149 protein-coding genes, 2 tRNA genes, 1 other RNA gene and 3 pseudogenes are annotated in these 169,221 nt (G+C 61.2%); 98 read left to right on the plus strand and 57 right to left on the minus strand.

All coding sequences use genetic code 11. The annotated features are described in order from the left end of the window. Positions 1-227 precede the first annotated feature (227 nt). Positions 228-1,253 (minus strand): alpha/beta fold hydrolase, encoded by a 1,026-nt coding sequence (locus tag AAFM31_RS07040; protein ID WP_341707205.1) that lies wholly within the window; start codon positions 1,251-1,253, stop codon positions 228-230. A gap of 152 nt (positions 1,254-1,405) precedes the next feature. Here AAFM31_RS07040 and glnT point away from each other — a divergent pair, with 152 nt between their 5' ends. The 3 genes from glnT to AAFM31_RS07055 all read left to right on the plus strand — a co-directional run bounded on the left by glnT (position 1,406) and on the right by AAFM31_RS07055 (position 4,618). Beyond that, positions 1,406-2,767, plus strand: coding sequence for a type III glutamate--ammonia ligase (glnT, locus tag AAFM31_RS07045; protein WP_341707206.1), 1,362 nt, complete (start codon positions 1,406-1,408; stop codon positions 2,765-2,767). A 93-nt stretch (positions 2,768-2,860) separates the two neighbouring features. Then, a complete protein-coding gene (locus AAFM31_RS07050) occupies positions 2,861-3,955 on the plus strand; it encodes a putative urea ABC transporter substrate-binding protein (protein WP_341707207.1) in 1,095 nt (364 codons plus the stop codon). Between the two features lie 51 nt (positions 3,956-4,006). Beyond that, entirely contained in the window at positions 4,007-4,618 is a 612-nt protein-coding gene (locus AAFM31_RS07055) for a TetR family transcriptional regulator (RefSeq protein WP_341707208.1), read from the plus strand. Positions 4,619-4,662: 44 nt separating this feature from the next. Here AAFM31_RS07055 and AAFM31_RS07060 read toward each other — a convergent pair whose 3' ends face one another. Then, positions 4,663-6,627, minus strand: coding sequence for an alkyl sulfatase dimerization domain-containing protein (locus tag AAFM31_RS07060; RefSeq protein ID WP_341707209.1), 1,965 nt, complete (start codon positions 6,625-6,627; stop codon positions 4,663-4,665). Between the two features lie 288 nt (positions 6,628-6,915). Between AAFM31_RS07060 and AAFM31_RS07065 the strand changes: the two genes are divergently transcribed. From AAFM31_RS07065 to recD, 6 genes are all read left to right on the plus strand, one after another. Continuing rightward, complete coding sequence (locus AAFM31_RS07065; protein ID WP_341707353.1) at positions 6,916-8,013, plus strand: carboxynorspermidine decarboxylase; 1,098 nt, start codon at positions 6,916-6,918, stop codon at positions 8,011-8,013. A gap of 47 nt (positions 8,014-8,060) precedes the next feature. Further along, positions 8,061-9,299, plus strand: a complete 1,239-nt coding sequence (locus AAFM31_RS07070) for a saccharopine dehydrogenase family protein (RefSeq protein WP_341707210.1) — start codon at positions 8,061-8,063, stop codon at positions 9,297-9,299. Positions 9,300-9,455: 156 nt separating this feature from the next. Then, positions 9,456-10,805 (plus strand): glutamine synthetase family protein, encoded by a 1,350-nt coding sequence (locus AAFM31_RS07075; protein WP_341707211.1) that lies wholly within the window; start codon positions 9,456-9,458, stop codon positions 10,803-10,805. Positions 10,806-10,876: 71 nt separating this feature from the next. Next, positions 10,877-14,359 (plus strand): exodeoxyribonuclease V subunit gamma, encoded by a 3,483-nt coding sequence (gene recC / locus AAFM31_RS07080; protein WP_341707212.1) that lies wholly within the window; start codon positions 10,877-10,879, stop codon positions 14,357-14,359. After that, entirely contained in the window at positions 14,356-17,991 is a 3,636-nt protein-coding gene (recB, locus tag AAFM31_RS07085; RefSeq protein ID WP_341707213.1) for an exodeoxyribonuclease V subunit beta, read from the plus strand. The genes recC and recB overlap by 4 nt, the downstream gene beginning before the upstream one ends. Continuing rightward, positions 17,981-20,035, plus strand: coding sequence for an exodeoxyribonuclease V subunit alpha (gene recD, locus AAFM31_RS07090; protein ID WP_341707214.1), 2,055 nt, complete (start codon positions 17,981-17,983; stop codon positions 20,033-20,035). The genes recB and recD overlap by 11 nt, the downstream gene beginning before the upstream one ends. Before the next feature lie 5 nt (positions 20,036-20,040). Here the strand turns inward: recD and AAFM31_RS07095 are convergent, their stop codons facing one another. The 4 genes from AAFM31_RS07095 to AAFM31_RS07110 all read right to left on the minus strand — a co-directional run bounded on the left by AAFM31_RS07095 (position 20,041) and on the right by AAFM31_RS07110 (position 23,331). After that, positions 20,041-20,541, minus strand: a complete 501-nt coding sequence (locus tag AAFM31_RS07095; RefSeq protein WP_341707215.1) for an NUDIX hydrolase — start codon at positions 20,539-20,541, stop codon at positions 20,041-20,043. Then, entirely contained in the window at positions 20,538-21,497 is a 960-nt protein-coding gene (locus AAFM31_RS07100; protein WP_341707216.1) for a hypothetical protein, read from the minus strand. The genes AAFM31_RS07095 and AAFM31_RS07100 overlap by 4 nt, the downstream gene beginning before the upstream one ends. A 158-nt stretch (positions 21,498-21,655) precedes the next feature. Then, positions 21,656-22,327 (minus strand): gamma-glutamyl-gamma-aminobutyrate hydrolase family protein, encoded by a 672-nt coding sequence (locus AAFM31_RS07105; protein WP_341707217.1) that lies wholly within the window; start codon positions 22,325-22,327, stop codon positions 21,656-21,658. After that, complete coding sequence (locus AAFM31_RS07110; RefSeq protein WP_341707218.1) at positions 22,324-23,331, minus strand: amidoligase family protein; 1,008 nt, start codon at positions 23,329-23,331, stop codon at positions 22,324-22,326. The genes AAFM31_RS07105 and AAFM31_RS07110 overlap by 4 nt, the downstream gene beginning before the upstream one ends. A gap of 106 nt (positions 23,332-23,437) precedes the next feature. Here AAFM31_RS07110 and AAFM31_RS07115 point away from each other — a divergent pair, with 106 nt between their 5' ends. The 9 genes from AAFM31_RS07115 to AAFM31_RS07155 all read left to right on the plus strand — a co-directional run bounded on the left by AAFM31_RS07115 (position 23,438) and on the right by AAFM31_RS07155 (position 31,886). After that, positions 23,438-23,632 carry a hypothetical protein gene (locus AAFM31_RS07115; protein WP_341707219.1) on the plus strand — a complete coding sequence of 65 codons (195 nt, stop codon included), beginning with the start codon at positions 23,438-23,440 and terminating at the stop codon, positions 23,630-23,632. Between the two features lie 8 nt (positions 23,633-23,640). Then, positions 23,641-24,312 (plus strand): TetR/AcrR family transcriptional regulator, encoded by a 672-nt coding sequence (locus tag AAFM31_RS07120; RefSeq protein WP_341707221.1) that lies wholly within the window; start codon positions 23,641-23,643, stop codon positions 24,310-24,312. Positions 24,313-24,557: 245 nt separating this feature from the next. After that, entirely contained in the window at positions 24,558-26,225 is a 1,668-nt protein-coding gene (locus tag AAFM31_RS07125) for a BCCT family transporter (RefSeq protein ID WP_341707222.1), read from the plus strand. A gap of 174 nt (positions 26,226-26,399) precedes the next feature. Next, positions 26,400-27,038, plus strand: a complete 639-nt coding sequence (locus tag AAFM31_RS07130) for a TetR family transcriptional regulator C-terminal domain-containing protein (RefSeq protein WP_341707224.1) — start codon at positions 26,400-26,402, stop codon at positions 27,036-27,038. A gap of 109 nt (positions 27,039-27,147) precedes the next feature. Continuing rightward, positions 27,148-28,083: a PDR/VanB family oxidoreductase gene (locus AAFM31_RS07135; RefSeq protein ID WP_341707225.1), complete on the plus strand. Its 936-nt coding sequence runs from the start codon at positions 27,148-27,150 to the stop codon at positions 28,081-28,083. Between the two features lie 28 nt (positions 28,084-28,111). Further along, positions 28,112-28,585, plus strand: coding sequence for a RidA family protein (locus tag AAFM31_RS07140; RefSeq protein WP_341707226.1), 474 nt, complete (start codon positions 28,112-28,114; stop codon positions 28,583-28,585). Next, entirely contained in the window at positions 28,585-29,433 is an 849-nt protein-coding gene (locus AAFM31_RS07145) for a creatininase family protein (RefSeq protein WP_341707227.1), read from the plus strand. Before AAFM31_RS07140 ends, AAFM31_RS07145 begins: the two co-directional genes overlap by 1 nt. 42 nt (positions 29,434-29,475) lie before the next feature. Continuing rightward, a complete protein-coding gene (locus AAFM31_RS07150; RefSeq protein WP_341707229.1) occupies positions 29,476-30,477 on the plus strand; it encodes an ABC transporter substrate-binding protein in 1,002 nt (333 codons plus the stop codon). 59 nt (positions 30,478-30,536) lie between these two features. Next, positions 30,537-31,886, plus strand: coding sequence for an FAD-binding oxidoreductase (locus tag AAFM31_RS07155; protein ID WP_341707230.1), 1,350 nt, complete (start codon positions 30,537-30,539; stop codon positions 31,884-31,886). Between the two features lies 1 nt (position 31,887). Here AAFM31_RS07155 and AAFM31_RS07160 read toward each other — a convergent pair whose 3' ends face one another. From AAFM31_RS07160 to AAFM31_RS07170, 3 genes are all read right to left on the minus strand, one after another. Next, on the minus strand, positions 31,888-32,625 hold the full coding sequence (locus tag AAFM31_RS07160) for a 3'-5' exonuclease (protein WP_341707232.1): 738 nt from the start codon (positions 32,623-32,625) through the stop codon (positions 31,888-31,890). Beyond that, positions 32,622-34,535 carry a DUF294 nucleotidyltransferase-like domain-containing protein gene (locus AAFM31_RS07165; protein WP_341707233.1) on the minus strand — a complete coding sequence of 638 codons (1,914 nt, stop codon included), beginning with the start codon at positions 34,533-34,535 and terminating at the stop codon, positions 32,622-32,624. The genes AAFM31_RS07160 and AAFM31_RS07165 overlap by 4 nt, the downstream gene beginning before the upstream one ends. A gap of 64 nt (positions 34,536-34,599) precedes the next feature. Next, positions 34,600-35,532 carry a LysR family transcriptional regulator gene (locus AAFM31_RS07170; protein ID WP_341707235.1) on the minus strand — a complete coding sequence of 311 codons (933 nt, stop codon included), beginning with the start codon at positions 35,530-35,532 and terminating at the stop codon, positions 34,600-34,602. Between the two features lie 86 nt (positions 35,533-35,618). Here AAFM31_RS07170 and AAFM31_RS07175 point away from each other — a divergent pair, with 86 nt between their 5' ends. The 4 genes from AAFM31_RS07175 to AAFM31_RS07190 are packed head-to-tail and all read left to right on the plus strand — an operon-like array spanning position 35,619 to position 37,998. Then, entirely contained in the window at positions 35,619-36,074 is a 456-nt protein-coding gene (locus tag AAFM31_RS07175; protein WP_341707237.1) for a DoxX family protein, read from the plus strand. A 25-nt stretch (positions 36,075-36,099) separates the two neighbouring features. Then, positions 36,100-36,909, plus strand: coding sequence for a class III extradiol ring-cleavage dioxygenase (locus AAFM31_RS07180; protein ID WP_341707238.1), 810 nt, complete (start codon positions 36,100-36,102; stop codon positions 36,907-36,909). Positions 36,910-36,956: 47 nt separating this feature from the next. Beyond that, positions 36,957-37,718 carry an NAD-dependent deacylase gene (locus tag AAFM31_RS07185; RefSeq protein ID WP_341707239.1) on the plus strand — a complete coding sequence of 254 codons (762 nt, stop codon included), beginning with the start codon at positions 36,957-36,959 and terminating at the stop codon, positions 37,716-37,718. A gap of 13 nt (positions 37,719-37,731) precedes the next feature. Further along, positions 37,732-37,998 carry a DksA/TraR family C4-type zinc finger protein gene (locus AAFM31_RS07190; RefSeq protein WP_341707240.1) on the plus strand — a complete coding sequence of 89 codons (267 nt, stop codon included), beginning with the start codon at positions 37,732-37,734 and terminating at the stop codon, positions 37,996-37,998. Between the two features lie 41 nt (positions 37,999-38,039). Here AAFM31_RS07190 and AAFM31_RS07195 read toward each other — a convergent pair whose 3' ends face one another. Next, positions 38,040-38,930 carry a cache domain-containing protein gene (locus AAFM31_RS07195; RefSeq protein WP_341707241.1) on the minus strand — a complete coding sequence of 297 codons (891 nt, stop codon included), beginning with the start codon at positions 38,928-38,930 and terminating at the stop codon, positions 38,040-38,042. Between the two features lie 322 nt (positions 38,931-39,252). Continuing rightward, positions 39,253-40,050 (minus strand): annotated as a pseudogene (locus tag AAFM31_RS07200) (helix-turn-helix transcriptional regulator); the annotation flags it as partial. Between the two features lie 94 nt (positions 40,051-40,144). Between AAFM31_RS07200 and AAFM31_RS07205 the strand changes: the two are divergent. Further along, entirely contained in the window at positions 40,145-41,131 is a 987-nt protein-coding gene (locus tag AAFM31_RS07205) for a bile acid:sodium symporter family protein (RefSeq protein ID WP_341707243.1), read from the plus strand. A 1-nt stretch (position 41,132) separates the two neighbouring features. Here AAFM31_RS07205 and AAFM31_RS07210 read toward each other — a convergent pair whose 3' ends face one another. Then, a complete protein-coding gene (locus AAFM31_RS07210) occupies positions 41,133-41,618 on the minus strand; it encodes an Lrp/AsnC family transcriptional regulator (protein ID WP_341707244.1) in 486 nt (161 codons plus the stop codon). Between the two features lie 143 nt (positions 41,619-41,761). Here AAFM31_RS07210 and AAFM31_RS07215 point away from each other — a divergent pair, with 143 nt between their 5' ends. Both AAFM31_RS07215 and yghU read left to right on the plus strand, forming a co-directional pair. Next, positions 41,762-42,373: a LysE family translocator gene (locus tag AAFM31_RS07215; RefSeq protein WP_341707245.1), complete on the plus strand. Its 612-nt coding sequence runs from the start codon at positions 41,762-41,764 to the stop codon at positions 42,371-42,373. A 102-nt stretch (positions 42,374-42,475) separates the two neighbouring features. Beyond that, positions 42,476-43,321: a glutathione-dependent disulfide-bond oxidoreductase gene (gene yghU, locus AAFM31_RS07220; RefSeq protein ID WP_341707246.1), complete on the plus strand. Its 846-nt coding sequence runs from the start codon at positions 42,476-42,478 to the stop codon at positions 43,319-43,321. 51 nt (positions 43,322-43,372) lie between these two features. On the opposite strand, the gene AAFM31_RS07225 is transcribed toward yghU, so the two are convergent. The 7 genes from AAFM31_RS07225 to ccoG form a co-directional block, all read right to left on the minus strand. Continuing rightward, positions 43,373-45,484 (minus strand): TonB-dependent copper receptor, encoded by a 2,112-nt coding sequence (locus tag AAFM31_RS07225; protein WP_341707247.1) that lies wholly within the window; start codon positions 45,482-45,484, stop codon positions 43,373-43,375. A gap of 106 nt (positions 45,485-45,590) precedes the next feature. Further along, positions 45,591-45,998, minus strand: a complete 408-nt coding sequence (locus tag AAFM31_RS07230; protein WP_341707248.1) for a DUF2946 domain-containing protein — start codon at positions 45,996-45,998, stop codon at positions 45,591-45,593. A 65-nt stretch (positions 45,999-46,063) separates the two neighbouring features. Beyond that, on the minus strand, positions 46,064-46,210 hold the full coding sequence (locus tag AAFM31_RS07235; RefSeq protein ID WP_341707249.1) for a hypothetical protein: 147 nt from the start codon (positions 46,208-46,210) through the stop codon (positions 46,064-46,066). Between the two features lie 18 nt (positions 46,211-46,228). Further along, complete coding sequence (ccoN, locus tag AAFM31_RS07240) at positions 46,229-47,659, minus strand: cytochrome-c oxidase, cbb3-type subunit I (RefSeq protein WP_341707354.1); 1,431 nt, start codon at positions 47,657-47,659, stop codon at positions 46,229-46,231. 127 nt (positions 47,660-47,786) lie between these two features. Continuing rightward, entirely contained in the window at positions 47,787-48,959 is a 1,173-nt protein-coding gene (gene ubiM / locus AAFM31_RS07245; protein ID WP_341707250.1) for a 5-demethoxyubiquinol-8 5-hydroxylase UbiM, read from the minus strand. A gap of 113 nt (positions 48,960-49,072) precedes the next feature. Then, positions 49,073-50,482, minus strand: coding sequence for a GntR family transcriptional regulator MpaR (gene mapR / locus AAFM31_RS07250; protein WP_341707251.1), 1,410 nt, complete (start codon positions 50,480-50,482; stop codon positions 49,073-49,075). Between the two features lie 63 nt (positions 50,483-50,545). Next, complete coding sequence (ccoG, locus tag AAFM31_RS07255) at positions 50,546-51,928, minus strand: cytochrome c oxidase accessory protein CcoG (RefSeq protein WP_341707252.1); 1,383 nt, start codon at positions 51,926-51,928, stop codon at positions 50,546-50,548. 299 nt (positions 51,929-52,227) lie between these two features. Here ccoG and AAFM31_RS07260 point away from each other — a divergent pair, with 299 nt between their 5' ends. The 4 genes and pseudogenes from AAFM31_RS07260 (at position 52,228) to AAFM31_RS07275 (ending at position 54,982) form a co-directional block, all read left to right on the plus strand. Then, complete coding sequence (locus tag AAFM31_RS07260) at positions 52,228-53,898, plus strand: nitrite/sulfite reductase (RefSeq protein ID WP_341707253.1); 1,671 nt, start codon at positions 52,228-52,230, stop codon at positions 53,896-53,898. Next, positions 53,895-54,413 carry a DUF934 domain-containing protein gene (locus tag AAFM31_RS07265; RefSeq protein WP_341707254.1) on the plus strand — a complete coding sequence of 173 codons (519 nt, stop codon included), beginning with the start codon at positions 53,895-53,897 and terminating at the stop codon, positions 54,411-54,413. The genes AAFM31_RS07260 and AAFM31_RS07265 overlap by 4 nt, the downstream gene beginning before the upstream one ends. 14 nt (positions 54,414-54,427) lie before the next feature. Further along, positions 54,428-54,683 (plus strand): annotated as a pseudogene (locus tag AAFM31_RS07270) (LrgB family protein); the annotation flags it as partial. A 50-nt stretch (positions 54,684-54,733) separates the two neighbouring features. Further along, a complete protein-coding gene (locus AAFM31_RS07275; RefSeq protein WP_341707255.1) occupies positions 54,734-54,982 on the plus strand; it encodes a DUF465 domain-containing protein in 249 nt (82 codons plus the stop codon). A 25-nt stretch (positions 54,983-55,007) separates the two neighbouring features. Here the strand turns inward: AAFM31_RS07275 and AAFM31_RS07280 are convergent, their stop codons facing one another. Further along, positions 55,008-55,736 carry a pirin family protein gene (locus AAFM31_RS07280; RefSeq protein WP_341707256.1) on the minus strand — a complete coding sequence of 243 codons (729 nt, stop codon included), beginning with the start codon at positions 55,734-55,736 and terminating at the stop codon, positions 55,008-55,010. A gap of 102 nt (positions 55,737-55,838) precedes the next feature. Between AAFM31_RS07280 and AAFM31_RS07285 the strand changes: the two genes are divergently transcribed. Next, positions 55,839-56,738: a LysR family transcriptional regulator gene (locus tag AAFM31_RS07285; RefSeq protein WP_341707257.1), complete on the plus strand. Its 900-nt coding sequence runs from the start codon at positions 55,839-55,841 to the stop codon at positions 56,736-56,738. A gap of 161 nt (positions 56,739-56,899) precedes the next feature. Continuing rightward, the gene (locus tag AAFM31_RS07290; protein WP_341707258.1) at positions 56,900-57,538 is read left to right on the plus strand and encodes an isochorismatase family cysteine hydrolase; all 639 of its coding nucleotides are present in this window, start codon (positions 56,900-56,902) and stop codon (positions 57,536-57,538) included. A gap of 156 nt (positions 57,539-57,694) precedes the next feature. Here AAFM31_RS07290 and yegQ read toward each other — a convergent pair whose 3' ends face one another. The 3 genes from yegQ to AAFM31_RS07305 all read right to left on the minus strand — a co-directional run bounded on the left by yegQ (position 57,695) and on the right by AAFM31_RS07305 (position 60,451). Then, positions 57,695-58,978, minus strand: a complete 1,284-nt coding sequence (yegQ, locus tag AAFM31_RS07295; RefSeq protein ID WP_341707259.1) for a tRNA 5-hydroxyuridine modification protein YegQ — start codon at positions 58,976-58,978, stop codon at positions 57,695-57,697. 140 nt (positions 58,979-59,118) lie between these two features. Next, positions 59,119-59,532 carry a hypothetical protein gene (locus AAFM31_RS07300; RefSeq protein WP_341707260.1) on the minus strand — a complete coding sequence of 138 codons (414 nt, stop codon included), beginning with the start codon at positions 59,530-59,532 and terminating at the stop codon, positions 59,119-59,121. 289 nt (positions 59,533-59,821) lie between these two features. Then, entirely contained in the window at positions 59,822-60,451 is a 630-nt protein-coding gene (locus AAFM31_RS07305) for a TetR/AcrR family transcriptional regulator (protein ID WP_341707261.1), read from the minus strand. A gap of 162 nt (positions 60,452-60,613) precedes the next feature. Between AAFM31_RS07305 and AAFM31_RS07310 the strand changes: the two genes are divergently transcribed. Genes AAFM31_RS07310 through AAFM31_RS07325 form a run of 4 tightly spaced genes read left to right on the plus strand, consistent with a single transcriptional unit; the run spans position 60,614 to position 65,448 of the window. After that, positions 60,614-62,134: an NAD(P)/FAD-dependent oxidoreductase gene (locus AAFM31_RS07310; protein WP_341707262.1), complete on the plus strand. Its 1,521-nt coding sequence runs from the start codon at positions 60,614-60,616 to the stop codon at positions 62,132-62,134. Further along, positions 62,127-63,290 (plus strand): FAD-binding oxidoreductase, encoded by a 1,164-nt coding sequence (locus tag AAFM31_RS07315; RefSeq protein ID WP_341707263.1) that lies wholly within the window; start codon positions 62,127-62,129, stop codon positions 63,288-63,290. Before AAFM31_RS07310 ends, AAFM31_RS07315 begins: the two co-directional genes overlap by 8 nt. Before the next feature lie 32 nt (positions 63,291-63,322). Further along, on the plus strand, positions 63,323-64,978 hold the full coding sequence (locus tag AAFM31_RS07320; RefSeq protein ID WP_341707264.1) for a long-chain fatty acid--CoA ligase: 1,656 nt from the start codon (positions 63,323-63,325) through the stop codon (positions 64,976-64,978). A gap of 35 nt (positions 64,979-65,013) precedes the next feature. After that, on the plus strand, positions 65,014-65,448 hold the full coding sequence (locus AAFM31_RS07325) for a nuclear transport factor 2 family protein (RefSeq protein WP_341707265.1): 435 nt from the start codon (positions 65,014-65,016) through the stop codon (positions 65,446-65,448). Between the two features lie 26 nt (positions 65,449-65,474). Here the strand turns inward: AAFM31_RS07325 and AAFM31_RS07330 are convergent, their stop codons facing one another. Together AAFM31_RS07330 and AAFM31_RS07335 are read right to left on the minus strand one after the other, a co-directional pair. Further along, entirely contained in the window at positions 65,475-67,331 is a 1,857-nt protein-coding gene (locus AAFM31_RS07330) for a DUF4105 domain-containing protein (RefSeq protein WP_341707266.1), read from the minus strand. Positions 67,332-67,420: 89 nt separating this feature from the next. Continuing rightward, the gene (locus tag AAFM31_RS07335; protein WP_341707267.1) at positions 67,421-67,909 is read right to left on the minus strand and encodes a DUF3015 domain-containing protein; all 489 of its coding nucleotides are present in this window, start codon (positions 67,907-67,909) and stop codon (positions 67,421-67,423) included. 410 nt (positions 67,910-68,319) lie between these two features. On the opposite strand from AAFM31_RS07335, the gene AAFM31_RS07340 reads away from it, so the two are divergent. The 4 genes from AAFM31_RS07340 to AAFM31_RS07355 all read left to right on the plus strand — a co-directional run bounded on the left by AAFM31_RS07340 (position 68,320) and on the right by AAFM31_RS07355 (position 72,986). After that, positions 68,320-69,747 carry a coniferyl aldehyde dehydrogenase gene (locus tag AAFM31_RS07340; protein ID WP_341707268.1) on the plus strand — a complete coding sequence of 476 codons (1,428 nt, stop codon included), beginning with the start codon at positions 68,320-68,322 and terminating at the stop codon, positions 69,745-69,747. Between the two features lie 281 nt (positions 69,748-70,028). After that, entirely contained in the window at positions 70,029-70,433 is a 405-nt protein-coding gene (locus tag AAFM31_RS07345; protein ID WP_341707269.1) for a hypothetical protein, read from the plus strand. A 50-nt stretch (positions 70,434-70,483) separates the two neighbouring features. After that, positions 70,484-71,068 (plus strand): response regulator transcription factor, encoded by a 585-nt coding sequence (locus AAFM31_RS07350; protein ID WP_341707355.1) that lies wholly within the window; start codon positions 70,484-70,486, stop codon positions 71,066-71,068. Positions 71,069-71,213: 145 nt separating this feature from the next. Then, the gene (locus tag AAFM31_RS07355; RefSeq protein WP_341707270.1) at positions 71,214-72,986 is read left to right on the plus strand and encodes a hybrid sensor histidine kinase/response regulator; all 1,773 of its coding nucleotides are present in this window, start codon (positions 71,214-71,216) and stop codon (positions 72,984-72,986) included. 19 nt (positions 72,987-73,005) lie between these two features. Here AAFM31_RS07355 and AAFM31_RS07360 read toward each other — a convergent pair whose 3' ends face one another. Then, positions 73,006-73,845, minus strand: coding sequence for an alpha/beta hydrolase (locus tag AAFM31_RS07360; protein ID WP_341707271.1), 840 nt, complete (start codon positions 73,843-73,845; stop codon positions 73,006-73,008). Next, on the minus strand, positions 73,845-76,262 hold the full coding sequence (locus tag AAFM31_RS07365; protein WP_341707272.1) for an autotransporter outer membrane beta-barrel domain-containing protein: 2,418 nt from the start codon (positions 76,260-76,262) through the stop codon (positions 73,845-73,847). Before AAFM31_RS07365 ends, AAFM31_RS07360 begins: the two co-directional genes overlap by 1 nt. A gap of 301 nt (positions 76,263-76,563) precedes the next feature. Here AAFM31_RS07365 and AAFM31_RS07370 point away from each other — a divergent pair, with 301 nt between their 5' ends. Continuing rightward, a complete protein-coding gene (locus tag AAFM31_RS07370) occupies positions 76,564-77,349 on the plus strand; it encodes a crotonase/enoyl-CoA hydratase family protein (protein WP_341707273.1) in 786 nt (261 codons plus the stop codon). Between the two features lie 172 nt (positions 77,350-77,521). Here AAFM31_RS07370 and AAFM31_RS07375 read toward each other — a convergent pair whose 3' ends face one another. Beyond that, entirely contained in the window at positions 77,522-78,562 is a 1,041-nt protein-coding gene (locus tag AAFM31_RS07375; protein ID WP_341707274.1) for an AraC family transcriptional regulator, read from the minus strand. 112 nt (positions 78,563-78,674) lie between these two features. On the opposite strand from AAFM31_RS07375, the gene AAFM31_RS07380 reads away from it, so the two are divergent. Beyond that, a complete protein-coding gene (locus tag AAFM31_RS07380) occupies positions 78,675-80,534 on the plus strand; it encodes an acyl-CoA synthetase (protein WP_341707275.1) in 1,860 nt (619 codons plus the stop codon). Between the two features lie 417 nt (positions 80,535-80,951). Here AAFM31_RS07380 and ssrA read toward each other — a convergent pair. Both ssrA and smpB read right to left on the minus strand, forming a co-directional pair. Beyond that, positions 80,952-81,305, minus strand: a transfer-messenger RNA (tmRNA) gene (gene ssrA / locus AAFM31_RS07385). 207 nt (positions 81,306-81,512) lie between these two features. Further along, on the minus strand, positions 81,513-81,995 hold the full coding sequence (smpB, locus tag AAFM31_RS07390; RefSeq protein ID WP_341707276.1) for an SsrA-binding protein SmpB: 483 nt from the start codon (positions 81,993-81,995) through the stop codon (positions 81,513-81,515). A gap of 147 nt (positions 81,996-82,142) precedes the next feature. On the opposite strand from smpB, the gene AAFM31_RS07395 reads away from it, so the two are divergent. The 3 genes from AAFM31_RS07395 to AAFM31_RS07405 are packed head-to-tail and all read left to right on the plus strand — an operon-like array spanning position 82,143 to position 84,298. Continuing rightward, positions 82,143-83,546 carry a sodium-dependent transporter gene (locus tag AAFM31_RS07395; RefSeq protein WP_341707277.1) on the plus strand — a complete coding sequence of 468 codons (1,404 nt, stop codon included), beginning with the start codon at positions 82,143-82,145 and terminating at the stop codon, positions 83,544-83,546. 7 nt (positions 83,547-83,553) lie between these two features. After that, on the plus strand, positions 83,554-83,988 hold the full coding sequence (locus tag AAFM31_RS07400; protein ID WP_341707278.1) for a type II toxin-antitoxin system RatA family toxin: 435 nt from the start codon (positions 83,554-83,556) through the stop codon (positions 83,986-83,988). Further along, positions 83,981-84,298, plus strand: coding sequence for an RnfH family protein (locus tag AAFM31_RS07405; protein ID WP_341707279.1), 318 nt, complete (start codon positions 83,981-83,983; stop codon positions 84,296-84,298). The genes AAFM31_RS07400 and AAFM31_RS07405 overlap by 8 nt, the downstream gene beginning before the upstream one ends. On the opposite strand, the pseudogene AAFM31_RS07410 reads toward AAFM31_RS07405, so the two are convergent. Beyond that, positions 84,279-84,747: pseudogene (locus AAFM31_RS07410) on the minus strand (outer membrane protein assembly factor BamE); the annotation flags it as partial. The gene AAFM31_RS07405 and the pseudogene AAFM31_RS07410 overlap by 20 nt on opposite strands. Before the next feature lie 124 nt (positions 84,748-84,871). On the opposite strand from AAFM31_RS07410, the gene fur reads away from it, so the two are divergent. Further along, positions 84,872-85,279 (plus strand): ferric iron uptake transcriptional regulator, encoded by a 408-nt coding sequence (fur, locus tag AAFM31_RS07415; protein WP_341707280.1) that lies wholly within the window; start codon positions 84,872-84,874, stop codon positions 85,277-85,279. A 57-nt stretch (positions 85,280-85,336) separates the two neighbouring features. Here fur and recN read toward each other — a convergent pair whose 3' ends face one another. Beyond that, positions 85,337-87,010, minus strand: coding sequence for a DNA repair protein RecN (gene recN / locus AAFM31_RS07420; RefSeq protein WP_341707281.1), 1,674 nt, complete (start codon positions 87,008-87,010; stop codon positions 85,337-85,339). Positions 87,011-87,240: 230 nt separating this feature from the next. On the opposite strand from recN, the gene grpE reads away from it, so the two are divergent. The 4 genes from grpE to dapB all read left to right on the plus strand — a co-directional run bounded on the left by grpE (position 87,241) and on the right by dapB (position 91,906). After that, positions 87,241-87,816, plus strand: a complete 576-nt coding sequence (grpE, locus tag AAFM31_RS07425) for a nucleotide exchange factor GrpE (protein WP_341707282.1) — start codon at positions 87,241-87,243, stop codon at positions 87,814-87,816. An 89-nt stretch (positions 87,817-87,905) separates the two neighbouring features. Beyond that, positions 87,906-89,825 carry a molecular chaperone DnaK gene (dnaK, locus tag AAFM31_RS07430; protein ID WP_341707283.1) on the plus strand — a complete coding sequence of 640 codons (1,920 nt, stop codon included), beginning with the start codon at positions 87,906-87,908 and terminating at the stop codon, positions 89,823-89,825. Positions 89,826-89,948: 123 nt separating this feature from the next. Then, positions 89,949-91,085, plus strand: coding sequence for a molecular chaperone DnaJ (gene dnaJ / locus AAFM31_RS07435; RefSeq protein WP_341707284.1), 1,137 nt, complete (start codon positions 89,949-89,951; stop codon positions 91,083-91,085). Positions 91,086-91,099: 14 nt separating this feature from the next. Further along, a complete protein-coding gene (dapB, locus tag AAFM31_RS07440; protein ID WP_341707285.1) occupies positions 91,100-91,906 on the plus strand; it encodes a 4-hydroxy-tetrahydrodipicolinate reductase in 807 nt (268 codons plus the stop codon). Positions 91,907-91,969: 63 nt separating this feature from the next. Here dapB and AAFM31_RS07445 read toward each other — a convergent pair whose 3' ends face one another. Next, positions 91,970-92,746 carry a hypothetical protein gene (locus AAFM31_RS07445; protein ID WP_341707286.1) on the minus strand — a complete coding sequence of 259 codons (777 nt, stop codon included), beginning with the start codon at positions 92,744-92,746 and terminating at the stop codon, positions 91,970-91,972. A 362-nt stretch (positions 92,747-93,108) separates the two neighbouring features. Here AAFM31_RS07445 and carA point away from each other — a divergent pair, with 362 nt between their 5' ends. From carA to AAFM31_RS07465, 4 genes are read left to right on the plus strand one after another with little or no spacing between them, the layout of a single operon-like run. Beyond that, on the plus strand, positions 93,109-94,245 hold the full coding sequence (gene carA, locus AAFM31_RS07450; protein ID WP_341707287.1) for a glutamine-hydrolyzing carbamoyl-phosphate synthase small subunit: 1,137 nt from the start codon (positions 93,109-93,111) through the stop codon (positions 94,243-94,245). Between the two features lie 32 nt (positions 94,246-94,277). Further along, entirely contained in the window at positions 94,278-97,493 is a 3,216-nt protein-coding gene (gene carB, locus AAFM31_RS07455; RefSeq protein ID WP_341707288.1) for a carbamoyl-phosphate synthase large subunit, read from the plus strand. Between the two features lie 3 nt (positions 97,494-97,496). Beyond that, positions 97,497-97,970 carry a transcription elongation factor GreA gene (gene greA, locus AAFM31_RS07460; RefSeq protein WP_341707289.1) on the plus strand — a complete coding sequence of 158 codons (474 nt, stop codon included), beginning with the start codon at positions 97,497-97,499 and terminating at the stop codon, positions 97,968-97,970. Next, a complete protein-coding gene (locus AAFM31_RS07465) occupies positions 97,967-98,395 on the plus strand; it encodes a DUF4149 domain-containing protein (RefSeq protein ID WP_341707290.1) in 429 nt (142 codons plus the stop codon). The genes greA and AAFM31_RS07465 overlap by 4 nt, the downstream gene beginning before the upstream one ends. A 32-nt stretch (positions 98,396-98,427) precedes the next feature. Here the strand turns inward: AAFM31_RS07465 and yhbY are convergent, their stop codons facing one another. Then, a complete protein-coding gene (yhbY, locus tag AAFM31_RS07470; protein ID WP_341707291.1) occupies positions 98,428-98,742 on the minus strand; it encodes a ribosome assembly RNA-binding protein YhbY in 315 nt (104 codons plus the stop codon). Between the two features lie 77 nt (positions 98,743-98,819). Here yhbY and rlmE point away from each other — a divergent pair, with 77 nt between their 5' ends. The 15 genes from rlmE to pnp all read left to right on the plus strand — a co-directional run bounded on the left by rlmE (position 98,820) and on the right by pnp (position 114,111). Then, positions 98,820-99,449 carry a 23S rRNA (uridine(2552)-2'-O)-methyltransferase RlmE gene (rlmE, locus tag AAFM31_RS07475; protein ID WP_341707292.1) on the plus strand — a complete coding sequence of 210 codons (630 nt, stop codon included), beginning with the start codon at positions 98,820-98,822 and terminating at the stop codon, positions 99,447-99,449. Positions 99,450-99,634: 185 nt separating this feature from the next. Next, on the plus strand, positions 99,635-101,572 hold the full coding sequence (gene ftsH / locus AAFM31_RS07480; RefSeq protein WP_341707293.1) for an ATP-dependent zinc metalloprotease FtsH: 1,938 nt from the start codon (positions 99,635-99,637) through the stop codon (positions 101,570-101,572). 7 nt (positions 101,573-101,579) lie between these two features. Further along, the gene (gene folP, locus AAFM31_RS07485) at positions 101,580-102,437 is read left to right on the plus strand and encodes a dihydropteroate synthase (protein ID WP_341707294.1); all 858 of its coding nucleotides are present in this window, start codon (positions 101,580-101,582) and stop codon (positions 102,435-102,437) included. A gap of 26 nt (positions 102,438-102,463) precedes the next feature. After that, positions 102,464-103,807, plus strand: a complete 1,344-nt coding sequence (glmM, locus tag AAFM31_RS07490; RefSeq protein ID WP_341707295.1) for a phosphoglucosamine mutase — start codon at positions 102,464-102,466, stop codon at positions 103,805-103,807. A gap of 67 nt (positions 103,808-103,874) precedes the next feature. Continuing rightward, complete coding sequence (gene tpiA, locus AAFM31_RS07495) at positions 103,875-104,633, plus strand: triose-phosphate isomerase (RefSeq protein WP_341707296.1); 759 nt, start codon at positions 103,875-103,877, stop codon at positions 104,631-104,633. Continuing rightward, positions 104,633-105,028: a preprotein translocase subunit SecG gene (gene secG / locus AAFM31_RS07500; RefSeq protein ID WP_341707297.1), complete on the plus strand. Its 396-nt coding sequence runs from the start codon at positions 104,633-104,635 to the stop codon at positions 105,026-105,028. Before tpiA ends, secG begins: the two co-directional genes overlap by 1 nt. Before the next feature lie 27 nt (positions 105,029-105,055). After that, positions 105,056-105,140 (plus strand) — tRNA-Leu (locus AAFM31_RS07505). 107 nt (positions 105,141-105,247) lie between these two features. Beyond that, positions 105,248-105,324, plus strand: a tRNA-Met gene (locus AAFM31_RS07510). A gap of 166 nt (positions 105,325-105,490) precedes the next feature. After that, a complete protein-coding gene (gene rimP, locus AAFM31_RS07515; protein ID WP_341707298.1) occupies positions 105,491-105,946 on the plus strand; it encodes a ribosome maturation factor RimP in 456 nt (151 codons plus the stop codon). Between the two features lie 52 nt (positions 105,947-105,998). Then, positions 105,999-107,480 (plus strand): transcription termination factor NusA, encoded by a 1,482-nt coding sequence (gene nusA, locus AAFM31_RS07520; RefSeq protein WP_341707299.1) that lies wholly within the window; start codon positions 105,999-106,001, stop codon positions 107,478-107,480. Positions 107,481-107,542: 62 nt separating this feature from the next. Next, positions 107,543-110,047, plus strand: a complete 2,505-nt coding sequence (gene infB, locus AAFM31_RS07525; RefSeq protein ID WP_341707300.1) for a translation initiation factor IF-2 — start codon at positions 107,543-107,545, stop codon at positions 110,045-110,047. 94 nt (positions 110,048-110,141) lie between these two features. Beyond that, positions 110,142-110,528 carry a 30S ribosome-binding factor RbfA gene (rbfA, locus tag AAFM31_RS07530; protein ID WP_341707301.1) on the plus strand — a complete coding sequence of 129 codons (387 nt, stop codon included), beginning with the start codon at positions 110,142-110,144 and terminating at the stop codon, positions 110,526-110,528. A gap of 3 nt (positions 110,529-110,531) precedes the next feature. Beyond that, positions 110,532-111,452 (plus strand): tRNA pseudouridine(55) synthase TruB, encoded by a 921-nt coding sequence (gene truB, locus AAFM31_RS07535; protein ID WP_341707302.1) that lies wholly within the window; start codon positions 110,532-110,534, stop codon positions 111,450-111,452. A gap of 191 nt (positions 111,453-111,643) precedes the next feature. After that, positions 111,644-111,913, plus strand: a complete 270-nt coding sequence (gene rpsO, locus AAFM31_RS07540) for a 30S ribosomal protein S15 (protein WP_123889934.1) — start codon at positions 111,644-111,646, stop codon at positions 111,911-111,913. Positions 111,914-112,002: 89 nt separating this feature from the next. After that, entirely contained in the window at positions 112,003-114,111 is a 2,109-nt protein-coding gene (gene pnp, locus AAFM31_RS07545; protein WP_341707303.1) for a polyribonucleotide nucleotidyltransferase, read from the plus strand. Between the two features lie 73 nt (positions 114,112-114,184). Here pnp and AAFM31_RS07550 read toward each other — a convergent pair whose 3' ends face one another. After that, positions 114,185-115,192: an HAD family hydrolase gene (locus tag AAFM31_RS07550; protein ID WP_371833022.1), complete on the minus strand. Its 1,008-nt coding sequence runs from the start codon at positions 115,190-115,192 to the stop codon at positions 114,185-114,187. 100 nt (positions 115,193-115,292) lie between these two features. Here AAFM31_RS07550 and AAFM31_RS07555 point away from each other — a divergent pair, with 100 nt between their 5' ends. Next, positions 115,293-116,993 (plus strand): hypothetical protein, encoded by a 1,701-nt coding sequence (locus AAFM31_RS07555; RefSeq protein WP_341707305.1) that lies wholly within the window; start codon positions 115,293-115,295, stop codon positions 116,991-116,993. 40 nt (positions 116,994-117,033) lie between these two features. After that, positions 117,034-117,672, plus strand: a complete 639-nt coding sequence (locus AAFM31_RS07560; protein ID WP_341707306.1) for a DsbA family protein — start codon at positions 117,034-117,036, stop codon at positions 117,670-117,672. A gap of 41 nt (positions 117,673-117,713) precedes the next feature. Here the strand turns inward: AAFM31_RS07560 and AAFM31_RS07565 are convergent, their stop codons facing one another. Continuing rightward, entirely contained in the window at positions 117,714-117,908 is a 195-nt protein-coding gene (locus tag AAFM31_RS07565) for a hypothetical protein (RefSeq protein WP_341707307.1), read from the minus strand. Between the two features lie 226 nt (positions 117,909-118,134). Here AAFM31_RS07565 and AAFM31_RS07570 point away from each other — a divergent pair, with 226 nt between their 5' ends. From AAFM31_RS07570 to AAFM31_RS07585, 4 genes are read left to right on the plus strand one after another with little or no spacing between them, the layout of a single operon-like run. After that, positions 118,135-119,034, plus strand: a complete 900-nt coding sequence (locus tag AAFM31_RS07570) for a LysR family transcriptional regulator (RefSeq protein WP_341707308.1) — start codon at positions 118,135-118,137, stop codon at positions 119,032-119,034. Beyond that, positions 119,034-119,636, plus strand: a complete 603-nt coding sequence (locus AAFM31_RS07575; RefSeq protein WP_341707309.1) for a GNAT family protein — start codon at positions 119,034-119,036, stop codon at positions 119,634-119,636. The genes AAFM31_RS07570 and AAFM31_RS07575 overlap by 1 nt, the downstream gene beginning before the upstream one ends. A 52-nt stretch (positions 119,637-119,688) precedes the next feature. Further along, on the plus strand, positions 119,689-120,222 hold the full coding sequence (gene thpR / locus AAFM31_RS07580; protein ID WP_341707310.1) for an RNA 2',3'-cyclic phosphodiesterase: 534 nt from the start codon (positions 119,689-119,691) through the stop codon (positions 120,220-120,222). Further along, complete coding sequence (locus tag AAFM31_RS07585) at positions 120,222-120,599, plus strand: cupin domain-containing protein (RefSeq protein WP_341707311.1); 378 nt, start codon at positions 120,222-120,224, stop codon at positions 120,597-120,599. Before thpR ends, AAFM31_RS07585 begins: the two co-directional genes overlap by 1 nt. On the opposite strand, the gene AAFM31_RS07590 is transcribed toward AAFM31_RS07585, so the two are convergent. Both AAFM31_RS07590 and AAFM31_RS07595 read right to left on the minus strand, forming a co-directional pair. Continuing rightward, positions 120,569-121,288, minus strand: coding sequence for a pseudouridine synthase (locus tag AAFM31_RS07590; protein WP_341707356.1), 720 nt, complete (start codon positions 121,286-121,288; stop codon positions 120,569-120,571). The genes AAFM31_RS07585 and AAFM31_RS07590 overlap by 31 nt on opposite strands. Before the next feature lie 26 nt (positions 121,289-121,314). Beyond that, positions 121,315-122,247 (minus strand): sterol desaturase family protein, encoded by a 933-nt coding sequence (locus tag AAFM31_RS07595; RefSeq protein WP_341707312.1) that lies wholly within the window; start codon positions 122,245-122,247, stop codon positions 121,315-121,317. Positions 122,248-122,350: 103 nt separating this feature from the next. Between AAFM31_RS07595 and AAFM31_RS07600 the strand changes: the two genes are divergently transcribed. The 8 genes from AAFM31_RS07600 (at position 122,351) to AAFM31_RS07635 (ending at position 128,105) form a co-directional block, all read left to right on the plus strand. Then, positions 122,351-123,352 carry an AraC family transcriptional regulator ligand-binding domain-containing protein gene (locus AAFM31_RS07600; protein ID WP_341707313.1) on the plus strand — a complete coding sequence of 334 codons (1,002 nt, stop codon included), beginning with the start codon at positions 122,351-122,353 and terminating at the stop codon, positions 123,350-123,352. 133 nt (positions 123,353-123,485) lie between these two features. Further along, the gene (locus AAFM31_RS07605) at positions 123,486-125,069 is read left to right on the plus strand and encodes an ATP-binding protein (protein ID WP_341707314.1); all 1,584 of its coding nucleotides are present in this window, start codon (positions 123,486-123,488) and stop codon (positions 125,067-125,069) included. Between the two features lie 9 nt (positions 125,070-125,078). Further along, positions 125,079-125,459 carry an MmcQ/YjbR family DNA-binding protein gene (locus AAFM31_RS07610; protein WP_341707315.1) on the plus strand — a complete coding sequence of 127 codons (381 nt, stop codon included), beginning with the start codon at positions 125,079-125,081 and terminating at the stop codon, positions 125,457-125,459. Then, positions 125,456-125,950 carry a GNAT family N-acetyltransferase gene (locus AAFM31_RS07615; RefSeq protein WP_341707316.1) on the plus strand — a complete coding sequence of 165 codons (495 nt, stop codon included), beginning with the start codon at positions 125,456-125,458 and terminating at the stop codon, positions 125,948-125,950. The genes AAFM31_RS07610 and AAFM31_RS07615 overlap by 4 nt, the downstream gene beginning before the upstream one ends. Beyond that, entirely contained in the window at positions 125,937-126,497 is a 561-nt protein-coding gene (locus tag AAFM31_RS07620; protein ID WP_341707317.1) for a CPCC family cysteine-rich protein, read from the plus strand. Before AAFM31_RS07615 ends, AAFM31_RS07620 begins: the two co-directional genes overlap by 14 nt. Before the next feature lie 25 nt (positions 126,498-126,522). Continuing rightward, positions 126,523-126,942 carry an MAPEG family protein gene (locus AAFM31_RS07625; protein WP_341707318.1) on the plus strand — a complete coding sequence of 140 codons (420 nt, stop codon included), beginning with the start codon at positions 126,523-126,525 and terminating at the stop codon, positions 126,940-126,942. Beyond that, positions 126,939-127,370 carry a hypothetical protein gene (locus AAFM31_RS07630; protein WP_341707319.1) on the plus strand — a complete coding sequence of 144 codons (432 nt, stop codon included), beginning with the start codon at positions 126,939-126,941 and terminating at the stop codon, positions 127,368-127,370. The genes AAFM31_RS07625 and AAFM31_RS07630 overlap by 4 nt, the downstream gene beginning before the upstream one ends. A 57-nt stretch (positions 127,371-127,427) precedes the next feature. Further along, on the plus strand, positions 127,428-128,105 hold the full coding sequence (locus tag AAFM31_RS07635; RefSeq protein ID WP_341707320.1) for an MOSC domain-containing protein: 678 nt from the start codon (positions 127,428-127,430) through the stop codon (positions 128,103-128,105). A 2-nt stretch (positions 128,106-128,107) separates the two neighbouring features. Here the strand turns inward: AAFM31_RS07635 and AAFM31_RS07640 are convergent, their stop codons facing one another. From AAFM31_RS07640 to dksA, 13 genes are all read right to left on the minus strand, one after another. Further along, positions 128,108-130,192, minus strand: coding sequence for an enoyl-CoA hydratase-related protein (locus tag AAFM31_RS07640; RefSeq protein WP_341707321.1), 2,085 nt, complete (start codon positions 130,190-130,192; stop codon positions 128,108-128,110). Then, positions 130,189-131,250, minus strand: a complete 1,062-nt coding sequence (locus tag AAFM31_RS07645; RefSeq protein WP_341707322.1) for a hypothetical protein — start codon at positions 131,248-131,250, stop codon at positions 130,189-130,191. The genes AAFM31_RS07640 and AAFM31_RS07645 overlap by 4 nt, the downstream gene beginning before the upstream one ends. A gap of 177 nt (positions 131,251-131,427) precedes the next feature. Next, the gene (locus AAFM31_RS07650; RefSeq protein ID WP_341707323.1) at positions 131,428-132,609 is read right to left on the minus strand and encodes an acetyl-CoA C-acetyltransferase; all 1,182 of its coding nucleotides are present in this window, start codon (positions 132,607-132,609) and stop codon (positions 131,428-131,430) included. A 121-nt stretch (positions 132,610-132,730) separates the two neighbouring features. Continuing rightward, positions 132,731-134,671 carry an acetate--CoA ligase gene (acs, locus tag AAFM31_RS07655; RefSeq protein WP_341707324.1) on the minus strand — a complete coding sequence of 647 codons (1,941 nt, stop codon included), beginning with the start codon at positions 134,669-134,671 and terminating at the stop codon, positions 132,731-132,733. Between the two features lie 233 nt (positions 134,672-134,904). Further along, on the minus strand, positions 134,905-135,756 hold the full coding sequence (gene panC / locus AAFM31_RS07660) for a pantoate--beta-alanine ligase (RefSeq protein WP_341707325.1): 852 nt from the start codon (positions 135,754-135,756) through the stop codon (positions 134,905-134,907). 4 nt (positions 135,757-135,760) lie between these two features. Next, positions 135,761-136,555 (minus strand): 3-methyl-2-oxobutanoate hydroxymethyltransferase, encoded by a 795-nt coding sequence (panB, locus tag AAFM31_RS07665; protein ID WP_341707326.1) that lies wholly within the window; start codon positions 136,553-136,555, stop codon positions 135,761-135,763. A gap of 144 nt (positions 136,556-136,699) precedes the next feature. After that, positions 136,700-137,230, minus strand: coding sequence for a 2-amino-4-hydroxy-6-hydroxymethyldihydropteridine diphosphokinase (gene folK / locus AAFM31_RS07670; RefSeq protein ID WP_341707327.1), 531 nt, complete (start codon positions 137,228-137,230; stop codon positions 136,700-136,702). Continuing rightward, positions 137,230-138,600: a polynucleotide adenylyltransferase PcnB gene (locus tag AAFM31_RS07675; RefSeq protein ID WP_341707328.1), complete on the minus strand. Its 1,371-nt coding sequence runs from the start codon at positions 138,598-138,600 to the stop codon at positions 137,230-137,232. Before AAFM31_RS07675 ends, folK begins: the two co-directional genes overlap by 1 nt. Before the next feature lie 832 nt (positions 138,601-139,432). Beyond that, positions 139,433-140,860 carry a sigma-54 dependent transcriptional regulator gene (locus AAFM31_RS07680; protein WP_341707329.1) on the minus strand — a complete coding sequence of 476 codons (1,428 nt, stop codon included), beginning with the start codon at positions 140,858-140,860 and terminating at the stop codon, positions 139,433-139,435. A gap of 34 nt (positions 140,861-140,894) precedes the next feature. Then, positions 140,895-143,846 carry an ATP-binding protein gene (locus AAFM31_RS07685; protein ID WP_341707330.1) on the minus strand — a complete coding sequence of 984 codons (2,952 nt, stop codon included), beginning with the start codon at positions 143,844-143,846 and terminating at the stop codon, positions 140,895-140,897. Then, entirely contained in the window at positions 143,830-144,006 is a 177-nt protein-coding gene (locus tag AAFM31_RS07690) for a hypothetical protein (protein WP_090475058.1), read from the minus strand. Before AAFM31_RS07690 ends, AAFM31_RS07685 begins: the two co-directional genes overlap by 17 nt. 89 nt (positions 144,007-144,095) lie before the next feature. Next, the gene (gene gluQRS / locus AAFM31_RS07695) at positions 144,096-144,986 is read right to left on the minus strand and encodes a tRNA glutamyl-Q(34) synthetase GluQRS (RefSeq protein ID WP_341707331.1); all 891 of its coding nucleotides are present in this window, start codon (positions 144,984-144,986) and stop codon (positions 144,096-144,098) included. 52 nt (positions 144,987-145,038) lie between these two features. Beyond that, positions 145,039-145,482, minus strand: coding sequence for an RNA polymerase-binding protein DksA (gene dksA / locus AAFM31_RS07700; RefSeq protein WP_341707332.1), 444 nt, complete (start codon positions 145,480-145,482; stop codon positions 145,039-145,041). Positions 145,483-145,701: 219 nt separating this feature from the next. On the opposite strand from dksA, the gene AAFM31_RS07705 reads away from it, so the two are divergent. Both AAFM31_RS07705 and sfsA read left to right on the plus strand, forming a co-directional pair. Next, entirely contained in the window at positions 145,702-146,883 is a 1,182-nt protein-coding gene (locus tag AAFM31_RS07705) for a pyridoxal phosphate-dependent aminotransferase (protein WP_341707333.1), read from the plus strand. Then, positions 146,883-147,590, plus strand: a complete 708-nt coding sequence (gene sfsA / locus AAFM31_RS07710; RefSeq protein WP_371833024.1) for a DNA/RNA nuclease SfsA — start codon at positions 146,883-146,885, stop codon at positions 147,588-147,590. Before AAFM31_RS07705 ends, sfsA begins: the two co-directional genes overlap by 1 nt. Here the strand turns inward: sfsA and AAFM31_RS07715 are convergent. Then, the gene (locus AAFM31_RS07715; protein ID WP_341707335.1) at positions 147,585-147,935 is read right to left on the minus strand and encodes a Rieske (2Fe-2S) protein; all 351 of its coding nucleotides are present in this window, start codon (positions 147,933-147,935) and stop codon (positions 147,585-147,587) included. The genes sfsA and AAFM31_RS07715 overlap by 6 nt on opposite strands. A gap of 128 nt (positions 147,936-148,063) precedes the next feature. On the opposite strand from AAFM31_RS07715, the gene AAFM31_RS07720 reads away from it, so the two are divergent. From AAFM31_RS07720 to AAFM31_RS07730, 3 genes are read left to right on the plus strand one after another with little or no spacing between them, the layout of a single operon-like run. Continuing rightward, the gene (locus AAFM31_RS07720) at positions 148,064-149,110 is read left to right on the plus strand and encodes an iron ABC transporter permease (RefSeq protein ID WP_341707336.1); all 1,047 of its coding nucleotides are present in this window, start codon (positions 148,064-148,066) and stop codon (positions 149,108-149,110) included. Continuing rightward, a complete protein-coding gene (locus AAFM31_RS07725) occupies positions 149,110-149,874 on the plus strand; it encodes a heme ABC transporter ATP-binding protein (RefSeq protein ID WP_341707337.1) in 765 nt (254 codons plus the stop codon). Before AAFM31_RS07720 ends, AAFM31_RS07725 begins: the two co-directional genes overlap by 1 nt. Before the next feature lie 7 nt (positions 149,875-149,881). Continuing rightward, positions 149,882-150,754: a ChaN family lipoprotein gene (locus tag AAFM31_RS07730; RefSeq protein ID WP_341707338.1), complete on the plus strand. Its 873-nt coding sequence runs from the start codon at positions 149,882-149,884 to the stop codon at positions 150,752-150,754. Here AAFM31_RS07730 and AAFM31_RS07735 read toward each other — a convergent pair. Beyond that, a complete protein-coding gene (locus AAFM31_RS07735; protein ID WP_341707339.1) occupies positions 150,751-151,392 on the minus strand; it encodes a TetR family transcriptional regulator in 642 nt (213 codons plus the stop codon). The two genes, AAFM31_RS07730 and AAFM31_RS07735, sit on opposite strands and share 4 nt — an antisense overlap. A 194-nt stretch (positions 151,393-151,586) precedes the next feature. Between AAFM31_RS07735 and AAFM31_RS07740 the strand changes: the two genes are divergently transcribed. The 3 genes from AAFM31_RS07740 to AAFM31_RS07750 are packed head-to-tail and all read left to right on the plus strand — an operon-like array spanning position 151,587 to position 157,296. Beyond that, positions 151,587-152,732, plus strand: coding sequence for an efflux RND transporter periplasmic adaptor subunit (locus tag AAFM31_RS07740; protein WP_341707340.1), 1,146 nt, complete (start codon positions 151,587-151,589; stop codon positions 152,730-152,732). A gap of 11 nt (positions 152,733-152,743) precedes the next feature. Beyond that, the gene (locus AAFM31_RS07745) at positions 152,744-155,878 is read left to right on the plus strand and encodes an efflux RND transporter permease subunit (RefSeq protein ID WP_341707341.1); all 3,135 of its coding nucleotides are present in this window, start codon (positions 152,744-152,746) and stop codon (positions 155,876-155,878) included. Beyond that, the gene (locus tag AAFM31_RS07750) at positions 155,875-157,296 is read left to right on the plus strand and encodes an efflux transporter outer membrane subunit (protein WP_341707342.1); all 1,422 of its coding nucleotides are present in this window, start codon (positions 155,875-155,877) and stop codon (positions 157,294-157,296) included. Before AAFM31_RS07745 ends, AAFM31_RS07750 begins: the two co-directional genes overlap by 4 nt. Before the next feature lie 228 nt (positions 157,297-157,524). On the opposite strand, the gene AAFM31_RS07755 is transcribed toward AAFM31_RS07750, so the two are convergent. The 3 genes from AAFM31_RS07755 to AAFM31_RS07765 all read right to left on the minus strand — a co-directional run bounded on the left by AAFM31_RS07755 (position 157,525) and on the right by AAFM31_RS07765 (position 160,522). Beyond that, positions 157,525-158,322, minus strand: a complete 798-nt coding sequence (locus tag AAFM31_RS07755) for a cyclic nucleotide-binding domain-containing protein (RefSeq protein ID WP_341707343.1) — start codon at positions 158,320-158,322, stop codon at positions 157,525-157,527. 173 nt (positions 158,323-158,495) lie between these two features. Next, positions 158,496-158,777 (minus strand): TfoX/Sxy family protein, encoded by a 282-nt coding sequence (locus AAFM31_RS07760; RefSeq protein WP_341707344.1) that lies wholly within the window; start codon positions 158,775-158,777, stop codon positions 158,496-158,498. 200 nt (positions 158,778-158,977) lie between these two features. Further along, the gene (locus AAFM31_RS07765; RefSeq protein WP_341707345.1) at positions 158,978-160,522 is read right to left on the minus strand and encodes an AAA family ATPase; all 1,545 of its coding nucleotides are present in this window, start codon (positions 160,520-160,522) and stop codon (positions 158,978-158,980) included. Between the two features lie 123 nt (positions 160,523-160,645). Here AAFM31_RS07765 and mrcB point away from each other — a divergent pair, with 123 nt between their 5' ends. From mrcB to AAFM31_RS07780, 3 genes are read left to right on the plus strand one after another with little or no spacing between them, the layout of a single operon-like run. Next, positions 160,646-162,973, plus strand: coding sequence for a penicillin-binding protein 1B (mrcB, locus tag AAFM31_RS07770; protein WP_341707346.1), 2,328 nt, complete (start codon positions 160,646-160,648; stop codon positions 162,971-162,973). Between the two features lie 59 nt (positions 162,974-163,032). Next, positions 163,033-163,698 carry a tetratricopeptide repeat protein gene (locus AAFM31_RS07775; RefSeq protein ID WP_371833023.1) on the plus strand — a complete coding sequence of 222 codons (666 nt, stop codon included), beginning with the start codon at positions 163,033-163,035 and terminating at the stop codon, positions 163,696-163,698. Further along, positions 163,698-164,039 carry a YqcC family protein gene (locus AAFM31_RS07780; protein ID WP_341707347.1) on the plus strand — a complete coding sequence of 114 codons (342 nt, stop codon included), beginning with the start codon at positions 163,698-163,700 and terminating at the stop codon, positions 164,037-164,039. Before AAFM31_RS07775 ends, AAFM31_RS07780 begins: the two co-directional genes overlap by 1 nt. Here the strand turns inward: AAFM31_RS07780 and AAFM31_RS07785 are convergent. After that, positions 164,036-164,473 carry a DUF4124 domain-containing protein gene (locus tag AAFM31_RS07785; RefSeq protein ID WP_341707348.1) on the minus strand — a complete coding sequence of 146 codons (438 nt, stop codon included), beginning with the start codon at positions 164,471-164,473 and terminating at the stop codon, positions 164,036-164,038. The genes AAFM31_RS07780 and AAFM31_RS07785 overlap by 4 nt on opposite strands. Before the next feature lie 144 nt (positions 164,474-164,617). Between AAFM31_RS07785 and AAFM31_RS07790 the strand changes: the two genes are divergently transcribed. The 5 genes from AAFM31_RS07790 (at position 164,618) to pssA (ending at position 169,133) form a co-directional block, all read left to right on the plus strand. Beyond that, entirely contained in the window at positions 164,618-164,830 is a 213-nt protein-coding gene (locus AAFM31_RS07790) for a hypothetical protein (RefSeq protein ID WP_341707349.1), read from the plus strand. Between the two features lie 56 nt (positions 164,831-164,886). Then, positions 164,887-166,617: an acetolactate synthase 3 large subunit gene (locus AAFM31_RS07795; RefSeq protein ID WP_341707350.1), complete on the plus strand. Its 1,731-nt coding sequence runs from the start codon at positions 164,887-164,889 to the stop codon at positions 166,615-166,617. Between the two features lie 2 nt (positions 166,618-166,619). Further along, positions 166,620-167,111, plus strand: coding sequence for an acetolactate synthase small subunit (gene ilvN / locus AAFM31_RS07800; protein WP_341707351.1), 492 nt, complete (start codon positions 166,620-166,622; stop codon positions 167,109-167,111). Between the two features lie 49 nt (positions 167,112-167,160). Next, positions 167,161-168,177 (plus strand): ketol-acid reductoisomerase, encoded by a 1,017-nt coding sequence (ilvC, locus tag AAFM31_RS07805; RefSeq protein ID WP_104739360.1) that lies wholly within the window; start codon positions 167,161-167,163, stop codon positions 168,175-168,177. A gap of 125 nt (positions 168,178-168,302) precedes the next feature. Next, entirely contained in the window at positions 168,303-169,133 is an 831-nt protein-coding gene (gene pssA, locus AAFM31_RS07810; RefSeq protein ID WP_341707352.1) for a CDP-diacylglycerol--serine O-phosphatidyltransferase, read from the plus strand. Positions 169,134-169,221: the final 88 nt, after the last annotated feature.

Below are 169,221 nucleotides of genomic sequence, written 5' to 3' on the forward strand. Positions count from 1 at the left end.
CGAACACCCCGATCAGATATGGTCGGGGTGTTCTTCTTTGCGCGAATGGAAAGTTACGCCTTGCCAAGAGCCGCACTGCGAGCCAGTAACGTCCTATGCCTCGCTCCCACTTGGCATGGCTTCGAGTACGACGTTGATCTGATGTCAGCAGGTCTGCGCTACAGCTTATGAGTGTCTCTTAGTTGTAGCTGCGAAGCAGGGGAGGCTTAGGCTTCCCCTGCTAGTTTTCAGGCTGCGGCCAAGAGCTCGCTGAGTGCATCCAGGATCTTCCGTGTATCCGCAGGATTACGACCGGGCGCGCCAGCGCAATGGCCCCAATCAGACTCCAGTGGTTTATATCCTGCGTTGGGGATCTGCACTGCTTCGTAGCCTGCGTCCTCGCTGGTGAAGTAGAGGTCTGTGCTGCTTGGCATGATCAGGCACTTGGCTTTAATTCCTCTCAACGCTGCACTGAAGTCGCTATTCCAGACAGCGTTCGCGCTGATGTCTCCATGCTGCCACGTATGCAGAACGCTCAGAAGATTGTTGGCGTCCTGCTCCAAGTGGTCGTCTTCCCAGTACTGCAGCAATGCTTCGATCGAGTCAAACCCGAGCTCGCGATAGAGCTCCTTCCGAAAGAAAGCCTGGCTGTAGGCCCAGCCGGCATAGACCCTGCCAAAAGCCTCCAGTCCGGTGGTAGGGGGTGTCAGGTATCGACCGAACTGCCAAGCGGCGTCGCAAGTGAGTGCGGCTTTTACGCCTTCCAGAAAAACATAATTGTGCGGCCAACAGCGCGCGGTCGCGCAGATACTGGCGACCCGTTTTACCTGATCCGGGAATAGACACGCCCATTGCAGCGCCTGCATGCCACCCATTGACCAGCCGGCTACTAACGCGATGGTGGCTCCTTCGAAGCATTGTTCGACCAGTTGGTGTTGCAACATGACGTTGTCGTAAAGACTGATTGCGGGGAAGTCAGGGCCGCGTTGACTGGGGTGTGCGTTTGAGGGGGAGGTCGATTGGCCATTGCCAAGCAGGTTCGGGATCAGGATGCAGTAGCGATCCGGACCCAGTGGTCCTGTTGCACCAATCAGGGGCAGATTGCCGTGATGTGTTCCGCCGTAGTACGTCGGAAGGACGATCAGGTTGTCGCGGGCTGCATTGAGTTGGCCGATCTGCAGGTATCGCAAACGGGCATCACGCAGCACTTCTCCGCTCTGAAGCGGCCAGTCTCCGGGGCTGAATTCTTTCTCAACTGCTTGATATGTCGACATATGGGCTGCTCTTGATTGGCGCCATCAACGGGATCGATGGCAACTGACTGAATCTGTTTTCACAATTAAACATGCATGCTGGCATGTATGTTGAATGAAAGATTCGTACCAAGCGCCGCAGCAGGTGCGGACAGAATCAGTGGAGTATGAGCATGAGTCAGCAAGCGAGCACCGAACAACTGAAGCAGTCTCTGCAGGACCAAGGCGTCAAGTACGCGCTGGGCGGTTATGTTGACCTGCATGGCGTGATCAAGGGCAAGTTCGTTCCCATCAGTCACCTCGGACGGATGATGAAAGGGTCTGAGCTGTATACCGGTGCTGCTTTGGACGGGGTGCCGCAGGATATCAGTGACAATGAAGTTGCCACCATGCCCGATGCGGCGACCGCAACTATTTGCCCCTGGAATCCCGAGCTGGCGTGGTTCGCCAGCGACCTGTATCTGGACGGCGCGCCATTCGAAGCGTGCTCGCGCAACATCCTCAAGCGTCAGGTTGCCAAGGCCGCCGATATGGGGTTGACCTTTAATCTGGGCATCGAAACCGAGTTCTTCCTGTTTCGCGACTCCGAAGACGGCGGCTTTGAGCCGATCAGCGCGCGCGACACCCTAGCCAAGCCGTGCTATGACCCGCGTGGTTTGATGGACAACATGCCGATTGTGGGGGAGTTGGTCGAAGCCATGAACGCCATGGGGTGGGACGTTTACTCCTTCGATCATGAAGACGCTAATGGCCAGTTTGAAACCGACTTCACTTACACCGACGCTCTCGGCATGGCTGACCGGCTCGTGTTCTTCCGCCTGATGGCCAATGAGATTGCGCGTAAGCACGGCGGCTTCGCCAGCTTCATGCCAAAGCCCTCAGCCAACCGCACTGGTAGCGGCGCGCACTACAACATGTCGCTGGCCGACCGCGAAACCGGCCGCAACCTGTTCGACCCCGCCCACGGGGAAGACACCTACGGCTGCGGCGTCACCCAGATGGCCTATCACTTTATCGCCGGTGTGATGAAGCACGCCAAGGCGATCAGCGCAGTCATCGCGCCAACCGTAAACAGTTATAAGCGTCTGGTGCGCAAAGGCAGCATGTCGGGCTCCACCTGGGCGCCCGTGTTTGTCTGCTACGGCAATAACAACCGCACCAACATGCTGCGCATTCCGTCGCAAGGCGGCCGGGTTGAGTGCCGTGCGGCAGATATCGCCTGCAATCCTTATCTTGGTGCCGCAATGATGCTGGCTGCTGGTCTGGAAGGGATTCGCGAGGGTATGGACCCGGGGAATCCGCACCGCGAGAACATGTACAACTACTCCGATCAGCAGGTGCGAAAGATGGATATTGAACTGCTGCCGCAGAACCTCGGTGAAGCGATCGACGCCTTTGAGGCAGACCCGTTGTCGCGCGCGGTATTTGGCGATGCGATGTTCGACAGCTTTGTCAGCTTCAAACGCCAGGAGTGGACCGAGTATCACACCCACGTCTCCGACTGGGAGCTGCAACGCTACCTGAAGTTCTTTTAAGCCTGTTCCGCGTCGGCGACGGCGCGGTTTTTGCTGCGGAGTTACTGCCTAGCCTTCACATCATTGCCAACTAGAACCATCTGGAGTTGAACCATGAAAAAGTCCGTTCCATTTGCACGACGTTTCAAGCAGGTTGTTTCAGGCGCCATGATTGCACTGGCGGCATCGGTTGCCGTCATTCCCGCTGCTCAGGCAGAGGAAAAGGACAGCTTCAAGCTGGCCTGGAGTATCTACGCTGGCTGGATTCCGTGGAAGTACATCGACGAGTCCGGGCTGATGAAAAAGTGGGCCGACAAATACGGTATCAGCGTCGAGATTGTGCAGATCAATGACTACATCGAGTCGATCAACCAATACAGCGCTGGCCAGTTTGATGGTGTAGTGGCTACGAGTATGGATGCCTTATCGATCCCCTCGGCCGGCGGCGTGGACACGACGGCACTGATCGTCGGTGACTATTCGAATGGTAATGACGGTATCGTCATGAAGGACAGTACCAGTGTCGCCGACATGAAAGGCCAGCAGGTGAACTTGGTTGAACTGTCGGTATCGCATTACCTGCTGGCCCGCGCGCTGGACTCGGTCGGGCTGAGCGAGAGCGACGTGACAGTCGTCAACACCAGCGATGCCGATATGGTCGCTGCTTACAACACTGAAGACGTGCGTAACGTGGTGACCTGGAATCCGCTGCTGGACGAAATTCTCAGCCAGCCCGGCGCCAATCGGGTATTCGATTCCAGTCAGATCCCCGGCCATATCAAGGACCTGACCATCGTTAATACCGAAACCCTGCGTGACAATCCGGCGCTGGGCAAGGCGCTGGTTGGTGCCTGGTTTGAGCTGATGGCGGAAATGGGCACCGACAGCGAAGCGGGGCAGAAGGCGCGTGCGTTCCTCGGCGAGGCGTCAGCGACTGATCAGGCCGGCTATGAAGCCCAGCTGGCGGGCATGAAGATGTTCTGGCAACCGGCTGACGCCGTCACCTTTATCGGCAGTGATGAGGCCTATGAGGCGATGGACAGCGTGCGCCAGTTCTCCTTCGAAAAAGGCCTGCTGGGTGAGGGCGCCGACTCGCCTGACTTCGTCGGCATTGCGATGCCCGATGGCAAGACCCTGGGTGATACCGCTAACATCAAGCTGCGGTTTGATACCGAGTACATGCAGATGGCTGCCGACGGCGCACTCTGATGAGTCTGACTGCTGCGGGAGCTTGCTCCCGCAGCATTTGCTGGAACACCCATGCGCAGAACCAAAGAAGACGCGGAAAAAACCCGCCTGAAAATCATTGAAGCGGCGCTGACGTTATTTAGCCGCAACGGCTACTCCAATACCACGCTCGCGATGATCGGCACCGAAGCCGGCTTCAGCCGAGGCCCCATCTACTGGCACTTCAAGAACAAGGACGACCTGTTCGAGGCGGTGCTGGCCTACTCGCAAGAACCGCTGGAGCAGCTCGTCGCGCAGGCGAGAAGCGTTGGACTTTCCCCACTGGAGCGCATCGACGGCTTTGTTCGCAGTTGGTTTACGTTGCTGGTCGAGGATGCTTGGTTTCGCCAGTCATTCGAGATTCTGCTCAACAAGACTGAGCTGACCGAGGCAATGCTGACAACGCTCGAGCGCGAACGGCACCTGACCCAAAGCATGATTGAAACGCTTGAGGCGCTGGTTTGCGACGCGCAGGAGCAGGGCCAGATTTCGCAAGGTCAGACAGCGGGGCAATTGGCGTTGATGATTTACACCCAGCTGATGGGCGTGACCCAGACCTGGTTGTTTGCACCGAGCCTGTTTGATTTGAATGAGCAGCGGGGATTTTTTACTGAGCGTTTGCTGCGTTCGCTGCAGCAGCCCTGAGAAAAAAGAGCCCCGTTCGCCAAGGTACGAACGGGGCTAAAAGGTCAGTTACTGACCGGAGTCACGATCGGGAAGTCGCCGGAGGGCACTTCCACCATTTGCAGCAGGCCGAAGAAGGCATTCGGCTCACCGCTGATCTTGATTTGGCCTGCCTTGACCGCCTCCGGGAAGGTGGTGCGGCGCAGCAGGATCTGGTCCAGGGTGGCGCGAGTCATGGCTACCGTAGCCTGGGCATTCTCGTCTTGCGTGTCGGCGCGATAGGTCAGCGTCGAGTGCTCAAGGTTCAGGCGATAGTTCTCGTCGGTGTCGGTGACCTGCCAGTTGATCACCAGATGCTTGCCCTCGGCTTTGCTGGCGTCCAGACGTACACCCATCAGATCAAAGAACATGCTGGTATCCAGCGCCTGCAGAACGTCTGGAGACAGTGAGCCGACGGTCGGGGGCAGGGTGCCGTTGCGCAGTTCCTGTGCTCCCATCAGGTAGGCGCCACGCCAGGTGCCGGCTTCTGCCTGATAGCCCAGCTGCTCAAGGGCATCGGCTCCCAGTTCTCGGGCGGCCTGATTGCTCGGGTCGGCGAACACGACTTGATTCATGACGCTGGCGACCCAGCGATATTCACCGTTGTCGTAGTCCTTGCGTGCCTGCTCGATGACCTTGTCGGCGCCACCCATGTACTCAATGGTCTTGGCCGCGTTTTGCACTGGCGGTAGCGGGTTCAGGTTCGCGGGGTTGGCGTCGTACCAGCCCATGTAGCGCTGGTAGATGGCCTTTGCGTTGTGGCGCAGGGTGCCGTAGTAACCGCGTGCGTACCACTGCTGATCCAGGCTGGCGGGCAGTTTCAGCTGTTCAGCGATATCGCCCGGGAGGTAGCCCTTGTTGATCATGCGCACGGACTGATCGTGCAGGTACTTGTACATGTCACGTTGGACCGACAGGAAGCGCTTGGCGTCCTCCTGCGTCCAGATTGGCCAGTGATGCTGACCAACCACGATATCGGCGCGATCACCGAAGCGCTCCAGTGCCAGGTCGATGTAGTGCGCCCACGCGCTGGCGTCACGCACGGCCGCACCGCGAATGGTGTAGACGTTGTGCATGTGCTGGCTGGTGATCTCCGCGGTGTTCAATACCTTGAACTCGGGGAAGTACATCATCATTTCCGACTCGGCTTCGGTGCCGTGGGCCATCTGGAACTCGATGTCCACGCCATCGATAGTCAGGGTGCCGTTGTCCGGCACGGTATCGGTCGGAGCGATGAGGGTACGCTCACCTTTGGACAGCGCTTTGCCCAGCCCGGTATCAACGTGGCCGCGTTCGCCCGGCGGGAGCATGGCGCCGAACTGGTAGACGGCGCGGCGGCTCATTGCTGGCCCGGCAATGACGTTCTCGGAGACTGCGTGTTCCATAAAGCCGGCTGGTGCATAGATATGGGTCTTGCCTGCGGCAACATCCTCGTTGCTGGTGACACCTTTTACCCCGCCCCAGTGATCGACGTGGTTATGGGTGTAGAGCACCGCCACAACAGGCTTGTGAGGGCGGTTCTGGTAGTACAGATCCAGACCAGCCTTGGCGGTCGAGGGTGAGAGCAGTGGGTCGATGATGATCAGGCCAGTGTCACCCTCGATGATCGTCATGTTCGCCAGATCCATGCCGCGGATCTGATACATCCCGTCGGTCACCTTGAACAGACCGTGGATCGCGTTAAGGCGTGCCTGGCGCCAGAGGCTCGGGTTGACGGTGTCTGGCGCAGCTTCCTGGTCGAGAAATGCGTATTCGCTCATGTCCCAGGCGGCGGAGCCGTCTGGGTTGGTGACTTTGCCATCCGGCAGCTGGGCGATAAACCCGCGCTGCGCATCGGTAAACGGCTGCTGATTGGCAAAGGGCAGCTGCTCCAGCACCGCATGGTTGGCAGCAGCTGTAATTTCGGTTGCGGGGTTGGGCGTGGCGCTGGCAGCGAGGCTGATACCGGTGGCCAGAGCACCGAGGCAGAGGATGACATTACGTGAGCGCATCGGGTGTCTCCGAAGTCGTCGCCGTGCAAGCGGCGGGATTGTTCTTGGTAACCGGCAGTGCCGGACTGCAATCACTATAGGTTTGTGGGACGATATATGGCCAATGCATTTTTATCCTGAAAGCAATGCTTTTTCTGCATGGTTAACGTGATTGAAGTGAAACTGCAGCAATCGGGGTCTAGGCTTGAAACAACGATTTTTCCTATCGAGCGCTGGCGCGTTAATTTATAATTTCGCGCTTTCACTTGCCCGGCCACCGGGCGTTGACAGCTGGAGGGTATGAACGAATTGATCAAGACGCCGTACTATCTCATCGACAAGAGCAAGCTCGAATGCAACATGGAGAAGATCGCCTACGTGCGTGAACACTCCGGCGCCAAGGCCCTGCTCGCACTGAAATGCTTTGCTACCTGGTCCGTGTTCGACTTCATGAGTCAGTACATGGATGGCACTACCTCCTCCTCCCTGAATGAAGTGAAACTTGGCAAGCTCAAGTTCCCGGGAGAGACGCATGCTTACAGCGTGGCCTATGCCGATGACGAGATCGACGAAGTCCTGGCCCATTCGGACAAGATCATCTTCAACTCCATCAGTCAGTTGACCCGCTTCAGCGAGGCCTCGGCCGGCAAGGTTCGCGGCTTGCGCCTGAACCCCGGGGTCAGCAGCTCGGACTTTCTGATTGCTGATCCGGCCCGTCCGTTCAGCCGTCTGGGTGAGTGGGATGCAGCCAAAATCGAGGCCGTGCTGCCGCTGATTTCCGGCTTTATGATTCACAACAACTGCGAAAACAGTGACTTTGATCTGTTTGACCAGATGCTCGGACAGATCGAAGAGCGTTTCGGCCACCTGCTTGAGCAGGTGAGCTGGGTCAGTCTGGGCGGCGGTATTCACTTTACCGGCGAGGGTTACCCGCTGGATCGTTTCTGTGCCCGCCTCAAGGCATTCTCCGAGCGCTACGGCGTTCAGGTTTACCTGGAGCCCGGCGAGGCCGCCATTACCCTGAGCACTTCCCTCGAAGTGACTGTGCTCGACACCCTCTATAACGGCAAGCAGCTGGCCGTGGTCGACAGTTCGATCGAAGCGCACATGCTCGATCTGCTGATCTACCGTCAGGAGGCCAAGATGGAGCCCTGCGATGGCCCGCACCAGTACATGGTGTGTGGCAAGTCGTGCCTGGCTGGCGACATCTTCGGCGAATTCAATTTTGACAGCGAGCTGAAGATCGGCGATCGCCTGTCCTTTATTGATGCGGCCGGTTACACCATGGTCAAGAAGAACTGGTTCAACGGCGTGAACATGCCCGCCATTGCGATCAAGGAACTTGATGGTTCGGTGAAACTGGTTCGCGAGTTCGGATTCCAGGATTACCTGGACAGCCTCTCCTGAGGCATAACCTACCCAGCCTTTCCAAGGAGGCGTTTCGAGGAAAAGAAATGAAGAAAAACGTTCTGATTATTGGTGCCGGTGGTGTGGCCCAGGTGGTCGCACACAAATGCGCCCAGCACAACGATGTGCTGGGTAACATCCATATCGCATCGCGTACCGCCGACAAGTGTCAGGCGATTGTCGACAGCGTGAAGGAAAAGGGCAGCCTCAAGGTTGCCGGTGAATTGCAAGCCCACGCCCTGAATGCCCTCGATATCGAGGCCACCAAGGCGTTGATTGACAAGACACAGTCGCAACTGGTGATCAATGTCGGATCGGCTTTCATCAATATGTCGGTACTGCAGGCCTGCATCGAGACCGGTGCTGCCTATCTGGATACCGCCATTCACGAAGAGCCGGACAAGATCTGTGAAACCCCGCCGTGGTATGCGAACTACGAGTGGAAGCGCAAGGAAATCTGCGCCGAGAAGGGCATTACGGCGGTTCTGGGTGTCGGCTTCGACCCGGGCGTGGTCAACGCCTACGCGGCGGTTGCGGTCAACGAGTACTTCGATAGCGTCGAGGAAATCGACATTATCGATATCAACGCAGGGAGTCACGGCAAGTACTTCGCAACCAACTTTGACCCGGAAATCAACTTCCGTGAATTTACCGGGCAGGTGTGGTCCTGGCAGAACAGCCAGTGGACCAGCAACAAGATGTTCGAGGTCAAGCGTACCGACGACCTGCCGGTTGTTGGATCGCAGACCAGCTACATGACCGGCCACGATGAAGTGCACTCGCTGTCGCAGAATCTGGGCGTACCGAACGTACGTTTCTGGATGGGCTTTGGCGAGCACTACATCAACGTGTTCACCGTACTGAAGAACCTCGGCCTGTTGTCCGAGCAGCCGGTCACCACCGCTGAAGGTCTGGAAGTGATTCCGCTGAAAGTGGTCAAAGCCGTACTGCCTGATCCGTCGTCTCTGGCGCCTGACTACGCCGGCAAGACCTGCATCGGTGATGTGGTCAAAGGCAAGAAGGACGGCAAGGACAAGGAAGTGTTCATCTACAACGTAGCCGATCACGCCGAAGCCTACGCCGAAGTCGGCAGCCAGGGTATTTCCTACACTGCTGGCGTACCGCCGGTTGCTGCTGCCATCCTGATTGCGCAGGGCGCATGGGATGCGGGCAAGATGGTCAACGTAGAAGAGCTGGACCCCAAGCCGTTCATCAACCTGCTGAACGAAATGGGCCTGCCGACCCGGATCAAGGACGAGCAGGGCGATCGCCCTCTGAGCTTCTGAGTCGTATCGGCAAGCAAAACAAAAAGGCCAGCTCTCGAGCTGGCCTTTTTGCGTTTGGGGCCGGTATGGCGCTCAGGTGGGCTTGAGTGGTGACGGCTCGGATGGGGTATGATCCGGCAACGCCATTTCGGCCCGAACAAACACAGGTAGTGCTTCATGAACGCCCCCGCTTCCCTTGAAAACCTCGTCGAACGTCTGGCTGGCGTTGGCGACGTTGAGTGTGTCACCCCGGATTTGAACGGCATTCCCCGTGGCAAGGTGATGACCGGCGAGGGCTTTCTGGCAGATCGCCGACTGCAGCTGGCGCGCGGTGTGCTGCTGCAGTGTGTGATGGGCGGCTACCCCGAGGCGCGGTATTACGGCAGCGACGACGGTGATTTGGTGCTGCGCCCGGTGCTGGATCAGGTGCATGTGCTGCCCTGGATCGAGCGGCCACGTGCGCTGGCGATCTGCGAGGCGGTGGAGCTGGACGGTCAGCTGTCCGGGCTGTCGACCCGCGCGCTGTTGAGTCGTGTGGTCGAGCGTTATGCCGAGCGCGGTTGGGCGCCGGTGGTGGCGACCGAGCTGGAGTTTTTCCTGTTCGAGCCCAACCGTGACGACACCCAGCCGTTCCAGCCGCCGGTCGGGTTGGATGGCCGCCGCGAGGCGGGCTACGGCGCCTTCAGCGTCAGCACCAGCAACGGCCTTAAGCCGTTCTTTGACGAGCTGGCCGACACCATGGCTGCGCTGGGTATTCCGCGTGACACCTTTATGCACGAGATGGGCGTCAGCCAGTACGAAATCAACTTTGTGCATGGTGATCCGCTGCTGATTGCCGACCAGACTTTCCTGTTCAAGCACGCGCTGCATGAGGTTGCCCTCAAGCACGGCCTGATTGCCGTGTGCATGGCCAAGCCGCTGGCGCGGGTGCCCGGCTGCTCGATGCATATTCACCAGAGCGTGGTGGAGCAGGGGAGCGGCAACAATATCTTTACCGATGCGGCGACCGGCGAGGCGACGGCGAACTTTGAGCACTTTATTGGCGGCCTGCAGCAGTGCATGGGCGAGCTGACGTTGCTGATGGCGCCCTACATCAACTCCTATCAGCGCTTCTGCCACGCCTACGCGTCGCCAAACAACCTGTGCTGGTCGCACGACAACCGCTCTGCCGGCCTGCGCATTCCGGCCAGTGGCCCGGAAGCGCGGCGGGTCGAGAATCGCCTGCCCGGCGCCGACGCCAACCCCTATTTGAGTGTTGCAGCGTCTCTCGCCGCCGGCCTCTACGGCATCGACAACCAGTGTCAGCCGTCGGCACCAGCGCAGGGCGAGTTCGAGGCGCCGGATGAGCTGACGCTGCCCGGCACCCTGCACGATGCCATTCTGCGTCTGGATCGCAGCACGCTGGCGCGCGAGCTGTTCGGCGCCGAGTTCATCGATGGGTTCCTCGCCAGCAAGCGCATGGAGCTGCAGAGCTTTATGGACGAAATTACGCCGTGGGAGAGGCGGTTTCTGGGCAGCCAAGTCTAGGAGAGCAGCTGCGACCGCGCTTGTCGCTGCCCGGTGATAGACTGCGGTCTCTTCACCTATAAGGAGCTTCCATGCAGGACGCCAACAGCCTCGCCCCCGGTTTGATGATCATCCACGGCAACCGCCTGGAGACCCTGCGTGAACTGGCGGTGGACTGGATGCGGGCGCACCCGCTGGCGCCGCTGGAAAACGAAGTCATCCTGGTGCAGAGCAATGGCATTGCCCAATGGCTGCAGATGGCGCTGGCTGTCGACCCGGCGCAGGGCGGCTGCGGCATCGCGGCGGCGCTGGATGTGCAATTGCCGGCGCGCTTTCTCTGGGACAGCTACCGCGGCGTGCTGGGCCGCGACAGCGTGCCTGAACAATCCCCGCTGGATAAACTGCCGCTGACCTGGCGGCTGATGCGCTTGCTGCCCGCGCTGCAGGATCAGCCTGATTTCGCGCCGCTCAAACGCTTTCTCGCCGATGACCATGATTGCCGCAAGCGTTACCAACTGGCGGTGCGGCTGGCCGACTTGTTCGACCAGTATCAGGTCTACCGCGCCGACTGGCTTAACGACTGGGCCGCCGGGCGTGACCATATTGGCCTGGCGCGCACCGGCGCGCGACCGCTGGATGACGAGGAGCGCTGGCAGCCGGCGCTCTGGCGCGCGGTGCTGGCTGACGTGGGGGCTGAGCGCCTGAGCGACAGCCGTGCCGGTATCCATCCGCGTTTTGTCCAGCACCTGCTCGACTGCGACAGTCGACCGGCCAGCCTGCCGCGGCGGGTTATCGTCTTTGGTATCTCATCGCTGCCCGCGCAGACGCTCGAGGCGTTGGCGGTGATCGGGCGTTTTTCTCAGGTACTGCTTTGCGTCCTCAACCCCTGCGAGTACCACTGGGGCGATATCGTTGCCGATCAGGATCTGCTGCGGCACGAATACCGCCGTCAGCAGCGGCGGCCGGGCAGCCCAAGTCAGCTGGACGACAACACCCTGCACCAGCACGCCCATCCGCTGCTGGCGGCCTGGGGCAAGCAGGGTCGTGACTACATCAACCTGCTCGATCAGCACGATGAGCGCGCCAGTTACGAAGCGCGCTTTGCCACTATCGCCGGTGGCCGGGTTGACCTGTTTGAAGCACCTGCCGGCGATACGCTGCTGCAGCAACTGCAGCAGGACATTCTGCACCTGCGGCCGCTGGCCGAGTCCCGCGCATTATGGCCGGCGGTCGACCCGGTGCGGGATCAGTCCATCCGCTTTCATCTGGCGCACAGCCCGCAGCGCGAGGTGGAAGTGCTGCACGATCAGCTGCTCGCCGCCTTTGCTGCCGACCCGGACCTCAAGCCGCGCGACATCATCGTGATGGTGCCGGACGTCAATCTCTACGCGCCGCACATTCAGGCGGTGTTCGGCCAACACAGCGGTGACGACCCGCGGGCGATTCCCTTTACCCTGGCCGATCAGGGTCAGCGCGGACAGGAACCGCTGTTGATTGCACTCGAGCATCTGCTGCGCCTGCCCGACAGCCGACTGCCGGTCAGCGAGGTGCTGGACCTGCTGGATGTGCCGGCGCTGCGCAGCCGCTTTGGTCTGAGTGAGACCGACCTGCCAACCCTGCAGTGCTGGATCGAGGGCGCAGGCATCCGTTGGGGGCTGGATCAGCAGCGTCGCGCTGAGCTGGGTTTGCCTGTGGGCCTGGAAGCCAACAGCTGGCGCTTTGGTCTGCGCCGCATGTTGCTGGGTTACGCCAGCGGCGGCGCCGATGCCTGGCAGGAGATCGAACCCTATGACGAAATCGGCGGGCTGGATGCCGCCCTGATCGGCCCGCTCAGCGGCCTGCTCGATGCGCTGGATCGCCACGAAACCCAGCTGGCTGACGCGGCGCTGCCGGTGGTCTGGGGCGAACGCCTGCGCCAGTTGCTGGATGACTTCTTTATCGCCGACAGCGACCGCGATCAGTTGCTGCTGGCGCAGCTGCACGAAGGGCTGGCCAACTGGCTTGAGCTGTGCGACAGCGTCGCGCTGGATGTCGCGCTGCCGCTCAACGTAGTGGCGGAAGCCTGGCTCGAAGGCGTTGGTCAGAGCCAGCTCAGTCAGCGCTTTCTCGCCGGTGCGGTCAACGTCTGCACGCTGATGCCGATGCGCGCCATTCCGTTCAAACGTATCTGCCTCTTGGGCATGAATGACGGCGACTATCCGCGCGCGCAGCCGCCGCTGGATTTCGACCTGATGGGCAAGGACTACCGTCCGGGTGACCGCTCCCGCCGTGAGGATGACCGTTATCTGTTACTGGAGGCGCTGCTATCAGCGCGCGACGCCCTGCATATCAGCTGGGTCGGGCGCAGCATTCGCGACAACAGCGAACGGCCGCCGTCGGTGCTGATCGGCCAGCTGCGTGATCATTTGGCCGCCGGCTGGCACACGGTGGATGGCGCTGATCTGCTGCACGCGCTGACCGTCGAGCATCCGTTGCAGCCGTTCAGCCGGGCGTATTTCAGCGCCGATTCCGCGCTGTTCAGCTACGCACGCGAGTGGCGTCAGCTGCACGACTCCCGGGCTGGCGATGATGCAGACCAGCCGCTGGCGCCGGTCACGCTGGAAGCGCCCATCGAGCTGCTGGCGCTGCAGCGCTTTTTGCGTAACCCGGTCGAGCACTTCTTTGCCGCCCGGCTGAAAGTCTGGCTGCAGGAACAGCAAAGCAACACCGAAGACGATGAACCCTTTGCGCTCGACGGTCTGCAACGGCACCAGCTCAGCCAGTGGTTGCTGGAACAGGTGCAGCAGGCCGATTTGCAGGATGACTGGCAGGCATTGTTGGTTGAACAGGCGAGCCGCCTACAGCAGCGTGGCAGTCTGCCGCTGGCAGGTTTTGGTGAGTTGACGCTGGCCCAGTTGGTCGAGCCGCTGGGTGGGCAGCTGGAGCGCTTCCGTGAGCAACTGCTGCTGTGGGATCAGCCGCTGGAGTATCCACTGCCGTTGCAGGCCGTGGCGCGTACTGCAGAAGCGAGCATTGAGGTGGTCAGCTGGCTCGCCGGCGTGCGCCGCTGCGCCCAGCTGGATGGGCTGATGCGGGTGCAACTGGTCACCGGCAAACTGCTCGGTAAGAAAGACGTGCCGCGTTGGCGCAAGCTGCTGAACGAACTGTGTCAGCATGTGCTGGCCGCGGCCTCGGGCCATCGACTCACCACCTGCCTGATCAGCGCCGACGCCAGCATTCAATTGCTGCCGCTGGAGCAGGAACGTGCCGAGCGCATCGTCAATGATTGGTTGCTTGGCTACCTCCAAGGCCTGAGGCGGCCGCTACCGGTCGCGGTGGAAACCGCGTTTGCCTGGCTGACCGAGGGCAAGGAAGAGAAGCGTCTGGGTGCTGCCAAACTCTGTTACGAGGGCAACGACTTCAGCCGTGGCGAGGTGGACGGCAGCCCCGCATTGCAGCGCAGCTACCCCGACTTTGCCAGCCTGCAGGCGAACGACGAATTCATCGGTTGGGCAGAGTCACTCTATCAGCCGCTGGCGCAGGCACTTGAGGATGAATGGCTGATGATTACGCAGGCATCGGAGGGCGACGCATGAGTAACCAACGACCTCTGGCCCTGCGCTGCCCGCTGCGCGGCAGCCGTCTGATTGAAGCCAGCGCCGGTACCGGCAAGACCTTCACCATCTCAGCCCTCTACCTGCGTCTGGTACTGGGGCATGGCGAGGGCGATAGCGCCTTCAGCCGTGAACTGCTGCCGCCGGATGTGCTGGTGGTGACCTTTACCGAAGCCGCGACCCAGGAGCTGCGCGACCGCATTCGCGCGCGGCTAGTCGAAGGCGCGCAGGCCTTCCGTGGCGAACTGAAAGAGCCGGACCCGATCCTCGCCGGGTTGCTGGCGGACATCCCCGAAACCGAACACGCCAGCGCCGCGCGCAAGCTGGATATCGCCGCCCAGTGGATGGATCAGGCCGCGGTCTCGACCATTCACAGCTGGTGCCAGCGCATGCTGCGCGAGCACGCCTTCGACAGCGGCAGCCTGTTCACCCAGACGCTGGAAACCGACCAGCGCGACCTGTTGGCCGAGGTCGCGCGGGACTACTGGCGATTGCATTGCTATCACCTGCAGGGTTCAGCGCTTAGCTGGGTGCAGCAGATGTGGCAGCAGCCCGATTCGCTGCTCGGTAAGGCGCGGCTGCTGTTCAACCCGGCTGCAGATGAACCGGCAACGGCGCTGCAAGCGCTGCTGGACCAGGCGCTGGCCCAGCGCGATGCGCAACTGGCCGACCTCAAGGCCCCGTGTGCCGATTGGGCGGACAGTCTGGAAGCGCTGCTGGATCAGGCGGTCGAGCAGGGCGTGGTCGACAAACGCAAGATTCAGAAGCGCTACTACGCGCCTTGGTTCGATACCCTGCGCCAGTGGGCGCTGGCGCCCGAGCAGGTGAAGCTGGAGTTGCCGCCGGCGGCTTGGGCGCGGCTTAGTGAAGAGGGGCTGGGCGAAGCATGGAAAAGCGGCAGCGCGCCCGATCACCCGGCGCTGCGCGGCCTGCCGCACTTGCGCGAGGCGCTGGCCGCGTTGCCTAACCCCGAGGGTGATGCGCTGCGCCACGCGGCGGACTGGATGTCGGTGCGCTTCGAGCAGGAAAAGCGCCGCCGTGCGCAGATGGGCTTCGACGACATGCTGACCCGCCTCGACGCCGCGCTGCAGGGCCCCAATGGCGACCGGCTGGCGGAGGTGATCCGTCAGCAGTTCCCGGTCGCGCTGATCGACGAGTTTCAGGATACCGACCCGCTGCAGTACCGCATCTTTGATCGCATCTATCGGGTAGCGGGAAACGATCAGGACTGTGCGCTGCTGCTGATTGGCGACCCCAAGCAGGCGATCTACGCCTTCCGCGGGGCGGATATTCATACCTACCTGCGCGCCCGTGGCGACACCGCCGGGCGGCACGAGAATCTGGATACCAACTTCCGCTCCAGCCAGGCGATGGTCACGGCGGTCAACCGGGTGTTCGAGCAGGCCGAGCAGCACTTTGCTGCCGGCGCCTTCCTGTTCCGCCAGGGCGACGACAACCCCATGCCGTTTCTGCCGGTGCAGGCGCGTGGGCGCGCTGAGGTCTGGCAGTGCAATGGCGAGCGGGCGCCGGCGCTGACCGCCTGGCTGCTGGAGTCGGAAGAGCCGTTGACTGGCGATGTCTATCGGCGGGAAATGGCCGAGCGCTGCGCCAGCGAAATGACCGCGCTGCTGCAGGCCGGGCAGCAGGGCAGCGCCGGCTTTGCTCACAGCGACAAGCCGTTTGCGCCGGTACGCCCGGCCGATATGGCGGTGCTGGTGCGCACCGGCCGCGAGGCGCAGCTGATTCGTGATGCTTTGGCCGCTCGCGGTGTGCGCAGCGTCTATCTGTCCGACAAGGATTCGGTGCTGGCAACCCAACAGGCGCAGGATGTGCTGCGCTGGCTGCGCGCCTGTGCCGAGCCGGGTAACGACCGTCTGCTGCGCGCGGCGCTGGCCAGTCACAGCCTGCACCTCAACTGGCAGGCGCTGGATCAGCTGAACCAGGACGAGCGCCTGTGGGAGCGACGGGTCGACCAGTTCCGTGATTATCGGCGCATCTGGCAGCGCCAGGGTGTGCTGCCGATGCTGCACCGCCTGCTGCACGACTTTGAACTGCCGGCACGGCTGCAACAGCAGGACGATGGCGAGCGGGCGTTGACCAACCTGCTGCATCTGGCTGAGCTGCTGCAACGCGCGGCCCGTGAGCTGGATGGTGAGCAGGCGCTGATCCGCCATCTGGCCGAGCTGGTGCGTCGGGCCGACGAAGGTGCTGCTGAAGAGCAGGTACTGCGGCTGGAAAGCGACGCCGAGCTGGTCAAGGTGGTGACCATCCATAAGTCCAAGGGTCTGGAGTACCCGCTGGTATTTCTGCCATTCATTTGCCTGAGTCGCCCGGTGCGGGCGGATCAGCCGCTGCGCCTGAGTGACGGCTGGGTATTGAAGCCGGATGCCGATCAGGTGGCCGAGGCCGACCGCGAGCGGCTCGGTGAAGATCTGCGCTTGCTCTATGTGGCGCTGACCCGCGCCCGTCACGCCTGCTGGCTGGGCATGGCTGACCTCAAGAGCGGCAACAACAAGCAGTCGGTGCTGCACCACAGCGCGATCGCCTGGCTGCTGGGTGGTGGCGCGGCGCTGGAATCATCTATTCAACTGAAAGACTGGTTGGCGCGCTGGGAGCCGGACGGCGAGGTGGTCGCGCTGCAGGCCGCGCCTGAGACGCGTGACGAGCGGTTGGCGCAACTGAATGATGGCCCGGCGCTGGTCGATGCCCGCAGCCCATCCCATGGGCGTTTCGACTCCTGGTGGATCGGCTCCTACAGTGCGCTGGCGCTCAGCGGCGAGAGTACCGACAGTGCGCTGGCCGAATGGATCGCCGACGACGAGCGCCAGAGCCGCTTTGTGCCGCTGCGTCGTGGCGAGCAAGCGACCATTCACCGCTTCCCGCGTGGCCCGCAGCCCGGCACCTTTTTGCATGGCCTGCTGGAGTTGGCGGCGCAGGAGGGCTTTGCGGCGCTGCAGGATGCCGAGCGCTGCCGTCGCTGGCTGGCACCGCGCTGCCAGCGCCGTGGCTGGGGTGAGTGGAGTGAGTGTCTGAGCGACTGGCTGGGGCAACTGCTGCAGCGCCCGGGGCTGGTGCCGGAGAGCACGCTGGCGCTGGGCGAGCTGCCGCCGTCGCGCTACCAGAGCGAAATGGCCTTTATGTTTGCCGCCAGCAAGGTCGACGTGCAGCAGATCGATCGGCTGGTCACGGCGATGACGCTGGATGGCCTGCCGCGCCCGGCGCTGCAGCGTGACCGCCTGAACGGCCTGTTCAAGGGCTATATCGACCTGGTGCTGGAGCATGAAGGGCGCTATTACGTGCTCGACTACAAATCCAACTGGCTGGGCGCGACCCCGGCCGACTACAGCGAGGCGGCCATGAGCCGGGCGCTGCTGGAACACCGCTACGACCTGCAATACGTCTTCTATCTGCTGGCGCTGCACCGCCAGTTGCAGGCACGGCTGCCTGACTACGATTACGACCGCCACATTGGTGGTGCGCTCTACTGGTTTGTCCGTGGCGTCGACGCAGAGAACGGCGGCATCTGCCATCAGCGCCCGCCGCGCGAACTGATTGAAACACTGGACCGCCTGTTTGCCGGTCAGCCGGTTGAGGAGATTGACCATGCAGGGTGATCAACTGGATCTGCTCGGCACGCTTGACCGTTCCGCAGCGCAGCTCGATAGCGCAACTGCGCTGCTGCAACTGCTAGATGACTGGCAGGCCAACGGCTGGCTGCGGGCGCTTGACCGTGCCTTCGCCGGCTTTCTGCTGGAGCAGGCGCCGGACACCGGCCCGGCAGTGCTGCTGGCGGCGGCGCTGGTCAGCCATCAATTGGGTCATGGGCATGTTTGCCTCGATCTTTCCGCCACGCTGGCCGAGCCGGACTTTGCACTGTCATTGCCGCCGGAAGGGGAAAGTCTGCTTGATACGCCGCTGCCTTCGGCGGTGCTGGCGGGCGTCACGCTGGAGCGATGGTTCGAGGCGCTGCGGGCCAGCCGGGTGGTCGATAGTCAGCAGCCGGAGCAGGGCAGCTGCCCGCTGGTGCTGGTCGGCCAACGCCTGTATCTGCGTCGCTACTGGCAGCACGAGCGGCAGGTCGTATCGATTCTGCACCAGCGCCTGGAGCAACCGCTGGCTGTGGCCGAGGATCTGCCCGCGCGGCTCGATGCCCTGTTTGCCGGCAGCCAGCAGAACCCGGACTGGCAGCGCATCGCCTGCACGCTGGCGGCGCGCGGGCGTTTCAGCATCATCACCGGAGGCCCGGGCACCGGTAAAACCACCACGGTAGTGCGCCTGCTGGCGCTGCTGCAGACCCCGGCTGTGGAAGCGGGCAAGCCGCTGCGTATCCGCCTGGCAGCGCCGACCGGCAAGGCCGCCGCGCGGCTGACCGAGTCGATCGGGCGGCAAGTGGGAGCACTGCCAGTCGACAAAGCGGTGCGCGACGCGATTCCGACCGAAGTCAGCACGCTGCATCGTCTGCTCGGCAGCCTGCCGGACAGCCGCCACTTCCGCCATCACGCGGGCAACCCGCTGGCGCTGGATGTGCTGGTGGTGGACGAAGCCTCGATGATTGACCTGGAAATGATGGCTAACGTGCTGGCCGCGCTGCCGCCGCAGGCGCGGCTGGTATTGCTGGGTGACAAGGATCAGCTCGCCTCGGTTGAAGCGGGCGCGGTGCTGGGCGATCTGTGTCGCCGCGCCGACGCCGGTTGCTACTCACCGGCCACGGTCGATTGGCTGCAGCAGGTGAGTGGGCAGTCGCTGGCAGGCAGCGGCCTGCAGCCCGGTGACGAGTCGATCCATCTGCTCGAGCAGCAGACCGCGATGCTGCGCCACTCCCACCGCTTTGGCGCCGACAGCGGCATCGGCGAACTGGCCCGTGCGGTCAACCGCTGCGACGCCACGGCGACGCGCGACCTGCTGCAGCGCGGTGGCTTTGCCGATATTCAGAGTCGCCGCCTGAATGGCAGCAATGATCCGGCGTTCAGCACGCTGGTGCTGGGGGGGGAGGGCACACTGCCTGGTTATGGCGCCTATCTGGGCACACTCACGGCGCAGCGCCCGGGCGCGGATGTTCCTGCCGCGGATCCACGCTGGGAGGCCTGGGCCGTTGCCGTGCTGAGTGCCTTTGATCGCTTTCAGCTGCTCTGTGCGGTACGCCGGGGCGAATGGGGCGTCGAGGGGATCAACCAGCGGGTCGCCGATCTGCTGACCCGCCGCGGCCTGCTGCGCGCGGACAAGCTTTGGTATGAAGGGCGCCCGGTGCTGGTGACCCGCAACGATTACAGTCTGGGCTTGATGAATGGTGATATCGGCATCGCCCTGCGCATCCGCGAGCCGGCCCTGCACGCCGGTCAGGCGGAAACCGAAGCACTGCGTGTTGCCTTCCCGCGCAACGACGGCAAGGGCGGCATTCGCTTTGTGTTGCCGAGCCGCCTTCCGGAGGTGGAAACGGTGTTTGCCATGACGGTGCACAAGTCGCAGGGCTCGGAGTTCGAGCACGCCGTGCTGGTGCTGCCCGAGGCGCGCAACCCGGTGCTGACCAAGGAACTGGTCTACACGGCCATTACCCGCGCCAGTAAACACTTCAGCCTGCTGGAAAGCCGCCCCGCTGTACTGGAGGCGGCGGTGCAAACGCCGGTGCGGCGGATCAGCGGGCTCGACCTGGGCCGCTAAGCGCCTTAGCCCTGCGCGCGCGCATAGTAGTGTGCCAGCGCCGCCAGGGTGAAGCCGTCATCCAGCGTACCGTCCTGCAACAGCGCTGGTAGCGCTTGCAGAGGTACGGCCTCGATGGCAATGGCTTCGTCGTCCGGGGCGCTGACCAGGTCTGCTGAGCTGAGCTGCGCCAGATAGAGATCGACGCTGCTGGCCAGAATCGCCGAGTTGGGGCGATAGCGACCCAGTAGCGTCAGTTGGGCGGCTGTGGCGCGATAGCCGGTTTCTTCCTGCAGTTCACGGCAGGCGCACTGCAGGCTGCTTTCGCCCGGCTCGCCGTAGCCGCGCGGAATTTCCAGCATGATGCGCTTGCCCTGGGCCGGGCGCTGCACTCGCACAAGCAGCGCGCTGTGGCCGTCGAGTACGGCGAGAATGGCTGCGCCGTTGCTGGCGCCGTTTTCCTCAACCCAGTGAAAGCCGTCCTCGCGGACAACCTTGAACCAGGGGTTTTCGTAAACCGTGCTCATTTGATCTCCAGACCCATGAAGCTGCGCATGCGCGGGTACAGTCCAAACCAGTTGCGGCGGGTCATGTAGGACTCGCCGGTTTCCATCATCTTGTCCTCAAGATAGCCGAGCGCCTCGTCGGTGAGGAACTTGAGCACCTCGCCGGCCCCCAGACTCGAGATGAAGTTGAACACCTTGATCGGGTACTGCACCAGTTCAATTTCCCTGCGCAGGGCCTTGAAGGCAATGCTGGAGTCCAGAATCTGCTCCGGCACGCCCTGGAGAAAGCGAATGTTGTCTTGCAGAAAGCCCTCGGACGCCTTGGCGAACAGCGAGTTGTAGGCCGGGTCGATCAATTCGAAGCGCAGCGCCTCAAGCCCCGCCTGACCGCGCTGGCGGAAGAACTGCTCGGCATACAGGTACCAGTCCGAGCGCGAATACTGGCTCAGGCCGCCAAGGCGGAACAGCTGGTAGTCGCCATCATGCTCAAAGTAGCCGCCGGAGCCGGGCAGGGCGTCCAGGCGGCGCAAGACTTCCTGTTGCAAGGCCTCACGGGGCACGCTGACGTCATCTAGCACCGGCTGCAGTTCGCTCAGCGCGGCCTGCAGCCTGCGCAGGCGCTCGGCCATGACCGTGCGTTGCTGGCGGTCCAGCTCGCCCTTGCGCGGGCGACCCGGCAGGCTGGAAAGGATGAAGTTATCGGGCAGGGCATCGTAGTACTCCTGCAACGTGGCGAAGCGCGACAGGCCGAAGCCGCGGATAACAAATTTGCCCTTGCCCTCTTCGTTGAGGTACTTGATCACGTTCATCTGGCCGAGGGCGTTGGCCAGCTCGAGGTTGTCGATCAGGGTGTTGGGTGGGAGTACCACGCCATCAGCAAAGGCCAGGCCGGTCAGAAAGCGTTTGCGCAACTCTTCGTGGCCGTGAGCGTGCACCGAGTCACAGTTGGCCAGTAGCAGTTTTTCCTTGAACAGCACGGTGTTCCATCTCCTCGGACAGGTGCGTGCCATCATAGCGACGTTTGGCCTCGGGAGCGATTCGACTGCTGGCGCTTTTTAACTGTATTTCAATCGCTTACATGTCGTTCAGCCAGTCTGCCGGCGGCCAGCATGAATGCGCGTAAGCGTTGCCAGCTTCAGGTCAACTCTTTGGCCGCCGATACCAGCGCCTGAAACAGCCGGCGCTGGCGTGGCAGAAACAGCAAAAACTCCGGGTGCCATTGCACGCCGATAACGAAGCGCCGCCCCGGCGCCTCGATGGCTTGGGGAATCTGGTCCAGATCGCGGGCGCTGATCACCAGGCCTTCGCCGACCCGGTTGATCGCCTGGTTATGCAAGCTGTTGATGCGCGCACGCTGGCGGCCAAGCAGTCGGGCCAGATGGCTGTCCGTCTCCACGCAGAGGGTTTTCAGTGGCAGCACTGTGCGGCGGTGCGAGGTCAGTTTCCGGCGAGACCTCAGGTCCTGAAACAGGTTGCCACCGCAGCGCACGTTGAGCAGTTGCGCGCCGCGGCAGATGCCCAGCAGCGGCAGCCCCTGACTCAGCGCCCGATCGATGACGGCCGCCTCCAGGCGGTCGCGGGCGCTGTCATAGCGCGGTTTTACCTCGGGCTCGGCAGCGTAGAGAACCGGATCGATGTCATGCCCGCCGGTGATGACTACGCCGTGGTAGCGGCGGCTGCGTTGCTCGTCTCCCGGCTTGAGCTGTAGCGGGATACCACCATAATGGCGCACTGCTCTGGCGACCAGAAAGCGGGGCCCTGCCGCACCGCGAGCCGGCCCGGTGATCGCGATGATCGGTTTTCTCATGCCGCGCCCCGCTGCAACCAATCACGCTCCAGCAGCCTGGGCCAACTTTCCAGCAGACGGCCCAGCCCCTGCTGCTGCCACTGTTGATAGGCCGCGCAGCAGCCCTGCAGGCGCTCGTGATCGTTGGCCAGCTTTTCTACTTCCAGCCAGTCATTCCAGGCGTCGGTCATATCCCAGCCGGGCTCATCAATACGGCAGTCCGGCAGGCGGTAGTGGAAGGTCGGCCGGGCCTTGATCAGCGGGTCCTGGGTGCAGGCCAGCACGCGCGCTTCATCCAGATGACGGAACAGCGGCAGCAGATCCAGCGCCCGGTTGCGGGTTGGGTTGTGCTGCAGGTAGTCATCAATCAACTGCGCCTGGTCGGGCCAGTAGTCGGGGTCGGTAACCAGGCTGACGTAATCGGCGGGGAAAGGGTCGACGTAGGTCGTGATACGCCGGGTCAGGTTCACTTCGGCGCGCTCGTTCAGCCACTCGTAGAGGCACAGGAAGGCTTTCAGGTAGGCATTCAGCGTGCTGCTCTCGGCGTCCGGAATTTCCGGGTTGAACTGCATCCCGAAGGCGTTGGTCAGGCGGTCGCTGGTGCCCTTGGCACCGGCATCGCGGAGTTGGTGGATCAGCTCATTGACCTCGTCAAGGCGCTCAAGTGGCAGCGGTGGGCTGACCAGCTCGACGGGTACCAGTGACTCGGCCACCCAGATCAGGGCGTCTTCTGCCGATCCGAGTAGCTCGGCAGAGCGCGGATCCTCCGGGCGAGTTGTGCGGCCGATTTTTTTGATTAACTGCGAGTCCAATTCGACGATCCAGTCGCCCGCCGGGTCGCCTGTCAGGCGCCGCTCAAAGCGCCCGGGCTGTTCAATCTGGTAGCTGCCTCGGGCCGCGACGAGGGCACTGAGTTGATCCAGATCGATGCCGTTCATCTCCAGTTCGATCCCTACGCGGCGTTGCGGGCCCTGCGCGGTCTGCTCGCGAGGTGGCATTGCCAGCCTGCGGTTGCGGTCGTCCATGCGGTGCTCCTTATCCGGTGTTCATTAACAGCCAAGCGGCATATACGCTGAACTGGTGTAGTATCTTCGTCGTTGGTCTTCTGGTTACCACTTATACAGGTACGACATGAGCAAGCTTTCCGAGTTTCGCGCAGCTGAACGTCAATTGGCTGCCCAGCTGGCCCAGTTGGAAAAGATGAAGCAGGATTCCGGTTTACAGAAAGAACTGGCGTTTAACGACGCTTTGCGGGCGCTCATAGATGAGTATGGCCTTTCCAACCGGCAGGTGCTGGCTATTCTGAGGTCTGCTCCCGGTAGCTGAAGCCCGTGATGGCAGACGCCGCGGTAAAGAGCGCAGAACCGGCGGGTAAGCGCGCGTTGCTGGATGCAGCTGAACGCCTCGCGGCCTGCAGTCGCTGTGTGACCAGCCTGGGCCTGCGTGAGCTGGCTCGCGAGGCTGGCTTGAACCCCAATACCTTTTATCGTCACTTCCGTGACATGGAAGACCTTGGTCTGCAGTTGCTGCGCGAGTCCAAGGCCGAGCTGCGAGCGGCGTTGCGTGCACTGCGGCGACAGGCCGTGAGTGATGCTGCCAACGGCCTCGGTGAGCCCGGTGTCAGCATGGGCCGGGCGGCATGTCGGCAAACCCTGCGACTGTATTTCGATTACGTTCATGAACACCGGGATAGGGTGTTGATCGCGATTCGTGAACTGCATGGTCCGTCGGAGTTGCTGCGGGCCGAAGTACGTCGGCAGATGGATGACTTTGCTGATGATATGGCCGCCGATGTCCGCGAATTGGGTCTTATTCCCGAGCGGGTCAGCGCCGCGCAGGTGCGGCGAGTCGCCGGCATGGTGAACCGCAATATGCTGTTTCAATCCCTCGATTATCTGGGCGAACCGGCGCGGCGTAGCGAGATTCTGGCGCTGGCGGAGGAGCAGGTCATGATGCTGTTTCGCGGCGCTGTTGCCTTGCTGGATCAGGGCGAGCTGCACGCCTGAGCCCACCACGCATTGTCCCTCCGATTTCACTAATGTCGTTCAACTGGCTATCATTGTTCTGCTTTTCTTTGGAAAGCGCTTCGCATTGACACAGCCGCCAGGGCGGAACGGATGTTATTGCTGCGCACCTTAATGTGCACCTCGCTGCCCCTCGGGGCTGTCAATTGTTGTCGCTGTACTGCAGACGCAGTGCGGCCGGCACGTCATCGGGCGTTTGCCCGCACTGAAGCATCGGAGCATCTTAGATGGCAAAAGAACCATTGAGTGAGCACGACCCTGTAGCCGGCTCGGCCGGCCATGACGGTATCCCGGCCCCAACCGGCGACGCCAACCTGATCGATACCGATTACGTGATTGGTCAGGACAACATTTCCGGCAGCTTTGTGCTGAACCTGGATATTCACGGCAAGGTCTTCATCATTTCAGCACTTTCGGTTGTGCTGTTTGTGGTCCTGACTCTTGCTCTGCAGACCGAAGTGGCACCGCTGTTTACCGCACTGCGTAACTGGTTAACCGGCAATCTGGCCTGGTTCTTTATCGGCGCCGCCAATATTTTTGTTGTCCTCTGCCTTGGCCTGATCGTCTCGCCGCTTGGCAAGGTTCGGCTTGGCGGGATGGACGCCAAGCCTGATTATGGCTATCTCGGCTGGTTCTCCATGCTGTTCGCTGCCGGGATGGGCATTGGTCTGATGTTCTACGGTGTATCCGAGCCGATGTCGCACTTCTCCTCGTCGCTTGGCGGCGTTGCGGTGGGCGAGGACGGTTTGCGTACCGACTGGGCACCGCTTGGGGCCGCGGCGGGTGACGCCGAGGCTGCTCGCCGTCTGGGCATGGCAGCAACCATCTTCCACTGGGGCCTGCATCCGTGGGCAATCTACGCTGTCGTGGCGCTGGCACTGGCCTTGTTCTCCTTCAACAAGGGGCTGCCGCTGACCATCCGCTCGATCTTCTACCCGATCCTCGGTGAGCGGGTCTGGGGCTGGCCGGGGCACATCATCGACACGCTGGCGGTATTTGCCACGCTGTTCGGTCTGGCTACCTCGCTGGGCTTTGGCGCCGAGCAGGCCACTGCCGGTTTGCACTACCTGTTTGATGTCGGCACCGGCAATGTAACCAAGGTGCTGCTGATCACGGGCATTACCGGTCTGGCCCTGATCTCCGTGATTGCTGGGCTGGATAAGGGGGTCAAGCGCCTTTCCGAGATCAACATGGTGCTGGCCATCGTGCTGATGGGCTTTGTCATCATTGTCGGGCCGACCCTGGCGATCGCGACGGGCTTCTTCGACAACCTGCTGGCGTATGTCGCCAACCTGCCGGCGCTGTCCAACCCGGTCGGCCGCGAAGACGCCAACTTTACCCAAGGCTGGACCGCGTTCTACTGGGCCTGGTGGATCAGCTGGTCGCCCTTTGTCGGCATGTTTATCGCGCGGGTGAGCCGCGGCCGCACCGTACGGGAGTTTCTGATTGCGGTACTGCTGGTGCCCTCGCTGGTGTCGGTTCTGTGGATGACCGCGTTCGGTGGCACCGCCATCGGCCAGTTCATCACCGATGGCTTCACCGGTGTGCAGGATGCGGCGCTGGAACTGAAACTGTTCGTCATGCTCGGTGAGCTGCCGCTGACTGCGATCACCTCGTTCGTCGGCATCGTACTGGTGATCGTGTTCTTCGTGACATCGTCTGACTCCGGCTCCCTGGTGATCGACACCATCACCGCCGGTGGCAAGGTCAACGCGCCGGTTCCACAGCGGGTGTTCTGGGTCATCAGTGAAGGCGTGGTTGCTATCGCGTTGTTGCTCGGTGGCGGTTTGGCCGCGCTGCAGGCGATGTCGGTATCGACCGGCTTGCCGTTTACCATCGTGCTGCTGGTTGGTTGTATCGCGATCATCAAGGGACTGATGAGCGAACCGCGCTAGATACGACAGCGTGGCAAGAGGGTCGCATCGCTTCGGCGTGCGGCCCTTTTTTGTTTCCGGTTATGCTCCGGCTGCAGGCAGGGTAGGATAGGTCCCAGCCTGTTTTCCTGAGTGTCGTTATTCGGCCCGAGGATGGTGCGCAGGGCGTCTGTTATTCACTGGAATGGTGCAATTGTGGCAAAAGTAGACATGCGAACGGAGCGCTCCAAGCAGAGCCGTCAGGAAATCATGCGCAAGATTCTGGATGCAGCAATCGCCGAATTCAGCCAGCACGGATTTCAGGGGGCATCGACCCAGGCCATCGCCGAGCGTGCGCAACTCAAGAAGTCGCAATTGCACTATTACATCGAAGACAAGGAAGCTCTGTACTCGCAGGTTCTGGGTATGGTGCTGGACAGCTGGCGCAGCTTCTTCGTATTTGACAGCGCTGCCGAGCAGTCGCCGCGCGAGGCGCTCAGCGAATTTGTGCGGGTCAAGTTGGACTACGCGCTGGAGAATCCGGAGCTGTCACGGATCTTTACCATGGAGGTGCTCAGCGGCGGCGCGCGGCTGGAGAACTACTGGCCGGGCGCGATGGAGGCGACCCACGCCAAGGTTGCCAAGATCAACAGTTGGGTCGCTGACGGTGCGTTGCGACCGCTCGACGGCCGCCTGCTGATCATGCACATCTGGGCACTGACCCAGTATTACTCTGACTACACCCTGCAGGCCGAGATGCTGCTCGAGTCGCCGCTGACCGCGCCCGACGTGCGGCAGAAAATCGAGCAGGAACTGATTCAGTTCGTTCTCTCAGGCGCCGGGCTACGCGCCTGATTTTCCTTATCCACACCCCCTGATCGGCTGCTGAATTAACGCTGCAGCGGTTTGCTGGCATGTGTTATGCATTTAGTTTGACCAAGTGTACAGTCTACTTGGTCAATATATGTTTTCAGCCCAGTTCAGCCCACTGCGCATTAGTGCTCTCGACATGCTTACACCGGATGTCATGCGCCTGCGCCTGCAGCATCCGCAAGGCAAGCCGCTACCGTCATTCGAGGCCGGTGCGCACATTCAGATTCAGATCGACGAGCAGCATTGCCGCGCCTACTCGCTGTGCAGTAATCCCGCGGACTTGAGCCACTACGAGATTGCGGTCAAGCGTGAGGCGCTGGGCCGTGGCGGTTCGCAAGCGTTACACGCGTTGGCCCGCTCCGGCGTCGAGCTCCCGGTCAGTGCGCCGCGCAACCTGTTCGCCCTAGCGCCGAATGCTGAGCATCACCTGCTGGTGGGCGGCGGCGTTGGCCTGACGCCGCTGATGGCGATGGCGCATCGGTTGGCGACGCAGGGGCTGCCGTTCAGCTTTGTGGTGGCGGTGTCGAGCGCGGGCAGCTCACCCTTCGGTGCTCAGTTGGCTGCGTCCGGCTGGCCGGTCGAGCTGGTGCATAACCCGCGCGAGGCGCTGGACATGACACGGCTGCTCGCCGCGTTGCCGGCACAGACTCACGTTTATTGCTGCGGCCCGGACGGGTTGATGAGCCGAGTGCGCGAGCAGTGCGCTGCATTACCCGCCGAGCAGTGGCACGAAGAAGCTTTTGCGGGCAGCGAGACCGCGGTACAGGCGGGTTTCGCACTGCATCTGAGTGAGAGCGGGATGGACATCGACGTCCCTGCCGGCAGCTCGATCCTTGCTGCGCTGCGTCAGGCCGGTGTCGCGCCGGAGACCAACTGCGAGCAGGGCATCTGCGGCAGCTGCGTGGTGGCCTGGAGCGATGGCGATCCGCTGCACGGCGACCAGTGTCTGGATGACGAAGACCGCAGCGAATACATCGCGGTTTGCTGCGGCAGCTGCCGATCACCACGCCTGACGCTGGCGCTCTGATGCCGTTATCTACGTTCGGGAGTAAGCAATGACTAGCGAAGCAACCAATGGCGCACCGCTGGCGCGTTACGCCGCAGCCAAGCGGGTGGGCGATTTTATCTTTCTGTCGGGCGTGATCGCGGTCGACCCGGCTCGCCGCATGATTGTGCGCGGCTTTGAGGACATTCCCGGGGAGGTCGCCGACAGCCTTGGTCGTACTGGCGAGTTCTCCAGCGACATCAAGCAGGGGCCGATCCTGGCGCAAAGCTGGTATGTGCTGGATGCGATCCGCCAGATCATCGAGCGCGAGGGCGGCCAGATGAGCGATGTGTTCAAGCTGGTGCAGTACTTCCGCAATCTCGACCACTTCCCGGCGTACAGCGCTGTGCGCCGCACCTTCTTCCCCGGTGAGCCGCCGGTCTCTACGGTCGTTGAGGTCAGCGCCATGCTGCCTACCGACGACATCCTGATCGAAGTGGAAGCCACCGCCTATCTGCCGCTGGGCGGCACCAAGGAGTCATGATGCTGCACGGTTATACCCCCGCAGAACGCTTTCTGCCGTACCTGAGCTGGACCGACATCGACGCGCTGCCCGACAAGGCCAACACCGTCATCGTGTTGCCGGTCGGCGCTATCGAGCAGCATGGGCCGCACATGCCCTGCGCGGTGGATTCGATTGTTGCGGCCGGGGTGGTTGGCAAGGCGCTGGAGCGGCTGCCAGCCGAGGTTCCGGCGTACGCGCTGCCTGTTATCACCTACGGCAAGTCGGATGAGCATATCCATTTCCCCGGCACCGTGACGCTGACCGGGGAGCTGCTGCTGCACACCATTCAGGAAGTCGGCGAGTCGGTTTATCGCGCCGGGTTTCGCAAGCTGATCATGGTCAACGCCCACGGCGGCCAGTACCAGCCGCTGGAGATGGCCGCGCGCGAGCTGCGTCTGCGTCACGGCGACTTTATGGTCATTCCGCGCTCGGCCTGGAGTGTGAAGTTTGACAGCAGTTTCATGCCGGAGCAGGAGCGTCAGCTCGGTATGCACGCTGGCCACGGCGAAACCGCGCTGCTTATGCAGCTGGCGCCCGAGACCCTGCGCATGGAGCGCGCCGAGGCCCATTACCCGCCGCCATTTCCCTGCCCGACATTGTCCAGTACGCGCCCCGCGGCCGCCTGGACTGCGCGCGACTTCGGACCATCCGGCGTTATCGGTGATCCGACCGGCGCGACCCCGGAGCAGGGCGCACAACTGCTTGAGCAACTGAGCAGTCAGTGGGCGCAGGCGATCACCGAAGTTCATCAGGCGCGCTGGGTTGAGCGCGAGGTGGATACCTGGGGCCGCAGTCAGTATCGCGGCCACATCGAGTCACGTAACTGAGTTTTGTCAGGTTCATATCGTCCAATCGACAGGAGATGAGTCATGCAGGCAACAGGTAACACGCGTCACCGGGTAAAGCGGATTGCATCACTGACAGCGCTGCTGGCGGTCGCCAGCTGTGCCAGCGCGCAGGCCGCGACCCCGATCACCTTTATCACCAATTGGTATGCCCAGGCCGAGCACGGCGGGTTCTATCAGGCACAGGCAGACGGTCTGTACGCCGCGAAGGGCCTGGATGTGACCATCCGCATGGGCGGGCCGCAGGTCAACTCGGCTCAGCTGCTTGCGGCGGGTCAGGCCCAGTGCATCATCAAGGATGACATTGGAACCGTCATGGCCCGCCAGCAGGGCATTCCGCTGACCATGGTGGGTGCCAGCTTTCAGTACGACCCGACGGTGATCATCACCCACAAGGACGTCAATTCGCTGGCCGAGCTGGAAGGCCGCCAGGTGTTGATCTCATCCAGTGCCCATTCCTCCTGGTGGCCGTGGGCGAAAAGTCAGTATGGCTTCAGCGACGCCATGAGCCGCCCGTACACCTTCAATGTGCAGCCCTTTATTGCCGACAACTCGCTGGCGCAGCAGGGTTACATGAGTTCTGAACCCTTTGCGCTGCAGCGCGAGGGCGTCGAGTTCAACGTCTTTTCGCTCGGCCAGCAGGGTTATCCGCCCTACGGCAACTCGATTGCCTGCAGTGACGAGCTGATCGAGCAGCATCCGGAGCAAGTGCAGGCGTTTCTGGACGCCTCGCGCGAGGGCTGGAAGCGCTACATCACTGACCCCAGCGCCGGTAATGCGCTGATCCGGAAACAGAACACCGAGATGAGCAGCGAACAGCTGGCCTTTGCGCTGGAGCGGCTGCGCAGCAGCGGCATGGTCGCTGGCGGTGACGCGGCGACTCAGGGGATTGGCGTGATCACTGATGCGCGCATGCAGGCGACCTGGGACATGCTGGTGGAAAACCAGTTGGTGGATACCGACAAGGTGGCGCTGCAAGACGTCTACACCACCGAGTTCGTCAAACAGAACCCGGTCATGCCCTAATCCAATAGCGCGCGCTGGAATCGTTCCGGCGTGCGCCGGTGCAACAGGATGGAAAAGAAATGACTTCAAGTGAGGCGCTGAGCGCCCTGCAGGCAAGGCTCCCGGAGCTGGACTGGATCACCTCAAAGGTACACATCAAACGGCTGTCCCGTGACTTCTACTGGTTCAGTCCGATGCTGGTGCCGCAATTGACCGACAAGTTGGCTGATCTGGTGGTCAAGCCACGCAACGAGGCGGAGCTGACGGCGCTGATCGGTGTCTGTGTGGATCTGGGGATTGCCATGACCGTGCGCGGTGGCGGCACCGGCAATTATGGTCAGGCGGTGCCGCTGGAAGGTGGCGTTGTCATCGACATGACCGCCTGCACCGAGCTGCAGTGGCTCTGCGAAGGGCTGGTTCGAGTTCAGGCCGGGATGAAGATCGGTGAGTTGGAGCAGCGGGTACGCGAGCAACGCTGGGAGTTGCGTTGCATGCCGTCGACCTACCGGGCTGCGAGCATCGGTGGCCTGTTTGCCGGTGGTTTCGGCGGTATCGGCTCAATCAACTACGGGCCGATTTCCACTCCCGGCACGGTGCAGGCAATTCGTATCCTGACCATTGAAGCAACGCCGCGGGTGCTGGAACTGCGTGGCGATGAGCTGCTGACCTATCACCATACCTACGGCACCAACGGCATTCTGCTTGATCTGGAGTTGGCACTGGCGCCGGCGCGGGACTGGGATGAGTATCTGTTCGACTTTCCCAGCATCGAGGCAGCCTATGGTTTCTGTCGCACGCTGCTGGACGCGGCGGGAATCGAGAAGCGTGAGTTGTCGCTGTATGACAGTCAGGCGGCCTCCTACTTCCGTGACATCCCCTTTACCCAGCCAGCCGGTCACTTCCTGGTGATGGCGCTGGTGGCACCGCACAACCGCCAGCCGCTGGCGCAGCTGCTGGCCGAGCATGGCGGCGTCCAGCTGTGGACGCAGACCTTCGCCGAGGCGCAGGCGAGCGGTCTGACGCTGATGGAGCACTGCTGGAACCACTCGACGCTGCAGGCTCTGAAGCACGACAAGGGCTTTACCAACCTGCAGACCAATTACGCGACGGATCGGGTGTTGGAGCAATTGGCCGAGCTGAAGGCGGCGGTGGGGGATGAGGTGCTGACGCATCTGGAATTTATTCGTCTGGGTAACACCCAGCCGCTGATCACCGGCCTGCCGCTGGTGCGCTACAGCTCGGATGAGCGCCTCAATGAGGTCATGGCGTTGCACGAGTCGCTCGGGATCAAGATCAACAACAGCCACACCTTCATGCTTGAGGATGGCAAGCACGGCGGTTCGTTGAGTCCGACAATTCTCGCCAGCAAGGCGGCCAATGATCCGCATTCGTTGCTCAACCCGGGCAAGATCCGTTCGCTGCAGGGCTGATTCAATACCAGAGTTCGCGCAACGGGGTGTCCCGTCGATAGTGGGTCAGCACCTGCGCCTGCAGCAGCTCGGCGGTGGCCATGGCGTCGGTGAGTGCGTGGTGGGCGCTGTAGTGCGGCAGGCCATAGCGCTGGCGGCTGTCGGCCAGACGAATCGATTCGATCTCGCGTCCGAACAGGCGTGCCAGCCAGCCGGGCTGGGCGCTGCCGCGGTGCATCCTGGCCTCAAGCTGCATGGTATCAATGACCGGAAAAAACAGTGGCTCGCCCAGATACTGACGTGCGGCGCGGTCAAGAAAGGCGCGCTCCAGCGCCCGGTAGTGAACCACCATGATGCGCCCGGCCATGGCTTCGAGCAGGCGGCTGAGGGTGCTGGCCGGGTCCGAGGCTTGGCGAATATCGGAGTGGGTGATGCGATGGTAGGTGATCGACTCTTCGCTCAGCGGGATGTCGGGTTTTACTACCCGGTAGAAGGCCTCGCGGCAGCGGATTCGTTGCAAGTTGAAAGGAATCAGCCCGATGCTGACGATGGCATCGCGGCGGGCATCCAAACCGGTGGTTTCGATATCCAGCGCGGCCAGCGGTACTTCTTCCAGCGGCGTATCGCCGGCGGGGCAGCCTGCGCTGTAGTAGGCCTGCAAGCCAGGCTGACTGCTGCGTTCGGCCAGTCTGACCAGTTCAGTCGGCCACTCAGGCGTGCGCGTGTCGACGGCGTTGGCGGCGGGATTGAAGCGGATCATAGGGTGCGGGTGACCGGCAGGTGGGGATAGCGGAAACGTAGAAACTTCTGGGCGTTGCTAAGCACCTGGAAGGCTTCCTTGAGGTTGTGTCGCTCTGCGGTCGGCACCTTTTCCGGTTCAATCTCGTTGTCCGGCTCGATGCCGTCTTCGATATCGAGTGCCTGATGGCGGATGCGCACCAGCGAGAGAAACTCCAGCGCGTAGCGCAGCCGTTCCAGTGATTCCGGTGGCATCAATTTGGTGGCTGCAATGGCATCCAGCCGCTCGAACGAGTTCTGCGCCCGGGAGCCGCAGGCCAGCGCATGGACGCGGATCAGGTCGGTCAGCGGCGCGGTGCCGCGGCGCTTGAGGTTGATTACGTTCTTTTGGCGGCCGTCCTTTTCCATCACGAAGGTACGGAAAATCCCCAGCGGCGGCGTGCGGTTCAAGGCGTTGCGCGCCAGTGCGGCGAGGAATGGCTCGTTGCAGCTGGCGCGCTCGGCCAGCAACTCCTGCAGTTCTTCGACCAGCGCCGATTCGCCGTAGACCGCATCCAGATCGAAGAAGATGCAGCTGTTAAGCAGCGACTCGGCCTTCGGGCGCTCAATCCAGTCGATGAAATACTTGCGCCACACTGACAGCGGCTGGCGCCATTTCGGGTTGGTCGCCATGATGCCGCCCTTGCAGTAGCTGTAGCCGCAGGCGGCGAGACCGTCGCTGACGAAGGTTGCCAGTTTGAAGAAATAGTCGTCGTGCAGGGCCGGGTCGAAACTGTCGTCCAGCACCAGCGCGTTGTCCTGATCGGTGACGGCCAGCTGTTCATCGCGTGCCATCGAGCCGAGAGCCATGAAGGCGTAGGGCACCGGTGGTGGGCCGAGTTCGTCTTCGGCCAGTTCCAGCAGGCGCTGGCTGAAGCTCCGGCCAATCCCCGACATGGCGCTGCCGATCATATGGGCGCTGGCCTCGTCACGGGCCATGCGCACGAAGGTGGCACGTACATCCGGCAGCAGCGACTGCAACTCCGCTACCGATTGCTTGTTGTAGATCGCGCTGACCAGATAGAGGCTGCTCTGGGACTCATACTTGATGATGTCGCTCAGGTTGATCAGGCCGATCGGGCGGCGGCGTTTGACCACCGGCAGGTGGTGGATGTTGTTGCGCAGCATGCTGAGCATGGCTTCAAAAACCGTGTCATCCCCCTGCACGGTAATCGGGTTGGGGGACATGACCTCGCTGATCGGGGTATCCAGAGCCAGCCCCTCCGCCAGTACACGGGTACGGAAGTCGCGGTCGGTGATGATGCCGACCATCACCCCGTGCTGGGCGTCGGCAACCGGTACGCGGTCCGGGTTGGGCCAGTGGCTGTGCGGGTCCACGACGACCAGCGACGATACGCCCTGGCTGGTCATGATCTGCGCGGCTTCCTGCACGCTGGTGGTCAGCGGTGCGGTCACCGGCAGACGGGAAATCAGTTTGCGCACCTTGATCTTCATCAGTTCGCTGGCGCGGCCGTTCTCGACTGCAGCTTTCAGGCGCGACTGGCCTTCGGCTTCAACGAAGTCGGCAAAGTGCTCGTACTGTTCGCACAGCTGATCAAACAGGCTGCCAGGAATGTAGTAGAGCAGGGTGTCTTCGATCGCACGGGCAGCAAAACGCACGCGGTTACGTCTTAGCAGGCCGAAGTGGCCGAAGATGTCGCCTTCGCCCAGGCGGTTGTAGAGATCACCACCGCGGCGAAAGATATCCACCGCGCCGCTGCGGATGTAGTGCAGCTCGTGGATCTCCTGGTTGAAGGCGAGGATGTCGGTTCCGGCCTTGAAGTAGGCAATCTCGACCTGGCGGGCGATGTCGTCCAGCAGCTCTTCGGGCAGCTCGTCGAACGGCGGGAAGCGGCTCAGATGGTCGCGAATTTCAATCAGCTCAATCTGCATGGGGCGTCCGGTTCGGGTGTATGGCGTGCAGCTACTGCCAGTGTAATGGCTATGGCTGCATCGGTCAGGTCAGTTGCTGCAGCGCGGCCAATTCACTGCGCAGAAACTCACGGAACAGGCGCACGCGTGCGGGGGCCTGTGCGCCGCCGAGGCTGATGGCGTAGAGCGTGCCTGTTGCGACCTGCCAGTCTTCGAGAATCGCTACCAGCTCGCCGCGGATCAGGCTCTGGCGGGCAATCAGGTCCGGTAGCGGGCCGATGCCAACGCCGTTGCACAGCAACTGCAGGGCACTGGCGTAGTCGCTGGTACGCATGACCGGCTTGAGGGTCAGGTTGGCGTCGTGGCCGCGACCATCATTGAGTTGCAGGTTGGTTGCGCCAACCCGTTCGCGGCAGGCCAACAACTGGTGTTCGGCCAGTTGGGTTGGCTGACCCGGCGGTTCACGTCCGATGAGGTAGTCAGGTGAGCAATACAGCGCAATGCGGAAGTTGACCAGAGCGGACGCGCGGTAGCTCATGTCTGGCAGGTTGCCCGGCGTCGCACGCAGCGCCAGATCGATACGGTGGGCGCTGAGATCCAGCGGTGTGTCGGTCAGCAGCAGCTCGATATCAATCTGCGGGTACTGCGCGCGGAACCGCGTCAGCAGCAGTGGCAAGACGCCGACACCCAGGTCCAGCGGGGCGGTGAGGCGCAGATGGCCCGCGGGTACGTCCTGCGCGGCGCGGGCGTTGGCACTGGCGTCGGCTAGCAAGGCCAGGGCGTCCCGGGCTTTCAGGTAGAACGCAGTGCCTTCCTCAGTCGCCGATACCGAGCGCGGGGTGCGTGCCAGCAGGGCGACGCCGAGACGCTGTTCCAGGCGCGACAGGCGGCGGCTGATGCTGCCCTTGGTTTCACCCCGTTCGCGAGCGGCCGCCGACAGGGTGCCAAACTCGATGACGGCGCAGAACGCGTAGAGGTCTTCCAGTGATCCGCCTAAGGTTTCCGATTCGTTAACCATGGGTTCCTTTTCTGCAGTCTTCTCGGGATTTGGAAACCAACATACTCTGCTCTCCATCAACTCAACGCAACGTTTGGAGACACATCATGAGCAACCAAAACACTGTTACCCCGGGCCTGGCTATCTTCGAGCGTGTCGCTCCGCTGGGCTATCCGCTGATTCGCATTACCGCTGGCCTGATGCTGATGCCGCATGGTGCACAGAAACTGTTTGGCTGGTTTGGCGGCTACGGTCTGGAAGCAACCGGCCAGTTCTTTGAAGGCTCGCTGGGCATGTCCCCCGGCATTCTGTTTGCGCTGCTGGCGGGGCTGGTCGAGTTCTTCGGCGGTCTGGCGCTGGTCCTTGGGCTGCTGACCCGGCCCGCGGCGTTGGCTGTCACATTCATGCTGGGCGTGGCGCTGACCGTGCACACGGCCAATGGCTTCTTCTGGACCAATGGCGGGGTCGAGTACCCTCTGCTGTGGGCACTGACCGCCTTCGGTATCTTCCTGCGCGGCGGCGACCGCTTCTCGCTGGATGCCCGCCTCGGCCTGCGTATCTGATCACTGACGTGCTGGAGGACTGATCATGTCTGCCAATCGACTGCCGACGGTCTTTCTTCCCCATGGCGCCGGTCCCTGCTTCTTCATGGAGTGGGAACCGGCCGACACCTGGCAGGGCATGGAGGCCTGGCTGCGCAACCTGCTGCCGAGCCTGAGCGTGGCTCCCCGGGCTCTGCTGGTGATCTCGGCCCACTGGGAAGAACCGGTCTTTACCCTGAATACCCAGGCGGCGCCTGGCCTGCTGTTCGACTACTACGGCTTTCCGCCGCATACCTATCAACTGACCTGGCCCACACCGGGTGCGCCGGAGCTGGCCGGCGAGGTTGCCGAACTGCTCGGCAAAGCGGGTTTCGATACCGCGTTCGATAATCGGCGCGGGCTTGATCATGGGGTATTCATCCCGCTCAAGCTGGTGCGGCCCGAGGCGGATATTCCGGTGCTGCAGTTGTCGCTGCGGGCCGACATGGACCCGCAGGCCCACCTTGAACTGGGCCGCGCGCTGGCGCCGCTGCGTGAGCAGGGCGTGCTGATCATCGGCAGTGGCATGAGCTTTCACAATATCCCGCTGATGCGCGCCAATCTGGCGACGCCGGCGCCGGCCATCGAGGCGTTTGATCGCTGGTTGCAGAAAACGGTTGTGCTGCCGCAGGCCGAGCGCGACGGCGCCCTGGCTAATTGGCAGCAGGCGCCGGGCGCACTGCTGGCCCATCCTGATGCCGAGCATCTGGTGCCGCTGCACGTGGTGGCCGGGGCTGCTGCCGACAGCCCGGGTCGCTGCGATTTTCATCAGGTGGCGATGGGTGTGCCGCTGGCGGGTTTTGTGTTTGCCGACTGACTCCGCGCTGGTGCACGATGACTGCAACGGGCTTGGGAGTGATGACGATGGTGTTTGATCAGGGTTTGCTGGCGCGGCTGCGGGATGCTCGGCAGGTGGTGGTATTCACCGGTGCCGGCGTGTCCGCCGAGAGTGGCATCGCCACCTTCCGCGATGCGCTGAGCGGGCTCTGGTCGCGCTTTGATCCCATGCGCCTAGCCACGCCCGAGGCCTTCGAGGATGACCCGGAGCTGGTCTGGGGCTGGTACGAGTGGCGGCGCATGCAGGTGCTGAGCACCCAGCCCAACCCGGGTCATCTGGCGATCGCCGAGTTGGCCAAGCGGGTACCGAAGCTGACGCTGGTCACCCAGAATGTGGACGACCTGCACGAGCGGGCTGGCAGTGCCGATGTGCTGCATCTGCACGGCAGTCTGCATCAGCCCCGTTGCAGTCGGTGCGCTGCGCCGTTCAGCATGCCGCCCGAACCACCGTTGGAGCCCGCCGAAGGGCGGCGTCTTACGCCGCCGCATTGTGTGCACTGTGGTGGTCTGGTGCGGCCCGGCGTAGTCTGGTTTGGCGAGAGTCTGCCGGGCGCTGCGCTGGAGGCCGCGTTTGCCGCGGCGGCCGAGTGTGACCTGCTGCTCTCGGTTGGCACCTCCGGTGTGGTCTATCCGGCCGCACAGGTGCCCGAGATCGCGTTGCGTGCCGGGGCGACGGTTGTCCACGTTAACCCGGAGCCGCAGGCGCTCGGTGGTCAGCATGAATGGCTGTTGGCTGGCGCGGCAGGCGAAGTGCTGCCATCGTTATTGCAAGCGGCTTTGGACGATTGAAGCGGGAGGCAGCATGGCCAGCGGTTGGGCGCAAGACGGGGCGGTACAGGAGCAGATCGATGCGACGCTGGACTCCGCCGTGGAGCGGGCGCGGCAGGATTTGCCCAAGGGTGAAAGCCTGAGTCACTGTGAGGCCTGCGGCGAGCCGATTGCCGAACGGCGTCGTGTGGCGTTACCCGGGGTGCGTTTGTGTCTTGCCTGTCAGGCAGAGCAGGAGAAAGACGCCCGGTTTGACTCTGGTTACAACCGCAGTGCCAGCAAGGACAGCCAGCTGCGTTAGCTGAACGCGGGCTGGCAGCAAGCGCTACCAGCCCGAGTCGCTTACTCGGTTTCAGTTTCCTGGTAGTAACCCACCGCAACCAGGTAGTTGCCGACCTTGCGGATCAGGGTCTTCTTCTCTTCTGGCCGCTCGGTCACCGGGTTGGGCCAGGTGTAGGTCACGCTGTTCTCACCAGCTTCCATTGCATCAAGAATTTTCTGGCCTACGCGCACACCATCGCGGTTTTTCAGCTCCGGGAAGTGGATGTTGAGCAGGCGACGGCTGTAGCCATGGGCAACCATGCTCATGCTGTCCATGTCGACCACGAATACGTAGAGATCGTCGCGGTTGAACTCGGGGTCCAATCGATTGATTCGACCGATGGTGGCTTCGGCGTCGTCTTCAATGGCGGCGGCAGCATCATCCAGCAGCGCCTTGGCTGCGGCTTCGCTGGAACGGGGCAGGTAGTAACCGACGGCAAAGGTCTTGCCGTCGACCTTCTGATAGAACACGTGCTTGCGCTCGACCTTGCCGTCGCTCCAGTTCATCCAGCGGTATTCGGCGCTGGATACCTTCTCCGAGTCGGGCTGCTGCAGTGCCGAGGCGAAGGTGTCGCGCAGTTCCGGGTCCAGCAGCGGGGTAATGTCGCGGCCAATCAAGGCGGCTGACGGCCCGCCACTGGCCAGCATGTAGCCGTTTTCATCAACAACGTAGACGTACTGGTCGCCATCAATGAATTCACCCTGACGGCTGAACCGGGCGAACGCTGCGTTGCCCTCCGCACGGTAGGCCGTCACCGCCTTGCGCAGCAGCTGAGCGGCGCTGGCGGCCTGCTGTTCATAGCCGGGTTCGGCTGTGGGTTGCGGCGGCATGGGCGAGGTGGCGTGGGCGGCGGTCGTGAACAGCGCTGCCATGGTCAGAGCAGCGATCATGACCGGACTCTTGAAATTCATAAGCATTCCTCTGCGGGATGTTGGTGTCACTGGGGTGAGGGCCTGCTCTTTCAGCTTAGGTGGATACTGGGCGCTGTCTAGCGTGTTCATATTGTCTGGGGGCAACGTGCGGTCAATTAAATGGGTTCAGCATTCGGTTGATCGCGGCTGGAGCCTTCTGAGCCGTGTACTGGCAGTGTTCCAGAGGTGCCTGCGATTACGATATTCATGCCACTGATAGTCGCCGGTGCTGATCTTCTCCTGAAAGGAAAACGGTTTGCCTTGGCTGCTTGCGATGGCTAAGCAAAGCCCCGAGCCTTACTGGCGGCTGGCGGCTGGCGGCTGGCGGCTGGCGGCTGGCGAACTGGCTGGGCGTCATGCCGATTTGCTTGCGAAACGCCGCAATAAAGGCCGAGGTGGAGTCGTAGCCGCAGGCCAGCGCGATGTCGGTCACCCGCTCGCCGCGTTCGAGCAACGGCAGCGCGCTGAGCAGCCGTAGGCGCTGGCGCCAGGTCCGGAAGCTCAGGCCGGTATCGCGCTGGAACAGGCGGGTGAGGGTTTTCTCGGAACAGGCGAGCTGACGGCTCCAGTCGGTTAGCGTCAATGTCAGTTCGGGGTTGTCGAACAGCGCCTGACAGACCTGCTGCAGGCGTGCGTCATCCGGCCAGGGCAGATACAGCCCGGTGTCGCGGGCGGCGGTCAACTGATCCAGCAGCACCGCGACCAGCCGGCCGTCGGCGCCGCTTTCGTCGTATTCGATGGGAATCTGGCCGAATTGGTTAATCAGCTCGCGGGTCAGCGGGTTGATCTCCAGTACGGCGCAATGACCGGCGCGCCAGGGCATGGCGTCGCGCGCGATATACAGACTGCGCATCTCGGTATCTGGCGAGCTGATTACCGCGTGCGGCAGATCCGGCGGCACCAGAATTGCCCGCTGCGGCGGAGCGAGAAAGCGGCCGCTGTGGGTATGTACCGACAGCACCCCGGAAATAGCGTAGGACAGCTGCGCCCACGGATGGCTGTGCCAGAGCGTGGTGGTGCTGCGGGCAAGCGATTCGCTGCGGGCGTATAGCTGGCGCGGCAGTGCGGGCAGATCGGGAACGGCGCGGTGATTCAGGTACTTCTGTCCGTTTGTCGACATTGTGCTATCCAATCGCGTTAGTCGGTCGAAAGGTCAGACAGTAGACTGCCGCTCCAGGCGTCGCAACATTGATAACGAAAAACGAGATACCAACATGGCACGACCACGCTTTCTTCCCGACAACATGACCCTCTGCCTGATCGCGGTGGTGATTACCGCCAGCCTGTTCCCGGTACACGGGCAGGCGGCTGAAGCCTTTGACTGGCTGACCAACTTGGCCATCGGCCTGCTGTTCTTCATGCACGGCGCCAAGCTGTCGCGTGAGGCGATCATTTCCGGCATGACCCACTGGCGCCTGCACCTGCTGGTGTTCTCCTGCACCTTTATCCTGTTCCCGCTGCTCGGCCTGCTGCTCAAACCGGCATTGGTGCCGCTGGTGGGCGATGAGTTGTATCTGGGCATCCTGTTCCTCTGTGCGCTGCCAGCCACCGTGCAGTCGGCGATTGCCTTTACCTCGATTGCCCGCGGCAACGTGGCGGCGGCGGTTTGCAGCGCGGCGACGTCCAGCCTGCTGGGTATCTTCGTCACACCGTTGCTGGTGCTGCTGCTGATGGGCGCGCAGGCCGGTGATTCCAATACCCTGGATGCCATCGGCAAGATTGTGGTGCAGCTGCTGCTGCCGTTCATTGCCGGTCAGATTGCCCGGCGCTGGATCGGTGATTGGGTCGCGCGTAACAAGGGCTGGTTGAAGAGTGTGGATCAGGGCTCGATCCTGCTGGTGGTGTTTGGCGCGTTCAGTCACGCGGTGGTTGAGGGTATCTGGCAAACCGTGCCGTTGACTGAGCTGCTGGGTCTGGTGGTGGCCTGCTGCCTGCTGCTGGCGCTGGTGCTGGGGCTGACTGCCTGGCTGGGTCGCCGCTTGGGCTTTAACGTCGAAGACCGCATCACCATCATCTTCGCCGGTTCCAAAAAGAGCCTGGCGACCGGTGTGCCGATGGCGCAGGTGCTGTTCGCTGGCGGTGCGCTGGGTACGCTGATCCTGCCGCTGATGCTGTTCCATCAGATTCAGCTGATGGTCTGCGCAGTGCTGGCCGAGCGTTACGGCCGCCGCGCAGAGACCGGTGCAGAAGAAACCGCCTGAGTTATCCCAGACTGCCCTGCGGCAGATGATCCAGCGGTACCGCCGTCTGCGACTTCACGGTCGAGATGGCAAAGTTGCTGCGGATGTCGCTGACCGCAGGGAGTTTGAGCAGGGTGCTGAACAGAAAGTCCTCATAGGACGCCAGATCTGGCAGCACCACCTGCAGCAGAAAGTCCGACTCGCCTGACACCACGTGGCAGGAAACGACCTCCGGCAGATCAATCACCGCGGCGCGAAAGGCGTTGGCCGACTCGTCGTGGTGTCGCTCGACCTTTACCCCGACAAACACCGTCAGCCCAAGGCCCGCTTTGCTGCGATCCAGCTGCGCGTGGTAGCCGCGAATCACGCCTGCCTCTTCCAGCAGGCGCACCCGGCGCAAACACGGTGATGGTGACAGGCCGACTTCTTCGGCCAGTTGCACGTTGCTCAGTTTGGCATTGCGCTGCAGGGCGTCGAGGATGCGTCTGTCTAGGTTGTCCAATTGCATTGGCATATTCTCAATTTATTTGATTATTAACTGGCAGTTTATGCCAATAAATAAAACTTTGACGCACTAACTCGCAATGACCTGTATCGCCACTCGGCCCTACGATAGCTGCTGAGAGATGACTCGGCCGGAGCGCGCCTGAAATGACGGAATTGTGGATGTTTGCTGGTGCCCTGGCGGTGGCGTATCTGGTGCCGGGGCCGGACATGCTGTTGCTATTGCAGACTGCTGCGAGCCATTCGCGCTGGCAGAGCGCTGGCACCATCGCCGGTCTCGCGCTGGCCCGCGCGGCGCACGTGGCGCTGGCCGGGCTGGGTCTGGCTGCGCTGCTGCAGACCGCGCCCTGGGCCTTCAATGCGGTACGTCTGTTCGGCGCGGTCTATCTGATCTGGCTGGGTGTTTCCATCTGGCGAGCGTCGTCACTGGTGCCGGAGGTTGGTGCTGCGCGACGCTCGCCTACCGTGTGGGCCGCATTTTGGCGCGGTCTGTTGACCAACATCAGCAACCCCAAGGCGCTGCTGTTCTGCTCGGTGCTATTGCCGCAGTTCATAGACCCGCATGGCGGCAGTGTGGCGTGGCAGTTCACCCTGTTGGGGATCATTTTGTTGCTCATTGGTGTGTGCTTTGACCTGGCTTACGTCGCCAGCGGCAGGCTGATGGGCGGCTGGCTGCGCGAACGCCCCCGCTTACAGCAGTTGCAGCGTTGGGCTTTTGGTGCGCTGTTGGTGGGCTTTGGCGCACGCTTGGTGTTTTAGTACAGGGAGCGCGAGAATTCGGCATTGACCTGCTGTGCATGGCTCGACATGCTCTGTCGTCTACCCTTTGGTGTCTGGTTTCAGAACACAGGAAGACAACGCATGACTGACAGCAGTTATACCCCCCCCAAGGTCTGGACCTGGGATAGTGAGAACGGCGGCAAGTTCGCCAGCATCAATCGCCCGATCGCCGGGCCGACCCACGAGAAAACGCTGCCGGTCGGCAAGCATCCGTTCCAGCTCTACTCGCTGGCCACGCCCAATGGCGTCAAGGCGACCATCATGTTCGAAGAGCTGCTGGCGCTTGGTCACGCCGATGCCGAGTACGACGCCTGGCTGATTCGCATCAACGAGGGTGATCAGTTCGGCAGCGACTTTGTCGCCATCAATCCCAACTCGAAGATTCCGGCGCTGCTCGATCACAGCACCAACCCGCCGACCCGGGTGTTCGAGTCAGGCTCGATCCTGCTGTATCTGGCAGAGAAGTTCGGCGCGCTGCTGCCGGGTGATCACGCCAAGCGCACCGAGGCGATGAACTGGCTGTTCTGGCAGATGGGCTCGGCGCCGTATCTGGGCGGGGGCTTTGGCCACTTCTATGCCTACGCGCCTGAGAAGTTCGAATATCCGATCAATCGCTTCAGCATGGAAGTTAAACGCCAGCTGGACGTGCTCAACCGCCATCTGGCCGACAATCGCTACATGGCCGGTGACGAGTACAGCATCGCTGATATCGCCATCTATCCGTGGTACGGCCTGCTGGTGGAAGGGCATCTCTACGAAGCGGCCGAGTTCCTCTCGGTGCACGAGTATGAGCACGTGCGCCGCTGGGCGGCGGAGATTGCTGCGCGGCCAGCCGTGCAACGCGGTCGCCGGGTCAATCGGGTGTGGGGCGACGAAGCGCTGCAGGTAGCCGAGCGGCACGACGCCAGCGACATCAGCGACGTCTGATCGGTTGAGCTGAACCCGCCAGACGCATTGCGCGTCCGGCGGGCCCGCTACCTAAAAGTCGAAATCGACCTTGGCCCAAAGCGAGCGCCCCGGCTCGTTGATGGATACCGGGTCGGCGGGGAAGCCGAACGCCGAGTTGCCCGCCAGGTTCAGGTGCTCGGCGTAGGCCTTGTCGAACAGGTTGTCGACGCCGACGCTCAGCTTGACCTGCTCGTTCATGCGCCAAGCGCCGTTGAGCGAGAACACCCCGAATCCGGCGCTGCTGCCGATGTCCTGACCGACCACGTTACCGGCACCTTCATCCACCCGATTCTGCGCGCGGACCAGCCGCCAGAGTGCACCGGCGCTCCAGTCGTTCTGCTCGTAGCTCAGGCCCAGGCGGGCTTCCAGCGGCGGCATCTGGGGCAGCGGCTGGCCGTCGCTGCGGTTCTCACCCCAGGTGTAGGCCAGTGTGGCGTCGGTCTTCCAGTTGCTGGTCAGATCGTAGGCCACGCCCAGCTCGCCACCCGCGATGCGGGCGTCGACGTTGTAGGCCTGACTGCGGCGCATGCCCATCATGGTCGAGTAGCGGAACAGGATGAAGTCGTCGACCTGCCCGGCGTAGGCCGAAGCCCAGGCCTGCAGGCGCGCGTCCTGATACTGGATACCCACGTCCAGCTGGGTGGTCTTCTCCGGCTCGATGCCGTCGAAGGCATTCAGCTCGCCAGTCGGTGCCAGGCTGGGCGAGAACAGCTCCCAGTAGTCGGGGAAGCGCTGGGCGTGGCCGAGGCCGGCGTAGACCGTTGCCGGCAGGGCGGTCAGATCCTGTTCGTAACGGACAAAGCCGCTGGGCAGGGTGTCGCTGCGGCGCTGGCCGGCGGTCGGGTTGGGCGTGGTCATGCCCATCATGTTGCGAATGCCCACCCGGTAGTCCTTGACCGAGGCGCGGTCCAGCCGTGCGCCGCCGATCCAGCGGGTCAGGTCGCTCTGGTGCCAGGTCAGCTCGGAGAACACGCCATAGTTGTGCATGACCGCGTCCTTGGTCCAGGCGAACTCATCGGCGTCTGTATAGCCGGTCATCATGCTGTAACTGGAGGCGCGTGCGCGGTGCTCGCTGCGCTGGGCGTCGACACCGGATACCAGTTCGACCGCGTCCCAGTCGAAGCTCAGCGCCAGCCGTCCGCCGAGGGTGCGGCGATCCACCTGCGAGGCCATCGGCATGGGCATCATGCTGCTCGGGTCGGGGCTGCGCAGACGGAAGTTGTCCATGATGTGGTCGGCGTAGTTGTAGTAGACCTGCGCTTCCAGTTTGCTGATCTGGCCGAGGTTGAGCTTTTCGAAGCGCAGACCGAGGCTTTCGCGGGCGAACTGGGTGCCGTCCATACCGCGACCGGCGTAGCGCGCCTCGCCGTCACCCTTGCCGGCAGTGAACTCCAGCAGGGTGTCGGCTTCCGGGGTCCAGCCAACGGCAATGTCGCCGTTCCACTTGCTCCAGCGCGACGGCACGGTATCGCCGTTGCCGTCTTCGTAGTCATCCGACTGGGCATCGTTGCCGGCAAAGCGCAGGTAGCCGTTCTGGTTGCCGATGGCGGCATCCAGCAGCTTGTCGAAGCGGCCGTTGCTGCCGCCCAGCACGCTGGCGTGCAGGCGTGTGCCCGGCTCCTCGAAGCGCTCGGGCTCACGCTCAAACAGCACGGTGCCGGCCGACGCACCCGGCCCCCAGCGCACGCTCTGCGGGCCTTTGATCACGGTCAGGCGGTCATAGGTTTCCGGGGCGATGTAGGAGCTGGGCGCGTCCATCCGGTTGGGGCAGGCGCCGATCATCTGCCCGCCGTTGGCCAGCAGGTTGATGCGCGAGCCGAACATGCCGCGCAGGACCGGATCGCCGTTGCTGCCGCCGCTGCGGATAGCGGAGAAGCCCGGAATGGTCTTCAGATAGTCGGTGGCGTCGCTGGCCGGTATTGGCTGGCGCGGGTCTTTTGGGTCGGCAACGATGGTCAGCGGTGAGCTTTGCTGGACTGCCGTTACCACCACGGGCGCGAGTTGCAGCACATCATCGCTGCTGTCATGGAGATGATCTTCGTGGCTCTGGGCAGTGGCTCCCAGGCTGGTAAACAGCAGGGCGAAGGCGGTCTGCCAGCGCAGGCTGGTGCTGGTTCGGGTAAAGCGATTGGCATGTTGCATTGTTGTCATCCACACATTGGCCATGGCGACGCAGGCGCCGCCGGGCCGAAATCAGGAAAAGGTGATGTGGAGGTGACGCAACGCACGGCCGATGGCCGCGGAGGGCTCAGACGGCGCGTGGCGCAGCGTCGAGCGAGGAGGGTGACGCGCGGGGATTGATTGAGGGCCAGCTGTAGCGTGGCGGCGGGCGGGCCCATTGGCCGCTCGGCGGGGCGCTGGCGGGACTGGCCGGCAGATAGTCAAGCGACCAGCCGTGCATGGCCAGCGCCGTACCGTGGCCCAGCGATGAGCACAGTGGACAGTTGGCCTGCAGATCGTTCAGCTGGTGTTGCTGATGATCGTCCAGATCAATGCCGAGGCTGTCGCTGCCGAGGTTGCAGAACACCACCCCGGCGCCACTCAGATGCTGGCCACTCATCTGGCCCTGATGGAAACCGCAGGTCAGCAGACCCACCAAGGTGCACAGATAGAGCACCAGGGTGACTGAGAGGCGGTTGTCTTGGGTCAGATTCATGCGCGGAAGTTTAGCACTCCGCGCAATATTCGGCGCCATGTGGCTGGTTGCCGCATGGCTTGGGCTCAGGCGTCGAAGCGATCCGGCTCCTCGGCAAACGGTAGCTGGGCGGCCTGCTCCAGCTCGTCGCCCGGATGGTTTGCCAGACTGGCCTGCACCGCGATGTATAACCCCAGCAGGGTCAGCAGGCCCGAAATTTCAGCAATCAGCATCGGTAGTTCCTCCGAGTATCAATTGGCTGCGGCCAGTTGCGCGGCTGCGGCTTGCTCCGCGTTGGCCTGGCGCACGGTGCGCCAGGTGTTCCAGGCCATGCACAGCATGCCGGTCAGGAAAAATGCGCCACCAATGACGCGGACCACATAGCCGGGGTGGCTGGCCTCGAGTGCTTCGACGAAGCTGTAAGTCGCCGTGCCGTCGACGTTCACCGCCCGCCACATCAGCCCCTGGGTAATGCCGTTAACCCACATCGACACGATGTAGAGCACGGTGCCGATGGTTGCCAGCCAAAAGTGCAGGTTGATCAGGCCGATGCTGTACATCTTTTCCGTGCCGAAGACCTTTGGAATCAGGTGATACAGCGAGCCGAAGGTAATCAGCGCCACCCAGCCCAGGGCACCCGCGTGGACGTGGCCGATGGTCCAGTCAGTATAGTGCGACAGCGCGTTGACGGTTTTGATCGCCATCATCGGGCCTTCAAAGGTGGACATGCCGTAGAAGGCCAGCGCGACGACCAGAAAGCGCAGAATCGGGTCGGTGCGCAGCTGATGCCAGGAGCCGGACAGGGTCATCATGCCGTTGATCATCCCGCCCCAGCTCGGAGCCAGCAGAATCAGCGACATCACCATGCCGAGCGACTGCGCCCAATCAGGCAGCGCGGTGTAGTGCAGATGGTGCGGACCGGCCCAGATGTAGAGACTGATCAGCGCCCAGAAGTGGATGATCGACAGGCGGTAGGAGTACACCGGGCGATTCACCTGCTTGGGCACAAAGTAATACATCATGCCGAGGAAGCCGGTGGTCAGGAAAAAGCCCACCGCGTTGTGCCCGTACCACCACTGCACCATGGCGTCGGTGGCTCCAGCGTAAACCGGGTAGGACTTGAACCAACTGATCGGAATGGCTGCGTGGTTGACGATGTGTAGCACCGCGATCACCAGGATGAACGCACCGAAGAACCAGTTGCCGACGTAGATGTGGCGGCTCTTGCGGCGCATCAGGGTGCCGAAGAACACGATGGCATAGGCGACCCAGACGATCGCCATCAGTACCGCACCGGTAAATTCGATCTCGGCGTATTCCTTGGTGGTGGTCAGACCCTGCGGCAGCGTTACCAGCATGGTCACGATCACCGCTTGCCAGCCCCAGAAGGTGAATGCGGTCAGGCGCGGCGCGATCAGCGGCGTTTGGCAGGTGCGCTGCACGGCGTAGTAACTGGCGGCAAACTGCGCGCTGCCGGCAAAGCCGAAAATCACCAGACTGGTGTGCAGAGGTCGCAGGCGGCCAAAGGAGGTCCACGGCAGGTCTAGGTTCAGCGCCGGCCAGACCAGTTGGGAAGCAACCAGCAGGCCGACGGACATGCCGACCACCCCCCAGACCACGGTCATGATGGTGAACTGGCGCACCACCCGATAGTTGTACATCTGCGCAGCAGTGTTCTGCATCTTCAGGCCCTTCATAGCAGTGAGGCGACGCATGTCGCGATAACGCCTGCACTCTAGGGCTCATTGGCAATACAAAACAGACTCAGAGATTGCTGCAAAAAGCGGATCAGATGGCGCCAGAATGCCCTCAGCTGCCTGCGGTAAGGTGTCGGGCGATGCCGCGCTTGAGCGGTACCAGCTGCTGCGCGGCCCGCAGTGCCGCGCCGCGCAGCAGACGCATCGGCAGATGGTCATTGGTGTAACACTCGACCAGCAGATTGGTGGCCTGATACAGCGGCCAGGTTGCCAGCCGTTGCTGGCGCTCGTAACGGCCGAGCAGCGCGATTGAGCCGATGTCGCGGTTGCGCTGGTGGGCGTCGATCAGCAGGCGGCTGAGTTTCTGCACGCTGCCAAGGCCAAAGTTGAAGCCGTGGGCGGTGACCGGGTGCATGCCGACCGCGGCATCACCGATTAGCGCACTGCGATGGGCGGTCAGGCGGCGGGCGTAGGCACCGACCAGCGGGTAAACGTGGCGCTCGCTGATCAGCTCCATGCTGCCCAGCCGATGATCAAAACGGCTTTCCATCTCGCGGGCAAAGGCCTGTGGAGCAAGCTGCTGCAACTGTTCAATCTCGCGAGGCGGCAGGGTGACCACTACCGAGGACTGCCTGCCGTTGAGCGGCAGCAGGGCCAGGGTCTGACCGTAGCCGAACCATTCCCAGGCAATTTGCTCATGATCGGCGTCATGGTTCATGCGGCAGACCAGCATGCTTTTGCCGAAGTCTTTCATTTGCGCGCCGATGCCGAGCATCCTGCGGGTTTCCGAGAAGCGGCTGTCGGCCGCGATCAGCAGGGCGGTTTCCAGCCGAGTGCCATCGTTCAGCACCAGTTCGACACCGCCGCTGTGCTGGTGCACCTGGCGCAGGCGCGCTTCGCACAGCAGGTGCACGCCACCGGCTGCCTGCAGGCTCTGCCAGGCAGCCTGGCGAATGGCCCGGTTGGCGACCAGATGGCCGAGATGGTCAGAGCCGGCGTGGCGCGCCAGAATCTGCAAGGCAAAGGGGGAGGGGCCGTTCATGACCTTGGCGTCGCGCAGCAGGGCAACGTCCTCGGCGGGCAGCCTGGACCAGATATCCAGTCGCTCCAGCAGTGCCTGTGAGGTGTGGGTCAGGGCAATCTCGCGCCCGTCGAAGGCTGGGTCGGCGAGGCTGGCTTCGCTCTGGCGCTCGATCAGCACGATGTTCAGGCCGGTCTCGACCAGTGCGCGGGCCATGCACAGCCCGCTCGGGCCAGCGCCGATGATGGCAATGTCGCAGTTCATGCGCAGCGTCTCCCTGAGAACAAAGGCCCTCAGTCTGCGCCTGCCTTTGGTGCTGAATATTGCTCTGGGTCAGTGTGTGACGCGGCCAGGCTGCGGCTGGCTGTCGCAGCGCCTCAGAAGGCCGCGAGCAGTCGCCCCAGCGTGGCCATGGCTTGCTCGCTGCGCTCGTCCCAGGGCGTACCGTAGTTCAGCCTGGCACAGTTGCGGTAGTGTCGGTTGGCCGAGAAGATGGGCCCCGGCGCCAGGCTGATGCCCTGCGCCAGCGCGTGCTGGAACAATTGCAGCGAGTCGACCCGCTCGGGAAACTCGAACCACAGAAAGTACCCGCCATTGGGACGGCTGACCCGAGTCTCGCGCGGGAAGTGCCGGGCGGCGGAGGCCAGCATGGCGCGCTGCTGACTCTCCAGCGCGTGGCGCAGCCGGCGCAGGTGACGGTCGTAGCCGCCGTGCTGCAGGTAGTCGGCCAGTGCCGCTTGGGCGGGTACCGACGGCGAAATGGTGGTCATCAGTTTGAGGCGGCTGACCTGCTCGGCAAAGCGCCCAGCCGCAACCCAGCCGACCCGATAACCGGGTGCCAGACACTTGGAAAATGAGCCGCAGTGCATCACCAGTCCGTCGGTATCAAAGCTTTTGACCGGCTTGGGTGGCTTGGCGCTGAAATATAGCTCAGCGTAGACATCATCCTCGATCATCGGCACCTGATGCTGCTTGAGCAGAGCATACAGCTGCTTTTTCTTGGCGTCGCTCATGCTGGCGCCCAGCGGGTTCTGCAGGCTACTCATAAACCAGCAGGCCTTGATCGGGAAGCGCTGCAGGCTGTCGGCCAGACTGTCGAGGTCAATCCCCTCACGCGGATGCACCGGGATCTCGACTGCCTTGAGCTGCAGCCGCTCCAGCACCTGCAGAGTGGCATAGAACGCGGGGCTTTCGATGGCGACCAGATCGCCAGGCTGGGTAACCGACTGCAGGCAGAGATTAAGCGCTTCCATCGCGCCGTTGGTGATCACCAGTTCGTCCATCGGCAGCAGCATGCCGCTGACCATGTAGCGCAGGGCGATCTGGCGGCGCAGGTCCGGGTTGCCGGCGGTCATGTCGGCAATCACCGAGTGCGGTTTCATCTCGCGCACGCTGCTGGACAGGGAGCGTGACAGCCGCGCCAGCGGGAACAGGTCCGGGCTCGGGAAGGCCGAGCCGAAAGCGACCATGTCCGGGTCTTTCAGCGAGCCAAGAACCTCGAATACCAGTTCACTGACATCAACATCGACACTGCTGGAGGCGTAGTGGCTGATGTTCGGCTCATTCAGCTGACGGCGGGCCAGCGCGTGGACGAAATAGCCCGAGCGGGGTCTGGCCTGAATCAGTCCGCGGTCTTCCAGCAGATAGTAGGCCTGGAACACGGTCGACGGACTGACCCCGTAGGTGCGGCTGGCGTGCCGCACCGAGGGGACCTTTTCGCCCGGGGCAATGACCCCGGTGCGGATCAGCTCGGCGATGTCGTCGGCCAGCTTTTCGTAGCGTTTCATCCCGTTCTGCGACTCTGAAGGTGGAGTCCGCCACTGTAGGCCATCACGCGCGCGCATGCGATATCAGCGCACGGCCGGAGAGAGGAAGGTGCTCTCGTCGCTGACCCGGCTGGTCGGATCGTTCAGATCCTGCACGACAAACTGCAACGGCTCGCTGCCAGCGGCTGCGGCTGCATCGCGGCGACTGACCCGCACGGCGACAATACCGGTCTCGCCCGCAGCGACCTGCAGGTTACCGAGGCCTTGGGTGTTGAAGCGCTCGGCATCCGCCAGGCTCAAACTGTACTCGCGGCTCTGCTGGGTCTTGTTCAGTACTTTGAGGGTGTAGATGTTCTCGATGTCGCCACTGCTGTTGGCGCGGAATACGCTGCGGTCGCGGCTGATGTCCAGATCAATCAGCGGGCGTTCCTGCAGGCCCCACACCAGGCCGCCGATCATCAGCAGCAGGGCGATCGCGTAGCCGACCAGACGCGGGCGCAGCCAGTGTGTTTTACCGCCAGCCAGCTCGCGCTCGGAGGTGTAGCGAATCAGCCCACGGGCATAGCCCATCTGATCCATGACGCCGTTACAGGCATCGATGCAGGCGCCGCAGCTGACGCAGTCGATTTGCAGGCCGTCGCGGATGTCGATACCGGTCGGGCAGACCTGCACGCAGACGGTGCAATCGATGCAGTCGCCCAGACCGCTGGCTGCCGGGTCAGTGTTCTTCTTGCGTGGGCCGCGTGCTTCACCGCGCGCCGCGTCATAGGTGACCAGTTGGGTGTCGGCATCAAACATCGCGCTCTGGAAACGTGAGTACGGACACATGTGCACGCATACCTTCTCGCGCAGCCAGCCGGCGTTGAAGTAGGTGGCGGCGGTGAAACACAGCAGCCAGAACGCGGTGGCGGCCCCCACCTGCCAGCTCAGCAGATCGCTGACCAGATCACGCACCGGGGTGAAGTAGCCAATGAAACCGATGGCGGTCGCGAGGCTGATTGCCAGCCACAGGCCGTGTTTGGCGCCGCGGCGCAGCACTTTGTTCAGAGACCAGGGCGCGGCGTCGAGGCGGATGCGCTGGTGGCGCTCGCCTTCGGTGACTTTTTCCACCCACATGAAGATCCAGGTCCAGACGCTCTGCGGGCAGCTGTAACCGCACCAGACCCGGCCGGCGACCACGGTGATAAAGAACAGGCCAAAGGCGGCAATCATCAGAATCGCCGAGAGCAGGATGAAATCCTGCGGCCAGAAGGTCGCGCCGAAGATGTGGAACTGCTTGCTGTGCAGATCCCAGAGCACCGCCTGCTGGCCGTTCCAGTCGATCCAGGCGGTACCGAAGAACAGCAGCATCAGCGCGCCTGCGCCAAGCAGCCGCAGGTTACGGTACAGGCCCTTGAAGCTGCGGGTGTGAATCGGGCCACCCTGCTGGGCGGGTGTCAGGTCTTTGAGGGGGATATGGCTGGTCATGGCATCACGGCTCTCGGATTTTCAGGCTGGAGGCGATGATGCAGGCATAACTGCTTCGGTAACAGATTCAGATTGGACGCAAAAAGCCATATCAGATAGAGCGATTACGGCCGTCTGAACGGCGTTAAAACAAGGCTGGTGGCGGCAAGAAGGGGGCCTTTTTCAGGTATCTGATCCGGTTTTTTAAACAGGATCTGAGGCTGGTATGGCTCCAGCTGTCTGCGCATAGTGGCCGCCTTATTCGTCCTATGCGGGAGGCCTGCTGGTTAGCGGGAACTGCCGCCTGCCGAGAGGTGAGCATGTACCACTACGATGACTACGACCGCGCGCTGGTCGCCGAACGCGTCGCCCAGTTTCGTGATCAGATCAGTCGGCGCCTGAGCGGCGAACTGAGCGAGGAGGAGTTTTTGCCGCTGCGCCTGCAGAATGGCCTGTACCTGCAGCGCCATGCCTACATGTTGCGGGTGGCGATTCCCTACGGCACGTTGTCGGCCGATCAGCTGCGCGCGCTGGCGAGTGTCGCCCGCGATTTCGACCGTGGCTACGGCCACTTCACCACGCGTCAGAACATTCAGTTCAACTGGATCGAGCTGGAGCAGGTAGGCGACATTCTGGCTCGGCTCGCGGCAGTCGACATGCACGCGATTCAGACCTCCGGCAACTGCGTGCGCAACATCAGTACCGATGCCTTTGCTGGTGTGGCCGCCGATGAGGTGCTCGATCCGCGGCCGCTGGCCGAGATCCTGCGCCAGTGGTCGACGGTCAATCCCGAGTTTCTCTACCTGCCACGCAAGTTCAAGATCGCCCTGTGCTCGGCCAGCGAAGACCGCGCGGCGGTGATGATGCATGACATCGGGCTTTACCTGTACCGGGGTGCGGCGGGGGAAATGCTGTTCGACGTCATGGTCGGTGGCGGTCTGGGGCGCACGCCGATTCTGTCGCAACCGATTCGCCGGGCGCTGCCCTGGCAGCATTTGCTGTCCTACGTCGAGGCCGTGTTGCGGGTCTACAACCGTCATGGTCGGCGGGACAACAAGTACAAGGCGCGCATCAAGATTCTGGTCAAGGCGCTGGGTATTGAGGCGTTTGCCCGCGAGGTCGAGTCTGAGTGGGAGCACATCAAGGATGGGCCCGCCGAGCTGACTCTGGACGAATACGAGCGTGTCGCTGCCAGCTTCCTGCCCCCTGCCTACTCGCCGCAACTGGCGGTGGATCTGGAGTTTGGCAGTGCGCTGGCGCGTGATGCCGAGTTTGCCCGCTGGGTGCAGCGCAACGCCCATGCGCACAAGCAGCAGGGCTACGTGTCGGTCACGCTGTCGACCAAACCGGGTGCCGACATGCCGCCCGGCGACGTGACCGCCGAGCAGATGGAGCAGGTAGCGCTGATGGCCGAGCGGTTCGGCTTCGGCGAGATTCGCGTCGCCCACGAACAGAATCTGGTGCTGCCGGATGTCGCCAAGGCAGATCTTTACGCGTTGTGGCAGCAGGCCTGTGAGTTCGGTCTGGCCACACCCAACATTGGCCTGCTGACCGACGTGATTGCCTGCCCCGGTGGCGATTACTGCTCGCTGGCCAATGCCAAGTCCATTCCGGTGGCGCAGGCCATTCAACAGCGCTTTGCCGACCCCGAGCTGCTGCAGGATCTGGGCGAAATCAGCCTGAATATCTCCGGTTGCATGAACGCCTGCGGCCACCACCACATCGGTAACATCGGCATCCTCGGCGTCGACAAGAACGGCAGCGAGTGGTACCAGCTCACCATCGGCGGGGCGCAGGGCAAGCGCAGCGCACTGGGCAAGGTGATCGGCCCTGCCTTCAGTGCGGAGGACGTCCCTGATGTGATTGCCCAGCTGGTCGAGGTGTATCGCGAGCAGCGGGTTGGTATCGAGCGCTTTGTCGATACCGTCGAGCGTATTGGACTCGCCCCGTTCAAGGCGCGGGTATATCCGGCGCAGGAGGTCCGCGCATGAACAATTTGATTCGACTGACCGAACATGGGCCTGAGCTGGTGAGCGCGGATCCCTGGACCCTGGCGCTGAGCGAGGATTCGGCCTCCGATGGTCCCCGCATCCTCAGCCTTGAGGCGTGGCTGCAGCGACAGCCTGAGGCGGTGCTCAGCGGCCTGGGGCCCAGCGCCGACGGAGTTTGTCTGCAACCTGATGACGAGGCCGAGCAGCTGCAGCCCTATCTCGCGGTACTGCCGTTGATTGCGGTGCTGTTCCCCAGTTTTCGCGATGGCCGCGGCTACAGCCAGGCGTATCTTTTGCGCACGCGCATCGGCTGGACTGGCGAGCTGCGTGCGGTTGGCGATGTGCTGCGCGATCAGCTCAGCCACATGCGCCAGTGCGGCTTTGATGCTTTTGCCGTGCGCGAGGACAAGTCGGCCGAGGATGCACTGAAGGGGCTGAACGGCATGAGCGTGCTCTATGGGCGTTCGGCGATCGAGCCTCGGCCGCTGTTTCGTCGGCGGGCCAGCGAGTGCTGAAGGGGCTGCTCCTGCGAGTGGTGATGCTGACCGGTGTGCTGGGTACCGTGATGCTGCCGCCGCTGCTGAGGCTTACCGGGGTAGTTCAACCCGCGGCGCGAGGCATGGCCTACGGCATGAATGCCTATGCGGTGGGCACGGCGCGGGCGCTGGAATAAGGGGATGAATGTGCCGCCTTTGCGGCGCTGGCGATGGGCATTGGGCGTGCTGACGGCCCTGTTGCTGCCCGCCGCCGTGCTTGGCTGGCGCTGGTTGGGCGCATTGGTCTGAATCGTCTAGGCTCACAGGAGTGTCCTGATCAATCCACGGAGGCGTAGGCGATGGGAATTGCGAACCATGAGCTGCACGGGGAGTTTCCGCAGTACAGCGATCTGATCGATCAACTGGCCGAGGCCGATACCCACTTCAAACAGCTGCTGCAGGAATACGCCAGCCTGGATCGGGAAATCATGCGGCTGGAAAAGCGCGAGTCCCCGGTGGAGGACACCACCTTTCATCAAATGAAAAAGCAGCGCGCCCACCTCAAGGATCAGCTCTACAGCGTATTGTTGAAGGCCGCGCAGGGCTGACACTGCTGTGGCTTCGCCGGGTGCATCAGGTGCCCGGCAATTCTTCTGGCCGGAGGTCGAATACCAGCACCTCGGCGTCATTGCCCTGATCGATATCCAACTGCTGAACGCCGCGGAGCGCGAGCCCATCGCCTGCTTCCAGCAGCTGCCCATTGATTCTTAGCTGCCCACGCGCCAGATGCACGTAGGCGTAGCGCTCGGCTGGCAGCTCCAGGCGGGCCTGCTCACCTCCGTCAAACAGGCCTGCGTAGACCCGGGTGTTCTGCTGGATCTGCAGACTACCGTTGGCGCCATCCGGACTCAGAATCAGACGCAGCGTGCCGCGCTTTTCTGCCTCACTGACGTTGCGCTGCTGGTAGCGCGGCGCCAGGCCGGTGCGCGCAGGCACGATCCAGATTTGCAGGAAGTGCACAGGGTCCCGCTTGCTGGCGTTGTATTCGCTGTGGGCTATGCCGGTGCCGGCACTCATCAGTTGCACGTCGCCCGGTCGGATCACCGAGCCGTTGTGCATGGTGTCTTGGTGTTCCAGCGCGCCGCCCAGCACGTAGGAAAAGATTTCCATGTCGCGGTGCGGGTGAGTGCCAAACCCAGCCCCCGGAGCGACCCGGTCATCGTTGATCACGCGCAGGTCGGAGAAGCCCATGTGGCGGGGATCGTAGTACGACGCGAAGGAAAAACTATGGCGCGAGCTGAGCCAGCCGTGTTCGGCAACGCCACGTTCGTTGGCGCGGCGCAGGGTGGTTTGCGATTTCATGATCTGCCCTCCATTACAGGGGTTTGATGGCGAGATCATACTGTCCATAATTGACCCGAATAAGCGGTTCAGTTGTGTTTGACTGTCAATCAGGGGTGGACAATGAGTCAGCTGGAAGACATGCAGATGTTTGCCTGTGTGATGGAGCAGGGCAGCTTTACCGCTGCGGCCGAGCGGTTGGGGCTGTCGAAGCAACTGGTCAGTCGGCGTGTGGCTGCACTGGAGGATCGGCTCGGCGTGCGCCTGCTTAATCGCTCGACCCGTAAACTCAGTGCAACGGCGCTCGGCCAGGCGTATCTGGAGCGGGTGCAGCGCATTCTGCAAGAGGTGGCCGAGGCCGAGCAGTTGGTTGGCACGTTGCGCAGCACCCCGCGCGGCGCGCTGCGACTCAGTGCGCCGGTATCGTTCGGCATTCAGCACTTGAGTCCTTTGCTGCCCGGCTTTCTGCTGCGCTACCCGGAAGTGGTTGTCGAGCTGGACCTGAGTGATCGTACGGTCGACCTGCTGGCCGACGGCTTCGACATGGCGGTGCGGATTGGCGAACTAGCCGACTCCAGCCTGATCGCCAGCCCGCTGATGCAGCTGGACATGGTGACCTGCGCCAGCCCGACCTATCTGGCAGCCCGCGGCGCGCCCCAGACGCCAGCCGAGTTGGCTGGTCATGACTGCGTGCTGTACGGTCACAGCGCAGCGGTGGAGTGGCCGTTCAGGGTAGGCGGTCGGCAGCAGCGCGTCGCGGTGAAGGGGCGCTACCGGGTCAACAACGGCGAACTGGTGCGTGATGCCGCCATTGCCGGGCTGGGCATTGCCCGGCTGCCGACCTTCATCGTCGAAGACGCGCTGGCCCGCGGTCAGCTGGTCGCCGTACTGGAAGCGTTCCAGCTGCCGAGCAACACCGCTTGGGCGGTCTACCCGCAGCACCGGCAGGCTTCTCTGCTGGTGCGCCTGTTGATTGATCATCTGCGCGAAGCGTTGTCCGCCGACGGTGCCGCTGGCGGCTGATGCGCTGCAGCAGTGCAGCTTTTGGGCGCTGACGTAATAGCCTTAGAGCGCTACAGGTGCCGTCTGCCGTGGCCTGTAGGCGAGCAGGTACTAGAGCAGACCAAACGGTACAAACCTTGCTGTGATCGAGGCTCGTCCACCTTGGTTACAGGAGCACCGCAATGAGCAAACCTCTGGTCCGCTGGGACCTAAACCCTCGCCGCACTGCGGTCATCGTCGTCGACATGCAGAAGGTGTTCTGCGAACAGGACGGTGCACTCTACGTGCCGAACACCGCGAAGATCATCCAACCGATTCAGGCGCTGGTTGATGCCGCCCGTAGCGTTGACGTGCCGGTGATTTACCTGCGCCACATCGTGCGCGGCGACGGCAGCGACACCGGCCGCATGCGTGATCTTTACCCCAACGTGGACGAGATTCTGGCCCGCAGCGAGCAGAATGTGGAGGTGCTTGATGCGCTGGCGCCGCAGCCGGGTGACGTGATCATCGACAAGCTGTTCTACAGCGGCTTCCACGGTACTGATCTGGATACCGTGCTGCGCGCCCGCGATGTGGACACCATCATTATCTGCGGCACGGTGACCAATGTCTGCTGCGAGACCACCATCCGCGATGGCGTACACCGCGAGTACAAGGTGATCGCCCTGAGCGACGCCAACGCGGCGATGGATTACCCGGACCTGGGCCTTGGCGCGATCAGCGCCGAGGAGATTCAGCGCATCTCGCTCAGCACCATTGCCTATGAGTTTGGTGAGGTGACTAGCACCCCGGATGTGATTGCGCGGCTGACGGCCGTTTAACAGACCATTGAAAAACTACCTGCGTTGCCATCGCAGTGTTAAAAACACGCTCGGGCGCGAGTCCGATCAAAATGCTCATTTACAACACGTAAACTGCGCTTTTTCGCCTGTTTTTGTCTTGCGCTGGCTGTCTCGGCTACGTTTTTCAACGGTCTGTCAAGCCGGTAGCCAGCGCATCAGCAGCGCGAAACTCAGATCGGCCAGCGGCGGGCGCGGAATGCGCACGCTGTGACCATTGCCGGGCGCGACCTCGATGGCGTTGCCATTGCGGTCCTGCAGGGCTTCGAGCACAAAGCTGTGGTTGCCCTGCGGGGTCATCAGTTCCAGCTGATCGCCAATGGCAAAGCGGTTCTTCACGTCGATCTCCAGCCAGTCGCTGCCTTCCCCGGTCAGCTCACCAACGAACTGGTGACGGCTCATGCGTGAGGCACCCTGCTCGTAGTTCTGGTACACGCCCGGTGGATGACGGCGGTAGAAGCCTTCTGTGTAGCCACGGTTGGCGAGGCTCTCCAGATCGTCCATTAAGCCGATGTTGAACGGGCGACCGGCCACCGCGTCGTCGATGGCCTGGCGGTAAACCTGCACCGTGCGGGCAACGTAGAAGTGCGACTTGGTGCGGCCTTCGATCTTCAGGGAATCGACACCCATTTGCACAAAGCGCTCGACGTGCTGCACTGCGCGCAGGTCTTTGGAATTCATGATGTAGGTGCCGTGCTCATCTTCTTCGATGGCCATCGGCTCATCCGGCTTGTCGTGCTGGGTGATGATCTGCACCGGCTGTGCGACTGGCTCGATATTGCCTTCGGCAGTTTCGACCGCGGGTTTTACGTCGTACTGCCAGCGGCAGGCATTGGTGCACGCACCCTGGTTGGCGTCGCGGTGGTTGAAATAGCCGGACAGCAGGCAGCGGCCTGAATAGGCGATGCACAGTGCGCCGTGCACAAACACTTCAAGGCCCACGTCCGGGCAGCGCTGACGGATTTCCTCGATTTCTTCCAGCGACAGCTCGCGCGACAGAATGATGCGTTCGAGCCCCAGCTGCTGCCAGAACTTCACCGTCGCCCAATTGACCGCGTTGGCCTGTACCGACAGGTGCACCGGCAGCTCGGGCCAACGCTCGCGTATCAGCATGATCAGCCCCGGGTCCGACATGATCAGCGCATCTGGCCCCATGGCGACCACCGGCTCAAGGTCGCGCAGATAGGTGGCGACCTTGCTGTTGTGCGCCGCGATATTACTGGCCAGGTAGAACCGCTTGCCGAGTGCGTGTGCTTCCCTGATGCCCTCGGCCATGACCTCCGGGTTGTGGAAGTCGTTCTCGCGCACGCGCAGACTGTAGCGCGGCTGCCCGGCGTACACCGCGTCGGCGCCATAGGCGAAGGCGTAGCGCATGGCCTTGAGGGTACCGGCCGGGGCCAGCAGTTCGGGAGCGTTAGGCATGATCAAGTACCGCATGGTCGACAGAAAGTCGGCGAGCTTAGCGGAGTCCCGGAGTGCAGTTATTGATCAGGATCAGTTGCTTTAGGCGGAGAGGTGAGGTCAGGGTACGCAGAGGCCGTTGTTGCGGCCTCTGCTTGGCTTTAGCCGGGTTGCTGCTGCGGCGGCGGCTCGAGGGGCTCGTCCGGGCTGGTATTGCGACGATTGTTAGACTTGTTATCTGCGTCAGACCAGCCTGCGCCAACGCCAAAGTCGAAACCGCCGTCGCCCAGGTTGTAGCCCAGATTGGCGTCGCCGTAATAGCCCTTGCCTAGATAGCCAACGCCAATGTTCGGCCGCAGACCGCTGCTGGAGAATACGTAATCGAGCCCCACAGCACCCACTACCGTATTGGCATCGTCATCCGAGAAGGCTTTGATGCCGACTGCCGGACCTTGCCCGAAGATGTAGCTGATGCCAACGCCGAAGCCAATGTCGCTGGCGCTGGCTGTGAGAGGCAGGGAGCCGAGAGTTGTTGCAAGAGCAGCGGCGCTGATCGTCGTCCGTAGGTATTTCATGCGTTCCTCCTTGGTTTTGCCCAACCAGTCTCATGGTTATAGATGGGGATGGCAAGTATTTGGCGATTTTTTGTCCTGGTTTGTGTTTTGCCTTTTTCATGACGCATTGCGCTGTTGGTTGCTAATGGCGCGATGGTTGACCCTGCCGCGTCGTTTCAATGGGTGTGTTTTTTGGACGCCGCTGCCCGGTGTAACGGCGCGCCGCCAAGGGGCTGAGAGGAGGGCGCAGTGCCTGGCAGTGCCAGTGCACAGCGAAGCAAGTAGTCGTTGAGCTTGGAGGCGGGGTTGCCTACTTGAGTGAGGGGCTACAACTGGCAGCCAGTGCTGCAAGGCCCTCCAGCGTGCGATCGACAAAGCGTTCGTCACTACTCTCAGCGGCGCCGGGCAGCAACCCGTGAATAACCAGCGAGGTCAGCCCGTGGGTGTATGACCAAGCAGCGACCGAGGCCTTGCGCACGTCGGAGCTGTCGAGTTCCTGTCCGAGCGTATCGGCCACCATGCGCTTGAGCTCACCAAAGGCGGCCAGCCGCTCGCGTTGCAGTGCCGGAATCATGGTCTCCTCGGTGAACTCAGGGCCAAACATCAATTGGTAGAGCGCCGGGTTACTGCGGGCAAAATGCAGATAGGCGAGGCTGCCAGCGCGCAGCTTATCCAACCCGGAACCGTTGCTGTAGGCCTGCTGCAGTGCGCGCGCCAGTTCTGAAAAACCTTGTGCCGCGAGCTGGCCGACCAGTTCGTTGCGGTTCTGAAAATGGTGATAGGCCGCTGTGGCGCTGACGCCCACTCGCTCGGATACCGCGCGCAATGACAGTTTGGTCGGCCCCACCTCCTCAAGCAGCGTACGTGCCGCTGCCAGCAGTTGCGGAGCTAAATTGCCGACGTGGTAGGTATCGCGTGCGCGTTTTGCGGGCTTTGCCATGTTTGTGGACGGCCAGTTGGGATAAGGCCCGAAATCTTAGCATGGGAAAATATCTTGACGTTGTTAAGATTAGCTCGTAATTTGTGCGCTCGGACCTGGTGCTGCATGCCTCGGTCCATTTTTTATGAGTTTATCTTAACGCTGATAAGTTTGAGGTGACAGATGACCCATTACGACGCCGTGGTGATTGGCGCAGGCAATGCGGGCTTGACTGCGGCGACGGCATTGCAGCGCGGCGGCGCACGCACTTTGCTGGTTGAGCGGCACAACATTCCCGGCGGCTGCGCGACTTCGTTCGTGCGTGGCGATTTCGAGTTTGAAGTGGCGTTGCACCAGCTGAGCGGGCTGGGCACCGAGGAGAAGCCGTTTGTTATGCGCAAGCTGTTTGCGCAGCTGGGCGTGCTGGACAAGGTGGAGTTTGTGCAGGAGCACGCTCTTTACCGGCTGGTGGTCCCCGGTGAGATCGATGTGTCACTGCCGGCCAGTTGGTCAGGTCTGCGCCGCACCTTGCTGGAGATGTTTCCGGAGGAGGCCGACGCTATTGATCGTTTCCTCCAGGTTTGCGAACAGCTGACCATGGAAACCTTCATGGCCTTGCCCCAGGCGCGCAGGAACGGCAGCGACGTCACCCTGCAGAAGACCTGCCCGCACTTCGTGCGCTATGGCTTTCGGTCTGCGCAGGATGTGCTGGACGAGTTTTTCGTGTCCGAGCGGCTGAAAAGCGTTCTGGCAACCTACTGGCTATACCTTGGCGTGCCGCCAAGCATGCTGCCGTTTCCTGACCTGGCGACCATGTTGTACGCCTATGCGGCCTTCAAGCCCTGGCATATCAAGGGCGGCTCGCAGGCGATGTCCAATGCATTGGTTGAGTCGTTCCTTGAGGCGGGTGGTGAGGTGCGCTTCAACTGTGGAGTCGAACAGATTCTTACCCGCGACGGGCAGGTCAGCGGCGTGCGTCTGGAAGGTGGCGAGGAGGTTGGCTGTGCGGCGGTGGTCTCGAACGCCAGTCCGCTGATTACCTTCAATGAGCTGCTCGACCTTGAGCAGCCGCCACTGGCGATTCAGCAGGACTTCAAGTCGCGGCGGATGGGGACTTCGGCCTTCGTTATCTATCTCGGGCTGGACTGCACGCCGGAAGAGCTGGGTATCAGCGAGGCCTCCAGCTTTATCTACGAAAGCCTCGACGAGGAGCAGATCTATCAGCGCATGGGCACGCTGGATGCGCCGGTTGGCGGCATGCTGACCTGTTACAACTTCGAGGATCGTGACTTCGCGCCGCCGGGCAAGAGCCAGGTGGTGCTGGTGTGTCTGCAATACGCGGAACCCTGGCAGTCGGTTACCCCTGCGGACTACGCCCAGACCAAATACGCCTTTGCTGAAAAGTTGATTGCGCTGGTTGAACGGGTTTTCCCGGGGTTGCGCGCGCACATCGAAGAGATGGAAGTGGCAACGCCGCTGACCATGATGCGCTACCTCAATACCCCCGGCGGGGCCATTTACGGATTCCAGCAAAGCGCGGAAGACTCGGCGCTGCTGCGTGATCGACTGGATGGTGTGCCCGGCCTCTATATGGCGGGTTCGTGGACATCAATGGGCGGTTTCCAGCCGACTTACATGGCCGGTGAATCGACCGCCAGAGCAGTGTTGAAGCAGTTGAAAGAACAGGAGAGCGCGTATGTCTGAGCAGAACATACTGGATCTGGTGGCCGGTTACACGGAGGTGCGGGCTCGTAAGGAAGAACGCGAGCGCACGGGCAGTGATTTTCAGGAGCAGCGCGGCGCTGTTGCGGCTACCGTGGTGCAGCTGCACCCAAAGCGCCTTGCGCTGGAAGTGGTCGAGATCATTGACGAAACGCCCAGCACCCGCACTCTGCGTGTGCGCGCAGCTGACGGGCGTGATCTGCCGCCTTTTCAGGCCGGTCAATACGTCAACGTCTTTACCGACATTGATGGTGTCAGCACGGCAAGACCGTACGCCATGTCCTCTTCACCGGCTCGTCGCGATCATTACGACCTGACCGTCAAGCGCGCCCCCGGCGGTTTTGTTTCGCCCTACCTGATTGATCGGGTTGAGGTCGGTCAGATACTGCAGAGCTCTGGGCCGATGGGCACCTTTCACCATAACCCGGTCTTCCATGGCGACGATCTGGTGTTTCTGGCGGGAGGCTCGGGCGGTGCACCTGCGCGGGCGATTTTGCTCGACATCCTCGACCGTGGCATGCCGATTCGCTTCCATCTGATCTACGTGAATAGCCACACCGATGATGTGATCTTCGCCGATGAGTTTCGCGAACTGGCGCGGCGTCACGCCAATTTCACTCTTAGCGAGGTGATCACTCGCCCGGCAGCGGATTATCAGGGGCTCACTGGGCGGCCGAGCGCTGCCATGCTGGCGCCGTTGCTGGGGGAGCTGGCGGACAAGATGTTCTACATATGCGGCCCGACGCCGTTCAACGAAAGCTGTGTCTCGCTGCTTGCGGAACTGGGTGTCAAGCGTCGTCGCATCCGGGTGGAAGCCAACGGCGCCCCCAAGTCGCCCGATACGCTGCCGGACTGGCCGCAGGGTGTCAGCATGGATGACGAGGTAACCGTTACGGTGCGGGGCCGCGGCAGTTATCGCGCGCGGGGCGGCGAACCCCTGCTGAACAGCCTGGAGCGCAACGGTTTTGGTGCAGAGAACGCCTGCCGCTCCGGCGAGTGCAGCCTGTGCCGGATCAAGCTGGTGTCTGGCAGGGTGTTCAACCCGCCGGAAGCGCATTTGCGTAAATCTGACCGTGATTTTGGCTGGATCTACAGCTGTGTAGCTTTCCCGCTGGGTGACATCGAGATTCAGCTCTGACGCAACGGATGATAACAACAAGGAACCCGACCATGACTATTTCCCGACTGTGGGAACAGCAGTACCCGTCGCACCTGCGCGATTACCGATTGCCGGATCAGGCGTTGAGTGCTGGCGTTGCCGAGCTCAGCGAGCAGCTTGCCGAACGCTACGGCGATAGCCCGGCGTTTACTGTGGTGTTGCCCAACGGCCTGACTGCCGATCTGTCATTTCGGCAGGTACATGAGCTGTCGGACCAGTTTGCTGCCTGGCTGATCCATGCGCAGAAGATGCAGGTGGGTGAGGTGGTTGCGATTCAGCTGCCGAACAGTCTGCATTATCCGGTCGCGGTGCTGGGCGCCTGGAAGGCCGGGCTGATCGTGACCAACGTGAACCCGTTGTACACCGAGCGGGAGGTGCGTAACCAACTGGCTGACAGCGGCGCGCGGTTGCTCATCGCCTGCGATCTGTTCGTAGAGCGCGCGGTGCCGGTGGCGAAGGAGCTGGGCGTGCCACTGCTGACGACCAGCCTTGGCGACTTCTTTGCGCCGGAGATCGGGCGGGCAATTGCCGCGCAGGCGGGGGTGGATGCCAACGGGTTGCCTTGTTTTGTCGATGCGCTGGCAGTTGGGGCGCGTTCAGCGCCGACTGCCTATCGCGCCAACCCGGTTGCGCTTTATCAATACACCGGTGGCACCACCGGGCGCAGCAAGGGCGCGGTGCTGACCCACGCCAATCTGCTGGCGGTGTTGCAGATGGCCGAGGACTACATCACAGGGTTCGGCATGCAGTTCGAGCCGGGTGATGTGATTCTGACCGTGCCGCCGCTGTATCACATCTTCGCCTTCAACTTTAACTTCCTGCTGCTCTATCGCAGCGGCGGACGCAATCTGTTGGTGCCCAACCCGCGCCCGCTGAGCAATCTGCAGCCCGCGTTCGAGCAGTTCCCTGTGCGCTGGATGACCGGCGTCGACACGCTGTTCGCAGGCTTGCTGGCTGAGCCCTGGTTGCAGGCCAATCCGCCGCAGCTCAAGGCTGCGGTATCCGGCGGCACCGCGTTGCGCCCCGCCACCGGCGAGCGTTGGCGCGCGCTGGCCGGCCAGATACTGGAGGGCTACGGGCTGACCGAGAGCAGCTGTTTTGTTGCCTTTAATCCGCCGGGCGAGCATTGCCGCCCCGGTACGGTGGGGCTGCCGCTGCCCGGTTGCGATGTGTTGATCTGTGACGCCGATGGCAATGGGTGTGCGCCGGGTGAACCGGGCGAGCTGCTGATTCGTGGCCCCCACGTGGTGGGCAGCTACTTGAATCGGCCAGATGAAAACAGTGAAGCGTTCTGTGATGGCTGGTTCAACACCGGCGACATCGCCGTGATGGATGAGCAGGGCTATCTGCGCATTGTCGATCGCAAGAAAGACCTGATTCTGGTGTCGGGCTTCAACGTCTACCCGAATGAGGTGGAAGACGTGCTGGCCGAGCATCCGGATGTGGCCGAGGTCGCGGTGGTGGGTGTGCCGGATGACAGCACCGGCGAGGCCATTCGCGCGTTCGTTGCCCTGCGCAGCGCGGGCGTCTCGGCCGAGCAACTGATCCTGCACTGCCGCGAGCGCCTGACCGCCTACAAGGTGCCGCGGCAGATTCTGTTCCGCGAGCAACTGCCCAAGTCACCCGTTGGCAAGATACTGCGTGCCGAGTTGCGCGCCGAACAATGACGGCCGTTCTGGCCACTTACAAGAAGGAAAACACCATGTCAGATCTGCAACTTCAACCGGCCGCCGCCGCTACGCTTGAGCAGTGGCACCAGATGGTCGAACGCAAGGACCTGGGCGAGTTGATCAGCCTGCTGGACGCCAACGCGGTGTTTCGCTCGCCGATGGCGCACTCGCCGTACCCGGGCGCCGAGGTGGTCTCGACCATTCTCAATACCGTTCTCCAGGTGTTCGAGAATTTTACTTATCACCGCCAGCTGGCGACCGGCGACGGCCTCAACGTGGTGCTGGAGTTTAGTGCTGAAGTGCATGGCCGTCAGCTCAAGGGTATCGACATGATTCGCTTCAATGAGGCGGGCAAGATCGTCGAATTTGAAGTCATGGTACGGCCGATGAGCGGCCTGCAGGCGCTGGGTCAGGAGATGGGTAGTCGCCTGGCCAGCTATCTCGCGGCCGCCAAGGCGCAAGCCTGAAACAGCGGGGCCGTGCGGCCCCGTTGTCAGTAGTGATACCAGCGCAGCTGCAGGGCGAACTCGGTCTGCGGTGCGCTGAACTGGCTGAACTCACGCGCGGCCAGCAGACGCAGCCCCAGGTTGCGGCTCAGCTCCCATTGCTGGGCCAGCTCGAGACTGCGGCGCACTTCGCCGTTATCGAAGTAGTCGCCGCGACCCTCCAGCAGCAGGTTGCCGAGCGGGTTGCGCCACAGCAGGCCAGCATTGAAACCGGCGGCAGCACTGAGCGGCGCGTCGAAGTCGCGGTGGTGTTCCAGTCGCAGGGTCGCCATGCTGTAGCCCAGCACCTCATCCCACGGCTGCCAGGCAAAACCGCCGCCCCCGTTGAGGTGCGGCACCAGCCGGCGCTGGCCGTCTTCTCCTGCGACCCGTTCCCAGCCGGCCGCGACCTGCCACGACCAAGGTTTGAGCAGGGCGCTGCGCGGTGTCAGCGAGCGGATGTTGACCAGCTTGAATTGTTCCAATTGCCAGTGATTGCCTTCGTACTGGCGCAAATTCAGCTCGCCAATTTCGATCTGTGCGCCAAGCGGGAAGCCGTCCAGATTGTCGGCCAGATCGTGGTAGGCCATGCGCAGGCCGTATTCGGCAAAGGCACGACCCTCGCGGCTGCCGGCAGCAAGCTGCCAAGTGCGCGACTCGTGACCGAACTCGGGATAGGTCGGTGTCTCGATGGTCAGCGCGGGCGGCGGGTTGCGGTTGATGGCTTGCAGCAGGGCGTAGCTGTTGGCCGCGTTGCTCGAATCACGCTCCTTGCCGCTAGCCTCGTAGCGGGCGAGCCGATACGCCGCTTCCTGAATCAGCGCCTGACGCTCACGGGGCAATGCGGTGAAGGCTTCGTCTTGCAGCTGTGCGCTGTCGCCAGCCAGCTTGATCACCCATTGGGCTTCGTCATCTGTCAGCGGCGCGGCACGTGCGAGCAGTTCCCGTTCACGGGAGGGGCGGTAATTTACCTCGGTGATCAGACCTGCCTCGCGTACGGCGCGCACCGTGTCTGCGGGGATGGCAGTCAGCGGGAACTGGTCGGTTAAGCGCAGCGATGGACGGGCGACTTCCAGCAGCTCAAGCAGCCGGAAGGAGCAGTTTTCGTCGAAGAAGTAGTAGTCGAAACGGACCTGCCGCAGCTCCCAGACGTGCTCGACCATGCGCGCGGTTTCCTCCGGAGTCAGGTCGAGCTGATATTCCCAGAGGTCGCGATTTTCCAGCCGGCTGTACTCGCCGATCTTGTCGCGATAGGGCAGCAGCGAGAATTGACCGGGGTAGCCGCCGGCCAGCCCTTTCCAAGCGTAGAGTACGCCGTTGTCCATGTTCTCGACCATGGCGCCAAAGTTGAGCGCGTAGGTCAGCAGGCTGGTACCGCTTGCAGCGGTTTCTGGCGAGTCGATCCGCAGCAGGGTGTGGCCGAACATCGACGAGGGGCTGTTCAGATAGGCGTCGGGGAAAACCAGCACGGTCGAGTGGGGAGCGATGTCCTCATACCACTCGTTGTATTCGCTGCAGTTGGGTGTCGGCAGGCTCTGAAGATTAAGCTGCTCGCGCAGCCAGCGGGTGCGCGAAGGGTAGCGGCATTGGGCATGTTCGTTGCCCAGGGCCGCATCGGCATACAGGCCGTCCAGGGTCGCGCTCAGCTCGGCGGCCGGAGATTCGGCGCCGTCGCTGGCGATAAAAAAGGTGTCGTCGTCGACGTAGCTGCGCCAGCCACCAAAGCGGGCAGGCTGGTAGTGACCCAGTGTCAGCCAGAAGCGATCACTGGCCAGGGCTTCGAGTTGTTCTTGAGGAATCTGCGGTTTGGCCTGCGCCTGCAGGCAGAGGCTGCCGAGCAGCAGCGGAACCAGGCGTCTGAGCATGGGGGCTCTCATCAGGAGGAGTTAGCAGTACACATACAAAAACAGAAGGCCGGGCTTGCGCGCCGGCCTTCTGTTGGGTATTGCTACGATCAGGCCTGCTCGGCGTACTTGGCCAGAACGGCGTCCTGACGCATCACGCTCAGGGTGGCGGCGTGAACCTGCTCGGCGGTGACGTCAGCGCTCGGGAAGATCTCGCTGAAGTGGGCGTGGGTGACCGCAGCGAAGTGGTCACGGTCTTCCGGCTGAATGCCCAGAACGACGGCGTAGGTGGTCAGGGCTTCGCCTTCACCGCGTGCGACGTCTTCGGACAGCTCGTTCATGATCGCGCCCAGAACCAGCATCGGCTTGCCGTTGTAGGCCAGGCGACCGCTGGTATCACAGCCGTTGGTACCGGAGGTCATACCGAAGGTGGCGTTACCGGAGGTGCCGTTGGTGATGGAGGCAACCAGGTGGGATGGCAGGCCGCTGTGGCCTTCGAACAGCATGTTACCCCAGCCGCAACCGGGGCCGCCCGGTGCAACTGCAAACGCGTTGAAAGAGGCGGCGGCGAACAGCGTACCGATGAGAATCCGTTTCATATCTCAGTTTTCCGTGTTGTGGGTGATGTCTGGAATCTAGCAGCGGGTTTTCAGTGTTGCAATGTTGTGGCCGTTTTGAGGCGTTTTAATGACGACCGGTTGGCTGTTTTCGCTCTAGATCGGGGTTTATGGGGCTTTTTATGGGTAGAAGGGAGTGGCTTATATCGATAAATGATTGTCGTTATATGCCAAGCCTTGGTGCTGGGGTTCATGCCACGATGGGAGCCTACAAAAACGATAAATAATGTGAGGTAACTGCCATGACGCGCTTCGGCTGCTGTCTGGGTGCCCAACATGAGTTGCTCGAAGCTGCCGCGCTGCGCGGAGCTGTGCTGACGCCTTCCCCCTAGTTGTTCCCGTCCCCAAATCCGAACTGCGCTGTGCAGGCGCTTATTTTCAGTGAGGTTGCCATGAACGCCCAAGTTGAGATTCCAACCGAGTTTGTCCGTTGTCTTGAGGTCCAGCGTGCCCATTTCGAGGCCAATCGCTATCCCGATTACGCCCAACGTGTCGCTGATCTGAAAACACTGGTGCGTATGGTTGCCGACAACCGCGATGCGCTGATCGAGGCGGTCAACCAGGACTACGGCTGCCGCGCACGGTTTGAAACCTCCTTCGCCGAAATCGCGGTGACCCTGGATGGTCTGCAGGACAACATCAAGAAGCTGAAGAAGTGGATGAAGCCGCAGAAGCGTCACACCGACCCGATGCAGATGCCGCTGGCCAAGGCCCGTCTGATTCCGCAGCCGATCGGTGTGGTTGGCGTGGTGGTGCCGTGGAACTTCCCGATCGCGATGGCGATGCACCCGCTGACCTGTATCTTCGCCGCCGGTAACAGCGCGATGATCAAAATGTCGGAGAACTCCAACAACCTCGCGCGCCTGCTGCGTGAGCTGACGCCGCGTTACTTCCCCGAGGGCAAGCTGGCGTTCTTCGAAGACGGCGGCGGACGTGGCCCGCAGTTCACCGCACTGCCGTTCGACCACATCTTCTTCACTGGCTCGCCGGCGACCGGCAAAGCCGTCATGGCCAACGCCGCGCGTAACCTGACTCCGGTCACCCTGGAGCTGGGCGGCAAGTCACCGGCCGTGGTGGCGCCGGACTTCGCAATCGAAACCGCAGCTCAGCGCATCCTCTGGGCCAAGATGTTCAACGCCGGTCAGATCTGCACTAACGTCGACTACCTGTTCCTGCCTGAAGACAAGGTTTCGGCCTTCGTTGAAGCAGCCAAGGGTTACGCGGCCAAGCACTACCCCGACATCAACAGCGGCGACTACACCGCAGTGATCGACCAGCGCTCCTACGACCGTCTGCAGGCCACTCTGGCCGATGCCGAGAGCAAGGGTGCGACCATCGTCAACCTGATGCCTGATCAGCAGCCCGATGCCAGCCGCCGGATCATGGCGCCGCATATCGTGCTCAACCCGACCGATGACATGGACGTGATGCAGCGCGAGATCTTCGGCCCGATCCTGCCGATCAAGACCTACAGCAGCCGCGAGGAAGTGGCCCGTTACATCAACGACCACCCGCGCCCGCTGGCGTTCTACGCCTACACCAACGACCGCAAGCTGGCCGACTGGTACATCTACAACACCATGTCCGGTGGCGTGACCATCAACGACAGCCTGCTGCACGTCAGCGTGCACAGCCTGCCGTTCGGCGGTGTCGGCAACAGCGGCATGGGCCACTACCATGGCTACGAAGGCTTCCTGACCTTCTCGAAGATGCGTCCGGTGCTTTACCAGGGCCCAGTTCGCGGCATCAACATGCTGTTGCCGCCCTACGGCCCGCGCGCCCAGCGCATGCTCAACATGATGATCAAGATGAAGAGCTGACGCCTCGCGGTAAGGCAAAACGGCGAGGGTTGCGCAGGCAGCCATCGCCGTTTTTGTTTGGGCTTCGACCAAGTTCAGCCGGCGCGTTGATAGGCGCATGGTCAGCAGTCAGGCCTGCTAGTCCATATGAGTTATAGGTGGCTGCACTGGCAGGTCGTACCCTTTCCCGGAACGAACACGGGAGAGGGTATATGGGCGCGCGAACCCGTTTCAGCGCTTGCTTGGTTGTTGCTCTTTGCTCAACGGCTGGCCTGGTGTCTGTGGCCGCGGACAACACCGTAATGCGTCTTACCGCACACTACTGGCATGCGGCGCGGGCCATTTCCGTTTATGGCGAAGCAGGCTTCATCTACGCAGACATGAAGTTTCACCCCGACGGCGTATGGACCCAGTTTTATCGCAGCTATGTGCCTAGCCTGCACGGTTGCGACAAGGTCGGCGATGACGTAGTCAGCGTCGGCCGCTGGCGGCTTGAGGGGGACCAGATTCTGATCACCGGCAGCCATCGCAGCGGCGCAAACTGGAAAACCTCCGCCATACTGCGTCTGCAGGGTGGCTATCTTGAGTTGGTCGACGGCCAGGCGCGGTTCGAGGCGGCCAGTTCAGTCGCGGGTGGTTATGGTTGCCAGAGTCACAATCAACGGGTGTTTGAAGCACAATCAGGGTTTAGGGTTTCACAGGAGTGACACACGCAGTGACAGCGGGAAAGATTGGATCGCGATAGTGCGCGCTGCTGATTGATGATCACGCCCTGTTTCGGGCTGGTTTGGCGATGTTGCTGGCGACTCACCCGTTGCTGGGCGAGTTGCTGCAGGCAGGCTCGATCGCCGAGGCCAGAGCTATTCAGCGAGAGGATCTGGCGTTGATCATTCTGGATGTGTGCCTACCGGGTCTAAATGGGCTGGAAGGCATCACCTTGCTGCGTCGGCAGTTTCCATCTGCGGCGATCTTGATTCTGTCAGGTAACGACGACTTCAGTTGGCGCAGTCAGGCGCGGGACAAGGGTGCCGATGGTTTCCTGAGCAAGGCGGCAGACGCGGATCAGATCGCAGCCGCAGTCAACACGCTGTTAAGCGGCGAGCAAAACTGGAACGACCCGGCTAATTCTGCAGGACCGCCGTCTGCCCCATCGCTGACGGCGCGACAGGTGGAGGTGCTTTGCTTGCTCGCCGAGGGCAAGTCCAACAAGGCGATTGCTCGCGAGCTGGATATGGCGGAGAACACGGTGCGTGTTCACGTATCGGCGATCCTGGCGAGCCTTGGTGTAAGCAGTCGAACTGAAGCAGCTGTAGCCGCCCGCGTTAAGAGCATCATTCGCTAGTTGCCGATAACGACAATGGGTGGTTGTTGGAACCACTTGGTGTTGCTATTTGCTGCTGCGTAATGGCTATCTGCTGCTATATAGTCCTGACATCTGTGCGGTACTGAAAGCGCCGCGCATCATTAGGTCCTCGGGGGGGGGGCGGATGTCAGGAGTCAACGGAGTGATTGGGCGCGTGTTTCAGCCCTGGCGTTTGCCGGAGGCACGCCTATTTAAAGAACAGGCCAAGCTGATTACTTCTCATCTGCTGGGCATCGGAATTCTCGGTGCCAGCATGCTGGGTCTGTTCTGTGCACTGACGCTGTACTGGTTGTTTGACGACCAGACTGGTTTTTACTGGCTGGCCAGCAGCTGGCTGCTGAACGCGGCGACATATGCTCTGCTGCGCAAGTGGGTGGATCGATCGATGAGCGCTGGCCAGCGCTTTCGGTTGCTGTTCGGGGTGTTTGCCAGCGCAGGTGCTGTTTGGGGTGTTCTGCCGCTGTTGATTCTCGATGCCAGTTCACCTATTCCGCTGTTGTTGATCATGGTCGTAATCATTACCCACGGGGCGGGCACTTTTGCCATCAACGCCTCAAGCATGCCGCTCTACTGCGCCTATATCTATCCGGCGGTCGCGCCCTTGATGGTTGCGTGCTTTTTCAGCTCAGATCCGCTGATGCTTGGCTTGGGTGGTTTGTGCTTCATCTACCTGCTGTGCATGACTATGTTTGCCAGTGGCGCACAACAGGCTGCGCGCCATAGTCTGCAGCTGCAGTTCACCAACCTGGAACTGGTTGAGCAACTGCGCAGTGAGTCCGAACAGCGTGAGTTGGCCCGAGCGGAAGCGGTAGCGGCCAATCGTGCCAAGTCCAGCTTCCTGGCTGCGGCCAGTCACGACTTGCGTCAGCCGCTGCACGCGCTGGGATTGTTTTTGGAGGCACTGGGACGCAGCGGGATCAATGGCCGTCAGCAGGAAATGCTCGATAACGCCGCCGCCGTATCGGCCTCCGCCCGGCATATGCTCAACACCCTGCTTGATTACTCGCGGTTGGAAGCCGGCGTGATCGAACCGACCCCGTGTGGCTTCCGGCTACAGACCCTGTTAAGCAAACTGGAGCGCGAATTCGGCCCGCAGGCGGATGCGCGCGGGCTGGTTTACCGTAGCCGCGACACAGCGCTTGCCGCCCACGCCGACCCGGCGCTGGTCGAGCTGATCTTGCGTAACCTCATTAGTAACGCACTGCGCTACACCGAGCAGGGTGGCGTGCTGGTGGCCTGCCGCCGGCGCGGAGCCAAGGCGCACATTGAGGTCTGGGATACCGGTACTGGCATCGCCGAAGGCAATCAGCAGGCGATCTTTCAGGAGTTCTTCCAGCTCGGTAACCCGGAGCGAGACCGGCGTAAGGGGCTCGGGCTGGGTTTGGCGATTGTTCAGGGGTTGTGCGAGACCCTTGGGGTCGAGCTTGAGCTCACGTCGGTACAGGGCCGGGGCTCGGTGTTTCGTTTGATCGTGCCAGTCGAACTCGGCGGAGTGGTGATGGATGAGGTCTCTCCCGCGCAGCCGCTATCGGGCTTTGATCGTCTCTCGGTACTGGTGGTCGATGACGACCCTGCGATACGTGAGGCCATGAGCGAGCTGCTGTCTTCCTGGGGCTGCGACTGTCAGGTGGCCGACTCCCCCGCAGCGGCACTTGAGATCTGTCGCGAGCTGCCGCAACTACTGATCGTCGATTACCGTCTGCGCGACGAGCAGACCGGCGCCGACGTCATGGCTGCTCTACGCGCGCGCTTTGGTCGCTTGCCGCCGACCTTTATCATTACTGGGGATACGGCGCCAGATCGCCTGCGTGACGCGCAGAACACCGGAGCGTTGCTGTTGCACAAGCCCGTTGATGCAGCGCGTTTGCATGAAGAGGTAAGCAGGGTGGTTGGCTGAAATCGGCGCGTTGCCGTGCTCAATGGGTGACGTGGCTGGCGCAGTCGAGTGGGCGGTCGCGCCACTGACGCCACGCCTGTTGCCAGCCGCGGGCATGGCTCACGTTCGGGAGCTTGACTGTCTCGATGCAGCTGGCTGCGCCGAGTCGGGATTGGTAGTAGTCCAGCACCTCGGTCGGAACCACGGTGTCAGCTTCGCCCACCAGATGGCGTTGAGGAACGCTCGCCAGATTGTGCTGCTGGTCCAACGGCTCCAGCGAACCGGTCAGCGGTGTGAGCTGCTTCAGCTGCGTCCAGTAACGTGGGCTGAGGTTGCCTGCCAGTGTCTGAACCTGTGTTACGTCCGCGCGACGGCTGGCTAGCAGCAGTGCCATGGTGGCGCCGCCCGAGTAACCGATCAGTTCAAATTCACGGTTGTGGTAACGCGCTTTCAGTTCGTTCAGCGCCTGATCCAGATTCTGGACAATAGTCTCGCTGTAACGGTGACTGGTCCACAGCTCGGTACCGCAGCGTGGGCCCTTGATGAACTGGCAGGGGCGGGCCAGATACAGGCTGGGCGTCGGATCGCTGAAGGCGAGTTCTGCGACTAGCAAGTGCCGTGGGCTGGGATTACTGCTCGGCTGCGTGGGGGTGGCCCAAGCGCGGCCATCGCCCTCGATATACACGCGCAGACGTGGGGCGGCGACGGTATTGCCAGGGCCGACAAAGGCCAATGGCAGGGGCGTATCGGACAACACCTCAGCGCGCCGGTCATGTTGACCGGCGAGGTCCTGCAAGCGAGAAAAGTGGGACTGGCAGGCGCACAGCAGGGCGGCGAGCAGCAGCACGCCTCCCTTCGCTGCGCCCGCCAGCGACCTCATCAGAAGTCGTACCGCACCTTGGCCTGGAAGGTATCTGCGTTGAAGTCTTCCTTGCTGGTGTAGTCGTAGCTCAGGCCGAGGGTCAGAGCATCCAGTTTGTAGTCAACGCCAACACCGGCCTCGTAGCGGGTGCGTGCAGGGCTTGCGCCAGTTGCCGCAAAGGATGAGCCGCCGAACACGAAGTTGGCGGTGGTGTCGATGCGGTCGGCAGCAAAGTCGTGGTAGGCCATTACGCGAGCTTCCGGCTCGAGGGTGCCGTTGCCCAGTGCGGTGCTGCCAGCCAGGCGCAGACCGGCGCCGAGTTCGGCGATTTCGAAGCGTTGGCTGTTGACTTGCAGCGCGGCCACTGAGCCTTTTTCGCGGAAGCCATCGATATCGATGCGGCCATAACGGGCAGCCGCGCGCGGCTCCAGCAGCAGGCCGTTGTCCAACTGCAGGCCGTAACCGGCAAGCACATTCAGGCCGAGCAGTTTGCTGTCGTAATCAGCTTTGGCTGTGGTGCCGGCGATGTGACGCTCGCTGTCGTTGTGGTTGAGGCCGAGGGTCAGGCTGGAGTCGACAAACCAGGCGCCTTGCTCATAACCGCTGTAGAGGGAGATGGCGTGACCGTCGATATCGGTCTGGTTGCCGCTGTCGCTGCTGATGTCGGTGTTCTGGTAGCTGTACGCCAGGCCGAGGGTCAGTTGGTCGTTCAGCTTGCCGTCGACGCCAATAGCCAGGCCACTGGTATCGGCATTGAAGCCTTCAACGTTGTCGCGCTCATCCTGGTCGGCGTCGCTGTCCAGTACCTTCAGCCAGAGGCCACGTTCAGCGAAGGTGTCGCCAGCAGAGGCGCCGCGCAGGCCTTGGGTACGCTGACCAGCATTCAGCGCTGCCTGATGATGCAGGTTGTTGGCTGCGTGCAGCACGCCGCCGTTGACCTGCGGTACCAGCTCTTCAACGGTGCGGCGCACCTGCTCGCTGTCACCTGCCAGAGCATTGAGCACCGGGTCGTTGCCAAAGTGCGAGGCTAAGCCCGAGAGCATAGGCAGGATGGTGCTACCGGCGCGTTGGCCGTTCGGGGTGTTGCCGGCGAATTCATAGCTGTCGAGGGTGGTGACGGTGGCGTACAGGCGGTTGTTATCGGTCCAGTAATCATCTACCTGCAGCAGTGCCGAGTTGCGGGTTACGACAGACAGGCCGTTGTTGATGATGCCTTCTCCGGCCAGCAGCGTGTAGGTACTCTGGTCCGCTGCAAAATCGGAGCCACGGACCTTGAGGCCAACCTCTGAGCCCGAGGCGAAGCTTGCAGTATCGATCTGGCTGACGATGGCGAAGCTTGGGTTGTCGCTCTTCAGTGGCGTGGCGCTGCTGAGGTAGAGGTCCAGACTCCCGTTGGCGGCAACGGTCAGACTGCCAAAGTGACTAACTTGATCTTGCTCAAATGTAAGGCTGGCGCCGCCGGCAACCTCAATACTGCCGTAGCTGTAGCGGGTGTCGTAAACCACATCACCGGTGATGCTGATGGCATTCACGCCACGCATGCCTCCACGAATCAGGCCGCCGCTCCAGTTCAACGTCACGTTGTCGCCAGCGTTTTGGGCGTTGATCGCATAGCTGGAGGCCGAGCGTCCGAGAATGTTGCCGCTGTTGTTGATGGTCATCGGTGTACCGATGTTGACATCGATAGCGTCGTTGCCAGCGATGGTGCCGCTGTTGTTTAGCGTGGTGACGTTGCCGCCCCAGATCATCAAGCCGATGCTGCCCCCGGAGATGGTGCCGCTATTGTTGAACTCCGTGATTGTTCCATTGGTATTGTTCACACCGTAAGAGGTGCCGGAAATGATATTGCGGTTGTCGAGCTCGGTGATGGTGCCGCTATTGATGATGCCCTGATTTCCAGAAATAGTGCCGCTGTTGGTCAATACTCCAATGAGCCCGCGGTCATTGAGCACGCCAGCAACGGAGTCGCCCGAGATGGTGCCACTGTTTTCGAGAGTGCCAATGCTTGCATCGAGGTTATAGTTTTTCAGACCGGTGGTGGCGCCCGAGATGTTGCCTTTATTGATCAGGGTGGTTATTTCCCCGTCATTCGCCACGCCATGGTTATTGCCAGAAATGCTGCCGGTGTTGAGTAGCGTGCCGATGCTTGAGTCGATGTTATACAGGCCCGCGGTAGCTAATCCGGTGACCGAGCCGTTGTTGTTGAGTGTGCTGACAGACGCTTCCTCGACATGCACGCCGAATACAGTTCCTTCAAGCGTGGTGCCCGACTCGATGTCGACGGTGTTGTACGTCTCGTCGTAGAGGTAACAGGCCGTGCTGTTGCCACTGCTTGGCGTGCAGGTGTAATCGATCGCAACGGGCAGTGCGTGAGCTGGAATGGTGGCGGCAATAGCCAGGGCGAGCAGGGAGTAGCGGGAAGCTGCGCGAGTCATCAGGCGTCCTTGTGAAATTGGAGGCGAAATACGAGTTTTTTTGATGGCAATAGGCCGCATATTGCCTGCATGAATTGTTGGCGGGCAAGCTAATAAAAAAGCAATTTATCAATGTTCAGCCGATGTTGATTTTTGTGCTCTTGTTGCCAGGTTTTTCGGCTGGACGGTGTTATTCGCCGCCTGTTGGTGATGGCCTGCTTGCTGCATCCCGCTTTGAGAGGGTGGCTTTCGCTTCAGGGCTGCTGAAATTTGGTGAGCTGCTAGCGTTAGTAAACCGGGGTTGATGCAGGAGAGCACGCTGATGACGGACAAGGTAAAGGTAACGCGGCACGGCGCGGTGCTGTGCATTGGCTTTAATCGGCCGGAAAAGCTGAACGCGATGGATATCGATCTGTACGTTCAGTTGGGCGAGGCCTACGGTCAGCTGGAGGCCGACAGCACACTGCGTTGCGGGGTGCTGTACGGTGAAGGAAAGCACTTCACCGCGGGGCTGGAGCTGGAAAAGTGGGCTGCGCAGTTTCGCACGGGTGGCTTCCCTGCGTTGCCAGCCGGTGCCTGCGACCCGTTCGGGCTGGACCCGCAACGGCGGCTGTCCAAGCCGCTGGTGGTAGCGGTGCAGGGCGTCTGCTTTACCGCGGGCATCGAGCTGATGCTGGCTGGTGACGTGCGGGTGGCTGCTGAGGATTGCCGCTTCGGCCAGATTGAGGTGACCCGCGGTCTGTATCCGGTCGGCGGCGCGACCATTCGTTTCATCCAGAATATCGGCTGGGGCAACTCGATGCGCTATCTGCTGACCGGAGACGAGTTTGGCGCGCAGGAGGCGCTGCGGCTGGGGCTGGTGCAGGAGGTCTGCTCGGTCGGTGAGCAGTTTGAGCTGGCGCTTGAGATTGCCCAGCGCATCGCGAAGCAGGCACCGCTGGCGGTGTTGCAGACGCTGGTCAGCGCCAGAGCCTCGCTGGGCGACAGCGGTCAGCAGGCGATGGATCGACTGATTCCCGATCTGCTGCCGATGCTGGACAGTGATGATTTTGCCGAAGGGGTCGCGTCCTTTCTGGAGCGGCGCGCGGCGGACTTCAAAGGGCGCTGACACGCTGCTGGAGAAAAGCCCCGGATCGAGGTAGGTGGTCCGGGGCTGTTTCACGTATGGCGGTTGTTACGTTGCCGTCTCTGCTTGCCCGCCATGTTTGCCAGGTGCTTTCCACGGGGCGTCGCCCCTGCACGCTGGTGTACCTGATTAACGTCGATCATTGGCGGATCACCTACCGCGTTACGCCTGACTCTCCGCCAGCGTGACCAAGTTTGTGTCGCAGCACCTGCGGCGCCTTGCCAAACCAGCGACGGCAGGCACGGGTCAGTGAGCTGGGATCGTTGTAGCCAAGCAGGAAGGCCACTTCGGTCAGCGGGATGTGGGTTTGGGCCAACAACTGTTCGGCCCGCGCACGGCGTAACTGATCGACGATGTTTTCGAAATGCAGACCAAGCGCTTTCAGGCGCCGCTGCAGCATATGCTGCGGCATGTGCATCTGCGCGGCGATGACCGGCAGGGTGCAGTTGCCGCTCGGCAGGTTGCGCTCTACTACGCCGCTGACCTGGCGGCCTAGATCCAGTGGGTAGCGTTGCATCAGGCGCCGTACCGAGCGCTCTGCTGCCTCCTGCAGCGCGGGGTTGGATGAGTCGACCGAGACCTGCAGCAACGCTGCCGGAAGGAGCAGTTGGTCGCACGCTTGACGCAGCGCGACCCGACAGCCGAGCAGGCGGCGGTAGCGGGCGGGTGGTAGGGGCGAGTCGTGCTGAAACTCCAGCCGCCAGTCTGCGCCGCTGCTGCGCGAGAGCAGCCGCAGGATGGTCAGCGCCACGCCAAACACCAGTTCGGTGAGGTGGCGGCGGGTTTCATCCTGCATCTCCAGATCGTGGTCCATGCGCACGATCGCAAGCTCGCCGTCACGGTCGATGTTGAGCGTCAGGCCCGGCGAGTGATAGGGCATGTAGCGGCTCAGGCGGTCCAGCGCCACGCCCACGTTACCCGCGTGCTGCACGACCTGGGCAATCGGACCAAGCATGGTGTGGTCCTGGCGGGCCGCCAGCAGCAAGCCGAAGTCGGGCTTACCCAGGGTTTTGGCTGCCTCGCCGATCAACTCTGCGAACACGCTCAAGGGCAGCGTGACAGCGTCGTCGTCGATCTGCTCCGGGGTCAGGCCATGGCGTGCCAGCAGCGCGCTGCCGTCACCGCCGAGTTGGGCGAGCAACGGCAGATAGCCGGTCAGGCTGCGTGCCCGTACGTATAAGTCAGCTTGCTTCATGGCGCCAGATTGTAACGAAAAGCCAAGTGGTTGTTATCAAATGCCAAGTGATTCAAGCCGATGGCGTGGCACCATGGCAACAAATGACAAGACACCAATGAGGTGATTTCAGATGATCAGCAGTTACTCGGACATCCTCGCTATCGAGCAGGCACCGGCCCCAAACGCCGACGTGAAGAGCACCTATGCCTTGTTGCAGCGCAGTGCCGAGCGCTTTGCCAACGAACCTGCCCTGAGTTTTTTCCTGACGGTTGACCAGCACCAGACCCCGCACCGCTGGACCTACGCGGAGCTGTTCGCTGACATTACCCGGGCCGCTAACCTGTTTCGTCGTCTCGGCGTACAGCGGGGCGATGTGGTTGCGCTGGTGCTGCCCAACCTGCCGGAGACGCATATCGCCATGTGGGGCGCAGAAACGGCAGGGATCGCCTTTGCAGTTAACAACCAGCTTGAAAGCGCGCAGATGGCCGAATTGCTGACCGCCGCCAAGACCCGCTGGGTGGTGACCGTTGGCGCCGAGCTGGATGCGCAGATCAACCAGCGCACGCTAGCTGCCTGTCGCGCGGTGCCCGATCTGCAGGGGATTTTGCAGATCAACGGCGCGCGTTACCTTGGCAACGAGCCGACCTCCTCAGCCGCCGATATCGGCGACTTCAGCCAGCTGCTTGCCGCCGAGTCCGGCGAGCGACTGCAGTTCGAACCGCCGACTGAAGACGATGTGGCGGCCTATTTTTGTACTGGAGGCACCACTGGTCTGCCGAAGATCGCCTTGCACAGCCAGCGCAACCAGGTGGCGTTTACTGGCCAGTTGGACGCGGTGGTCGGCGAGCCGGTGTTGCGCTGCGGTCGTACCGTTCTGACCGCGCTGCCGCTTTTTCATGTGAACGCGCTGCTGGCGACTGGTCTGTCGGTGCTGGCGGCGGGCGGTCATGTTCTGCTGGCGACACCCGCCGGTTATCGCTCGCCGGGCCTGATTCCGCGCTTCTGGGAAATTGTTCAGACCCACAAGATCAACAGCTACTCCGGTGTGCCGACGATCTTCGCTAGCCTGCTGCAGGTGCCTGTAGGGGACTGGGATACCAGCTCGTTGACCGTTGCCATCTGCGGTGCTGCGCCGATGCCGGCAGAGCTGATCCGCCGTTTCGAGCAGCAGACCGGGCAGCGCATTTTGGAGGGCTACGGCCTGACCGAAAGCACCTCTGCGTCTTCGGTAAACCCGGCCAATGCGGTGCCGATCGCTGGCGCTGTCGGCCTGCGTCTGCCTTGGCAGGATATGCGCGCGATGATCCTCGATGCCGACGGCAACTGGCTGCGTGATGCAGAGACCAATGAGGTCGGCTTGCTCTGTCTCACTGGCCTGAATGTGTTCATCGGCTATCTGGATGACGCGCATAACCGCAACGCCTGGTTCACCACGCCGGACGGCCGACGTTGGCTCAACACCGGCGACCTCGGACGCCAGGACGAACAGGGCTACTTCTGGTTGGCTGGGCGCAAGAAAGAACTGATCATCCGTGGCGGCCACAATATCGACCCGCGCAGCATCGAAGATGCGTTGGCCAGCCACCCCGCAGTGGCTATGTGCGCCGCGGTCGGGCGTCCGGATAGCTATGCGGGCGAACTACCAGTGGTCTACGTGCAACTGCGTCAGTGCAGTACTGCCACGGAGCAGGAACTGATGGCCCACGCCGAACAGGCCATCAGTGAACGGGCAGCGATCCCCAAGGCATTGACGCTGGTCGATGCGCTACCGCTGACAGCGGTGGGCAAGACCTTCAAGCCCGCACTGGTCATGCGTGAAATCGAGGGCGTCGTGCGCCGCGAGGCCGCAGCACTTGGCGTGGAGTTGGAGTCGCTGGACGTCGAACAATGCCCGCGCCGGGGGATGGTGGTTCACTATCGATGCCGCGGTGATAACGCGGCATTGGCCGAGGTGCTGGCGGGCTATGCGTTCCTAAGTCAGGCGTCCTGATACCCGCGCCCGGCGTTGGCCCCTGCCGGCACGGAGTGATTAACTCCCTGTCGGCATTGGGGGGGGCGAGCGTGAATGACCGGACCTCAGAGCCAAGTCCATGTCGCTGAGTTGGTAGGGCTTCGACTCACCTGGTTTCACGCGCAGCAACAGGCCATTGCCGTCCAGTTCAAGCCATTCGTTCACCAACGGCTGAAGGCCAGCGAGTACGTAAGCGACCATTGGCTGCGTCTAATCTCGCGGCACTTCATAGTTGTATCCCAGTGGTTCAAGTTTTCTCAATGGATACAATCAGGGATACACCAAGCGCAATGCTGTATGGATTTACTGGGGAACGTGTAGATACAAGAAAGCCCGCACGGGGCGGGCTTTCAGGGGGTGTTTTCAGTCATGTGGGTACATGTGAAAACTTGCATTTGGTGGAGCCGGGGGGATTTGAACCCCCGTCCGCCAGTCCGCCGCTATCGGTTCTACATGCTTAGCCATCTCTACTTAGTTAACTCCGCGCCGCCCGAGTGGCAGGGTGCTTGGAGCGAGCTGTATAAGTTTTAGCCGTTACGTCTACAGCAAACTTGGCGGCGATCCTGTTCTATCTGTCGGTCAACTTCGGGTTTACAGGCATCCCCTGGTGACCGCTAGCCGGCTTAAGCGGCTAGTGCGTAGTTGTCGTCGTTGGCAACTATAAGTTTGCAGCAGCGAATTTACGAGTTCTGCTACCAGCTCGGCATGCCCCTCAAGTTTTGTAACCGTCGTCGAATCCAAATCGGCCCCAAATCTTTCAGGTCTGTTACTGGGACGCGATTGTACGCGAAAGGTTCCCTCAGTAACAGCGCTCATGCACCGGGCAAAAAAATACCCTGACGAGTCAGGGTATAGGCGTTACATGCTTTAAACCATAAACCGGCTGGTGGAGCAGACCAGCCTGTCAAAGGTTATGACGGACCGGTTGCAGGAAAGTTCAGCGTGTTATGAAAAAAATTAGCGATGGTTCTCGCGCACAACGCGCTGCTTCTCGCGATCCCAGTCGCGCTCTTTCTCGGTCTGGCGTTTGTCGAAGTCCTTTTTGCCGCGTACCAGGGCGATTTCGCATTTGACCAGGTGGCCCTTCCAGTAGAGTGCGAGGGGTACGCAGGCGAAGCCTTTGGCTTGCACGCCGTTTACCAGCTTGTCGAGTTCGCGGGCATGGAGCAGGAGCTTGCGCGTCCGGGTCGGGTCGGCAATCACATGGGTGCTGGCGGTTTTCAGCGGCGTGATGTGCGCGCCGAGCAGGAAGGCTTCGTTGTTCTTCAGCAAGATATAGCTGTCGACCAGTTGCACTTTGCCTTCGCGCAGGCTCTTCACTTCCCAGCCGGACAGCGCGATGCCGGCCTCGAAGCGCTGCTCGATGAAGTAGTCGTGTTTGGCCTTTTTGTTCAGCGCGATGGTGCCGCTGTTGGCCGGGGATTTCTTTTGCTTGCTCATAGGCGCGCCAGTATACCTGTAGTTTTCTATAGTGTATCGACGGATTTGCAGGCTCTTGCGTTTGTTCGCCTCGGCGATTTGACCTTGTGGTGTCTGGTTAAAATCTGGACAATGCGTTCCTTTTTTTCGGGTACTCCGGGAATTTTCATGAGCAAAGACACTGTCTCCATCCACGGGATCTGGGCTAGCCGCTGGGTCTTCATTCTTGCGGCAACTGGATCTGCCGTAGGCCTCGGTAACATCTGGAAGTTCCCGTACATGACCGGGATGTATGGCGGCGGTGCGTTCGTGCTGGTCTACCTGATCTGTATCTGCCTCATCGGCCTGCCGGTCATGTTGGCGGAGACGTTACTCGGCCGGCGCGGTCGGCAGAGTCCGGTCAATACGCTGAAAACGCTGTCTCGTTACTCGCATGCGTCGTCGGCCTGGTCGTGGGCGGCGGTGATGGGGATGACCGGGGCGCTGCTGATTTTGTCGTTCTACAGTGTCGTTGCGGGCTGGGCGTTGGACTACATCATTGGCATGTTGCGCGGCGAATTTGCCGGTATTGATGGCGAGGGGGCAGGGCAGCGCTTCGGCAGCCTGGTCGGCGACCCCGTTCGCCTTACTATTTGGCACTCGTTTTTCATGTTGCTGACGGCCTGGGTAATCGCCCGTGGCGTGGTGGCAGGCCTTGAGCGCACGCTGCGTATTCTGATGCCGATGCTGTTTGTGCTGCTGTTGGCACTGCTGGGCTACAGCATGACGACCGGCCATTTCATGGAAGGTGTGAAATTCCTGTTTGAGTTTGATCTGGCCAAGGTTCCGGACGGCATTCTGGCGGCCATGGGGCATGCCTTCTTCACTCTGAGCGTTGGCGTCGGCTCGATCATGGTGTTCGGTGCCTATATGCCGCGTAAGGCGTCGATTGGTTCTACCGTGTTGACGGTGGGGCTGCTCGATACCGTTGTGGCGCTGACCGCCGGTATGGCGCTCTTCCCGGTCGTGTTCGCTGCCGGCCTGCAGCCCAACGAAGGGCCTGGCCTGATGTTCGTCACCCTGCCGATCGCCTTTGGCAATATTGCCGGCGGCAACTTGTTCGGTGTGGTGTTCTTTGTGCTGGTTACCGTGGCGGCCTGGAGTTCGGCGATTTCCATGCTGGAGCCGGCGGTGGCGTTCTGGGTTGAGCGCAGTGGTCGCAGCCGTGTGTGGATAACCTCGGTAATCGCTTTACTCTGCTGGGTTGTGGGGTTGGGCACGGTGTTGTCGTTCAACGTGCTGGCCGATGCCCGGTTCTTTGTGTCTGACGCTGACGGCTGGCACCTGTTCCGTTGGACCAGCGAAGGCGGCATGACCTTCTTCGACTCGATCGATTACCTGACTAGCCGCATCATGCTGCCGCTGGGTGGCTTGCTGTTTGTGTTGTTCGCTGGCTGGGTGCTTGATCGCGAGGTATTCCGTGACGAATTGGCGCTTAAACATCGTCGCCTGTTCCCGCTTATCTATTCGCTGTTACGCTATGTGGCCCCGGCGGGGATTTTGATCATTCTCGTCACCGAACTGACCAAGTGAAGATTGCATGACCCACATTCAGCGCTCGGCTCTGCTGCCCTATCCTGCGAGCCATCTGTACAACCTGGTTAACCGGGTGGAACGCTACCCGGAATTTTTGCCCTGGTGCTCCGGTGCTACCGTCCTGAGTGAAACGGATACCGAGATGTGTGCCCGTCTGGATATTGCCAAGGCTGGGATGAGTCAGGGTTTTACTACCCGTAATGAGCTGGTGCCGGGTGAACGCATCACGCTGCGTTTGGTTGACGGGCCGTTTAGTGATTTTCGTGGTGCTTGGGAGTTCAAGGCGCTTGGCGATACCGCCTGCAAGATCACGCTTGATCTGCACTTCGAGTATGCCGGTGCGTTGGTGAAGGCGACGTTGGGGCCGCTGTTCAATCAGGCGGCGAACGCGATGGTGGACGCATTCTGTCAGCGAGCCAAGGAGACCTGGGGTGGCTGAAAAGACAATGGTGGTGGAGGTAGCCTACGCCCTCCCACATAAGCAGAAGATCGTGACCCTGAACGTGCCGGAAGGCACCAGCATGCTCGATGCGGTGCGTCAGTCAGGCATGGATCAGCACTTTCCCGAATTGGATTTGAGTAATGTGCCGGTGGGGATTTTCGGCAAGGCTGTGCCAAAGCCTGAGGACAGAGTGTTGCAGCCGGGGGAGAGGGTGGAAATCTACCGGCCGCTGATTGCTGATCCGAAGGAAGTTCGCAAGCAGCGGGCTGCCAAAGCCAAGGCGGCAAAGTCGGAAGAGCAGGAGTAGTCGGGAGAGGTAAAGCAGGGGAAGCGCTTGCTGGCTTCCCCGGAGGGGGGGGCTTACTCGCCGGTGCCGAGCGGAGCACCAAGGTCAACCGGATAGGTTTCGACCGTGTCCGAACTCATGATCTGCTCGTCCTGGCTTTGACCCGGCATAAAGTCGCCGGACAGACCGACCAGACGATTGTCTTCGAAGCTCAGGCTGATGCGTTCCTGAACTCGGTCGTTGTGACCAGACTCCAGGCTATACAGGTAATCCCAGCGCTCGGGGTGGAATGTGTCCTGAATCAGCGGGGTGCCCATGATGTAGCGGACCTGGCGGGTGGTCATCCCTGGGCGCAGTTGGTCAACCATTTCCTGAGTGACGACGTTGCCTTGCTGGATGTCGATCTTGTAAATACCGGGGACGAAACCGCAGCCGCCGAGAAGACCGATAGAGACACTGCATAACAGCATGAAAAGGATTCGATTAAAGCTTTTTCGCGTCACGTGCTAACATCCGCTATCTTTGGAATGGCTGTAGTGCCCAGATCATACCCGACTCATCCCGCCCTGCGAAGCGCTGAACGAGAATAGTGACATGGTTGAAAATCAAGAACTCCGCAAAGCCGGCCTGAAGGTGACTCTGCCTCGGGTTAAGATCCTGCAAATGCTTGACGGTTCAAACGAGCGCCACATGAGCGCCGAGGACGTCTACAAGGCGCTGATGGAGGCTGGCGAGGATGTTGGCTTGGCCACTGTCTATCGCGTTTTAACCCAATTTGAAGCGGCAGGTCTGGTGGTGCGCCACAACTTCGATGGCGGTCACGCGGTATTTGAGCTGGCGGACGGTGAACACCATGATCACATGGTATGTGTCGACTCCGGCGAGGTTGTCGAGTTCTTTGATCCAGAGATCGAGCGCCGGCAGCGTGAGATCGTCAAGGAGCATGGCTTCGAGCTGGTAGACCACAATCTGGTGCTGTACGTGCGCAAGGCCAGTAAATAAGTAGGTTTGCGAGTTGTTGGAAAAACCGGGCTCAAGGCCCGGTTTTTTTGTGTCTGCTCAGTGGGTGGCGCTAAGCAGCTTACGGGCGTGAGCAAGTGACTCGTCTGTCAGGTCGACACCGCCGAGCATGCGAGCGACTTCTTGCACGCGGGCGCTTTCGTCCAACTGGTCGATACAGGTGCGCGTGCTGTTGCGTGTTTGTTGCTTGCGTACGAACAGGTGCTGATGGCCCTGCGCGGCGACCTGGGGCAGGTGCGTAACGGTCAGCACCTGGCCGCGAGCGCCGAGTTGCCGCAGCAGTTGGCCGACGATCTCGGCCGTTGGGCCGCCGATGCCGACATCCACCTCATCAAATACCAGCGTAGGGACGCGCGACGTCTGTGCAGTGATGACCTGAATGCCCAGGCTGATACGCGAAAGTTCGCCGCCAGACGCCACCTTGGCCAGCGGCTTGGCCGGCTGCCCGGGGTTGGCGCTGACCAGAAACTCAACGCTCTCCAGTCCGGTAACCGGGTAGCTGTCGGCATCCAGCGGCGTCAGCTGCAGCTCAATACGTCCGCCCGGCATGCCAAGACGCTGGATCTCTTGGGTAACGGCCTTGGCCAGTTTGGTTGCGCCCTTGCTGCGCTGCGCCGATAGCTTTTCGCTTAGTTGGCGATAGTGAGCCTGGTAGGCAATCAGTTCTTCCTGCAGACGCTCTGCGTCGGCAGCTTGCTGTTGCTGGCCTTCCAGCTCGTCGATCAGTTGCTGCTGCAGCGCGGGCAGCTCGTGCGGCTGGATGCGGTGCTTGCGTGCGAGGTCGAAGATTGCGCTGAGGCGCTCTTCGACGTATTGCTGACGCTCCGGGTCGGCCTCGAAGTGGTCAAGGTAGCGCGTCAGTTCGCCGACGGCTTCCTCGATTTGAATCTGTGCGCTGGCAAGCAAATCACTGGCTTCGCCCAGCTGTGTGCTGTGACTTTTGAATGCGTCGAGCCTGCTCAGGCTGGCGGTGAGGGCTTCCAAAACGCTGCCGGAGTCGTTTTCGCTGCAGATGTTGATGACCTGCTGGCAGGAATGCAGGATCTGGTCGGCGCTGGCGAGTTGGCGTTGCTCGGTTTCCAGTGCTTCGAGTTCGCCATCCTGCAAGCTGAGGTTATCGAGTTCGTCCAGTTGGTAGGTGAGCAGTTGCTGGCGCGCAGTTTGGTCCTCGCTCTGCTGACTGGCCTGTCGCAGGGCCTTTTCGGTTTGGCGGCAGCGCTGGGCAGCAAGTTGGACCTGGCGTGCCAGATCGCCGGCGCCGGCGTATTCGTCCAACAGTCGGCGGTGGGTATCGGTTTTCAGCAGTGATTGGTGTTCGTGCTGACTGTGGATGTCGATCAGCATCTCACCCAATGCGCGCAGGTCCTGCTGGGGACATGGGGCGCCGTTGATGTATCCGCGTGAGCGGCCTTCGGCGGTAATCACGCGCCGCAGGATGACTTGCTCGTCATCCTGCGCCAGGTCGCGCTCTTCGAGCCACTGGCGTGCTTCCGGGATATCGCGAATGTCAAAGGTGGCCAGGATGTCGGCCTTGTCTGAGCCGGGGCGCACGGCTCCGCTATCGGCACGGTCGCCCAGAGTCAGGGCGAGGGCGTCGAGCATGATCGATTTCCCGGCACCGGTTTCGCCGGTAATTACACTCATGCCGCCACTGAGTTCGAGCTCGAGGTTGTCGACGATCGCGTAGTTATTGACCGCGAGATGGACCAGCATGGCGCGCGCTCCTGGAAGAAAAATGTTCTGGTTGTTTATACAGTAGTTTGCTCGAGGGCGACAAGCCCCTCCTGTTCCTCGTGCATCGCTGTGCAAATTGACCCTTGAAGCCGTGTGGACAGTCCCCATATAGGTTGCCAGACGCGATCGGTTACGCCGGTCGTTCATTATTGACTGCGTGTACAGCGATTGCGCGCAAACACACGCCCAGCCTATTACAGGAGAAAGACATGGCAGAGGAACAGAGACCGGATCTGCAGGATCAGGACGACATGGTTGACCAGACCGTTGCGACTCCCGAGGGTGATCTTGCAGCGCGTGTAGCAAGTCTGGAAGAACAGCTGGCTACCGTCCAGGATCAGGCTCTGCGGGCTGCCGCTGACGTGCAGAATGCGCGTCGCCGGGCCGAGCAGGATGTGGAGAAGGCGCACAAGTTCGCGCTGGAGCGTTTTGCCAACGACCTGCTGCCGATTGTCGACAGCCTGGAGCGTGGCCTGGAGCTGTCCAGCGCCGATGATCCAGCGATCAAGCCGATGCGCGAGGGGATTGAGCTGACCTTGAAGATGTTTGCCGACACCCTGGCGCGGTTCCAGGTGGTGCCGGTGCTGCCCGAGGGCGAGCCCTTCAATCCTGAGTTGCATCAGGCTATGGCGATGGAAGAAAGCACCGCCGTTGAACCGAATACCGTACTCAAGGTGTTCCAGAAGGGCTACACCCTCAGCGGCCGTCTGCTGCGTCCGGCCATGGTAGTCGTCAGCAAGGCCCCGGCCGCTGGTGCGCCCCCCTCGATTGATGAGCAGGCTTGAAATTGATTTAGCAGCCCCCATCAAGGGCTCATGAACAGATAAACAGCGCCGCTGACCAATACGCGGCAGTCAGATTCGGAGAGAAACTTATGGGCAAGATTATCGGTATCGACCTGGGGACCACCAACTCCTGTGTCTCTATTCTGGAAAACGGTTCCGCCAAGGTGATCGAGAACGCTGAGGGTGGTCGTACCACTCCATCGATTGTCGCCTACACCAACGACGGTGAAACTCTGGTTGGCCAGTCGGCCAAGCGTCAGGCGGTTACCAACCCGCAGAATACCCTGTACGCGGTCAAGCGTCTGATCGGTCGTCGCTTTGAAGAAGACGTCGTTCAGAAAGACATCAAGCTGGTGCCGTACAAGATCGTCAAGGCCGACAATGGCGACGCTTGGGTTCAGGTAAATGACGAGAAAATGGCTCCGCCGCAGGTGTCTGCTGAAGTACTGAAGAAAATGAAGAAGACCGCCGAGGATTACCTTGGTGAGCCGGTTACCGAAGCGGTTATCACCGTTCCGGCCTACTTCAACGACAGTCAGCGTCAGGCCACCAAGGATGCTGGTCGCATCGCCGGTCTGGAGGTCAAGCGCATCATCAACGAGCCGACCGCAGCCGCACTGGCGTACGGCATGGACAAGGCGCGTGGCGACTCCACCATCGTTGTATACGATCTGGGTGGTGGTACCTTCGACGTCTCCGTGATCGAAATCGCCGAAGTGGACGGTGAGCATCAGTTCGAAGTGCTGGCCACCAATGGTGACACCTTCCTGGGTGGTGAAGATTTCGACATGCGTCTGATCGACTACCTGGCAGACGAGTTCAAGAAAGAGAACGGCGTTGATCTGCACAACGATCCGCTGGCGCTGCAGCGTCTGAAGGAGGCGGCAGAGAAGGCCAAGATCGAACTGTCTTCCAGCCAGCAGACCGACGTCAACCTGCCGTATATCACTGCAGACGCGTCCGGCCCGAAGCACCTGAACGTCAAGGTGACGCGTGCCAAGCTGGAATCGCTGGTTGAAGACCTGATCAAGCGCAGCATCGAGCCCTGCCGCATCGCGATGCAGGATGCCGGTCTGGATGTGTCTGACATCAACGACGTTATTCTGGTTGGTGGTCAGACCCGCATGCCGCTGGTGCAGAAGACCGTTGCCGAGTTCTTCAATAAGGAGCCGCGCAAGGACGTTAACCCGGACGAAGCGGTTGCCATTGGTGCGTCCATTCAGGGTGCTGTTCTGGCTGGTGACGTGAAAGACGTGCTGCTGCTGGACGTTACTCCGCTGTCGCTGGGTATTGAAACCATGGGCGGCGTGATGACTGCGCTGATCGAGAAGAACACCACCATCCCGACCAAGAAGTCGCAGGTGTTCTCCACTGCTGATGACAACCAGACGGCGGTGACCATTCACGTGCTGCAGGGTGAGCGCAAGCAGGCGTCGCAGAACAAGTCGCTGGGCCGTTTCGACCTGGCCGACATTCCGCCGGCGCAGCGTGGCGTGCCGCAGATCGAAGTCAGCTTTGATATCGATGCCAACGGTATTTTGAACGTGTCCGCCAAAGACAAGGCGACCGGCAAAGAGCAGTCCATCGTGATCAAGGCGTCCTCTGGTCTGTCGGATGACGAAATCGAGAAGATGGTGCGTGATGCCGAGGCTAACGCCGAGGAAGATCGCAAGTTCGAAGAGCTGGTGACCGTTCGTAACCAGGCGGATCAACTGGTTCACGCGACTCGCAAGACCCTGACTGAGGCTGGTGACAAGGCGACTGACGAAGAGAAGGCCGCCATTGAAACCGCGCTGACTGATCTGGAAGCGGCGATCAAGACCGGTGAAAAGGAAGAGATCGAAGCCAAGATCAATGCGCTGTCCGAAGCTTCCGGTCCGCTGGTGCAGAAAATGTACGCTGAGCAGGCGCAGGCAGGTCAGGCGGAGGGCGCGGCAGGTGCCGAGTCCGGTAACGATGCCGATGACGTGGTCGATGCCGAGTTCGAAGAGGTCAAGGACAACAAGTAAGTCTTTGATGAACCGGGCCTGACGGTGTGCTGAGCGCACCGTCAGGCCACTCTGCCTGGCAACGCGGGAGCTTCTCCCGCGTTGCCGTTTGTGCCGAGTGTCTCTCTGAGGGAAATCGAACACATGTCCAAGCGTGATTATTACGAAGTGCTGGGTGTCGAAAAAGGCGCCAGCGAGGCCGAGCTGAAGAAGGCCTATCGCCGTCTGGCGATGAAGTTTCATCCGGATCGCAATCCGGATGACGAGAATGCAGAAGAGAAGTTCAAGGAAGCAACCGAAGCCTACGAAGTGCTGACCGACGCTAACAAGCGGGCAGCCTACGACCAATACGGTCACGCCGGTGTTGACCCGAACATGGGTGGCGGTGCGGGCGGCTTCGGCGGTGGAGCCAACTTCTCCGATATCTTTGGCGATGTATTTGGTGACATCTTTGGTGGCGGCGGTGGCCGCGGTCGTTCCAGTGTGCAGCGCGGCAGTGACCTGCGCTACACCCTGGAGCTGGATCTGGAAGAGGCGGTACGCGGCACCACGGTAACTATTCGGGTGCCGACGTTGGTTGGCTGTGAGACCTGTGATGGCAGCGGTGCGAAGAAAGGCACCACGCCGACGACCTGTACTACCTGTGGTGGTCACGGTCAGGTGCGTATGCAGCAGGGTTTCTTCTCGGTGCAGCAGACCTGCCCGCGTTGTCACGGTACCGGCAAGATGATCACCGACCCGTGCAAAGACTGTCACGGCAATGGTCGCGTCGAGAAGCAGAAGAATCTGTCGGTCAAGGTGCCTGCAGGCGTCGACACCGGCGACCGGATTCGTCTGGCTGGCGAGGGCGAAGCGGGGGTCAATGGCGGGCCGGCGGGCGACCTGTATGTCGTCGTATCGGTGCGTGAGCACAAAATTTTCGAGCGTGACGGCAAGAATCTGTATTGCGAAGTGCCGATCAGTTTTGTTGATGCGGCGCTGGGCGGTGAGCTTGAAGTGCCGACGCTGGATGGCCGGGTCAAATTGAAGATTCCGGAAGGCGCGCAAACCGGCAAGTTGTTCCGTCTGCGCGGCAAGGGCGTGACGCCGGTGCGCGGTGGGTCGCCGGGCGATCTGTTGTGCCGTGTTGTGGTTGAGACGCCGGTGAATCTGACCAAGCGGCAGCGTGAATTGCTGGAAGAGTTGCGCCAGACGCTCGAGGAAGAGGGTTCCAGTCAGTCGCCGCGGGCCAAGAGCTGGTTTGATGGTGTAAAAAATTTCTTTGAAGACATGAAGTTCTGAGTCGGAGACGCGACATGAGACGGATTGCGGTAATTGGTGCTGCCGGGCGCATGGGTAAGACACTGATCGAGGCCATCGGGCAGGTTGACGGTGCGGCGCTGACGGCGGCTATCGAGCGTCCTGACAGTTCGCTGGTGGGTGCTGATGCGGGTGAGTTGGCGGGTGTCGGTCGGCTTGGCGTTGCCATCAGTGGCGACCTTAAGCAGGTGGCTGATGACTTTGACGTGCTGATCGACTTCACGCACCCCACCACCACTCTGGTCAATCTGCAGATCTGTCGTGATGCTGGCAAGGCCATGGTCATCGGTACAACGGGTTTTTCCGAAGAGGAAAAGGCTCTGTTGGCTGAGGCGGGCAAGCAGATACCTGTCGTTTTTGCGCCTAATTTCAGTGTCGGCGTCAACCTCTGCCTCAAGCTGCTGGATATGGCTGCCCGAGTCATGGGGGATGAGGCTGATATCGAAGTGATTGAGGCGCATCACCGTCACAAGGTTGATGCACCGTCCGGAACGGCGCTGCGTATGGGCGAGGTTGTGGCTGATGCGCTGGGGCGCAATCTGGCTGAGGTCGCTGTCTATGGTCGTGAGGGGCAGACTGGTGCACGTGATCCGAAAACCATTGGTTTTGCCACTGTGCGTGCTGGCGATGTGGTCGGAGATCATACCGTGCTGTTTGCAACCGAGGGCGAGCGGGTAGAGATTACCCATAAGGCGTCCAGTCGGATGACTTTCGCCAAGGGGGCTGTGCGTTCAGCTATGTGGCTCGATGGTCGCGGCGCGGGTCTGTTTGATATGCAGGATGTTCTGGGCTTCAAAGGCTAGATATCTGGGTAATACCCACAAAAAAGGGTGGCCAATCGGCCACCCTTTTTTGTGGGCGTGGCATCAGTTGGTGCTGACGCTGGCCTCCGCGAGGTTCGCTTGCTCACGGGACAGGTCGTCCAGCGTCTGGGTATTTTTGGTCAGGTAGAACGCGGCGATAGTAGGTACCCAGTCGGCGTGGTGATTGATCAGGCGCGGCTGGATGAAACTGTACTGCTTATCGAGTCGGGCAAAGGTGTCAGTGTGCTCTGGCATCAATTGCTTGAGTTTGGCTGAGCCTTCGCTGATGCGGATGTCCAGTTCATCAAACAGTCCCTCGCGTGCCGGCAGGAAGTAGACGCCGACGGAGCTGAACATGTTGTTCTCGTATAGCAGGAGGATGCGGCTAGTCTCGATGCTTTGGCGCTGCAGGGCGACCAGGTTCTCTGGGCTGCCGGCGACTTCTGCTTCGTACAGTTCGGCTGCGGCGTTTTCCAGCTTGCCGTGGGCCATCATGATGCGGTTGACGGTGGCGAGGCTGTAATACTCCTCACCTTGCGGCATGGCCTCTAGTTCGCGAACCAGTTTAACGAAGTCGTTGTAGAGGGTGCGCAGATCGCCCGGGTTGTTCATTTGCCGCAGAAGGGCATCCATTTGCTGCAGTGCGGTGTTATAGGTTTCGCGGTTGCCGGGCTCGCGAACGCGCTCGTACAGGTTGTTGTCGATCAGCAGGTAGGTGCTGGCCTTGAAGGCTTCGCTGCGGAATTCGTGCAGTTGTTGCAGGCGCTGTGGGTCTGCATAAGCTAGCGAGGCGATGAGCAGCAGTGGCAGCACCAGCAGGCGTTTGAAGAGCGTTGGCATGGTGAGAATCCCCGGGTCCTTTGATCTTGTTCTTGTGTTTTCCGAGGCCTGGGAGGCGCTCGGTCTGACGGTCTGTGCCGTCTGCTGCGGGCTCCTGCCCGTCGGTGTTCAACGGCTGTTGTAACACAGAGTTGTTAGAGTTTGAAGAGATTGACCGGTAGAAGAGGTGGGTGCCGCTGGGTGGGGTGGGGCGGTCTCGGTGTGGATATTTTGACCTCAAGTGGTTAAACTATTGCGCTAATCTGTCTATTCAGCGCGTATCTGACAATGCCTTTGCAAGCGGGATGTTGTGTTCAGCACTACATTCCCGCTTTTGTGCAGCCCGCGTTTAGTGAAATGTGTCAGTTCTTTCGGAGGTTTTCTTGTCCAAGCCAGCCATTCTCGCACTCGCCGACGGCAGCATTTTCCGCGGTGAGTCCATCGGCGCCGACGGTTCCAGCGTCGGCGAGGTCGTGTTCAATACGGCCATGACCGGTTATCAGGAGATCCTTACCGATCCCTCCTATGCGCGTCAAATCGTGACGCTGACCTACCCCCACATCGGCAACACCGGCGTGACCCCTGAGGACGTTGAGTCTGATGCGGTTCAGGCAGCTGGTCTGGTCATTCGTGACTTGCCGCTGCTGGCGAGCAACTGGCGCTGCAAGCAGTCGCTGGATGAATATCTACGTGAAAACAATATTGTCGCCATCGCTGGCATTGATACCCGTCGCCTGACGCGTATTTTGCGCGAAAAAGGCTCACAGAACGGCTGCCTGCTGGCGGGTGATGATATCTCTGAAGAGACGGCGCTGGAATTGGCGCGCGCATTCCCGGGCCTCAAGGGCATGGACCTGGCCAAGGAAGTCTCGGTCAAGGAAAGCTACCAGTGGCGTTCCAGTGTCTGGAATCTGGAAACCGACAGTCATCCTGAGCTGACGGATGCCGAGCTGCCGTATCACGTTGTCGCCTTCGACTATGGCGTGAAGTACAACATCCTGCGCATGCTGGTCGCTCGCGGCTGCCGCTTGACCGTTGTCCCGGCGCAGACCCCTGCTGCGGATGTGCTGGCGCTGAACCCGGATGGCGTGTTCCTGTCCAACGGCCCGGGCGACCCCGAACCGTGCGACTACGCCATTGCCGCGATTAAGGAAATTCTGGAAACCGATATTCCGGTCTTCGGCATTTGCCTGGGTCACCAGCTACTGGCTCTGGCCTCCGGTGCCAAGACGGTGAAGATGGGGCATGGTCACCACGGTGCCAACCACCCGGTTCAGGATCTGGACACTGGCGTGGTGATGATCACCAGCCAGAACCACGGTTTCGCGGTTGACGAAACTAGCCTGCCGGCCACTCTGCGTCCGACCCACAAGTCGCTGTTTGACGGCACCTTGCAAGGTATCGAGCGCACCGACAAGGCGGCGTTCAGCTTCCAGGGGCACCCTGAGGCGAGCCCGGGTCCGCACGATGTGGCACCGCTGTTCGACCGTTTCATCGACGCTATGAAAAAACGCGCCTGAACCCCGGTACACCCTAGGATTTGTAAACGACTATGCCAAAACGTACAGACATTAAAAGCATTCTGATCCTCGGCGCCGGCCCTATCGTGATTGGCCAGGCCTGCGAGTTCGACTACTCCGGTGCCCAAGCCTGTAAGGCCCTGAAGGAAGAAGGCTTCCGCGTCATTCTGGTCAACTCCAACCCGGCGACCATCATGACCGATCCGGCCATGGCCGATGCGACCTATATCGAGCCGATCAAGTGGCAGACCGTTGCCAAGATCATCGAGAAAGAGCGCCCGGACGCACTGCTGCCGACCATGGGTGGTCAAACCGCGCTGAACTGCGCGCTGGATCTGGAGAAGCACGGCGTACTGGAGCAGTACGGTGTGGAAATGATCGGTGCGAACGCCGATACCATCGACAAGGCCGAGGATCGCTCGCGCTTCGACAAGGCGATGAAGGCCATCGGTCTGGAGTGTCCGCGCTCCGGTATCGCGCACACCATGGCCGAGGCTTATGGCGTTCTCGATCAGGTTGGCTTCCCGTGCATCATTCGTCCGTCGTTCACCATGGGCGGCACTGGCGGTGGTATCGCCTACAACCGTGAAGAGTTCGAAGAGATCTGCAATCGCGGTCTGGATCTGTCGCCGACTAACGAACTGCTGATCGACGAGTCGCTGATCGGCTGGAAAGAGTACGAGATGGAGGTCGTCCGCGATAAGAAGGACAACTGCATCATCGTCTGCTCGATCGAAAACTTCGACCCGATGGGCGTTCACACCGGTGACTCCATCACTGTCGCGCCGGCCCAGACGCTGACCGACAAGGAATACCAGATCATGCGTAACGCCTCGCTGGCGGTACTGCGTGAGATCGGCGTCGAGACTGGCGGCTCGAACGTGCAGTTCGGTATCTGCCCGGACACCGGCCGTATGGTCGTTATCGAAATGAACCCGCGGGTGTCGCGTTCTTCCGCTCTGGCATCCAAGGCTACCGGCTTCCCGATCGCCAAGATCGCGGCCAAGCTGGCTGTCGGCTACACGCTGGACGAGCTGCAGAACGACATCACCGGTGGTCGTACGCCGGCGTCCTTTGAGCCGTCGATCGACTACGTGGTTACCAAGATTCCGCGTTTTGCCTTTGAAAAGTTCCCGAATGCCGATGCGCGTCTGACGACTCAGATGAAGTCGGTGGGCGAGGTAATGGCTATTGGTCGCACCTTCCAGGAGTCCGTGCAGAAAGCGTTGCGCGGCCTGGAGGTCGGCGTCTGTGGTTTCGATCCTAAGGTCGACCCGGCGGACGGCGATGTGATGACCGAGCTGACCCGCGAGCTGACTGTTCCGGGTGCGGACCGCATCTGGTACGTGGCTGATGCATTCCGCGCTGGCATGACCCTGCAGCAGGTGTTTGATCTGACCAAGATCGATACCTGGTTCCTGGTTCAGATCGAGGATCTGATCAAGGAAGAAGAAAAGGTCAAGACGCTGGGCCTGGCTGACATCGACTACAACCTGATGTTCCGCCTCAAGCGCAAGGGTTTCTCCGACCTGCGCCTGTCGCAGCTGCTGGCTGTCAGCGAGAAGAGCCTGCGCCGCCATCGCCACAAGTTGAACGTGCTGCCGGTCTACAAGCGCGTTGATACCTGCGCGGCTGAGTTTGCGACCGATACGGCTTACATGTACTCAACCTATGAGGAAGAGTGCGAGTCGAATCCGTCCAGTCGTGACAAGATCATGGTGCTGGGTGGTGGTCCGAACCGCATTGGTCAGGGCATCGAATTTGACTACTGCTGCGTCCACGCCGCGCTGGCGATGCGTGAAGATGGTTACGAAACCATCATGGTCAACTGCAACCCGGAAACCGTTTCCACCGACTACGACACCTCCGATCGTCTGTATTTCGAGCCGGTAACGCTGGAGGATGTACTCGAGATCGTTCGCGTTGAGCAGCCCAAGGGCGTGATCGTGCAGTATGGCGGCCAGACTCCGCTGAAACTGGCGCGCGCGCTGGAAGAGGCCGGTGTGCCGATTATCGGTACCAGTCCGGAAGCGATTGACCGCGCCGAAGACCGTGAGCGTTTCCAGCAGATGGTTGAGCGCCTGGCTCTGCGTCAGCCGCCGAATGCGACTGCGCGCAGCGAAGACGAAGCGCTGGCGCTGTCCAAGCGTATCGGTTACCCGCTGGTGGTGCGTCCGTCCTACGTTCTGGGCGGTCGGGCGATGGAAATCGTCTACCAGGAAGAAGAACTCAAGCGCTACATGCGCGAAGCGGTCAAGGTGTCCAACGACAGCCCGGTGCTGCTGGATCACTTCCTCAACTGCGCTATCGAAGTTGATATCGACGCAGTCTCCGACGGCAAGGACGTGGTGATCGGTGCGATCATGCAGCACATTGAGCAGGCCGGTGTGCACTCCGGTGACTCCGCTTGCTCGCTGCCGCCCTACTCGCTGCCTGCGCACATTCAGGATGACATCCGTGAGCAGGTACGCAAGATGGCGCTGGAGCTCGGCGTTGTCGGTCTGATGAACGTGCAGATGGCGGTGCAGGGCGAGACCATCTACGTGATTGAGGTCAACCCGCGCGCCTCACGTACCGTGCCGTTCGTATCCAAGTGCATTGGTCAGTCGCTGGCCAAGATTGCTGCCCGTGTCATGGCTGGCAAGACGCTGCAGGAGGTTGGCTTTACCGAAGAGGTGGTGCCGCCGTACTTCAGCGTCAAGGAAGCGGTATTCCCGTTCGCCAAGTTCCCGGGCGTTGATCCGATCCTTGGCCCTGAAATGAAGTCCACCGGTGAAGTCATGGGTGTGGGTGACAGCTTTGGTGAGGCCTTCGCCAAGTCCCAGCTGGGCTCTGGCGAAGTGCTACCAACCAGCGGAACCGTGTTCATCAGTGTGCGTGAAGATGACAAGCCGTTTGCGGTTGACGTTGTTCGCGATCTGATTGAGCTGGGCTTCGAAGTGGTTGCTACCGCAGGTACCGCCAAGGTGCTGGAGGCAGCCAACCTGCCGGTTCGCCGCGTGAACAAGGTGACCGAAGGGCGTCCGCATATCGTCGACATGATCAAGAACGACGAGATTGACCTGGTGATCAACACCACCGAAGGCCGTCAGTCGATCGCAGACTCCTATTCCATTCGCCGTAATGCGCTGCAGCACAAGGTTTACTCGACCACCACATTGGCAGGTGGCGAGGCAGTCTGCACCGCACTGAAATTTGGTCCGGAGCGCGCCGTGCGCCGTCTCCAGGATCTGCACAAAGGTATCTGATCCATGAAGTACCCAATGACCAAACAGGGCGCGGAAGCCCTCGAAGTCGAACTAAAGCACCTGAAGAGTGAGCTGCGTCCGCAGATCACTCAGGCTATCGCCGAAGCGCGTGAACTGGGTGACCTGAAGGAAAACGCCGAATACCATGCTGCTCGCGAGCAGCAAGGTATGGTGGAGGCGCGGATTCGTGATATCGAAGGCCGTCTCTCCAATGCCCAGGTGATCGATGTTACGACTATTCCGCATACCGGTAAGGTGATCTTTGGCACCACGGTCACCATTGCCAACGTCGAGACCGACGAGGAAGTGGTGTATCAGATCGTCGGTGACGACGAAGCCGACATCAAGCTGCGCAAGCTCTCGGTCAATTCGCCCATCGCCCGTGCCCTGATCGGCAAGGAAGAAGGCGAGATCGTCGCGGTGAAAACGCCGGGTGGTGTGGTTGAGTACGAGATCGTCGAGGTTCAGCACCTGTGACACCGGCAGCTGTCGGTAGCGGCCGTCGAGACGGCGGTCGCGTGGTCTGGCAGCTATTGCTGACCCTCTGGGTCGGCTCGGTCTGGAGTCTGCACTTCGTGTTTCTGCCGGCGCTGGAGCAATCCGGGCTGGCGCCGTTGTTGGTTGATGACGCTGCGGCGACCTTGCGTCCTGCAGTGCTGGGGATCAGCGCGGTGGCGGTTCTGGTGCAACTGGTGATGCTGGCGCTGCGTGTGCGTGCCAAGGTCTGGCAGGATGTGCGGGCGCAAGTCATGGCGTTGGCGCTGGCGGCTGTGGCGGCATTCTTCCTGTTCAGAGAGGCCGGCAACCTGCTGTTGATGTTGGTTTGCTATCTGGTGGTGGCATTCGCCGGGTTGGTGCTGGCCGTGCAGCCGCGACCGGACGAGTCGGCAGCGCAGGAGTAGGGCAAACGGGGCCGAATGGCCCCGTTGCTTTTTTAGAAGCCCTGAAAGCGCTTCAGGTTGGACAGGTTTGCGTTCGGCTTCTTGGCACGGCGCAGCAGGATGGCCATCTTGCCGATCACTTGCACGAGCTCGGCGCCAGTCTGGCTGCAGGCCTCGGCGATCAGTGCCTGTTTGGCATCGCGGTCGCTGACCGTTACTCTGATTTTGATCAGTTCGTGGTCGTTCAGCGCGCGGTCCAGTTCGGCCAGAACGCCTTCGCTGACACCCTGTTCGCTGATGATGACGATCGGCTTCAGATGATGGCCGATGCGCTTAAGGTCTTTTTTCTGTGCGGAGCTGAGCGCCATAATGTTCCGTATGAAGATTCAATGAGTGTTGATGCACTAGTTTAACCGGCGGCGTGGTCCGCTGCACGAGGTATTCCGTGGCACAGTCCAAGACAAGCAAGCGTTGGCTCAAAGAGCATTTCGACGATCAGTTCGTAAAGCAGGCCCAGAAAGACGGCTACCGCTCGCGCGCAAGCTATAAACTGCTGGAAATTCAGGAGCGTGATCGCATCCTGAGGCCGGGCATGACCGTGCTGGACCTCGGTGCAGCTCCAGGTGGCTGGTCGCAGGTCGCCTCTCGTCTGATTGGTGAAAAGGGGCGAATCATTGCATCCGACATCCTGGCCATGGACAGCATCCCTGATGTGACGTTCATCAAAGGGGACTTCACTGAGGATGCCGTATTCGAATCAATCCTGGCTGCCATCGGTGACACCCAAGTGGACCTTGTTATTTCAGATATGGCCCCCAATATGAGTGGAACGCCTGCGGTTGATCAGCCGCGGGCCATGTATCTGTGCGAGCTGGCGCTCGACATGGCGGGGCGCGTACTTCGTCCCGGTGGTGATTTTTTGATCAAGGTTTTCCACGGTGAAGGCTTTGATGATTATTTCCGCGAGATGCGTGGACAGTTTGACAAGCTGGTGACACGCAAGCCCGATGCGTCGCGTGGTCGGTCGCGTGAGACCTATCTGCTGGCCCGTGGTTACAAGGGTGGCGAGGGTTGAGGCGGCGGCTTTGTGCCGGAACTGGTGCTTGCTGTAGTGGTCAGTGAGGCTGGTGTTACATAGGGGGTTACACTGAAGCCAATGCCGAGGTGGCCTAAACTGGTGTAATGTTGGCAAATGGTTAAAAGACTCAGCAAGGCGCCCGCGGTCGTGCGGCGGGGCAAGAGGGTAGCGAATTGAACGACATGGCGAAGAACCTCATCCTGTGGTTGATCATTGCCGCGGTACTGGTCACGGTGATGAATAACTTCAGCAAGACCAGCGAACCGGATACGCTGAATTATTCACGGTTTCTGGAGCTGGTGGAGAATCGCCAGGTCGAGCGCGTGACGGTGGATGGTTACATCATCACCGGTCGCGAACGCAGCGGTGAAACCTTCAAGACTGTGCGTCCGGCGATTCAGGATAACGGCCTGATCGGTGACCTGCTCGACAATGACGTGATCATTGAGGGCAAGCAGCCCGAGCAGCAGAGCATCTGGACTCAGTTGCTGATCGCCAGCTTCCCGATACTTATCATCATTGCCATCTTTATGTTCTTCATGCGCCAGATGCAGGGCGGTGGCGGTGGCCGCGGTGGCCCGATGAGCTTTGGCAAGAGCAAGGCGCGCATGCTGTCTGAGGACCAGGTGAAGACGACCTTCGCCGACGTGGCAGGTTGCGACGAGGCGAAGGAAGACGTGCAGGAGCTGGTTGAGTTCCTGCGTGACCCGGGTAAGTTTCAGCGTCTGGGTGGGCATATTCCCCGCGGTGTGCTGATGGTTGGTCAGCCGGGTACCGGTAAAACGTTGCTGGCCAAGGCTGTTGCTGGCGAGGCCAAGGTGCCGTTCTTTACCATCTCCGGTTCCGACTTCGTGGAGATGTTCGTTGGCGTCGGTGCCTCTCGCGTGCGAGACATGTTCGAGCAGGCCAAGAAGCACGCGCCCTGCATCATCTTTATCGACGAAATCGATGCCGTCGGTCGTCATCGTGGCTCCGGAATGGGCGGCGGTCACGACGAGCGTGAGCAGACCCTGAACCAATTGCTGGTTGAGATGGATGGCTTTGAGCCGAACGACGGCATCATCGTGATCGCTGCGACCAACCGCCCTGACGTGCTTGATCCTGCGCTGCTGCGCCCCGGTCGCTTTGACCGTCAGGTGGTGGTCGGCCTGCCGGATATCCGCGGCCGCGAGCAGATTCTTAAGGTTCATATGCGCAAGGTGCCGCTCGGCGAGGACGTGAATCCGTCGCTCATCGCGCGCGGCACGCCCGGCTTCTCCGGTGCGGACCTGGCGAACCTGGTCAACGAAGCGTCGCTTTTTGCCGCTCGTGCCAACAAGCGTTTGGTCGAGATGAACGAGTTCGAGATGGCCAAGGACAAGATCATGATGGGCGCTGAGCGCAAGTCGATGGTTATGTCTGATAAGGAAAAATTGAACACGGCTTACCACGAGTCCGGGCATGCCATTGTCGGGCGTCTGGTGCCTGAGCACGATCCGGTTTACAAGGTCACCATCATCCCGCGCGGTCGCGCGCTGGGTGTGACCATGTTTCTGCCTGAGGAGGATCGTTACAGTCTCTCCAAGCGTGCGTTGACCAGTCAGATCTGCTCGCTGTTTGGTGGTCGTATCGCTGAGGAAATGACCCTCGGTTTTGATGGGGTGACGACGGGTGCGTCCAACGACATCATGCGCGCAACCCAGTTGGCCAAGAACATGGTCACCAAGTGGGGCCTGTCCGAAAAACTGGGGCCGCTGTTGTACGCTGAGGATGAGGATCAGGGTTTCCTTGGTCGCTCCAGTGGCGGCGGGCTGGCCGGTGTGTCTGGCGAAACGGCCAAGCAGATTGACGAAGAAGTACGCCGCATTATCGATGAGAGCTATGCCACTGCGCGCCGCCTGCTCGAGGAAAACCGCGACAAGCTGGATATGATGGCGGAGGCGTTGATGAAGTATGAAACCATCGACACTCAGCAGATTGATGACATCATGGCTGGCCGTGTACCTCGCGAGCCGAAAGACTGGCAGGGCGATGATAAGTCTGGTCCCGGCGCTGTTGTGACGCCGGACGAGACAGAAGCCGGTTCGGCTGATGGTTCCAAGGGTTCAGGCCCGATCGGTGGACCTGCCGGGGAGCACTGAGGCCCGCATGTTCTCTGACAGCAAAAGCTCCCGTTTGCCATGTGGCATTCGGGAGCTTGATCTTTCCCATACCCGAATTATGGGTATTCTCAATGTCACGCCGGATTCCTTTTCCGATGGTGGTCGCTACAACCGCCTGGACGCGGCCTTGCAGCACGTCGAGCAAATGGTCGCGGCAGGTGCTGCGCTGATCGACGTTGGTGGCGAGTCGACACGCCCTGGTGCCGAGCCTGTCTCCACAGATGAGGAATTGCAGCGAGTGGTGCCTGTGGTCGAGGCGATTGTCGCGCGATTCGACGTTGTTGTTTCGGTAGATACCAGTACGCCGGCCGTGATGACCGAATCAGCGGCAGCTGGCGCTGGCCTGATCAATGATGTTCGGGCGCTTGAGCGACCGGGTGCGCTGGAAGCCGCTCGTGCGACCGGTTTGCCCGTCTGTCTTATGCATCGCCAGGGGGAGCCCGATACGATGCAGCTCGCGCCTCGTTACGCCAGTGTGCTTGATGAGGTGAATGCATACTTACAAGCGCGCGTTGAGGCATGCGAAGCGGTGGGTTTAGCGCGTGAAAGGGTTATTCTTGATCCCGGTTTTGGCTTTGGCAAAACCCTGGAACACAATCTTCAGTTGTTTGCCCATTTGCGCGACTTGCGCCCGGCGGGGTTGCCGGTGCTTGTGGGTGTCTCGCGTAAAAGTATGATCGGACAGGCGCTGGATCGTCCTGTAGATCAGCGTCTTTACGGTAGTCTTGCTCTGGCCGCGCTGGCGGTTGAGGCGGGTGCCGCCATATTGCGAGTGCATGACGTCGCCGAGACGGCGGACGTGGTGCGCATGGTGGAGGCGGTCGCCCGCGCTCGCCAGTCATAATAATTTCAAGCAGCAGAGTTCAGTTCATGGAAAAGCGCTACTTTGGCACCGATGGAATCCGTGGGCGTGTTGGCAGTGCGCCAATTACGCCTGAGTTTATGCTCAAGCTTGGCTGGGCGGTCGGAACCGCATTCCGTCATCACGGTAGCTGTCGGGTGATCATTGGCAAAGATACGCGTATTTCGGGATATATGTTCGAGTCCGCGCTGGAAGCCGGGCTTTCTGCTGCAGGTGCGCACGTACAGCTGCTTGGCCCAATGCCTACGCCGGCTATCGCGTATCTCACGCGTACCTTCATGGCTGATGTCGGTATCGTGATCAGCGCCTCGCACAACCCCTTCTACGACAATGGCATCAAGTTCTTTTCGTCGGTTGGCAGCAAGCTGCCCGATAGTTTGGAACTGGAAATCGAGCGCCTGGTCGATGAGCCGATGTCGGTCGTCGATTCGGCTCAGCTGGGCAAGGTCTCGCGTGTCGAGGATGCCTCCGGGCGCTACATCGAGTTCTGCAAGAGCAGTGTGCCGACCAGCACCAGCTTCAAGGGGCTGAAACTCGTGCTTGATTGTGCGCATGGCGCTACTTACAAGGTAGCGCCTAGCGTGTTCCGGGAGTTGGGTGCAGAGGTCAAGGTAATCGGTGCCAGCCCTGACGGCCTCAATATCAATGAGGGTGTCGGTTCGACGCATATGGCGGCGCTGAGCAAGGCTGTCCTGGAGTTTGGTGCCGATCTCGGGATCGCCTTTGACGGTGACGGCGATCGCGTGCTGATGGTCGATCATGCGGGTAATGAGGTTGATGGCGATGAGTTGCTGTATATCATCGCGTTGGATCTGCATGAGCGTGGGCTGTTGCAGGGCGGGGTTGCCGGTACTCTGATGACCAATCTGGGGCTGGAACTGGCAATGAAACAGCGCGAGATTCCATTTGTGCGCGCCAACGTCGGTGATCGCTACGTGATGGCCGAGCTGCGCGAGCGCGGCTGGGTTGTTGGTGGTGAGTCTTCTGGCCACATCGTTTGCCTGCATCACACCTCTACTGGCGATGGCATTATTGCTGCGCTTCAGGTGCTCAAGGCGCTGCAGCGCAGCGGCAAGACGCTGGCCGAGGTCTGCTCTGGCATGCAGAAGTGTCCGCAAAAGCTAATTAATGTCCGTTACGCTCCGGGCGCGTTGTCGCCGCTGGAGCAGCCAGCTGTGCGTCAGGCCGTTGCCGAAGCTGAGGCTCGGCTTGGAGATGCGGGGCGCGTCTTGTTGCGATTATCTGGAACCGAGCCGCTGGTGCGAGTGATGGTCGAAGGTCAGGATGCGGCTCAGGTTGAGCATGAAGCGGCTGCCTTGGCTGAAGTTGTTACGCAGATATTAAACGGATGAAAAAGGCGGTTGTGTCCCTGATACAACTTGGTTAAGATTGGCGCCCGCTTGGGTAGAGAGGTTTGGCATGCGACGTCCGCTAGTTGCCGGCAACTGGAAAATGCACGGTTCACGGCAGTCTGTAGATGCCTTGCTGAAAGGTCTGGTCGACCAGGAGTGGCCTGAAGGGGTTGAGCTGATGATCGCTCCCCCGGCGCTGTACATCGATCGCTGTATCGAGCAGTTGCAAGGGTCGGCTCTGGAAGTTGGTGGTCAAACATGCGCGGCCCAGGCTGAGCCGGGCGCACTGACTGGCGAGATTTCTCCCGCTCAGCTGCGAGATGCCGGTTGTGCTTACGTGCTGGTTGGTCACTCTGAGCGCCGCACGCTGTTTGGTGAGTCTGACGACGTTGTGTGTCGTAAATTCGCAGCAGCCTTGGCGTGTGGTTTGCGTCCTGTTCTGTGTGTGGGTGAGAGCCAGGCGGAGCGCGATGCGGGTCAAACCGCCGAAGTTGTTGGGCGGCAGTTGCAGGTAATTCTTGATGCCTTTGGTGTTGGTGGTCTGGCCGAAGGTGTAGTGGCGTATGAGCCTGTATGGGCTATCGGCACGGGCTTGACGGCGACACCTGAGCAAGCCCAGGATGTGCACGCGATGATTCGGGCGCGGCTGGCCATGTTGGATGATGAGCAGGCGCAAGAAGTTCGCATCGTGTACGGCGGTAGTGTGAAGGCAGAGAATGCCGAGGCGCTGTTCGCAATGCCGGATATCGATGGGGGGCTCATTGGTGGAGCCTCTCTGAACGCAGAAGAGTTTGGTGCGATCGCTCGCGCCGCTGGACGAGTGTAATGATTGAGACCGTGATTGTAGTGCTGCACCTGCTGGTTGCCATTGGCGTAGTAGGTCTGGTGCTGATGCAGCAAGGCAAGGGCGCAGAAACTGGCGCTTCCTTTGGCTCCGGCGCTTCTGCGACCGTGTTCGGCAGTCAGGGCTCTGGTACTTTTTTGAGTCGCGTAACTGCGATTCTGGCGACTGTCTTCTTCCTGACGTCGCTGGGTCTGGCGTACTACGCCAGCCACAAGGCTGATGCAGCAGTTGAGGCGGGTCTTCCGGCTCCTGCTCTGCAGGTCGAGCAGCAGGCTCCGGCCCTGATCGACGAAGACGTTCCGGTTCTGGAGCAGGATATTGCTCCGACAGATGTGCCGGAAACGCTCGGTGAAGAGGTTCCGCCGGCGGCTGAGTAAGCTTCTGGTTTTGGCGGTAAACGTTTTGCGGAAGTGGTGGAATTGGTAGACACGCTATCTTGAGGGGGTAGTGCCTTAGGGTGTATGGGTTCGAGTCCCATCTTCCGCACCATCTACAGGGGTCTGAATACTCAGGCCCCTGTTTCTTTTTCAGGGGTGAATGAGTGTGCCGGTTGTCTTGTTGGCTCGGCAGACGTATAATTCACGCCCTAGATTCGACGCGGGGTGGAGCAGTCTGGTAGCTCGTCGGGCTCATAACCCGAAGGTCGTAGGTTCAAATCCTGCCCCCGCAACCAGTATCAAAGGCCCCTTTTAAGGGGCTTTTTGTTAGGTTTCTGCTGCAGTTTTATATTTGTAGGCTGCGGTGTTAACGGTCTCTGGGCTTCGCTATTGCGAAGCGGCCAGACTCACGATGGGCTTAAGGCCCATTTTTTATTCATGCGGCAAATATAGGCGGTGAGCGTGTCCGGCAAAGTGACTGAGTTGGAGACCCTGCTGGTCCCGGTCGTCGAGGCATTGGGGTATACCTGCTGGGGTATTGAGTATCTGTCCCAGGGGAAACACACCCTGCTGCGCGTATATATCGACCATCCCGAGGGCGTCAGCGTGGATGCTTGTGCCGCCGTCAGCCGTCAAGCCAGCGCGGTGCTGGATGTCGAGGATCCGATTTCTGGTGACTATACCCTGGAGGTTTCTTCCCCGGGCATGGATCGTCCGCTGTTTACCCTGCAGCAATATGCTGACAGCACCGGTGAACAAGCAAAGATTAAGCTGCGCACCCCATTTGACGGGCGCCGCAATTTTCAGGGTGTGATTCGCGGAGTGGAGGGTGATGAGGTCATCCTGCAAGTAGGCGAACACGAGTACCTACTGCCTATCGACTCGATCGACAAGGGCAATATCATTCCGCGTTTTTGAACAAATTTTGGGCTGTATAAGCCCCAATGGACGGCGTTAGGCGAGGCATACGATGAGCAAAGAAGTGTTGCTGGTTGTGGAATCCGTTTCCAACGAAAAGGGTGTTCCACCCGGGGTAATCTTTGAAGCGCTTGAGCTGGCACTGGCAACGGCGACCAAGAAGCGTTACGAAGACGAAGTAGATCTACGCGTGTCGATCAATCGGCACACCGGTGACTATGAAACCTACCGTCGTTGGGCGGTTGTTGCCGACGAGAACTTCGACGACCCGGCCATCCAGCTGACCTTGGATCAGGCGCAGGAGCGCGATGCTGATCTTAAGATTGGCGACGAAGTCGAAGAAAAGATCGAGTCGGTCGAATTCGGTCGTATCGCTGCGCAGATCGCCAAACAGGTTATCGTTCAGAAGGTCCGTGAAGCCGAGCGCGCTCAGGTTGTTGATGCTTACCGTGATCGTCTGGGCGAGATTATCAGCGGCACCGTCAAGAAAGTTACCCGTGACAACGTTATCGTTGACCTGGGTAACAATGCCGAGGCTGTACTGCCGCGCGAAGAAATGATCCCGCGTGAAACCTTCCGTACCGGTACTCGCATCCGCGCGCTGCTGAAGGATATTCGCACCGAAAATCGCGGTCCGCAGCTGGTTATGTCGCGCGCTTGCCCGGAAATGATCATCGAGCTGTTCCGCATTGAAGTGCCGGAAATCGCGGAAGAACTGATTGAGGTCATGGGTGCTGCGCGTGATCCGGGCTCTCGCGCCAAGATTGCCGTTCGCTCCAAGGACAAGCGCATCGACCCACAAGGTGCCTGTATCGGTATGCGCGGTTCGCGCGTCCAGGCCGTATCCGGCGAGCTGGGCGGTGAGCGCGTTGATATCGTCCTGTGGGACGACAACCTGGCCCAGTTCGTGATCAACGCGATGGCGCCGGCAGAAGTAGCATCCATCATTCTGGATGAAGATACTCAGACCATTGATCTGGCGGTTGCTGAAGACAACCTTGCTCAGGCCATTGGTCGTAACGGTCAAAACGTGCGTCTGGCCAGCCAACTGACCGGCTGGACTCTGAACGTAATGACCGAAGACGACATTCGCGCCAAGCAGGAAGCCGAGACCGGCGACGTGCTGCGTAACTTCGTTGACGAGCTGGATGTCGATGAGGAAGTGGCGCAGATGTTGGTAGAGGAAGGTTTCACCACGCTGGAAGAAGTTGCCTACGTGCCGATGGAGGAGTTGCTCGAGATTGATGGCTTCGATGAAGACATCGTCAACGAGCTGCGCGCGCGCGCCAAGGACCGTCTGCTGACCAAGGCGATCGCCAACGAGGAGAAGCTTGAAGAAGCACAGCCGGCTGACGACCTGCTGAATATGGATGGTATGGATCGTGCGCTGGCCTTCCAGCTCGCGGCTAACGGCATCCTGACAATGGAAGATCTGGCCGAGCAGTCCGTGGACGACCTGCTCGACATCGACGGTATCGATGAAGAGCGTGCTGCGGCTTTGATCATGGCAGCCCGCGCCCCCTGGTTTGAATAACCGGTCGGAATCGACGAGATCCCCCTGCGGTGACGCACGGACCCGACTGAGGAGAGAAGTGAATGGCGGAAGTGACGGTCAAACAATTGGCTGACGAAGTAGGTACTCCGGTAGAGCGCCTGCTGCAACAGATGCAGGAAGCGGGATTACCGCAAACAGGTCCTGCCCAAGCGGTCAGCGATGACGAAAAGCAGGCCCTGCTGGCGTTTCTGAAAAACGCCCATGGCGACTCCGGCTCCGAGCCGCGCAAGATTACCCTCAAGCGCAAGACGGTTAGCACCCTGAAGGTTGCTGGCAGCAAGACAGTTAACGTCGAAGTGCGCAAGAAGCGCACGTACGTCAAGCGCGAACCAGCCGATCTGGAAGCCGAACGCCAGCGCGAGCTGGAGCAGCTGCGTGCCGCTGAAGAAGCGCGTCAACAAGCTGCAGAGGCCGAGGCCAAGCGTCAGGCTGAAGAGGCTGCTCGCCTGGAAGCTGAGGCGCAAGCCAAGCGTCAGGCTGAGGCGGCTGCCGCTGCCAAGCAGCCGGAAGTCGCTGCTGTAGAGGTCGCGCCAGCACCCCAGCCGACCGAGGCTGCGCAGGCTGCTGCGGAGCACCACAAAAAGAAAGAAGAAAGCCGTCGCAAGGCGCGCGAGGAAGAAGAAGAGCGCGGCCGCAAGCGTGCGGGCGGTCATGGCGGCAAGGACAAGGCGCGTCACGCGCCGCGTATCTCTGTCGACGAAGAGGCCGAGAACCGTCGCCGTGGTGGCGGTGGCAAGCTGAAAGCCGGTAAGAAGCGCAATCAGCATGGCTTTGAGAAGCCCACTGGCCCGGTCGTCCGCGAAGTGGTTATTGGCGAGACCATCACTGTGGCCGAGTTGGCGCAGAAGATGTCGGTCAAGGCCGCGGAAGTCATCAAGTACATGTTCAAGAACGGCACCATGGTGACTATCAACCAGGTGCTGGATCAGGATACTGCGTCCATCGTAGCCGAAGACATGGGCCACAAGGTCAAGCAGGTTCGCGAGAGCGACCTGGAAGACAAGCTGGTCGAGTCGCTGGCCCACGAAGGTGAAGAAGTCAGTCGCGCCCCGGTTGTTACCGTCATGGGTCACGTTGACCACGGTAAGACGTCGCTGCTCGACTACATTCGTCGCGCCAAGGTTGCATCTGGCGAGGCCGGCGGTATTACCCAGCACATCGGTGCCTACCACGTTGAAACCGACCGCGGCATGGTTACCTTCCTGGATACCCCTGGCCACGCGGCGTTTACTGCGATGCGCGCCCGCGGTGCCAAGGCGACCGATATCGTGATTCTGGTTGTCGCCGCAGACGACGGCGTTATGCCGCAGACCGAGGAAGCGATTCAGCACGCCAAGGCTGCCGGTGTACCGGTTGTTGTCGCGATCAACAAGATGGATAAAGAAGACGCTGATCCGGATCGCATCAAGAACGATCTGGCTGCCCGCGAAGTGATTCCGGAAGAATGGGGTGGCGACACCATGTTCGTCCCGGTTTCCGCCAAGGCAGGTACCGGCATCGAAGAGTTGCTCGAAGCGGTTCTGCTGCAGGCCGAAGTTCTTGAGCTGAAGGCGCAGCCGTCTGCTCCAGGTCGTGGTGTAGTTGTTGAGTCTCGTCTCGACAAGGGCCGTGGTCCGGTTGCAACGGTACTCGTTCAGAACGGCACTCTGCGTCAGGGTGATGTAGTGCTGGCTGGTGTCAACTACGGCCGTGTCCGTGCGATGCTCGATGAGAACGGCAAGCCGATCAAGGAAGCCGGTCCGTCCATTCCGGTCGAGATCCTCGGCCTCGATGGCACGCCGGATGCGGGTGACGAGCTCAACGTCGTTGTCGACGAGAAGAAGGCCCGTGAAGTGGCGCTGTTCCGTCAGGGCAAGTTCCGCGAGATCAAGTTGGCGCGTCAGCACTCGGCCAAGCTGGAAAACATGTTCGAAAGCATGGGCCAGGACGAGAAGAAGACCCTCAACGTCGTGCTCAAGGCAGACGTTCGTGGCTCGCTGGAAGCACTGCAGGGCTCACTGGTCGACCTCGGCAACGAGGAAGTTCAGGTCAAGATCGTTTCCGGTGGTGTCGGTGGTATTACCGAGACCGACGCGAACCTTGCACTGGCTTCCAACGCGGTGATCTTCGGCTTTAACGTGCGTGCCGACGCTGCCGCCCGCAAGATTATCGAGACCGAAGGTTTGGATCTGCGCTACTACAGCGTCATCTACGAGATCATTGATGACGTCAAGAAGGCGCTGTCCGGTATGCTCGGCAGCGATGTGCGCGAGCAGATCCTGGGTGTTGCCGAAGTACGCGATGTGTTCCGCTCGCCGAAATTCGGCGCGGTGGCTGGCTGTATGGTCATCGAAGGTACTGTGCATCGCAACCGCCCGATTCGCGTTCTGCGCGAAGACGTTGTTATCTACGAAGGCGAGCTGGAGTCCCTGCGTCGCTTCAAGGACGACGTTGGCGAAGTGCGTAATGGCATGGAGTGCGGTATCGGCGTCAAGAACTACAATGACGTCCGCGCAGGTGACCGTATCGAGGTCTTCGAGCGTGTTCAGGTACAACGCAGTCTGTAACAGCACAGCGGCGGGCTTTCGTTCCGCCGCCTGACATTCGCGACAAACTCCGGTCTGCCTGGCAGCCCGGAGTTTGTTGCTTGAGATGGTTAATATGGCAAGAGAATACAGTCGTACCCAGCGTGTCGCGGATCAGATGCAGCGTGAGCTGGCGCAGCTGATTCAGCGCGAGGTGCGTGATCCCCGTCTGGGTATGGTCACCGTCACCGCGGTTGAAGTCAGCCGAGACATGTCCCACGCCAAGGTGTTTATCACTCTGATGAACCGGGACAGCCCAGAAGACATCGCGCTTAATCTGGAGATCCTGAAAGATGCATCCGGCTACCTGCGGATGCTGCTGGGGCGCTCCATGAAGCTGCGGACGATCCCTAGTCTGCATTTCCAATATGACGAAAGCATTCGCCGCGGCGCGCACCTGTCTTCGCTGATTGAGCGCGCGGTTGCCGAGGATCGTCAGCACGACGAGAGCGACAAGGAGTAAGGCGTGGCAGGAGCGAAGAGCAAGCGCCGTTCCATCGACGGCATCCTGATTTTCGACAAGCCGCTGGGCATGAGTTCGAACGCGGCCCTGCAGAAGGTCCGCTGGCTGTTCAACGCCAACAAGGGCGGCCATACCGGCAGTCTTGACCCCTTGGCGACCGGCGTACTGCCGTTGTGTCTGGGCGAGGCGACCAAGTTTTCCCAGTATCTGCTCGACGCTGACAAGGCGTATGTCACCGAGGCGCGTCTGGGTATGACCACCGCCACTGGCGACGCCGAGGGCGATGTGCTGGAGATGAAACCGGTTAACGTCGAATTGGCCGATGTCGAGGCATTGTTGCCACGCTTTACCGGTGAGATCGATCAGGTACCGCCGATGTATTCGGCCCTCAAGCACGAAGGTCAGCCTCTTTACAAGCTGGCCCGTGCGGGTGAGACCATCGAGCGCAAGGCGCGCACCATCACCATCAGCCAACTGACCGTTTTGGGCCTGGAAGGCGACCGTCTGCAATTGGAAGTGCATTGCAGCAAGGGAACCTACATTCGCAGTCTGGTCGAAGATATCGGCGCGGCGCTCGGTTGCGGCGCTCACGTCGCAGCGCTGCGTCGCATCAAGGCCGGGCCTTTCGATCTGAGCCAATCGGTTACGCTCGAAGCGCTCGAGGCGCTGCATGCCGAGGGTGGTCCCGAGGCGTTGGACCATCTGCTGCTGCCGATGGACAGTGGTCTGGAAGACTGGCCGATACTGGATCTCACTGAACAGACTGCCTACTACCTGAACCACGGTCAGGCAGTACGTGTGCCTGGCAGCCCGGCGTTCGGTAAGGTACGCCTGCGTGATGCCAGTGGGCGTTTCCTGGGTATCGGTGAAATGACCGATGACGCGCGGGTTGCGCCGAAGCGGCTGTTGCGCTTTGAGGCCTGAAAGCCGGCTGTCTGCACAGCCGCTGCGGCATACAGAATTGGGCTGAATCCCCGGTCATTCGGGAGTATGATTCGGCATGGAGTTGACCCGAAAACGGGTCGCCACGAGGGTGGCTGTCAACAGGCACGGTCATTCCTCGATTTAAAACACGGGACACTGGTCCCGGCCTGTTACCTCAGAGGAAATTTGAGATGTCACTGAGTGTTGAAGAAAAAGCTGCAATCGTTGCCGAGTACAAGCGTGCTGAAGGTGATACCGGTTCTCCCGAAGTCCAGGTAGCTCTGTTGACTGCAAACATCAACAAGCTGCAGGGCCACTTCAAGGACAACAAGAAGGATCACCACTCCCGCCGTGGTCTGATTCGCATGGTTAACCAGCGCCGCAAGCTGCTGGACTACCTGAAGTCGAAAGACCTGTCTCGTTACAGCGCTCTGATCAGCAGTCTGGGTCTGCGTCGCTAAGACCAGCTCCGTTTGGACATGGCCGGGTCCGATTCCCGGCCATGCCCAGAGTTTCCCCCAAAGGCAAAAAAGAAGAGAGAGAAGACACCGTGAAACCGGTAATCAAGCAATTCAAGTTAGGCAATAGCACAGTCACCATGGAAACAGGCCGCGTTGCTCGCCAGGCTTCCGGTGCCGTTCTGGTCAGTATCGATAACGCTGTCAGCGTTCTGGTCACCGTTGTGGCCGCCAAGCAGCCCGAAGCTGGCCGCGATTTCTTCCCTCTGTCTGTTCATTACATCGAAAAGACTTACGCCGCTGGCCGTATCCCCGGTGGTTTCTTCAAGCGTGAAGGCCGTCCTTCCGAGAAAGAAACCCTGACTTCCCGACTGATCGACCGTCCGATTCGTCCGCTGTTCGCAGAAGGTTTCATGAACGAAGTGCAGGTTGTCTGCACCGTCGTTTCTACTGACAAGACTACCGATCCGGACATCGCTGCGATGATCGGTACCTCCGCTGCTCTGGCCATCTCCGGTGTACCGTTCAGCGGTCCGATCGGTGCTGCCCGCGTTGCTTTCGACGATCAGCGCGGTTACGTGCTGAACCCGACCTACGAAGAGCTGGCCACTTCGCGTCTGGACATGGTCGTTGCCGGTACCGAAGAAGCGGTACTGATGGTTGAATCCGAAGCACAAGAACTGACCGAAGACCAGATGCTGGGCGCGGTACTGTTTGCTCACATGGAATTCCAGGGCGCGATCGCTGCCATCAAGGAATTTGCTGCTGAAGCTGGCAAGCCGGCTTGGGACTGGCAGGCTCCTGCTGAAAACACCGCACTGATCAACGCCATCAAGGGTGAGTTCGGTGCTGGTATCGCTGACGCCTACACCATCGTCAACAAGCAAGAACGCTACACCCGTCTGGGCGAGCTGCGCGATCAAGCCGTTGCTGCGCTGTCTGGCGAAGAAGAAGGCAAGTTCGCTGCCGGTGAAGTCAAAGACGTGTTCGGCGAGATCGAATACCGCACCGTTCGCGAGAGCATCGTCAACGGCAACCCGCGTATCGACGGCCGTGACACCAAGACTGTCCGCCCGCTGAACATCGAGGTTGGCGTTCTGGATCGTACCCACGGTTCCGCCCTGTTCACCCGTGGCGAAACGCAGGCGCTGGTTGTCACCACCCTGGGTACTGCGCGTGACTCCCAGCTACTGGACATGCTGGAAGGTGAGCGTAAAGAGCCCTTCATGTTCCACTACAACTTCCCTCCCTACTCCGTAGGTGAGTGCGGTCGCATGGGCGGTACTGGCCGTCGCGAAATCGGCCACGGTCGTCTGGCCCGTCGTGGTGTTCAGGCTGTCATGCCTGACATGGATCAGTTCCCGTATTCCATCCGTGTGGTTTCCGAGATCACTGAGTCCAACGGTTCCAGCTCCATGGCTTCCGTTTGCGGTGCCTCTCTGGCACTGATGGACGCTGGCGTGCCGCTGAAGGCGCCGGTTGCTGGTATCGCCATGGGTCTGGTCAAGGAAGGTGAAAAGTTCGCTATCCTGACCGACATCCTGGGTGACGAAGACCACCTGGGCGACATGGACTTCAAAGTTGCCGGTACCGAGAAGGGTGTTACTGCGCTGCAGATGGACATCAAGATCAACGGTATCACCGAAGAGATCATGGAAATTGCCCTGCAGCAGGCTCACGAAGCCCGCCTGCACATTCTCAAGCAGATGAACGAAGTGCTGCCTGAGTCGCGCAAGGAAATCTCTTCCAACGCACCGACCATGCTGAGCATGAAGATTGACCCCGAGAAGATCCGCGACGTGATCGGCAAGGGCGGCGCTACCATTCGTGGCATCTGCGACGAGACTGGCGCCTCCATCGACATCACCGACGACGGCATGGTCAAGATCTTCGCTGCCAGCAAGGACGCCGCCAACGCTGCCAAGGCTCGTGTTGACGCCATCACTGCAGAGGCCGAGATCGGCAAGATCTACACCGGTAAGGTTGAGCGCATCGTTGATTTCGGCGCGTTCGTTAACATCCTGCCGGGCAAGGACGGTCTGGTTCACATCTCTCAGATCTCCAATCAGCGCGTCGAGAAGGTAACCGACGTTCTGCAGGAAGGTCAGGAAGTGAAGGTTCTGGTGCTGGACGTGGACAACCGCGGCCGTATCAAGCTGTCCATGAAAGACGTTGAAGCCGCCGAGACCAGCGGGGTCTGATAGACCTGCGTTGTTTGGCGTAAGAAAAACCCGGCTCAGGCCGGGTTTTTTTATAGCGGTCTTTCAGGGCTGCTCAATCCGGAAACACCTGCTTCCAGTCCTGCTTCATATCGACCACGACCCAGCCGCGCTGCGGCGCCTGATCCAGCGCCTCGTTCAGCGTTCCAACGTCTGACTCACGGTCGTAGGCCCACTCGCGATCAGCGTCGGTGTGGTGGATGATGACGCCCAGGCGCGGGCCGCTGCCGGCGCTGGTCCACTGCAGCATCTGCAAGTCACCATCGGAGTTGCCGAAGGCGGCAATTGGGCGCCGACCGATATGCTGGCTGATACCAATCGGCTTGCCTTCCTTGTCGTCGTTGAACTCCAGAGTGCCTTCGTGCACGACGTGGGCAACGCCGTCAATCAGCTCGAAGCGCTTGGCAACGCGGCTACCGACTACGCGTTCCGGCGGAATGCCGTACACCGATTCGGTCCATGGGCGCATGAAGTCGATACCGCCACCGGAAACGATAAAGCTCTTGAAGTCGTTGTCCTGCAGGTAGCTAAGCAGCTCCAGCATCGGCTGGTAGACCATCTTGTTGTAAGGCTTGCCGGTGGCAGGATGGCGTGCGGACTGTATCCAGTCGCGTACCACCTGGTCGAAGGCGTCGGTATCCAGACCGGCCTGACTGGCCCTGACCAGTTTGAGAGCGGCGTCATGGCTGGAGCCAAATGCGCCGGCGATATCGCCTTTGAGCATGGAGGCAAAGGGCTCCTCGGTTTGCCATTCCGGGTGCTCTGGGGCCTGAGCGCGAATGCGGTCAGCGACAAAGAACAGCTGGCTGTAGATCGGTTGTTCTGCCCAAAGGGTGCCGTCGTTATCAAATACCGCAATGCGCTCGCCCAGGGCGACGTAATTGGCCGACTCCGGGTTGGTCACATCGCTGACGAAGGCCGTGATCTGCTGTCGCGCGGCGGAGTCCTGCCAGGACGGCAGCGCGTTGCTGTCATCAGCCAGACAGGTGGCACTGACCAGCAGGGTCAGCAGGGCGATAAATCCTTTCACGTTTATTGTTCTCCGCACGGTTGTCAGTCTCATTCACTCTAGCGGAGCGATGTGGGGCGGGCAAAGTGGCTGGTTTGCCTTTGTGGGCCGGTTGGAGGATGCTGCGAGCGAATACAGACAACGGAATGGTTTGATGAACAGGACGTCACGGCGGGTCGCGATCACGGTTGTGCTCTCCACTGCCCTCGGGTTGCTGGTCTACCTGTGGGCAAATCACCAGCGCTTGCAGGTGCCGGGCTACGGCTTTATCCGTGTGCAGGGAGAGCTGCTGTCAGTGCGGTTTGGCAGTCATCTGGTGTGGCTGGATGGGGCCGGACGGGAGCGGCAGCAGGTGGATTTGGCCAGCGCTGGTCTTGCTCCGGCTGGTGATCATGCGTTCTTCAGCAACGGCGATCTGCTGGTCTACAACCGACCGGAGCCTGCTGGGCTGGCTTATTGGATAACCCGTTACCTGCGTCTACAGAAGCCGTCGCCCAGGGCTCCAGAGGCGTTTGAGGGGTTTAATCGCTGCAGGTTACCGCAGCTCAGCTGTGAGCCGTTCGGGCGTGCGCTGCCAGCCATGGACAGCGCGTTTCGTTTGGCGGTTGCCGCCGATGACACCCTGTACCTTGCCGACACACCTGGTTTCCATGTCTATCGGCTTACCGATGAAACTGCGGCCCCGGCGCGCACGCCCGAAGGGCTGTTGCGCTTCCCCAATCAGGTGCGCTTGACCAGCGACGGGCTGTGGGTTGCTGATACCAACAATCGAAGGCTGGCGCTGCTGGACACAACGCCTGCTGCATTCGGCGTGCTTCGCGAAGAGGTGGTCTTGGCACCACAAGACGGCCGGCGTTGGCCGCATCAGTTTGCCGCGGATGGGGATGGCTGGCTGGTCAACATGGCCGATGATCGGATGCGCGACGGCAGTCTGGTGCACTTTGCCACCGGCCGGGGTGCTGATGCGACCGTTGCCGCAGCACTGTTACAAGACCCACTGGCGTTTGAGCTTTGGCGTGAGCAGTTATGGGTCGTTGATGCCGCCAGCGAACAGCTGCTGAGGCTGGATCGTCAGGGTGAACAGCAGGCGACAATTCAGCGCAAGACGTTGTCTGCGCTGCAGCAGGGGGCTGCGCACGCGCGTGAAAGTTACCTGTGGGTTGGTCGGCTTGGCCTATTGGTGATCGGGCTGAGTCTGGTTGCGGGGTTTGCTGCCGCCTGGTTGCTGGAGCGCAAGGAGACGGTGGCGCAGTTCCGAGGTTGGGCCGGGCGCGAACTGCCTGCGTTGGTGGCAGCGGAGGCGGCCCCGTTGCCTGGCGACGCCGTGTACTGGTTGCCGAATCGGTTGCAGGGCCGCTTGCGTTGGATCAAGCCGCTGTTGCTATTAGTGGTTGCTGCACTTGGCTATGTGCTGCTGCAGGTGGCTTTGCTGGGCGGCACGTTATGGTCCCAGTTGCAGATGGCCGGATTGACTGTGTATGCAGGCCTGTTTGTCTGGATGACCCTGTGGGATTTGCAGGCCACTGCAAGGCAGCGTCTGGGCCTGACCGATGAGTGCCTGGTGCTCGTTGGGCAGGGGCGTCAGTGCGAGGTGCGGTTTGCGGATGTGCGCTACACGCGTACCCACTTGGTTGGCGAAAACCTTGTGGTTTTCCTCGGCAATCCGCGGCACTCGGTGTTTGATCGCAAGCAGTTGGAGCAACTGGTTTTTCCCCGCCTTAAGGAGGCAACCTCCTGCCCGCCTTGGTTCGTCTGGAAGATGCTTTGGCACACTCGGCATTCCCAGGCATTGATGGCGGCGGTTCTGATCCCTGTTACAGTCGTGTTGATGCTGTTCTTGCGTCTGCTCTCCTGAGCTGGACGGCCCGCACAACAACAATAAACGGGAGTCGAAGATGGAAGCGATTGATGTTTACTGGTCGTTCAGAAGCCCTTATTCCTACCTGGCCACGCCGGACATGCTCGCGTTGCAGCGCGGCTATCGAGTCAAGGTCAATCTGCGGGTTGTGCTGCCCATTGCCCTGCGTAGCCCAGACATCCTTTTCGGTGAGCAGAGTGCCAAGCGGGCTCGCTATATTGTTCTGGACTGGGCGCGGCGCGCCGAGTTCCTCTGCTTGCCTCACGGCTGGCCGTCACCCGATCCTATTGTTCAAGACCGTCAGACCCTGCGGGTAGCTGATGAACAACCCTACATCTATCGACTCAGCGCGCTGGGCGTTGAGGCGCAGCGGCGCGGCCGCGGCTGTGAGTTCGCTGCGCAGGTCGCGCGCTTGATCTGGGGTGGCACGTCAGGCTGGGACCAAGGCTCATTGCTGGCTGACGCGGTGGCGCGGGCCGGGCTCGATCTTGCCGAGCTGGATGCAGCCATTGCCACGGGTGATCAGCTTGCCGAAATCGAGGCTAACCAGCAGGCGCTGGAACGCGCGGGGCACTGGGGAGTGCCGACCTTTGTATTTGCGGATGAGCCCTTCTTTGGCCAGGATCGGGTCGATACCCTGTGCTGGCGGCTTGACCAGGCCGGGTTGGCCCGTTGACCTACATAGCCTGTCAGGTGGCAGGCTAGGGCGGATCGGCGTCAGACTTGATTGCGATCCTTGCTGCTCAGATTGGCCTGCGCCTGAGCTTCGATCAGTGCCTGGAAGTAGTCTGCTGTGCTCTGACTCGCGGTTCGGTCGGTTGAACTGTTCAGGCGCTCGCGGTTTTCGTCGGCTTGTACTGCCGGGCTGGAGGCGAGGAATGAAGCGACGATCAGTGCGGAAAGATTTTTCATGATGACGTCTCCTAGTGGTTATTTCGGCTCTGGTTGCCGCGTATACTTCGGAAATATTTGGAAACTGTTTCCGATACTGCGATCCCTTGGTTCAAGGTTCTGGTGGGTAAGCCAGTAACCAGGCCGGTGTATTCACTATATGGGAGCGACAAAGTGTCGCAGTAGCTCGCGCTTTGGTTACACAGTGTTTCTCATTTTGAAACGATTGGCGGATCTTATGCAGGATATGAATGACCTGTTGTGCTTCGCCCGAGTCGTGCGCTTTGGCGGCTTTGCTGCCGCTGAGCGAGCAACCGGTGAGCGCAAGTCCAAGCTCAGCAAGCGGGTTGCTCGGTTGGAGGCGCACTTCGGCGCGCGGCTGATCGAGCGTTCTACCCGCAGTTTTCGGGTGACCGATCTCGGGCGAGAGTTGTATCGCGAGTGCGAGGTAATACTGCAGCGGCTGGAAGCAACCGAGGCGTTGGCGATGACCGCGCGTGATGAAGTCTCAGGCACCGTACGGGTCAGCATGTCGTCGGGGATGCTCGAATACCTGGGGCGCGACACGCTGGTCGACTTCATGAATCGCTATCCGGAAGTGCGCCTGCAGGTGCGGCTATCGAGCCAGCGCGTTGATTTGATCAACGAGCGTATCGACGTCGCCTTCCGGGTGGCAACCCGCTTCGATACGGACCAGTCACTGGCTATGCGCTCGCTTGGGGTTGGTGCGCGGATTCTGGCGGCCAGTCCAGCGTTGCTGCAGCGCATGGGCGGCGCCCCGACGCAGCTGGATGATCTGGCGCGGTTCCCCACGTTGTCGGTGGGGGAGATGCTCGAGCGCGACCGTTGGGAGTTTGCCAACGACGCCGGCGAAACCTGTGACCATCACCACTCGCCGCACTTCAGTTGCGGTGATCTGCAGTTGATCTGCGAGGCCGCGGTGGCCGGGCAGGGCGTCGTGCTGTTGCCGCAGCACATCTGTGAGCCCGAGATACGAACCGGGCGACTGGTGCACATCCTGCCCCAATGGCACGCCCTTGAGGGCCAGATTCATATGGTCTTCACCACGCCTCGTGGCATGTTGCCGCCGGTGCGTGCGTTTATCGATCACTGCGTTGAAACGCTGGCCCAGCGGGGAGCACGTTGATGACTGACTGGTTACAACCACTGGTTCTGGAAACCGAGCTGGCGCTGCTGCGTCCGCTGCAGGTGGAGGATGCGCCTGCGCTGGTCACTGCTGCCAGTGACGGTCGCCTGTGGGAGCTTTGGTACACGCAGGTGCCGGATGCGCACTCGGTAGCGAGTTATGTCGCGGATGCTTTGCAAGAACAGCAGCTCGGGCGTGCCCTGCCTTTCGCGATTATCGAGCGCGCCAGTGGTCAGGTAGTCGGTACGACGCGCTACTGTCACGCCGATGCCGCCAATCGACGGCTGGAGATTGGCTACACCTGGTATGCGTCGCGCTGCCAGCGCACCGCGCTCAATACGCAGTGCAAGCTGGCGTTGCTGCAGCATGCGTTCGAGACGCTGGGCTGCATCGCGGTGGAGTTTCGTACCCATTGGCATAATCAGCAGTCACGTGCGGCGATTGCCCGGCTGGGTGCCAAGCAGGACGGCGTGCTGCGCAGCCACCGGCTGGATCCGGATGGCGCGCGCCGCGACACTGTGGTGTTCTCCATTCTCGACAGTGAGTGGCCATCGGTGCGCAAGTCGCTGCGGCACCGGTTGGCGCGTCACGCCGAGGGCTGATCCTGCTGTTCGGCGTTTGCTAAAGTGGCGCTCTCGTTTTCCGGAGGGGCAGATGCCGCGTTTGTTTATTGGTCTTGAGTTGCCCGAACCGCAGTGCCAGCAGTTGTTGGCCCTGAGCGCGCCGATTTCCGGTTTGCGCTGGCAAAGTCGGGCGCAGTTGCATCTGACCATGCGCTTTATTGGTGAGCTGAGCGAGGCGCAGGTGGCGGAGTTGTCGCAGGCGCTGGCGACACTCCGGGCTCCGGTGTTTGAGCTGCAGTTGGGCGGCGTCGGCTACTTCGGTTCACCTCAGCGTCCGAGCATTCTCTGGGCTGGTGTGGTTGTCCCAGCGCCGCTGCAGGCGCTGCGCGAGCAGATCGACCAGTTGATCGTGCCGTGGTGCGCCGCCGATCCACAGCGCTTCGTTCCACATGTCACCCTGGCGCGTTGCGGCCCCGGAAGTGGTTCACTGCAAGGTTTTCTGCAGCAGCAACGGGGCTTGTTGTCGGCGCCGTGGCGGGTGACGGAACTCTGTCTGTTCGCCAGTGACCCGGGCCCCGGCGGCTCGCGTTACTCGGTGCTGGCGGGTTATCCATTGGAGGGCTGATGCAGCCGTTGATTCGTTGTTATGACCCTGCCGCCGAGTATTACTTCGACGAAGGCTGCTACATCCATGAGCTGTCCAATGCGGCGGACGACCCCCAGCTGTCAGTGGCTCGCGCACGCCTGCCGCTGGGCGGCCAGACCCGCTGGCATCGCCTGCAAGGGGTGGCCGAGCGCTATCTGATTGAGGCGGGCGAGGGGCTGGTCGAGCTGGCCGATGAGCCGCCTCGGCGGGTTGCTGTGGGCGATGTGGTGATTATTCCGCCGGGTTGTCCGCAGCGCATCCGCTGCGTCGGCGCGCAGCCGCTGGTGTTTCTGGCGTTGTGCACTCCGCGCTTTCTGCCGGACTGCTACGAAGATCTGGAGCCAGCTGCCGGCTGATCGACCGAGGCAATCTCGGCGGCGGTCAGTGCGCGGTATTGCCCAGGCTGCAGTGCAGGGTCGAGGTGAATCGCGCCCATGCTCTCGCGGTGCAGGGTATCCACCTGATTGCCGACCGCATGAAACATCCGTTTGATCTGGTGGTAGCGCCCCTCGTAGATGGTCAGCCGGCATTCGCATTCACCAAGCTGCTGCAGCTGCGCCGGAGAGGTGGTGAGCTGCTCGGTGGTCATGTAGATGCCTGCGGCAAAGCGCTCGGCGGTGTCGCTGCTGATCGGGCGGTGGGTGGTCACATGGTAGGTCTTGGGCAGCTTGATTCTGGGTTCGGTCAAACGTCGCGACCAGCTGCCGTCGTTGGTCAGAATCAGCAGGCCGCTTGAGCCGCGGTCCAGCCGGCCACCAATGTGCAGTTCTTCACGCAGCTCAGTGGGGAACAGCTCCAGCACCGTTGGGTGCAACGGATCACGGGTGGCGCTCAGATAGCCGACCGGCTTATGCAGCATGAAGAACAGCGCCGGGCGGTATTGCAGCAGTTGCTCATCCAGGCGGATGGCAACGAACTGGTCGACATCAAAGCGCGGATCACAGACCCGCTCGCCCGCAACCGTTACCCTGCCGCTGGCAATCAGCAAGCGCGCGGCCTGCCGACTGTGCGGGGTGTTGTTGCTGATAAAGCGGTCGAGTTTCATGGCCGCGGAGTATACCGCGTCTTCGGTCATTCCTTGCGGGGCGGGCGCTCCCATTCCGGCGGTCGCCACAGATGCTGCAGGCGTTGACCCAGGGGGCCTGGCTTGAGCATATCGCGGGCTATATCGACATATTCGTGCAGCCAGTTCACCAAGAGGCTCTTGCTGTGAATCTGCCGGGTGATGCCGTATTCGATCGGCTGACCGGCCTGCTCGCTGGCGAAGGTGCCGAACAGACGGTCAAAGACGATGAATACGCCGCCGTAGTTGGTGTCCAGATAGCCCGGGTTGCGGGCGTGGTGTACGCGATGATGGTTGGGTGTATTGAAGACATACTCGATGGCCGGGTGCAGCTTGCCGACCAGCGTGGTGTGGATGAAAAACTGATAGACCAGTGACAACGCGTAGCAGACGCCCACCCACACCGGATTGAAACCGAGCAGCGACAGCGGTACGTAGAACAGCCAGCCGCCGTTAAATATGTTGGTTGCGTTCTGGCGCATCGCGGTGGAAAAGTTCATCCGCTCGCTGGAGTGATGGGTCACGTGCGCAGCCCAGAACCAGCGAACCCGATGTGAGCTGCGGTGCATCCAGTAGAAGCACAGATCGATCAGTACCCAGAGCACCAAGCCAGTGGTGACGGTCAGCGGAATATCGAGCAGCCGGTGCTGGTAGGCCAGTGCGTGGACCGGGAAGGCGATCAGCCCGGCTAACAGCAGCTCGGTGGTCTGGTAGCCCGCGCCCAGCATAAAGTTGCGTACAGACTCAGCGGTGTTCACCAGTTTGTCGTTATGGCGGATTTTGAGGTATTCCCACACGAATACGCCGATGAAGACTGGCGTGGCCAGCACAAAGATCAGCTGCCGCGCATCCAGTGCCAGCCAGGCCGGCAAACTGTTCAACAGGTTCAGCAGACCGCTGTCTGTGAGTACCTGGGTGAAGGCGTTTTTCAGGCTTTCCATCATCCGCTCCTGATTGTTATGAGCGCATGATGCGCTCTCCCTTGTCTTGTATATTGACCGCAAATGCCGAATTTTTGACCTAATGCGCCAATCTGGAGAAGGTATGGCTACACCAATGCGGGTCACCGGGGCCTGGGTTCAGCTGCTAACCGACTGGCTGGATATTAGGCAGCTGCCGGCGCCTGAGTTGCGGTTGCTGCTCGACAGCCGCCGCAATGACGAGGCGGTACCGTTGGCGCTCTGGCAGGCGTTGCTGGCGCGGGCGAGTTTGCTGGCGCCTGATATGCCGATGCCGGCGCTGGAGATCGGCGCCCAAGTACGCCCTCGCCACGCAGGGGTGCTGGGCTATTTGAGTCTGGCCAGTCGCACGCTCGGTGATGCGATGCAGTGCTATCAGCGTTACGAACAATTGGTCTACGGCCAGCAGTTGGTGCGGGTGCGTACCCAAGGTGAGCTGGTTGTCATGTGTTGGAGTGCGGAAGCCAGTACTGGAGAGCTGGCGGATACCGTCTCCATCGCGGCGCTGGTCAGCTTTCTGCGCCGGCTGCTGCCGGAGGTATCAGCGGTCGCCGATGTGAGTTTCGTCTTTGCTACACCAGACCAGAGGGTGCGCGCTGCCTACGATGCGTTTTTCGGCTGTTCGGTTCGGTTTGCTGCCAGCACCACCGAGGTCGCGCTGCCGATTGAGTGGCTCGCCCGTCGGCTACCGCACAGCGATCCGGTTGTGCGCGAGCAACTTGATCAGCAGGCGCGGGCGTTGCTGCTGGCGCTGCCCGAGGCCGATGCGTTTGATCGTGCGTTGCAGCAAGCGCTGGTGCGCCGGCTGCCGGAAGGGGAAGTGGCGTTGCGGCTGGTTGCGCAGGATCTGCACCTGTCTGTGCGCACGTTGCAACGCCGTCTGCAGCAACGTGATCTTAGCTGGCGAGGATTGCTTGACCGCACCCGGGAGCAGTTGGCCGAGCAGTATCTGGCCGACGCCGCGCTGCAACTGGGCGAGGTCGCGCTGTTGCTGGGTTTTTCAGAACAGAGCGCTTTCAATCGCGCGTTTCGGCGCTGGACCGGAACCACCCCCGCGCGTTTTCGTCGCAGTCTGCGTTTAGGCTGAGCGCAGCAGGTTTTTTCGGTTTACAGTAGATGCATGCCGATGCCGCCGAGAACCGTTAGATGTCGCGTGCTGAACGTCCTTTGCTAGCCGTAGTGCGTTGCCCTCCAAGTTTGCTTCGGTCGGAGGAGAGACCATGAGCATGGCTCCTGTGCGGCGCTGGCACCCGGCTTTTCGCCGCCTGGCGGCCGGGTTGTTGCTGTTGGCGGGGCTAGGCGTGGTGGTGGTTGAAGCCGTGTCGTGGCAGTTGCGGCTGTTGGAGCAGGAGCAGGTTGAGCACGATCTGGTCATCCGTGTCTCGGACGTTCGCAGCGCGCTGGAGACGCGTCTGCGTGATGGCATCTATTTGAGCCGCGGTCTGGTGTCTTTCCTCAAAAGCCAGCAGGGTATGCAGGAGCCGGCGGAGATCCGTGAGTGGCTGGCCAGCATGCTCGCCGACGCCGCCTATATCCGCAACATCGCCATCGCGCCTGACAACCGCATAGCGCTGATCTACCCGCTGGAGGGCAACGAGGCCGCTCTCGGCTTTGTCTACGCATCTTCTCCACAGCAGTGGCCGGCGGTAAAGCGGATCATGGACAGCGGCGAACCCGTACTGGCAGGCCCACTGCAGTTGGTGCAGGGCGGTAACGGTCTGATTTATCGGGCGCCAGTGATCATGGACGGTCGCTATTGGGGGCTGGTCAGCACGGTGATGGATTCGGAAAGGCTGCTTGGACCGCTCGATACCGAGCCGCGCTGGCGCGATCTGCGTATTCAGCTTCAGCGCGAGCAACCCGATGGCGACCCCGAGCCGATCTGGGGTGAGGCACTGGTGGCGGACCAGGCGCAACAGCAGATGCGCATTCAATTGCCTGGGGTTACCTGGCGGCTGGTGGTGCAGAATCGGCAGCCGGTGGAAGGGGCGAGCAAGTTGCGCTGGCTGCTCTACGCGGTACTGGCGCTGATTCTGCTGCTGATTGGCTACGTGCGCAGCAATGCCATTCGCCAACAGCTCGAACGTGAGGCCATGTGGGCGGAGAACGAGCGGCTCAAGAGCGATTTCATCTCGACCATCAACCACGAGCTGCGTACTCCGCTGACCAGTATCCTCGGTACCCTGGGGCTCCTCGATGGTGGCGTTTTGGGCACATTGTCGACTGAAGTTCGGGGCATGGTCGCGGTAGCGCGACGTAACGCCGAGCATCTGCTGCGGCTGATCAATGAGCTGCTCGATATCGACAAGCTGGTGGCCGGACAGCTGCAACTCGACATGCAGCCGACCCGGCTTGACGGGTTGTTACAGGCTGCTCTGGAAGAGAATCAGGGCTACGCGGGTCGCCGCGAGATCAGCTGGATCTATGACAACCCCTATCCCGAGGCCTGGGTCAGGGTGGACGTGACACGCTTCAAGCAAGTGTTGGACAACCTGCTGTCCAACGCAGTGAAGTTCTCGCCGATCGGCTCAGCGGTGACTATTACGGTGTATTCGGATAGTTCAGAAAACAGTTGGTGCGTCAGCGTCACTGATCAGGGCGAGGGCATTCCGCCGGAGTTTCAGAGTAGGGTGTTCGAGCGTTTTACTCAGGCAGACGGTTCCAGCCGACGTAAAGCGGGAGGCACCGGGCTGGGGCTGGCGATCAGCCGCGGCTTGATGGAGCAGATGGGCGGACGGATCGACTTTGTTTCCTCACCCCAGGGCACCTGCTTTACCCTGCACATTCCGAAACTGACTAACTGAGAGGGGCAGATGGATCTGCAACGTTACCTGCGGAGCAAACCCGAAGCGGTCGAAGACTATCCGTTTGGTCCGGATGCTCAGGTCTTCAAGGTGCAGGACAAGCTGTTTGCGCTGGTATTTCAGAGCGCGGGATGCGAATGCATCAACCTCAAATGCAACCCCGAGCAGGCCATCGGCCTGCGTGATCTTTTTGCCGCCGTCAGCCCCGGTTATCACATGAACAAGCGGCACTGGAATACCGTGCGCAACGATGGCAGCGTGCCGCCGGGCGAGCTGCAGCGAATGATCGATCATTCTTACGCTCTGGTAGTACGTGGCTTGCCGCGGGCCAAGCGGCAGGGGCTGGAGGCGCGTCACGGCGGCGAACTGATCTATCGAGGGCAGGCATGAGTCGCTTGCTGCGCTTGGCGCAGCAAGCGGACTACGAACGCTGTGTCAGCCTGTTTACCCGCTCTGTGCATGCGCTGGCGGCCAGCGACTACGACACTGCTCAGCGCTTGGCGTGGGCGCCGCTGGAGCCGGACTTGCCAGCCTGGCGGCAACGGCTGGACAGCCTGCAGTTGTGGTTGCTAGAAGAGGCGGGCGGATTGCTGGGCTTTGTCGGTTTCAGTCTGGATGGCCACATCGATCTGCTCTACTGCGCGCCGGAAGCGGCACGCGACGGGGTTGCATCGCAATTGCTGGAGCAGGCTGAGAGGCGTATGCGGGCTGCGGGTGCGACGAGATTCAGGACCGAGGCGAGTCTGGTCGCTCGACCGTTCTTTCTGCGCCATGGCTATCGTGTAACGGCGGAGCAATGGGTGCAGCGCGGTGCTGCGCGGCTGCTACGCTGTGAGATGGAAAAGCAGATTCGCACGGAGACAGCGGATGCGGCGGGATGAGGCTAAAGCGCAGCTGGCCAGATTGATGATGGCGGAGATGGAGGCGTCCGAGCGCGCTGAAATTATCGCCTTCTGGTTTTTCTGCGGGTTCTCGGAGGCCGATCCGCAGGTAGCTGCGCTACCCGATGCCCTGCGCACCTTGGTGTGTCGCGGGGTTGAGCCGGCGGACCCCGATGACAGTCTGCTGGACCCGCTGGTGCAAACCAGCCTGATTGAGGACCTGTACGGTGTTACCAATGCCTTTTTGCAACAGGCGCTGACGGAACGTGGTCTGGTTGTCGAGCATATCGACGGAGACCCCGAGCCGATGTATGCCTGCCCCTGCTGCGGGTATTACAGTCTAGGCAGTGAAGGAGGCTATGAGATCTGCGCCGTGTGTTTCTGGGAGGACGATGGCGAGCGCGATCCGGAACAGATCAGCGGCCCCAACCATCAGACCCTGGCGGCCGGGCGGCAGAACGTACTGACGCTGGGGGCTTGCGACCAGGCCTCGGTCGAACGGGTCGACAGGCAGGCGCGACAGCGTTACCGTGCTCCGCAACGCTGATCAGAACAACAAGCAGAGCGCTCCCATGTCCGAAAAACTGATTTTCCTCCCCGTGTTGGTGCAGATCGCGCTGACCTTCTGGTTGTACATCGCCCTGACCCGCGCCAAGAGCCGTGCCCAGGCTGCTGGCCAGGTCGACGAGGCGCGCCGGGCATTGCACGACGATGCCTGGCCCGAGCCGGTGCAGCAGATCAATAACTGCATTCGCAATCAGTTCGAGCTGCCGGTGCTGTTCTATGCACTGGTAATGGTGCTTTGGAGTCTGGACACCGCCGGCGCGCTGGCACAGTTGCTGGCCTGGTTGTTCGTTGCCAGCCGACTGGTGCATGCCTGGATCCACATCGGCAGCAACTATGTGCCGGCTCGCCGGCGTGCCTTTACTGTGGGGGCGTTGGCGCTGATGGCGATGACGCTACTCGCGCTGGTGGGAGTTTTTGGCGCATGAGAGAAGGGGCTGTTCGTCGGTTGCTGCGCTCCAGTGGCAGAGGCTATCTGCTCGAGGCCGTGGTGTGTTTCGGCAGTCTGATCGTGCTGATCGGGTTGGGGGTGCTGATGCTGCCGATGGCTTTTGCGAACGACGCAGATAAACCCTTCGCCTGGCTGCTGACGGTGCTGCTTGTTGGCGGGCTGTGCGGCCTGTGGGCGCTGATACAGCTGGTGTCCAAGGTCGTGGTGCCGACGCGAGAGGTGGCTTCACCGCGGGCCATCGTGGTTATGTTGCTACTTGGCGTGGCCAGCCTGCTGACCTTCTATACCCAATGGACGCTATCCCCGGCCGCGAACCTGATGCTGGTTGTGCTGCCGCTGATCGGCAGTGCGCATTTCCTGTTTTTAGCTCGGCGTTATCTGGTTAGCCGCAACCGCCGAGGTTGACAGCGCCGGACCAAATCCGGTCGACTGGGCGCCCGGTCTTCCAGATGAGTACCCGCCATGACTGACCCCGCCGTTACCCTGCTGTCCATCAATGCTGCCGAACCGCAGACGCTGCGCATCGGCGAGCGTCTGACGCGCACCGGGCATTTCAAGCTCGCGCGTAGCGGCGCAGTGCAGATTGGCGCAGGCGGGATTGCCGGTGATTTTATTGCGGACATGAAACACCACGGTGGGCCGGATCAGGCGCTGTATCTGTACAGCCAGGCCGACATGGATTGGTGGCGCGAACAACTGCAGCGCCCGATCGACCCCGGATTTTTTGGCGAGAACCTGACCCTCTCGCATTGGTGGCCGGAGCTGCGGATTGGCGACCGGGTACGCATCGGCGAGGTGCTGCTGGAAATCACCGCACCGCGGATTCCCTGTTCGACGCTGGCGGCGAGGGTCGGTGACGCCCGTTTCGCCAAGACCTTTGTCAAGGCGGAGCGCTGCGGCGCCTACGCGCGGGTGCTTAATGCGGGGGCTCTTAGCGTCGGGCAGTCGGTGGCGGTGACGCCCGGTGACAGCGCGTATCCGAGCATCAACGAGGTGTTTCGCTACTGTCATAGCAAAGGGCTGAATCCGACATTTCTGCGCCGCCTGCTGGCAGCACCGCTGGCGGAGAAAATGCGTGCCGAGATGGAGCAGAAACTCGCCAAGGCCGAGCAGCAGACCCAGCCGCTGCCCGGCTTTTAGGATCAGCTGGCGGCCGATACGGCCTCTGCCGGTTGCCAGCCCGGGTCCGGTGCGAAGCGGGGCCCGACATCCCTGCTCAGGGTGTGCAGGCGCTCTATGATCTCGGCATGTCCAGTTTCGCGCGCATGGCACAGCGGGCCGCCGCGGAACGGCGGGAAGTACCCCGCCAGCACCAGAGCCGCATCCAGCATGTCTGCGTCGCTGACAATACCCTGACGGCAGGCGCGTACCGCACTATTGAGCAGGCTGAGGAGGAGCCGGTCGTCGTGCTCTGCGCTCAGCTTGGTCATTTTCTTATTGCCTTTCCAACGAGACCGTTTGGCTGAAACCAGCGCGCTGCGGCCTTGTTCGACCGCATTGCGCAGGATCGCTGGCGGTTCTGCCAAGGGTGTGTCGCGCTCGTTGTGCAGGCGTTCAAACAGGGCAAGACAGTTGCTCAGCCCCCAGTGCTCGGCGATGGCCAACGGGCCGCGGCTGCAACCAAAGGTGATTGCGGCTTGCTCAATTGCGTCGACGTTGACGCCTTCCTCCACCAGCAGCATGGCTTCCAGCAGCCAGGGCGCGAGGACCCTGCGCAGTAACAGACCCGGTTGGCTGCTAACCGGCAGGGGCAGGCAGCCGAGCTGCCCAATCAGCTGGCGCGCGTGTTGCTGGCTGATATTCCGGCTGGTGCTGTGCGCCGCAACCTCGACCAGTGCGCCGTACTCTGGTGCGGCGAAGCGCAGACTGAGCAGGCGACCGGCATCGTTGAGCGCGGCACGCAGTGGCTCGACAGGATCTGCGAAGCTGAGCACCAGGGCCTGTGGCCGCAGTCGAGACTCCAGCTTCTGCAGTTGCTCCCGCCGCGGCTCCAGCTCCCCCTGCTGGGCATCTATCAGCGCGTCGGCCAGGGCGGCACCGTGATGCTCGGGATCGTAGATCAGCCCATCCAGCGCCCGCTGCTGCTGCGCATCGCTGCGGGCATGCAGGCGAATCTGCTTGATGCAGGCGGCCATGTCGGCTGTCGTTCCACCCACGCTGACGCGCAGGCCCGACAGCGCTGCGAGTGCCGCGAGCACAGTACCGTCGTCGCCAGCGCCCAGCAGGTGCAGATGGCTCCGACGCCGGTTTTCCTTACTGGTGCCTAACGCCTTGAGCCGCTGGCGCTGGAAGAACAGCTGAATCAGATGACGGCTGGTGGGGGTGTTGATCAGCCGGGCGAAGGAGTAGATCTCGCGGTGCAGCAGCAGATCGGGCTTACCGCCGTGGCGCTGCCAGAGATCGATCAGGGCCTCGGCAGCGGGATAGTGGCGAGGGTCGGCTTTGGCACTGGCTTGGCGGCGCATGGCCACCGCGGCCAGTCGCCGTACCCAGTCCAGGCGGAAGGGGCGTGCCTTCAGGTTGCGCCGGTGCAGGGTAAGCCGTCCGTTCAGAGCCGCGTCGATCAGCGGCCTGAGTTGGTGCTCTGGAGCAACCTGGTCAACAAGGCCGGCCTTGTGGGCCTCTTCGGCCTTCAGCGCCTTGCCGGTCAGCATCATGCGCATTGCCAGCAGCGGGTCGATCAGGTCGGGCAGACGCGCAGTGGCTCCCAGCCCCGGATGCAGGCCCACGAGAATTTCCGGCAGACCGGTGCGGGTGTCCGGCGTGGCGAGGCGCATGTCACAGCACAGGGCAAGCTCCAGGCCGCCGCCCAGGGTCTCGCCGTGCAGCACTGCCAGTGTGGGGCAAGGCAGATCAATCAGTTGCTGGGCCAGCAGGTGGGCGTCGACCAACTGGCGCACGGCATCGGCTTCATTGCCCAGCTGGCTGAAGTCTTTCAGGTCAGCGCCCATGCAGAAGCCGGCGGGCTTGGCTGAGCGCAGTACCAGGGCTTTAGGCATGTCGCGGCGCAGGCTGGCAAGCGCATCGCCCAGCTCGGTCATCGCCGCGACCGACAGCAGGTTGGTGCTGCTACCCGCATGGTCGAACAGCAGCCAGGCGATATCGTTATCGTCCCGGCGCAGGCGCCAGTGTTGCCAGGGTGACGATGCGGCTTGCTGCAGCTCCAGGTGACTGAACGGCCCGAGTTCGCGTTCGCGTAGCGCTAGCGGGTTAGTTACTTGAGTCATTCGCTGGTCTCCTTGGGGCGGGTGATCAGCAACGCCAATGCGTGGCCGTCCGCATGCTGCTCGCAGATGATGCCGCGCGGGAGCAGGCTGCGCTGCAGGCTGTCGGCCAGCTGCAGCAGCTGTCGGCACCCATCGGTTGCGCTCAGTGCGCCAAGGGCGATGCTGCCGCCGTGCACGTTCAAACTGCAGGGATCGAGGCGACCGACGGGCTGCTCGAGTTCCAGCTGATTTGCGCAGAAGTCGGCGTCCTGCCAGGCCGCGAGATTGCTCAATAACGCGAGAGGCGGCGACTCCGGCAGCTCCCAGAGGTCGATATCGGCCAGCGACAGTTGCTGCTCCCGCAACAGCCGCGTGGCGGCCAGCAGTGGCGCGAGCGTCGGGTACTCGGCTGGTGCCTGGGCATTGCTGCCCGCGGCCAGTAGCGCCAGCGGTGCGCGTTTCAGGCGCTGCAGGCCGGTGGCTGAGGCGAGCAGCAGCGCACAGGCTCCGGCGACTGCATCCGGTTGGTCTGCGGCCGAAGCGCGGCCATGGGTGTCGAACAGGGTCGCGCGGCGCCCGTTATTCAGCCCGCCCTGCTCGGCGTCGTCGGCGCGCAGCCGACTGGCCTCGGCAAAGGCGCTGGCGTCTTCGTCCTGCACGTCAAACATCCGGGCCATGCGCTGTGCTGACGTCAGCAAATCACCCGGCACAGTGGCGTTCAGATCGCCGCTGACGACCAGTACCAGATCGGCGTCGCCGCTGCGAATCTGCTGGCTGGCCAGAGCAACGGCAGACAGACCGTGGCTGCACTGGTACAGCTCGGTCTCGGTGTCCAGTTGCAGGCGTTTGCGCAGTGGCTGGACATGCGTAGCCCCGTCGGTAGCCAGGATCAGGCTGTCCAGCAAGTGGGGTGTCACTCCGCAGCGCAGCAGCAGCGGTGCGCTGCATTGCACGGCCAGATCAAGCAGGGCAAAGCCACTGCTGTTCAGGTGTGCTGCGTTGATCTGAGGTGTGCGCAGGCCATCGATGAGAAAGGCATCGACGGGTGTGGCGGCAGATGGGTTGGTCTGGCTGTCCATGCTGGGCTCATGTAGTTGAACGTCAAATCAGGCGGGTGCGCGGTGCAGGCCCGGGCCGATTCCCGCTGTGGGAAGGCTGCGCAGGCTATGACCGGGTCGACCCGGATCAGTTCAGTGTAGATAAGCCGGACGGGAGGAACAGTGCGGCGCCATGATTGGCGCCGCAGGCGGGATTACTCAGTCGCGCACCAGTGCCAACGCGACACCCTGGCCGCCGCCGATGCACAGCGTGGCCAAGCCTTTCTTGGCGTCACGGCGCAGCATTTCGTGCAGCAGGGTTACTAGCACGCGGCAGCCGGAGGCGCCGATCGGGTGGCCCAGGGCGATGGCACCGCCGTTGACGTTGACCTTGGCCGCGTCCCATTTCAGTTCCTTGCCGACGGCCAGGGCTTGAGCCGCGAAGGCTTCGTTGGCTTCGATCAGGTCAAGATCGGCTACCTGCCAGCCCGCCTTGGCCAGGCAGCGCTGGGTGGCCGAAACCGGGGCAATGCCCATGATTGCCGGATCAACGCCAGCGTTGGCGTACGCGGCAACGCGAGCCAGCACCGGCAAGCCCAGTTCGGCCGCTTTGCTGGCGCTCATCATCAGCACGGCAGCCGCACCATCGTTGAGGCTGGAGGCGTTGCCGGCGGTCACGCTGCCGTCTTTTTTGAACGCAGGCTTGAGGCCACCGAGACTCTCGGCGGTGGTGCCGGCGCGGGGTTGTTCGTCCTGGGTGATCAGCAGGGCATCGCCCTTGCGCTGGGGAATGCTCACCGGGGTGATTTCCTGATCAAACACGCCTGCCTCACGGGCAGCCACCGCTTTCTGCTGGGAGGCGGCGGCAAAAGCATCCTGCTCCTCACGGGTGATGCCGTACTTGTCGACCAGGTTCTCGGCAGTGATGCCCATGTGGTAGTTGTTGAAAGCGTCCCACAGACCATCTTGGATCATGGTGTCGACCATCTGGCCGTGGCCCATGCGTTGACCGGTGCGCGAGGTCGGGATGATGTGCGGCGACAGGCTCATCGATTCCTGACCGCCGGCGATCATGATCTCGGCGTCGCCACAGCGGATGGCCTGCGCGGCCAGATGCAGCGCCTTGAGGCCGGAGCCACAAACCTTGTTCAGGGTGAGTGCGGGAACACTGTGCGGCAGACCAGCGTGGATCGCGGCCTGGCGGGCGGGATTCTGGCCACAACCGGCGGTCAGAACCTGACCGAAGATGACTTCGTCGACGGAAGCGGGGTCGATCTCAGTCTCGTCCAGCAAGCGGCGGATGACGGTGGCTCCCAGCTCGTGGGCGGGCACCTTGGCAAACTGGCCCCCGAAACTGCCGATGGCGGTACGGGTGGCGGCAACAATCACGACCTCTTGCATGAACAGGCTCCTCTATGCAGGCACTATTTTTCGAGTGCACAAGCATAGAGGGGTGCTCTATTCAGGACAAGCTGTCTCAGCGCTGGTACAGCCTTTGGCTGCACCAGCGCCGGGATTGCCCTCAGGCGTGGGCGATCCGATTGGCGATCAGGTCCTGCACGACCGCCGGGTCGGCGAGGGTGGAGGTGTCGCCCAGGCTGTCCAGCTCGTTGCAGGCGATCTTGCGCAGAATGCGGCGCATGATCTTGCCAGAACGGGTCTTCGGCAGGCCCGGCGCCCATTGCATGAACTCGGGGCGGGCAAAGGCGCCAACCTGATCGGCCACGAAGGCCTTCAGTTCCTTGACCAGCTCCTCGCTTGGTTCGACACCGTTCATCGGGGTGACGTAGACGTAGATGCACTGGCCCTTGATGTCGTGCGGGCAGCCAACCACCGCTGCCTCGGCGACGGCGTCGTGCAGCACCAGCGCGCTTTCCACCTCGGCGGTGCCGATGCGGTGGCCGGAGACGTTGAGTACGTCATCCACGCGACCGGTGATCCAGTAGTAGCCGTCCTCATCGCGACGGGCACCGTCACCGGTGAAGTAGACGTCCTTGTAGGTGCTGAAGTAGGTGTCGATCAGGCGCTGGTGGTCGCCATACACGGTGCGGATCTGGCTCGGCCAGGAGCGCTTGATCACCAGGTTGCCGCTGGTCGCGCCTTCCAGTTCGTTGCCTTCCGGGTCGTACAGGGCCGGCTCGACGCCGAAGAACGGGCGGGTGGCAGAACCCGGCTTGAGCATGGTGCAGCCCGGCAGCGGGGTGATCATGGCGGCGCCGGTTTCGGTCTGCCACCAGGTATCGACGATCGGACAGCGCTGCTCGCCAACCACGTGGTAGTACCATTCCCAGGCTTCCGGGTTGATCGGCTCGCCGACGCTGCCGAGCAGGCGCAGGCTGGCGCGGGAAGACGATTTCACCGGTGCATCGCCTTTGGCCATCAGTGCGCGCAGGGCGGTCGGGGCGGTGTAGAAAATGTTGACCTGATGCTTGTCGATCACCTGCCAGCAGCGCGATGCATCCGGATAAGTCGGCACGCCTTCGAACAGCAGGGTGGTGGCGCGGTTACACAGCGGGCCGTAGACGATGTACGAGTGGCCGGTGATCCAGCCCACATCGGCAGTACACCAGTAGACTTCGCCCGGCACGTAGTCGAACACGTAGTAGTGGGTCATCGCCGCCATCAGCAGGTAGCCGCCGGTGGTGTGCAGCACACCCTTGGGTTTGCCGGTGGAGCCGGAGGTGTAGAGGATGAACAGCGGGTCTTCGCTGTCCATCGGCTCGGCCGCGCACTGGTTGCTGGCGGCAGCGGTGGCTTCGGTGTAGCAGACGTCACGGCCTTCGTTCCAGGCAACGTCGGCGCCGGTGCGCTTGACGGTCACTACGGTGTGCACGTCAGGGCAATCTTTCAGGGCTTTTTCGACGTTGACCTTGAGCGGCACGGTCTTGCCACCGCGCACACCTTCGTCGGCGGTGATCACCGCGCGGCAGTCGGCGTCGAGAATGCGGTCACGCAGCGCGTCCGGGGAGAAGCCTCCGAAGACGACGGAGTGAACCGCACCAATGCGCGCGCAGGCGAGCATGGCGTAGGCGGCTTCGGGGATCATCGGCATGTACAGGCAGACGCGATCGCCCTTGCTGACGCCGCGCTCTTTCAGCACATTGGCCAGTCGGCAGACCTTGTCGTGCAGCTGGTTGTAGGTGATGCGGGCGTCTTCGCTCGGGTCGTCACCTTCCCAGATGATGGCGACTTCGTCGCCGTGTTCGGCCAGGTGGCGGTCGATACAGTTGACGCTGACGTTGAGCTTGCCGTCGACAAACCAGGCGGCCTGGCCTTTGCTCAGGTCACTCTCGTGCACCTTGCTCCAGCGCTTGTCCCAGGTCAGGAAGCGTTCTGCCTGTTCGGCCCAGAACTGATCGGGCTGCTCAAGCGACTGCTTGTACATACGCTGGTAGGTCGCGTCATCCAGATGGGTGTGCGCGCGAGCGGACTCGGACACCTTGTGGTTTTCGATTGCGTACATGGGTATTCCCCTCTTGTTATTGAATCAGGCAGTCTCTTGTCAGCCGGCCCTGCAGAGGGTCTGTCCGGTGCTGCAGCAGAGATTCCAGACCGGCGAAACCGCTGGGGTTAGTCGGTCAGTTTAGGCCATTTAGCGTCGGCCATGAGAGGGGGGCAAGACAACCCTTCTTTGGTATGAGAGGGTGGCGTCAAATCGGCGAGCGGCATACGCCCGCAGGAGAAGGGATCAGCCGCTCAGGAGCGGCTGAATTCGAGGTTGTCGATCAGGCGGGTAGTGCCGAGATAGGCGGCTGCGAGCACGACCAGCTCGCTGGTCTGGTCATCGACCTGGGCAAGGTTGCCGGCGTCGCGCAGATCCAGATAGTCCGGACGCATGCCGACGTCGCTGAGCCGCTGGCTGGCCTCGTTGATGATCTGGGCGTAGTCGCAGCGGCCGCTTTGTACCTCTGCGGCGATCTGCTGCAATGTCTGTTGCAGCACCGGCGCGATGGCCCGCTGCTCGGCGCTGAGATAGCCATTGCGTGAAGACAGGGCCAGGCCGTCTTCGGCACGAATGGTCGGATGCCCCATGATTTGCACCGGCAGGCAGAGATCCTGCGCCATCTTGCGGATGACCGCGAGCTGCTGGTAGTCCTTCTGGCCAAAGACCGCTATATCGGGGCCGACGATGTTCAGCAGCTTGCTGACCACGGTCGCTACGCCTTCGAAGTGGCCGGGGCGGCTGCCGCCGCACAGTCCTTCGGATACCACCGGAACACTGACGCGCGTATGCCCATCCATGCCTTCGGGGTACATCTCGCTGGCGTTGGGTGCGAACACCAGATGCGCGCCAACATCCAGCAGCTTTTCCTGATCTTCTGCCAGCGTACGCGGATAGCTATCCAAGTCCTCACCCGGGCCGAACTGCATCGGGTTGACGAAGATGCTGACCACCACATAGTCGGTACGCTGCAACGCTTTCTCGACCAGGGCAATATGGCCAGCGTGCAGGTTGCCCATGGTGGGTACCATACCGATACGCTTGCCTTCCTGGCGGGCACGACTTACCGCAGCGCGCACTTGCGCGATGGTGTGCAAAGTGTTCATTGGCTCAGAACTCGTGTTCGGCTGCTGGGAATTCGACTTTCTTGACCGCTTCGACGTAGGCGCGGATAGCCGACTGGATGTCAGGCTGGCCGGCCATGAAGTTTTTCACGAAGCGCGGAACCCGTCCACTCAGTGACAGCCCCAGCATGTCGTGCACCACCAGCACCTGACCGTCGGTACCGCTGCCGGCGCCGATACCGATGACCGGTACGTTGACCGCGGCGGTAATGGCGTTAGCCAGTGCGGGTGGCACGCATTCGAGCAGCAGCATGGCGGCGCCGGCCGCTTCCAGCGCCTTGGCGTCTTCGATCATGGCGCGGGCTTGGGCTTCGTCGCGACCCTGAACCTTGAAGCCGCCAAGCACGTTGACGGTTTGCGGCGTCAGGCCCATGTGGGCACAGACCGGGATGCCGTTGCGGCTCAGCACTTCAATGCTTTCTGCCAGCCAGCGGCCGCCCTCAAGCTTGACCAGATGGGCTCCCGCCTGCATCAGCGCAGCACTGTTGGTCAGCGCCTGCTCCAGCGTCGCGTAGGCCATAAACGGCAGGTCGGCCATGATCAGCGCACCCTTGTTACCGCGCTTTACCGCTGCGGTGTGGTACGCCATATCGGCAACACTGACTGGCAGCGTGCTGTCGTGGCCTTGCAGGACCATGCCCAGCGAGTCGCCAATCAGAATGACTTCAACGCCGGCTTCACTTTCAACGTGGGCGAAGGTCGCGTCGTAGGCTGTCAGACAAACGATCTTTTCGCCGCTTTGCTTGAGTTTGTTCAGCGTGGTCAGAGTAACGTCAGGCATGGCTGATTCCAGTGTGTGGCTGTTGCTTGGCGCTTCGGCACCGTTGAAGTTGACTCTCGTACCGGGTGTCGTGGCGAGAGTATAGCCTTGGCCGGGCAGGTTTCCGGTAACACTTGGCTGGTCACCGGAATCGCATCCTACGTGTCAGCCCGGGGGTGTCAAGTCCGTTTGCGCATCAGGCTGTTGTATAAAAAATGGCAATGCCTGCAGATCACCGCGTGGACAGTTCTGCAGCAGTGTGTCCAGGCTTGTACCGTCGGGCATTTGTAGCGCTGGAGCGATCTCGGCCAGCGGGTACAGCACGAAAACGCGGGCATGCATATGGTAGTGGGGTACCTGCAGGCGCTCGCTGCGAATGACCTGATCACCATACAGCAGGATGTCCAGATCGAGTGTGCGTGGCCCCCAGCGCTCGGCCTTGCGCACCCGGCCATGCTCCTGCTCGATGGCCTGTAGCTGATCGAGCAAGGCTTCGGGTGCCAGGTCGGTGTCCAGCGCAAGCACGGCATTGATGTAGGACGGTTGATCCTGTGGCCCCATCGGCGCACTGCGGTACAGCGACGAGCAACTGATCAGCTCGCTGTGTGGTAGCGCGCGCAACGCCGTGCAGGCGGTCTGCACGTGCTGTACGGGGTCGCCCTGATTGCTACCCAGGGCTATATAGCAGCGTGGCATCAGTTGCTCTGCGGCTTGCGCGGCTTGTTTTTGCGGGGGCGTGAGCGCGAGCGCTTGCCACTGCCCTTGCTGCCGTCACCGAGCTCGCGAATCATCTGGCGGCGCTGGTCGGGGTTGGCGTCCTGATATTGAGTCCACCATTGACCAAGGCCGTCAGTCTCCTCGCCAGCCGCTTCGCGCAGCAGCAGGAAGTCGTAGGCCGCGCGGAAGCGAGGGTGCTCCAGTAACTGGTCGGCGCGGCGGCCGCTGCGACGCTCAAGGCGCGGCTGCATGTCCCAGATTTCGCGCATCGGGATGCTGAAACGTTTGGGAATCGCGGTGTGTCGACACTGTTCGGCAAGCAGCTCATGGGCCGCTTGCTGGTAGGCAGGGATTGCCGGAATACCTTGTTCTTCAAGGTATTGCACGCGGGCCGGTAGCGCTGGCCAGAGCATGGCGGCGAACAGGAAAGCAGGGGTGACCGGCTTATCCTGGGCTATGCGCTCGTCGGTATTGCGCAGCGCCTGGCGAACCAGTTGCAGGGTGTAATCCGGGCGCTCGAGGATCGCGTCGTCGGTATCCGGGAACAGCGGTGCGACCAGATCGTACTGGTAGAGCAGGTCAAAGGTTGCCAGGCCCTGGCCGCTCATCAGCAGCTTGAGACTTTCATCGAACAGGCGCGCGGCAGGAATGTCGTGCAGTAGCGGCGCCATAGACTCGATGGGGGCGGCAGTGTGCTGCTCGATTTCGAAGTCCAGCTTGGCGGCAAAGCGCACGGCCCGCAGCATGCGCACCGGGTCTTCCTGGTAACGCTGCTCTGGCCGACCTATCAGTCGGATCAGGCGGTTGCGGATATCGTGTACGCCATTGGCAAAGTCGTGAATTTGCCCGGTGCTGACGTCGAAGTACAGCGCATTGATGGTGAAGTCGCGGCGCTGGGCGTCCTGTTCAAAGGTGCCGTAGACGTTGTCGCGCAGCAACCGACCGGACTCGCTTTGGCGCGATTGCTCCTCTGACGCCTCGGCTTCGTGGTTGGCGCGGAAGGTCGCAACCTCGATGATTTCGCGGCCGAAATGGACGTGAACCAGCTTGAAGCGGCGGCCAATCAGACGCGCATTGCGGAACGTGGCGCGAACCTGTTCGGGCGTCGCGCTGGTCGCAACGTCAAAATCCTTGGGGGTGATATCGAGCAGCAGGTCGCGTACGCAGCCACCGACCAGGAAGGCCTGGTAGCCGGCTTGCTGCAGGCGTTCCACCACACTGACGGCGTGTCGGCTCAGGCGTTCGCGGCGCAACTTGTGCTGGCTGGCGGGAATGACGCTCGGCGTGGTACGGCGGCGCTGGGGATGGCCGAAGGGCGATGGAATTTTCTGCAACAGCTTTCGAATCATAGGGTTGGGTTGTTCCGGCTGCCGATCAGAGGGAGCTAGTGCTCGGTCTGTACTGGAGCTGCACGGTAGCGCTTATGAATGGGATCGCGCAACTGGCTGCTTGGCCGAACGCGAAAATAGCCTGTCGGCCACGATTGACGTGCATTCTAGCCTGAAATGCCGCTAAAGGTAAGAAAGGGGATAATCGCGGGATGAGCTTGGTGAGGGAGAAAGCTCAAGGGGAGTAGTGAACTCCCCCTAATGGTTTTTTATTATTGTTTTTATCAGAGCTGTTCTTTTTGTTTGTTTGAAGCGGCAATCGCCGCTTTCCGACTGACCCATCTCGGGCTGTCTAAAACAAACGGATTGCTTTGGAAGCTTAGGTTCGAAACGGCCTCAAGGGTGGCTTTGGACGGTGGGTTGCTCTGGCAACTTTTATTCTTCTCTGTCCAATCGAACATCCTGTTCGCGATCCGACTGCTATTCTCCAAAAAAATCAGTTTGCTGCGTCTCTCACGTCTTGTTTTTATTGTGTGTGGAGTCGAATGTTATTTTTGTTATGAGTTTTGGTTTTTATTGTTGTTGTGCCAGATATAAAGCATTCGCCGTGCCAACTTTTTAAAATCCTTTTAAATCAATGGCTTGCGATTTTTGGGTGTTTTTAAGGCCCGTGTTACCCCCTAAGGTGTTACCTCGAATGCGACTAAAGTGTTACCTGTGGGTAGGGATGGGGTAACAGTTTTGCGGGAACTTTCGCGGTAACAGGTAACACATTTGGGTGGGGATCGGGTGTTACGGTCATGCAAGCGGGTAAGGCAGGCTGCGGAGGAGCGGCAGCCTGCTGGAGGTGGGATCAGGTGCTGGCGGTTTTTTTGCGCGGAATGCCCAGACGCTGACGACGCTCCCACAGGCACTTGCGGCTGATGCCGAGCTTGTGCGCCAGTTGGGTTTCAGTCATGTGATCCTGATGCTCAAGGACAAAATGCTGGAAATAGTCTTCCAGCGACAGGTCCTCGGCCGGCTCCTGTCCCTGCGTGACATCGTTCTTCATGGTCTCCAGCGCGCTGGCCGCTTCTGATGCACGCTCGATCTCGGCATCCAGCTCGATGCCCAGCAGATCCGACGTGATTTCCTCGTGGTCGCAGAGAATGGCGGAACGCTCGATGGCGTTTTCCAGTTCGCGCACGTTGCCCGGCCAGCTGTAGGCGAGAATCGCGCGCTCGGCGTCTCGACTGAAATGCAGGCCTTCCATGTTCATGTTGCGTGCTGCCCGTTGCAGCAGCGCCTCGGCGATGAGCATCACGTCGCGGCCGCGCTCGCGCAGCGGCGGCAGACGTAGCTCGATGACATTCAGTCGATAGTAGAGGTCTTCGCGGAACAGGCCCTGGCGCGCCATGGTCTTGAGGTCACGGTGGGTTGCTGCAACCAGGCGGACGTCGACCTTGTGCGACTGCACCGACCCGACACGACGAATCTCGCCTTCCTGCAGCACACGCAACAGGCGCGCCTGTGCTTCCAGCGGCAACTCGCCGATCTCGTCGAGGAACAGGGTGCCGCCATCGGCCGCTTCGACCAGACCGGTACGGTTGCTGGTGGCGCCGGTGAAAGAGCCCTTCTCGTGACCGAACAGTTCAGACTCGATGAGTGTTTCGGGGATGGCGGCGCAGTTCACCGAAATCAGCGGCGCCTTGGCGCGCTGCGATTGCTCATGCATGGCGCGGGCGACTAGTTCCTTACCCGTGCCTGATTCGCCCTGAATCAGTACGGTGGAATCGGTGGGGGCGACCTTGCGGATGCGTTTGAACAGCGTTTGCATGGCGTCGCAGGCGCCGATGATGCCCATGTCTTGCCCACCACCGTCGCTGCTGGCTGCGGTTGCCTTGGGCGCCGGGTCGGCAGTTGGCGCGGCGCTGGCTTGCTGTTTGCGTTCGCTGCCGGCGGCAATGATGCGCTGCACGGTCTCGACCATTTCGTCGTGGTCGAACGGCTTGGCAATATAGTCGACTGCGCCGAGCTTCATCGAGTCTACGGCCGAGCGCAGGCTGGCGTAGCTGGTCATGATCAATACGGGGGTATTAGGCGCGCGGCGAATCAGTTCAGTGCCGGGCTCGCCCGGCAGACGCAGATCGCTGATGATCAGCTTGAAGCTGTCGAGGTCATGTCGCTCGACGGCCTCGCTGACTGAGCCGGCTTCCTCTACCTGGTAGTGGTGGCGCTCCAGCATCCGTTTTAGTGCCGTTCGGATGATGGCTTCGTCTTCAACAACCAGAATCTCTGACATAGTTACCTCACAGGTGACGGCGCCTTTTACAGCTTCAGGCAGGGGCGCCGTTACCGTTCATGCTATAGCGCGGCAGGGTAATGGTGAAGCGGGTGCCACGCTGGGTTATCTGGTCGACCGGGCTGTCGATGGTTATCTGCCCATAATGCTCTTCGATAATGGAGTAGACCAGTGCCAATCCGAGCCCGGTGCCTGTCCCTGGTTCCTTGGTGGTGAAGAACGGCTCGAACAGCCGGTCCATGATTTCCTTATCGATACCGCTGCCCTGATCCTCGACCTGCAGCAGTACCTGATGTTCGTTTTCCTGGGTGGCGATGGTGATACTGTCGCCGTCCTGGCTGGCGTCACGCGCGTTGCCGAGCAGGTTGATCAGCACCTGAACCAGACGCTGTGCATCACCGGCCACCAGATGCTCGGATCGGCACAGGTTAACATACTTGACCTCCGGCCCCCTGCGGTTCAGCGAGAGCAGGTGGATGGCCTCGTTGGTGCAGGCGGCCAGATCGACCGGCTCGTTGGGGTTATGGTGGCGGCTGCCGACGTGGGCGAAGTTGACCAGTGACTGGACGATGCGGGATACGCGACGGGTTTGATCGAGAATGTGTTCGGCGGCCTCGCGCGACTCGAACTGCTCGGACTCATCTCGCAGGTTCTGGGCCAGACACGCGATGCCGGTGATTGGATTGCCGATCTCATGGGCGACGCCGGCAGCCAGGCGACCAATTGAGGCCAGACGCTCGGAGTGCATCAACTCTTCTTCCAGCATCTGGGTTTCGGTCTGGTCCTCAACCAGCAACACCAGGCCGCTGCCGCCGACGTACCCGGGCTCGTCGATCGCTGCTTTATGCAGACTGAGCCACTGGGTGTGGCCGTTGATGGCCAGCTTCTGTTTGTGCAGGTGCGAGGCCTGGTCTTCGACGAAGCGCTCGAACAGGTCGCGCCAGGGTGCTGGCAGGCTGCTAAGGCGTGAGCCGATCACGCTGTCGGCTTCGATACCGGTCAGCGCCTGCATGGCGTGGTTCCACATCAGAATTTCGTTGTCCTGCGCCAGCGAGCAGACGCCCATCGGCAGGTGCTGCAGCGTTTGGCGGTGGTAGCGGCGCAGGGCGTCGAGTTCGGCGGCCAGACCGGTCAGGCGGCTGTGGTAGTCCTCCAGCCGGTTTTCGATGAAGTGGATGTCTTCGGTCATGTAGCCGTCGCGGCCCATCTTGAACGGCAGGAAGGTCTCGATGATGTCCTGCGCGACTGACGGCCCCATCAGTCCGGACAGGTTGGCCTCCAGTCGATCCCGCAGGCGGCGCAGGGCATAGGGGCGGCGTTCGTCAAACGGCAGCTTGAGATCCCGCAGCGCCTGCTCGACTTCCTGCTGGGCGGTCTTGTTGCCGAGTGGCTTGGCCAGTTGCTGGGCGAACTCCTGCGGCGATGAGGCCATCAACTGCATGCGCTGCGGGCGGCTGACGTTGTCCACCGAGCAGGCTTCGGCGGCGCTCTGCTCTTCGCTGGAACGCTGGGTAAACAGCGAAACCAGAGCCAGCACGACCACGTTGACGGCAAGTGAGGTAATGGCGGCGAGATGCCAAGTGTCGGCGTTGAACGACAGGGTGATACCGAACAGTTTAAGGCCCGGCAGCTCGGTCACCAGCGGCAGCAGCAGGGTAACGGCCCAGACCAGCATGCCGGCGATAACGCCACCGATAAAGCCGCGGCGATTGGCCTGCGGCCAATAGAGTACCGACAGGGTGCCCGGCAGGAACTGCACGGTGGCGACAAACGAGGCGATGCCGAGGTTGGCTAGATCCTGCTCGGCACCAAGCAGTCGATAGAAGCCGTAGCCGGCCATGATGATGGCGGCGATCAGCGTGCGCCGGGTCCACAGCAGCCAGCTGTAAATGTTGTTGTCGGCGCTGGGCTGGTAAAGCGGCAGCACCAGATGGTTGAGCACCATGCCCGACAGGGCCAGGGTAATGACGATGATCAGGCCGCTGGCCGCAGACAGGCCACCGATGAAGGCCACCAGTGACAGCCATTCCGAGCCACCTGCGACACCCAGGCCGAGCGAGAAGTACTCGGGGTTGGTGCGCACGTCCAGATGCAGGCCGGCCCAGAGAATCGGCGGTACCGCCAGACTCATCAGCAGCAGAAACAGCGGCAGTCCCCAGCTGGCTGTGCCGAGCGCCCTCGGGTTGAGGTTCTCGGTGAAGGCCATGTGGTACATGTGCGGCATCACGAAGGCGGCGGAGAAAAACACCAGCAGCAGCGTGCGCCACGGCCCTTCCTGCAGCGGGGTGTGCAGCGTGATTAGTGCTTCCTGATTGTTGTCCAGCCAGAGCTGCAGCCCCTGCGGACCATCGAATACGACGTACAGGGCGTACAGGCCGATGGCACCGATGGACACCAGCTTGACCAGCGACTCGAAGGCGATCGCCATGACCAGCCCTTCGTGCTTCTCACGGGCCGAGATGTGGCGGGCGCCGAACAGGATGGCAAATAGAATGATCAGCACGCAGAAACCGAGGGCCACCGTTCCCTGGCCGGATTCCTGGGTCAGAATCTGTACCGAGTCGGCGACCGCCTGAATCTGCAGGGCCAGCAGCGGCAGGACGCCGACCAGCATGAATATCGTGGTCAGCGTACCGGCCCAGGTGCTGCGGAAGCGGAAGGCAAACAGGTCAGCCAGTGACGACAGTTGATAGGTGCGGGTGATCCGCAGGATCGGGTTGAGCAGCACTGGCGCCAACAGAAAGGCGCCGCAGACCCCGAGGTAATAGGTGAGGAAACCGTAGCCGTACTGATAGGCCAATCCGACCGTGCCGTAGAACGCCCAGGCGCTGGCGTAGACGCCGAGCGACAGGGTGTAGATGGCCGGATGGCGCAGGATGGCGCGCGGCACGCGGCCGTTCTCGGTAGCCCAGGCAACGCCGAACAGCAGGATCAGGTAAAGAATACTGATCAGCAGCAGTTGGCTGAGATCAAAGCTCGTCGGCATCTTTGGGGCTCTGTAGCAGCATGCCGGCGATGATCAGAATCAGCCACAGCACGTAGGGTCGGTACCAGGCACCCTGTGGTTCTATCCACCAGTCCATGATGGCCGGGGAGAACAGGTAGATGCCGATTACCAGCAGCAGTACCAGTCGATAGATGTACATGGGTATCCGTCGGTTGGGGCAACTCCCCGGAGGGGCGTGTCGCGGTTCAGCCAGTGATGGTAATCAGAGCGCCCTGGCTTGCCAAGCAATCAACTTGGCAGATTGGCTTCAAGAATGCGCTCGGTGACTGGCATGCGCTCGGGTTGCCAGTGGGTTATGCCCCACTGCAGCAGCTCGGTGACGGGTGCGCCACGCAGTTCTTCGGGTATTGGCTGAGCCAGGGCACGCAAGGCGCGCCAAAGCGTCTCGGGCGCTCGCGCGCTCTGCAGAGCGGCAGAGCCGAGCCGCTTGCTGAGTTTCTCGCCATCGGGGCGCATGATTAACGGAACGTGCAGGTACCGCGGCGGTGTGTGGCCGAGCAACTGGTACAGCCACATCTGCCGCGGTGTCGAGTCCAGCAGATCGGCGCCGCGCACGACGTCGGTTATACCCTGATCGATGTCGTCCAGCACCACGGCCAACTGATACGCGTAAACGCCGTCGCGGCGGCGGATGATGAAGTCGCCCAACTCGTTGGCCAGATTCTGGGTTAGCGCTGGTTGCAGGCGGTCGATACAGGTGATCGGTGCGTCGCTGACCCGCACGCGAACCGCGTGATCGGCGGCTGCCGGAAGCTGTCGCGCGGCGCAGGTGCCGGGATACCCCGGGCCGTGCTGCAGCAGGGTCTTGCGTGGACAGTCGCAGTAATACGCGAGACCCGCGCTCAGCCATTTTTCGGTCTGTGCACGGTAGAGCTCCAGACGCTCGCTTTGGCGCACGATCTGGCCGTCGTGTTCGAGGCCGAAGTCCTCCAGCGCGCGCAGAATCTGCGCTTCCGCGTCGGGTTGGCTGCGCGTCTGATCAAGGTCTTCGATGCGAATCAGCCAGCGGCCATTGGCGTGGCGGGCGTCGAGATAGCTGGCCAAGGCGGCCACCAGAGAGCCAAAGTGCAACAGGCCACTGGGGGTTGGGGCGAAGCGCCCAATGTAGGGAGAGGTCATGCGGGGAGGGCGTTGCAGGCTGCGGTGGCAGCCTGCAATACAGCGGACCGGCTCAGCTGCCGACCTGCTTTTCCTTGATTTCTGCCAGGGTCTTGCAGTCGATGCACAGCGTCGCGGTCGGGCGGGCTTCCAGACGGCGGATGCCGATCTCGACACCGCAGGAGTCGCAGAAGCCGTAATCGTCTTCTTCGATGCGCTGCAGGGTCTGGTCGATCTTCTTGATCAGCTTGCGCTCGCGGTCGCGGGCACGCAGTTCCAGACTGAACTCTTCTTCCTGACTGGCCCGGTCAGCGGGGTCGGGGAAGTTGGCCGCTTCATCCTGCATGTGGTGCACGGTGCGGTCTACTTCTTCCATCAGCTCCTGCTTCCAGGTGTTGAGGATGTTGGCGAAATGCGCGAGCTGCTGCTCGTTCATGTACTCCTCACCCTTCTTTTCCTGATAGGGGACGAAGCCGCGGATCAACATTGATGTTTTCTGCTTGGCATTGCTGGGCATGAGAACCCCTCACTTGTTGCTCGATCTTCCTGTTTCAGGTCCCACCCACGCAACCTGACGTGCTTCGGCCAAAAGCCTGCAAGCGGGCAAAACTACCAGAACCTGATGGCCTGCGCTACTGTTTGGCGCCAGAAGGCTCGGCAGGGGGTGCAGAGCCGCTGCCAGCGCGGCTCTGGCAGGGTATCATCGTCGTTTTTGCCGCCCTCTCAGGATCTTTCTATGTCGCAGTCGCACTGGGCCCGCCGGGTTCAGGACATCCAGCCTTTTCACGTGATGGCCGTTCTGGCCCGTGCCCGTGCGCTTGAAGCGCAGGGGCGTGACGTCATTCACATGGAAATCGGCGAGCCGGACTTCAGCACCCCCGAACCGATCATTCGTGCCGGTCAGCAGGCGCTTGCCAACGGTTGCACCAGTTACACGCCTGCTTTGGGGTTGCCGGCGTTGCGTGAGGCCATCGCCGGCCTGTATCAGCAACGTCATGGGCTGGCGCTGGACCCGGCCCGGGTGGTGGTGACGCCGGGTGGCTCGGCAGCGCTGTTGCTGGTTAGTGCTTTGTTGGTCGAACCGGGCCGCAAAGTCTTGATGGCGGACCCCGCCTATCCCTGCAATCGGCATTTTCTTCGTCTGGTAGAAGGGCGTGCGGTGCTGGTGCCGACCGGTCCGGAAACCAACTATCAGCTGACCCCTGAACTGATCGAGCAGCATTGGGACAGCGATTGCGTTGCGGTGCTGGCGGCGTCGCCGGCCAACCCGACCGGGACCTTGCTGTCGCGCGAGGAGTTGGCCGCAATGTCGGCCACCTGCCGGCGCCTCGGCGCAGAGCTGATCGTTGACGAGATCTACCACGGACTGACCTACGGGCTGGATGCGCCGTCCGTACTGGAGGTGGCTGACGACGCCTTTGTGCTCAACAGTTTCTCCAAATACTTCGGCATGACCGGCTGGCGCCTGGGCTGGCTGGTCGCGCCCGAGGCGGCGGTGCCGGAGCTGGAAAAGCTGGCGCAGAACCTCTATATCTGCGCGCCACACATGGCGCAGCAGGCAGCGCTGGCGGCCTTCGGCGAAGAAAGCCGGGAGATCTGCGAGATCCGTCGTCGCGCCTTCCAGGTGCGCCGTGACTTCCTGCTGCCAGCTATTCGTGACCTCGGCTTTAAAGTGCCGGTTACCCCGCAGGGCGCCTTCTATCTATATGCCGACATGCAGGCGTTGGGGGGCGACAGCGCGAGCTTCTGTCAGCACGTGATCGAGCGCGAGTTTGTGGCCCTGACACCCGGGCTGGACTTCGGTCATCACCGCGCGGAGCAGCACCTGCGACTGGCCTATACCACCTCGCTGGAACGGCTGGAGCAAGCGGTCGAGCGGATTGCACGGGCGCTGGACAGTTGGTCGCCCGGATGCTGATTCCATTCGAGACGCCGCTGCAGGAAGCGACGCTGCTGCGTCGCTACAAGCGCTTTCTCGCCGATATCCGTCTGCCGGATGGGCAAGAGTTGACGGTGCATTGCCCCAATACCGGTTCGATGCGCAATTGCGGGCAGCCCGGCGATCGGGTGTGGGTGAGCCTGGATTACAAGCCCGGGCGCAAGCTGCCGGGCACCTGGGAACTGGTCGAAATTGCGCCAGGCCAGTTGGCCTGTATCCATAGCGCGCGGGCTAACCGGGTGGTGGCCAAAGCGTTGCAAGCCGGCTTGATTGCCCCGCTGGCGGGTTATCCGGAGCAGCGCACGGAAGTGCGTCTGCCCGGTGGCGCCAGCCGCTTCGATTTTCTGCTGTCGGGTGGCGCTCAGCCAGAATGCGTGGTTGAGGTGAAGAGCGTGACGCTGGCGTTGGGTGAGGGCATCGGCGCCTTCCCGGATGCGGTCAGCGCCCGTGGCCAGAAACATCTGAGAGAACTGATTGAGGTGGTGGAAAACGGTCGGCGAGCCTGCCTGCTGTTCTGCGTCATGCATTCGGGCATCGAACAGGTTCGCCCAGCCGATGAAATCGATGCCGAGTATGGCCGACTGCTGCGCGAGGCCGCTGCGCGGGGAGTGGACGTGCTGGCCTGGTCGGTCTGGCCGCAGCCACAGGGCATGGAGGTACGCGGCGCGCTGCCGGTGTATCTATGACGGCGGTTTGTCGGCCAGCCAGACGTGCCCGTTGCTTATGTAGCAGCCCAGCTGGCGGAGAGCTTGGCCGACGCAGGGCCCGGCGACGCACTCACCGCTTTCCGGTAGAAACAGGGCGCCGTGGGTCGCGCACTGGATCAGCCGGCCCGAGCTGTCGAGGAACTGATCCGGCACCCATTCCAGGCCAATGCCGCGATGCGGACAGCGGTTTTCGTACAGGTAAACCTGCTCACCCTGACGGACCAGAAACAGTGCCTGGCCTTGATATGTAATGCCCTTGCTGCCGCGCATCGGTAACTCGTCGAGGCGGCAAAGAGGTTGCGGGAGAAAGTCAGCGTCAGACATGGCGCCGATTATCCTGCGACCAGCAAGGGAAAGCCAGCCATCGCCATGACGGCGTCAATCGCGCCCGGTATGCTGGCAGCTCTTTCACCCGTGGCGTACTCGCCATGGATCGGTAACAGGAACACGACATGGTGCTGCAGCCGCGCTACAAGAGGCTGGTACTCACACTTCTGCTGATGTTGCTGCTGGTGGCCTGCCTGCTGGCGCTGGCGCTCGGCCCTGTCAGCATTGCGCCGGCCGATACCCTGCGTGCGCTGTTCTGGCGTTTTGGCGGTGGCGCTGCGCCGGTCGATCAGCAGTTGATCATCGAACAGATTCGCTTGCCGCGCATGTTGATGGGGATTGTCGCCGGTGCCACGTTGGCGCTGACCGGTGCGGCGATGCAGGGGCTGTTTCGGAACCCCTTGGCTGACCCGGGGTTGATCGGTATTTCCAGTGGTGCCGCGCTGGGCGCTGCCGCCGTCATTGTGCTGGGGGCGCTGCTGGTCGGGCCGCTCGGCGCGAACGTGCTGCCTTACCTGACGGTGCTCGGCGCCTTTGCCGGCGGGGTGGCGTGTACCGCGCTGGTCTATCGACTCGGGCAGTCGGTACAGGGGACGTCGGTGGCGAGCATGTTGCTGGCGGGTATCGCTATCACCGCGATCAGCGGCGCGCTGGTCGGCCTGCTGAGTTATCTGGCTGATGACAGCATGCTGCGCACCCTGACCTTCTGGAATATGGGCAGCCTGGCGGGTGCCGACTATGCCCGGGTGGGGTTGCTGGCGCTCTGCTGTCTGCCGGTGTGGTGGCGTTTGCCACGACTGGCGCCAGCGTTGAATGCGCTGCTACTGGGCGAATCTGAGGCGCGGCATCTTGGGGTCGAGGTGGAACGGGTCAAGCGCGAGCTGGTGTTGCTGACCGCACTCGGGGTTGGCGCCTGTGTAGCGGCGTGTGGCCTGATCGGTTTTGTCGGTCTGGTGGTGCCGCATCTGGTTCGCCTGCTGCTGGGCCCGGATCACCGCTGGCTGCTGCCGGCCTCGATGGTGCTGGGAGCGGCTCTGCTGCTGCTGTCTGATGTGGTTGCGCGTCTGCTGCTGGCGCCAGCTGAGCTGCCGCTGGGCATCATCACTGCGTTGCTTGGGGCGCCGTTCTTCCTGTCACTGTTGATGCGCGTGCGGCGCCAGGGAGCGTTCTGATGCTCAGCGTAGAGCGGTTGAGTTGCAGTCGTGCCGGCCGGCCGGTGCTGACGGATCTGTCGTTTGAGCTGCGGGTGGGCGAGGTGATGGCGGTGCTGGGTACCAACGGCGCGGGCAAGAGTACCTTGCTGGCTGCGCTCAGTGGTGAGTTGAAGGCGGATGCCGGTCAGGTACGGTTGGGCACGCGCGCATTGGCCGACTGGCCGGCGCTCGAGCGCGCGCGTTCCCTGGCGGTATTGCCACAGCAATCCGAATTGGTGTTTCCGTTTCGCGTTGAAGAAGTGGTGGCGCTGGGGCGCATGCCGCATGCCGCTGGCGTGCAGCAGGATCAGCGGGTCTGCGCGCAGGCGATGGCCGCAGCGGATGTCGGCCACCTGGCGGGTCGCAGCTACCTCGCGCTGTCGGGTGGCGAGCGTCAGCGGGTGCATCTGGCGCGGGTGCTGGCTCAGGTCTGGGAGGCAGGAGAGGGTGGTTGCCTGCTGCTGGACGAACCGACCGCCTCGCTGGATCTGGCCCATCAGCGGCTGATCATGCAGCAGGCGCGGGTGATGGCCGCACGGGGGCTCAGCGTGCTGGTGGTGCTGCATGATCTGAATCTGGCAGCGGCGTTTGCTGATCGGGTTTTGCTGCTGCATCAAGGGCGGCTGGATGCTCTGGGGGCGCCTTGGGACGTATTGCAGGCAGAGCGCATTGCGCGCGTGTTTGGGGTTCAGGTGCAGGTCCAGCAGCATCCGCTGCAGGACTGCCCGCTGGTGATTCTGTGAGGTGGTGATGAAAGCCCTTGGTTTGCTGCTCAGTCTGTTGCTTTGCTTCCCAGTGCTGGCAGCGCCGCTACCCGTTTGGCAGGCGTCAGATGGACTGGATGACCCGCATCTTGGGCAGGTCTGGGATACGCGCTCTGAGCGCTGGCTGGACGCGCAGCAGCTGGTCGAGGTTCTGGAAGGGCGGCCACGGGTGATTGTGGGGGAGCGTCATGATCACCCTGACCATCACCAGTTGCAGCTCTGGCTGCTCGAGCAACTGCAGGCGCGTCGAGCGCAAGGCGCGCTGGTGATGGAGATGCTGCAGCCAAGTCAGCAGCCGCTGGTGGATGCCCTGCAGGCTCAGCCGTTGCCAGCGGATGCCGAGCTCAGCGCGCAGTTGCAGTGGCAGCCGGGCTGGGATTGGTCGCTCTACGGGCCACTGGTGCGGTGGGGATTAGCCCAGCCGCAGCGTCTGCTGGCTGCCAACTTGAATCGTGATCAGTTAATGGCGTTCTATCGTGATCCGCCGGCGCTTGAGTACGCCGCAGATACCCGGCAGACGCTCGAGCGGATCATTCTCGACAGTCATTGCGGGCTGATCGAGTTGGCGCAGGTGGCGCCGATGCTGGCGATTCAGCATGGCCGTGATCAGCGTATGGCTGAGGTGCTGGCGAGTGCGCCAGCGCCGGCGCTGCTGATCGCCGGGGCCTATCACGCGCGACGGGATCTGGGAGCGCCGCTGCACTGGCAGCAAGACTGGGGTGATTCGCCGGTTGTCGTGCTTCTGTCCGAGGTGGGAAGTGCGCTGCCCGTGGCTGATCAGGCGGACTATGTCTGGCTAGCGCCGCTATTGCCCGAACAGGATCATTGTGAACAGATGCGCCGCGCCGCCAAGAACTAAGTGCCTTTGCGGCGCAGGTGCGGGTTGTTGCGGAGCATATCCAGCAAGGTAGCGGCGACATCATCGGCCCGTTCAACCAGGCTGATCTGCTGGGGTTGCATCAGCCACTGGTGCAATACGCCATAGATGAATGAGTGGGTGCAGAACAGCGCCATGTCGAGATCCAGATTGGCGGGTAGCTCACCGCTGGCCATGGCCAGCAAGATTGAGGTCTTCAGGTTGTCGTCGTGGTGCCGGTTCATGCTTTGCAGGTGTTTTTTCTGCGTGCAGGGCTCTTCGACGTAATCGCACTTGAGTAACAGGATCTCATTGACTCGACGCGAGGATGGGTCAGATTCCAAGCGCTTCAGGACGGCAACCAGCAGCTCACGGAAACGTTCCAGCGGGTTGGTGGCACTGGCGTCCAGCGCCGCCTGATTGAGCGCGGCCATGGGCAATTGAATGCGCTCGAACAGGGCGTCCAGCAGGTCCGCCTTGTCCTGAAAGTGCCAGTAAATCGCTCCTCGGGTGACGCCGGCCGCCTGCGCGATCTCGCTCAATGAGGTGCGCGAAACCCCCTTTTCGTGAAAGCACTTTTCTGCCGCATCAAGGATGCTTTCTCGGGTTTCAAAGGCCTCTTCTTTGGTGCGTCTGACCATGCAAGTCTCGGGTGAAAACGGTTGTTGGAAGCCGTTACGGCAAAGTTGTGAGCTAATGTTAGCGTAGGGTCAAAACAATTTACAAACAGGTGTGAATGTAAGTATATTGTGCGCCAATCACCCGTGCCTCTCCCGGAAGGGTTGCAGGGGCGCCCGCAGAATTCAGTTACTACGGTTTGTCACGAGGACTCCCCATGCCGACGAAGCCAGCTCGCGCTGCTCTCCTTCCGCTTCTTGTCTCCACCCTGTTGATCAGCGCCTGTCAGGAATCCGAGCAGGCTGGCGAGCAGCCGCAACAGCAGCAGGCCACCCCCGTTGGTGTTGTTACGCTCAAGGCCGAACATTTTCTGTTGACCAGTGATCTGCCCGGGCGCACTGCCGCGTACCGGATCGCAGAGGTACGCCCGCAGGTAAGCGGCATTCTTGAGAAACGTCTGTTTGTCGAGGGGGCCGAAGTGAAGGCGGGGCAGCAGCTGTATCAGATTGACGACGATGTCTATCAGGCTGAACTGAAAAGCGCTGAGGCCAGCAGCCTCTCAACCCGCTCGCTGGCCGAGCGTTACGGCATTCTGGTCAAGGAGAATGCGGTCAGCCAGCAGCAATTTGACGAGGCGCGGGCAGCCAGTCTGCAGGCTCAGGCAGTGCTTGATCAGGCGCGTATCAATGTACGTTACACCAAGGTGCTGGCGCCGATCTCGGGTCGTATTGGCCGCTCCGCTGTCAGCGAAGGTGCATTGGTAACCAGTGGCCAGAGCCAGCAACTGGCAACCATCCAGCAGCTCGATCCCATCTATGTGGACATTACCCAGTCGTCGCGCGAAATGCTCAACCTGCGCCGTGATCTCGAGGCCGGTCGTCTGCAACGTGCGGGTGAGAACGCTGCCAGTGTGACCTTGACCCTTGAAGATGGCAGTACCTATACGCACGAGGGCAAGCTGGAGTTTTCCGAGGTCAGCGTGGACGAAAGTACCGGTTCGGTAACCTTGCGTGCCGTGTTCCCGAATCCTGACCGCCTGCTGCTGCCGGGCATGTTCGTGCATGCGAGCCTGGTTTCCGGTGCCAAGAGCGATGCCATCCTGGCGCCACAGCAGGGGATCACTCGCACTCCGCGTGGCAATGCCACCGCGTTGGTGGTCAATGCCGAAGGCAAGGTGGAACAGCGTGACGTCGTGACCGACCGTACGGTAGGTAACCGCTGGTTGATCGTGTCGGGCCTTAACGAGGGTGATCAGTTGATCACTGAGGGCCTGCAGTACGTCCGCCCTGGTGCGCAGGTAACGGTGCAGCCGGCAGAAAACGTGGCTGATCAGAACGCCGCCCAGCCCTCCGCTGATCAGTAAGGAAGCGAACCATGTCGAGATTTTTCATCGACCGCCCGATCTTTGCCTGGGTAGTCGCACTGGTCATCATGCTGGTTGGCGGGCTTGCCATTCTCAAGCTGCCGATCAATCAGTATCCGAGTATCGCCCCCCCGGCGGTCGGTATCTCCGTCTCCTACCCGGGTGCTTCGGCGCAGACCGTGCAGGACACGGTTGTTCAGGTTATTGAGCAGCAGCTCAATGGTATTGACGGGCTGCGCTACATTTCCTCGGACAGCAACTCCGACGGCAGCATGAGCATTACCGTGACCTTTAACCAGGGCATTGATCCGGATATCGCCCAGGTTCAGGTGCAGAACAAGTTGCAGCTGGCTACACCTTTGCTGCCGCAGGAAGTTCAGCAACAGGGCATCCGGGTTACCAAGTCGGTACGCAACTTCCTCATGGTGATCGGTGTTGTATCCGAAGATGGGAGCATGGACCGCTTCGACCTGGCCGATTACATCGTTTCCAACATTCAGGATCCGATTTCACGGACGCAGGGTGTGGGCGATTTTCAGGTATTCGGTGCGCCCTATGCGATGCGTATCTGGCTGGATCCGGCCAAGCTCAACAGCTTCAACCTGACTCCGGGTGATGTCAGCACCGCGGTGAAGGCGCAGAACGTGCAAGTCTCGGCGGGTCAGTTCGGTGGTTTGCCTGCGGTGCCGGGCCAGCAGTTGAATGCGACCATCCTCAGCAAAACCCGCTTGCAGACGCCGGAGCAGTTCCGCGAGATTCTGCTCAAGGTCAACAGCGACGGCTCGCAGGTACGCCTGGGTGATGTCGCGACCGTCGAACTGGGCGCGCAGGATGCCAGCATTTCAGCGCTGTACAACGGCATGCCGGCTTCCGGTATGGCGATCAAGCTGGCCACCGGTGCCAACGCACTGGAAACCGCCAAGGCGATTCGCGAGACCATTGCCAATCTGGAGCCGTTTTTCCCGGAAGGCATGAAGGTGGTGTTCCCGTATGACACCTCGCCGGTGGTGTCCGAGTCGATCATGGGGGTTGTGCACACCCTGTTCGAAGCGGTGGTGCTGGTATTCCTGGTGATGTATCTGTTCCTGCAGAACTTCCGCGCCACGCTGATTCCGACCCTGGCGGTGCCGGTGGTTCTGCTGGGTACCTTCGGCCTGCTGTCTGCCTTCGGCTTTACCATCAACATTCTGACCATGTTCGCGATGGTGTTGGCGATTGGTTTGCTGGTGGACGATGCCATCGTCGTGGTGGAAAACGTCGAGCGGGTGATGGCCGAAGAAGGGTTGTCTCCGGTGGAGGCGACACGGCGTTCCATGGGGCAGATCCAGGGCGCCCTGGTCGGTATCGGCTTGGTGCTGTCTGCGGTGTTCCTGCCAATGGCGTTTTTCGGCGGCTCGACGGGGGTGATTTACCGGCAATTCTCGATCACCATCGCCTCCGCCATGATTCTCTCGGTGCTGGTGGCATTGATCTTTACCCCGGCGCTGTGCGCGACGATTCTCAAGCCGGTGCAGAAGGGCCATACCCACGCTGAGCGCGGCTTCTTTGGCTGGTTCAACCGTACCTTCGATCGGGGCGTTAAGCGCTACGAAAGCAGCGTTGCTTCGATTCTGCAGCGCAAGGCACCCTACCTGCTGCTGTATATCGTCATCGTTGGACTGATGGCCTTCCTGTTCACCCGCCTGCCGACCTCCTTCCTCCCGGACGAAGATCAGGGCGTGCTGTATGTACAGGTTCAGGCGCCGGTCGGTTCGAGTGCCGAGCGCACCCAGCAGACAGTGGACGCCATGCGTACCTACCTGCTTGAGCAGGAATCGGAGACCGTGAACTCGGTATTTACTGTCACCGGTTTCAACTTCGCTGGCCGCGGCCAGAGTGCGGGCCTGGCGTTCGTTGGCCTGAAACCATGGGAAGAGCGTGAAGCGCCAGAATTGAGCGTATTTGCGCTGCAGCAACGGGCTCAGCAGCACTTCTTTGGTTACCGAGACGCGATGGTATTTGCCTTCGCTCCGCCAGCGGTAATGGAGCTCGGCACTGCCTCCGGTTTCAACGTCTATCTGCAGGACAACGCCGGCGTCGGTCATGACGTGCTGATGCAGGCGCGTAATCAACTGCTGGGTATGGCGTCGCAAAGCAGCATTCTGGCGAACGTGCGACCGAATGGTCAGGATGATCAGCCGCAGTTTCAGTTGCTGATTGATGATGAGAAAGCCAGTGCACTGGGGCTATCGCTGGCCGATATCAACCAGACCCTGTCGATCGCCTGGGGCTCCAGCTATGTCAACGACTTCATTGATCGCGGCCGGGTCAAAAAGGTCTTCATGCAAGGGCAAGCGGACTCGCGAATGAACCCGCAGGACCTGCAGAAATGGTTTGTCCGCAACAGCAACGGTGAGATGGTGCCATTCAGCGCTTTCGCTACCGGCGAATGGGTCTACGGCTCGCCGAAACTGTCGCGCTATAACGGTGTGCCAGCGATGGAGATTCAGGGCGAACCGGCTCCCGGGTTCAGTACTGGCGACGCCATGGCTGAAATTGAGCGTCTTGGTAAACAGCTGCCCAAGGGCGTCGGTCTGTCCTGGACCGGGCTGTCGTTCGAAGAACGCCTGTCTGGTGATCAGGCTCCGGCGCTGTATGCGCTGTCGCTGATCGTGGTGTTTCTGTGCTTGGCGGCGCTGTACGAGAGCTGGTCGATTCCGTTGGCCGTTATGCTGGTCGTACCGCTGGGCGTCATCGGCGCGCTGTTGGCGACCCTGGGACGCGGTCTGTCGAACGATGTGTTCTTCCAGGTCGGCCTGCTGACGACTATTGGTCTGACGGCCAAGAACGCGATTCTGATCGTCGAGTTCGCCAAAGACCTGCACGAGCAGGGGATGAGCATCACCAGTGCGGCGGTCGAAGCATGCCGCCTGCGCTTGCGGCCGATTGTGATGACGTCGCTGGCCTTTACCCTGGGCGTTGTGCCGCTGGCGCTGGCCTCGGGTGCCGGTGCAGGCAGCTCCCACGCCATTGGTACTGGCGTGATTGGCGGCATGATGACTGCTACCGTGCTGGCGATCTTCTGGGTGCCGCTGTTCTACGTTGTGGTCACCCAATGGTTTACTGAACGCAAAGGCAAGACTGAGACAGCGGAGGACGCACAGTGAAACGCTGCGTATTGAGCCTGGCGGTGGTAGCCGCCCTGAGCGGCTGCTCGCTGATCCCGGAGTATGAGCGCCCGGCGTCGCCGGTTCCGGCCAACTGGAGTGAAGGTGTTGATCAGGGGGTGGAGCAGACCCAGCTGATCGGCTGGCGCAGCTTTTTCAAAGACCCGGAACTGCAGCGCCTGATTGGTTTGGCGCTGGAGAATAATCGCGATTTGCGCGTTGCGGCCCTCAACGTGGAGGCCAATCGCGCGCTGTATGACATTCAAGGCTCAGGGCTGTATCCGCAGATTGATGCCAACGGCAACGGGACTCGCACACGCACACCGCACGACCTGTCCGGTGATGGCCAGCATACGATCAGCGGGCAGTATTCGGCGACGCTGGGGCTGTCCTGGGAGTTGGACCTGTTCGGTCGCATCCGCAGCCTGCGTGAGCAGGCGCTGCAGGACTTTCTGGCCAGCGATGAAGCCCGTCGCGGCGTACAGATCAGTCTGGTGGCGGACGTGGCCAGCACCTATCTGACGCTGCAGGCAGATCAGGCGCTGCTGGAGGCGACGGCCGATACCCTGAAAACCTACGAAGAAAGCTACGCGCTGACCAAACGCAGCAATGAAGTCGGTGTCGCGTCCAGCCTCGAGCTGGCGCAAGCGCGCACTGCTGTCGAGTCCGCCCGCGCCGCTTTGGCTCGTTTCCGGCGTCAGGTTGCGCAGGACCGCAACGCGCTGACGGTGCTGGTTGGTCAGCCATGGTCTGCCACTGCGGCGAATCCTCTGCTGCTGGATAAAGCGGTACTGGCAGAGCTGCCGGTAGGGCTGTCCTCCGAGGTGCTGTATGGGCGTCCGGATGTGCTGCAGGCCGAGCATCAGTTGCTGTCCGTGAATGCGAGCATCGGCGCTGCCAAGGCGGCGTTCTTCCCAAGCATCAGCCTGACCGGCGCAGCAGGTTCGGCGAGCAGTGAGTTGTCTGACCTGTTCGGTAGCGGTTCCGAGTATTGGACTTTCTCGCCGAGCATCAGCGTGCCAATCTTCCGTGCGGGTGCATTGAAGGCCAGCCTGGATTACGCCGAGATAAGCCGCAATCAGCAGATCGCACAGTACGAGGGCGTTATTCAGAGCGCTTTCCGTGAGGTTGCCGATGGGCTTGACGCGCGCGCGACCTACACCGATCAGTTGGCGGCCCAGCGGTCGCTGTTGGAGGCTTCGGAGGAGTATTACCGCTTGGCTGATCGTCGTTACAGCATCGGGGTGGATAGCTACCTCACGTTGCTCGATGCGCAGCGTCAATTGTTCGAGGCCAAGCAAAGTGTTATCTCGGATCGTCTTAGTCAGTTGCTCAGTGAGATCAATCTGTACAAGGCGCTTGGCGGAGGCGACTTCGCTGAGCCCGATGCCGAGTCGGCTGTCAGCGTAGAAGGCTGATCTGCTGCGTGATCGAAAACGCCGCCCAGCATCCGTTGCGCGGCGTTTTTTGTTTGTCAGGCGGAGGGTGGGCAAAAAAAAGCCCGCTCATAGAGCGGGCGAAATCCGTGATTAGCCTGATGAGGAGATAACCGTTTGTCTCGCGACAATCCTGTTATCACAGCCATCTCGCGATGACTTGTTGCTAATAATAGTCGTTCTCATTTGAGTGTCAAGGCTAAATGAGAATTATTTTTGCGCCTGCTGCTTGTAGTGAGTCAGCTCCTTGTTCATCAGGTCGATGCGGCGCGCCATGCTTTCGATCAGGCTGTGCGCGATGCGCGGGTTGCTCTGCATCAGCGCCAGGAACTGTTCCTTGGGAATCATCATGACGGTAGTCGGTACGCTGGCAATGACGGTGGCCGAGCGCTTCTCGCGGGTAAACAGGGCCATCGCACCGAAGATCTCGTCCTTCTGCACATCGCCGACTTTGATGCCCTGAACGAAGGCTTCAGCGTGGCCTTCGGTGATGATGAACACGTGGTCAGCTTCGTCACCTTGACGAATCAGCTCTGCGCCGGGGGCGAAGTGCTGGAAACCGGTTACCGGACGCACTTCCGGTTGCTTGGTGTGAGCCAGGGCGTCCGACATTAGCGCGGCTTGGCCGAGCAGGTATTGGGTGAACTGATCCTGACGGCGACGGTCAGCGTGAATGTGCTTGAAGAACGCTTCGCGGTCGTACGGAACCAGAACCAGGGGTTCTTCGCTGAGATATGTGCAAGGCGCGGCGTTGAGACCCTGGCGCAGGCCGATCAGGTCGCCTTCCTGCACATAGAACAGGGGTTTGCCATCGATCAGTGCGTGCAGCAACCCACTCTTGAGCAGGTAGAGCTGTGCCCCGGTGACGTGCTCATAGAGGTCGTCTACCGCGCCCAACTCAATAGGCTGGCCGCAGGGCTCGAGTCCCTCGAGCAGCTGTTCAGGGATACGCTGAAGTGAGCTGATGAGCTTTTCGGCGTAAGGGGGCTGGTCACCTATCAGATACATGGCTGAATTCCTTTTGTTGTTGCCCTGACGTACTGCTCAAGAGTCGTGGTCGCACGGGACTCTCATCGCTGCAGGACAGCCCTACATTAGCGCAGTCGGGCCGCATGACGCCAACATAAAAGGCTGCCCTCACACGGGCAAGGCGATCGGGGTGCCAGTGTGAGCCAGGTCGCTTAATCCTTGCTGGCGTCGGCGTCGCCATGCTCGTCGAGCTGATCCAGAAGTTGTTGCTTGTAAATTGGATCCAGCTCATTCCAGTGCACATTCTGCAGCGCGCCGGCGATGGAGAACATCAATGCCTTTGACGCGTTGAAGCCGCGTGCGCGCACTGCGCGATAGGCGCCGACGGGGCCGAGTTGGCGGAGTTGGTCGAGGTTATGAATGCCGGTGGCATGCAGCCACTGGGCAGACGTCTTGCCGAGATTGCGTAGCCCCAGCAGTTCATCGGTTTCCATGTTGTGGCTCCCGCTCTGATCGTTGCGGATCGATGGTGCCCGTCGGGCACGGGAACAGCAGAGGGTCGAACGAGCCCGGTACAGTGAACGGGCGCAAGGTTGTATGCGGCATGGTGTCGGGTTCGGCTTTTGTTATTAGAGATCCCGAACTTCAGTGTAGATCGGCGTGTCCTATCCGTACAGGCCACGCCGGTCGAGGGTTACAGGCGCTGGCGTAATTGTTCGGCGATGCCGTTCATGGCGTCTTCGCTGCTGGTATCCACGTGTACCGCGAGCTGGCTCTCTTCATCATCGAGTGGTTCCAGCGACTGCAGTTGATGGCGCATGACCTCGACGCCGGCATCGGATACGTCAGAACCGCGTTGCTGGCGTTCGATCAGCCACTGCTCAATCCTCTCTTGCGGTGCATCACAGTGCAGTAGCAGGCAGGGTGCCCCTTGATCCTCGATTGCGTCGCGCAGCAGTTGGCGCTGAGCTTGCTTCAGGTGGGTGGCGTCGACAATGACCGGGTAACCATTGGCGAGGGTCTGCGCGGCCAGGTTGGCGAGGCGCTGGTAGGTTTGGTCGCTGCGTTCCGGACTATACAGGCCGGAATCGAGGTCGGCGCCGCTTTCGTCGCCAAACAGGCGCTTACGCTCGACGTCTGAGCGCAAACGAATGGCGCCGAGTTGCTCCACCAGTTTGACTGCCAGCGTGCTTTTGCCACTGCCGGAGACGCCAAAGGTCAGCAGGCCGAAGCGCGGGGCGAGGGCGCTGTAGCTTTCCGCCAGCGCGGCGTAGCCGTAATAACGCTGCATGGTGGCGCTGCGTTGCTCATCCGTCATGTCGTCGTGCAGGCCAAACAGCGCTACCTTGGCGCGCACCATGGCACGGTAGGCCTTGTAGTAGTTGAGTACCGCCAGACCCTGGTAATCGCCAGTTTGCTCCAGATAAGCGCTGACAAAACGGTTGGACAGGGCGTGCAGGCCCCGGTCTTCAAGGTCCATGCTCATGAAGGCGACATCAGCCATCACGTCGGTCCAGCGGAACGGCTCATTGAACTCGATGCAGTCGAACAGGGTCACTTGTCCGTCGATCAGGGTGACGTTGTCGAGATACACGTCGCCGTGGCATTCGCGAACCATGCCGGTAGCCTTGCGTTCGGCGATTTGGGGAATCAGCCGCTCGTAGGTAGTATTCGCCCACTGCTCGAGGGCATCCAGTTGCCGTAGGTCGGCGGCGTCGGACAGGAACGGTCGGATCTGCTCGAAGTTTTGTGCTACTGGTGCGTGCACCTGCTCCGGGGCGCCGAACGGGGTTTCAAGTTCAGCGTGCTCGATCTGGCCGTGGAAGCGGGCCAATACTTCGGCCAGCTGGTCGATGTGGGAGGTGGTCAGGCCGCCGGCACGTTGCAGGTTGCCGAGTAGATCTTCCTGGCGGAACTGGCGGGTCTTGACCATGTATTCGATGGCCGGACCATCGCCGCCAAGCACTGGTGCCTGTTCGCTGCCGGTAACGGCAACCACGCCGAGATAGAGATCCGGTGCCAGACGGCGATTGAGCCGTACTTCTTCACTGCAGAAGTGCTCGCGCTGGGCAAGGGTGGAAAAGTCGAGGAAGCCGAAGTTGACGGGCTTCTTGACCTTGTAGACATAGTCGCCGGTCAGCAGCACCCAGGAAATATGGGTTTCGATCAGAGTAAAACCGCTCACCGGGTGGTCATACAGGTCAGGGTTCTGCAGCGCAGTTAACAGGGTCTGGCTCACGACGTTTCCTTGTTTGGTCGGCAATGCGAACATTATGCGGGTTGGCTGGTCCGAGGCCAACCATAGGTAATGACCCGGAGCACAGGCTGCGGGCACAACGGATGCGGAGTTATACAGACAAAGATGGCTAATAAACGCAGGTCGCGCGGCAAGGCAAAGGCCAAAGGCAGAAGCCGGCTCTGGGGCTGGTTGCTCAAACTGGGACTGGTTGGCATGGTGCTGCTCGGCGCGCTGGCGGTCTATCTGGATGCCGTTGTGCAGGAAAAGTTTTCCGGCAAGCGCTGGGCGGTGCCGGCCAAGGTGTTTGCTCGGCCGCTTGAGCTCTATGCCGGACGCGCGCTGACGCGTGACGACTTCCTGACTGAGTTGCGGGCGCTGGGGTATCGGCAGACCAACTCGGCGACTGGCCCGGGCCAGATGTCGGTCGGCAGCAGCCGGATTGATGTGTATACCCGTGGCTTCCAGTTCTTTGAGGGCGCGGAGCCGGCGCAGAAGGTGAGTGTGCATTTCAATGGCGCGACCATCAGCAGTCTCCGCGGCAATCGTGATCTGGTTATGGCGCGGCTTGAGCCGCTGATGATCGGCGGCATCTATCCCGCTCACAATGAAGATCGCATTCTGATCCGCCTGGATCAGGCGCCGCCGTATCTGGTCGACTCGCTGGTGGCTGTCGAAGACCGTGATTACTTCAATCACTTCGGCGTATCCCCCAAAGGTATTGCTCGGGCGATGTTCGTCAACCTGACCTCCGGCAGTTTGCAGCAGGGGGGCAGTACGCTCACTCAGCAGTTGGTAAAAAACTTCTTCCTGTCGGCCGACCGCAACATCGTGCGCAAGGGGCTTGAAGCCATGATGGCAGTGCTGCTGGAGCTGCACTACAGCAAGGAAGAAATCCTCGAGGCGTATCTGAACGAGGTGTTTCTGGGGCAGGACGGTAACCGCGCCGTGCACGGTTTCGGTCTGGCCAGTCAGTACTACTTCGCCCAGCCGCTGCAGGAGCTGCAGCTGCATCAGGTGGCGCTGCTGGTGGGCATGGTCAAGGGCGCGTCCTATTACAACCCGCGCCGTAATCCCGAGCGGGCTACCACGCGCCGCAATCTGGTGCTGGACCTGATGGCCGAGCAGGGCATGATCAGTCAGCAGCAGGCAAATGATGCCAAGGCCAAGCCGCTGGATGTGACCGTTGGTGGCAGCATGGCCAACACCAGCTATCCGGCGTTCATGGATCTGATCAAGCGGCAGCTGCGCGAGGACTACCGCGATGAGGACCTGACCAGCGAAGGTCTGCGGATCTTTACCAGCTTTGATCCGCTGCTGCAGAAAAAGGCGGAGGATGCGGTTCAGTCCACCCTCAAGCGCTTCGGCGAAACCCCGGACAAACAGCCGCTGGAAGCAGCGATGGTGGTAACTGGCGCACAGACCGGTGAGGTGTTGGCGCTGGTGGGTGGTAGCAACCCTCGCTTCTCCGGATTCAATCGGGCGCTGGATGCGTCGCGGCCAATCGGTTCGCTGATCAAGCCGGCAATTTACCTGACCGCGCTGGAAAAGCCGGAGCGTTACTCATTGATCACGCCGATTGATGATGAGCCGATTACCCTTGAGGCTGAGCCGGGCAAAACCTGGTCGCCGCAAAACTATGATCGACAGAGCCACGGTCAGGTCCCGCTGTATCTGGCGCTGGCTAAATCCTACAACCAGGCTGCGGTGCGTGTTGGCGTGGATGTCGGGGTGGACAACGTGCTGAATACGGTTCGCCGGCTGGGGGTGGATCATGATTGGCCAGCCTACCCGGCCATGTTGCTGGGCGCTGGGGCCATGACGCCGATGCAGGTCGCGGACATGTTTCAGACGATTGCCAACGGCGGCTTCAATACGCCACTGCGGGCGATTCGTAATGTGCTCACAGCCGAAGGCGAGCCGCTCAAGCGTTACCCGTTTGAGGTGCGTCAGCGGTTTGATTCGGCGACCATTTACCTGACTCAGGAAGCAATGAGTCATGTCATGAGCGAGGGTACCGGGCGCTCCGCTTATCGCTTCGTACCGTCGAACGTGCGGTTGGCTGGCAAAACGGGCACCACCAACGATCTGCGCGATAGCTGGTTTGCCGGGTTCTCGGATGATCTGGTTGCGGTTTCCTGGATCGGTCGCGACGACAATGATCGCACGCGTTTGACCGGTGCGACGGGCGCATTGCAGGTGTGGAACGCGTTTATGGGGCAGGCACATCCGCAAAGCCTGTCAGCTGTTCCGCCAGCCGAGATTGTGACTGCATGGGCGGACCCGGCCACAGGGCTTGGCAGCGATCCGTCCTGCGAGGGCAGTGTGGAAGTGCAGTTCCGTGCCGGTTACGAGCCGCTGCCGGGCCCGGGCTGTCGTCCGGTGATCGATACCGAGGCATTGCGCGATGGAGCAAATCGAGTGCTGGATACCATTCGCGACTGGCTGCGCTGAGCCTTGCTCAGTATGCTGTCGCCATTCCAGCTTGATGATTGAGTAGAGGATCAGACGTGATGACGATCAAAAAGGCAGCCTTGGCCGCGGTGGCAATGGCCGTGTTATCCGGCTGCGCAGGCTCGGGTGGCAATATTCCAGTTGTGGACTCGGGCCGTCCGGTCTCCAACGAGGATATGCGCACTGGTGCGGGCCGGGTCATCAGCAATACGCCCCAGACTAGCGCGCCGCAGGATAGTGGCGTGGTGGTCATGGTGCCCGACAGCGGAGGCGGCTCCAGTGCGGTCCAGTCCTACCCTCTGGACAGCCAGCCGGTGTTCTCAACCGATAATGGTGTGAACTCGACGGGCACTGCTGCTCCAAGCTTCGGCGGGAGCTCGGTTCTGCAGGAAGATGAGCAGCTGTCAGGACCGGTGCTGGCGCTGCTGACGACGGCCAGGCAGCAAGAAAGTAGCGGCGATCTGAATGGTGCCAATGCCAGCTTGGAGCGGGCAATGCGTATCGCGCCGCGCGAGCCGCAGGTGCTTTACCGTTTGGCGCAGGTACGTTTGCATCAGGGCGACGCCGCGCAGGCAGAGCAGTTGGCCCAGCGTGGCTTGACCTATGCGTCTGGCCGCCCTGCGCTGCAGGCCGGGCTCTGGGAGCTGGTTGCTCAGGCCAGAGACGCTCAGGGCAACAGTGCTGGCGCCGAGCAGGCGCGGCAACGGGCTCGTGTATCGCTGTGATGTCTGTTGCCTGGTCGGCTATGGCTGATGCGCTGCTTGAACTCGAAATGGAGTTGCGGCAGCTGCAGTTGTGGTCGCAACAGGCGCCCGAGCGGTGGCAGCTGGAAAGCGAGGCACCGTTTTGCGTTGACACGCTGGCGTTTGAGCAATGGTTGCAGTGGGTGTTTATCCCGCAATTGATTGGCTTGCTGGAGCGTGGCGAAACGCTGCCGGGCGAGTGCCGCATTGAACCGATGGGCGAAGAGGCGTTCGCCCATCTTGGTCGACGGCGCGGCGGTCTGTTAGCCGCGCTTGGGAAGGTCGATCGTTGCGCAGCCATGCTGGCTGCGGCGCCTGCTTAGTTCTGACAGTGGGTTTGCAGGTCAGCCTTTGCCTTGCTGATCATCTCTTGGCGCTCTTCTTCCGTGATCCTTTCTACTGTGCCGTCTTCGCGCGTGCGGCGCAGACGTGGGTTGTTCTCCATCGTCGTCAAGCGCTCGCGTAGTGATGCGCAATAGGCTGCGAGTTCCGCTTGGTATTCGGGGTCTGCTACCTGTTGCTGGGTAGCTTCGGTATCTGTTGCTGCCGCTTCACCTTCGCTGGCGGTCGGCGCCTGGGGCGCCGGCGCAGTGGGTTGCGGAGGGGGCGTGACGTTCATTCGTTGATACTGGTTATCCGTCGGCGGTTGCTGACTGAACTGGGTAACGCCGTTTTCGTCTACCCACTTGTACATTTGGGTGGCCATGGCGCTGCTGCAGGCCAGGGTGAGCAGGGTGGTAATCAATAACTTGCGCATGGTGCTAGCGTCCTTGTAGTGCAGCGAAATAACCATAACCCGACAACGTGTGCGGGCACTCTTGACAAGGTATATCCCTTGGTAGGGGTTTTCTGCAACTTGGCTTGACTTGTACGCCTTGAGTGTAAACAATTCGTGGTTCTCATGAGACAGCTGTTTTCGGAGCCCACCCCGCATCCGAGACGGCTGACTTTGTTGCTCATTCCGGGAGACGAAACCCGTCGTCCTCGGCCTGGCACCCGCACGCGCTACCTCGCGCTGGGTGGGGCGATTCCGAAACAGCAGGAATACGCCTCCAAGCACGTAGTCAAAGCTGATGCAGTACAACCACCGTTGTTCTGCGCTGCCGAGCAGTAAACAGGTATCCTGCTGCCCACCGTGTTGGTGGTCGGCATGCTAGAGGTGATTCAAAAGTGGAGCTTTTATCCGGCGCTGAGATGGTCGTCCGCTCATTGCGTGACGAGGGTGTTAAATACATCTACGGGTACCCGGGCGGTGCCCTTCTGCATATCTACGATGCTATTTTTCGGCAAGACGACGTAGAGCATATTCTGGTTCGCCACGAACAGGCTGCAGCCCATATGGCTGATGGCTACGCGCGCGCCACCGGCAAGCCCGGTGTGGTGCTGGTGACCTCAGGTCCCGGCGCAACCAACACTATTACCGGTATTGCGACTGCCTACATGGACTCCATTCCGATGGTTGTCATCTCCGGTCAGGTAGTCAGCAATATGGTTGGCTCCGATGCCTTCCAGGAAACCGATATGGTTGGCGTATCGCGTCCGATTGTGAAGCACAGCTTCATGGTCAAAGATCCGCGCGAGATTCCTGAGATCATCAAGAAAGCCTTCTATCTGGCGCAGAGCGGTCGTCCTGGCCCGGTTGTTGTCGATATTCCGAAAGACATGACCAATCCGGCTGACAAGTTCGAGTATAGCTACCCGAAGAAGGTCAAGCTGCGCTCCTACAATCCGGCTACCCGCGGGCATTCCGGTCAGATTCGCAAGGCCGTTGAAATGATGCTGGCGGCCAAGCGCCCAGTAATCTATTCCGGTGGTGGCGTGGTTCTGGGTGGCGCATCGCGTCCGCTGACCGAGCTGGCCAAGGCGCTGAATGTGCCGGTCACCAATACTCTGATGGGCTTGGGCGCGTTCCCCGGCACCGATCGGCAGTTTGTCGGCATGCTCGGCATGCACGGTAGCTACACCGCCAACCTTACCATGCATCACGCTGACGTGATCTTGGCCGTTGGCGCGCGTTTTGATGACCGCGTCATCAATGGCGAAGACGCTTCCAAGTTCTGTCCGAACGCCAAGGTCATTCATATCGATATCGACCCGGCGTCCATCTCCAAGATGGTCAAGGCTGATATTCCGATTGTTGGTCCGGTTGAAAGCGTTCTGACCGAGATGGTTGCCATCCTCAAGGAAATCGGCGAGACGCCGGATGCTGAAGCGCAGGCCACTTGGTGGAAGCAAATTGATGAATGGCGTGGCGATGGTGCGCTGTTTCCCTACGACAAGGGCGACGGCAGTATCATCAAGCCCCAGGCTGTAATCGAAGCGCTGTGGGAAGTGACCGGCGGCGATGCCTTTATCACCTCCGACGTGGGGCAGCACCAGATGTTCGCGGCTCAGTACTACCGCTTCGACAAGCCTAACCGCTGGATCAACTCTGGTGGTCTGGGCACTATGGGCTTCGGCTTCCCTGCAGCCATGGGCGTGCAGCTGAACTTCCCGGAGGCGACCGTTGCCTGCGTTACCGGTGAGGGCAGTATCCAGATGAATATTCAGGAGCTCTCGACCTGCCTGCAGTACGACATGCCGGTCAAGATCGTCAACCTGAACAACGGTGCGCTGGGCATGGTTCGCCAGTGGCAGGACATGCAGTACAACAGCCGTTATTCGCACTCTTACATGGAATCGCTGCCTGACTTCGTCAGGTTGGCCGAGGCCTACGGGCACGTGGGTATCCGTATCACCGATCCGAAAGAGCTGAAGAGCAAAATGGCAGAAGCGTTTGCCATGAAGGATCGTCTGGTCTTCCTGGATATCGCGGTTGATACCAGCGAGCACGTATACCCGATGCAGATTCGTGGTGGTGCGATGCGAGACATGTGGCTGAGCAAAACGGAGCGCACCTGATCATGAGACATATCATTTCCGTTCTTTTGGAAAACGAACCGGGCGCGTTGTCTCGTGTGGTTGGGCTGTTTTCTCAGCGTAACTACAACATCGAGACGTTGACTGTTGCTCCGACTGAAGACCCGACTCTGTCGCGTCTGACGCTGACAACAGTCGGTCAGGATGAGGTGATCGAGCAGATCACCAAGAACCTCAACAAGCTGATCGAAGTCGTGAAACTGGTCAACTTGTCAGAAGGTGCCCACATCGAGCGCGAGCTGATGCTGGTCAAGATCAAGGCGACCGGCGCTCAGCGCGCTGAGGTCAAGCGGACTACGGATATCTTCCGCGGCCAGATCGTAGATGTGTCACCGAGTGTCTATACCGTGCAGCTGACCGGCACCAGCGACAAGCTGGATAGCTTCATCGAGGCCATCGGTCCGACGTCGGTACTGGAAGTTGTGCGTACCGGGGTGTCGGGTATCGCCCGCGGTGAAAAAGTTCTGAGTATCTAAACTAATTGGTCGCGGGCCAGACGGCCCGCTCAGTAAGCAGGGGAATTTCATGCAAGTCTATTACGATAAAGATTGTGATCTGAGCATCATCCAGGGCAAGAAAGTTGCCATCATCGGTTACGGTTCGCAGGGCCACGCCCACGCTTGCAACCTGAAAGACTCCGGTGTCGACGTAACTGTCGGTCTGCGTCCTGGTTCCAGCTCCATCGCCAAGGCTGAGGCTCATGGCCTGAAGGTTAGCGATGTTCCGGCCGCTGTTGCAGCTGCTGATGTAGTCATGATCCTGACCCCGGACGAATTCCAGTCTCAGCTGTACAAGGCCGAGATCGAGCCGAACCTGAAGCAGGGCGCTACCCTGGCCTTTGCTCACGGTTTTGCTATCCACTACAACCAGATCGTTCCGCGCGCTGACCTCGACGTCATCATGATTGCTCCGAAAGCGCCGGGCCACACTGTGCGCTCCGAGTTCGTCAAGGGCGGCGGTATCCCTGACCTGATCGCGATCTTCCAGGACGCTTCCGGCAACGCCAAGAATGTTGCTCTGTCCTACGCCAGCGGTGTGGGCGGTGGTCGTACTGGCATCATCGAGACTACCTTCAAGGACGAAACTGAAACCGACCTGTTCGGTGAGCAGGCTGTCCTGTGTGGTGGTGCGGTTGAGCTGGTCAAAGCTGGCTTCGAAACTCTGGTTGAAGCGGGCTACGCGCCGGAAATGGCTTACTTCGAGTGTCTGCACGAGCTGAAGCTGATCGTCGACCTGATGTACGAAGGCGGCATCGCCAACATGAACTACTCCATCTCCAACAATGCTGAGTATGGCGAGTACGTGACTGGCCCGGAAGTTATCAACGATGAGTCCCGTGCTGCCATGCGTAACGCTCTGAAGCGCATTCAGGACGGTGAGTACGCGAAGATGTTTATCGCTGAAGGCGCTCACAACTATCCGTCGATGACTGCTGCGCGCCGTAACAACGCAGCGCATCCGATTGAGCAGGTAGGCGAGAAGCTGCGTGCAATGATGCCGTGGATTGCCTCCAACAAAATCGTCGACAAGGCCAAGAACTGAGTCGAGCGATAACGAAAAACGCGGCTTTTTAGCCGCGTTTTTTTATGCCTGAGTGCGGAGCTGACTGGTTATTTGCTTGTCAAATTGCCACACTGTTCAGCTCGGCAATGTTGCAAGGTAATGTCATGACAGAGCATCAAAACAACGATCGCGATACCGAGGCAGAAGGCGCGCACGCACTCCTGCCGATTGATGAGCACGTCGAAGAAGTATCGGGGCCAGATGGCCGTAAGGTTCGTCACAAGGGTATCTATTTGCTGCCGAACCTGTTTACCACTGCGGCGCTGTTTACTGGCTTCTACGCCATTGTTAGCGCGATGGATGGTGATTTCGCTCGCGCCGCTGTTGCCGTATTTATTGCGATGGTGCTCGACGGCTTGGACGGGCGGGTCGCTCGCCTGACCAATACGCAAAGCGCGTTTGGCGCGGAGTATGACTCTCTTTCCGATATGGTCGCGTTTGGCGTGGCACCGGCGGTGGTTGTCTTCAGCTGGGCGCTGACTGATCTCGGGAAGGTCGGCTGGGTTTTTGCGTTTATCTACGTGGCGGGTGCTGCGCTGCGCCTGGCGCGATTCAATACGCACATCGGCGATGACGACAAGCGCTATTTCACCGGGCTACCCAGCCCTTCGGGGGCGGGTCTGGTTGCCGGCATGGTTTGGTCGCTGAGTGACTTTGGTGTCGACGGGAATGATATTTCTCTGTTGGTGGGTGTGCTTACGGCGCTGGGCGGTCTGCTGATGGTCAGTAACTTCCGCTACTACAGCTTCAAGGATCTGGACTTTAAGGGGCGGGTACCCTTCTTTGTCATCCTGGTAGTGGTATTGGTGTTTGCAGTCATCTCGTCTGATCCGTCGCGCATACTGTGGGCGATTTTTGTCGGGTACACCCTTTCGGGTCCTGTCATGTCGTTGTGGCGCTGGCGTCAGCGCAGTAAAAGTGCCTCGATTGAGTGAATTTGGGGTGTTTTGAAATAAAACGGCAATTAGGGCTTGACGCCAAATCTGATGGGCCTATAATTCGCGTCCTCGTCGGGCAGGATGC

It is taken from the genome of Halopseudomonas sp. (assembly GCF_038130085.1).
Lineage (GTDB): Bacteria > Pseudomonadota > Gammaproteobacteria > Pseudomonadales > Pseudomonadaceae > Halopseudomonas.

Bases quoted from the DNA above. Each gene is read 5' to 3' on its own strand.
- AAFM31_RS07040 (WP_341707205.1), bottom strand. From the start codon at position 1,253: ATGTCGACATATCAAGCAGTTGAGAAAGAATTCAGCCCCGGAGACTGG.
- glnT (WP_341707206.1), top strand. From the start codon at position 1,406: ATGAGTCAGCAAGCGAGCACCGAACAACTGAAGCAGTCTCTGCAGGAC.
- AAFM31_RS07050 (WP_341707207.1), top strand. From the start codon at position 2,861: ATGAAAAAGTCCGTTCCATTTGCACGACGTTTCAAGCAGGTTGTTTCA.
- AAFM31_RS07055 (WP_341707208.1), top strand. From the start codon at position 4,007: ATGCGCAGAACCAAAGAAGACGCGGAAAAAACCCGCCTGAAAATCATT.
- AAFM31_RS07060 (WP_341707209.1), bottom strand. From the start codon at position 6,627: ATGCGCTCACGTAATGTCATCCTCTGCCTCGGTGCTCTGGCCACCGGT.
- AAFM31_RS07070 (WP_341707210.1), top strand. From the start codon at position 8,061: ATGAAGAAAAACGTTCTGATTATTGGTGCCGGTGGTGTGGCCCAGGTG.
- AAFM31_RS07075 (WP_341707211.1), top strand. From the start codon at position 9,456: ATGAACGCCCCCGCTTCCCTTGAAAACCTCGTCGAACGTCTGGCTGGC.
- recC (WP_341707212.1), top strand. From the start codon at position 10,877: ATGCAGGACGCCAACAGCCTCGCCCCCGGTTTGATGATCATCCACGGC.
- recB (WP_341707213.1), top strand. From the start codon at position 14,356: ATGAGTAACCAACGACCTCTGGCCCTGCGCTGCCCGCTGCGCGGCAGC.
- recD (WP_341707214.1), top strand. From the start codon at position 17,981: ATGCAGGGTGATCAACTGGATCTGCTCGGCACGCTTGACCGTTCCGCA.
- AAFM31_RS07095 (WP_341707215.1), bottom strand. From the start codon at position 20,541: ATGAGCACGGTTTACGAAAACCCCTGGTTCAAGGTTGTCCGCGAGGAC.
- AAFM31_RS07105 (WP_341707217.1), bottom strand. From the start codon at position 22,327: ATGAGAAAACCGATCATCGCGATCACCGGGCCGGCTCGCGGTGCGGCA.
- AAFM31_RS07110 (WP_341707218.1), bottom strand. From the start codon at position 23,331: ATGGACGACCGCAACCGCAGGCTGGCAATGCCACCTCGCGAGCAGACC.
- AAFM31_RS07115 (WP_341707219.1), top strand. From the start codon at position 23,438: ATGAGCAAGCTTTCCGAGTTTCGCGCAGCTGAACGTCAATTGGCTGCC.
- AAFM31_RS07120 (WP_341707221.1), top strand. From the start codon at position 23,641: ATGGCAGACGCCGCGGTAAAGAGCGCAGAACCGGCGGGTAAGCGCGCG.
- AAFM31_RS07125 (WP_341707222.1), top strand. From the start codon at position 24,558: ATGGCAAAAGAACCATTGAGTGAGCACGACCCTGTAGCCGGCTCGGCC.
- AAFM31_RS07135 (WP_341707225.1), top strand. From the start codon at position 27,148: ATGTTTTCAGCCCAGTTCAGCCCACTGCGCATTAGTGCTCTCGACATG.
- AAFM31_RS07140 (WP_341707226.1), top strand. From the start codon at position 28,112: ATGACTAGCGAAGCAACCAATGGCGCACCGCTGGCGCGTTACGCCGCA.
- AAFM31_RS07145 (WP_341707227.1), top strand. From the start codon at position 28,585: ATGCTGCACGGTTATACCCCCGCAGAACGCTTTCTGCCGTACCTGAGC.
- AAFM31_RS07150 (WP_341707229.1), top strand. From the start codon at position 29,476: ATGCAGGCAACAGGTAACACGCGTCACCGGGTAAAGCGGATTGCATCA.
- AAFM31_RS07155 (WP_341707230.1), top strand. From the start codon at position 30,537: ATGACTTCAAGTGAGGCGCTGAGCGCCCTGCAGGCAAGGCTCCCGGAG.
- AAFM31_RS07160 (WP_341707232.1), bottom strand. From the start codon at position 32,625: ATGATCCGCTTCAATCCCGCCGCCAACGCCGTCGACACGCGCACGCCT.
- AAFM31_RS07165 (WP_341707233.1), bottom strand. From the start codon at position 34,535: ATGCAGATTGAGCTGATTGAAATTCGCGACCATCTGAGCCGCTTCCCG.
- AAFM31_RS07170 (WP_341707235.1), bottom strand. From the start codon at position 35,532: ATGGTTAACGAATCGGAAACCTTAGGCGGATCACTGGAAGACCTCTAC.
- AAFM31_RS07175 (WP_341707237.1), top strand. From the start codon at position 35,619: ATGAGCAACCAAAACACTGTTACCCCGGGCCTGGCTATCTTCGAGCGT.
- AAFM31_RS07180 (WP_341707238.1), top strand. From the start codon at position 36,100: ATGTCTGCCAATCGACTGCCGACGGTCTTTCTTCCCCATGGCGCCGGT.
- AAFM31_RS07185 (WP_341707239.1), top strand. From the start codon at position 36,957: ATGGTGTTTGATCAGGGTTTGCTGGCGCGGCTGCGGGATGCTCGGCAG.
- AAFM31_RS07190 (WP_341707240.1), top strand. From the start codon at position 37,732: ATGGCCAGCGGTTGGGCGCAAGACGGGGCGGTACAGGAGCAGATCGAT.
- AAFM31_RS07195 (WP_341707241.1), bottom strand. From the start codon at position 38,930: ATGAATTTCAAGAGTCCGGTCATGATCGCTGCTCTGACCATGGCAGCG.
- AAFM31_RS07205 (WP_341707243.1), top strand. From the start codon at position 40,145: ATGGCACGACCACGCTTTCTTCCCGACAACATGACCCTCTGCCTGATC.
- AAFM31_RS07210 (WP_341707244.1), bottom strand. From the start codon at position 41,618: ATGCAATTGGACAACCTAGACAGACGCATCCTCGACGCCCTGCAGCGC.
- AAFM31_RS07215 (WP_341707245.1), top strand. From the start codon at position 41,762: ATGACGGAATTGTGGATGTTTGCTGGTGCCCTGGCGGTGGCGTATCTG.
- yghU (WP_341707246.1), top strand. From the start codon at position 42,476: ATGACTGACAGCAGTTATACCCCCCCCAAGGTCTGGACCTGGGATAGT.
- AAFM31_RS07225 (WP_341707247.1), bottom strand. From the start codon at position 45,484: ATGCAACATGCCAATCGCTTTACCCGAACCAGCACCAGCCTGCGCTGG.
- AAFM31_RS07230 (WP_341707248.1), bottom strand. From the start codon at position 45,998: ATGAATCTGACCCAAGACAACCGCCTCTCAGTCACCCTGGTGCTCTAT.
- AAFM31_RS07235 (WP_341707249.1), bottom strand. From the start codon at position 46,210: ATGCTGATTGCTGAAATTTCGGGCCTGCTGACCCTGCTGGGGTTATAC.
- ccoN (WP_341707354.1), bottom strand. From the start codon at position 47,659: ATGCAGAACACTGCTGCGCAGATGTACAACTATCGGGTGGTGCGCCAG.
- ubiM (WP_341707250.1), bottom strand. From the start codon at position 48,959: ATGAACTGCGACATTGCCATCATCGGCGCTGGCCCGAGCGGGCTGTGC.
- mapR (WP_341707251.1), bottom strand. From the start codon at position 50,482: ATGAAACGCTACGAAAAGCTGGCCGACGACATCGCCGAGCTGATCCGC.
- ccoG (WP_341707252.1), bottom strand. From the start codon at position 51,928: ATGACCAGCCATATCCCCCTCAAAGACCTGACACCCGCCCAGCAGGGT.
- AAFM31_RS07260 (WP_341707253.1), top strand. From the start codon at position 52,228: ATGTACCACTACGATGACTACGACCGCGCGCTGGTCGCCGAACGCGTC.
- AAFM31_RS07265 (WP_341707254.1), top strand. From the start codon at position 53,895: ATGAACAATTTGATTCGACTGACCGAACATGGGCCTGAGCTGGTGAGC.
- AAFM31_RS07275 (WP_341707255.1), top strand. From the start codon at position 54,734: ATGGGAATTGCGAACCATGAGCTGCACGGGGAGTTTCCGCAGTACAGC.
- AAFM31_RS07280 (WP_341707256.1), bottom strand. From the start codon at position 55,736: ATGAAATCGCAAACCACCCTGCGCCGCGCCAACGAACGTGGCGTTGCC.
- AAFM31_RS07285 (WP_341707257.1), top strand. From the start codon at position 55,839: ATGAGTCAGCTGGAAGACATGCAGATGTTTGCCTGTGTGATGGAGCAG.
- AAFM31_RS07290 (WP_341707258.1), top strand. From the start codon at position 56,900: ATGAGCAAACCTCTGGTCCGCTGGGACCTAAACCCTCGCCGCACTGCG.
- yegQ (WP_341707259.1), bottom strand. From the start codon at position 58,978: ATGCCTAACGCTCCCGAACTGCTGGCCCCGGCCGGTACCCTCAAGGCC.
- AAFM31_RS07300 (WP_341707260.1), bottom strand. From the start codon at position 59,532: ATGAAATACCTACGGACGACGATCAGCGCCGCTGCTCTTGCAACAACT.
- AAFM31_RS07305 (WP_341707261.1), bottom strand. From the start codon at position 60,451: ATGGCAAAGCCCGCAAAACGCGCACGCGATACCTACCACGTCGGCAAT.
- AAFM31_RS07310 (WP_341707262.1), top strand. From the start codon at position 60,614: ATGACCCATTACGACGCCGTGGTGATTGGCGCAGGCAATGCGGGCTTG.
- AAFM31_RS07315 (WP_341707263.1), top strand. From the start codon at position 62,127: ATGTCTGAGCAGAACATACTGGATCTGGTGGCCGGTTACACGGAGGTG.
- AAFM31_RS07320 (WP_341707264.1), top strand. From the start codon at position 63,323: ATGACTATTTCCCGACTGTGGGAACAGCAGTACCCGTCGCACCTGCGC.
- AAFM31_RS07325 (WP_341707265.1), top strand. From the start codon at position 65,014: ATGTCAGATCTGCAACTTCAACCGGCCGCCGCCGCTACGCTTGAGCAG.
- AAFM31_RS07330 (WP_341707266.1), bottom strand. From the start codon at position 67,331: ATGCTCAGACGCCTGGTTCCGCTGCTGCTCGGCAGCCTCTGCCTGCAG.
- AAFM31_RS07335 (WP_341707267.1), bottom strand. From the start codon at position 67,909: ATGAAACGGATTCTCATCGGTACGCTGTTCGCCGCCGCCTCTTTCAAC.
- AAFM31_RS07340 (WP_341707268.1), top strand. From the start codon at position 68,320: ATGAACGCCCAAGTTGAGATTCCAACCGAGTTTGTCCGTTGTCTTGAG.
- AAFM31_RS07345 (WP_341707269.1), top strand. From the start codon at position 70,029: ATGCGTCTTACCGCACACTACTGGCATGCGGCGCGGGCCATTTCCGTT.
- AAFM31_RS07355 (WP_341707270.1), top strand. From the start codon at position 71,214: ATGTCAGGAGTCAACGGAGTGATTGGGCGCGTGTTTCAGCCCTGGCGT.
- AAFM31_RS07360 (WP_341707271.1), bottom strand. From the start codon at position 73,845: ATGAGGTCGCTGGCGGGCGCAGCGAAGGGAGGCGTGCTGCTGCTCGCC.
- AAFM31_RS07365 (WP_341707272.1), bottom strand. From the start codon at position 76,262: ATGACTCGCGCAGCTTCCCGCTACTCCCTGCTCGCCCTGGCTATTGCC.
- AAFM31_RS07370 (WP_341707273.1), top strand. From the start codon at position 76,564: ATGACGGACAAGGTAAAGGTAACGCGGCACGGCGCGGTGCTGTGCATT.
- AAFM31_RS07375 (WP_341707274.1), bottom strand. From the start codon at position 78,562: ATGAAGCAAGCTGACTTATACGTACGGGCACGCAGCCTGACCGGCTAT.
- AAFM31_RS07380 (WP_341707275.1), top strand. From the start codon at position 78,675: ATGATCAGCAGTTACTCGGACATCCTCGCTATCGAGCAGGCACCGGCC.
- smpB (WP_341707276.1), bottom strand. From the start codon at position 81,995: ATGAGCAAGCAAAAGAAATCCCCGGCCAACAGCGGCACCATCGCGCTG.
- AAFM31_RS07395 (WP_341707277.1), top strand. From the start codon at position 82,143: ATGAGCAAAGACACTGTCTCCATCCACGGGATCTGGGCTAGCCGCTGG.
- AAFM31_RS07400 (WP_341707278.1), top strand. From the start codon at position 83,554: ATGACCCACATTCAGCGCTCGGCTCTGCTGCCCTATCCTGCGAGCCAT.
- fur (WP_341707280.1), top strand. From the start codon at position 84,872: ATGGTTGAAAATCAAGAACTCCGCAAAGCCGGCCTGAAGGTGACTCTG.
- recN (WP_341707281.1), bottom strand. From the start codon at position 87,010: ATGCTGGTCCATCTCGCGGTCAATAACTACGCGATCGTCGACAACCTC.
- grpE (WP_341707282.1), top strand. From the start codon at position 87,241: ATGGCAGAGGAACAGAGACCGGATCTGCAGGATCAGGACGACATGGTT.
- dnaK (WP_341707283.1), top strand. From the start codon at position 87,906: ATGGGCAAGATTATCGGTATCGACCTGGGGACCACCAACTCCTGTGTC.
- dnaJ (WP_341707284.1), top strand. From the start codon at position 89,949: ATGTCCAAGCGTGATTATTACGAAGTGCTGGGTGTCGAAAAAGGCGCC.
- dapB (WP_341707285.1), top strand. From the start codon at position 91,100: ATGAGACGGATTGCGGTAATTGGTGCTGCCGGGCGCATGGGTAAGACA.
- AAFM31_RS07445 (WP_341707286.1), bottom strand. From the start codon at position 92,746: ATGCCAACGCTCTTCAAACGCCTGCTGGTGCTGCCACTGCTGCTCATC.
- carB (WP_341707288.1), top strand. From the start codon at position 94,278: ATGCCAAAACGTACAGACATTAAAAGCATTCTGATCCTCGGCGCCGGC.
- greA (WP_341707289.1), top strand. From the start codon at position 97,497: ATGAAGTACCCAATGACCAAACAGGGCGCGGAAGCCCTCGAAGTCGAA.
- yhbY (WP_341707291.1), bottom strand. From the start codon at position 98,742: ATGGCGCTCAGCTCCGCACAGAAAAAAGACCTTAAGCGCATCGGCCAT.
- ftsH (WP_341707293.1), top strand. From the start codon at position 99,635: ATGGCGAAGAACCTCATCCTGTGGTTGATCATTGCCGCGGTACTGGTC.
- folP (WP_341707294.1), top strand. From the start codon at position 101,580: ATGTTCTCTGACAGCAAAAGCTCCCGTTTGCCATGTGGCATTCGGGAG.
- glmM (WP_341707295.1), top strand. From the start codon at position 102,464: ATGGAAAAGCGCTACTTTGGCACCGATGGAATCCGTGGGCGTGTTGGC.
- tpiA (WP_341707296.1), top strand. From the start codon at position 103,875: ATGCGACGTCCGCTAGTTGCCGGCAACTGGAAAATGCACGGTTCACGG.
- secG (WP_341707297.1), top strand. From the start codon at position 104,633: ATGATTGAGACCGTGATTGTAGTGCTGCACCTGCTGGTTGCCATTGGC.
- nusA (WP_341707299.1), top strand. From the start codon at position 105,999: ATGAGCAAAGAAGTGTTGCTGGTTGTGGAATCCGTTTCCAACGAAAAG.
- infB (WP_341707300.1), top strand. From the start codon at position 107,543: ATGGCGGAAGTGACGGTCAAACAATTGGCTGACGAAGTAGGTACTCCG.
- rbfA (WP_341707301.1), top strand. From the start codon at position 110,142: ATGGCAAGAGAATACAGTCGTACCCAGCGTGTCGCGGATCAGATGCAG.
- rpsO (WP_123889934.1), top strand. From the start codon at position 111,644: ATGTCACTGAGTGTTGAAGAAAAAGCTGCAATCGTTGCCGAGTACAAG.
- AAFM31_RS07550 (WP_371833022.1), bottom strand. From the start codon at position 115,192: ATGAGACTGACAACCGTGCGGAGAACAATAAACGTGAAAGGATTTATC.
- AAFM31_RS07555 (WP_341707305.1), top strand. From the start codon at position 115,293: ATGAACAGGACGTCACGGCGGGTCGCGATCACGGTTGTGCTCTCCACT.
- AAFM31_RS07560 (WP_341707306.1), top strand. From the start codon at position 117,034: ATGGAAGCGATTGATGTTTACTGGTCGTTCAGAAGCCCTTATTCCTAC.
- AAFM31_RS07565 (WP_341707307.1), bottom strand. From the start codon at position 117,908: ATGAAAAATCTTTCCGCACTGATCGTCGCTTCATTCCTCGCCTCCAGC.
- AAFM31_RS07570 (WP_341707308.1), top strand. From the start codon at position 118,135: ATGAATGACCTGTTGTGCTTCGCCCGAGTCGTGCGCTTTGGCGGCTTT.
- AAFM31_RS07575 (WP_341707309.1), top strand. From the start codon at position 119,034: ATGACTGACTGGTTACAACCACTGGTTCTGGAAACCGAGCTGGCGCTG.
- thpR (WP_341707310.1), top strand. From the start codon at position 119,689: ATGCCGCGTTTGTTTATTGGTCTTGAGTTGCCCGAACCGCAGTGCCAG.
- AAFM31_RS07585 (WP_341707311.1), top strand. From the start codon at position 120,222: ATGCAGCCGTTGATTCGTTGTTATGACCCTGCCGCCGAGTATTACTTC.
- AAFM31_RS07590 (WP_341707356.1), bottom strand. From the start codon at position 121,288: ATGAAACTCGACCGCTTTATCAGCAACAACACCCCGCACAGTCGGCAG.
- AAFM31_RS07595 (WP_341707312.1), bottom strand. From the start codon at position 122,247: ATGGAAAGCCTGAAAAACGCCTTCACCCAGGTACTCACAGACAGCGGT.
- AAFM31_RS07600 (WP_341707313.1), top strand. From the start codon at position 122,351: ATGGCTACACCAATGCGGGTCACCGGGGCCTGGGTTCAGCTGCTAACC.
- AAFM31_RS07605 (WP_341707314.1), top strand. From the start codon at position 123,486: ATGAGCATGGCTCCTGTGCGGCGCTGGCACCCGGCTTTTCGCCGCCTG.
- AAFM31_RS07610 (WP_341707315.1), top strand. From the start codon at position 125,079: ATGGATCTGCAACGTTACCTGCGGAGCAAACCCGAAGCGGTCGAAGAC.
- AAFM31_RS07615 (WP_341707316.1), top strand. From the start codon at position 125,456: ATGAGTCGCTTGCTGCGCTTGGCGCAGCAAGCGGACTACGAACGCTGT.
- AAFM31_RS07620 (WP_341707317.1), top strand. From the start codon at position 125,937: ATGCGGCGGGATGAGGCTAAAGCGCAGCTGGCCAGATTGATGATGGCG.
- AAFM31_RS07625 (WP_341707318.1), top strand. From the start codon at position 126,523: ATGTCCGAAAAACTGATTTTCCTCCCCGTGTTGGTGCAGATCGCGCTG.
- AAFM31_RS07630 (WP_341707319.1), top strand. From the start codon at position 126,939: ATGAGAGAAGGGGCTGTTCGTCGGTTGCTGCGCTCCAGTGGCAGAGGC.
- AAFM31_RS07635 (WP_341707320.1), top strand. From the start codon at position 127,428: ATGACTGACCCCGCCGTTACCCTGCTGTCCATCAATGCTGCCGAACCG.
- AAFM31_RS07640 (WP_341707321.1), bottom strand. From the start codon at position 130,192: ATGACTCAAGTAACTAACCCGCTAGCGCTACGCGAACGCGAACTCGGG.
- AAFM31_RS07645 (WP_341707322.1), bottom strand. From the start codon at position 131,250: ATGGACAGCCAGACCAACCCATCTGCCGCCACACCCGTCGATGCCTTT.
- AAFM31_RS07650 (WP_341707323.1), bottom strand. From the start codon at position 132,609: ATGCAAGAGGTCGTGATTGTTGCCGCCACCCGTACCGCCATCGGCAGT.
- acs (WP_341707324.1), bottom strand. From the start codon at position 134,671: ATGTACGCAATCGAAAACCACAAGGTGTCCGAGTCCGCTCGCGCGCAC.
- panC (WP_341707325.1), bottom strand. From the start codon at position 135,756: ATGAACACTTTGCACACCATCGCGCAAGTGCGCGCTGCGGTAAGTCGT.
- panB (WP_341707326.1), bottom strand. From the start codon at position 136,555: ATGCCTGACGTTACTCTGACCACGCTGAACAAACTCAAGCAAAGCGGC.
- folK (WP_341707327.1), bottom strand. From the start codon at position 137,230: ATGCCACGCTGCTATATAGCCCTGGGTAGCAATCAGGGCGACCCCGTA.
- AAFM31_RS07675 (WP_341707328.1), bottom strand. From the start codon at position 138,600: ATGATTCGAAAGCTGTTGCAGAAAATTCCATCGCCCTTCGGCCATCCC.
- AAFM31_RS07680 (WP_341707329.1), bottom strand. From the start codon at position 140,860: ATGTCAGAGATTCTGGTTGTTGAAGACGAAGCCATCATCCGAACGGCA.
- AAFM31_RS07685 (WP_341707330.1), bottom strand. From the start codon at position 143,846: ATGCCGACGAGCTTTGATCTCAGCCAACTGCTGCTGATCAGTATTCTT.
- AAFM31_RS07690 (WP_090475058.1), bottom strand. From the start codon at position 144,006: ATGTACATCTATCGACTGGTACTGCTGCTGGTAATCGGCATCTACCTG.
- gluQRS (WP_341707331.1), bottom strand. From the start codon at position 144,986: ATGACCTCTCCCTACATTGGGCGCTTCGCCCCAACCCCCAGTGGCCTG.
- dksA (WP_341707332.1), bottom strand. From the start codon at position 145,482: ATGCCCAGCAATGCCAAGCAGAAAACATCAATGTTGATCCGCGGCTTC.
- AAFM31_RS07705 (WP_341707333.1), top strand. From the start codon at position 145,702: ATGTCGCAGTCGCACTGGGCCCGCCGGGTTCAGGACATCCAGCCTTTT.
- AAFM31_RS07715 (WP_341707335.1), bottom strand. From the start codon at position 147,935: ATGTCTGACGCTGACTTTCTCCCGCAACCTCTTTGCCGCCTCGACGAG.
- AAFM31_RS07720 (WP_341707336.1), top strand. From the start codon at position 148,064: ATGGTGCTGCAGCCGCGCTACAAGAGGCTGGTACTCACACTTCTGCTG.
- AAFM31_RS07725 (WP_341707337.1), top strand. From the start codon at position 149,110: ATGCTCAGCGTAGAGCGGTTGAGTTGCAGTCGTGCCGGCCGGCCGGTG.
- AAFM31_RS07730 (WP_341707338.1), top strand. From the start codon at position 149,882: ATGAAAGCCCTTGGTTTGCTGCTCAGTCTGTTGCTTTGCTTCCCAGTG.
- AAFM31_RS07735 (WP_341707339.1), bottom strand. From the start codon at position 151,392: ATGGTCAGACGCACCAAAGAAGAGGCCTTTGAAACCCGAGAAAGCATC.
- AAFM31_RS07740 (WP_341707340.1), top strand. From the start codon at position 151,587: ATGCCGACGAAGCCAGCTCGCGCTGCTCTCCTTCCGCTTCTTGTCTCC.
- AAFM31_RS07745 (WP_341707341.1), top strand. From the start codon at position 152,744: ATGTCGAGATTTTTCATCGACCGCCCGATCTTTGCCTGGGTAGTCGCA.
- AAFM31_RS07755 (WP_341707343.1), bottom strand. From the start codon at position 158,322: ATGTATCTGATAGGTGACCAGCCCCCTTACGCCGAAAAGCTCATCAGC.
- AAFM31_RS07760 (WP_341707344.1), bottom strand. From the start codon at position 158,777: ATGGAAACCGATGAACTGCTGGGGCTACGCAATCTCGGCAAGACGTCT.
- mrcB (WP_341707346.1), top strand. From the start codon at position 160,646: ATGGCTAATAAACGCAGGTCGCGCGGCAAGGCAAAGGCCAAAGGCAGA.
- AAFM31_RS07775 (WP_371833023.1), top strand. From the start codon at position 163,033: ATGACGATCAAAAAGGCAGCCTTGGCCGCGGTGGCAATGGCCGTGTTA.
- AAFM31_RS07780 (WP_341707347.1), top strand. From the start codon at position 163,698: ATGTCTGTTGCCTGGTCGGCTATGGCTGATGCGCTGCTTGAACTCGAA.
- AAFM31_RS07785 (WP_341707348.1), bottom strand. From the start codon at position 164,473: ATGCGCAAGTTATTGATTACCACCCTGCTCACCCTGGCCTGCAGCAGC.
- AAFM31_RS07790 (WP_341707349.1), top strand. From the start codon at position 164,618: ATGAGACAGCTGTTTTCGGAGCCCACCCCGCATCCGAGACGGCTGACT.
- ilvN (WP_341707351.1), top strand. From the start codon at position 166,620: ATGAGACATATCATTTCCGTTCTTTTGGAAAACGAACCGGGCGCGTTG.
- ilvC (WP_104739360.1), top strand. From the start codon at position 167,161: ATGCAAGTCTATTACGATAAAGATTGTGATCTGAGCATCATCCAGGGC.
- pssA (WP_341707352.1), top strand. From the start codon at position 168,303: ATGACAGAGCATCAAAACAACGATCGCGATACCGAGGCAGAAGGCGCG.